This window comes from Paenibacillus sp. FSL R7-0179 (assembly GCF_038002265.1).
In the GTDB taxonomy this organism is placed as follows: Bacteria; Bacillota; Bacilli; order Paenibacillales; family Paenibacillaceae; genus Paenibacillus_AQ.
Genome location: NZ_JBBOCC010000001.1, coordinates 806478 through 1037163, shown reverse-complemented (window position 1 = coordinate 1037163; position 230686 = coordinate 806478). Strand labels below are relative to the sequence as shown.

The 230686-nt window shown below is 51.6% G+C and carries 211 protein-coding genes, 13 tRNA genes, 9 rRNA genes, 3 other RNA genes, 2 pseudogenes and 4 riboswitches (2 of these 242 only partly in view); of the genes and pseudogenes, 180 read left to right on the top strand and 58 right to left on the bottom strand.

The window, feature by feature from the left end:
* From MKX63_RS04510 to rpsF, 7 genes are all read right to left on the bottom strand, one after another.
* On the bottom strand, nucleotides 1–173 hold the start of the coding sequence (locus tag MKX63_RS04510; protein WP_036728036.1) for a CBS domain-containing protein. It extends 253 nt beyond the left edge of the window; only the first 173 of its 426 coding nucleotides appear in the window; its start codon is at nucleotides 171–173; the stop codon falls past the left edge of the window.
* Between the two features lie 194 nt (nucleotides 174–367).
* Nucleotides 368–1420: an LCP family protein gene (locus MKX63_RS04505; RefSeq protein ID WP_341015529.1), complete on the bottom strand. Its 1053-nt coding sequence runs from the start codon at nucleotides 1418–1420 to the stop codon at nucleotides 368–370.
* A 395-nt stretch (nucleotides 1421–1815) separates the two neighbouring features.
* A complete protein-coding gene (gene opp4A, locus MKX63_RS04500; RefSeq protein WP_341015527.1) occupies nucleotides 1816–3537 on the bottom strand; it encodes an oligopeptide ABC transporter substrate-binding protein in 1722 nt (573 codons plus the stop codon).
* A gap of 230 nt (nucleotides 3538–3767) precedes the next feature.
* On the bottom strand, nucleotides 3768–5729 hold the full coding sequence (locus MKX63_RS04495; protein WP_341015526.1) for an endonuclease MutS2: 1962 nt from the start codon (nucleotides 5727–5729) through the stop codon (nucleotides 3768–3770).
* Between the two features lie 580 nt (nucleotides 5730–6309).
* The gene (gene rpsR, locus MKX63_RS04490) at nucleotides 6310–6582 is read right to left on the bottom strand and encodes a 30S ribosomal protein S18 (protein ID WP_036699837.1); all 273 of its coding nucleotides are present in this window, start codon (nucleotides 6580–6582) and stop codon (nucleotides 6310–6312) included.
* 21 nt (nucleotides 6583–6603) lie between these two features.
* Nucleotides 6604–7119: a single-stranded DNA-binding protein gene (gene ssb, locus MKX63_RS04485; RefSeq protein WP_036699840.1), complete on the bottom strand. Its 516-nt coding sequence runs from the start codon at nucleotides 7117–7119 to the stop codon at nucleotides 6604–6606.
* 49 nt (nucleotides 7120–7168) lie between these two features.
* On the bottom strand, nucleotides 7169–7453 hold the full coding sequence (gene rpsF / locus MKX63_RS04480) for a 30S ribosomal protein S6 (protein ID WP_036699842.1): 285 nt from the start codon (nucleotides 7451–7453) through the stop codon (nucleotides 7169–7171).
* Between the two features lie 247 nt (nucleotides 7454–7700).
* Between rpsF and MKX63_RS04475 the strand changes: the two genes are divergently transcribed.
* The gene (locus MKX63_RS04475; RefSeq protein WP_036699845.1) at nucleotides 7701–7898 is read left to right on the top strand and encodes a YjzC family protein; all 198 of its coding nucleotides are present in this window, start codon (nucleotides 7701–7703) and stop codon (nucleotides 7896–7898) included.
* Between the two features lie 810 nt (nucleotides 7899–8708).
* Here MKX63_RS04475 and MKX63_RS04470 read toward each other — a convergent pair.
* The 14 genes and pseudogenes from MKX63_RS04470 to MKX63_RS04405 form a co-directional block, all read right to left on the bottom strand.
* A pseudogene (locus MKX63_RS04470) lies at nucleotides 8709–9155 on the bottom strand (phBC6A51 family helix-turn-helix protein).
* Nucleotides 9148–9495, bottom strand: coding sequence for a hypothetical protein (locus MKX63_RS04465; RefSeq protein ID WP_341015524.1), 348 nt, complete (start codon nucleotides 9493–9495; stop codon nucleotides 9148–9150). The pseudogene MKX63_RS04470 and the gene MKX63_RS04465 overlap by 8 nt, the downstream one beginning before the upstream one ends.
* A gap of 254 nt (nucleotides 9496–9749) precedes the next feature.
* Nucleotides 9750–9986: a hypothetical protein gene (locus MKX63_RS04460; protein ID WP_341015523.1), complete on the bottom strand. Its 237-nt coding sequence runs from the start codon at nucleotides 9984–9986 to the stop codon at nucleotides 9750–9752.
* A gap of 71 nt (nucleotides 9987–10057) precedes the next feature.
* Entirely contained in the window at nucleotides 10058–10411 is a 354-nt protein-coding gene (locus MKX63_RS04455; protein ID WP_341015522.1) for an MAG6450 family protein, read from the bottom strand.
* Nucleotides 10404–10862: a Panacea domain-containing protein gene (locus MKX63_RS04450; RefSeq protein ID WP_341015521.1), complete on the bottom strand. Its 459-nt coding sequence runs from the start codon at nucleotides 10860–10862 to the stop codon at nucleotides 10404–10406. Before MKX63_RS04450 ends, MKX63_RS04455 begins: the two co-directional genes overlap by 8 nt.
* 463 nt (nucleotides 10863–11325) lie before the next feature.
* Entirely contained in the window at nucleotides 11326–11610 is a 285-nt protein-coding gene (locus tag MKX63_RS04445) for a hypothetical protein (protein ID WP_341015519.1), read from the bottom strand.
* Between the two features lie 112 nt (nucleotides 11611–11722).
* Nucleotides 11723–11869: a hypothetical protein gene (locus MKX63_RS04440; protein WP_341015518.1), complete on the bottom strand. Its 147-nt coding sequence runs from the start codon at nucleotides 11867–11869 to the stop codon at nucleotides 11723–11725.
* Nucleotides 11870–12138: 269 nt separating this feature from the next.
* The gene (locus MKX63_RS04435) at nucleotides 12139–12246 is read right to left on the bottom strand and encodes a putative holin-like toxin (protein WP_341015517.1); all 108 of its coding nucleotides are present in this window, start codon (nucleotides 12244–12246) and stop codon (nucleotides 12139–12141) included.
* Between the two features lie 87 nt (nucleotides 12247–12333).
* Nucleotides 12334–12939 (bottom strand): tyrosine-type recombinase/integrase, encoded by a 606-nt coding sequence (locus MKX63_RS04430; protein ID WP_341015516.1) that lies wholly within the window; start codon nucleotides 12937–12939, stop codon nucleotides 12334–12336.
* Nucleotides 12940–13020: 81 nt separating this feature from the next.
* Complete coding sequence (locus tag MKX63_RS04425) at nucleotides 13021–13359, bottom strand: site-specific integrase (protein WP_341015515.1); 339 nt, start codon at nucleotides 13357–13359, stop codon at nucleotides 13021–13023.
* 143 nt (nucleotides 13360–13502) lie between these two features.
* Nucleotides 13503–13590, bottom strand: a tRNA-Ser gene (locus MKX63_RS04420).
* A 76-nt stretch (nucleotides 13591–13666) separates the two neighbouring features.
* Nucleotides 13667–13879 (bottom strand): DUF951 domain-containing protein, encoded by a 213-nt coding sequence (locus MKX63_RS04415; RefSeq protein WP_341015514.1) that lies wholly within the window; start codon nucleotides 13877–13879, stop codon nucleotides 13667–13669.
* Nucleotides 13879–14913 carry a mechanosensitive ion channel family protein gene (locus MKX63_RS04410; RefSeq protein WP_341015512.1) on the bottom strand — a complete coding sequence of 345 codons (1035 nt, stop codon included), beginning with the start codon at nucleotides 14911–14913 and terminating at the stop codon, nucleotides 13879–13881. Before MKX63_RS04410 ends, MKX63_RS04415 begins: the two co-directional genes overlap by 1 nt.
* Complete coding sequence (locus MKX63_RS04405) at nucleotides 14910–15182, bottom strand: DUF3343 domain-containing protein (RefSeq protein WP_341015510.1); 273 nt, start codon at nucleotides 15180–15182, stop codon at nucleotides 14910–14912. The genes MKX63_RS04410 and MKX63_RS04405 overlap by 4 nt, the downstream gene beginning before the upstream one ends.
* Before the next feature lie 196 nt (nucleotides 15183–15378).
* On the opposite strand from MKX63_RS04405, the gene yyaC reads away from it, so the two are divergent.
* Nucleotides 15379–15987: a spore protease YyaC gene (gene yyaC / locus MKX63_RS04400; protein ID WP_341015509.1), complete on the top strand. Its 609-nt coding sequence runs from the start codon at nucleotides 15379–15381 to the stop codon at nucleotides 15985–15987.
* Here yyaC and MKX63_RS04395 read toward each other — a convergent pair.
* From MKX63_RS04395 to rpmH, 12 genes are all read right to left on the bottom strand, one after another.
* Nucleotides 15959–16459, bottom strand: a complete 501-nt coding sequence (locus tag MKX63_RS04395) for a DUF4446 family protein (RefSeq protein WP_341015507.1) — start codon at nucleotides 16457–16459, stop codon at nucleotides 15959–15961. The genes yyaC and MKX63_RS04395 overlap by 29 nt on opposite strands.
* An 86-nt stretch (nucleotides 16460–16545) precedes the next feature.
* Complete coding sequence (locus MKX63_RS04390; RefSeq protein ID WP_341015506.1) at nucleotides 16546–17709, bottom strand: aminotransferase class V-fold PLP-dependent enzyme; 1164 nt, start codon at nucleotides 17707–17709, stop codon at nucleotides 16546–16548.
* Between the two features lie 93 nt (nucleotides 17710–17802).
* Nucleotides 17803–18645: a ParB/RepB/Spo0J family partition protein gene (locus MKX63_RS04385; protein ID WP_341015504.1), complete on the bottom strand. Its 843-nt coding sequence runs from the start codon at nucleotides 18643–18645 to the stop codon at nucleotides 17803–17805.
* Nucleotides 18638–19399, bottom strand: coding sequence for a ParA family protein (locus MKX63_RS04380; RefSeq protein ID WP_341015503.1), 762 nt, complete (start codon nucleotides 19397–19399; stop codon nucleotides 18638–18640). The genes MKX63_RS04385 and MKX63_RS04380 overlap by 8 nt, the downstream gene beginning before the upstream one ends.
* Before the next feature lie 212 nt (nucleotides 19400–19611).
* Nucleotides 19612–20427 (bottom strand): nucleoid occlusion protein, encoded by an 816-nt coding sequence (noc, locus tag MKX63_RS04375; protein WP_341015501.1) that lies wholly within the window; start codon nucleotides 20425–20427, stop codon nucleotides 19612–19614.
* Nucleotides 20428–20862: 435 nt separating this feature from the next.
* Nucleotides 20863–21585 (bottom strand): 16S rRNA (guanine(527)-N(7))-methyltransferase RsmG, encoded by a 723-nt coding sequence (rsmG, locus tag MKX63_RS04370; RefSeq protein ID WP_341015500.1) that lies wholly within the window; start codon nucleotides 21583–21585, stop codon nucleotides 20863–20865.
* Nucleotides 21586–21588: 3 nt separating this feature from the next.
* Nucleotides 21589–23475: a tRNA uridine-5-carboxymethylaminomethyl(34) synthesis enzyme MnmG gene (gene mnmG, locus MKX63_RS04365; RefSeq protein WP_341015498.1), complete on the bottom strand. Its 1887-nt coding sequence runs from the start codon at nucleotides 23473–23475 to the stop codon at nucleotides 21589–21591.
* 15 nt (nucleotides 23476–23490) lie between these two features.
* Nucleotides 23491–24867: a tRNA uridine-5-carboxymethylaminomethyl(34) synthesis GTPase MnmE gene (gene mnmE / locus MKX63_RS04360; protein ID WP_341015497.1), complete on the bottom strand. Its 1377-nt coding sequence runs from the start codon at nucleotides 24865–24867 to the stop codon at nucleotides 23491–23493.
* A gap of 81 nt (nucleotides 24868–24948) precedes the next feature.
* A complete protein-coding gene (gene jag / locus MKX63_RS04355) occupies nucleotides 24949–25683 on the bottom strand; it encodes an RNA-binding cell elongation regulator Jag/EloR (RefSeq protein WP_341015496.1) in 735 nt (244 codons plus the stop codon).
* Entirely contained in the window at nucleotides 25680–26618 is a 939-nt protein-coding gene (locus MKX63_RS04350) for a YidC/Oxa1 family membrane protein insertase (RefSeq protein WP_341015495.1), read from the bottom strand. The genes jag and MKX63_RS04350 overlap by 4 nt, the downstream gene beginning before the upstream one ends.
* 87 nt (nucleotides 26619–26705) lie before the next feature.
* Entirely contained in the window at nucleotides 26706–27056 is a 351-nt protein-coding gene (gene rnpA, locus MKX63_RS04345; protein WP_036699878.1) for a ribonuclease P protein component, read from the bottom strand.
* Between the two features lie 480 nt (nucleotides 27057–27536).
* A complete protein-coding gene (gene rpmH / locus MKX63_RS04340) occupies nucleotides 27537–27671 on the bottom strand; it encodes a 50S ribosomal protein L34 (RefSeq protein ID WP_039295761.1) in 135 nt (44 codons plus the stop codon).
* 760 nt (nucleotides 27672–28431) lie between these two features.
* Here rpmH and dnaA point away from each other — a divergent pair.
* The 6 genes from dnaA (at nucleotide 28432) to gyrB (ending at nucleotide 34755) form a co-directional block, all read left to right on the top strand.
* Nucleotides 28432–29778, top strand: a complete 1347-nt coding sequence (gene dnaA, locus MKX63_RS04335; RefSeq protein WP_036699882.1) for a chromosomal replication initiator protein DnaA — start codon at nucleotides 28432–28434, stop codon at nucleotides 29776–29778.
* Between the two features lie 196 nt (nucleotides 29779–29974).
* The gene (gene dnaN / locus MKX63_RS04330; RefSeq protein ID WP_036728067.1) at nucleotides 29975–31117 is read left to right on the top strand and encodes a DNA polymerase III subunit beta; all 1143 of its coding nucleotides are present in this window, start codon (nucleotides 29975–29977) and stop codon (nucleotides 31115–31117) included.
* A 47-nt stretch (nucleotides 31118–31164) separates the two neighbouring features.
* Nucleotides 31165–31395, top strand: coding sequence for a S4 domain-containing protein YaaA (gene yaaA, locus MKX63_RS04325; RefSeq protein ID WP_036699885.1), 231 nt, complete (start codon nucleotides 31165–31167; stop codon nucleotides 31393–31395).
* A 20-nt stretch (nucleotides 31396–31415) separates the two neighbouring features.
* Entirely contained in the window at nucleotides 31416–32534 is a 1119-nt protein-coding gene (gene recF / locus MKX63_RS04320) for a DNA replication/repair protein RecF (RefSeq protein ID WP_036728069.1), read from the top strand.
* Nucleotides 32535–32550: 16 nt separating this feature from the next.
* Nucleotides 32551–32799, top strand: coding sequence for an extracellular matrix regulator RemB (gene remB, locus MKX63_RS04315; RefSeq protein WP_036728071.1), 249 nt, complete (start codon nucleotides 32551–32553; stop codon nucleotides 32797–32799).
* A gap of 45 nt (nucleotides 32800–32844) precedes the next feature.
* Complete coding sequence (gene gyrB, locus MKX63_RS04310; RefSeq protein ID WP_341015494.1) at nucleotides 32845–34755, top strand: DNA topoisomerase (ATP-hydrolyzing) subunit B; 1911 nt, start codon at nucleotides 32845–32847, stop codon at nucleotides 34753–34755.
* Between the two features lie 98 nt (nucleotides 34756–34853).
* On the opposite strand, the gene MKX63_RS04305 is transcribed toward gyrB, so the two are convergent.
* Nucleotides 34854–35741, bottom strand: coding sequence for a YheC/YheD family protein (locus MKX63_RS04305; protein WP_341015492.1), 888 nt, complete (start codon nucleotides 35739–35741; stop codon nucleotides 34854–34856).
* Nucleotides 35742–36036: 295 nt separating this feature from the next.
* Between MKX63_RS04305 and gyrA the strand changes: the two genes are divergently transcribed.
* From gyrA to MKX63_RS04275, 6 genes are all read left to right on the top strand, one after another.
* Entirely contained in the window at nucleotides 36037–38583 is a 2547-nt protein-coding gene (gene gyrA / locus MKX63_RS04300) for a DNA gyrase subunit A (protein WP_341015491.1), read from the top strand.
* A gap of 160 nt (nucleotides 38584–38743) precedes the next feature.
* Entirely contained in the window at nucleotides 38744–39844 is a 1101-nt protein-coding gene (locus MKX63_RS04295) for an HD-GYP domain-containing protein (RefSeq protein ID WP_341015490.1), read from the top strand.
* Nucleotides 39845–40220: 376 nt separating this feature from the next.
* Nucleotides 40221–41781: ribosomal RNA gene (locus tag MKX63_RS04290) — 16S ribosomal RNA — on the top strand.
* A gap of 324 nt (nucleotides 41782–42105) precedes the next feature.
* Nucleotides 42106–45031 (top strand): 23S ribosomal RNA (locus tag MKX63_RS04285).
* 207 nt (nucleotides 45032–45238) lie between these two features.
* Nucleotides 45239–45355, top strand: a 5S ribosomal RNA gene (gene rrf / locus MKX63_RS04280).
* Together the 16S, 23S and 5S rRNA genes form the textbook arrangement of a ribosomal RNA operon.
* Before the next feature lie 264 nt (nucleotides 45356–45619).
* Nucleotides 45620–46039, top strand: coding sequence for a hypothetical protein (locus tag MKX63_RS04275; RefSeq protein WP_341015489.1), 420 nt, complete (start codon nucleotides 45620–45622; stop codon nucleotides 46037–46039).
* Nucleotides 46040–46122: 83 nt separating this feature from the next.
* On the opposite strand, the gene MKX63_RS04270 is transcribed toward MKX63_RS04275, so the two are convergent.
* Entirely contained in the window at nucleotides 46123–46647 is a 525-nt protein-coding gene (locus MKX63_RS04270; RefSeq protein WP_341015488.1) for a hypothetical protein, read from the bottom strand.
* Nucleotides 46648–46857: 210 nt separating this feature from the next.
* On the opposite strand from MKX63_RS04270, the gene MKX63_RS04265 reads away from it, so the two are divergent.
* The 10 genes from MKX63_RS04265 (at nucleotide 46858) to rsmI (ending at nucleotide 54769) form a co-directional block, all read left to right on the top strand.
* Nucleotides 46858–47043: a sigma factor G inhibitor Gin gene (locus MKX63_RS04265; protein ID WP_036696352.1), complete on the top strand. Its 186-nt coding sequence runs from the start codon at nucleotides 46858–46860 to the stop codon at nucleotides 47041–47043.
* A 217-nt stretch (nucleotides 47044–47260) separates the two neighbouring features.
* On the top strand, nucleotides 47261–49117 hold the full coding sequence (locus MKX63_RS04260; RefSeq protein ID WP_341015484.1) for an aminotransferase class I/II-fold pyridoxal phosphate-dependent enzyme: 1857 nt from the start codon (nucleotides 47261–47263) through the stop codon (nucleotides 49115–49117).
* On the top strand, nucleotides 49118–49759 hold the full coding sequence (tmk, locus tag MKX63_RS04255) for a dTMP kinase (protein ID WP_341015482.1): 642 nt from the start codon (nucleotides 49118–49120) through the stop codon (nucleotides 49757–49759). It begins immediately after the preceding gene.
* Between the two features lie 114 nt (nucleotides 49760–49873).
* Nucleotides 49874–50203, top strand: coding sequence for a cyclic-di-AMP receptor (locus MKX63_RS04250; protein WP_340020653.1), 330 nt, complete (start codon nucleotides 49874–49876; stop codon nucleotides 50201–50203).
* A 5-nt stretch (nucleotides 50204–50208) separates the two neighbouring features.
* On the top strand, nucleotides 50209–50652 hold the full coding sequence (locus tag MKX63_RS04245; protein ID WP_036723982.1) for a YaaR family protein: 444 nt from the start codon (nucleotides 50209–50211) through the stop codon (nucleotides 50650–50652).
* A gap of 16 nt (nucleotides 50653–50668) precedes the next feature.
* Nucleotides 50669–51643, top strand: a complete 975-nt coding sequence (gene holB / locus MKX63_RS04240) for a DNA polymerase III subunit delta' (RefSeq protein WP_341015480.1) — start codon at nucleotides 50669–50671, stop codon at nucleotides 51641–51643.
* A 150-nt stretch (nucleotides 51644–51793) separates the two neighbouring features.
* Nucleotides 51794–52594, top strand: coding sequence for a PSP1 domain-containing protein (locus MKX63_RS04235; RefSeq protein WP_341015478.1), 801 nt, complete (start codon nucleotides 51794–51796; stop codon nucleotides 52592–52594).
* 31 nt (nucleotides 52595–52625) lie between these two features.
* Nucleotides 52626–52988 carry a DNA replication initiation control protein YabA gene (gene yabA, locus MKX63_RS04230; protein WP_209994356.1) on the top strand — a complete coding sequence of 121 codons (363 nt, stop codon included), beginning with the start codon at nucleotides 52626–52628 and terminating at the stop codon, nucleotides 52986–52988.
* Between the two features lie 102 nt (nucleotides 52989–53090).
* Nucleotides 53091–53867, top strand: coding sequence for a tRNA1(Val) (adenine(37)-N6)-methyltransferase (locus MKX63_RS04225; RefSeq protein WP_341015476.1), 777 nt, complete (start codon nucleotides 53091–53093; stop codon nucleotides 53865–53867).
* Nucleotides 53864–54769 carry a 16S rRNA (cytidine(1402)-2'-O)-methyltransferase gene (gene rsmI / locus MKX63_RS04220; protein ID WP_341015474.1) on the top strand — a complete coding sequence of 302 codons (906 nt, stop codon included), beginning with the start codon at nucleotides 53864–53866 and terminating at the stop codon, nucleotides 54767–54769. Before MKX63_RS04225 ends, rsmI begins: the two co-directional genes overlap by 4 nt.
* A 518-nt stretch (nucleotides 54770–55287) precedes the next feature.
* On the opposite strand, the gene MKX63_RS04215 is transcribed toward rsmI, so the two are convergent.
* Nucleotides 55288–55542, bottom strand: a complete 255-nt coding sequence (locus MKX63_RS04215) for an AbrB/MazE/SpoVT family DNA-binding domain-containing protein (protein WP_019914502.1) — start codon at nucleotides 55540–55542, stop codon at nucleotides 55288–55290.
* Between the two features lie 274 nt (nucleotides 55543–55816).
* Here MKX63_RS04215 and MKX63_RS04210 point away from each other — a divergent pair, with 274 nt between their 5' ends.
* The 13 genes from MKX63_RS04210 to MKX63_RS04150 all read left to right on the top strand — a co-directional run bounded on the left by MKX63_RS04210 (nucleotide 55817) and on the right by MKX63_RS04150 (nucleotide 68404).
* Entirely contained in the window at nucleotides 55817–57100 is a 1284-nt protein-coding gene (locus tag MKX63_RS04210; protein ID WP_341015472.1) for an HD domain-containing protein, read from the top strand.
* 53 nt (nucleotides 57101–57153) lie between these two features.
* Entirely contained in the window at nucleotides 57154–57924 is a 771-nt protein-coding gene (locus MKX63_RS04205) for a TatD family hydrolase (protein ID WP_341015471.1), read from the top strand.
* A 199-nt stretch (nucleotides 57925–58123) separates the two neighbouring features.
* Nucleotides 58124–58353: riboswitch (cyclic di-AMP (ydaO/yuaA leader) on the top strand.
* Nucleotides 58354–58641: 288 nt separating this feature from the next.
* Nucleotides 58642–59802, top strand: a complete 1161-nt coding sequence (locus MKX63_RS04200) for a 3D domain-containing protein (protein ID WP_341015470.1) — start codon at nucleotides 58642–58644, stop codon at nucleotides 59800–59802.
* Nucleotides 59803–59963: 161 nt separating this feature from the next.
* Nucleotides 59964–60515, top strand: a complete 552-nt coding sequence (gene rnmV, locus MKX63_RS04195; protein WP_341015469.1) for a ribonuclease M5 — start codon at nucleotides 59964–59966, stop codon at nucleotides 60513–60515.
* Nucleotides 60512–61396, top strand: a complete 885-nt coding sequence (rsmA, locus tag MKX63_RS04190; RefSeq protein ID WP_341015468.1) for a 16S rRNA (adenine(1518)-N(6)/adenine(1519)-N(6))-dimethyltransferase RsmA — start codon at nucleotides 60512–60514, stop codon at nucleotides 61394–61396. The genes rnmV and rsmA overlap by 4 nt, the downstream gene beginning before the upstream one ends.
* 74 nt (nucleotides 61397–61470) lie before the next feature.
* The gene (gene yabG, locus MKX63_RS04185) at nucleotides 61471–62379 is read left to right on the top strand and encodes a sporulation peptidase YabG (protein WP_341015467.1); all 909 of its coding nucleotides are present in this window, start codon (nucleotides 61471–61473) and stop codon (nucleotides 62377–62379) included.
* Nucleotides 62380–62649: 270 nt separating this feature from the next.
* Complete coding sequence (gene veg, locus MKX63_RS04180) at nucleotides 62650–62925, top strand: biofilm formation stimulator Veg (protein ID WP_036696386.1); 276 nt, start codon at nucleotides 62650–62652, stop codon at nucleotides 62923–62925.
* A gap of 144 nt (nucleotides 62926–63069) precedes the next feature.
* On the top strand, nucleotides 63070–63249 hold the full coding sequence (locus tag MKX63_RS04175; RefSeq protein WP_036723967.1) for a small, acid-soluble spore protein, alpha/beta type: 180 nt from the start codon (nucleotides 63070–63072) through the stop codon (nucleotides 63247–63249).
* Between the two features lie 158 nt (nucleotides 63250–63407).
* Nucleotides 63408–64262, top strand: coding sequence for a 4-(cytidine 5'-diphospho)-2-C-methyl-D-erythritol kinase (ispE, locus tag MKX63_RS04170; protein ID WP_341015465.1), 855 nt, complete (start codon nucleotides 63408–63410; stop codon nucleotides 64260–64262).
* A 111-nt stretch (nucleotides 64263–64373) separates the two neighbouring features.
* Entirely contained in the window at nucleotides 64374–65201 is an 828-nt protein-coding gene (gene purR, locus MKX63_RS04165; protein ID WP_036723965.1) for a pur operon repressor, read from the top strand.
* A gap of 209 nt (nucleotides 65202–65410) precedes the next feature.
* The gene (gene spoVG, locus MKX63_RS04160; RefSeq protein WP_036696395.1) at nucleotides 65411–65698 is read left to right on the top strand and encodes a septation regulator SpoVG; all 288 of its coding nucleotides are present in this window, start codon (nucleotides 65411–65413) and stop codon (nucleotides 65696–65698) included.
* 243 nt (nucleotides 65699–65941) lie between these two features.
* Nucleotides 65942–67342: a bifunctional UDP-N-acetylglucosamine diphosphorylase/glucosamine-1-phosphate N-acetyltransferase GlmU gene (gene glmU / locus MKX63_RS04155; RefSeq protein WP_341015464.1), complete on the top strand. Its 1401-nt coding sequence runs from the start codon at nucleotides 65942–65944 to the stop codon at nucleotides 67340–67342.
* A gap of 108 nt (nucleotides 67343–67450) precedes the next feature.
* Nucleotides 67451–68404, top strand: coding sequence for a ribose-phosphate diphosphokinase (locus MKX63_RS04150; RefSeq protein ID WP_019914487.1), 954 nt, complete (start codon nucleotides 67451–67453; stop codon nucleotides 68402–68404).
* 103 nt (nucleotides 68405–68507) lie between these two features.
* On the opposite strand, the gene MKX63_RS04145 is transcribed toward MKX63_RS04150, so the two are convergent.
* On the bottom strand, nucleotides 68508–68714 hold the full coding sequence (locus MKX63_RS04145) for a hypothetical protein (RefSeq protein ID WP_445321814.1): 207 nt from the start codon (nucleotides 68712–68714) through the stop codon (nucleotides 68508–68510).
* An 85-nt stretch (nucleotides 68715–68799) separates the two neighbouring features.
* Here MKX63_RS04145 and pth point away from each other — a divergent pair, with 85 nt between their 5' ends.
* The 48 genes from pth to MKX63_RS03905 all read left to right on the top strand — a co-directional run bounded on the left by pth (nucleotide 68800) and on the right by MKX63_RS03905 (nucleotide 121749).
* Nucleotides 68800–69360, top strand: a complete 561-nt coding sequence (gene pth / locus MKX63_RS04140) for an aminoacyl-tRNA hydrolase (protein WP_341015462.1) — start codon at nucleotides 68800–68802, stop codon at nucleotides 69358–69360.
* Nucleotides 69361–69450: 90 nt separating this feature from the next.
* Nucleotides 69451–69681, top strand: coding sequence for an anti-sigma-F factor Fin family protein (locus tag MKX63_RS04135; protein WP_341015461.1), 231 nt, complete (start codon nucleotides 69451–69453; stop codon nucleotides 69679–69681).
* Between the two features lie 131 nt (nucleotides 69682–69812).
* Nucleotides 69813–73337, top strand: a complete 3525-nt coding sequence (gene mfd / locus MKX63_RS04130) for a transcription-repair coupling factor (protein WP_341015459.1) — start codon at nucleotides 69813–69815, stop codon at nucleotides 73335–73337.
* Nucleotides 73324–74367: a peptidylprolyl isomerase gene (locus MKX63_RS04125; protein WP_341015458.1), complete on the top strand. Its 1044-nt coding sequence runs from the start codon at nucleotides 73324–73326 to the stop codon at nucleotides 74365–74367. The genes mfd and MKX63_RS04125 overlap by 14 nt, the downstream gene beginning before the upstream one ends.
* Nucleotides 74368–74669: 302 nt before the next feature.
* Nucleotides 74670–75212, top strand: coding sequence for a stage V sporulation protein T (spoVT, locus tag MKX63_RS04120; protein ID WP_209879194.1), 543 nt, complete (start codon nucleotides 74670–74672; stop codon nucleotides 75210–75212).
* Between the two features lie 212 nt (nucleotides 75213–75424).
* The gene (locus MKX63_RS04115) at nucleotides 75425–77077 is read left to right on the top strand and encodes a putative polysaccharide biosynthesis protein (RefSeq protein WP_341015456.1); all 1653 of its coding nucleotides are present in this window, start codon (nucleotides 75425–75427) and stop codon (nucleotides 77075–77077) included.
* Between the two features lie 72 nt (nucleotides 77078–77149).
* Nucleotides 77150–78649, top strand: a complete 1500-nt coding sequence (mazG, locus tag MKX63_RS04110; protein WP_341015455.1) for a nucleoside triphosphate pyrophosphohydrolase — start codon at nucleotides 77150–77152, stop codon at nucleotides 78647–78649.
* A gap of 286 nt (nucleotides 78650–78935) precedes the next feature.
* On the top strand, nucleotides 78936–79208 hold the full coding sequence (locus MKX63_RS04105; RefSeq protein WP_076082787.1) for an HU family DNA-binding protein: 273 nt from the start codon (nucleotides 78936–78938) through the stop codon (nucleotides 79206–79208).
* Nucleotides 79208–79486, top strand: coding sequence for an RNA-binding S4 domain-containing protein (locus tag MKX63_RS04100; protein WP_036723951.1), 279 nt, complete (start codon nucleotides 79208–79210; stop codon nucleotides 79484–79486). The genes MKX63_RS04105 and MKX63_RS04100 overlap by 1 nt, the downstream gene beginning before the upstream one ends.
* 228 nt (nucleotides 79487–79714) lie before the next feature.
* Nucleotides 79715–79999 carry a sporulation protein YabP gene (gene yabP / locus MKX63_RS04095; RefSeq protein WP_341015453.1) on the top strand — a complete coding sequence of 95 codons (285 nt, stop codon included), beginning with the start codon at nucleotides 79715–79717 and terminating at the stop codon, nucleotides 79997–79999.
* Complete coding sequence (yabQ, locus tag MKX63_RS04090; protein ID WP_341015451.1) at nucleotides 79996–80559, top strand: spore cortex biosynthesis protein YabQ; 564 nt, start codon at nucleotides 79996–79998, stop codon at nucleotides 80557–80559. The genes yabP and yabQ overlap by 4 nt, the downstream gene beginning before the upstream one ends.
* A gap of 31 nt (nucleotides 80560–80590) precedes the next feature.
* A complete protein-coding gene (locus MKX63_RS04085; protein ID WP_341015450.1) occupies nucleotides 80591–80926 on the top strand; it encodes an FtsB family cell division protein in 336 nt (111 codons plus the stop codon).
* A gap of 125 nt (nucleotides 80927–81051) precedes the next feature.
* Complete coding sequence (locus MKX63_RS04080; RefSeq protein WP_341015447.1) at nucleotides 81052–81543, top strand: S1 domain-containing RNA-binding protein; 492 nt, start codon at nucleotides 81052–81054, stop codon at nucleotides 81541–81543.
* Nucleotides 81544–82167: 624 nt separating this feature from the next.
* Nucleotides 82168–84675 (top strand): stage II sporulation protein E, encoded by a 2508-nt coding sequence (gene spoIIE / locus MKX63_RS04075; protein ID WP_341015445.1) that lies wholly within the window; start codon nucleotides 82168–82170, stop codon nucleotides 84673–84675.
* 696 nt (nucleotides 84676–85371) lie between these two features.
* Complete coding sequence (locus MKX63_RS04070; protein WP_341015443.1) at nucleotides 85372–86118, top strand: hypothetical protein; 747 nt, start codon at nucleotides 85372–85374, stop codon at nucleotides 86116–86118.
* Nucleotides 86108–87046 (top strand): serine/threonine protein kinase, encoded by a 939-nt coding sequence (locus tag MKX63_RS04065; protein ID WP_445321868.1) that lies wholly within the window; start codon nucleotides 86108–86110, stop codon nucleotides 87044–87046. The genes MKX63_RS04070 and MKX63_RS04065 overlap by 11 nt, the downstream gene beginning before the upstream one ends.
* An 86-nt stretch (nucleotides 87047–87132) precedes the next feature.
* Nucleotides 87133–88575: a tRNA lysidine(34) synthetase TilS gene (gene tilS, locus MKX63_RS04060; RefSeq protein ID WP_341015439.1), complete on the top strand. Its 1443-nt coding sequence runs from the start codon at nucleotides 87133–87135 to the stop codon at nucleotides 88573–88575.
* Nucleotides 88576–88621: 46 nt separating this feature from the next.
* A complete protein-coding gene (gene hpt, locus MKX63_RS04055; protein ID WP_036696450.1) occupies nucleotides 88622–89161 on the top strand; it encodes a hypoxanthine phosphoribosyltransferase in 540 nt (179 codons plus the stop codon).
* Nucleotides 89162–89272: 111 nt separating this feature from the next.
* Entirely contained in the window at nucleotides 89273–91318 is a 2046-nt protein-coding gene (gene ftsH / locus MKX63_RS04050; protein ID WP_341015437.1) for an ATP-dependent zinc metalloprotease FtsH, read from the top strand.
* Between the two features lie 246 nt (nucleotides 91319–91564).
* The gene (gene nadA / locus MKX63_RS04045) at nucleotides 91565–92503 is read left to right on the top strand and encodes a quinolinate synthase NadA (RefSeq protein ID WP_036696456.1); all 939 of its coding nucleotides are present in this window, start codon (nucleotides 91565–91567) and stop codon (nucleotides 92501–92503) included.
* A gap of 39 nt (nucleotides 92504–92542) precedes the next feature.
* Complete coding sequence (gene nadB, locus MKX63_RS04040) at nucleotides 92543–94159, top strand: L-aspartate oxidase (protein WP_341015435.1); 1617 nt, start codon at nucleotides 92543–92545, stop codon at nucleotides 94157–94159.
* Nucleotides 94149–95021 (top strand): carboxylating nicotinate-nucleotide diphosphorylase, encoded by an 873-nt coding sequence (gene nadC / locus MKX63_RS04035; RefSeq protein WP_341015431.1) that lies wholly within the window; start codon nucleotides 94149–94151, stop codon nucleotides 95019–95021. The genes nadB and nadC overlap by 11 nt, the downstream gene beginning before the upstream one ends.
* Nucleotides 95021–95788 carry a type III pantothenate kinase gene (locus tag MKX63_RS04030; RefSeq protein ID WP_341015430.1) on the top strand — a complete coding sequence of 256 codons (768 nt, stop codon included), beginning with the start codon at nucleotides 95021–95023 and terminating at the stop codon, nucleotides 95786–95788. The genes nadC and MKX63_RS04030 overlap by 1 nt, the downstream gene beginning before the upstream one ends.
* Nucleotides 95789–95839: 51 nt before the next feature.
* Complete coding sequence (gene hslO / locus MKX63_RS04025; protein ID WP_341015427.1) at nucleotides 95840–96724, top strand: Hsp33 family molecular chaperone HslO; 885 nt, start codon at nucleotides 95840–95842, stop codon at nucleotides 96722–96724.
* 9 nt (nucleotides 96725–96733) lie between these two features.
* Nucleotides 96734–97678, top strand: a complete 945-nt coding sequence (locus MKX63_RS04020) for a peptidylprolyl isomerase (protein WP_341015425.1) — start codon at nucleotides 96734–96736, stop codon at nucleotides 97676–97678.
* 174 nt (nucleotides 97679–97852) lie between these two features.
* Nucleotides 97853–98791, top strand: a complete 939-nt coding sequence (gene cysK / locus MKX63_RS04015; protein WP_339252702.1) for a cysteine synthase A — start codon at nucleotides 97853–97855, stop codon at nucleotides 98789–98791.
* Nucleotides 98792–98953: 162 nt separating this feature from the next.
* Nucleotides 98954–100576 carry an anthranilate synthase component I family protein gene (locus MKX63_RS04010; RefSeq protein WP_341015423.1) on the top strand — a complete coding sequence of 541 codons (1623 nt, stop codon included), beginning with the start codon at nucleotides 98954–98956 and terminating at the stop codon, nucleotides 100574–100576.
* On the top strand, nucleotides 100573–101154 hold the full coding sequence (gene pabA, locus MKX63_RS04005; protein ID WP_076082822.1) for an aminodeoxychorismate/anthranilate synthase component II: 582 nt from the start codon (nucleotides 100573–100575) through the stop codon (nucleotides 101152–101154). The genes MKX63_RS04010 and pabA overlap by 4 nt, the downstream gene beginning before the upstream one ends.
* Nucleotides 101151–102029, top strand: a complete 879-nt coding sequence (locus MKX63_RS04000) for an aminotransferase class IV (RefSeq protein ID WP_341015419.1) — start codon at nucleotides 101151–101153, stop codon at nucleotides 102027–102029. Before pabA ends, MKX63_RS04000 begins: the two co-directional genes overlap by 4 nt.
* Nucleotides 102026–102883 carry a dihydropteroate synthase gene (gene folP / locus MKX63_RS03995; RefSeq protein WP_341018509.1) on the top strand — a complete coding sequence of 286 codons (858 nt, stop codon included), beginning with the start codon at nucleotides 102026–102028 and terminating at the stop codon, nucleotides 102881–102883. Before MKX63_RS04000 ends, folP begins: the two co-directional genes overlap by 4 nt.
* 33 nt (nucleotides 102884–102916) lie before the next feature.
* Nucleotides 102917–103279 carry a dihydroneopterin aldolase gene (folB, locus tag MKX63_RS03990; RefSeq protein ID WP_341015417.1) on the top strand — a complete coding sequence of 121 codons (363 nt, stop codon included), beginning with the start codon at nucleotides 102917–102919 and terminating at the stop codon, nucleotides 103277–103279.
* Between the two features lie 9 nt (nucleotides 103280–103288).
* Entirely contained in the window at nucleotides 103289–103840 is a 552-nt protein-coding gene (folK, locus tag MKX63_RS03985) for a 2-amino-4-hydroxy-6-hydroxymethyldihydropteridine diphosphokinase (protein ID WP_341015414.1), read from the top strand.
* Nucleotides 103792–104001, top strand: coding sequence for a helix-turn-helix domain-containing protein (locus MKX63_RS03980; protein WP_036696484.1), 210 nt, complete (start codon nucleotides 103792–103794; stop codon nucleotides 103999–104001). Before folK ends, MKX63_RS03980 begins: the two co-directional genes overlap by 49 nt.
* A gap of 45 nt (nucleotides 104002–104046) precedes the next feature.
* Entirely contained in the window at nucleotides 104047–105063 is a 1017-nt protein-coding gene (dusB, locus tag MKX63_RS03975; protein WP_341015413.1) for a tRNA dihydrouridine synthase DusB, read from the top strand.
* A 224-nt stretch (nucleotides 105064–105287) separates the two neighbouring features.
* A complete protein-coding gene (gene greA, locus MKX63_RS03970; RefSeq protein WP_341015412.1) occupies nucleotides 105288–105767 on the top strand; it encodes a transcription elongation factor GreA in 480 nt (159 codons plus the stop codon).
* Nucleotides 105768–105931: 164 nt separating this feature from the next.
* The gene (gene lysS / locus MKX63_RS03965; protein WP_341015411.1) at nucleotides 105932–107446 is read left to right on the top strand and encodes a lysine--tRNA ligase; all 1515 of its coding nucleotides are present in this window, start codon (nucleotides 105932–105934) and stop codon (nucleotides 107444–107446) included.
* A gap of 379 nt (nucleotides 107447–107825) precedes the next feature.
* Nucleotides 107826–109386, top strand: a 16S ribosomal RNA gene (locus MKX63_RS03960).
* Nucleotides 109387–109622: 236 nt separating this feature from the next.
* Nucleotides 109623–112669 (top strand): 23S ribosomal RNA (locus MKX63_RS03955).
* Nucleotides 112670–112876: 207 nt separating this feature from the next.
* Nucleotides 112877–112993 (top strand): 5S ribosomal RNA (gene rrf, locus MKX63_RS03950).
* A gap of 683 nt (nucleotides 112994–113676) precedes the next feature.
* Entirely contained in the window at nucleotides 113677–115134 is a 1458-nt protein-coding gene (gene guaB, locus MKX63_RS03945) for an IMP dehydrogenase (RefSeq protein ID WP_076084859.1), read from the top strand.
* A gap of 125 nt (nucleotides 115135–115259) precedes the next feature.
* Nucleotides 115260–116654 carry a D-alanyl-D-alanine carboxypeptidase family protein gene (locus MKX63_RS03940; protein WP_341015409.1) on the top strand — a complete coding sequence of 465 codons (1395 nt, stop codon included), beginning with the start codon at nucleotides 115260–115262 and terminating at the stop codon, nucleotides 116652–116654.
* 119 nt (nucleotides 116655–116773) lie between these two features.
* Nucleotides 116774–117655, top strand: coding sequence for a pyridoxal 5'-phosphate synthase lyase subunit PdxS (pdxS, locus tag MKX63_RS03935; protein ID WP_341015407.1), 882 nt, complete (start codon nucleotides 116774–116776; stop codon nucleotides 117653–117655).
* A gap of 18 nt (nucleotides 117656–117673) precedes the next feature.
* On the top strand, nucleotides 117674–118258 hold the full coding sequence (gene pdxT, locus MKX63_RS03930; RefSeq protein ID WP_341015406.1) for a pyridoxal 5'-phosphate synthase glutaminase subunit PdxT: 585 nt from the start codon (nucleotides 117674–117676) through the stop codon (nucleotides 118256–118258).
* A gap of 90 nt (nucleotides 118259–118348) precedes the next feature.
* Nucleotides 118349–119638 (top strand): serine--tRNA ligase, encoded by a 1290-nt coding sequence (gene serS / locus MKX63_RS03925; protein ID WP_341015405.1) that lies wholly within the window; start codon nucleotides 118349–118351, stop codon nucleotides 119636–119638.
* 65 nt (nucleotides 119639–119703) lie between these two features.
* Nucleotides 119704–119792 (top strand) — tRNA-Ser (locus MKX63_RS03920).
* Nucleotides 119793–120054: 262 nt separating this feature from the next.
* Complete coding sequence (locus tag MKX63_RS03915) at nucleotides 120055–120396, top strand: hypothetical protein (RefSeq protein ID WP_341015402.1); 342 nt, start codon at nucleotides 120055–120057, stop codon at nucleotides 120394–120396.
* Between the two features lie 19 nt (nucleotides 120397–120415).
* Nucleotides 120416–120550, top strand: a complete 135-nt coding sequence (locus tag MKX63_RS03910) for a small acid-soluble spore protein P (protein WP_341015401.1) — start codon at nucleotides 120416–120418, stop codon at nucleotides 120548–120550.
* A 104-nt stretch (nucleotides 120551–120654) separates the two neighbouring features.
* Nucleotides 120655–121749 (top strand): DUF6612 family protein, encoded by a 1095-nt coding sequence (locus tag MKX63_RS03905; protein ID WP_341015400.1) that lies wholly within the window; start codon nucleotides 120655–120657, stop codon nucleotides 121747–121749.
* A gap of 75 nt (nucleotides 121750–121824) precedes the next feature.
* Here the strand turns inward: MKX63_RS03905 and MKX63_RS03900 are convergent, their stop codons facing one another.
* Entirely contained in the window at nucleotides 121825–122400 is a 576-nt protein-coding gene (locus MKX63_RS03900; protein ID WP_341015399.1) for a GNAT family N-acetyltransferase, read from the bottom strand.
* A gap of 42 nt (nucleotides 122401–122442) precedes the next feature.
* The gene (gene tadA, locus MKX63_RS03895) at nucleotides 122443–122952 is read right to left on the bottom strand and encodes a tRNA adenosine(34) deaminase TadA (RefSeq protein ID WP_341015397.1); all 510 of its coding nucleotides are present in this window, start codon (nucleotides 122950–122952) and stop codon (nucleotides 122443–122445) included.
* A gap of 357 nt (nucleotides 122953–123309) precedes the next feature.
* Here tadA and MKX63_RS03890 point away from each other — a divergent pair, with 357 nt between their 5' ends.
* Nucleotides 123310–125583: an ATP-binding protein gene (locus MKX63_RS03890; protein WP_341015396.1), complete on the top strand. Its 2274-nt coding sequence runs from the start codon at nucleotides 123310–123312 to the stop codon at nucleotides 125581–125583.
* On the top strand, nucleotides 125570–126271 hold the full coding sequence (locus tag MKX63_RS03885; RefSeq protein ID WP_341015395.1) for a pseudouridine synthase: 702 nt from the start codon (nucleotides 125570–125572) through the stop codon (nucleotides 126269–126271). The genes MKX63_RS03890 and MKX63_RS03885 overlap by 14 nt, the downstream gene beginning before the upstream one ends.
* Nucleotides 126272–126360: 89 nt before the next feature.
* Here the strand turns inward: MKX63_RS03885 and motB are convergent, their stop codons facing one another.
* Both motB and motA read right to left on the bottom strand, forming a co-directional pair.
* The gene (gene motB / locus MKX63_RS03880) at nucleotides 126361–127182 is read right to left on the bottom strand and encodes a flagellar motor protein MotB (protein WP_341015394.1); all 822 of its coding nucleotides are present in this window, start codon (nucleotides 127180–127182) and stop codon (nucleotides 126361–126363) included.
* Nucleotides 127166–127966 carry a flagellar motor stator protein MotA gene (motA, locus tag MKX63_RS03875; protein WP_341015393.1) on the bottom strand — a complete coding sequence of 267 codons (801 nt, stop codon included), beginning with the start codon at nucleotides 127964–127966 and terminating at the stop codon, nucleotides 127166–127168. The genes motB and motA overlap by 17 nt, the downstream gene beginning before the upstream one ends.
* Nucleotides 127967–128169: 203 nt before the next feature.
* On the opposite strand from motA, the gene MKX63_RS03870 reads away from it, so the two are divergent.
* Both MKX63_RS03870 and MKX63_RS03865 read left to right on the top strand, forming a co-directional pair.
* Nucleotides 128170–128463, top strand: a complete 294-nt coding sequence (locus MKX63_RS03870) for a hypothetical protein (protein ID WP_341015392.1) — start codon at nucleotides 128170–128172, stop codon at nucleotides 128461–128463.
* 210 nt (nucleotides 128464–128673) lie between these two features.
* A complete protein-coding gene (locus MKX63_RS03865) occupies nucleotides 128674–128949 on the top strand; it encodes a 4a-hydroxytetrahydrobiopterin dehydratase (protein WP_341015390.1) in 276 nt (91 codons plus the stop codon).
* Nucleotides 128950–129043: 94 nt separating this feature from the next.
* Here MKX63_RS03865 and MKX63_RS03860 read toward each other — a convergent pair whose 3' ends face one another.
* The 6 genes from MKX63_RS03860 to MKX63_RS03835 all read right to left on the bottom strand — a co-directional run bounded on the left by MKX63_RS03860 (nucleotide 129044) and on the right by MKX63_RS03835 (nucleotide 135015).
* Nucleotides 129044–129400, bottom strand: coding sequence for a c-type cytochrome (locus MKX63_RS03860; protein ID WP_076084861.1), 357 nt, complete (start codon nucleotides 129398–129400; stop codon nucleotides 129044–129046).
* A 126-nt stretch (nucleotides 129401–129526) separates the two neighbouring features.
* Nucleotides 129527–130012 (bottom strand): GNAT family N-acetyltransferase, encoded by a 486-nt coding sequence (locus MKX63_RS03855; RefSeq protein ID WP_341015388.1) that lies wholly within the window; start codon nucleotides 130010–130012, stop codon nucleotides 129527–129529.
* A gap of 280 nt (nucleotides 130013–130292) precedes the next feature.
* Nucleotides 130293–130784: a C40 family peptidase gene (locus MKX63_RS03850; RefSeq protein ID WP_341015387.1), complete on the bottom strand. Its 492-nt coding sequence runs from the start codon at nucleotides 130782–130784 to the stop codon at nucleotides 130293–130295.
* Nucleotides 130785–130788: 4 nt separating this feature from the next.
* Nucleotides 130789–130931: riboswitch (cyclic di-AMP (ydaO/yuaA leader) on the bottom strand.
* 388 nt (nucleotides 130932–131319) lie between these two features.
* Nucleotides 131320–131748: a C40 family peptidase gene (locus MKX63_RS03845; RefSeq protein WP_341018508.1), complete on the bottom strand. Its 429-nt coding sequence runs from the start codon at nucleotides 131746–131748 to the stop codon at nucleotides 131320–131322.
* 57 nt (nucleotides 131749–131805) lie between these two features.
* Nucleotides 131806–131944, bottom strand: a riboswitch (cyclic di-AMP (ydaO/yuaA leader).
* A gap of 212 nt (nucleotides 131945–132156) precedes the next feature.
* On the bottom strand, nucleotides 132157–132990 hold the full coding sequence (locus tag MKX63_RS03840; RefSeq protein WP_341015381.1) for a hypothetical protein: 834 nt from the start codon (nucleotides 132988–132990) through the stop codon (nucleotides 132157–132159).
* Nucleotides 132991–132999: 9 nt separating this feature from the next.
* Nucleotides 133000–135015, bottom strand: a complete 2016-nt coding sequence (locus MKX63_RS03835) for a M1 family metallopeptidase (RefSeq protein ID WP_341015379.1) — start codon at nucleotides 135013–135015, stop codon at nucleotides 133000–133002.
* A gap of 104 nt (nucleotides 135016–135119) precedes the next feature.
* Between MKX63_RS03835 and MKX63_RS03830 the strand changes: the two genes are divergently transcribed.
* Nucleotides 135120–135626 (top strand): YwhD family protein, encoded by a 507-nt coding sequence (locus MKX63_RS03830; RefSeq protein ID WP_341015377.1) that lies wholly within the window; start codon nucleotides 135120–135122, stop codon nucleotides 135624–135626.
* Between the two features lie 92 nt (nucleotides 135627–135718).
* On the opposite strand, the gene MKX63_RS03825 is transcribed toward MKX63_RS03830, so the two are convergent.
* The 3 genes from MKX63_RS03825 to MKX63_RS03815 form a co-directional block, all read right to left on the bottom strand.
* Nucleotides 135719–136201 carry an AbrB/MazE/SpoVT family DNA-binding domain-containing protein gene (locus MKX63_RS03825; protein ID WP_340750394.1) on the bottom strand — a complete coding sequence of 161 codons (483 nt, stop codon included), beginning with the start codon at nucleotides 136199–136201 and terminating at the stop codon, nucleotides 135719–135721.
* 267 nt (nucleotides 136202–136468) lie between these two features.
* The gene (locus MKX63_RS03820) at nucleotides 136469–137146 is read right to left on the bottom strand and encodes a DNA-3-methyladenine glycosylase (RefSeq protein ID WP_341015376.1); all 678 of its coding nucleotides are present in this window, start codon (nucleotides 137144–137146) and stop codon (nucleotides 136469–136471) included.
* A 99-nt stretch (nucleotides 137147–137245) separates the two neighbouring features.
* Nucleotides 137246–139318: a transglycosylase domain-containing protein gene (locus tag MKX63_RS03815; RefSeq protein WP_341015374.1), complete on the bottom strand. Its 2073-nt coding sequence runs from the start codon at nucleotides 139316–139318 to the stop codon at nucleotides 137246–137248.
* Between the two features lie 255 nt (nucleotides 139319–139573).
* Between MKX63_RS03815 and MKX63_RS03810 the strand changes: the two genes are divergently transcribed.
* The 5 genes from MKX63_RS03810 to argS all read left to right on the top strand — a co-directional run bounded on the left by MKX63_RS03810 (nucleotide 139574) and on the right by argS (nucleotide 144063).
* Nucleotides 139574–140431: a carbon-nitrogen hydrolase family protein gene (locus tag MKX63_RS03810; RefSeq protein ID WP_341015371.1), complete on the top strand. Its 858-nt coding sequence runs from the start codon at nucleotides 139574–139576 to the stop codon at nucleotides 140429–140431.
* A 15-nt stretch (nucleotides 140432–140446) separates the two neighbouring features.
* On the top strand, nucleotides 140447–141115 hold the full coding sequence (locus MKX63_RS03805) for a GNAT family N-acetyltransferase (RefSeq protein ID WP_341015369.1): 669 nt from the start codon (nucleotides 140447–140449) through the stop codon (nucleotides 141113–141115).
* 38 nt (nucleotides 141116–141153) lie between these two features.
* Nucleotides 141154–141822 (top strand): GNAT family N-acetyltransferase, encoded by a 669-nt coding sequence (locus MKX63_RS03800; protein WP_341015368.1) that lies wholly within the window; start codon nucleotides 141154–141156, stop codon nucleotides 141820–141822.
* 115 nt (nucleotides 141823–141937) lie between these two features.
* On the top strand, nucleotides 141938–142381 hold the full coding sequence (locus MKX63_RS03795; protein ID WP_341015367.1) for a DUF1934 domain-containing protein: 444 nt from the start codon (nucleotides 141938–141940) through the stop codon (nucleotides 142379–142381).
* The gene (argS, locus tag MKX63_RS03790) at nucleotides 142378–144063 is read left to right on the top strand and encodes an arginine--tRNA ligase (protein WP_341015365.1); all 1686 of its coding nucleotides are present in this window, start codon (nucleotides 142378–142380) and stop codon (nucleotides 144061–144063) included. The genes MKX63_RS03795 and argS overlap by 4 nt, the downstream gene beginning before the upstream one ends.
* Nucleotides 144064–144434: 371 nt before the next feature.
* Here argS and MKX63_RS03785 read toward each other — a convergent pair whose 3' ends face one another.
* Nucleotides 144435–145694, bottom strand: a complete 1260-nt coding sequence (locus MKX63_RS03785) for a S8 family peptidase (RefSeq protein WP_341015364.1) — start codon at nucleotides 145692–145694, stop codon at nucleotides 144435–144437.
* A gap of 444 nt (nucleotides 145695–146138) precedes the next feature.
* On the opposite strand from MKX63_RS03785, the gene rpoE reads away from it, so the two are divergent.
* From rpoE to MKX63_RS03615, 34 genes are all read left to right on the top strand, one after another.
* Nucleotides 146139–146702 carry a DNA-directed RNA polymerase subunit delta gene (gene rpoE / locus MKX63_RS03780; protein ID WP_341015362.1) on the top strand — a complete coding sequence of 188 codons (564 nt, stop codon included), beginning with the start codon at nucleotides 146139–146141 and terminating at the stop codon, nucleotides 146700–146702.
* 343 nt (nucleotides 146703–147045) lie between these two features.
* Nucleotides 147046–148653, top strand: coding sequence for a CTP synthase (locus tag MKX63_RS03775; RefSeq protein WP_341015361.1), 1608 nt, complete (start codon nucleotides 147046–147048; stop codon nucleotides 148651–148653).
* 292 nt (nucleotides 148654–148945) lie between these two features.
* Nucleotides 148946–149332: a response regulator gene (locus MKX63_RS03770; protein WP_036698896.1), complete on the top strand. Its 387-nt coding sequence runs from the start codon at nucleotides 148946–148948 to the stop codon at nucleotides 149330–149332.
* Nucleotides 149333–149537: 205 nt separating this feature from the next.
* A complete protein-coding gene (gene fba, locus MKX63_RS03765) occupies nucleotides 149538–150392 on the top strand; it encodes a class II fructose-1,6-bisphosphate aldolase (protein WP_341015360.1) in 855 nt (284 codons plus the stop codon).
* 197 nt (nucleotides 150393–150589) lie between these two features.
* On the top strand, nucleotides 150590–151843 hold the full coding sequence (locus MKX63_RS03760) for a UDP-N-acetylglucosamine 1-carboxyvinyltransferase (protein ID WP_341015358.1): 1254 nt from the start codon (nucleotides 150590–150592) through the stop codon (nucleotides 151841–151843).
* A 147-nt stretch (nucleotides 151844–151990) separates the two neighbouring features.
* Nucleotides 151991–153349, top strand: coding sequence for a transcription termination factor Rho (gene rho / locus MKX63_RS03755; RefSeq protein ID WP_341015357.1), 1359 nt, complete (start codon nucleotides 151991–151993; stop codon nucleotides 153347–153349).
* A 25-nt stretch (nucleotides 153350–153374) separates the two neighbouring features.
* Complete coding sequence (locus MKX63_RS03750) at nucleotides 153375–154652, top strand: radical SAM protein (protein ID WP_341015354.1); 1278 nt, start codon at nucleotides 153375–153377, stop codon at nucleotides 154650–154652.
* 125 nt (nucleotides 154653–154777) lie between these two features.
* Nucleotides 154778–154975, top strand: coding sequence for a 50S ribosomal protein L31 (gene rpmE, locus MKX63_RS03745; protein ID WP_036724459.1), 198 nt, complete (start codon nucleotides 154778–154780; stop codon nucleotides 154973–154975).
* Between the two features lie 47 nt (nucleotides 154976–155022).
* An RNA gene (gene ffs / locus MKX63_RS03740) (signal recognition particle sRNA large type) lies at nucleotides 155023–155291 on the top strand.
* A gap of 214 nt (nucleotides 155292–155505) precedes the next feature.
* The gene (gene dnaX, locus MKX63_RS03735) at nucleotides 155506–157272 is read left to right on the top strand and encodes a DNA polymerase III subunit gamma/tau (protein WP_341015352.1); all 1767 of its coding nucleotides are present in this window, start codon (nucleotides 155506–155508) and stop codon (nucleotides 157270–157272) included.
* A gap of 49 nt (nucleotides 157273–157321) precedes the next feature.
* Entirely contained in the window at nucleotides 157322–157633 is a 312-nt protein-coding gene (locus MKX63_RS03730; RefSeq protein WP_036698884.1) for a YbaB/EbfC family nucleoid-associated protein, read from the top strand.
* A gap of 36 nt (nucleotides 157634–157669) precedes the next feature.
* Entirely contained in the window at nucleotides 157670–158269 is a 600-nt protein-coding gene (recR, locus tag MKX63_RS03725; protein WP_036698882.1) for a recombination mediator RecR, read from the top strand.
* 204 nt (nucleotides 158270–158473) lie between these two features.
* A complete protein-coding gene (locus tag MKX63_RS03720; protein WP_341015350.1) occupies nucleotides 158474–158740 on the top strand; it encodes a DUF2508 family protein in 267 nt (88 codons plus the stop codon).
* 28 nt (nucleotides 158741–158768) lie between these two features.
* Nucleotides 158769–159035, top strand: coding sequence for a pro-sigmaK processing inhibitor BofA family protein (locus MKX63_RS03715; RefSeq protein WP_341015349.1), 267 nt, complete (start codon nucleotides 158769–158771; stop codon nucleotides 159033–159035).
* 306 nt (nucleotides 159036–159341) lie between these two features.
* A 16S ribosomal RNA gene (locus tag MKX63_RS03710) occupies nucleotides 159342–160902 on the top strand.
* Between the two features lie 124 nt (nucleotides 160903–161026).
* Nucleotides 161027–161143: ribosomal RNA gene (gene rrf / locus MKX63_RS03705) — 5S ribosomal RNA — on the top strand.
* A 47-nt stretch (nucleotides 161144–161190) separates the two neighbouring features.
* A tRNA-Ile gene (locus MKX63_RS03700) sits at nucleotides 161191–161267 on the top strand.
* Between the two features lie 95 nt (nucleotides 161268–161362).
* Nucleotides 161363–161438 (top strand) — tRNA-Ala (locus tag MKX63_RS03695).
* Nucleotides 161439–161642: 204 nt separating this feature from the next.
* A 23S ribosomal RNA gene (locus MKX63_RS03690) occupies nucleotides 161643–164569 on the top strand.
* 81 nt (nucleotides 164570–164650) lie between these two features.
* Nucleotides 164651–164742: transfer RNA gene (locus tag MKX63_RS03685), tRNA-Ser, on the top strand.
* Nucleotides 164743–164766: 24 nt separating this feature from the next.
* Nucleotides 164767–164843, top strand: a tRNA-Met gene (locus MKX63_RS03680).
* Between the two features lie 9 nt (nucleotides 164844–164852).
* Nucleotides 164853–164928 (top strand) — tRNA-Val (locus tag MKX63_RS03675).
* Between the two features lie 35 nt (nucleotides 164929–164963).
* Nucleotides 164964–165039, top strand: a tRNA-Thr gene (locus MKX63_RS03670).
* Between the two features lie 17 nt (nucleotides 165040–165056).
* Nucleotides 165057–165134: transfer RNA gene (locus MKX63_RS03665), tRNA-Asp, on the top strand.
* A 26-nt stretch (nucleotides 165135–165160) separates the two neighbouring features.
* Nucleotides 165161–165236 (top strand) — tRNA-Phe (locus MKX63_RS03660).
* A 5-nt stretch (nucleotides 165237–165241) separates the two neighbouring features.
* Nucleotides 165242–165324, top strand: a tRNA-Tyr gene (locus MKX63_RS03655).
* Between the two features lie 11 nt (nucleotides 165325–165335).
* Nucleotides 165336–165408, top strand: a tRNA-Lys gene (locus tag MKX63_RS03650).
* A gap of 165 nt (nucleotides 165409–165573) precedes the next feature.
* A complete protein-coding gene (locus MKX63_RS03645) occupies nucleotides 165574–166656 on the top strand; it encodes a PucR family transcriptional regulator (RefSeq protein ID WP_341015347.1) in 1083 nt (360 codons plus the stop codon).
* A gap of 109 nt (nucleotides 166657–166765) precedes the next feature.
* Nucleotides 166766–167887 (top strand): ABC transporter ATP-binding protein, encoded by a 1122-nt coding sequence (locus tag MKX63_RS03640; RefSeq protein ID WP_341015346.1) that lies wholly within the window; start codon nucleotides 166766–166768, stop codon nucleotides 167885–167887.
* 229 nt (nucleotides 167888–168116) lie between these two features.
* Nucleotides 168117–169055 (top strand): HPr(Ser) kinase/phosphatase, encoded by a 939-nt coding sequence (hprK, locus tag MKX63_RS03635; RefSeq protein ID WP_036726232.1) that lies wholly within the window; start codon nucleotides 168117–168119, stop codon nucleotides 169053–169055.
* Between the two features lie 12 nt (nucleotides 169056–169067).
* A complete protein-coding gene (lgt, locus tag MKX63_RS03630; protein WP_341015344.1) occupies nucleotides 169068–170099 on the top strand; it encodes a prolipoprotein diacylglyceryl transferase in 1032 nt (343 codons plus the stop codon).
* Nucleotides 170100–170107: 8 nt separating this feature from the next.
* On the top strand, nucleotides 170108–170767 hold the full coding sequence (gene ppaX / locus MKX63_RS03625) for a pyrophosphatase PpaX (RefSeq protein WP_341015343.1): 660 nt from the start codon (nucleotides 170108–170110) through the stop codon (nucleotides 170765–170767).
* Entirely contained in the window at nucleotides 170764–171255 is a 492-nt protein-coding gene (locus MKX63_RS03620; protein ID WP_341015342.1) for an acyltransferase, read from the top strand. Before ppaX ends, MKX63_RS03620 begins: the two co-directional genes overlap by 4 nt.
* Nucleotides 171255–172412, top strand: a complete 1158-nt coding sequence (locus MKX63_RS03615) for an acyltransferase (RefSeq protein ID WP_341015340.1) — start codon at nucleotides 171255–171257, stop codon at nucleotides 172410–172412. Before MKX63_RS03620 ends, MKX63_RS03615 begins: the two co-directional genes overlap by 1 nt.
* 86 nt (nucleotides 172413–172498) lie before the next feature.
* Here the strand turns inward: MKX63_RS03615 and gntK are convergent, their stop codons facing one another.
* Entirely contained in the window at nucleotides 172499–174037 is a 1539-nt protein-coding gene (gene gntK / locus MKX63_RS03610; protein ID WP_445323516.1) for a gluconokinase, read from the bottom strand.
* A 269-nt stretch (nucleotides 174038–174306) separates the two neighbouring features.
* Here gntK and MKX63_RS03605 point away from each other — a divergent pair, with 269 nt between their 5' ends.
* The 23 genes from MKX63_RS03605 to MKX63_RS03495 all read left to right on the top strand — a co-directional run bounded on the left by MKX63_RS03605 (nucleotide 174307) and on the right by MKX63_RS03495 (nucleotide 196831).
* Entirely contained in the window at nucleotides 174307–175524 is a 1218-nt protein-coding gene (locus tag MKX63_RS03605) for an ATP phosphoribosyltransferase regulatory subunit (protein WP_341015336.1), read from the top strand.
* Nucleotides 175525–175610: 86 nt separating this feature from the next.
* Nucleotides 175611–176255 (top strand): ATP phosphoribosyltransferase, encoded by a 645-nt coding sequence (gene hisG / locus MKX63_RS03600; RefSeq protein WP_341015335.1) that lies wholly within the window; start codon nucleotides 175611–175613, stop codon nucleotides 176253–176255.
* Nucleotides 176256–176292: 37 nt separating this feature from the next.
* Nucleotides 176293–177600: a histidinol dehydrogenase gene (gene hisD, locus MKX63_RS03595; RefSeq protein WP_341015333.1), complete on the top strand. Its 1308-nt coding sequence runs from the start codon at nucleotides 176293–176295 to the stop codon at nucleotides 177598–177600.
* On the top strand, nucleotides 177590–178201 hold the full coding sequence (hisB, locus tag MKX63_RS03590; RefSeq protein WP_341015331.1) for an imidazoleglycerol-phosphate dehydratase HisB: 612 nt from the start codon (nucleotides 177590–177592) through the stop codon (nucleotides 178199–178201). The genes hisD and hisB overlap by 11 nt, the downstream gene beginning before the upstream one ends.
* Nucleotides 178202–178203: 2 nt before the next feature.
* Nucleotides 178204–178824, top strand: coding sequence for an imidazole glycerol phosphate synthase subunit HisH (hisH, locus tag MKX63_RS03585; protein ID WP_341015329.1), 621 nt, complete (start codon nucleotides 178204–178206; stop codon nucleotides 178822–178824).
* Nucleotides 178825–178866: 42 nt separating this feature from the next.
* Nucleotides 178867–179616 (top strand): 1-(5-phosphoribosyl)-5-[(5-phosphoribosylamino)methylideneamino]imidazole-4-carboxamide isomerase, encoded by a 750-nt coding sequence (gene hisA, locus MKX63_RS03580; RefSeq protein ID WP_341015328.1) that lies wholly within the window; start codon nucleotides 178867–178869, stop codon nucleotides 179614–179616.
* Nucleotides 179617–179641: 25 nt separating this feature from the next.
* Entirely contained in the window at nucleotides 179642–180400 is a 759-nt protein-coding gene (gene hisF / locus MKX63_RS03575; RefSeq protein ID WP_341015326.1) for an imidazole glycerol phosphate synthase subunit HisF, read from the top strand.
* Nucleotides 180397–181119 (top strand): bifunctional phosphoribosyl-AMP cyclohydrolase/phosphoribosyl-ATP diphosphatase HisIE, encoded by a 723-nt coding sequence (gene hisIE, locus MKX63_RS03570; RefSeq protein ID WP_341015324.1) that lies wholly within the window; start codon nucleotides 180397–180399, stop codon nucleotides 181117–181119. The genes hisF and hisIE overlap by 4 nt, the downstream gene beginning before the upstream one ends.
* A gap of 14 nt (nucleotides 181120–181133) precedes the next feature.
* On the top strand, nucleotides 181134–181961 hold the full coding sequence (gene hisJ, locus MKX63_RS03565) for a histidinol-phosphatase HisJ (protein WP_341015323.1): 828 nt from the start codon (nucleotides 181134–181136) through the stop codon (nucleotides 181959–181961).
* A 22-nt stretch (nucleotides 181962–181983) separates the two neighbouring features.
* A complete protein-coding gene (locus MKX63_RS03560) occupies nucleotides 181984–182931 on the top strand; it encodes a ribose-phosphate diphosphokinase (RefSeq protein ID WP_036690058.1) in 948 nt (315 codons plus the stop codon).
* 211 nt (nucleotides 182932–183142) lie between these two features.
* Nucleotides 183143–184591, top strand: coding sequence for a tetratricopeptide repeat protein (locus MKX63_RS03555; protein WP_341015320.1), 1449 nt, complete (start codon nucleotides 183143–183145; stop codon nucleotides 184589–184591).
* A 49-nt stretch (nucleotides 184592–184640) separates the two neighbouring features.
* Nucleotides 184641–185594, top strand: coding sequence for a thioredoxin-disulfide reductase (gene trxB, locus MKX63_RS03550; RefSeq protein ID WP_341015318.1), 954 nt, complete (start codon nucleotides 184641–184643; stop codon nucleotides 185592–185594).
* Between the two features lie 49 nt (nucleotides 185595–185643).
* A riboswitch (TPP riboswitch) is annotated at nucleotides 185644–185750 on the top strand.
* A 151-nt stretch (nucleotides 185751–185901) separates the two neighbouring features.
* Nucleotides 185902–187602, top strand: a complete 1701-nt coding sequence (gene thiC, locus MKX63_RS03545; RefSeq protein ID WP_341015317.1) for a phosphomethylpyrimidine synthase ThiC — start codon at nucleotides 185902–185904, stop codon at nucleotides 187600–187602.
* A gap of 162 nt (nucleotides 187603–187764) precedes the next feature.
* Nucleotides 187765–187992, top strand: a complete 228-nt coding sequence (locus MKX63_RS03540) for a DUF1858 domain-containing protein (protein WP_341015315.1) — start codon at nucleotides 187765–187767, stop codon at nucleotides 187990–187992.
* A 14-nt stretch (nucleotides 187993–188006) separates the two neighbouring features.
* A complete protein-coding gene (locus MKX63_RS03535; protein ID WP_341015314.1) occupies nucleotides 188007–189269 on the top strand; it encodes a DUF438 domain-containing protein in 1263 nt (420 codons plus the stop codon).
* Between the two features lie 172 nt (nucleotides 189270–189441).
* Nucleotides 189442–190392 carry an ROK family glucokinase gene (locus MKX63_RS03530; protein WP_341015313.1) on the top strand — a complete coding sequence of 317 codons (951 nt, stop codon included), beginning with the start codon at nucleotides 189442–189444 and terminating at the stop codon, nucleotides 190390–190392.
* 45 nt (nucleotides 190393–190437) lie between these two features.
* Nucleotides 190438–191337, top strand: coding sequence for an RNase adapter RapZ (gene rapZ / locus MKX63_RS03525; protein ID WP_341015311.1), 900 nt, complete (start codon nucleotides 190438–190440; stop codon nucleotides 191335–191337).
* A gap of 57 nt (nucleotides 191338–191394) precedes the next feature.
* Nucleotides 191395–192336, top strand: a complete 942-nt coding sequence (locus MKX63_RS03520) for a gluconeogenesis factor YvcK family protein (RefSeq protein ID WP_200869550.1) — start codon at nucleotides 191395–191397, stop codon at nucleotides 192334–192336.
* An 18-nt stretch (nucleotides 192337–192354) separates the two neighbouring features.
* On the top strand, nucleotides 192355–193284 hold the full coding sequence (whiA, locus tag MKX63_RS03515) for a DNA-binding protein WhiA (RefSeq protein WP_036690073.1): 930 nt from the start codon (nucleotides 192355–192357) through the stop codon (nucleotides 193282–193284).
* A 97-nt stretch (nucleotides 193285–193381) separates the two neighbouring features.
* On the top strand, nucleotides 193382–193651 hold the full coding sequence (locus MKX63_RS03510; RefSeq protein ID WP_036690075.1) for an HPr family phosphocarrier protein: 270 nt from the start codon (nucleotides 193382–193384) through the stop codon (nucleotides 193649–193651).
* Between the two features lie 147 nt (nucleotides 193652–193798).
* The gene (locus tag MKX63_RS03505; RefSeq protein WP_341015310.1) at nucleotides 193799–194554 is read left to right on the top strand and encodes an SIMPL domain-containing protein; all 756 of its coding nucleotides are present in this window, start codon (nucleotides 193799–193801) and stop codon (nucleotides 194552–194554) included.
* 361 nt (nucleotides 194555–194915) lie between these two features.
* Complete coding sequence (locus MKX63_RS03500; protein ID WP_341015309.1) at nucleotides 194916–196028, top strand: PdaC/SigV domain-containing protein; 1113 nt, start codon at nucleotides 194916–194918, stop codon at nucleotides 196026–196028.
* Nucleotides 196029–196192: 164 nt separating this feature from the next.
* The gene (locus MKX63_RS03495) at nucleotides 196193–196831 is read left to right on the top strand and encodes a GDSL-type esterase/lipase family protein (protein ID WP_341015307.1); all 639 of its coding nucleotides are present in this window, start codon (nucleotides 196193–196195) and stop codon (nucleotides 196829–196831) included.
* A gap of 75 nt (nucleotides 196832–196906) precedes the next feature.
* Here the strand turns inward: MKX63_RS03495 and clpP are convergent, their stop codons facing one another.
* Nucleotides 196907–197503: an ATP-dependent Clp endopeptidase proteolytic subunit ClpP gene (gene clpP, locus MKX63_RS03490; protein ID WP_036690083.1), complete on the bottom strand. Its 597-nt coding sequence runs from the start codon at nucleotides 197501–197503 to the stop codon at nucleotides 196907–196909.
* A 193-nt stretch (nucleotides 197504–197696) separates the two neighbouring features.
* Nucleotides 197697–197771, bottom strand: a tRNA-Arg gene (locus tag MKX63_RS03485).
* 292 nt (nucleotides 197772–198063) lie between these two features.
* Between MKX63_RS03485 and MKX63_RS03480 the strand changes: the two genes are divergently transcribed.
* The 19 genes and pseudogenes from MKX63_RS03480 (at nucleotide 198064) to MKX63_RS03395 (ending at nucleotide 216469) form a co-directional block, all read left to right on the top strand.
* On the top strand, nucleotides 198064–199116 hold the full coding sequence (locus tag MKX63_RS03480; protein ID WP_341015305.1) for a sugar-binding transcriptional regulator: 1053 nt from the start codon (nucleotides 198064–198066) through the stop codon (nucleotides 199114–199116).
* A 116-nt stretch (nucleotides 199117–199232) separates the two neighbouring features.
* Nucleotides 199233–200243 (top strand): type I glyceraldehyde-3-phosphate dehydrogenase, encoded by a 1011-nt coding sequence (gene gap / locus MKX63_RS03475; RefSeq protein WP_036690087.1) that lies wholly within the window; start codon nucleotides 199233–199235, stop codon nucleotides 200241–200243.
* A gap of 138 nt (nucleotides 200244–200381) precedes the next feature.
* Nucleotides 200382–201563: a phosphoglycerate kinase gene (locus tag MKX63_RS03470; RefSeq protein ID WP_341015303.1), complete on the top strand. Its 1182-nt coding sequence runs from the start codon at nucleotides 200382–200384 to the stop codon at nucleotides 201561–201563.
* A gap of 27 nt (nucleotides 201564–201590) precedes the next feature.
* Entirely contained in the window at nucleotides 201591–202346 is a 756-nt protein-coding gene (gene tpiA / locus MKX63_RS03465; protein WP_036690091.1) for a triose-phosphate isomerase, read from the top strand.
* Nucleotides 202347–202348: 2 nt separating this feature from the next.
* Nucleotides 202349–203893 carry a 2,3-bisphosphoglycerate-independent phosphoglycerate mutase gene (gene gpmI / locus MKX63_RS03460; RefSeq protein WP_341015301.1) on the top strand — a complete coding sequence of 515 codons (1545 nt, stop codon included), beginning with the start codon at nucleotides 202349–202351 and terminating at the stop codon, nucleotides 203891–203893.
* A 56-nt stretch (nucleotides 203894–203949) separates the two neighbouring features.
* On the top strand, nucleotides 203950–205236 hold the full coding sequence (gene eno, locus MKX63_RS03455) for a phosphopyruvate hydratase (protein WP_315412961.1): 1287 nt from the start codon (nucleotides 203950–203952) through the stop codon (nucleotides 205234–205236).
* Nucleotides 205237–205465: 229 nt separating this feature from the next.
* Nucleotides 205466–205699: a preprotein translocase subunit SecG gene (gene secG, locus MKX63_RS03450; RefSeq protein ID WP_042132758.1), complete on the top strand. Its 234-nt coding sequence runs from the start codon at nucleotides 205466–205468 to the stop codon at nucleotides 205697–205699.
* A gap of 230 nt (nucleotides 205700–205929) precedes the next feature.
* Entirely contained in the window at nucleotides 205930–208830 is a 2901-nt protein-coding gene (gene rnr / locus MKX63_RS03445; RefSeq protein ID WP_341018507.1) for a ribonuclease R, read from the top strand.
* 212 nt (nucleotides 208831–209042) lie between these two features.
* Complete coding sequence (locus tag MKX63_RS03440; RefSeq protein ID WP_340750312.1) at nucleotides 209043–209264, top strand: helix-turn-helix transcriptional regulator; 222 nt, start codon at nucleotides 209043–209045, stop codon at nucleotides 209262–209264.
* Nucleotides 209265–209607: 343 nt separating this feature from the next.
* Complete coding sequence (locus MKX63_RS03435) at nucleotides 209608–210333, top strand: S8 family serine peptidase (RefSeq protein WP_341015300.1); 726 nt, start codon at nucleotides 209608–209610, stop codon at nucleotides 210331–210333.
* 29 nt (nucleotides 210334–210362) lie between these two features.
* On the top strand, nucleotides 210363–210557 hold the full coding sequence (locus tag MKX63_RS03430; RefSeq protein ID WP_341015299.1) for a DUF4177 domain-containing protein: 195 nt from the start codon (nucleotides 210363–210365) through the stop codon (nucleotides 210555–210557).
* A 197-nt stretch (nucleotides 210558–210754) separates the two neighbouring features.
* Complete coding sequence (smpB, locus tag MKX63_RS03425) at nucleotides 210755–211234, top strand: SsrA-binding protein SmpB (protein WP_341015298.1); 480 nt, start codon at nucleotides 210755–210757, stop codon at nucleotides 211232–211234.
* Nucleotides 211235–211426: 192 nt separating this feature from the next.
* Nucleotides 211427–211791, top strand: a transfer-messenger RNA (tmRNA) gene (gene ssrA, locus MKX63_RS03420).
* Between the two features lie 423 nt (nucleotides 211792–212214).
* Nucleotides 212215–212988, top strand: a pseudogene (locus MKX63_RS03415) (Rpn family recombination-promoting nuclease/putative transposase); the annotation flags it as partial.
* Nucleotides 212985–213283: a transfer-messenger RNA gene (gene ssrA, locus MKX63_RS32530) on the top strand. The pseudogene MKX63_RS03415 and the gene ssrA (MKX63_RS32530), both read left to right, overlap by 4 nt.
* Before the next feature lie 197 nt (nucleotides 213284–213480).
* Entirely contained in the window at nucleotides 213481–214173 is a 693-nt protein-coding gene (locus tag MKX63_RS03410) for a YhfC family intramembrane metalloprotease (protein ID WP_341018506.1), read from the top strand.
* Nucleotides 214174–214349: 176 nt separating this feature from the next.
* Nucleotides 214350–215135, top strand: a complete 786-nt coding sequence (locus tag MKX63_RS03405) for a nucleotidyltransferase domain-containing protein (protein ID WP_341015296.1) — start codon at nucleotides 214350–214352, stop codon at nucleotides 215133–215135.
* Nucleotides 215136–215843: 708 nt separating this feature from the next.
* Nucleotides 215844–216101, top strand: coding sequence for a hypothetical protein (locus tag MKX63_RS03400; RefSeq protein ID WP_019914311.1), 258 nt, complete (start codon nucleotides 215844–215846; stop codon nucleotides 216099–216101).
* Entirely contained in the window at nucleotides 216098–216469 is a 372-nt protein-coding gene (locus tag MKX63_RS03395) for a retropepsin-like aspartic protease (RefSeq protein ID WP_341015294.1), read from the top strand. The genes MKX63_RS03400 and MKX63_RS03395 overlap by 4 nt, the downstream gene beginning before the upstream one ends.
* An 8-nt stretch (nucleotides 216470–216477) precedes the next feature.
* On the opposite strand, the gene MKX63_RS03390 is transcribed toward MKX63_RS03395, so the two are convergent.
* Both MKX63_RS03390 and MKX63_RS03385 read right to left on the bottom strand, forming a co-directional pair.
* Complete coding sequence (locus MKX63_RS03390) at nucleotides 216478–218319, bottom strand: alpha/beta fold hydrolase (protein WP_341015293.1); 1842 nt, start codon at nucleotides 218317–218319, stop codon at nucleotides 216478–216480.
* A gap of 59 nt (nucleotides 218320–218378) precedes the next feature.
* The gene (locus MKX63_RS03385) at nucleotides 218379–218945 is read right to left on the bottom strand and encodes a TetR/AcrR family transcriptional regulator (RefSeq protein WP_341018505.1); all 567 of its coding nucleotides are present in this window, start codon (nucleotides 218943–218945) and stop codon (nucleotides 218379–218381) included.
* A gap of 129 nt (nucleotides 218946–219074) precedes the next feature.
* On the opposite strand from MKX63_RS03385, the gene MKX63_RS03380 reads away from it, so the two are divergent.
* From MKX63_RS03380 to MKX63_RS03365, 4 genes are all read left to right on the top strand, one after another.
* Complete coding sequence (locus MKX63_RS03380; protein WP_341015292.1) at nucleotides 219075–220328, top strand: mechanosensitive ion channel family protein; 1254 nt, start codon at nucleotides 219075–219077, stop codon at nucleotides 220326–220328.
* Between the two features lie 239 nt (nucleotides 220329–220567).
* Entirely contained in the window at nucleotides 220568–221329 is a 762-nt protein-coding gene (locus tag MKX63_RS03375; protein ID WP_341015291.1) for a DNA-binding protein, read from the top strand.
* Nucleotides 221316–221825, top strand: a complete 510-nt coding sequence (locus MKX63_RS03370) for a hypothetical protein (RefSeq protein WP_341015290.1) — start codon at nucleotides 221316–221318, stop codon at nucleotides 221823–221825. Before MKX63_RS03375 ends, MKX63_RS03370 begins: the two co-directional genes overlap by 14 nt.
* An 84-nt stretch (nucleotides 221826–221909) precedes the next feature.
* The gene (locus MKX63_RS03365) at nucleotides 221910–222167 is read left to right on the top strand and encodes a hypothetical protein (protein ID WP_341015289.1); all 258 of its coding nucleotides are present in this window, start codon (nucleotides 221910–221912) and stop codon (nucleotides 222165–222167) included.
* A 128-nt stretch (nucleotides 222168–222295) separates the two neighbouring features.
* Here the strand turns inward: MKX63_RS03365 and MKX63_RS03360 are convergent, their stop codons facing one another.
* On the bottom strand, nucleotides 222296–222853 hold the full coding sequence (locus tag MKX63_RS03360) for a TOTE conflict system archaeo-eukaryotic primase domain-containing protein (protein WP_341015287.1): 558 nt from the start codon (nucleotides 222851–222853) through the stop codon (nucleotides 222296–222298).
* 137 nt (nucleotides 222854–222990) lie between these two features.
* Here MKX63_RS03360 and MKX63_RS03355 point away from each other — a divergent pair, with 137 nt between their 5' ends.
* Nucleotides 222991–223908 carry a VOC family protein gene (locus MKX63_RS03355; RefSeq protein ID WP_341015285.1) on the top strand — a complete coding sequence of 306 codons (918 nt, stop codon included), beginning with the start codon at nucleotides 222991–222993 and terminating at the stop codon, nucleotides 223906–223908.
* Between the two features lie 97 nt (nucleotides 223909–224005).
* Here MKX63_RS03355 and MKX63_RS03350 read toward each other — a convergent pair whose 3' ends face one another.
* Complete coding sequence (locus MKX63_RS03350) at nucleotides 224006–226336, bottom strand: helix-turn-helix domain-containing protein (RefSeq protein ID WP_341015284.1); 2331 nt, start codon at nucleotides 226334–226336, stop codon at nucleotides 224006–224008.
* Nucleotides 226337–226591: 255 nt separating this feature from the next.
* On the opposite strand from MKX63_RS03350, the gene MKX63_RS03345 reads away from it, so the two are divergent.
* The 4 genes in view from MKX63_RS03345 to MKX63_RS03330 are tightly spaced (at most 38 nt apart) and all read left to right on the top strand, a layout consistent with a single transcriptional unit that may run on beyond the window.
* Complete coding sequence (locus MKX63_RS03345) at nucleotides 226592–227530, top strand: ABC transporter permease (RefSeq protein ID WP_341015283.1); 939 nt, start codon at nucleotides 226592–226594, stop codon at nucleotides 227528–227530.
* Nucleotides 227531–227540: 10 nt separating this feature from the next.
* Entirely contained in the window at nucleotides 227541–228425 is an 885-nt protein-coding gene (locus tag MKX63_RS03340) for a carbohydrate ABC transporter permease (RefSeq protein WP_341015281.1), read from the top strand.
* A gap of 38 nt (nucleotides 228426–228463) precedes the next feature.
* Nucleotides 228464–230005, top strand: coding sequence for a DUF3502 domain-containing protein (locus MKX63_RS03335; protein WP_341015280.1), 1542 nt, complete (start codon nucleotides 228464–228466; stop codon nucleotides 230003–230005).
* Between the two features lie 32 nt (nucleotides 230006–230037).
* Nucleotides 230038–230686 carry the 5' portion of a glycoside hydrolase family 130 protein gene (locus MKX63_RS03330; RefSeq protein WP_341015278.1) on the top strand. It continues 398 nt past the right edge of the window, so only the first 649 of its 1047 coding nucleotides appear in the window; its start codon is at nucleotides 230038–230040; its stop codon lies beyond the right edge, outside the window.

Here is a 230686-nt window from a genome sequence, read left to right as displayed (position 1 = left end):
TACCAGAGTAAATCCCCTTCTGTAACCGTGCCGGCATATTCCCCGTTGCGGTTCAGGATCGGCACTGCTGTATAGCGGTGAAACTCCATCCGTTCGAGGGTCTGCCGCAGCGTCGAATCCATAGTAACACATGCGACTTCCTGCTTCGGAAGTAAAAAAAACGCAATATTCATCTCTTGATCCTCCTCAAAGAATTCCGAAGGAATGCTACTTTACCTTCCTTGCACTAAAGCCCACCGTAGTTATACGTCTGCCCTCAGCAATTAGTTCCATTCCATTATAGCATGAAGACAGTAAACAGCAGCCATTAACCTTGCGGGAATGGCTGCTGTTTTTTATAACGGGTCAAGAATATCCGATCTGATCCTTACTGTATTGCGGGTGTGGCCGAAGGCTCAAGCGCATTGCCGGCCTTGCCTGGTTCAATCAGCTGGTCAACCGGTGTACTGGGATTCATCCAGTTGTCGATCAGGGCCTTGGCTTTGGTGAGATCCTCTTCGTTCACTATGTCGTAATAGATCCCGTCCATCCGTTTACCTTCCCCCATCACCGTGAAGCTGGAGATATCCATATCCTTGCCGCCCATGAACTTCTTAGCCAGACTGATGATCATGGAAGGCTCAATATCGGTTTTGAAATTGTCGCCCATGATATCCAGCAGTTCAGGGATATTGCCGATCTGGCTGATCGATAACATTTTATTCGCGACCACGTCTAGAAAGACCTGTTGGCGTTTGGTCCGGTTGAAGTCGCTATCCTCACGGTAACGGGTATAGTTAAGCGCCTCTTCACCGTTGTAATTCGACTTATTGGCCTTAATTGTGAATTTCTCATGGTCTTTGCCCTTGTTAACAATATCCTTCTTGATCGGGAGCGGCACACCGCCAATGGCATCGACAGCATCCTTCAGCCCCTGAAAGTTGATGGTAGCATAATATTGAATATCATGGCCGAGGAGCGCTTCCAGCGTGTCCTTGGACATTTGCTGCCCGCCAAACGCATAAGCATGTGTAATTTTATCCTTCTTGTTGTCCTTGTATCCGATAATTTCCGTGTAGGTATCCCGGGGAACGGAGATCAGCAGAATCTTATAATCCTCCGGCCGGATCACCGCATACATCATGGTATCTGAGCGTGCGGTTTCATTCTTCCGCTGATCGGTACCCAGCAGCATCAGAGAGAACGGGTCGCTTTTGAGTGCTACAGGTTCAGCCTTAACGGAAGTCGGTGTCTTGGTGGTGTTATTCTCCAGAGGCACATAGGATTCCTTCGCCAGCTTGTTTTCTACCTGATCTGACAAAAAGAGGTCAAAGGCAAGCACAGCAAGCGGCTTCTGGAACAGAAACCCTCCGGCTACAATCACCAGTACCAAAATGAGCGCAATGTATCTTTTCTTTATTTTTTTAAGCTTATTCATCATTTTTGATTCCTTCTTTATGGTGGAATGTACATATTATGAACGTAATCTATTTACAATGGCCGCCTGGGCTTCCAGGGCAGTCATGAGTGGGCTGTTCTAGCTGCTGTGCGCCGCCCTGCTTCAAATGGTATTATTCCCCCTTTCCGGGATTCGGGTCGTTCTAATTGTAGAATAAACCTGGAAAACGGCTTTGACACATAAACAATATTTCTATTGTAATCACTTCACCACTAAAAAGAAACAACAAATAACGACAACATTGACATATATGCCGCTTATATTCCATAAAGTATATGACGCAGCAAACGGCGTTTTGATTCTTTTTCAGGGAAAAAAATAAAAAAAGACAGTCTGTTCAGCCACATAACGCAGCAGATCAGACCGTCCTCCTCAGCCTATTGAGTATCCTTAATCCACCAGCTCTGCGGATCGATAATATTGCTTAATGCGTTCATTGTTACTCCTTGCAGGCGCTTATTCACCGCAGTAATGTCCGAGCGTTCAGCGAAAAAGATCATCGGAACCTCATCATTGATCAGCTTCTGCCAATCATAATAGATTTCCTTCCGATAGTCCTTATCGTACGCCTTCAGGCTGACTCCCTCCCGGATCAGGTCTTCACTGCGCTTCGACGTCCACCGGGGATAATTCCACGAATCGGTAGCGCGCCATAAGCCCGAAGGATCAGGGTCGCTGGCCAGTCCCCACACGCCGTTGAACAGCTCCATTGCCGGATCATCCGACTCCACCGCTTCATAAAAGGCGTTCAGCTCCTTCAGGCTTCCTCCGCTGAGCCGTACATCCAGCCCGACATCACGCCAATTCTGGAGAATGGCGGCCGTCCGCGCTTCAGCCGTTTTGCTGCCGCTCATCGCATCATAGTGAATAATGAGCTTCTTACCGCCGGGATCTTCGCGGAGTCCATCCCCGTCCATATCCAGATAACCGGCCTCATCCAGCAGCTGCCCGGCCTTTTCCGGCGAATAAGGATAGGTGTCAATCTCCTCGTCTGCGATCTTGGCCCAGCTGGAACTTGGTATAGGCGTCTCAATAAGCGTCCCCAGGCCATAGGAATATTTATCCAGAATCCCTTGCCGGTCAAGTGCATAATACATTGCCTTACGCAGGCTTTTATCCTGGAATTTGGGATTATCCATCACCACCTGACCGTCTGTCTCATCCCAGTGTCCGAACTTGAACCCGATATATTCAAACGTCATTCCCGGTGTGACCCTAATCTCTACATTATCCAATTGTCCTGCAGCCTCATAGGCATCACGCGGCAATGCCGCCATATCGACATTTCCTGCTTTAAGCAGAGAGGTAATATCTTTGCTGTCGATCACCTTATAAGTAATCCCATCCAAAAGCGCGCCGCCCTTGTAATAATTATCGAACCGTTTCATTTCCACCGTCTGGCCCGGCACAATGCTGGTTACCATGAACGGACCCGTGCCAATGGGCTGCTTACGCACCTGATCGCTATCCGCCATGTCCTTAACTGCGACTCCCTCGAAATACCGCTTGTTCATCGGGTAGGCCCACAGATTATCAATCACGTTCACCCGTGCTGAATTCATTGTAATGCGCAGTGTATACGGGTCCATCACCTTGAGCCCTGTAATTTCCTTCGCCTGGCCTTGGTGGTACGCTTCTGCTCCCTTGATCATCTCAACGCTATAGTATCTGGAACCCGTATACTCCGGGCTGGCGATAGTCTCCAGGGCAAATTTCCAATCCTCTACCGTCAGTTCATCCCCGTTATGCCAGCGGACTCCGGGCTTAATGGTGAATGTAAACACCGTATGATCCTCCGACTCCTGCCAGCTGGCAATATTAGGAGCGGTGGACAAATCATCCTTCACGGTAAACATAGCCTCAGTGGTGAACTCCAGCACATTGGAATCATCTTCTCCTTCAAAGAATGCCGGTTCAAAAATACCTTGAAAAGCTGACGGGTAGCCGAAGGTTACGGTCCCGCCTGTAATGGGTTCATCGGCTGTTTGGCTAAGGCGCGCCACAACATTCTTGACGGCCGGGCTTGGCCCATTGCATGCCGACAATGCCACCAAGAGCGCAAGCGGTAGCATCAGTCTGCCGATGAGTCGGTTTGACATATATTTCTTCCCTCCCGGGTTGGATCACACAGTAATGTAAGCGATTTCTACACTGGATTTTACTGTAATGCCTATTATGCAGATTATGGACAATTATTTATTCCACATTATAGAGGATATACAATATTCGCTGTGAAGTGAAGTCTTTAATTTATTTCGGTGCAGCCAAGAACCCTTCCGATATTGAAAAAAGCCTGCCCTGACGGGCAGACTTCAGCTACAGTAACGCCTTAATTTTCCTCTCCCGGATGGATGATGCTAAGGCCCTCCACATGCTTTTTCCGCATCAGCTTACGCTTCTTCCGGGTCTCCTTGCTCTCAAATATAATGTCAAAATCATAATCCTCGGGATACAGCTCCTCCTTGGACAGATAAGGCTTCAGCCGCTTATGGTTAATGCTCAGCTTCTGCTTCTGAATCATCACCCCGACCCTGCCCCGGCTGTCCTTCTTCTCATAGACAATTCCAGTGCGCCCCAGAGAGCTGACATAGACAGCATCCCCTACCGCAAATTCAGGTGCCGGAGCATTCGCCTCCTGTGATGGATTGTCTCCCTGCTCTCCGTCAGCCGTTCTATCCGCTCTTTCAGTTATCTCAGCTTCAGCTGCTTTAGCCTTCTGTGCCGCTCTGATAGCGTCTTTCCACAGGCTGTGGCCGCCTCTGTGCCCCTGCTGCTCTGTCACAAGCTGTTTAGCCCGCTCAATGACGGAATGGAGAATCCCCAGCTTCTCGGCGATCTGCAGCGCGTAGCTCTCGCCAGCTTCACCAATAGTTAGCTTATAGAGCGGCTGCAGCGTGTTCTTATCGAACTCCATCCGTGCATTCTCAAAGCCTGCCGTTGCCGCCGCGAAGGCCTTCAGCTCATTGAAGTGGGTCGTTACCACAATATTAGCCCCCTTCCGGTTCAGCTCCTCGAGAATCGCGATCGACAGCGCGAACCCTTCACCGGGGTCTGTGCCGGCAGCCAGCTCATCAATCAGCAGCAGCACGCCTCTGCCGGCATCATAGAGCATTCCCTCAATGCTCTTCATCTGTGCCGAGAAGGTGCTCAGGGACTGTGTCAGGCTCTGTCCGTCTCCGATAACGCTTATTACATTGGTGAAGACAGCGAAGTCACTGCCGGGATCAGCCGGTACCAGCAGGCCGGACTGTGCCATTAATACGAGCAGACCCAGGGTTTTGAGCACAACCGTCTTACCGCCAGTATTCGGCCCGGTTACAATCAGCGATTTATATCCCTGGCCCAGCTCCAGACTGACCGGCACCATGTCTTTCAGCAGCGGGTGACGGCCTCCATTCATTCTCACATAACCCCGTTCGTTCAGCGCGACTGGCCCCGCATCCATTACCCTGGCAACCTTCCCTTTAGCGAAAATAAAGTCATACTTGCCCGTTACCTCAATATTCAGCCGGATAGCGGCCTGCTCCTGCTCTAACAGCCCTGTCAGCATACTCAGGATTATTCCTTCCTCACGGGCCTCGTCAGCAGTCAGCAGCTCGATTTCCCCCTGTAATGAGGCCACCTCATCCGGCTCCACGAATACCGTCTGCCCGCTGGTGGACTGGTCCAGCACCGAGCCCTTGATTTGCTTGTGATACTCCCGTTTCACCGGAATGACATACCTTCCGCCGCGCATACTGACCAGACTATCCTGCAAAATGGATTTGTGACGGTTCATGATGCTCTCCAGCTTCCGTTGCAGGCGCTCCTTGGCAACCGCCAGCCGTTTGCGGACCCGTTCCAGCCCTTTGCTGGCCTGGTCATCAATGACCCCCAGCCGGATACACCGTTCTATCTCGTCCCGGACCCCATTCAGCTCCTGAAGCGATGCACCGTATGCGGCGATGCGCGGCGCGATCTGCTCCTTGGCGGCCATGTATTTCCTGAGCTGCCCGCAGCTGTTCAGAAACAGCGAGACTGCGGTGAAATCCTGCTCATTGTACATATAGCCGGTCCCCAGCAGTGACAGCACCCATTCAATGCCCTCCAGCGAGGGAATCGGCACACTGGCTCCGCGCTCCAGCAGCTCTTTCGCTTCTTGCGCCTCCTCAAGCGCACGGTGTATCGCCGGCAGATAGATCATCGGCTGAAGCTCTCTGACGTACCTTCTACCCTCATACGAAACCGCATGACGCATCAATTCCTGCTTAATGGTCTCATACTCCAATGTGTGCAGACTTTGCAGATTCAACTTGAGTTCCTCCTTGTATACAAGTATATTTCTTATCCCAATCAACTGCGCATACCACAAAAAAGAGGGCAAAGAACCGCCACCACGGCAGTCTTCGCCCTCTTTTTGCTGCTATTTGCTCTCTTTGGCCCCAGAGTTCCACCCCTTTCGGGAGGAGCCCTGAAAACAGAAAAAACCGTGCTGCAAGAGCACGGTTAATCACAAAGAGAACAATAGCCGGATCAAGAGGCCATCATGACGCTTCGCGTGTGTTCTTAACTAAATCATTCATTCCAGCAGCCCGCGGTCTACTCAGTCAGAGATGCCGCCAAGACAGACTCTAACAAGACATGCCCCTGACAAAATCAGAGCATGCGGCGGTTAACAGCCGGAACGATATGAAATTGCTTAGTTAAGAACGCTCACCAACATCAAAATTTCCCCTTTAGGTATAGGATACCTGTAATTTACTACATCTGGAATCTGTTTGTCAATTATGCGTGAGGCAGTTCATCACCCGGATAACCCGTTTTACCGTCATATAAATTTAAATTAAAAGAAAAAAAAGCAGCCGGCTTAGCCGGCTGCTTCATAAAACGTCCTATTCTGTTGTGTAAGGCAGCAGCGCGATTTGACGCGAGCGCTTTACAGCAATAGTCAGAGCGCGTTGGTATTTTGCACTTGTACCAGTTACACGACGCGGCAAGATCTTTCCGCGTTCGCTGATGAACTTCTTAAGAAGCTCAGTGTCTTTATAATCAATGTGAGTAATCTTGTTCACAGTGAAATAGCACACTTTTTTACGCTTGTTGCGTCCACCACGACGTGCCGGTCTTTTGTCGTTGTCCGCACCTTCTCTTGGTTTGAAAGCCATGTTCAGTTCAGTCCTTCCTTATTAAAATGGCAAATCATCGTCCGATATATCGATCGGTTTTCCATCGCCCGAAAAAGGATCTTGGGTATTGTTGTTGCGCGAGAAATTATTGTTACTTCCATTTCCGCGAGCACTGTTCCCACCGTTACCGCCGCCACCAAAGGCTGGCTCTTCAGGCATACTTCCACCACTTGATGCATTTCCGCCTTCACGGCTCTGCGCGGATTCCAGGAAACGGACATTATCGGCAATAACTTCAGTAACGTATACACGTTTGCCTTCGTTATTCTCATAATTCCGTACTTGGATGCGTCCTTCCACGGCTGCCAGTCTTCCTTTGCGCAAGTAATTGGCACAGGTCTCAGCCAGCTGTCTCCAGGTTACTACCGGGATAAAGTCCGCTTCGCGTTCACCGTTCTGGCCCGTAAAGTTACGGTCTACGGCAAGCGTAAACTGTGTTACGGCAACACCAGCAGGAGTATAACGAAGTTCCGGGTCACGGGTCAACCGACCGATCAGAATGATACGGTTCAACAATTAGGTCCCCTCCTTAATAGCGCGATTCGTTACAAAGCTTGTCAATATCTTAGGCAACGTCGTTCGTAATGAGATAACGAATTACTTCGTCAGAAATCTTCATGATACGCTCAAGTTCAGTAACTACTGCAGGTTCTGCACTGAAGTTAACCAAAACAAAAACGCCATCACGATGTTTCTTGATCTCATACGCAAGACGGCGTTTACCTTGCACGTCGTGCTTTGTAATTTCTCCGCCGTTGGAGATGATGCCTTGGAATTTTTCGACTGCTGCTTGAACGGCTTCTTGTTCAATGTCAGGACGAATAATGTACATGACTTCATATTTGCGCATAATTTTCACCTCCTTATGGTCTGCGGCCCCTGATCAGGTCAGGAGCAAGGAACGAGCACAAACATAGACTCGCACCAAATCAATATACCAAATCCAGCGGACCATTGCAAGTTTTATTAATACGTACCAGATGCTGGTCACCAAGAAAAAACTGTAGCCGGATTCCGTAAGAACGCCCGAGTAATCCCCCGCCTTCAGGGCCACAATATAACAGCTTCATCATTCTATAACAGGAGGTTATCCACCAATGGGCGAACAGACTGAGTATGAAAAGGGCGACAAAGCCCCCAACCCGGGCGTATACACCGAGGTAGGCGAAGCGCGGAGCTTCCACACCGAGATTCAGAATCCGAAGCGGATTACCATGGAGAAGGGCGACACCTTCCCTGAGACCACCAACCAGAACCGCAAGTGGAAAAAGGTCGAGAAAGCCCGCGTCCATTAATTTCAGAAGCCACGTATAAAACCCTCAAGGCTGCACATACTAGACCCAGGCAGTACAAAAGAGAGGTGTGGTTCCGTTGAACGTCGCAGACGAACACGATCACAGGGATTCTGAATTCAGCAGCTATCGTACCCGGGGAGAGTAGAGCTGGCTCTGTAAAAAGGAGTTACAGCTTTGGCAATACCCAATCACAGTAGTAGCTATAGACAGAGATTTCCGAACGTCATTGATGTACTGCCTCTGGAAGAGAGACCTGCGAAGGTCTCTCTTTTTGCATTGAAGATCAACAAATGTAATCGGTTTTTCGATTACAACAATACAAAAAAGCCTCCGTATCAGAACGGAGGTCTCATCATTTAAGAATATAATTGCTGAAGTGGCGGAGAGGGTGGGATTCGAACCCACGCACGCTGTGACACGCCTAACTGATTTCGAGTCACGTATCTGCGCGCTAATGTATGGAAAAGCCCGCAGCATCAACGTATGGTTTACGATCACATACCGGATTGATTCCGATACTTCTACGTTTATTCGATTATCTACCTATATGATGGCATAACGGATACGCGTAGACAAACGCTGAATACGACCCCCAGATTCACAGGCTTATACCATTTCAGCCGTAGCCTCTACGCGTTATACATACGTCAATCAAGCGTTTATACATTTAAATATGCAGCGGCTGACCCCCGAGTTTTAGGGCGGTCAGCCGCCGCGAGCCCCGTGCAGGTGAAACGCGCTTTTAGTCCGAAATAGTCGGCGTACATCTCTACACTACTACGTCCTCGTCTCCGCCTATATTACCGTTAACTAGCCCATCAAGCTCGCTAAATCCGCGCGAATCTCATCGTCGGACTTACGTCTGTCCTCAACGGTCTGACGCGTATCCTCAACGAACGTCCGATCGGTGAGCAGTGCATATCTGCTGAAGTACAAGTCGAGCGCCTTAACCGAAGGAACTTCGTTCGCTCCGCCTCGGATCGCCTTCATAAGTGCAGTGTTAACCTCCGATCTCATAGCGCTGAGCTGCATATCAGTAAGGTAGTTAACGTATGCTCCGAATACCTCCTGCGCTTTCTACTCGAAGAAGGTACTCCGCGCGATACCGATCTCGTCCGCCATCTCCTGCGCGTTCTTCTTCTTACCGTCATCCGTGAACAACTCGGCCCATTCGTTCGTTACGATAAGCTGCGCGGCCTTACGTTGTTGTGGCGTCAACTGCGCCTCTAGCACCTTACATTGTCTCGCGTTATTCATAAATCATCGTCTCCTCTTCTGTAGGTATTAGCGTTAGTGCTTCGTCATACGCGGCCTGGAACGCCTCGTCATCCGCAATCAATCGTTTACGCTCGGCTTCCGCAGTCCGGCGCTCATCCGAATAGCCTCCGTACTTATCGAACATACCCCACTCGTTGCCTGAACGTTCGCTCATTAATGTGCTTATCTCGAAGTGAAGACGCCGCATAGCGCTGTTCACGTCGAAGTCAGCCATCAGCCCATCGTTAATAGCCTCGTTAATACGCTCAAGCTCGCAGAATACCGAATGAACTCCGGTTGCATATAGCGGCGCAAATATGCCGTATGAGTAGTTAAGCATCCGCCCATACTCGCGGTACTGTTCGAGCTTGCTAACGTCAACTCGTGTAAGTTGTCCCTTCGCCAGAATAGCCGCAAGCTTAACTGCGATCGCCCTAAACGGAGCGAGAAGGTGTATGATCGCGGCAGTTAACGGCGGCTCTGCGATGATGGGACGCGGTAACGGCTCTGCCGGTAATCCCTGGTCGATGCAGATCGCGCAGATTGTCTCCGTTAGGCGGACGAGATCAGTCCTTAATTCTGCGTTCGTTAATTTCATTTCGTATCCCCTTTCGATTGTCTTACACTCACCTTAATATCGTGTACATTCAGCGCAAGCGTTTCGTACTGGCCTGCAAGTGACTCGAACCGTTGTGCCAAGCTCTCCGCTAAACTCATTAAGCGGTCTTCACGCGCTAGAGCCGCTATATTTATGCGCTTAATCTCGCGCCACACACCCCCGGCGACAACCGCAATTGCCGCGATGACCACACCGTTAATAACCGTATTCATCCGTTAATCCGTCTCCTTTTAGTTAAGAATACGCAAAAAAGCCACTCCGTGAGGGAGTGACTTTATAGAAATTATTTTGTGACATTGTGATTTGGATCAACCCAAACTAGTTGGAAGGTATCACCATCTCTATATCCCCAAACTCTAAATTTTTTAGTTATATAAATGTGATATAAGTGATCCATCTTTAAGCTCTTTGGAATGGGATATTTCATACTATGATGCGGGATTTTCTCCCAACCAAGACCACTTTTTGAAATATCATTCCATTCTATACCACCAAGAACTTTAAACTTTTTTAGCATCTGAACCAGCAACTCACGATCTAGTTCTTCCAAAGAAGATACAGTATCGGTTAAATGATGGAAGCATATGGATGGACGATTTTTCTTCACTTCAGTAACTTTACTGGGAATTCTACTCATTTGCCAACACTTGAGTATAATACTCCTCCATCAATTCTACCGGGATAATCTTGTTTTTTGGTGTTTTTAACCATGGATCTTCTTGGTGCGTAAGTTGCTCTAAATGTTTTGCTCCTAAATGTCCATAGCTATCCCAAACTTCTTGCAGTGATTCAAGTTCAGATAATTCGAACACTTCCGTTGGATCAAATTGTTCCTTAATATCTTCGGGCGGTATAGAATCCCACCCTCTGCTAATTAGTGATCGATAGTAATAATACAGCTCTTCATTAAGTGGTCCGTGATCCCATGCCTTAAATTCTTCATCAAACAGTCGATTTCCTGTGAACGTCTTGTGCCAAGCAAGAGCATAATAACACAGCTTTTGGAGTTTTAAATTTGTCATATTATCTCCAGATTCATAATCAGTTTTCCATCTGAAGTAATTTGCAACATCGAAAATATCAGCCATTTAAATCGCACCCCCTATTGCCAACTAATTCCCATATAAAGAACAAATACAAGAACAAATGTTCTGACAATGTACACTATACATTATCCCACAAGTTTATACAATTGTATACATCTTAACTTGAAATAAATTTATATTTGTGCTAGGTCAGTTCACAAAATTATTAGAAAGAGCCGACAGATCAAATTCTGAAGGCTCTTTCTGGTCTTCTTTTTAATCGCTCACTGTTGCGTAGTAGGGTCCTATAGCAAGTCAACTACGCCGTCCATGCCCGCGAGTTTGACCGTATTGTCGTCCGTTTCCGGAAGGACCGGGAGCCACCGTTCGTGAAGGGATGCGCCATATTGCGATAACCAAACGCCATTTACAGCAACGTCATACGTACTCATAACGTCTTCCCCCCATCGCCTGCAACCGCTAAGCCGCACGCGTCTTCTCGTCGTAGTACATCGCGATATCCGCCTTATCCGTAAGTACGACCTCTTCTGCGCCCATGTCGATATAATTCGTAACATAGACGAGCCGCCGGAGCCTGCGCTGCTATACGCGGAGTCGCGATCATATCGAATAGTGCCGCCTGCTGCTGCGGATTAAGCACGATCTCGCCCACGTGTGCTACGATTAGAACCGCCGAGCCTGCTGCGCCCTGAACGATACCGCCGTCCTTAAACGCCTGCAATGCGCCGGTATCCTTGTCGACTCCGTAGAGTTTATGCAGCTCCTCATTAAGTACGCTCAGCCGCGCCAATCTAAAATGATTAAGCTTGATACTCTCGTAGCGATACTTGATGCGCTGAACGAAACGGCTAGACGCAGAGGAATCGATCGGAGATTTGTTATCGATGACGTTCTTCAATATGTCACAGTTGAAGACCGCGCACCATATTCTCAGTCAAGTTCTTTAGCTTGCGTGATTTTATGAAAATGGCTGCTGGTTCGTGCATGTCCGGAATCTCTTTTGCCTCGCGTGCCTCGAGTATTAATTTCCTTTTTTCCTTGTAGTCCATATGCGTAACCTCCTCGTTATGTCTCCGAAAGGCTACCACAAAATAGTAAACAGAAAAAGCGCAGAAACCACGTAGTTTCAAGCGCTTTGATTTAGACAACCTTAATTCAAGTTGATTACGTGCACGAAAAAGCGTACAATAAAAGGTGATTAAGAATCAGTAAAAAATACAAAGCCGTATTATCGCGAGACGGTCGGCTTCAAATTTTTACTGATTTAATGTAACGTTAATAACAACGAAAAAGTAGCCTAAACCTTGGTCGGGGAGAGCTACTTTTTTGTTTGTTTTAAAGCTTGTATTGAAACAATTAACATAACCGCTGTAATGGTATAGCCTCCAAAATCAATCATTAACTGCAGGGCTTCGTAAGTGGTCATTTATCATGGCTCCCTGCCGCCCCGCCTCGCTTAGTATATTATAGCATAATTTCCCGATACAACCACTGTAAGACCTTTCATTTATCCTTACCGTCTTAACCGCGATAATGGCGAGTGTTTTCGATGTTCTTCCGCTATACTACCCTCGCTGATTTGTACATATTTCCGCGTTGTCGCTATATCCGCATGGCCCATAATCTTTTGTAGATGGAATATCGACATTCCGTTTTCAGCCGCCATCGTTGCAAAATTATGCCGCAGTACGTGCGGCGAAACAGAGCGGCCGAACTTCGCCTTCTCTGCATACTTATCAAATGCCTTCTGAATCGTCTTCTCGCTGAGCGGCTCGCCATAATTCGTAGTGAATACGTATGTCGTGCTGAAATGCTGTTCAGACTCCGCTATCAATTGCTTAAGCAGCCGCAGCGTCTCCATAGATAACGGCATAATGCGGGATTTCCGGTTCTTATTCTTCGCGGCCGGAAGCGCGATATGCTTCTTAACGAAATTAACCTCCGGCTTCTCTAAAGCGCATATCTCATTTAAACGGCAGCCGGCAGCCAGGATCAGCGTCATGATAACGTAATCTCTCCACTGCGCCCACTGACGCTGATCTGGCGCTCTCATAAACTGTTTGAGCTCGTCGTCGGTCAGCGGCTGTACCGTATCCTCGTCCTGGCGCAATAGAGACACCTTTTTAGCGGGATTAACGCTGATGGCCTCCTCTTATATATAGCGTATTGAAGAACGTCCTTAGAACGCGAATACGGACGTTTACAGAAGCCGGTGATATGCCGCGCCGATTCCGGTCCACTTCCGCTTAAACGGATGACCTCCGTAGTATTCCTTTTCGTCCGAGCACCACAGTATGTAATCGCGTAGGTGATCCGTCGTAACTTCGTCTGCCGCGATATCCCCGACGTTCTCCGCCAGCCACTCCGTGAAGTAGCGCATGTTCTGAACGTATCCGTCGATCGTCTTCTCCTTTAGATTCTTCGCGCGCTTAACTTTTACTACGAAATCAATCGCGTCATTCATCGAGTAGCCCGGCAACGCTACGTCTGCAATCGGCGTCCGCCCCGTTAATGTCGGCTTGCCTATCCGTTTATCCATACAAAAAAGCCCCCTACGTCATATTAACGTAGAGAGCATCGTGTAATCAGTAAGGTATCCCGGAATCATCTAGCGTTGTTAGCGTGTAGTTTCCGCACACATATCGTACTGAAACCGTTGATACTAGCGTGTTTTTGGGAAAACGGAGAGGGTGGGATTCGAACCCACGCACGCTGTGACACGCCTAACTGATTTCGAGTCAGCCCCCTTGGGCCTCTTGGGTACCTCTCCGCAGCAAGAATTATCATATCATGCCAAACGCACAAATGCAAGCATTATTCATCTACTCTTCGCTTCCTGAATCAGCTTAATTATTCTCCGCTCCGCCATCCGCTGAATGCAGGACCTTCTTGAGATTCTTTTCGAATTTGGCTCGTGGAATGAGGACGCTGTGCTGACATCCGGTGCACTTAATCCGGATATCCATCCCCATGCGGATGATCTCCATCTCATTCGTTCCGCACGGATGCTGCTTCTTCATCTGCACAATATCACCCAGCCCGAATACCTTGCGTTCCATTAGTCCTCCCCCTCCTCTGCCTCTTGCGCAGCTGCCACCTGCCTTCTTGGGCTGGCCTCCTGCTCCTCATGGGCTCTGCGGGCTGCCTCTTCGCGTTCCCGCTCACGGGCTGCCTCAGCCTCTCTTTCCTCTCTCTCCGCCTGCTCACGGGCCTCCTGCTCGGCCTTAGCGGCCTCCAGGGCACTCTGCTTCTCCAGAGCCTGCTTGATATCATTCTGAATCTGCCGCTCGGCGGCGTCTCTGGCGTTAGGCAGGCAATTCGCCGCTATGCGGATGACATACTCAGAGGTGCTCATCGACTGGATTCCCAGAATATTAGGATAGGCAATGACACTGGAGCTGCGTTCCTCAATGCCTTGAAGCGCCTCCCCGATCAGTGCCAGAGTGGCTTCGAGCCCGCGCTCGATTTTGACCGGAACATCAACCACAGCCAGTGCATTCGCCAGCGAATAATTCGTCACATTCACAATCGTGCCGTTAGGAATGATGTGGACCTCGCCCGTTGTACTTAACAGTCTGGTCGTTCTCAGGCCAATCATCTCTACCGTTCCTTTATAGGTTCCGCTCTGGATGACATCCCCGACTGCGAATTGATCCTCGAATATAATGAAGAATCCGGTAATCACATCTTTGACCAAACTTTGTGCACCGAAACCTATCGCCAGCCCTACCACACCTGCTCCAGCAAGCAGCGGCTTCAAATCGAAATTGAACTCCGACAGAACCAGCAGAATCATAGTGAAGTTACAGAAGAAGGTAACCACATTCTTCATCAGTCCGCCGACGGTAGAGAAGCGCCGGTTATTGACTAACGCCCTCCCCCTCGTCTCCCGCTCAAGAGACCGGTCAATCACATTGGAGACCACCTTGATAATCACCCGGGTCAGAATGAAAATCAGCAGAATCCGTATCCCCGAAAACAGCACAGTGGCCCACATATCTGCATTGCTTAGCCAGTCCCATACCTTATCCTTGAAGCGCACAGCATCCTTGAGGGCATCTCCGCCTGTTGTCTCGAGCAGCCAGTTATTCATCTAGTCCCACCTTCTTCCCCTACCTCTATATACCCGTCACCCTGAGCAGCTTTGGCATAGATTCCGCGGATCTCTATACTTTGCTCTTCTACAATGACCCGCACCTCTTCCAGTGCACTCCGTGAGAATTGAATCGACATCGCACAGCCGGCGGTGATTTCCTTGGGCGTAGGGAAGATATCGATTTCAATTTCCGCATATTCAAGCAGCATTTCGGCGCGCAGCGCCTGCTGGGTCGAATCAAACGCTATCAGCAGTTCCTCCTCCACACTCACGCCTCCCCTGGGCTTTTGGTCCTATCTATTGCTGCCATAGTATAAAAAACCACTTCCATCCATATACTAGGATCATCAGCACACGCTCCCGCGGACGTAAGCCTTGCATAATCAGCAGTCTGGCAGCCTGACCGCTTATTCAGCTGATCTTCCCGTGATTTGCAGTCGCCGCCTCAGAAAGGACGATTATATGAATTTCTCTTCCAAAGCAACACCACTGCAAGAACCATCCTGTTTAAAAATATCACATGCTGACCCCAATATCTATTCTGCCATTACCCACCGTCTGCTGTTCCACTTTTCGCGCACACGTCCGGATACACCCATTGTCATTATCTGCGTGGGCACGGACCGTTCGACCGGCGATTCCCTTGGACCTTTGGTCGGCACGACACTGGCCCGCTTTCACAGCCCGCTGTTTCATCTCTACGGAACGCTGGAGGAGCCGGTACATGCCATTAACCTGGAAGAGACAGTGGGCCTTGTATACCAAAAGCATGCCAACCCGTTCATCATCGCCATCGATGCCTGCCTCGGCCAGTCCACCAGCGTCGGCTGCATCCAGGTGGTTGAAGGTCCGCTGCGTCCCGGTGCAGGGGTCAACAAGCAGCTTCCCCCAGTTGGCGATATCCATTTGACCGGTATCGTTAATGTGGGAGGATTCATGGAATACTTCGTATTGCAGAACACCAGATTAAGCCTGGTGATGCGATTGTCGGATATTATTTCATCCAGCCTCTACTCTGCCTTGAAGCAGTGGAACCTGCATGCTAGATCTGCTGCAACGCGAGAGCAATAACTTCCTTCTCCTCCGGTGACAGAGCATACGTTGATTCTCCCTGTTCAACCGGTTTAGCATAGATATATGAGTTCTCGCGGTTGTGCAGACTGCTCAGCACAATCCCGCTGTGGTTGTCATCCAGAATGGCAAGCGAGAAGCTCAGGTCGTTACCGCGTTCTCCAAAAGCATTATAGCGCTTCATGGCCACCTTCGACTTCATGCCGCGCATTTTGGTATGTGCTGCCTCAAGCAGCGCCTTTTGCTCCTGCTGGGCCTCCTCCAGCATATCCCCCTGATTCTTCAGGTTGACCAGCAGATTCTCCAAATCCTCGATGCCATTCCCGCTCATCATAGCTTCATACCGGCTGCGCATTCTGCGAAGCTTGGCCCCTTGGACGATCATCAGAATAGCCATCAATATGATTACCCCTGCAAAGCCCATGATGAACGCCGATAAATACTCATTTATTACTTCATTTAACTCCGACATGTTGAATCATCCTTTATACAAAAATAAGAATTCCTACGCTGCAACAACACCGACCTGTATTATCCACCTGAATCCTTATCCACTTATTAGCTTGAACGCGATGCGCCGTACATTTCCTCCATGGCTAACAGCAGCCGCTGAACATCTGCTTCCGTGGAGCTTACTCCCACACTCGCCCGTACCGCTCCGCTATCCAAAGTGTCTGCTGCCTGATGAGCCAGCGGTGTGCAGTGCATGCCCGCACGCACAGCGATCTGGTATTCGCGGTCCAGCCGGTGGGCAATATGCGCCGATTCCTGCCCCTCTACGACAAAAGCCACAATTCCGCTACGCGGAGCGCCTGGCGCCGGACCCAAAATCCGCATGCCCGGAATAACAGCCAAGCCCTCCATCAAGAGCTGTGTCAGCTTCCATTCCTGCATATGAATCTGTTCTATTCCCAGCGCCTTAACCGTCTTCAAGCCTGCCAGCAGACCGGCTATGCCGACAGCATTTTGTGTCCCTGCCTCATAACGGTCCGGACGAACATTGGGCTGTTCACTATTCTCCGACTGACTGCCAGTCCCTCCATGCAGTAGCGGCTCCAGGTCCAGCCCAGGGGAGATGTACAGCCCCCCTGTTCCTTGCGGACCGAGCAGCCCTTTATGTCCCGGAAATGCCAGCAGATCAATATTCATGGCCGCCACATCAATATTCAGTGCTCCTGCACTTTGAGCTGCATCAACCAGGAAGACAGCTCCATGTGATTTCACCATGTCACCGATATCCCCAATCGGCAGAATACTTCCCAGCAGATTCGAGCTATGATTGCAGATCACCATACGGGTGTTAGGACGCAAAGAGCGCTGAAGCTCCTGAAGATTGATTTGGCCCTCGCGGTCCGCCTGTATATAATCCACTTCAACGCCAATGCTCCGGCGCAAATACTCCAAGGGTCTGCGCACCGAATTATGCTCCGTCATCGTTGACACGACATGATCCCCTGGTTGAAGTGTACCCTTAATGGCCATATTTAGCCCCATAGTAGTGTTATGAGTAAACGCAATATCCTGGGCATTCGCTACACCAAACAACTCTGCCAGCAGCAGCCGTGCACGGACCAATACCCGCCCCGTCCCCATCGCGAGCGAGTAGTTCCCCCGCCCGGCATTGGCACCTGACTGTTCTAAGGCCTCCACCATAGCTACGGCCACCTCTGGCGGCTTGGGCCACGAAGTAGCAGCGTGATCGAGATAGACCAATCTCTCCATCTTTCACCCTCCCTCTTTTCGATTTAAAAAACATACCCCTCCATATCCGTATTAAGGATATCTCAGGATATGTTTTCGGCACAAATATCCAAATCAGTTCCCCAGTAACTCCAGCAATCTTTCCAGGTCTTGGGCACTGTAATAGTTTAATTCGATTTTCCCTTTTTCCTTACCTTGTTTGATTTTGACGGTTGTCTTGAACCGTTCGCGTAGTACTTCCTCGACATTATCAATATAAGGATCGCGTTTTACAACTTTAGCTTTAATCCCGTTAGCAGGCTTGCGGTCGAGATTCTTCACTACCTCTTCCAGTTCTCTAACGCTCCACTGAAGCTCCACACACTGTGCAGCCAATTGCTTAATTACCTCCGAATCTTTCAAGGCAACAATTGCCCGGGCATGCCCCATCGAAATTGTTCCACGTGAAACATAATCTTTCACTTCCTCCGGTAAACTAAGCAACCGCAAAAAGTTAGCGATATGAGATCTGGACTTTCCAACTTTAAGAGAAAGCTCTTCCTGGGTCAGGGAGAATTGATCCATCAGTCCTTGATAAGCAACTGCTATTTCCATCGCGTTAAGATTCTCACGCTGCAGGTTCTCGATCAGGGCAATCTCCATCACCTGCTGATCACTAAGGCTGCGGATCACCGCAGGAATCGTAGCTTTGCCGCAGTATTGCGAGGCCCTGAATCTGCGTTCCCCGGCAATAATCTCATACCCTTTCAACACACTGCGAACAATGATCGGCTGGATCACTCCATGCTGTCTTATGGATTCTGCAAGCTCCTGGATAGCCTCTTCATTGAAATCCTTGCGTGGCTGATAAGGATTGGCTCTGAGCTGCGTTAATGGAATCTCTACCACCTTATCGTCCTCATTGATCGACAGAGAAGGTATTAATGCATCCAAGCCTTTCCCTAAGCGCTTACTCATAAGAGATCACTTCCTTTGCCAACTCTAAATATACTTCCGCTCCCTTGGAACGGGAGTCATAGGTAATAATTGACTGTCCATGTGAAGGGGCTTCACTTAAGCGTACATTTCGCGGAATAATCGTTTTATATACCTTTTCCTGGAAGTATTTCTTCACTTCTTCAATCACCTGAATTCCCAGATTAGTCCTGGCATCCAGCATCGTGAGTAATACTCCCTCTATTTTGAGATGCGGATTAAGATTCTTTTGAACCAGTCTTACAGTATTGAGCAACTGGCTTAATCCTTCAAGCGCATAATATTCACATTGTATAGGGATGATCACTGAGTCAGCAGCTGTTAGAGAGTTAATGGTAAGAATCCCTAATGATGGCGGACAATCTATGATGATGTAATCATAATTTGCCTTCACTGCATTCAGTGCCTTCTTCAGCTTCAGTTCCCGCGATATCGTAGAGACCAGCTCGATCTCTGCTCCTGCCAGCTGAATCGTTGCCGGAATAATATGAAGGCCCTCAATCCGGGTTTCCTGGATCGTTTCCTGCGGATTTGCTTCATTAATAAGAATATCATAAATGCAATTCTCTACATCTGCTTTGTTGACGCCAACGCCGCTCGTAGTGTTGCCTTGCGGATCAATATCAACAAGCAGCACTCTCTTTCCCAGAGTAGCCATGCTGGCACCCAGGTTCACAGAGGTTGTTGTTTTACCTACCCCGCCTTTTTGATTTGCTATGGCAATAATCTTGGACACTTATTTCACCTCGAATTGTTTAGAAAGAATCATCTTGTAGTTCTTAGCTGTTAACGGCATAATAATCTGGTTCTACGGCATCACGTTTGCGGAGATGTAGACAAATACAAATAGACAATAACTTATCCTTAGAGTGTATATGTGATAACGTTCGGAGCTAGTCATACAAAAGGCGGCCAACACCTCAGGGCCGCCTTCAGCTTTTGTTGCCATTATCGTTTTGGAATTTGAATTACAATCTCATAATGATCTCCACGGTCGTTCTCGGAGGTCTTAATCTCCATTCCTGAGCCGGTCACCATGTCTATAGATTGGCGGATTGTATTAAGAGCGAGACGGACATCTTTGGTATAGGAGGTCCGTTTTGATTTTTTGGTCTGGGTAACGGCCTTGTAGAAGGCGATACGTGCTTCCGTTTGTTTTACATTCAATTCCTTAGCAATAACCTCAGCGAGTACCTTAAGCTGCATCTCCTCACTGTCCAGCGACAAGAGCGAGCGTGCATGGCGCTCAGTGATTTTTCTTTCCATTAATGCCGTCTTGACCTGTTCGGGCAAATTCAGCAAGCGAATTTTGTTGGCTATCGTGGATTGGCTTTTGCCTAGCCGCTGAGCCAGACTCTCCTGGGTCAATTGATGCAAGTCAATCAGCTTCTGATACGCGATCGCCTCTTCAATAGAGGTTAAGCCCTCACGCTGCAAGTTCTCGATCAGTGCAATCGATGCAGCCTGTGAATCATTGAATTCGCGGACAAGTGCCGGAATAGTGTCCATGCCCAGCTTTTTAACTGCCCGCCAGCGTCTTTCGCCTGCAATAATCTCATACTGGGAATCACGCATACGCACAACGATCGGCTGGATCACGCCATGAGTTTTGATAGTCTGACACAACTCGTCGATCTTCTCATCATCGAAAATTGTCCGTGGCTGATACGGACTGCTGATGACCTCATGAACCGGGATTTGTTTGATCTCTTCTCCGCTGCTCCGCTCGGTAAATCCAAAAAGCTTGGTGAATTGTTCTTTCATTCCGTTCATAACCACCTAATTTCGTTATAGTACGATCCTCTTAACCTTTCATGCGAAAAGCTTATCGTACAGCGTAAGAAAAGTATCCGTAAGCCATTCATAGCTACTTCTCTTAAAAGACGGCCTGGCATTCATTCTGATCACATCTATTAAAAGTCTTACTATATTATTCTATCACTTTTCTACTAATAATCCTATTCTCCATAATGACCTATTTTTCCTGCAAACCAGCCTCAACTGACCCAGCATTCCGCAAGTGGAAGCTGCTTTGCCGTCCTTTTGAAGGACAGCTCCGTTTCAGCGAGAAATATAAGGATAAGTTTTGGAATGAAACACATATAAATTCTTATTAATCAAAAAAAGATCAAGCTCACATTCGCATGAGCTTGATCCAGTAAAACAGAAGACTGTCAAATGTTGTTTCACGTGAAACAATTAGATGAGCGGCGACTTCGCAGGTACGCCAGGCTTGCGCGGATACTTCGACGGAGTGGCCCCAGTCTTGCGTACAAGAATGATATGCCGGGAAGATTCTTCCACTGGAAGACTGAAGGATTCTACCTTGTACAATTCAGCACGCAGTTCCTTGAAGCTGCGCTTGGCTTCTTGCAGTTCCTCCGTCGGATCACTCCCCTTCATGGCAGCGAAGATGCCGTCCTTGCGGGTGAAGGGCAGACAGAATTCATTCAGAAGCGATAAGCGGGCCACCGCGCGAGCAGTGACTACATCATAAGCATCCCGGTGAACAAACTGTCTGGCGACATCCTCTGCCCGGCCGTGAATGAGCTTTACACCCTTCACCCCCAGAGTGTCACAGACATGCTGCAGGAAAGTGATCCGTTTGCTAAGTGAATCCACAATCGTCAGCTTGAGCTCAGGGAAGCATATTTTTAGCGGAATGCCAGGGAACCCTGCCCCCGAACCGATATCAGCAAGACTCTTCGTCTCCTGCATATTTAAGTAGAAGGCTAAAGATAAAGAATCATAGAAGTGCTTGGTATATACCTGGCTCCGCTCTGTGATCCCCGTCAGATTCATCTTCTCATTCCAGGAGACCAGCTCCTGATAATAGAGTTCAAATTGTTCAAGCTGCTTCATTGAGAGTTCCAGCCCATGCTCCTTGAGCAGGGAGGTGAACTCGGCTACCGTAGTATCCATAGATTATCCTTTCGCCGCTGTTACACGGTTGTAGTGCTCCAGATAGACCAGCAGGATTGAGATATCTGCCGGGGTAACTCCTCCGATACGCGAAGCCTGCCCAATGGAGATGGGAGCGATTTTAGTCAGCTTTTGCCGCGCCTCCATCGCCAGTCCATGAATCTCATTATAGTTGATGTCGTCAGGAATCTTCTTCTTCTCCATCTTCTGCAGCTTCTCCACATGCAGGAGCTGTTTCTCAATATAGCCGGCATACTTAATCTGAATCTCCACCTGCTCCTTCATCTCTTCATCCAGTTCCTCTGGAGAAGGAGAGATGATATCCACGAAGCTGTAGCCGATCTCAGGGCGGCGCATTAAGGTCAGCAGGTTGCTTCCATCAACAATTGGTGCAGATCCATAACTAGCTAGGGCTTCATTCACTTGAGTAGGCTTAACCTTCGTCTCCTGCAGACGGATGATCTCACGGTCCACCCGGCCTTTCTTATCAAGGAAGGCTTCATAGCGCTGCTCTGTAATCAGCCCAATGTCATAGCCGATTGGTGTCAAGCGCAGATCTGCATTGTCATGACGGAGCAGCAGCCGGTATTCCGCGCGGGAAGTCAACAGGCGATAAGGCTCATTCGTTCCCTTAGTAACCAGATCATCGATCAGAACGCCAATATAGCCCTGCGAACGATCCAGCACCACCGGCTCTTTCTCCTGTACTTTACGCGCTGCATTAATCCCTGCAATAACCCCCTGCCCTGCCGCTTCTTCATAACCGGAGGTCCCGTTGATTTGTCCTGCAGTGAATAGTCCAGGCAGACGTTTGGTTTCCAGCGACGGCCAGAGCTGCGTGGGAACCATAGCATCATATTCAATGGCATAGCCGTTGCGCATCATCTCTACCTTTTCCATACCGGGAATAGACCGCAGGACTGCCAGCTGCACATCCTCAGGAAGGCTTGTCGACAGACCTTGTACATAGTATTCCGATGTGTTTTTACCTTCCGGCTCCAGGAAGATCTGATGCTGTGATTTATCACTGAACCGGACGACCTTATCTTCAATAGAAGGACAGTAACGCGGACCCGTTCCTTCAATAATACCGGTAAACATCGGTGCCCGGTGCAGATTGTCATTAATGATCTGGTGGGTAACCGGAGAGGTGTAGGTCAACCAGCAAGGCAGCTGCTCATTATCTGAGGATTTGGTTTCATAAGAGAAGAATTTCAGCTTCTCATCACCCGGCTGGATTTCTGTCTTGGAGAAATCAATTGAATCCTTGTGGACACGCGGCGGTGTTCCTGTCTTGAAACGGACCAGATCGAACCCCAGTTCGCGCAAATTCTCGGACAGCCGTACGGACGGCTGCTGATTATTTGGTCCGCTCTCATACGTCAGCTCACCCATAATCACTTTGCCGCGCAGATAGGTCCCGGTTGTCAGAATAACGGTCTTGCTGTGATATACCGTCCCGGTCTTCGTCACCACTCCGGCGCAGCGTCCATCCTCCACGATCAGCTCCTCCACCATCCCCTGGCGCAGAGTCAGGTTAGGAGTCTTCTCCATCGTTTCTTTCATCGCATGCTGATAGAGGAACTTGTCTGCTTGAGCACGCAAAGCATGAACCGCAGGCCCCTTGCCTGTATTAAGCATTCTCAGTTGGATGAACGTCTTATCTATATTGCGGCCCATTTCTCCGCCGAGTGCATCAATTTCACGCACCACATGGCCCTTGGCGGGTCCGCCAATCGATGGATTACATGGCATGAAAGCCACCATATCCAGGTTAATTGTGATCATCAGTGTGCGGCAGCCCATCCGTGCAGCAGCCAGGGCTGCTTCGCAGCCGGCATGACCGGCACCGATGACGATAACGTCATAGCTGCCTCCATCATAATTCATAACGCTTCCTCCTTCTTATTTGCCGAGGCAGAATTGCGAGAAGATCTGGTCCAGCAGCGAATCAGCTGCCGTATCTCCAATGATCTCCCCCAGCTGCTCCCAGGCCAGACGTACATCAATCTGTATCATATCTATAGGAATCAGCATCTCCGCTGCTTCATAGGCATCCTGTAGTGATTTATATGCCTTCTTAAGCAAGGCTATATGCCTAACATTGCTTACATAGGTCAGATCGCCCGATTCCAGCTTACCCCCGAAGAACAGTTCAGAGATCGCCTCTTCCAGTGTGTCTAGTCCTTCCTCTTCCAGCACAGACATCGGTACAATACTCGCTTCATCGAAAAAGGAGCGCAGCCTCCCCGTGTCCAGACGGGACGGTAAGTCCATTTTATTCATGATGACCAGCGCTTGTCTACCGTGGATTTGTTCCATCAGTGCCAGCTCATCCTCATGAAGCTCCTCATTGGCATTCAGCACGAGCAGAATCAAATCTGCATCGCCGAAAGCCGCCTTCGAGCGCTCCACACCGATTCTCTCCACCACATCCATTGTTTCACGGATACCGGCAGTATCCAGCAGCTTCAGCGGGATATTATTAATCGTTACATACTCTTCTATCACATCACGCGTTGTTCCCGGAATATCGGTCACAATCGCCTTGTTGTCACGGGCAAGCGCGTTCAGCAGTGAGGACTTCCCAACATTGGGCCGGCCCACAATAGCCGTGGTAATCCCTTCGCGCAGAATCTTTCCTTCATTGGCTGTCCGAAGCAGCTTATCTATGCCTTGCATAACCTCTTGACTCTTATCCTTGATGAAATCGGCAGTTAAGGATTCCACATCATGCTCAGGGTAATCAATATTCACTTCAATATGGGCCAGTGTCTCAATAAGGGTGTGCCGAAGCTCATGAATACGTGCGGACAACGAGCCGCTAACCTGCTTGAGCGCAACTGAGAAGGCCCGGTCCGACTTGGAACGAATCAGATCAATCACGGCCTCGGCCTGCGACAGATCAATCCGCCCGCCCAGGAAGGCACGTTTCGTGAACTCTCCCGGCTCAGCCAACCGGATATCCTGCTGCAGCAGCAGGTCCATCACTCTTCTTACAGAGATTACACCGCCATGGGCGCTAATCTCCACCACATCCTCCGTGGTAAAAGAGCGCGGTCCCTTCATGACGGTTACCAGTACCTCTTCCAGCTGTTCCCCGTCCTGCGGACTGACGATATGTCCATAATGCACGGTATGAGAATCGGCTTCCGTAAGGGGAATACGGCTTTTGAACAAGGGGGCCACTTGGGGGATTGCCTGCGGTCCGCTAACCCGGATGATGGCGATACCCCCCTCGCCCAGGGCTGTCGATACAGCGGCAATAGTGTCACTAAGCATGTTGTAATTCACCTCAGGATTTGGTATTTAAAAAAACAATGACTCCTCGCATAGGTCAAGGAGTCATTGCGGCATATGATTCTACTTCAATGTTATAACGACGCGGCGGTTCGGTTCTTCACCCTTGCTGAGAGTGTTCACCTGCTTGTGATCCTGTAATCTGGAATGAATGATCTTGCGTTCCTGCGGGGACATGGGCTCCAGAACCACCTCTTTGCGGGTCCTCACCACACGCCCGGCCAGACGGTCAGCCAGCTCCTCCAGTGTCTTCTTGCGGCGCTCCCGGAAATTCTCCGCATCCAGCACGAGCCGGATGAAGCTGTCAGAATACCGGTTGGCCACAATATTAGCCAAATACTGCAAAGCATCGAGAGTTTGTCCTCTTCTGCCAATCAGCAGCCCAAGCTCAGGACCGGAAATTTGCAGAACAGTTGATTCCTTGGCATGAACGATTTCAACTTCCACCTCAAGCCCCATGCTCTTGGCGACATCTACAATGAAATGAACGGCCTGACCGTATGCTTCTTCTGCCGGGTGTCCGGAATCCTGGCGCGGTACACCGCTGATCGCCTCTGTATTGCTCTCTCTTGTTGTCTGCTGAGACAGTAGCGGAGCACTCGCCGCTGATGCCGGTGCGGCTTCCGGGATTAAGGTCAATTCCACCTTGGCACCCTTCGCACCGATCAATCCAAGGAATCCTTTTGACGGCTGTTCAAGTACGTTGACCGTTACCCGGTCCTTGTGAACTCCAAGCTGATTAAGTCCCCGTTCTACAGCTTCTTCAATGGTTTTCCCTGTCGCGACGACTTTGCTCATTTTGACTTTTTGACCCCCTTCTTCCCATTGCTTCCGTTTCCTTTAGCATTAGGAGTTACATCTTTGCGGGCGTTAGAGTTGCTGTTCTTGCTCTTCGTCAGGTTGACATCCTTAGTCTTGCTGTTGCCTGCACCAGCCGTAGCGCTGGCAGCGGTAAGTGCAGCTTTGTGCTTATCATTGTTGCGGTACAGGAAGTAGTTCTGAACAATGGTGTAAATATTGCTGTATACCCAGTACAGAGGCAGAGCAGCCGGGAAGTTGTAGGACATGATGAAGATCAGAACCGGATAGACCATCATCATGAACTGCATTGGACCCTGCTGTTGGACCGGGTTCATCTTGGTCATCATGCGGGTCTGAATGAAGGTAGTTGCGGCAGCAAGAACCGGCAGGATGAACAGGTGATCGGGTTTGCCAAGCTGCAGCCACAGGAAGTCATGTAATCTAAGATCCGGATTGTAGTAGATCGAGTTGTATAGGGCGATAAAGATTGGCATTTGCACAATCAGCGGCAGACAGCCCGCCATTGGATTGACCTTATTCTCCTGGAACAGGCGCATCGTTTCCTGCTGTACCTTTTCAGGCTCATCTTTATATTTTTTCTTAATCTTCTCAAGTTCCGGTTGAATTGCCTGCATGGCACGTGAGCTCTTCACCTGCTTAATCGTAAGCGGAAGAATCAGTGTGCGAACAATGATAACCATTACAAGAACGGCTAGGCCATACTGGCCGTTGAACCACTTCGCGAAAGTATCCAGGGCAATGGCGAAATAATACACAACATTACTCTGCCAGAAGCCTCCATTTTTCAAATCCTCCGTAGTGTGCGTCACTGTTGTCGCAGACGGAGAGCATCCCGACAGAACAGCGATCATTAGAACCATTAACCCGAGGAGAAGAAACATTTTTCCTCGCTTAGTCTTCATTAGAGACACTTCAAAACCCCTCTCATAAACATTCCTTTGCACCGTAAATCATAACATAATTATGGATACAAATAAACAAGCCCTCTTCAGGCTCTTTTACTTGCGTAAAGCCTTGAGCAGCTTGGCTTTGCGCAGCACATGCAGCACGCTTTTCTCCAGCTCGGCGTAATCCTTGGAGAGCGCTCCTTTTCTGACAATGAAAACGATATCCAGATTGCCGGCAATTTCCGCCTCGTGATGACGGACAATCTCCTTGACCAGCCTTCTCATCCGGTTGCGGACTACGGCATTCCCGACCTTCTTGCTGACGGATATGCCCACGCGGAATCGTTCCACTTCTCTTCTGGGGAACCAATACACCACATACTGATGATTCGCAAATGACTTCCCATGGCGGTATACGCGGCTGAAGTCGGCACGGTTTCGTAATCGTAAGCTTTTGTGCACGGGAATCTCCTATTCAAATACCGGAATTGCTCCAGGCTCCGGAATTTCATCTTCTAATTAGTATTGTCATTCAAGGGAGACCATAAACACTTACCGGGGCGGCCCTGGAGATCCCCTGCCGACAATCATAGACAGCTTGTGAAAGCTACAATCAAGTGAATTTGAATTCTTATATCTTCAAGTGGAAACGGCTTTGCCGTCCTTTTAAAGGACGGTACCGTTTCAGCGAGAAATAGAAGGATAAGTTATCGTGGGCAACATATAAATTCTTATATTTTAAAAAAAGCCCCGCAGTAGCGTTAACATCCCCTGCAGAGCCTATCATTTATTGTTGCCGCAGCAGAAGTAATGCGTGGGTTATCCGCTCGCTGAGCGTCATCCCATTCTGCGCTATATATAGAAGAGAAATAAAAACAGCTGATGCATTCTGCAAATAAAGCGTAAAAAAGGACCACAGCAGTGGTCCCAAAGTGGCCTATCTTACGCACTCAAAACTTTTCTGCCTTTCAAGCGGCGGGCTGCCAGCACTTTGCGGCCGTTTTTCGTGCTCATTCTTTTGCGGAAACCATGCACCTTTTTGCGTTTGCTCACATTTGGTCTGAATGTCGGTCTCATGTATTGCACCTCCCTTACAGGAACATAATTACTGTCATATTAAGCAGAAACGGACTAAGCCGCCCTTAAAGTAGGGACAGTATCTACAAGTATTATCAATTTAATTTGGAGACATATCCTCACAGAAAACACCTTTATATATTTAAACATATTTTTGCTCCAAAAGTCAACCATTTCTCTTTCTCCCTCTTTTTCAGGTTGCTCCCCTTCTACCCCCGTTTTTTGAGACCAGCCTGGAAGCCGGAAACTTATGCCCAGCGTGCCCGACTCTTCACTGCTCCTAACTCTAACCGCTTATCCACAAAGGAACACATCCAAAATAATAATCCACAGGCTTGTCCAGTTATCCACCTGTTATTAATTCCGGGCGGATTTTGCTCACAGGTGAGCACAACCTGTGTATAAAAAAAATGGCGCAGTCGCGGAAACTGTCGAACGGTAAACAAATTATCAACAATATGTAGTGGTGTGCCTAAAAATTATACACAAGTGATTGAATTTGTGGATAAAATAGCGTCGCTCATTGAAAAATAAGGGGCGTTTTGCTATGATGGTATTACTTTTGAATGTGAATAGATTTGTTTGTTCAATAAATTATCAACAAGCTGTGGATAAAGTTGTGAACAATTCAAATTTATCCATATTTTTTTGTCTCTTGAAGTTGCATACTGGGGATAAGATTCAGCACCAACCCATTTTCTTCGACATTTCCACTTCATGGCTGATGCCACATTTGGAAGATTTAAAGGAGTGACAGTCTGTGGACAGCCATACTTCCGAATTATGGCAGCAAATATTATCGATTATTCAAACCAAACTAAGCAAGCCGAGCTTCGATACCTGGTTCAAGGCCACCAAGGCCATGACATTCAATTCCCAGGCTCTTATCATCTCGGCGCCTACAACTTTTGCCGTAGAATGGCTGGAAAGTCGCTATACCAAACTGGTAGGAGCAACGGTTTATGAAGTTACCGGACAACAGGTGGAAGTCAAATTTGTCATTGAGGAGAACAAGCCCTCTGAGCCTGTGGTTCAGCAAAGTGCGCCTACTCCCGTTGTGTCGCGCGAAGAGGCGCAGACACATTTGCTCAATCCCAAATACACCTTCGACACGTTCGTGATCGGTTCAGGCAACCGTTTTGCGCATGCAGCCTCCCTTGCTGTAGCCGAAGCGCCGGCCAAAGCCTATAACCCTCTGTTTCTGTATGGAGGCGTTGGTCTCGGAAAAACTCACCTGATGCATGCGATCGGCCATTATGTGCTGGAGCATAACCCCAACAACAAGGTGATTTACATCTCCTCCGAGAAGTTCACGAATGAATTCATCAACTCCATCCGTGATAACCGCGGCGAAAGCTTCCGCAACAAGTACCGCAATGTTGACATTTTGCTGATTGACGACATCCAATTCCTGGCCGGCAAGGAATCCACGCAGGAGGAATTTTTCCATACGTTCAATGCTCTTCACGAAGAACGCAAGCAAATTATCATCTCAAGCGACCGGCCTCCGAAGGAAATCCCTACACTGGAAGAACGGCTGCGCTCACGGTTTGAATGGGGACTGATTACAGATATTCAGCCTCCCGATCTGGAGACGCGGATTGCCATTCTGCGCAAGAAGGCGAAGGCGGAGAACCTGGATATCCCAAACGAAGCCATGATGTACATCGCCAACCAGATCGACACGAATATCCGGGAGCTTGAAGGCGCGCTGATTCGTGTAGTGGCTTATTCTTCCCTGACGAACCAGGATGTAACGACACATCTGGCTGCTGAAGCGCTGAAGGATATCATCCCTTCGAGCCGTCCGAAGATGATCACCATTAACGATATTCAGCAAAAAGTCGGTGAATACTACAATTTGCGTATGGAGGACTTCAAAGCGCGGAAACGCACGAAGGCTGTGGCTTTTCCAAGGCAGATTGCCATGTATCTCTCCCGCGAGCTGACGGATTATTCGCTTCCTAAGATCGGCGAGGCCTTCGGAGGACGCGACCATACGACAGTTATCCATGCCCATGAGAAGATTACGCAGCAATTAAAGGTAGACCAGGAGCTCTATAAAGTGGTAAATAATCTTTCGGAGAAAATTAAAAATCCTTCCTAAGAGGAACAAAGAGCCTATACACAATCTATACACATGTGGGTAGGCTTAATTTTATGCTGTTTAGCGACTTATCCACATAAACGGAGCCCCTACTACTAATACTATTAAATAACTATAATAATTCATCTTCTAAGAGCAGGTTTCAAAGAGCATTTCCGTACACCCATTTCCCAATTTTTCAGCTAGGAGTGAAATCATGAAAATCAGCATTCTCAAAAATGAACTTAACGAATCCATCGGCCATGTCTCCAAAGCAATCTCCAGCAGAACAACAATCCCTATTCTGACCGGCATTAAATTTGAGGTTAGCCATCAGGGTGTTACGCTGACTGCAAGTGATACGGATATTTCCATTCAGTCCTTCATCCCAGCCGAGAATGACAGCCAGACAATCGTCAAGGTAGAGCAACCAGGCAGCGTAGTGCTTCCCGCCAAATTTTTCGTTGAGATTATCAAGAAGCTTCCCTCCAAAGAAATTCACATGGAAGTCAAGGAAGGCTTCCAGACCTACATCTCCTCCGGCTCTACGGAGATTCAGATTGTAGGGCTCGATCCTGAAGAATTCCCTGTTCTGCCAAGCATTGAGGAGAATGAGACCATCTCCATGCCCGGTGATTTGCTGAAGAATATGATTAAACAGACCGCCTTCTCCATCTCCACCCAAGAGACAACACCGATCCTGACAGGCATTCTGTGGAATCTGGCCGACAATGAATTCAAATTCACGGCTACCGACCGCCACCGGCTCGCAACCAGAGCTGCACACCTGGAAGGCACAGAGAATATCCAGTTCGCGAATATTGTTATTGCCGGCAAAACGCTGAATGAGCTGAGCAAAATTATCCCTGATCAGAATATGCTGGTGGATATTGTCGTCGCCGATAACCAGGTGCTGTTCAAAATCGACAAAGTGCTGTTCTATTCGCGGATTCTGGATGGCATTTATCCGGATACTTCTAGAATTATTCCAACTACCTACAAAACAGAACTAACCTTGGACACAAAAAAATTAAGCGAATCGATAGACCGCGCTTATTTGCTGTCCCGTGAGGAGAAAACGAACATCGTCCGGATGCAGACCCTGGAGAACGGCGATGTGGAAATCTCCTCCAGCTCCTCCGAGCTAGGGAAGGTTCGTGAAGAGCTGGAAGTCATCGATTTCAAAGGTGAGCCGCTGCGCATCTCCTTCAACTCCAAATATATGCTTGATGTGCTGAAGGTTGTGGAGAGCGAGCAGCTCGTGATCGCCTTCACCGGGATGATGAGTCCGATTATTCTCAGACCGCTCGATGAGAGCCGCAGCCTGTATGTAATTTTGCCATACCGGACAACTAATTAACGCCCTGTTCATGAACATGTGGATAAGTGGCCGAAAGGATCAAAAACTTGAAAAAAATAGTTATCCACAGTGGATATATTAAGCTTGACCAGTTCCTGAAGCTCTCCGATTGTGTATCCACAGGGGGGATGGCTAAGGCGCTGCTGCAGGAAGGACATGTGCAGGTGAACGGTGAGGTGGAAGAACGGCGTGGCCGGAAGCTCTACCCGGGTGATACAATCGAGGTACAGGATAACGGCGTGTTTGAAGTTGAGGGCGGCGGAGTCAAGGAGGAGTAACCCTAAGGAGGAACAGGCTCTTGTTTGTCAAAAATATCGGACTGCAGGATTACCGCAACTATGGGCTGCTGCGTCTTGAGCATCTGGGCGATGTGAATCTCATTCTCGGACAGAACGCCCAGGGCAAAACCAATCTCATGGAGGCTTTGTTTGTCCTCGCGATGACCAAAAGCCACCGGACCTCCAAGGACAAGGAGCTGATCTCCTTCGATGCTCCGGCGGGCTCCGCCCAGATTGTTGCTGAAGTAGAGCGCAAATACGGGGATCTTAAGCTGGAGCTGACCCTGTCCCCGCAGGGGAAGAAGGCCAGAATTAACGGACTCGAGCAGCGCCGGCTCAGTGAATTCGTAGGCTCGCTGAACGTGGTGATGTTTGCCCCGGAGGATTTGGAGATTGTCAAAGGTACCCCGGGCATCCGGCGCCGGTTCCTTGATATGGAGATTGGCCAGGTTCAGCCGAGCTATCTGTTTCATCTGCAGCAGTATCAGAAAATCCTTCTCCAACGGGGCAATCTGCTGAAGCAGCTATGGGGCAAGGAGGCTGGCGGCCGGGAGCTTCTGGACATCTGGGATGCCCAACTTGTAGAGCATGGTGTTAAAATCGTCAAAAAAAGGAAACAATTCATAAAGAAGCTGCAGATATGGGCAGAAAGCATCCACCGTGGCATCACAAACGGCGGAGAAGAGCTCAAACTGCTCTATGTCCCCTCGTTTGGTGAGCGTGAAGAGGAAGATGAAGCTGTCTTATTGGACAAATTTATGTTAAAGTTATCACAAACAAGAGATCAGGAAATCAGGCGCGGCATGACGCTGACGGGTCCCCATCGGGATGACCTGTCCTTTTTTATCAACGGAAGAGAAGCTCAGGTCTACGGTTCCCAAGGGCAGCAACGTACGGCAGCTTTATCGCTCAAGCTGGCGGAAATTGAACTGATCCATGAGGAGATCGGAGAATATCCTGTGCTGCTTCTTGATGATGTTTTGTCCGAACTTGATCCCTATCGTCAGACCCAGCTTATCGAAACTTTTCAGAGCAAGGTGCAGACCTTCATCACTGCCACCGGTGTTGAGGGACTGAATGCTGATAAATTAAAGGGTGCAATCCTGTATCATGTTCATGGCGGCAAAGTGGGGCTATAAAGAGCGGAGGAAGACCATGTATATTCATTTGGGCGGAGAAAAAATTATTCGATCCTCAGAGCTGATTGCTATATTTGATATATCGATTGAAAAGTCCTCCAAGGTATCGAAGCAGTTTATGACTCATTCCCAGCAGGATAAGAAGCTGGAACGCATTGGTGAAGAGGAAGCGAAGTCTATAGTCGTGACCAGGAATACTGTCTACTACTCCCCGATCTCCTCCTCCACTCTCAAAAAAAGAGCCAAGATCTTGTTAGAAATATAGGTTTCGTAAGCTACAGGAGATAATCTGAAAGAAGTAGGTGAAGGCATGTCAATGAATCAACCGACATATGATGAGAGCCAGATTCAGGTACTGGAAGGGCTGGAAGCGGTTCGGAAACGTCCCGGCATGTATATTGGCTCCACCAGCTCCAAAGGTCTGCATCATTTGGTCTGGGAGGTTGTCGATAATAGTATCGATGAGGCGCTGGCAGGTTTTTGCGACCGGATTCAAGTCAAAATTCACGAGGATAACAGCATCACTGTTGTTGACAACGGACGGGGAATTCCAGTCGGTGAGAACGTCAAGCTGAAGAAGTCCACGCTTGAGGTAGTCATGACAGTCCTGCATGCCGGTGGTAAGTTTGGCGGCGGGGGCTATAAGGTATCCGGCGGTCTGCATGGTGTCGGGATCTCTGTTGTTAACGCACTGTCTGAGAAGGTAGTGGTTACCGTCAAACGTGACGGTCATGTCTATCAGCAGGAATACAACCGCGGCGTGCCGCAATACGACATCAGAGTTATCGGAGACTCCGAAGAGACAGGGACCACGACTACTTTTCATCCGGACCCTGACATTTTTACTGAAACAACTACGTTTGAATACAATACGCTTCTTACCCGTATCCGTGAGCTGGCCTTCCTCAACAAGGGCATTGAGCTGTCCCTGCTGGATGAGCGGACCGGCGTCGACAATACGTTCAGGTATGACGGCGGTATTGTGGAATATGTGAAATACCTCAACGAGAAAAAAGAAGCGCTTCATGAGGAACCGATCTACGTGGAAGGCTCACGGGATATGATTGCGGTTGAAGTCGCCCTCCAATATAACGATTCATACACAGAGAACATCTATTCGTTCGCTAATAATATCAATACCCATGAGGGCGGAACACATGAATCCGGCTTCAAGAGCGCCTTGACGCGGATCATCAATGACTACGCGCGTAAGGCCGGCGTAATCAAGGACAGCAGCCAGAATCTGACCGGGGATGATGTCCGTGAAGGTCTGACGGCGATTATCTCCGTCAAGATTCCTGAGCCGCAGTTCGAAGGCCAGACCAAGACCAAGCTCGGCAACAGTGAAGTCCGCGGGATTGTAGAATCGCTGTTCGGAGAGAAGCTGCAGGAGTTCCTGGAAGAGAATCCTGCGGTCTCACGCAAGGTGCTGGAGAAGTCCCTGCAGGCTTCCCGTGCCCGTGAAGCAGCCCGCAAGGCCCGAGAGCTGACCCGCCGCAAGAGCGCGCTTGAAGTCAGCGCCCTGCCGGGTAAGCTGGCAGACTGCTCCTCTAAAGATGCGTCCATCAGTGAGCTGTACATCGTCGAAGGTGACTCCGCAGGCGGATCTGCCAAGCAGGGCCGGGACCGCCACTTCCAGGCCATCCTGCCGCTGCGCGGCAAGATCCTGAACGTGGAAAAGGCCCGGCTGGACCGGATCTTGTCCAATGCGGAAATCCGGGCGATTATTACCGCACTCGGAACCGGGATCAGTGATGATTTCGACCTCACGAAGGCACGTTACCACAAGGTTGTCATCATGACCGATGCGGACGTCGACGGCGCCCATATCCGAACACTGCTGCTGACCTTCTTCTACCGCTACATGCGGAAGATTGTTGACGCAGGATATATCTATATCGCTCAGCCGCCGCTCTTCAAGATCGAGCGCAACAAGGTGGTGCGCTATGCACAGACCGAGAAGGAGCGCGATGAGATCATTGCTGCCTTCGGCGAGAATGTAAAGGTTAACGTTCAGCGCTACAAGGGTCTGGGTGAGATGAATGCTGCTCAGCTATGGGACACCACGATGGACCCTGAGAGCCGCACCATGCTGCAGGTGACCATTGAGGACGCCATGCTGGCGGACAGCATTTTTGATACGCTGATGGGTGACAATGTCGAACCGCGCCGCGAATTCATTCAGGAGCATGCCCAAACGGTTAAGAACCTGGATATTTAAAGAGCACATAGCGAACCTCCGGATTATCCCTTGCGGATGAAACCGGAGGTTTTTTGTTAATACAGAGGGTATATGGCTTGCCGCTTGAATACATAGAGCTAGATCTTCGATATTCGCTTGCGGCGGCTGGTTACCGGCTTTCGGTTAGGCTTCAACCGGCCATAGGCCACAGCATAACGGTGGATTTTGCGGTAAATTGCTTTGTTTGGGAACAATTTGAAGACAATGATGGAGGGTAAGGTGTTTACTTCGAGCAGCCATAGATCGTGATGCTGGTCCATGGCAACATCAAGCCCCAGCTCCTTAAGACCCGGATAAGCCGTTTCCAGCTGAGCTCCGACCCGGACGCCCAGAGATTTGAGCTGCTGGGTCGTCGCAGACAGTTCGTCACTGGTCATATGCTCCTTGAACAGGGTATCTACCGGAAAAACACTGCCCCCGCTGTGATAATTCGTGATCACCTTCTGCGGTGCGGCGACCCGGCCAAGCATGCCTGTAGTCTCCCAACTGCCCTGGGGATTCTTTTGGGTAAGCACCCGCAGATCGAAGGGGCGCTCCTGATGCTGCAGCAGATCAATGCCCTGCTGGACCAGATAGCCGCGGTCTTTAATCCGGGGCACAAGTGCGGTATGAAGTTCTTCGGGGCTATTAAATACCTCGGCGTCCTTCGCATACCTGAGAATATACATCAGCTTTGGCTCTGCCGGTACCTCTGCTTCACTGTCCGCAGCTGTTGTCTCTGGTTCACGGCTCTCTGCCTGTTGCCCGCTGGGACTTAAGTGTACGATCCTCTGCTCGGCTCTCATTACTCCGCTGCCATAGGTGCCGCGGTCGGGCTTTATATATACCGTGCCGTGTAGATGAAGCATTTCTATCAGATCCTCCAGGCCGTATTTGCGCGTTTCCGGAATGTAGACCGAGAGCTGACGGTTTTGCAGAATGACTTTCGTTTTTGCCCATTTGCTGGACACGCGTTGAATCTTCATGTTCTGCCTCCGTTTCTTTACGCATAGCGAATTTTCAGGACAAGAAAGCAAAATAATGTTATAATATAAGGATATGAGATTATGCTTTTTTGGACGAAAACAGGGGCATGAAGCCTATCCTCTTGTCTCTACAGTCTATGTACTGAAGACACCAGCGGAGAGGGCGTATACCCTTATCCGTACTAAAAGAAAATCAATATAGACGATAACAGGCTATCATGTTTAATTGTGCTGGTTTTGTGAAAGTAATATAATATAGGGTAGCGGTTTTTAACTGAAGGAGGTCCACCAACTCATGGCTGAACAAAATAACCCGCAAATCAAAGATCGGGACATTGGCGTTGAAATGCGCGAATCCTTTATGGATTACGCAATGAGCATCATTGTAAGCCGGGCTTTGCCGGATGTGCGGGATGGACTTAAGCCTGTTCACCGACGCATTTTGTTTGCGATGTCGGAACTTGGAATGTCCTCGGATAAGCCACACAAGAAATCAGCTAGAATCGTCGGTGAGGTTATCGGTAAGTATCACCCTCACGGTGACTCGGCGGTCTATGAAACAATGGTACGTATGGCACAGGATTTCTCCATGCGCTATATGCTTGTAGACGGTCATGGTAACTTCGGTTCGATTGACGGAGACATGGCGGCTGCAATGCGTTATACAGAAGCACGGTTGTCCAAAATTGCCGGGGAAATGCTCCGTGACCTGAACAAGGAGACCGTTGACTTTGCGCCCAACTATGACGGTGAAGAGAACGAGCCTGTAGTCCTGCCGGCACGTTACCCCAATTTGCTGGTCAATGGTGTAGGCGGGATTGCGGTGGGGATGGCAACCAATATTCCTCCGCATAATCTCGGTGAGGTCATTGACGGTGTGCAGGCGATGATCAAGAATCCTGATATTACGCCTATGGAGCTTATGGAATATATTCAAGGCCCGGATTTCCCGACGGCCGGATATATTCTGGGCCGTGAAGGCATCCGTCAGGCTTACCGTACTGGACGCGGATCGGTTACTATGCGTGCCAAAGCGGTTATTGAAGAGAATAACGGCAAGGCCCGGATTATTGTGCATGAGCTTCCTTATCAGGTCAACAAGGCCCGGCTCGTGGAGAAGATTGCGGAACTGGTGCGTGAGAAGCGCATCGAGGGCATTACGGATCTGCGTGATGAGTCTGACCGTAACGGAATGCGCGTAGTGGTTGAAATGAGACGGGATGTGAATCCGAGCGTTGTACTTAACAATCTCTACAAGCATACTTCCATGCAGTCCACCTTCGGGATCAACATGCTGGCTATTGTCAACAATGAACCGAAGATTCTGAATCTGCGCGATGTACTGTATCACTATCTGCAGCATCAGATCGAAGTCATCCGCCGCCGGACAATCTTCGACCTTAAGAAGGCGGAAGCACGGGCGCATATTCTGGAAGGGCTGCGTATTGCCCTGGATCATCTGGATGAAGTCATTGCCCTGATCCGTGCCTCACGCACAACCGACATTGCCCGGGAAGGTCTGATGGAGACCTTCAGTCTAAGCGTAGAGCAGGCCCAAGCGATTCTCGATATGCGGATGCAGCGCCTGACCGGTCTGGAACGCGAGAAGATCGAGAACGAATATAACGAGCTGTTGGCCAAAATTGCTGAATACCGTGAGATTCTGGCCAATGAGCATCTCGTGCTGGATATTATCAGCAATGAGCTGCAGGAGATCCGGGATAAGTACTCCGATGACCGCCGTACAGAAATTACCGTTGGGGAAGAAAGCATCCTCGACGAGGATCTGATTCCGCGTGAAGAGGTTGTTATCACGATTACCCACACCGGCTACATCAAACGTCTTCCGGTCAACACCTACCGCAGCCAGAAGCGCGGCGGACGCGGTGTCATCGGGATGGACACCAAGGACCAGGACTTTGTGGAGCATCTCTTCGTGAGTAACTCCCATAACTACCTGATGTTCTTCACTGATAAGGGTAAGGTGTACCGGATTAAGGCTTATGAGATTCCGGAGCTTGGGCGGACTGCCCGGGGAACGCCGATCATCAACCTGATTCAAATCGAGCAGGGCGAGAAGATCAGCGCGGTCATCCAGGTGGAGGAAGCGGACAGTGACAAGTATCTGTTCTTCGCTACCCGTGAGGGAATTGTGAAGAAGACGCCTCTGGAGGATTACAACAACATCCGTAAGGGTGGTCTGATTGCAATCAATCTCCGTGAGGAGGATTCACTGATTGAGGTGAAGCTGACGGATGGCGAGCAGAATCTGATTATCGGTACTGCACGTGGAATGTCGATTACCTTCTCGGAGAACGATGTGCGTTCCATGGGCCGAAGCGCTACCGGGGTTAAGGGGATCACGCTTGATTCCAATGACCATGTTATTGGTATGGATTGTGTAGACCAGGAGCTTGAGGTGCTGATCGTAACCACCAAGGGCTATGGTAAGCGGACACCTGCTGCTGACTACCGGTCCCAGACCCGCGGCGGTAAAGGTATCAAGACCATTAATCTTACGGATAAGAACGGACCGGTTGTCGGGCTGAAGGTTGTCAAGCAGGACGAGGACCTGATGATTATTACGACCAGTGGTACCCTGATCCGTACCAGTATGGACGGAATATCCACTATGGGCCGTTATGCGCAGGGTGTTAAGCTGATTAACATCCGTGAGGATGATGCTGTAGCTACACTGTGCAGAGCGGACAAAGAGGATGAAGAGCTGTCTGAGCATGAGGACGGCGAGGACATTCAAGGAGCTCCGGTAGAAGGCGAAGGCGATATTGAAGCCAGCCAGCCTGAAGCGGATGTCTTGAACGAAGAAGACAACCTCGAATAAGGATTGCAGGAGAGCATGGATTTCTGATTGTATAGAAATCCGTGCTCTTTTTTATACCCTATCAAGAGATGAACGGGGAATTCTCTATCTAGCCGCTTCCCGGGTTCCATACTATAATTAGAGAATTACAGGTGTCACCGACATAAAGGGGCTTAGGCTAATGCCAAACATATCCGTTGGAGAAATTAAAGCGGGTTCAAAGATTATAAAGGATGTAATTACTCCTTTAGGAGGAGTATTATTTGGGAAGGGTAAGATCATTCTCCCCCGGGATATTGAGATTTTACAGGCTTTTTTAATTGGACAGGTTGAGATTGAAGGGGCGCAAGGGGAAGACAAACCGGCAGAGAGCGCTAAACCGGCAGTGAAGCAGCAAGCGGCCAAGGCAGGTGCTCTGATTAATGAATCGGTGCTGGCCAAGAGTAATTCTCCGCTTCACGATGAGTATGAGAAAATGCTGGTGCTTATCAAGCAAAGCTACCGTGCAGCGGCCGCTGCGGCTCTTCCGATCTTTGAACTGCGGAGTCAGCTCGAGCTGCTGATTACCCATTTGAAGGATTACCATGTCTTAAAGTTTGCGCCGCGTGTGCTATTTGACCAGGAATATAACTATCATAATGCTGTTTTGTCTGCCCTAACCTCCTATCGTATTGCCCAGTGGTGCGGGTATCCGCAGAAGGACTGGATGCAGGCTGCTTTTGCCGGCTTGCTGCACGATATAGGTAACATTAAGGTAGATGAAGCGCTGCTGCTGAAGCCAACCCCTCTAAGCAGCGCAGAGATTGACGAGGTACGCAGGCACACTACATACGGTTATCAGTTGCTGCGCAATGTGACAGCCATTAACGAAGGGGTTAGACTCGCCGCCTTGCAGCACCATGAGAAGATAGACGGTTCAGGGTATCCGCTTAGGCTGGACGGCAGCCAGATTCATTTCTACGCCAAGATTGTGGCAGTCGCCGATATCTTCCATGCCATGACGCTGGGAAAAGCCTACAGAAAGGCACAGTCGCCTTATCTCGTATTGGAGCAGCTGCAAAAGGAGAGCTTTGGGAAGCTTGATCCGGTAATCGTACAGACCTTCATTCAAAAGACAACAGACCTGTATAACGGTACACGGATACGGCTCAGCGACGGACGTCACGGGGAAATCATCTTTACCGACCGTAACAACCCGACGAGGCCCATGGTTCAAGTTGAAGGAAACATCGTTAATCTGATCAATGAACGGGAGCTGCACATTCAGGAGATTATTGCTTAAGTACGCGGACAGCGGAGTAGAGCTATGCTAACTTGTTTGCCTGGCTATGGCTGGTTAGGGAAGGCGTAGCTTTAGTTAATGATTTTGAAATAATGCTTGCAATGAATTCTTATCCGTGATATATTCTATTTCTGGCCGCGAAACATCAACGCCGGGCTCGAAAAGAAGTTAAAAAAAGAGCTTGCATTGATCGGCTGAATGTGATATATTATAAGAGTTGCTGGTGACGCGGTAATCGTCGCTGACAACGAGCTTGATCTTTGAAAACTGAACAACGAGTGAGTATCTGGAGATCACTTCGGTGAGATCCAAAATTAGAGAATGTAACAATTCTCGTCAGATGTTTCAAAATGAGCAATCGCTCTTTCTAAATACCAATTTGGAGAGTTTGATCCTGGCTCAGGACGAACGCTGGCGGCGTGCCTAATACATGCAAGTCGAGCGGAGTCTGAGAGGAAGCTTGCTTCCTTTCAGACTTAGCGGCGGACGGGTGAGTAACACGTAGGCAACCTGCCCTCAAGGCTGGGATAACTACCGGAAACGGTAGCTAATACCGGATAATTTCTTTCTTCTCCTGAGGAGAGAATGAAAGGCGGAGCAATCTGCTGCTTGGGGATGGGCCTGCGGCGCATTAGCTAGTTGGTGGGGTAACGGCCCACCAAGGCGACGATGCGTAGCCGACCTGAGAGGGTGAACGGCCACACTGGGACTGAGACACGGCCCAGACTCCTACGGGAGGCAGCAGTAGGGAATCTTCCGCAATGGGCGCAAGCCTGACGGAGCAACGCCGCGTGAGTGATGAAGGTTTTCGGATCGTAAAGCTCTGTTGCCAGGGAAGAACGTCCGGTAGAGTAACTGCTGCCGGAGTGACGGTACCTGAGAAGAAAGCCCCGGCTAACTACGTGCCAGCAGCCGCGGTAATACGTAGGGGGCAAGCGTTGTCCGGAATTATTGGGCGTAAAGCGCGCGCAGGCGGTTATTTAAGTCTGGTGTTTAAACCTTGGGCTCAACCTGAGGTCGCACTGGAAACTGGGTGACTTGAGTACAGAAGAGGAAAGTGGAATTCCACGTGTAGCGGTGAAATGCGTAGATATGTGGAGGAACACCAGTGGCGAAGGCGACTTTCTGGGCTGTAACTGACGCTGAGGCGCGAAAGCGTGGGGAGCAAACAGGATTAGATACCCTGGTAGTCCACGCCGTAAACGATGAGTGCTAGGTGTTAGGGGTTTCGATACCCTTGGTGCCGAAGTTAACACAGTAAGCACTCCGCCTGGGGAGTACGGTCGCAAGACTGAAACTCAAAGGAATTGACGGGGACCCGCACAAGCAGTGGAGTATGTGGTTTAATTCGAAGCAACGCGAAGAACCTTACCAGGTCTTGACATCCAACTAACGAAGCAGAGATGCATCAGGTGCCCTTCGGGGAAAGTTGAGACAGGTGGTGCATGGTTGTCGTCAGCTCGTGTCGTGAGATGTTGGGTTAAGTCCCGCAACGAGCGCAACCCTTGACTTTAGTTGCCAGCAGGTTGAGCTGGGCACTCTAGAGTGACTGCCGGTGACAAACCGGAGGAAGGTGGGGATGACGTCAAATCATCATGCCCCTTATGACCTGGGCTACACACGTACTACAATGGCCGGTACAACGGGAAGCGAAGCCGCGAGGTGGAGCCAATCCCAGCAAAGCCGGTCTCAGTTCGGATTGCAGGCTGCAACTCGCCTGCATGAAGTCGGAATTGCTAGTAATCGCGGATCAGCATGCCGCGGTGAATACGTTCCCGGGTCTTGTACACACCGCCCGTCACACCACGAGAGTTTACAACACCCGAAGTCGGTGGGGTAACCCGCAAGGGAGCCAGCCGCCGAAGGTGGGGTAGATGATTGGGGTGAAGTCGTAACAAGGTAGCCGTATCGGAAGGTGCGGCTGGATCACCTCCTTTCTATGGAGAATCGTCTTCTGCAATGAAGACATTCAAATCTTAAATCTAGCCGGTCGGCTAGTTACTCACTCGTTGGTCAGTTTTGAGAGCTCAAACTCTCACGCAAGAAACTTGATCCTTGAAAACTGGATACCGAAACGAATTTGCGTTTTAGAACATTCCTTTAAGCTGAACTTGTGTAAACAAGTTTTGAAGTTTTTAGCGATACTGAGCGATGGTTTTGGATTATGAGGGACTTTTGGCTTTGAATATTCTAGCAGGCGGAGTGATCCGGTTGCGCTATTCAAAACAAGATGAGCGAATAAGCCAATACCGGAGCGATTTGGTTAAGCTACTAAGAGCACACGGAGGATGCCTAGGCGCCAGGAGCCGACGAAGGACGTGGCGAACAACGAAACTGCCTCGGGGAGCTGTAAGCAAGCTTTGATCCGGGGGTGTCCGAATGGGGAAACCCAGCTGTGGTAATTCGCAGTTACTCGTATCTGAATACATAGGATACGCAGAGGCAGACCAGGGGAACTGAAACATCTAAGTACCCTGAGGAAGAGAAAACAATAGTGATTCCGTCAGTAGCGGCGAGCGAACGCGGAACAGCCTAAACCAAGGGGCTTGCCCCTTGGGGTTGTGGGACGTCTCACATGGAGTTACAAAGGAATACGGTAGGCGAAGAGGTCTGGAAAGGCCCGCGATAGAGGTAAAAGCCCTGTAGCCGAAATGGTATTCTCTCCGAGACGGATCCCGAGTAGTGCGGGGCACGTGAAACCCCGTATGAATCCAGCAGGACCATCTGCTAAGGCTAAATACTACCTGGCGACCGATAGTGAAACAGTACCGTGAGGGAAAGGTGAAAAGCACCCCGGAAGGGGAGTGAAATAGAACCTGAAACCGTGTGCTTACAAAAAGTCAGAGTCCTCTTTATGGATGATGGCGTGCCTTTTGTAGAATGAACCGGCGAGTTACGTTTAACATGCAAGGTTAAGGTGAGAAGCCGGAGCCGCAGCGAAAGCGAGTCTGAATAGGGCGACTAAGTATGTGGACGTAGACCCGAAACCGTGTGATCTACCCCTGTCCAGGGTGAAGGTGCGGTAACACGCACTGGAGGCCCGAACCCACGCATGTTGAAAAATGCGGGGATGAGGTGGGGGTAGCGGAGAAATTCCAATCGAACTCGGAGATAGCTGGTTCTCCCCGAAATAGCTTTAGGGCTAGCCTCGGTGAATGGAGTGGTGGAGGTAGAGCACTGATTGGGTGCGGGGCCCGCAAGGGTTACCAAGCTCAGTCAAACTCCGAATGCCATTACCTTCTTGCCGGGAGTCAGACAGTGAGTGCTAAGATCCATTGTCAAAAGGGAAACAGCCCAGACCATCAGCTAAGGTCCCCAAGTGTGTGTTAAGTGGGAAAGGATGTGGAGTTGCACAGACAACCAGGATGTTGGCTTAGAAGCAGCCACCATTGAAAGAGTGCGTAATAGCTCACTGGTCGAGTGACTCTGCGCCGAAAATGTAACGGGGCTAAACACACCACCGAAGCTATGGCTAGATGCTTTGCATCTGGGGTAGGGGAGCGTTGTATGTGGGTTGAAGGTGTACCGTAAGGAGCGCTGGACAGCATACAAGTGAGAATGCCGGTATGAGTAACGAAAAGATCAGTGAGAATCTGATCCGCCGAAAGCCCAAGGTTTCCTGAGGAAGGCTCGTCCGCTCAGGGTAAGTCGGGACCTAAGGCGAGGCCGACAGGCGTAGTCGAAGGACAACAGTTTGAAATTACTGTACCACCGTAATCCGCTATGAGCGATGGGGTGACGCAGGAGGGTAGTGACGCGGACTGATGGATGTCCGTCTAAGCAGTGAGGCTGGTGTGTAGGCAAATCCGCACACCGTAAGGCTGGGCTGTGATGGGGAGCGAAAATTACAGTAGCGAAGGTCATGATCTCACACTGCCAAGAAAAGCCTCTAGCCAGGAGAAGGTGCCCGTACCGCAAACCGACACAGGTAGGCGAGAAGAGAATTCTAAGGCGCGCGGAAGAACTCTCGTTAAGGAACTCGGCAAAATGACCCCGTAACTTCGGGAGAAGGGGTGCCTCGGTAGGGTGAATAGCCCGAGGGGGCCGCAGTGAAAAGGCCCAAGCGACTGTTTAGCAAAAACACAGGTCTGTGCGAAGCCGTAAGGCGAAGTATACGGGCTGACGCCTGCCCGGTGCTGGAAGGTTAAGGGGAGCGGTTAGGAGCAATCCGAAGCTGTGAACCGAAGCCCCAGTAAACGGCGGCCGTAACTATAACGGTCCTAAGGTAGCGAAATTCCTTGTCAGGTAAATTCTGACCCGCACGAATGGCGTAACGACTTGGGCGCTGTCTCAACGAGAGATCCGGTGAAATTTTAATACCTGTGAAGATGCAGGTTACCCGCGACAAGACGGAAAGACCCCATGGAGCTTTACTGCAGCTTGATATTGAATTTGGGTACGATCTGTACAGGATAGGTGGGAGCCGTTGAAGCAGGAGCGCAAGCTTCTGTGGAGGCGCCGTTGGGATACCACCCTGATCGTATCTAGGTTCTAACCTGGTACCGTAACCCGGTACGGGGACCGTGTCAGGCGGGCAGTTTGACTGGGGCGGTCGCCTCCTAAAGAGTAACGGAGGCGTTCAAAGGTTCCCTCAGAATGGTTGGAAATCATTCGCAGAGTGCAAAGGCATAAGGGAGCTTGACTGCGAGACCTACAAGTCGAGCAGGGACGAAAGTCGGACTTAGTGATCCGGTGGTACCGCATGGAAGGGCCATCGCTCAACGGATAAAAGCTACCCTGGGGATAACAGGCTTATCTCCCCCAAGAGTCCACATCGACGGGGAGGTTTGGCACCTCGATGTCGGCTCATCGCATCCTGGGGCTGAAGTAGGTCCCAAGGGTTGGGCTGTTCGCCCATTAAAGCGGTACGCGAGCTGGGTTCAGAACGTCGTGAGACAGTTCGGTCCCTATCTGTCGTGGGCGCAGGAAATTTGAGAGGAGCTGTCCTTAGTACGAGAGGACCGGGATGGACGTACCGCTGGTGCATCAGTTGTTCCGCCAGGAGCATGGCTGAGTAGCTACGTACGGACGGGATAAGCGCTGAAAGCATCTAAGCGTGAAGCCCCCCTCAAGATGAGATTTCCCAACATGTAAGACCCCTTGAAGACGACGAGGTAGATAGGTTGGAGGTGGAAGTGCAGCAATGCATGGAGCTGACCAATACTAATCGGTCGAGGGCTTATCCAAAAAACTACCCCAAAAAGTGAAGATGACGCTGACGAAGCGGATTCCGAGTACTTTCCGGGGGCCCCGTAAGAAGGGCGAGCGCAGATTCGTTTCGGATTCAGTTTTCAGGAATCAAATTCCTGAACGATTTTAAGCTGCATGTCCTTTCTAAGGATTGATATTTTGCGGGAGTGATCTCACAGATGTCCACGCAGCGCAAAAATCATGTTTGGTGGCGATAGCGGAGGGGTTCCACACGTACCCATCCCGAACACGACCGTTAAGCCCTCCAGCGCCGATGGTACTTGGACCGAAGGGTCCTGGGAGAGTAGGACGTTGCCAAGCACTTAAGAGCCATTGTCGATAATTCGACAATGGTTTTTTTGTATGCCCGCATATTTAGAAAGGCGGGAAGAGATAAGAGATTTTAGTATAAAAACGCTTACAAACGAGTGACATTTTTGTTACCGACGAGGCGATGGTTCCAAGTATAATGGAAAAGTGCAATAAATAAGCAAAAACCTTAATACGAATGAACTACGTATAAATTCTATCTTGGAGTTTTCTTGCGTCTTTAGATGCATGGTAGAGGTAAGGAGGATTTAAGGTATGAAGAGAACTCAACCTTTGTGGATATTAGTTATTCTTTGTATAGTCGGAGCAATGCTGGCGGGTTGCAGCACGAAGGAGCCGGCATGGGAGACTTTTAACGGTGCACTTAATGAGGAGGAATTTCCCGTTCCCAAAGAGGCAAGCTCACCCGATAGAACAACTACAAACGTAGCCATGGACTATGTACGGTACTCCCTGCCGGGGTTGAAGGAGAAGAATGGCGTCCCGGAGCCTTATCTTGCAGCCATTAAGGCGTGGGGCTGGGAAGAGCAGGAACAGAAAGCAGACGATTCCGGGAGCTCCCGTGTTTTTCAGAAAGAAGGACTTATTGTACACCTGACCGTGTATGATGACTATTTCATCGTGATGATTCCGAAGGAAAAGAAGGTCACCACCAAAGGCTTGAAGAACAGATAAACAATCGCCGTCCGGTTATGGATGGCGATTGTTTTGCGTGCCTGCTGGCCGCTTAAATATAGCGCTATGTATATCTGGTTGGATTACTGGGCGTAATAGGAGGCGTCTGCCGCACCCAACTTGAGCATCCCGTCTTTGGCTACACTTCTTAACCGCAGCAGCGCATACAGACGGGGGAGCAGCAGCCACAGGTGGCATACCGCCAGCGAAGCCGTGAAGGCGGGCGGAGCCCAGACGATGAAGAGTGCGGCTATACAGAGACCGATCCAGAGATTATGCAGCTGTACGGTGCGGAAGATGCCGTAGTTGATATATTGATCAGGCATGTAACCGGGCCAGGGCAGGCGCAGGGACAACCTCCAGCGTTTGGCGATAGGGTGTCCGCTAATCAGCAGTACGGAGCGTGAGATGACATACTGAATCCACAGCATGACAGGTCCGGCTATAATCATGAACAGGATACTCAGCCAGGAGAGAAAGACACTTTCGAGCACAAGGCATATAAAGGGCAGGGTGATATAGACCCGCAGCAGAAAGGCTGTAATAGTAATTTTTTTGATAAGCTTGTATTGATAGAATGTAGCGGCACCTTTGGTGTTTGGTTCCATACCTGGAATTCGGACCTCCTCGCAAGTTCTCTTGTTATTATTATCGGCCTGCTACTGCGTTTTATTAAACAACGGGCTTAGATTCACCGAATGGGTAGCAGGCGAATATATATATTTCAGGCTATGAAGGATTAGGAAAAAACTATGAAAAGGTTTAAAATGATAGAAGGTGTACCATACTGTTCTTAAAAGAGTCAAGGTGGGATGAAAATGGAACAGCAAACCGGGCAGGCCTGCATTATCTGCGGGCAGGAAAAGGAAGAAGGCATTGTGATTGTCTCACATTTCATCTGTGAGGATTGTGAGAGTGAGATGGTGCGTACAGAGGCTGAGGATGTGAAATACAACTTTTTCATTAGCCGGATGAAGAAGATCAACCTGCGTATGCATGCTTAATGCGCGAATTGCAGTACCTGTAAAAAGCAACATATAAAGAGCGGGCGGTGAATCTGTGTCGCGTTGGCTGCAAATACAAAGTTCCTCTTAACGGCTTCTCCGCCCTGACCGGGTGAGGGGAGCCGTTTTATTGCTTGTGCGTCCCTTTGCGGAAGTGATAGGCGTTTGGGTGTATTTGCGTTAAAATAGAAGGTAACCCCCAGGGAAGGAAGAATCTATGGACAAGCTACAGCCTGGCAGGGCACCTGTATACGAAATGCTGGAACAATATAGACTTAAGGGTAATATATCTTATCATGTGCCGGGTCACAAGAACGGGGAGGCTTACCGGAATACTGTCAGTGCAAAAAGTGCGGGATATCTGGCGGAAGTGATGCGTTACGATGTGACGGAGATTACCGGAACGGATGACCTTCATCATCCGGAAGGGGTAATAAGAGAAGCACAGGAGCTGGCCGCAGACTGTTATGGAGCAGAGGAGAGCTATATGCTGGTGGGCGGCAGCACCGCGGGTAATCTGGCTCTGATCCTGACGGTCTGTGCTGAGCCCGGAAGCCTGCTTCTATTGCAGCGCAACGTCCACAAGTCCGTAATCCATGGACTGATGCTGGCAGGAGCGCGTGCAGTCTTCCTGGAGCCGCAGATTGATCCGGGCAGCGGACTCGCCGTAGCGCCGTCGGCTGAGACGGTGCAGGAGGCGCTGAACGCCTATCCGGAGGCAGCCGGCGTCCTGGTCACTATGCCGAACTACTACGGCATGGGCATTGACCTTGCGCCCCTCGCGCAGGCCTGTCACCAGAGCGGCGTGCCGCTGCTGGTGGATGAGGCGCACGGTGCTCATTACGGGCAGCACCCGGCGCTTCCGGCCGGGGCGCTTGCAGGGGGTGCGGACGGCGTGGTGCAGTCCACGCATAAGATGCTGACGGCGCTGACGATGGGCGCCATGCTGCATGTACAAGGGCCATGGCTTGACCGTGCGCTGCTGCGGCAGCGCCTGGCCATGGTGCAGAGCTCCAGCCCATCCTACCCCGTGATGGCTTCGCTCGATCTGGCCCGGCGTCTGCTGCACAGCCAGGGCGCCGGTGCCTTCACGGCGGGGCTCGCCGCCGTGGATGTCCTGCGGCGCGGCCTGGCGGAGCTGCCGCGCTTCGGGCTGCTGCAGCCGGCTTCGCTGCTGCAGCCTGTCTGCGGCGATGCGGGCGCCGCAGGAGTGAATACGCCGCCGTTGCGCGGGGCGGCGTACGTGACCCAGGACCCCTTTAAGGCGGTCATTTATGACGCCGTAGGGGTCCTGGGGGGCTTCGAGCTGCAGCGCAGGCTCGAAGAGAGGGGGATCGTGCCGGAGATGAGCGACGACCGGCACGTGGTGCTGGCCTTCAGCCTCGGCTCGAAGGCTGAAGAGGCAGCGCAGCTGCTGGCAGCGCTGCAGGACATTGCAGCGCAGACCTCCTTGGCAGCGCCGCAGAAAGGCGGGGCCGCGGCCTCCTCAGACCTTGATCTTACCGCTGGTGCAGAATCTGTCACTGGCCTTGAACCTACCGCTGGCGCAGAAGCAGTCACTGGCCCTGAGCCTACCGCTGGAACTAATCATATCTCTGATCTTCAAATTGTCACTGACCTTGATCTTACCGCTGGCTCCGGCCAGTCTACTTACACGGACACCGCAGCTCATGCTTCCCAAGGCGGAGAATCCACCTCCAGCACACGGACCGCAGCCCAGGCAGCGTCATATAATAGCAGAGAAGGAGATTCATCTTGCCCAGCGGATATTTCCACGTGGAACAATTTCGACATTCCGGCAGTATCAGCTCCGGTAGCGTTCTCTACCCGGCCAGTGGCTGAGGGGGAGACAGAGACTATAGCACTTGAGACAAGTGCGGGCAGGATTGCGGCGGAGATGGTTATTCCCTATCCGCCAGGCATTCCGCTTTTATATCCCGGAGAGAGCATTGCTGCGTCCGTCTGTGACAGGCTGATCCGCCTGCGAACAGGCGGGGCGAAATTCCAGGCCTGTGCTGATCCGGCCTTACAGCATATTAAGGTATACAACATTCAGAAGGGCGGAGAAGTATAAGTGAAGCGAGAAGGATTCTTCATTACACTGGAGGGAGGCGACGGCTCAGGCAAAACAACCGTACTGGGCAGGGTGGCAGCTTATCTGCAGAACCATTCCATGCCCTACTTAATCACCCGTGAACCGGGAGGCATTGAGATTGCCGAGAAGATCCGCTCTATTATCCTCGACCCGGCGCATACGGCGATGGATGCCCGGACAGAGGCACTCCTGTATGCGGCAGCAAGAAGCCAGCATCTGGCGGAGGTGGTAGAGCCTGCTCTGCGGGAGGGGATTACTGTGCTCTGCGACCGTTTTGTAGACAGCAGTCTGGTCTACCAGGGGTACGCCCGAGGGCTGGGCATCGAAGAGGTGCGGGAAATTAACCGGTTCGCGACTGGCGGGAGAATGCCCGATCTTACCTTTTACCTGGATGTAGATCCCGAGGTGGGCCTGTCCCGGATTGCCGCCAACCAGAACCGGGAAGTGAACCGGCTGGATCTGGAGAGCCTTGAGTTCCATCAGAAGGTAAAAGCGGGTTATGAGCTGGTAACCAGCTCCGATCCGCAGCGGATTGTGGTGCTTGATGCGAATCGTCCCATCCATATGGTGGAGCAGGATATTGTACGTGTACTGAAGGACAGGATATTAAAGGATTTCTAAGGTGTTTTGTCAAATAAACAATAGAGGTATAATGATTGAACAGGGCTTCTCTCCAGATTGAATCAATACTGTGCGGAAAGCCTGTGAACATAACTAATAGGAGGGGATACGAAGATGAATTTGATCATTGCAATTATCCAGGATAAAGACAGCAACCGGCTATCCAGTGAACTGGTGAAGGCGAACTTCCGTGCCACCAAGCTGGCCAGTACTGGCGGATTTCTCCGTGCGGGTAACACTACCTTTTTGATTGGGGTAGATGATATTCAGGTGGATGCCGTACTCACTGTAATCCGTAACAGCTGCAAAGTGCGCGAGCAACTGGTCACTCCGGTTACGCCGATGAGCGGCACGACAGATTCCTATTTGCCGCTTCCTGTTGAAGTGCAGGTGGGCGGAGCTACCGTATTCGTACTTCCCGTCGATCGTTTCGAGCATTATTGAGCATAATGAAGATCAACCCGGGCTACAGGCCCTTAAAAAGCGAAATGCTGACCACGGAGGCTGAGAGGCGTCCGGTCCAGCAAAAAAACTTCAACGATGTATTTCAACAGCAAAGCCAGCAGAAAACTATAGATGAGTTGAACCGTCAGATTAAAGATATCCAGCTGCAAGGCGACCGGCTCTCCAAATCCATGACTGTACGTGAGCTGTCGATCTACCGGAACCTGATCAAACGGTTTCTGGAGGAGACGGCCCGCCGCGGTGTGATCCTGAAGGACACCAAGGGCTGGGACCGGCGGGGCCGCGGCAAACGCTACAAGCTGCTTGAGGAGGTTGATGCGGCTCTGCTGAATATGGCAGATGATCTGCTGGACAGCGAGCAGGGCCGGATCGATCTCCTGGGACGGGTTGGCGAGATTCGCGGACTGCTGATTAACCTTTCTTTCTGACAACTTGGAGGAGCCTATGTCTTTTCATGAACTATTAGGCCAGGAGGATGCCAAGCGGCTGCTTCAGAATGCCTTACGTAAGGATGCTGTCAGCCATGCCTATCTGTTCACGGGTCCGGCAGGCAGCGGGCAGGTGAAGATGGCACTGACGTTCGCCCAGGCGATATTCTGTACCGCCAGCAAGGACGATGCCTGCGGAGAGTGCCTGGAATGCCGCAAGGTGGAGCATGGCAATCATCCTGATCTAACCCTGCTGCGTCCCGACGGGGCCAGTATTAAGATTGACCAGATTCGTGAGCTTCAGCGTGTTTTTTCCTACCGCTCGGAAGGGATTAACCCGAAGGTCTATATTATAGAAGGAGCGGACAAAATGACGGTGCAAGCCGCCAATAGTCTGCTGAAATTTCTGGAGGAGCCGCCAGCCCCGGCGGTTGGTATTCTGATTTCGGATAACAGCAGTTCCCTGCTTCCGACGATCCAGTCCAGAACCCAGCGTATTCCGTTTAGCCCGCTGCATCCGGATATTATGCTGCAGGCGTTGTCCGGTGAAGGGGTTCCGGTGCCGCTGGCGCGATGCGCGGTATCACTGACGGCCGGTCTTGACGGCTGCAGGGAACTTTTGGCACAGAATTGGTTTGCAGAAATGAGAAATCTAGTGTTACAATTAGCGAAGGAGTCTCTGGGCAAGGGCAGCACTGCAGTGGCAACTGCGGGTTCGAAGCTGTTCAAGACCGGACTTGGTGAACATTTGGATACTCTATTCAGCATGTTCCACTTATGGTTCAAAGATATGCTCTACTTCCTGCACCGAAAGCACGAAAGTATCGTTTTCATAGATCAGTTAGACTTTATTTCGAGGGCTGCCCGTCAGAGGAGTACGCAGCAGTGGGTGGCTTATATGGAATATGCGGCGGAGAGCAAGCGGAAGCTGCGTTCCAATGCCAATGCCCAGCTGTGTCTGGAGCAGTTTTTAATCCGGCTGGAAAGCTAGAGGTTCGGGTTATTTATAATAGATCCTCCGGGATATAATCCTCAGCCCTGGAAAGACCGGGTATAGCGGACGAGGAAGGACAAGCATGGATCATCAGGGAAGCAGTCTTGCTTAAGGGTTCCTTTTACCGTCAAACAAGGGGGTTAATTTTTGTACAGCGTAGTAGGTGTCCGCTTCAAAAAAGCGGGTAAAATATATTATTTCGATCCGCTTGATTTCCCGATTGAACGCGATCAATGCGTGATTGTAGAGACAGCAAGAGGAGTCGAATACGGTAAGGTTGTCGTAGGCAAAAAAGAGGTGCAGGAAGCTGACGTTGTACTGCCGCTCAAGAAAGTCATGCGTATTGCCGGCGAGACCGACGCGCGCGTGGTGGAAGAGAACAAGGGTGCAGCGAAGGATGCTTTTACCACCTGTTTAAATAAAATCCGCGATCATGGCCTCAAAATGAAGCTGGTGGATGTGGAGTTTACGTTTGACCGCAACAAGATTATTTTCTATTTCACGGCCGAGGGCCGCGTGGATTTCCGCGAGCTGGTGAAGGACCTGGCCAGTATTTTCCGTACCCGAATTGAGCTCCGGCAGATTGGTGTACGTGATGAAGCCAAGATGCTGGGCGGACTAGGCCCATGCGGACGGGTGCTCTGCTGCTCCTCCTGGCTTGGTGATTTCGAGCCGGTGTCCATCAAGATGGCGAAGGATCAGAATCTGTCGCTTAACCCGACCAAGATCTCGGGATTATGCGGACGGCTGATGTGTTGTCTGAAGTTTGAGCATGATAATTATGAGAGCACGAAGGAAGAAATGCCGGCTGTAGGCAAAATGGTCGTTACTTCAATGGGGGACGGCAAGGTAGTCGGTATCAATGCCGGCAGCCGTACAGTTCATGTGCAGCTGTTTGAAGTGGGTAAAGTTAAAGAACTTCCAATGGATGATGTTGTCGTCAAGTAAACCATTATAAGGTTACTTTCGGGGTGGAAACTTGGAGAAGAAAAATATATTTACACACATGCAGGAGATGGAAGCGCAGATGGATGAAATGCGCACCACTCTGGGCGATTGGAAGCAGACGGTCAAAGAGCTGATGGAAGCAAATCAGAAGCTGAGTCTGGAGAACGAGCAACTTCGTATCATATTGAAAAGGGAAGCGCCTGTAGATAAGGCCGCACTGTCTGCGGAGGCGGAGGCTATACTTGCTGCCGAAGGGAAAGAGGAGGTTGTCGGGGAAGGCTATGATAACCTGGCCCGGCTGTATCACGAAGGCTTCCACATCTGTAATGTCTACTTTGGGCATTTGCGGACGGAAGGCGATTGTCTGTTCTGCCTTTCTTTTCTTAATAAATGAGGATATCCAGCCGTAGGAGATTGTCGCCTACGGTTTTTTTGAATGTAAGGCTATGCTTCCGGAGCATATGCTCAACAAAAACTTTTAGGAGATTACATTACAATGACCCATTTAATAAACAATATACCAGTACCCTTGCATGAAGCAGAACGGATCGATGACCTGCTCACCCATGATCTGAGAATTATCCAGAGTGATGAAGTATTCAGCTTCTCGATGGACGCCGTGCTGCTTGCACGGTTCGCGGGTGTACCGCCGCGCGGACGGGTGCTTGACCTGTGTACGGGTAACGGAGTAATTCCTATGCTGCTGACTACACGGACGAAGGCCTCGATTGAAGGAATCGAGCTTCAGCCCCGTCTGGCAGACATGGCCCGGCGCAGTGTATCGCTTAACGGTCTGGAGGAGCGGGTGAAGATTCATGAGGGCGATTTGCGGGAGCTTCATCATACAGCGGGCTATGGCGTATACGATGCGATCACGGTGAATCCCCCTTATATGCCGCTGAATGGGAGCGATCTGAAGCTGAATTCTCATCAGGCGATGGCCCGCCATGAAATCGGTTGTACCCTGGAGGAGGTCATTCAAGCCTGTGTCCGGCTGGTCCGTACCGGAGGCAAAGTTAGCATGGTGCATAAGCCGCAGCGCCTCGCGGACATTATCAGTCTGATGCGGAAGCACCGGCTGGAGCCGAAGCTGATCCGCTTCGTACATCCCCGCGCCCATCTGGAAGCAAATATGGTTCTGATTGAGGCTGCGCGTGACGGGAGGCCGGAGGTGCGTTTACAACCGCCTTTAATCGTATATAATGAGGACAATCAATATTGCCCTGAGATTATGGATATTTATTACGGGAACAAAGAGGATACGAGCCAATGACCATACAATGCCAAAGCAGCTTTCAAAATAATAATGACGGAGTGAAGCCCGAAGGATGCGGAAGTCTGTATCTGGTGGCTACGCCGATTGGCAATCTGGAAGATATGACATATCGTGCAGTACGCATGCTGAAGGAATGCGATATTATCGCCGCTGAGGATACTAGGCAGACGCGTAAGCTGCTGAGCCATTTTGAAATTACACCGTCCATGCTGTTCAGTTACCATGAGCATAACAAGGCTGCCAGTGGACCGGAGCTGATACGCTATATAATAGAAGGTAAAAATTTGGCACTCGTCAGCGATGCCGGTCTGCCGGCGATTTCCGACCCTGGTGCTGATCTGGTAGCTCTGGCTGTCAGCCAGCAGATTCCGGTGATTCCGGTGCCTGGGGCGAATGCAGCATTGTCGGCTTTGATTGCCTCAGGACTGCCTACGGCCAGCTTTACATTCATCGGCTTCTTACCTAGGGAGCGCAAGGATATCCGTGCCGTTCTGACACCTCTGCGTTCTGCCCAAGGGACACTCCTCTTCTATGAGTCCCCGCACCGCGTTGCCAAGACCCTTGTTCATTTGCAGGAGGCCTTCGGCAACCGCCGGATCACACTAGCGCGTGAGCTGACTAAGCGGTATGAGGAGTTCCTGCGCGGAAGCATTGAGGAATGTCTGGCCTGGCTGGAGGAGCATCCCCCGCTTGGCGAATACGTGATCGTGCTGGAGGGAGAGAGTAAAGAGGAGGCCGAGCTGGCCGAGTCTTCCTGGTGGCGCCAGCTTAGTACCGGGGAACATGTGGCTCACTATGAAACCTCAGGCTTAACGCGTAAGGATGCTATGAAAAAGGCAGCGTCCGACCGTGGTTTGTCCAAGCGTGATATTTATAATGAACTGCTGGAGCGGAGTTAGAACACTGCGGTCTGTAGTTATTCCAATTCCAGAAAAAACCTAAAAATGGGTTTAATCATCTGAACATCCAATGAAATAAATGTATTACGTACACTTATATGGATTGTTTTGTCCCTTTTATTGGTTTTTTAATGTAGTTTATTACAACTGTTCCAATCGGGGGGGTGTTCTTTATGAGCGTTTGGCTTAGCGTAACGGACTGAGGTGCTTTTATCCGGGAAGAAAGTCGTCACTTGGGCGATTAACGGACCCCAAGGACCTTATCCCCTGCCATTCAGCTCCAAAACGACTCGTAGAAGGACGATAAGGTCGTCTGAGTCCGTTACGCTGCAAAAGGTGGCGTTCTCGTGGGAATAAGGTCTTTTCGGTCCGTTAGATTTTTTTTAAAAAAAGGGGTATCCGGGGAAAGTCCCCAAAAAGCACATAAAAAAAATACCTCCCGCGCGAACGGGAGGCCAAGGAGATATAAAAAGGTTAGAATTAACAATTGGATTAGTTCCTATTATACCCTATTTATTTTAGTTTGTCACAGGGGTAGGGATAGCCGAAATGCATTCATGGCAAACAATTTTACCCTTGAAGTAAGTTACATTCTCAGCATTGCCGCAGAAAATGCAAGCAGGCTCGTATTTCTTAAGCATGATCCGCTCACCGTCCACGTAAATCTCGAGCGCATCTTTTTCTCCAATGCCCAGGGTGCGACGCAATTCAATTGGAATAACGACCCGTCCAAGCTCATCTACCTTACGTACAATTCCTGTTGATTTCATCATTACAATCGTTGCTCCTCTCAATGTTCAAAAGCGTCATTATTCGACATTCTTCACTGTTTTATGATATTTATAATACCAACCATTCCCAAAACAGTCAACCTTTTTTCAGGCTAATTTTAAGGAATCTTTTGAGACTACATTTATTCCGCGTTTGACCGGGGAAATCACTCTAAAATAGCTTATGAAGATGTTGTCGATTTGGCAGTGTATAAATCGCTATTATTCGACAAATAGCGACAATGTAGTATATATAACAAGAAAAGGAGATGATTTCATGAAGCAACCGCTGTCAGAAGAGAAGGTATTTAAGGACCCGGTTCACAATTATATCCACGTACAGGACACTATTATCTGGAGACTGATCAATACTATGGAGTTCCAGCGTCTGCGGCGCATCCGGCAGCTGGGCACCTCCTATTTGACCTTTCATGGGGCGGAACACAGCCGGTTCTCCCATTCTTTGGGGGTATATGAGATTACGCGGAGGATTATCTCCCAGTTTGAACGGAGCGGCTACAAGGACTGGATGCCGGAGGAGAGACTGCTTACCCTATGTGCGGCACTGCTGCATGATTTGGGGCATGGCCCCTTTTCACATTCTATAGAAGAAGCTTTCGAAATGGATCATGAAGACTGGACCTGCCGTATCATTCTGGAGGATACAGAGATCACTGCTATTCTGCGTGATGTGGCTGAAGATTTCCCCGGTAAAGTGGCCTCGGTCATCTCTAAAACCTATGAGCATGAAATTGTTGTCAATTTGGTGTCGGGACCGCTTGATGCTGACCGGATGGATTATCTGCTGCGGGATGCCTATTATACAGGGGTGAATTATGGAACCATCGACATCGACCGGATTCTGCGGATGCTGCGTCCTTATGACGGCCGGGTGGTTGTGAAGGAATCGGGGATGCATGCGATTGAGGATTACCTGATGTCGCGGTATCAGATGTACTGGCAGGTCTATTTCCATCCGGTAACCCGCAGCTCAGAGATTATTCTCAGACAGATTCTCCGCCGGGCCAAGGAACTGGTGCAGCAGCAGCATGCCTTCCGTTTCATGATCGAGCCTTTAAGTGATCTGTTCAGCGGAGAGGTAACGGTCGGGCAGTATTTGCTGCTGGATGAAGCCTTGATGCAGACTGCCTTCATGCAGTGGACGCTGGAGGAGGATGAGATCCTGAGCGACTTGTGCAGCCGGTTTATCCATCGTAAACTGTATAAATATGTAGAGATGGAGCATCTCGATGCAGACAGAATTGGCGAAATCCGCCGCAGCTTTGCCGGTGCGGGACTCCGGCCCGATTATGACCTGGAAATTGATTATCCCACCGATCTTCCTTATGACGTATTCCGTCCGGGAGACGGCTTTGACAGCAAGCAGATCCTGCTTCTGGACAAGCATGAGCGGCTGAGGGAAATCTCCGAGGTCTCGGATATTGTCCGCTCCATCAGCGGTATTCACCGCGGCAGACACCATCTGTATTTTCCGCAGGATAGGCTGCAGAAAGCCCTTCCACAGCTGCCGGCGTCCATCGCAGAGATTTTTGCCAAATAACCGATCAAGCTTGGAATTATAGATACAATAACAGGCCGAAAGGATGTAATGTAATGCAGTTATTCGACACCCATACCCATCTGGACGCTCCACAATTCGACGAAGACCGCGAAGAGGTCATTGCCAGGGCACTGGAAGCTGGCGTCAGTAAGATGATCAACATCGGCTTTAACCGGGACACGATACCGACGACCATGCAGCTTGCCGAGAAATATGATTATATTTATGCAGCTGTTGGCTGGCATCCTCAGGATGCCATCACGATGAAGGACGGAGATCTGGAATGGATCGCCTCCCTGTGCACTCATCCCAAGGTGGTTGCCATCGGTGAGATTGGACTGGATTACTATTGGGACACCTCCCCTAAGGATGTGCAGCATGAAGTATTCCGCAAGCAGATCGGGCTGGCCCGTGAGCTGAAGATGCCAATCTGTATTCATAACCGCGATGCTCATGAAGATGTGATCCGCATCCTACGAGAGGAGAAGGCAGGCGAGGTTGGCGGCGTAATGCACTCCTTCTCCGGCAGCTGGGAAAGTGCCAAAATGTGTCTTGATTTGGGCTTCCATCTTTCTTTTGGAGGACCGATTACGTTCAAGAATGCACGTGTGCCCAAAGAGGTGCTTGCCCAGACTCCGCTGGACCGGCTGTTGATCGAAACCGACTCCCCATATCTGACTCCGCACCCCTTCCGGGGCAAGCGAAATGAGACTGCTCATGTGAGACTGGTAGCGGAGGCGGCCGCGGCAATAAAAGGGATTGAATTACAGGAATTGGCGGAAATTACGTATGCGAACGCACTGGAACGATTTGGAATACTCTGAAAACGGGAGTAAAAGCGGTGAAAAATGAAGTATAGCGGATATATTAAACTTTTATAACGGAAAAACGGCCGATTATTACAATATTTTAATCATTTTTTTACGTAAACGTGGTTGAATCGTCCTTTACAACATGTATCAAAACAGGATATCATCTTTTCAGTGCAGTGAGCTGTTGTAACTGTGACAGTCACTAATTTCATGGATCGTCTCGCTGAGTCTCCGGAAGTGGAGAATGGGGGAACCAATAATGCTCTGCCGCATGAACGTACAAGAGTACTAACGCAGAATTGCCGCAGGCATTATTTGATTTCTTTACGTGGTCTTGGGGTGAATTTGAGGGCAACCGCCGTGAGCGGGTGACCTGAGATAGGGCGTCTCTCTTATGTCCGAACCCGACAGCTAACCCCGTAAGCGCAAGTAAGAGAGGAAACCTCGTGCATAAGCATTCCGACGTATTCGACACCGGGAAGCCACGAAAGAGTCCTCTATGAACTCTTTTTTAGGCTTCTTTTGTTTTGAATAATGAGGATGCTCCCGGCATACTGTTATATAACAGATCTCCGGAGTACCTATGCCGAGCAGGCGATCCATGAGCAGGAAACGCTGAAGCAAGTGCGGGCGTATCCTGTTGCAAACTCAAACCTAGTTTCGTCAGAAATGATACAGTCTACCTTGATATAACTTGGACGACGGGGCTATGTAAGGAGGATGGAAAGAGTGGGCGTATTCCAACCAGAGGTATCCCATGATTCGCAATCATCCAGCAGGTCTTTCGCATTACGGTTGAAGCAAGTAAATCCCCGCGTAGTTTTACTTGCCGGTGTGGCATCGATTGTTATCGCACTGTTAATACTGCTGTACGTACACGGTCTGAGCAAAAAAGAAATTACCCTAGTAATAGACGGACAGGTACAGACACTGGAGACGCGGGAAACGCTGTTCAGTGATGTGCTGGCTAAGGAACAGATTACGCTGCAGGCGCATGATGAATTATCTATTGGCCTTAGTGATGAAATAAAAGACGGCGACCGTATCGTGATTAACACTGCGCAAAAGTTCGCTCTTACCGTAGACGGAAAGACCGAGACGTTATTTACGACCGAGGATACCATTGGTCAGGCCATCAGCAAGCTGGGCTACAGCCTGGAAGGCTTAGACAAGATTTACCCTTCGCTAGACACCGCAGTATCTGCAGACATGGAAATCAAAATTGTCCGGATTAACAAGCATGTGGTCCAACGGACAACTAATTTGCCTTTCCGGGTCATTAAGACAGCAGACCCCTCATTGACCAAGGGAACCGTAAGAGTGGCACAGGCAGGTAGGCCTGGCGTAATGATTCAGCACATCGAGAAGATCTATCAAGATGGCGAGCTGGCATCCATGCGCATGATCGGCAAGGAAGTACAGACGGTTACCAAGGACAAAGTCATTGCCATTGGAACCAAGCCGCTTCCTAAGCCCGTCGTAGTTACTGCCAAAGTCTCCAAACCTGTAACAACCTCCAAGTCATCTAAAGCCAGCGCAAAGGCCAGCAATGTTACCAGTAAGGCTGGTGTGGATTTCGAGTATAAAAGAATGATCAAAAACGTATCCATGACCGCGTATTCGTCGCAGGAACCGGGTATTGGAACACGTACTGCCTCCGGCACACGCGTAACGGAAGGCCGCACTATAGCTGTAGATCCCAGTGTTATACCAATTGGCTGGTGGGTGTACATTGAAGGATTAGGGTTTCGCCGAGCAGAGGATACCGGCGGTGCCATCAAAGGCAACAAGGTGGATGTCTATTACGATTCGCTGAGCCATGCCCGTAATTTCGGCCGCAAGTCGCGCACACTTTATGTGATCGGACCTGTGAAGCCGGAGCTGAACTAAAAGTAATGTCTTTTGCAAATTAACGGTTAATACGATATAGTGAGGGAAGCACTTACGGAATTTTAGAGAGCTGCCGCTCATCACTTATACATTCTTTAGCCAAAAAGAAGGGGAGCGAATCCTCTTCTTTTTGCGTTCTGGAGTAAGGAGTAAAATTATTTATGATTAAAGAGCTAATTGTGGTTGAAGGGAAAAGTGATACCGTTGCCGTTAAGCGGGCGGTTGAGGCCGATACAATTGAAACCGGGGGTTCGGCAGTGGATAGCAGGGTCATTGCCAAGATCAGGCTGGCCATGGAGCGCCGGGGTGTTATCATTCTTACCGACCCGGATCATGCCGGAGAGCGAATCCGCAAAATCGTCGCGGCCAAGGTGCCGGGCTGCAAGCATGCCTTCATCCCGGAGAAGGATGCTACCCGCAAGGGGGATGTCGGAATAGAGAATGCTTCGCCTGAGGCTATCCGCCATGCGCTGGAGCATGTACATACCTCCTTCGAGGGGGCACCGGCTATCATCGGGCTGGATGAACTCATGGCCGCAGGGCTGATGGTGCATCCCCGGGCGGCTGAGCGCAGAATGCAGCTTGGCAATCTGCTCGGTATCGGTTATTGCAATGGCAAGCAGCTGTACAAACGTCTGGCGATGTTCGGCATTACCCGCGAAGAATTCGCGCAGGCCCTCGCCCAAATTGATCAGGGAGGCATTACTTCATGAGCGGTATCGAGAATATCTCGTCCCCAACAAGAACCAAAGCGATAATTCAGCGTTACGGATTCTCCTTCAAAAAAAGCCTGGGCCAGAACTTTCTGATTGATCAGAATATTCTGGATAAAATCGTGGATGCCGCCGGACTGGACAGCACAGCCGGTGCGCTTGAGATTGGGCCGGGGATCGGAGCACTGACGGAACGGCTGGCGATGACAGCCGGGGCTGTCACTGCGGTAGAGATTGACCGCAGGCTGATTCCGATTCTTAGAGATGTCCTGTCGCCATATTCCCATGTGAAGATCCGTAACGACGATGTGCTGAAGGTGAATCTGCAGGAGCTGTTCGCTGAGGATTTCGCGGGCAGGGACCGGGTTAGCGTCGTAGCTAACCTGCCGTATTATGTGACTACTCCCATCCTGATGAAGCTGCTGGAGGAGAAGCTGCCGCTGGATAATATCGTAGTCATGATCCAGAAGGAGGTTGCTGAGCGTATGGCGGCGTCTCCAGGCGGCAAGGAGTACGGCAGCCTGAGTATTGCCGTCCAGTATTACAGCGAGCCTGAGCTGGTCTGCATGGTGCCGCGTACAGTCTTCATCCCGCAGCCGAATGTGGAATCGGCTGTGATCCGGCTGAAGGTCAGAGAACGTCCACCGGTAGAGGTAGCGGACGAGAAGCATTTCTTTGATGTGGTTCAGGCCTCCTTCACCCAGCGGCGCAAGACGATTGCAAATAATCTTAAGGCCCGCTACTTTCCGGAAGAAGGGCGGGAGCGCCTGGAGGCGCTGCTCTCCGAAGCCGGAATTGAACCGTCGCGGCGCGGCGAGACGCTTAGCATTGAAGAGTATGCGCGGCTCAGTGCGGTTCTTCTGGCCGCAGGTATCGCATAGAATACAGAAAACCCTCCCGGTGGATGAACCAACCGGGGCCTTTGCCCATAACATGGGGTAGAGGTGGTGTTGTAATGAATCTAGGAGACTTGGTCATTCGTAAATCCTATGGCGGCGATGTGACCTTCCGGGTAGACAATATATTGCAGAATAGAGCAGTCATTAAAGGCACGGAGTTTCGTCTTCTGGCGGATTCCCCGCTGGAGGATCTGGTTCAGGTGCCTCCTACACGGGTTACCGAGCGGGGAGCGCGTGCGCAGATCAAGGCAACAGAATCACTAAGCTGGCTTCGTAAAGACCGGCAGATCCAGAGCCAGCGGAGCGGTGAGAGCGTATCGGGGTCTACGGGGACCTGGGGCCCATCTCCGAAGGAGGCGGCTTACTTTGAAGTGCCGGGCAAGGTCCTGCATTTGGACGGGGATGCGCTCTATCTGAAGAAGAGCCTGAGCCTCTACGAGCAGCTGCGTATACCGGCGGAGGGACATCACGTCAACGAATCCAAAATGGCGGAGACGCTGTACCGTCTGCTGCCCCGAGTGCGTCCTGATATCGTAGTGATTACCGGCCATGATGGAGTACTTAAGCAACAGCAGAATTATGATCTGTACAGTCTGAGCAGTTATAAGAATTCACAGAATTTTGTGGCAGCGATCCGGGTGGCCCGTGAATATGAGCGAAATTTCGATGCCTTGACGATCGTAGCCGGAGCCTGCCAGTCGCACTTTGAGGCTCTTCTGGGCAATGGTGCCAATTTCGCCAGCTCCCCGGGCAGAATACTCATTCATGCTCTGGACCCGGTGTATATCGCGGCCAAGGCCTCTTTTACCTCCATCCGGGATACGGTGAACTTAAGCGATGTACTGAGCCATACGATCAGCGGCAATCAGGGGATGGGCGGAATAGAGACGCGGGGCAGCTTCCGGATCGGAATGCCCCAGCTCCAGAACCTGGCTACGCTGAAGGTTGCACCTTCCGTGCTGTAACCGGGCAAGCGATAACTGAACAGGTCGAAGGAATAGGGTAAGCATTCGTGCTTATCCTATTTTTGCTGTTAAGGAAGCAGCTTCTGACACAAGATGACCAAGGGAGCAACCAGTCATCATTACAGATAACAAGGTGTTTAGATCAGGACTTTCTTCGCCTAAAAAAATTCCGTTGACAACTTTTTTGTCATCATCTATAATTATTTATTTAATTTGACAAGTGGTTATAGAAGTTGTATAATGGACAAGGAAAGAGGTGGTCGTCAGGCAATGGCTAATAACGCGCTGTTGGAAATTAAACGCAGTCTTGAAGCTCACGTCGGTCATAAGATCACGTTGCGGGCTAACGGTGGCCGTCGGAAGACCGTTGAACGCACCGGTGTCCTGGAAGAAACGTACCCTTCTGTATTTATTGTCAAACTCGATCAGGAGCAGCAGACATTCAAGCGTGTCTCCTATAGCTATGCCGATATACTTACTGAATCTGTGGAAATCACAGTTACCGAAGACGATGGGCAGATGCGGATTATGTATATCAAAGCTTAGCGTCATGACAGTCTCCCTTGCAGGGGGGCTGTTTTTTGCATGTTGGGGTCTTCCTGAATTCTGCTGAATGACACTGGCCTTCTGGCTGCATACTATACAGGCAGTACGTTCATCATAGAGCAGCATACAAGGGAGGAATTCGTAATGAGCCGCAGAAGACGGAGCATGATGTCGGAGGAATTGAAGACGGAGCTGGCGAAGGAGCTTGGGTTCTACGAAACGGTTGAGCAGGAGGGCTGGGGCGGGATCAGGGCAGTGGACGCCGGGAATATGGTGAAGCGGGCGATTCAGCTGGCAGAGCAGGCTGCTGCGCGGAAATTGTAAGTTGTTATAGCGGTGTCATGCCGCACCGGGTATCGCCTGCGGGCGGTACCTTTTCTGCTTCTTAGAACCGGATGTATATTTAATGGACTTCATTGTCAGTTTCTCATATAATATGTTAAGTTGTTTTGTACGGGAAAAGCTGAGGGTGGGTGAACGCCTTGAAAATGTATGAGAAGGCACCGGCAAAAATTAATCTGATGCTGGATGTGCTGCATAAGCGGGCTGACGGATTTCATGAAGTGGAAATGATAATGACAATGGTCGATCTGGCGGACCGTCTGGAGCTGTCGGAGCTGAAGCGGGATTCGATTATTATCTCAAGCCAGGCCGGATATATTCCGCTGGATGAGAAGAATCTGGCCTTCCAGGCGGCAAGGCTGATCAAGGACCGGTATAACGTCAGAAGCGGAGTACATATCCATCTGGACAAAAGAATTCCGGTCGCTGCCGGCCTCGCCGGCGGCAGCAGCGATGCCGCGGCTACGCTGCGCGGCCTGAACCGTCTCTGGCGCCTGGGCATCCCGGTGCACGAGCTGCAGGAACTGGGCGCTGAGCTGGGCTCAGACGTCCCGTTCTGCGTCACGGGAGGTACTGCCCTGGCTACGGGCAGGGGCGAACGGCTGACTCCAATCGCGAATCCGCCGCAAATGTGGGTCATCCTGGCGAAGCCGCCGATCAATGTATCGACGGCAGAGGTATACGGACGCGTGCGCGCCGGCAACATAGCGGTGCATCCGTCCGCACTGCGCATGCAGCAGGCTCTGGAGGCCGGTGACTTCTCAGCCGTCTGTGAGGGTCTTGGCAACGTGCTGGAGGAAGTGACGCTGAAGCTCCACCCTGAGGTGCAGCAGCTCAAGGAAGCGATGCTGAAGCTGGGTGCAGATGGCGTGCTGATGTCGGGGAGCGGTCCGACCGTATTTGGTCTTGTCTCCAAGCACTCCAAGGTGGCCAGAATTTATAACGGGCTGCGCGGATTCTGTAAGGAAGTCTATGCAGTGCGTTCACTTAGCTAAGCGGAACGGGACCCTGCTCTGATAACGGCGGCAAAGCGGTTTTCGCTTGTGTAAATCCGTACAATAATGATATTATTCATAGTAATATTCGGTTTTGGCGAGGAGCATTCCGTGAAAAAACTTAAACGAAGCCAACGGCTAGTTGATATGACCCAATTTTTACTGGAGAAGCCGCATGATCTGCTGCCGCTGTCTACTTTTGCAGAGCGGTACGGCGCGGCGAAGTCATCGGTCAGCGAGGACCTGGCTATTATAAAAGAGGTATTTGAAGGCGAAGGAATGGGCGAGCTGCAGACACTGGCCGGGGCAGCAGGCGGAGTGCGGTATATTCCGCGCATGCCCATGGACATGGCGCTTGCCTTCGTGAACCGTCTGTGCGGGCAGCTTGAGCAGAGTGACCGGATTCTGCCCGGCGGTTATCTGTATATGTCGGATTTGCTCGGCCTCCCGTCCCTGATGGAGCAGGCCGGCAAGATCATTGCTACAGCCTTCTACGGTGTGGAGATTGACGTCGTCATGACGGTGGAGACCAAAGGGATTCCGCTGGCGTATGCAACGGCTGCTCAGCTGGGACTACCGGTTGTGCTGGTCCGCCGTGACCATCAGGTGACGGAGGGCTCAGCTGTAAGCATCAACTATGTGTCGGGCTCCCATAAGAGCATCCATACAATGTCTCTGTCCAGACGGGCGCTGCGCGAGAAATCCCGGGTGCTGATTGTCGATGATTTCATGAAGGCGGGCGGCACTGTACGCGGCATGGTTGATCTGCTGGGTGAGTTCAATGCAGAGGTCGCAGGCGTAGGTGTGCTGGTAGAGTCCGGCGATGTGGAGAATGAAGAGCGTCTGCTGCATGACTACGTGTCACTGGTGAAGCTGACAGAGGTGGACTCCAAGGTGCGGCGTATTTCGGCGTTTCCGGGCAATTATTTCTCCTCCTGAACGAGTGATGAGGCCGGTTCTGAAAAGTAGGGCATAATGTCGAAACTGTGAGGATTCATAAGATAACTGCACGAAATCTGTCGAAATTGACGGTTCTGCAAAAATAATCTTCTTAATCAGGCATTATTTGGAATGAAAAAGAAGGAATTCGCTTTGCTGTGTGGAATTATACACCAAGTCTCTGATGGAAAAAGGTGGTGAACACACACATGCAAATTACGGATGTCAGACTCCGCCGCGTTAACTCTGAGGGGAGAATGAAAGCAATCGCATCCATTACAATCGATAACGAGTTTGTTGTTCATGACATTCGCGTCATCGACGGGAATAACGGGATGTTTGTTGCAATGCCCAGCAAGCGTACACCTGACGGAGAATTCCGCGATATCGCACACCCGATTTCTTCGGGAACGCGCGAAAAGATTCAATCTGCGGTTCTGGCCGAGTACGAACGTGCCGCTACGGAAGAAGAGGAAGTTATTGAAGAGGGAGCTTAAGCGGTGAACCGCTGACTCTCCGGGAGTTGCTGCCTCCCCAAGGGCGGCACAGCCCACACCGCATTATATGTTTCGGGGTTCCCGCAAAGTACCCGGGTCAGCCTTGGAGCCAAAGCCTCACTTTGTGGGGTGATTTTATTGGGGTTCGAAGAAAAGGGAACCATGCCTGCATGGTTCTCTTTTCTTTTTGCCCGGAATGAGATATATTCAGTAGTGAGTTCAAGAAGTAGGAGGTTGGCATTCTTGAAGAGAATGGCTGTTGTACTTGCTGCAGGTCAAGGCAAGCGCATGAAATCTAAATTATACAAGGTACTGCACCCTGTCTGCGGCAAACCCATGGTAGGGCATGTGCTTGATACAGTGAAGGCGACCGGATGCCAGCGTAATGTAGTTGTCGTAGGGCACGGCGCCGAGAAGGTTAAGGCATATTTAGGCGGGGATGCCGAATATGTGCTGCAGGATGTCCAGCTGGGAACCGGCCATGCCGTCAAGCAGGCCAAGGATCTTCTGGGCAGTGAAGAAGGAACCACCATTGTTATCTGCGGCGATACGCCGCTTGTCATGAGCGAGACACTTGAAGGCATGATGGCTTTGCATGAAGCACAGAATGCCGCTGCAACAGTCCTTACTGCTGTTATGGAGCAGCCTGCCGGATATGGCCGGATTATCCGCGGCGAAGACGGCGGAGTGCTGAAGATTGTGGAACAGAAGGACTGCACAGAGAGTGAAGCTGCGGTTCACGAGATCAATACAGGGACGTATTGTTTTGATAATGCTAAGCTCTTTGCCGCTCTGGAGAAGGTTACGAACACCAACAACCAGCAGGAGTATTATTTGACGGATGTTATCGGCATACTCCGGGCGCAGGGCGATATCGTTCTGGGTTATCAGGCCCATGATGCAGCGGAGTCCATTGGTGTAAATGACCGCCTGGCTTTGTCTGAGGCCGAAGGCTATATGCGTCAGCGCATCAACCGGGGGCATATGCTCGGCGGAGTCACTATCATCGATCCGGCTTCCACCTACATCGGGGCAGAGGTTGAGATTGGAGCAGATACGGTGCTGTATCCAGGCACGGTACTCAAGGGCAAGACAGTGATCGGCGAAGATTGTGTGATCGGTCCGGCAAGCGAAATTGAAGATTGCGTGATTATGGACGGAGCGGCTGTGAAGCATTCCGTGCTGAATCAGGCTCAGGTCGGCACACGGGCTTCCGTTGGGCCTTTTGCGTATTTACGTCCCGGCACCGTTCTGGGTGAGGGTGTTAAGGTCGGCGACTTCGTGGAGATCAAGAATGCTACAATCGGCGACGGCTCCAAGGTATCTCATTTAAGCTACGTCGGTGATGCTGAGGTCGGCAAGAATGTCAATATAGGCTGCGGCGCGATCACCGTTAATTATGACGGCTATAATAAGTTCAGAACTGAGATTGGCGATGATGCCTTCATCGGCAGCAATGTGAATCTTGTTGCTCCGGTTACAGTGGGCAAGGGCGCATTCATTGTCGCCGGTTCCACTATCACGCGTCCGGTTTCGGAGAACGATCTGGCGATTGCCAGAGCAAGGCAGGAGAATAAGCCGGGTTATGCAGAGAAGATCCGCTCCCGGGCCAAGGCGAAGAAAGACCAGCATAGTCCATTGTAAAGCGTGTAAGCAGAAAGCAGCTGTAGGCTTAGAGCGCCGGACGGACTTCTTGCACTTCCGCGCCGGTGCTTTGGCCAGTTAAATTCCGTCACGGAGGGTTTATATTTTATGACTTATTGTGATTCCAAACTCAAGATTTTCACCTGCAACTCCAATCCTAAGCTGGCCAGCCAGATTGCTGATTATATCGGCATTCCGATGGGCGAGTCCCATACAACCAGCTTCAGTGACGGAGAGATTCAGGTTAAGCTGTCGGAGAGTGTCCGGGGCTGTCATGTCTATATTGTACAGTCCACCTGCGGACCGGTGAACGACAATCTGATGGAGCTTCTCGTGATGGTAGATGCGCTTAAGCGTGCTTCCGCGAAGAGCATCAATGTCGTGATTCCTTACTACGGGTATGCCCGTCAAGACCGTAAGGCCCGTTCCCGTGATCCGATTACGGCCAAGCTGGTAGCGAACCTGATTGAGAAGGCGGGTGCACACCGCGTCATTACTATGGACCTTCATGCGATGCAGATTCAAGGCTTCTTCGATATTCCTGTGGATCATCTGCTGGGTGTTCCGATTCTGGCCCAATACTTCCGTTCGAAGCAAATTCAGAATCCGGTGGTCGTCTCTCCTGACCATGGCGGTGTGGTGCGGGCCAGAAAGCTGGCAGACTTCCTTAACGCTCCGCTGGCGATTATCGACAAGCGCCGTCCTGAACCGAACGTCAGTGAGGTCATGAACATTATTGGTAATATTGAAGGCAAAACGGCGATCCTGATCGATGATATCATCGACACGGCAGGAACAATTGTTCTGGGAGCCAATGCTCTGATGGAAGGCGGCGTGAAAGAAGTCTACGCCTGCTGTACGCATCCTGTATTATCCGGTCCGGCGCATGAACGTCTGGAAAACTCTCCGATCAAAGAAATCATCGTGACGGATACCATTCCAATTCGCAGCAGCAACCCGACCTCGAAGCTCAAGGTGCTGTCCGTAGCCCCGCTTATGGGCGAAGCTATCATTCGCGTGCATGAAGAGCTGTCGATCAGTAAGCTGTTCGAAATCGAATAGACCGCAGGCAGATCAGCAGAAAAAGGGTTACACCTTTCGTCAAGCGGAAGATGTAACCCTTATCGGCGTGATGCAGCGGCTGGGACCGAGGCTCTTATAAGCCTCAATATCCCGGACGGGAGATGAAGGTGAAGAGACTGCGGTTGTACAGCGTACCCTGCAGCTCTACGAAGCCTTCGTCTACCGCTGTAATTACACCGATGTCTACGTGCACGTTCCCCCTATAGACTTCAACAGGCACAGCATATTGAATATGGTACTGGAAATGGCGCTGCAGTGTTAAGATATCGCCCTGATGTGGCATGTTCATCACCTGTCTCCGGAGTATAAACTTATTGTACCAAAAACGGAACTCTTCTGCTGAGAGTACCGGGTGGAAAGGAAAAACCTTAAATATGAAATGGATTGTTGGACTCGGGAATCCCGGAACGCAATACGCGAAGACCAAACATAATGTCGGCTTCATGGCCCTCGATGAGCTTGCTTCCAGACATGGATTTGCCTTTAACCAGAATAAGTGCAAATCGGTAATCGGTGAAGGGATGATCGGCGGTGTGAAGACGGTGCTGATCAAGCCGATGACCTTCATGAATCTGTCCGGGGAAGCGGTACGGGCTTATATGGATTATTATAAGGTCCAGCTGGAAGATATGATTGTGGTCTATGATGACCTGGATACAGAGCTGGGAAAGATCAGGCTGCGTTATCAGGGCAGCGCCGGCGGGCACAATGGCATCAAATCCATCATTCAGCATACGGGCACCCAGAGCTTCAACCGGGTGCGGATGGGCATATCCCGTCCGGAGCCGGGTTTTGCTATAGTGGACTACGTACTCTCTACCTTCGCCAAGAAGGATGGAGCAAAGCTTGAGAGCATGATAAGTGATACTTGCGATGCTGTGGAATTTAGCCTGCAGCATACCTTTGAACAGACCATGGCCAAATTCAACGGATGAAATACAAGGCATAGAGTTCAGGACCCTGCGGCTAAAGCCTTCCCGGGCGGGGCATACTGGAGGTATATACTACCTTCAGGAGGCATATAGATGGCAATACACTATGTATGCAGGCACTGCCTGACGTTCTTGGGAAGCATTGGCAGGAGCGATATGACAGAGATGCAGCTGGGGCTGCAATCCTTGACCCCTGCGGAGCGCAGAGATATAATAGCGTATGATTCAGAAGGCGAGATTACGGTGAAGGTGACCTGCGATTACTGCAAGCAGGCGCTGGATAACAACCCTGAGCTCAGCCTGCTGGCCAGTCCGCTTCAGTAAGGTGGAAGCGCCTGTCTCTATCGTCATCCGCAAGCCTTGGCCTTATCCGCTGAGGCTTGTTTTCGATTCCAATTATAATAGGTGACAGCGGCTTGCCGCTGTTAGCCTGTTTAGTAAGAGAGGTGCACCTGTTGTTACAAGGTCTTATAGAAGATTTTTCCAAGGATACTGATTTCCAGTCTGTCACCCGTGGCATCGCAGCAGGGATGAAGGAACAGCTGATCTCCGGTCTATCCGGCTCGGCCAGACAAATCATGCTGGCTGCCCTGCATGAGGAGACGCAGCGTCCGCTGCTGGTTGTGACCCATAATATGTTCTCAGCCCAGAAGATGGCTGATGATTTACAGGAAGCGCTTTCCCCGGAGCGTGTGCTGCTCTACCCGGCGAATGAGCTGGTTGCGGCTGAGGCCGCTGTCTCAAGCCCGGAGACGCTGGCCCAGCGGATTGATGTGCTGACGCGCTGCGCCCAGGGCTTCCGGGGAATTGTAGTTGTTCCATACTCCGGCGTTCGTAGACTGTTACCCGCTCCGCATGTCATGGCTGAAGCGCAGCTTACGGTTTCGCAGGACGGAACCTTGCCACTGGATGACTTCCTCATGTCTATGATTGAGATGGGTTATGAGCGGGTGGAGCGTGTAGAGAACCGCGGTGAGCTTAGTGTACGCGGCGGTATTATCGACTTCTATCCCATGACCTCTCCACTGGCTTACCGGGTGGAGCTGTTTGATGATGAAGTAGATTCCATCCGTACCTTCGATCCTATGGATCAGCGCTCCATCGATAAGGTCCGCAGTGTGAAGATTACACCGGCGAAGGAGATTATATTCGATCAGCTCCGCCAGGATGCGGCTTCTACCGCTGCGTCTGCGATGCTGGAGCGGCAGCTTGAGAAGATGAGTGACCGTCAGGCCAAGCTGCGCCTGCGTGAGGAGATGGGCCGGGAGCTGGAGATGCTGCGGCAGGGCACCTATTTCCCGGAAGTCTATAAATATATCAGTCTGCTCTACCCTGAACGCATTCATCTGTACGATTACATGGCTCAGGATACTTTGCTTGTCCTGGATGAGCCGGCCAGACTTCTGGAGACGGCCAAGCAGCTGGAGCGGGATGAGTCGGAATGGAATATGCACTTGCTGCAGAACGGCAAGACGCTGCCTGAGCTGCAGCTCTCTGTCGACAGCGATGTTATTATGTACCAGCGTCCGTTCCAGAGCCTGTTCATGTCGATATTTCTGCGTCAGGTTCCGCATATTCAGCCACAGAATATCTTAGGCTTCATCAGCCGCGGAATGCAGGACTTCCATGGCCAGATGAATGTGCTGAAATCCGAGATGGAGCGCTGGCACAAGTCCGGCGTGAAGGTGATCATGCTGGCGAACGGCGAGGAGCGGATGGAGCGTATCCGCCGGGTACTGGATGACTATGGAATTGAGGAGCCGACGATCCTGCAGGGCAACCTGGGCTCCGGCTTCGAGCTTCCTTCGATTCATCTCGCGGTGATCACTGAAGGTGAGATGTTCTCGCAGAAGCAGCGCAAGGCGCGGAAGGTCTCCAAGGGCATGGATAATGCCGAACGGATTAAGAGCTATACCGAGCTGAAGATCGGCGATTATGTGGTTCACCAGAATCACGGGATCGGTAAATATATGGGCATCGGGACGCTTGAGGTCAGCGGCATCCACCGCGACTATATGCATATCCTCTATGCCGGAGGCGACAAGCTCTCTGTTCCGATTGAACAGATTGACCTGATTCAGAAATATGTGGGCTCGGAAGACAAGGAGCCGAAGGTATACAAGCTGGGCGGCAATGAATGGACCCGGGTTACCAGCAAGGTGCGGAGCTCGGTTCAGGATATTGCCGATGATCTGATCAAGCTGTACGCAGAGCGCCAGAGCGCACTTGGCTATGGCTTCGAGAAGGATACGCAGGAGCAGCGCGAATTCGAGGAGATGTTCCCGTATGAGGAGACCCGTGACCAGCTGCGGGCGATCGAAGAGATCAAGAAGGATATGGAGCAGAACCGTCCGATGGACCGGCTGCTCTGCGGCGATGTTGGCTATGGCAAGACAGAGGTGGCGATCCGGGCTGCTTTTAAATCTGCGATAGAGGGCAAGCAGGTGGCGGTGCTCGTGCCGACGACGATTCTGGCGCAGCAGCATTACGAGACCTTCCGCGAGCGCTTTGCCAATTATCCGCTGAATATTCAGGTGCTGAGCCGGTTCCGCAGCCGCAAGGAGCAGAATGACACGATCAAGGGAGTACGCCAGGGGACAGTGGATGTCATTATCGGTACACACCGCCTGCTGTCACAGGATCTGGTCTTCAAGGACCTCGGCCTTCTGATTGTCGATGAGGAGCAGCGTTTCGGCGTGACCCACAAGGAGAAGCTGAAGCGGCTGAAGACCAATGTCGATGTATTGACACTGACAGCAACGCCGATTCCCCGCACGCTGCATATGTCGATGCTCGGGGTGCGTGACTTGTCAGTTATTGAGACACCACCGGAGAACCGCTTTCCCGTACAGACGTATGTGGTGGAGCATAGCCAGACGCTGACCCGGGAAGCTGTGGAGCGTGAGCTGGCCCGTGGCGGTCAGGTCTACTATCTGTACAACCGTGTACAGGGTATTCAGGAAATGGCGGCGCAGATCTCCATGCTGGTGCCGGAGGCAAGAGTGGGTATCGGGCATGGACAGATGTCGGAATCGGAGCTGGAGAAGACGATTCTCGACTTCCTGGACGGAGAGTATGATGTGCTGGTCAGCACCAGTATTATAGAGACCGGTGTCGATATTCCTAATGTAAATACACTGATTGTTCATGATGCTGACAAAATGGGCCTGTCCCAGCTCTATCAGCTGCGCGGACGTGTCGGCCGTTCCAACCGGATTGCTTATGCCTACTTCACCTACCAGCGCGACAAAGTGCTGACAGAGGTGGCTGAGAAGCGCCTGCAGTCCATCAAGGAATTCACAGAGCTAGGGTCCGGCTTCAAAATTGCTATGCGCGATCTCTCCATCCGGGGAGCAGGCAATCTGCTGGGGGCGGAGCAGCATGGCTTCATCGCCTCGGTCGGCTTCGACCTGTATTCGCAGATGCTGGCGGAGGAAATCCGCAAACGCAAGGTGAGCGTGCTGGGCGAGGAGGATACTTCGCTGAAGCAGGGGAATACGGTCATTGATTTGTCGATTGACGCTTATCTTCCTTCCGAGTATATTTACGACAGTATCCAAAAAATAGAAATCTATAAAAAAGTGGCTGCAGTAGCCTCCTTCGAGGATGCCTCGGAGCTTGAGGATGAGCTGCTGGACCGGTTCGGCGAATTGCCGGAGTCCGTTATTAATCTGCTCTCTGTGGCCCGGCTGAAGGTGTACGGCAAGCTGTACGGCATGGAATCCATGGTCCGGCGCGGGGATGAGGTCCTGCTTAATTTCCACGAGGGCAGCCTCGGGGCCTTTGATACGGCAAAGCTCGCCAAAGTTGGTAATAGCTTTGAAAGGCGTGTACAATTTGATAAGGATGCCAAGGCAACGATCCGTATCAAAGCGAAGGATTTAGGTGACAAGGAGCTGCTGGATGTGCTGGAGCAATTCCTGGCGGCAGCCAAACAGTCTTTAAAATCGAAGGGAGAATTACACAATGTCGTTAAATAAAAAATCCTGGAAGGTACTGGTGGTCTCACTGACCGCAGCCCTGTCCTTCTCCATGCTTGCTGCCTGCAGCAATAAAAGTGATGATACTGCGGTGGCAACGTATAAGGGCGGCACCATTACCCAGAAGGAATTCAATCTGGATACCCGCGTAATGAAATTCTTATCCCCCGAGCAGGCGCAGTATCTGGAGATTGATATGTTCAAGGAGTCCATCCTGAAGCAGGAGGTCGCATTCGAATACTTGGCGGACAAGGCCTCGGATGAAGCGAAGAAGGCTGCGGAGAAAGAAGTCGATACACAGATCGGCTCGATCAAGACTGCGCTGGGCGACAAATACAAAAGCACGCTGAAGGAACAGGATCTGAGCGAGTCGGACCTGCGTTCCTATATGCAGCGCGTACTTACCGTATATCAGGACATGCTGCTGAAATTAACGGACGAGCAGGTCAAGACCCATTATGAAGCCACCAAGGCTGATTATAGTGTGGCTACTCTGCGTCATGTCCTGGTTGGCCTGACGGATAGCGCCGGCAAGGAGCGGACGGATGCCGACGCGCTGAAGCGCGCCCAGGAAGTGAAGGCGAAGCTGGATAGCGGTGCGGACTTTGCAGCCGTTGCCAAGGAATACTCGGATGATACCAGCACGAAGGAAACCGGCGGTGAATATAAGGACAAGGCTCTGGTAGATTATGTAGCAGAGTTCAAAGCCGCGGCCCACAGTCTTCCGTTGAATACGATCAGTGAGCCGGTCAAGACTACTTACGGATATCACATTATCAAGGTGGAAGCCCGCAAGGACACTACCTTCGATACGCTGACTGCCGACCAGCTCAAAGCCGTGAAGAACGCTGCGGCTTCTGCCAGCCTGGAGACCTTCCTGGAGGATGACCTGGATAGTCTGGAGATTAAAATCAACCTGCCGAAGAGCTCTGCTCCTGCAGGTGAACCGGCAGCGACAGCTACACCGGCTGCGGGTAGTGACACGCCAGCCGCTACAGATGCACCGGCTGCTACGGAAGCCGCTAAATAAAGTTAGGCTGGACAAGCCGCCTGATGCGCCATGCATCCGGGCGGTTTTTTTTCGGCACAAAAGGAAATGCGGAGAATGGTGCGGTGGTATAGAAACCCCAATTAGTGATCATAACTGGAAAGATGCCAGGTCAGGGCGTTCTCATTCTCCATGAACAATTATATGCGGGCTGACCGATGTATAAGGAACTGGGAAGAGATGAATACTATGGTCAGATATTACGATAAATCACCGGGATTAACCATTCCCATAATGGACAGTAGTTGGACCATACTTCTTAAGAAAGCGGGGCAACATGTGAAATGAAAGCTACTGGTATTGTAAGACGTATTGATGACCTCGGACGAGTTGTTATTCCTAAAGAGATCAGACGCACCTTGCGGATTCGTGAGGGCGATCCTCTGGAAATTTTTGTTGACCGCGATGGTGAGGTTATCCTGAAGAAATATTCGCCGATTGGTGAGTTGGGTGATTTCGCCAAAGAATATGCAGAGTCGCTGTATGAAGGAACAGGGCATATTACCATGATTACGGACCGGGACACGTTCATCGCGCTCGCCGGCGGCTCCAAGAAGGATTATCTGGAGAAGCAAGTGGGCGTGCTGCTGGAAAAGGTAATGGAAAGCCGTAAAACGATGCTTGAGACCAATGCAGGCAGCTATGACATCAGCAAGGACCACTCGGAGCTGTTATCCACGTATGTGGCAGCGCCTATTATCTCCGGAGGAGATCCCATCGGCTGCGTAGTGCTGCTGAATAAGGATGATTCAGTCAAAATGGCCCAGATGGAAGTGAAAATGGCAGAGACAGCCGCAGCCTTCCTGGGCAAGCAAATGGAGCAGTAATCAGCTGGTGCTGAAGAGCCCCGCTTTTCCTTTGGTTATATAACCGTAGGGAATGGCGGGTTTTTGCTGTGAAGGAGACCGGATTGGGAACCTAAGCAGGGTCACTTACACTTCTAGGCTTGGATAAGTTATAATATAGAAATTCATTTGCTTAGGTATAAAGCAAGGAAGCTCTATATTATGGCAGTTATGGCTGTAGAAGCAGGTAAACGATGACATCCAATTCGCAAGGCTCGAAGCTGCTGCAGGGCGCTTTTATTCTTAGCGCGGCAGCTATTTTCTCGAAATTGATCGGTACGCTACAGAAGATACCGCTGCAGAATCTGGGCGGTGACGCCGCGTTCGGCATTTACAATACGGTCTATCCGCTGTATACAATTCTTGTGACGGTGGCCATGCTCGGGCTGCCTTCCGCTATCTCACGGTTCGTGGCCGAGGCTTCGGCGGCACAGGACGTGCAGCAGGGGCGGAGGGTGCTGCTGCTCTCAGCCGGAATTACGGCGGCCAGCGGCCTGCTGCTCGGGATACTCGTCTACGCCGGGGCTCCGCTGATTGCGGTATGGGTCGGCAGCTCCCATATTGTCCCGGCTCTGCGCAGCAGCGCCTGGGGGCTGGCGGTGGTGCCGCTGATGGCGGCGCTGCGCGGCTACTTCCAGGGACTGCACAATATGATGCCGACCGCCGTGTCACAGGTGGTCGAGCAGTCGGTACGCGTCGCGGTCATGATCGCGCTGCTGCTGTATCTGACGGGTGCTGGCGCAGATGCGGCAGGCATTGCTGCCGGTGCGATGCTGGGGCCCGCTGGAGGCGGGATTGCGGGTCTTGGCGTAATGCTGCTGTATTGGCGCAGCCACCGCCGGGGCTTGCCGGACAGGCAGCTCCAAGCTCCGCTCAAGGACAGAACGGCATCGGCTGTACGAAGTGCCAAGCAGGGCGTTCCTGCCCGCGAGCTGCTGGCCTACGGCCTCCCGGTGATGCTTGGCGCGCTGGCGGTTCCGTTAATCGGACTGGTTGATGTCTTCACGGTTCCCCGCTTGCTTACGGGGAGCGGGAGCAGCGAGACGGCGGCGATGGCCCAGTTCGGCATCTATAATCGCGGGCTGCCGCTCGTGCAGATTGTAACGATGCTGGCGACCTCACTCTCGGTGGTCTTCATCCCGGCGCTGGCCGAAGCGAAGTACCAGCGGGATGAGGCTTTGATCCGCACGCGCATCACGCTGTCGCTGCGCTGGTTCTGGCTGCTGGGCTTAGCCGCCTCCGTAGGCCTGGCCGTGCTTGCAGAGCCGGTGAACACGGCTCTGTACGGAGATGCTGCCGGCAGCGGCGCGATGACCTGGCTGGCCTTCACCGCCGCCGGCGGCACGGTCAGCATCATCTCCGCCGCGCTGCTGCAAGGCCTGGGCGCCGTGCGCGCGCCGGCGCTGCACCTCCTGGCCGCAGCAGCGCTTAAGGCGGCCCTCAACCTGCTGCTGGTCCCGCAGCAGGGCATTACCGGTGCGGCCATCGCCGGCGGGGCCGCACATCTCTTCGCAGCAGCGCTGAACGTGCTGCTGCTCTACCGGCAGGGACATCTGCGGCTGCGCGCCGCAGATGTCCTGCTGAAGCCCGCGGCGCTGCTCGCGGGCCTGGGGCTGGCCGCCGCAGCCGTGAGCCGCGGCGCAGCCTGGGCGGCAGACGCCGCCGGCTTCGGCGGCGGGCGGACCGCGGCCCTGGCGCAGAGCCTGCTCGGCGTGCTCGCAGGCTGCGCCGTCTTCGCACTCGGCGCAGTGGCGCTGCGGCTGCTCAGCGAGAGCGAGCTGCGCCAGCTTCCGGGCGTCGGCCCCCGCTTAGCGGACAAGCTAAAAAAGCTGCGCCTGTTCCCTTAAGGCGCTGAACATACATAGCGCAGCCGCCTTCGCGAATAGCAGCAGGCGGCTGCCTGGAAGGAGTAGACTGGCATGAGCGCAACATTAACGATCGTCGGCCTGGGCTCCGGGAACCCGGACCGGCTGACACTCGGCATTATCAAGAAGCTGAAGGCGGCCTCGGCCGTATACGTGCGGACCGCAGAGCATCCTGTCATGGCTGCACTGGCGGAGATGGAGATCGCCTGGGAGTCCTTCGACGGGCTGTATGAGTCGCTGTCGTCCTTCCCGGAGGTCTATGAAGCCATTACGGCAACGCTGATCGAGAAGGCTGCGGCCGCTCCGCAGGGCACGGAGATCGTCTATGCCGTGCCGGGGCATCCCATGGTGGCCGAATCCGCCGTCTCCCTGCTGCGCGGGCGCTGCCCGGAGGCGGGCATTGAGCTGAATATCCTCGGCGGCGAGAGCTTCCTGGATGAAGCATTCGTCCGTCTGGGCTTTGATCCGATTGAAGGCTTCCAGCTGCTGGATGCCTCCGGTATCCGCAGCTCCCAGCTCCACCCGGAGCTGCATACTCTGATCGGGCAGGTCTATGACAGCTTCACCGCGTCTGAGACTAAGCTCTGCCTGATGGAGCTCTACCCGCCCGAGTATGAGGTGATTGCCGCACATGCGCTTGGGGTGGAGGGCGAGGAGCAGATACTCCGCGTGCCGCTGTACGAGCTGGACCGGCTGGACGGCTATGGTAATCTGTCGCTGGTATATGTTCCGGCGAGCCGTGCGGATGAAGCGCGTAACCGCACTTTTGCCCGGCTGCATGAAATTGTCGATATTCTGCGGAGCCCCGAGGGCTGCCCCTGGGATCGTGAGCAGACGCATGAATCCTTGCGCAAAAATCTGATCGAAGAGACCTATGAGGTGCTGGAGACGATTGACGAGGATGATCCGGATCATATGAAGGAAGAGCTGGGTGATCTGCTGCTCCAGATTATGCTGCACTCCCAGATGGAAGAGGAGCTGGGAACCTTCAGTGTCTACGATGTCATAGAGGGGCTGAATGAGAAGCTGTTGTTCCGCCACCCGCATGTCTTCGGGGATCAGGCGGCCGGCAATGCCGAGGAGGCGCTGCAGAACTGGGAAGGGATGAAGGCTGAGGAGAAGCGGCGTAAAGGCGTGGAGCCCGAAGCCCTGTCCGCACTTAGCGGGGTCCCAAGGGATCTGCCGGCACTAATGAAGGCGTACAAGCTGCAGAAGAAGGCCTCCAAAGTCGGATTCGACTGGGACAACACCGGCGATGTGCTGGCTAAGATCCGCGAGGAGATTGACGAGCTCCAGGAGGCGATTGAGACGGGACAGTCCGCCGAGGAGCAGATGCTGGAGCTGGGCGACCTGCTGTTCGCAGCCACCAATGCGGCCCGCTTCATCGGAGCCGATCCGGAAGAAGCCCTGACCCGTACCAACCGCAAGTTCGTAGCCCGGTTCGAGTATATTGAGCGGCGTCTGCGCGATCAGGGAGTCCGGCTGGAGGACAGCCTGCTTGAAGAGATGGAAGCCCTCTGGCAGGAAGCCAAGGCGGAAGAGCGGAAGCAATAGATTCTAGAATTATAGTCTTCTGCGGTATATCCCGTGCGTTTCAAGGCAATGCTGTGACTATTGGCGCGAATCTCTGATTTAAAGTGCATTGAGAGGTTTATAATGTTATAGTGCTAAAAGCCCCATATCCTACGCAAGATGTTACTTTTTCAAAAAAAACGGCGGATCGTGGCAGGAATTGAGGGCGGAGTCCAGAATATCATAAAGACGAAATGACGATTTGCCGTGATTTTCCGGTAAACCTGATTTTCATTTATTTTTTGTATCCTAGGAGGAACTTCAAATTATGAACAAGACAGATCTGGTAAACAACATTTCCGAGAAAAGCGGACTATCCAAAAAAGACGTAGAAACCGTACTTAACGGAATGCTGGGCGAAATTACAGAAGCTCTCGCAAGCGGAGATAAAGTACAGCTGATCGGCTTCGGTACTTTTGAAACGCGCAAACGTTCCGGCCGTACCGGCCGTAACCCGCAATCGGGCACACCTATCGAAATTCCTGAATCCACAGTGCCGGCCTTCAAGGCAGGCAACAAGCTCAAAGAAGCCGTTAACTAATGCGTCTGGACAAGTTCCTGAAGGTCTCCCGTCTGATCAAGCGCCGCACCGTGGCCAAGGATGTGTCCGAACAGGGCCGGGTGTTGATCAATGGACGGGAGTCCAAACCGAGTAGCACGGTAAAGATCGGTGACGAGATTACCGTGCAGTTCGGCCAAAAGCTTGTGACGGTCAAAGTGGAAAAGCTGGTGGAAACCACCCGCAAGGACGAGGCCGCCGGAATGTATACCCTGCTCCGTGAAGAACCTGTTGCCAAAAGCACGGGACTCGACTGGTAGCAGATCATCGCAGCATAAGGTTAAGAGGTATCCCTGAAGCCGGAAGACGGCGGAGCGGGATGCCTCTTTTTTAAAAGATAAGAATTTATATGTTTTGGGGTCCCCGCAAAGTACCTGAGTCATCATCTAAGCTAAAGCCCCACTTTGTGGGGTTATTTTCTTGTTTCCACCTGTTCTATACCCTGTCCTTCCTTCATAGATTAGAACCAAGAAGGAGGGGTACATGCTATGATCGAGCCAGCCAAAGTCAACAAACAGCATGATCTGCACATGCGCAGCCGCAAGCAGATTGAGCTTACCGGTGTGCAGAATGTGGAGAGCTTTGACAGCGAAGAGTTTCTGCTGAGTACAGAACTTGGTCAGCTGACTATTCGGGGGACTCATTTACATATCAAGAATCTAAGTCTGGAGAATGGAATGCTGTCCCTTGAAGGCAATGTTCATTCCCTGATTTATCTGGACCCCGGGGCGCAAGGCAAAAATAAAGGGATTCTCCGCAAGCTGTTTAAATGAATCCCTCCGTTCAATGGATCACCCTGCTCTATATGATTCTGTCCGGCATTGCCATGGGACTGGCCTATGACAGCTACCGGGTGCTGTCGCAGAAGCTGAGATTTCCCAATTGGCTGAATGCGCTGCTGGATTTGCTGTATTGGATAGGGGCGGCCCTGCTGGTCTTTCGCATGCTTTATGCCGGAAACCAGGGACAATTGAGGTTTTATGTCGTTCTTGGCCTCTTTCTAGGTGTATGGATCTATTTTTTGATCTTCAGTATTACGGTGCAGCGTTTTGTGGTAAGGTTAATTCAGTCGGTTCAGTATGTATGCAGGATGCTATGGCGGTTCGTTACCATAGTCATCGGAGGTCCGATTCTCTGGCTGTGGCGCCTGGTTAAGGGAACAGTGCTGCTGATCGGCCGGGTCCTTCTTTATATTTTTAAGCTGCTGCTGCGTCTAACCAAGCCAATCTGGGTACTTCCTGTAAGGTGGGCCTCTCCGTATGCATCCCGGTTCGTTCATAGCGCCCGGATCGTGAGGATCACCGAGTGGATATCAGGGTGGCGGAAGCGCTGACCTTGAAACCCTGGAACTGGAGGTAAGCTGAATGAACAGATTCTCTGCGGAAAAGAAGAATACGAACCAGAATGCTTCGGCCGCAGGCGCGAAGAGAAGAAAGTTTATATGGATTCTTGTGATGGCTGTTTTCTTCGGCTGGGCCGGATTCACTTTCTTTGCCCAGAGCGCAGCAATCGCCGACAAGAGCGAACAGCTCGCCCGTAAGAAAGAGAACAGTGAGAGTGTAACAGCCACGCTGAATCAATTGAAATATGAGGTCTCGCGGCTGAATGACGATGAGTATATCGGACAATTAGCACGTAAATGGTACAATATGTATCCTGCAGGGGAATTACCTATCCGTACCGAGCAATCCGGGCAATAAAAGCAGGAGAAAAGAGGCTTACGCTGTGTTGCCTTGCTTTGCTCTTTACTGTATAATCAAATCACCGCAGACAGGATGGACATTATATTCGTCTGTATATTTTTAAGGGAGGATCATTTTATTCTATGGCAATTGAAGTGGGCACCAAGTTAGAGGGCAAGGTGACAGGCATCACGCATTTCGGAGCATTTGTGGATCTGTCAGGAGGTGTCACAGGTCTCGTTCACATCTCGGAGATCGCCGATAACTACGTCAAGGATGTTAACGATCATTTGAAGATTGCGGATGTAGTAACCGTTAAGGTGATCAATGTTGACAAGGACGGCAAGATCGGACTTTCCATTAAGCAAGCCGTTGATAAGCCGGCATCGGAAGTACGTCCCCCCAGAGCTCCAAGACCTGAACGTCCAAGCGGTGGAGACCGTTTCGGCGGCAGTGGCGGAGGCGGCGGTGGATTCAATCGTGAACGGGGTGGGCGTCCATTCAAGCCTGCAGCCGGTAAACCTTCATTCGAGGATAAAATGTCACGCTTCCTGAAAGACAGCGAAGAACGGATATCTTCGATCAAGAAGAACACAGAAGGAAAGCGCGGCGGCCGTGGAGCCAAGCGCGTATAATCTGAGTCTTGCACATCATAAATAAACCGCTGGGGCGTCCTTTGCCCTTCGCGGTTTTTTTGTGTTTGTGCCCGCGGGCCGAATGTAATCGGAAAACCGACTACATTCGGTAGCGTGGAGGTGCGTGAATCAAATGTAATCGGAAAACCGATTACAATCAGCAAAGTGGGGGCGCATTGACCAAATGTAATCAGAAAATCGATTACAATCGGCAAAGTGGAGGCGCATTGACCAAATGTAACCGGAAAACCGATTACAATTTGCTCGCAACGCAGAGTATGAGCAGCCCAGCCCGCCCCAGCTCTATACCGCGCGCCCGAGCTTCCGGCTATTTTTGTCGGGCTTTGAACAAATTGCCGACAGCATCCATGCCATTCTCACATAACTCTAGGGCAATCGCTGACGAATGTCCGCGCGGGCATTACCTGCAACCGGCAGTGCGACTGCGGCAGTCCGCAGCCAATCTTTTACCCCGTACGGGATTGAAAGGCTTTTCCACAGAATGTCGGGACAGGCTTTTTTGTCGGAAATTTTTTACAGATTGCTCTCTGTTTCTGACAAACTTTCTTAAGACCTCCGCTATATAATGAGAACCATAAAATTCATAAACGGGTGGTGCATGGAATGAGTAAAAGCAATGTGGTGAATTTGCCGGAGTGGACAAGAGCAGGAAGCAAAGACAAAAATCAGAAAGAAGCCTTTGGTACGCGCCTTACGGCGTGGGGCACCAGGCTGCCGATGGTCCAGTTCATCGCGGTTAAGAAGTGGGCGCTGCTCCTTAGCCTAATGGGCTTTTTGCTGGGACGGGCTATGATCCTGGATGAGCTTACCCCGTTTGCTGCTGCTTATTTTGCCGTCATTGTATTTATGCGCAGGGATTCCATGCTGCCTGTGGCTGCAGCCATCGTGCTCGGCAGTCTCTTCACACCGTTTCCGGGTGCCCTCGTGGTTGCGGCAGAGCTGATTATTTTTTATCTGATCTACAAAGGGCTGGAGAACTTCCAGCGGGTGGATCTGTCTTATGCCCCATTGATGGTGTTCGTAGCTTCTTTTATGGTGGGACTGTTCCAGGTCGTTATGGGTCCTTCACTCACGTGGTATCCGCTGATGATGGCGGCCATTGATGCCATACTCGGGTTCGTGCTGACGCTTGTATTCCTGCAGGCGCTTCCTTTATTCACCTATAAGCAGAAAAGCAGGGCACTCCGCAATGAGGAGGTACTCTGTTTGATCATCCTGCTGGCTTCCGTTATGACTGGCCTTGTCGGCTGGACTATTAACGGGCTCTCACTGGAGCATGTGTTATCGCGGTTTCTGATTCTGATCTTTGCCCTGGCCGGGGGAGCGCCGCTTGGTGCTGCGGTTGGCGTAGTGACCGGGCTGATCCTCAGTCTGGCCGATATCGGAGCCATCTATCAAATGAGCCTGCTGGCCTTTTCCGGGATGCTGGCAGGGATGATGCAGTCCGGACGCAAAGGGGCGGTCTCCATCGGGATGCTGCTGGGATCAACGATTCTATCGGTCTATTTCATGGGACCGGGCGATGTCATGAATTCCACCTGGGAGACCTGTGCAGCCGTAGTATTGTTTCTTCTAACACCTAAGGGGCTGATTACTGCCATAGCCAAATATGTACCAGGCACGGCCGATCACAGCCGTTCCCAGCATGAATATGCCCGGAGGGTCCGGGATATTACAGCAGACCGGGTGACCCAGTTCTCACAGGTATTCCAGCAGCTCTCCAGCAGCTTCGGGCAGATTCCCCGGGCCGCAGAGGCGGGCAAAAGCGACCGTGAGATGGAGGACTTTATGAATACGGTAACAGAAGGAGCCTGCGCCGGGTGCATCCGGCGGACCCACTGCTGGGACGCCAAGTTCTATCAGACCTACAGATATATGACGGACATGATGACCACGGTTGAGGAGTGCCCGGACATTACCGCTGCCCAGCTGCCGCCGGAGTGGAGCCGGATCTGCGGCAGGACGGGGGAGGTGCTTGAGGTGATGAAGGGGCAATATGAGCTATACCAGCATGATATGCGCTGGAAGCGGCAAATATACGACAGCCGCCAATTTGTGGCCGAGCAATTATCCGGTGTCTCGCAGGTCATGGAGGATCTGGCGAAGGAGATTAAGCGGGAAGGGCAGGCGATGTACCGTCAGGAGAGCCAGATCCGGGAGGCGCTGGAGAAGCTGGGCCTCTCCATTCACAGCATTGAGATTCTGAGTCTCGATCCCGGCCGGGTGGAGATTGAGGTCGTGCATGCCTACACCCGGGGCTTCGATGAATGCCGCAAAATGATCGCCCCGCTGCTCTCGGATATTCTGGAGGAGAATATCGCAGTGGTCAGTGAGACCGCCGTCCATCCCCGCGAGGGCTTGTCGATGGTGACCTTTGGCTCGGCCAAGGCTTACGAGATATGCTCCGGCGTAGCTGCCGCTGCGATGGGAGGCGATATGCTGTCGGGAGACAGCTTCAGTACGGTGGAGCTGGGCAACGGCACCTTTGCCGTCTCTATCAGTGACGGAATGGGGAACGGGGAGCGAGCCCGGATGGAGAGCAGCGCTGCGTTATCCATGCTGGAAAAGCTGCTGCAATCGGGGATGGATGAGAAGCTGGCGGTGAAATCCGTCAATTCCATTCTGCTGCTGCGCTCCCCGGATGAATTCTATGCGACAGTAGATATGGCGCTGATCGACCAGTATTCGGCGCAGACCATCTTCATGAAGATTGCTTCCGCTCCGAGCTTCATCCGGCGGGGCAGCGAGGTAATTCCTGTAACGGCCAGCAATCTGCCAATCGGCATCATCAAAGACATTGAGGTGGATCTGGTCACCATGCAGCTGCGTCCCGGTGATATCCTCATCATGATGACCGATGGTATTTATGATGCGCCCGGATATGCCGTTAATAAGGAGATATGGATGAAACGTCTGATTCAGGAGCTGGAGGGCGATGACCCGCAGGATATGGCGGATGAGCTGCTGGATAAGGTAATCCGCTATCAGGGGAATGAGGTCCATGATGATATGACGATTGTGGTCAGCCGTGTCGATCATTATCACCCGGAATGGTCCAGTCTGCATATGCCCGGCGTCGGCCGGATGGAGCGCCCTCGTACGGTTAGCTAACCAGTTAGCCGTTGACCTGAAAACTAATTAGTCTATTGGGTGAGTAAGCGGGAAATGTTGCACATATTGCAGCTTGGCGCTGAAGATACCCCGGTGTTTTAGTGGATTGTTGCATAAATTGCAATATTCTTTCGGCTAATTGACTTACGGGGGTAGGAATCCTGCCTTTTGTGCAACATTTTCCATACCAGGAGGGATTAATTAGAGGAATGTTGCATTTTAGGCAGGATTATGGGATTTGGAGCAAGAGCATGAATATAAGCCCGGGTATGGGTAAAAGTATGAGTAAAAGTAACATTTAAGGGCCGAAAGCACGGTCAGTGCTGAAAGGCCGGGTCTTGTCTTCAAATCATTCGGCGAGTGCATTCCAGTCACTCGCCAGCCCCTGCTCCGCTCCGTTTCAACCGCTGCTGGTTAGCGGCCGGAAGTTGGGGTTGAAGGTTTATCGTAAAATAAATGGAATGGAGAGAATTTTGGAGCCGCAGAAGCGAAGCATTCGCCTTTGTCTTCCGATTTCAACCGCTAAATGGTTTATCAAATCAGAAACTCGGAAGACAACAGCGATCGGAGGCCCAAAAGTCTCGCAGAGACTCATTTTTACGTAGTATTTTCAATTCAACTTCCAGCGTTAAGCGGCGTTTGAAATCTCTCAACCTTGGCAATGCTAGTAACTAGACAAGGAAGGGAGGAACGGTCATGAAGCAAATTCTGCTGATCACGGACGGTTGTTCAAATGTGGGGGAGAGTCCGGTGCTGGCGGCTGCGCACGCCCGTCAGGAAGGAATCACGGTCAATGTTGTAGGGGTCATAGATTATGGAACCATCGGTGAGCTGGGCAGCCGGGAGATTGCCGATATTGCCAAGGCAGGGGGCGGGATCAGCCGGATCGTGGGAACCCCGCAGCTGGCCCAGACCATTCAGATGATGACACGCAAGACGGTGGTTCAGACCATTCAGCAGGCGGTTAATAAAGAGGTGCAAAAAATTCTCGGCGACGGCTCGCTGGCGGAGCTGCCTCCGCAGCAGCGGTCACAGGTGGTTACCGTGGTGGATGAGCTGACCGAGACCTCGCCGCTGCGCATAGCGCTTTTAATTGACGCAAGCGCCAGCATGAAGCCGAAGCTTGGCGCGGTGGAGGACGCCATCCGTGATCTGGCGCTTAGTCTGGAGGCCCGGGAAGGGCGCAGCGAGATTGCCGTATTCCATTTTCCCGGGCGCTCCAGCAGTGAGGATGCGATGCTGGATATCGACTGGACCCGGAATGTGTCTGAGGTCCGTTCCCTCTTTTCCAGACTGAAGATGCGGGGGGCTACGCCGACCGGACCGGCTATTTTCAAGGTGCTGGAACATTATCGGTATGATAAACTGGAGGAACATCGTAATTATCTTCCGGGGGAAGATGACGGGGCAAGAGAAGGGATGATTGATGGGTATGTCGTCTAATCCATCCTATCCGGCAGGCACAGTGATTACCGGCAGATGGCGGGGGAACCGTTATGTCGTGGAGCGTGTGCTGGGGAAGGGGGCAAACGGAACCGTATATCTTGTGCAGCGGGAAGGCAGACGGGAGCGGTATGCGCTTAAGATCGGATACGATACGCTGGAGCTGCAGTCTGAGATTAACGTGCTGACCTCCCTGCAGTCCTGCCGTAAGCGCAGCGAGCACCGGGCCCGCAAGGAGTCGCCGCTATCCTCCTATTTGCTGGAATCGGATGATTTCAAGGACCGGGACCATACGCCCTTTTATGTGATGCGTTATGTGGAGGGAAGGCCGCTGCATCATTTCCTGTCCAGGAACGGCGCCTCCTGGCTGGGGCTTGTCGGAATGACGATTCTGGAGAAGCTGCAGACGCTGCATGAGTGCGGCTTTGTATTCGGAGACCTGAAGCCGGAGAATGTCATGGTATCCAGCTACGGGGAAGCCGAACTGATTGATTACGGGGGAGCAAGCCCTATCGGACGCAGTGTGAAGCAGTTCACCGAATGGCATGACCGTGGATTCTGGAATGCCGGAAGCCGGACAGGCGACCAGAGCTATGACCTGTTTGCTTTTGCCGTCCTGTGCCTGCGTCTGCTTAATGAAGAAGGGCTGAAGTCTGCAGCCCAGCAGCTGCCGCAGACAAGGAGCGTAGAGGAGCTGATGAAGCTGGCCCGCGAGCTGCCGGACAAGAAGCTGTCCTCCTGGCTATGCCTCGCGCTCAAAGGCGGTTTCCCCGGTTCCGCGCAGGCTGCGGAAATCTGGCGAAGCCACATCTACAGAGGACGTAAGACCGGACATGAGACGATGGCGACCCCGCGCTGGCTCAAAAATGCGTTCGCGCTGTCTTTATTTCTGCTGGCATTCACGCTATACTGGGTTTTCCGTTTCTGATATTTGTAATAAGCAATCGTACATAATCACCAAGATGCTGACCGCCGGAGCAGGCCGTGTAAGGGATGGCAGGAAAGGAAGCCCCTATGGAGCACAGGAAGGAACTTGTGGAATCCGTAATGGAGGCCGCAGCTGAATATGAGCTGTGGGCGCCTCGTGACACCATTGTAGTCGCAGTTTCCGGAGGGCCGGACTCTGTGGCTCTTTTGCGTATTCTGCATGAGATCTCCCTGACCCGGATGCCGCTGACGCTGATATGCGCCCATGTCAATCACGGCTTCAGAGCCGAATCGGCAGAGGAAGCAGAGCTGGTGCGGGCCCTCGCGGGAGAGCTGGGCATTCCCTTCGAGCTGGGCGAATTCGATATTCCGTCCATTATTAAGGAGAGCGGTCTCGGCCCTGAAGGTGCTGCGCGGGAGAAGCGTTACCAGTTCCTGATCGCTACCGCACACCATTATCAGGCGCGCTCGGTGGCGCTGGCCCATCATGCAGATGACCAGGCCGAGACGGTGCTTATGCGGCTGCTGCGGGGGAGCGGGCCATCGGGCCTTGCCGGCATGCGCTGGAAACGGACCGAGAAAAAGGTGGAACTCATCCGCCCCTTCCTGCGTATTAACAAAACGGCTCTTGTCGGCTTTTGCCAGGAGGAGGGCCTGGCTTATGCGGAGGATGCGACTAACCTCCTGACGCAGTACAAGCGGAATGCAGTCAGGCTGGAGGTGCTGCCTATGCTGGAGCACCATAATCCGCGAGTGAGACAATCGCTTCTGCAGCTGGCTGAAATTGCCTCGGCGGAAGATGAATATATGGAGGCGAATGCGGCAAAATGCTTTGATGAGCTGGTTTTCACCGAGCATGGAAAATACACCTTGAAAAGAGCTGCCTTTGCGGCCATACCCTCCGCTTTACAACGGCGTTTGATTAAACTAATATTAAATTATCTGTCGGCGGATTCATCATTCATGGATTTTTCCAAGATTGAAGCAGTACGCCGGGGAACGCTGCAGGAATACCCTACCGTCTGGACGCTGGATATGGGTGGCGGTTATGTCTGCGTGCGGCAATATGATACCATTGTGTTCTCGTTAAGGCCCTTGAACCGGCAGGTAAGCTATACATACCGGCTGTCTTTGACTCATCCCCGGATTAAGCTGATGGAGATAGGAAAGGTTATGACGATGAGGGGGCTTGCGGGGGAAGTTTTTTGTGCACAGGAGGAGGATTACGGGAAGAACTCGGCTTGGTTTGACGGGGATGATCTTGTCCTGCCGCTCACCATTCGTTCCCGGTTGCCTGGAGATACCATAAGGGTTATGGGATTAAACGGAAGCAAAAAGGTAAAAGATATTTACATTGATGATAAAATACCTTCTTCCGAACGGCCTGCAATTCCCCTTGTATGTGATGCACTCGGCAATATCGTCTGGATTCCGGGCGTTAGGCGCTCGGTGCATGCCGCAGTTGGGCGGCACACGGCCTCGGTTCTGCTCCTGACCCTGGAAGACATGGAACAGGGCGAACAATCGTAATGGCCGAAGTAAGTCTTTCATAAGTATATCTTAGGAGGTTCGCAAGTTGCAGAATGATATTCAGGAAATCTTGATCAGCGAAGAAGAAATTCAACAAAGAATCAGGGAGCTTGGCGCCCAGCTGAGCAAGGAATATGCAGACCGCACACCTTTAGTGATTTGTGTACTCAAAGGTGCGTTTATTTTTATGGCGGATCTGGTTAAGGTGATTACAGTACCCGTTGAAATGGACTTCATGGCGGTATCCAGCTACGGCGGTACAACCAAATCATCCGGCGTAGTCAAAATCATTAAGGATTTGGATACATCGGTTGAAGGCCGTGATGTTCTGATTGTCGAGGATATTATCGACAGTGGCCTTACACTCAGCTATCTGATTGACATGCTGCAGGGGCGCAATGCCGCTTCTGTCAATGTAGTCACTCTGTTCGACAAGCCGTCAGGCCGCGCAGTGAATCTTGAAGCCCAATATACCGGCTTTGTGATTCCTGATGCATTCCTCGTAGGCTATGGACTGGACTATGCCGAGCTGTACCGGAACCTCCCTTACGTCGGTGTACTGAAGCCTGAGATTTATACCAAATGAACTACCCGACAGCCTTAGATCTACGGATCACTTTTCTGGATTTCCTGACAATTTGAGGAGTCCGGTCAGGCTATGGTACAATAACTTGAGCGTTGCGAGAGGAGGTAGGGGATGAATCGGTTCATCCGGAATTCTGGTTTTTATTTGATTTTATTTTTAGTCGTGGTGGGCATAGTCCAGTTTGTAAGCAATGGAAATGAATCCGCCGATCTCCCTAGATATGACGAGTTGCGGCAGGAGATCTCGAAGAATAATGTGAAGAGCATGACGGTTCAGTTTGAGGGGAATGCCTTTCTGGTAACTGGCGAATATAAAGAGCTGCCACCCGAGGCTAAATCGAAGAATTTCTCCACTTATGTTCCTCCTACAGACCGGGCCCTTGATGAACTTGTGGCAGCAAGCGATCAGAACGGCATAGAACTGAGCCAGAAGAAAATGGAAGGTGACAGCATCTGGCTGACATTCCTTTCTTCCATGATTCCACTGGTCATCATGTTCATCCTGTTCTTCTTCCTGTTCAATAATGCACAGGGCGGCGGCGGCAAGGTGATGAACTTCGGCAAGAGCAAAGCCCGGTTATATAATGAAGAGAAGAAGAAGATCAGCTTCGAGGATGTTGCAGGGGCTGACGAAGAGAAGCAAGAGCTGGTTGAGGTTGTTGAATTCCTTAAGGATCCCCGCAAATTCGCAGCGGTGGGTGCCCGGATTCCGAAAGGGGTACTCCTTGTAGGTCCTCCGGGAACAGGTAAAACCTTGCTAGCCCGTGCAGTTGCAGGGGAAGCAGGCGTTCCGTTCTTCAGCATCTCCGGTTCCGACTTCGTGGAAATGTTCGTCGGTGTCGGCGCATCCCGCGTACGTGACTTGTTCGAGAACGCGAAGAAGAACGCACCTTGTATTATCTTTATCGATGAGATCGATGCAGTGGGACGTCAGCGCGGCGCAGGACTTGGCGGCGGACATGACGAACGGGAACAGACCCTTAACCAGTTGCTCGTTGAAATGGACGGCTTTGGCGGCAACGAAGGCATTATCATTGTCGCGGCTACCAACCGCGCAGATATACTTGACCCGGCGCTGCTCCGTCCGGGCCGTTTCGACCGTCAAATTACGGTTGACCGTCCAGATGTGAAGGGCCGTGAAGCTGTACTGAAGGTTCACTCCCGCAATAAACCGCTGACCAAGGATGTAAGACTTGACGTCATCGCCAAGCGTACTACCGGCTTCACCGGTGCGGATCTGGAGAACCTGCTGAACGAAGCGGCATTGCTTGCTGCACGCCGTAACCGTAAGGACATTACGATGCGTGAAGTGGATGAAGCGATTGACCGTGTCATCGTGGGTACCGAGAAGCGCAGCCGCGTCATCAGTGACCGCGAGAAACGGATTGTCGCTTATCACGAAGCAGGCCATACCATTGCCGGCTACTTCCTTGAGCATGCTGATGTGGTTCACAAGGTCACTATTATCCCGCGCGGCCGTGCCGGCGGATATGTCATTATGCTTCCTAAGGAAGACCGGATGATCGTTACCAAGCAAGAGCTGCTTGATAAGGTAACCGGACTCCTGGGCGGACGTGTTGCCGAAGAATTATTCATTGGTGAAATCGGCACAGGCGCTTATAGCGACTTCCAGCAGGCTACGCGCATTGTGCGTGCGATGATTATGGAATACGGGATGAGTGATAAGCTTGGGCCCTTGCAGTTCGGTGCAACCCAAGGCCAAGTCTTCCTGGGCCGTGATATCGGACATGAACAGAATTACAGCGACTCCATTGCTTATGAAATTGATCAGGAAATGCAGAACCTTATCCGCAGCAGCTATGAGCGCGCAAGAGAACTGCTGACCAAGCACTCCAAAGAAATGCATCTGATTGCCAACACCCTGATTGAGAAGGAGACGCTGGAACTTGATCAGATCACAGAATTGATTGAGCAAGGCTACCTGAGTGAGGATGGCAAGCCGGAAGAAGGAGACGCCGTTACCAATGAAGCGGGCGAGCCGATTATTGATTCCATCGGTGATGTACGTGTCCGGATTCAAGGTAAGAATGACGAAGAATCCCCGTTAGACCTATCCAAGGATATTCCGAACAAGCCGGACCCTGAAGAGGGCAACGGACCGGATGACGGGAATAAGGGCGGCGGAAGTCTAGTCTAAGCTGTATTGAAGCAAATTGTGTAGTCTAGCCCGGAGAACCACTGGTTCTCCGGGCTTTTCTTTTAAATTATAAGAATGTATAGGTTTCACACGGTAACTTGTCCTCCGGTTTCTCTCAGAAACAGAGCGTCCGCTTAGATTGACAGGGGGTGGAACGTTGTGTACATTAGTGAATAAACATCAAATTTATCATTTATAAGAAATGTACTGGCGGCAAGCCATGAAGACATAAGGGGGAGACTGACCGTGGAAGCTCTGGCGCTTGAGCGCAAGCAGGAACAGAATCGAGAACTTCGTGTGCGCCTTGAACAGCTTAAGAAGGAACGGAATGCTATTATTCTGGCTCATTATTATCAGCGTGATGAAATTCAGGAGGTTGCCGATTTCCGGGGAGACTCTTTTTTGCTGGCCCAGAAGGCGGCGGAGACAGAGGCAGATGTAATCGTATTCTGCGGTGTTCATTTCATGGGGGAAAGTGCCAAGATTCTGGCGCCGAACAAGACGGTCCTGATTCCTGACGAACGTGCAGGCTGCCCGATGGCTGACATGGTCAATGTGGATGGGTTGCGGAAATTGAAGGCGCAGCATCCGGGTGCCAAGGTAGTAACCTATATCAATTCCTCGGCAGAGATTAAGGCGGAGACAGATATTTGCTGCACCTCAGCGAATGCGGTGAAGGTTATCGAATCGCTTGATGCCGAAGAAATTATCTGGGTGCCCGACAAGAATCTGGGTCAATATGTGCAGGATCAGACCGGCAAGAAGCTGATTATCTGGGAGGGCTATTGCAATACTCATGACATGCTTACTGTCAAAGATGTGATGGAGATGAGAGCCAAATACCCTGAAGCTGAATTTGTTGTACATCCCGAATGCCGCCCGGAAGTCGTAGCAATGGGGGATTATGTTGGCAGCACTACCTCAATTCTGGAATATTGCCGGAAATCGGACCGCCGGCAGTTTATTGTAGGCACTGAGGATGGAACTGGGTATCAGCTGCGGCTGGACAGCCCGGATAAGGAGTTTCATTTTGCCACCAAATTCCTGGTGTGTCCTAATATGAAGGTTAACAATCTGAAGAAGCTGGTCAAATGCCTGGAGACAATGAAGCCGCAGATCTATGTACCGCCTGCAGTCGCCGACAAAGCCAGAACATCCCTAGAGCGCATGCTACAAGTCCGGTAGCATGCGCTACTCTTTCGTTGAAACAGGTGAAAAGCGGTCATGATTCCACAATATTTGGTTGATTTTGATCTTCAGGGACTTCCTGTAGTTAAGACGGACTGCCTGGTTATTGGGTCCGGTATTGCCGGGTTATTCACAGCGATTAAGGCCAGCGAAGACCGGAAGGTTATTATGATTACGAAGAAGACCGTAATGGAGAGCAACACACGGTATGCCCAGGGCGGAATTGCGGCCGTCATTTCGGAGGATGATTCGCCCGCGTATCACCGTCAGGATACCCTGATGGCCGGCGCGGGGCTGAACTCCTCTGCGGCTGTGGATGTGCTGGTCAATGAAGGCCCCGAAGGCGTCCGCGAGCTGATCCGGCTTGGCACTATTTTCGATAAGGAGAATGGTGTCTTGGCCTTAACCCAGGAGGGGGCACATAGCCACCGCCGTATTTTACATGCAAATGGGGATGCTACAGGATATGAGATTGTCCGCGCACTCGCTGAACAGGCTGCCCGGCATGAGAATATTGAGACCTGGGATGACCATTATGTCATTGACCTGATTACGGAGGGCGGAGAGTGTCTGGGAGCGCTTGTACAGCAGCCTGACGGCGGAAGGTTGTTCCTTCAGGCAGATGCAACCATCCTATGCTCCGGCGGAGCAGGACAGCTATACCGTTACACGACCAATCCTGAGGTGGCCACCGGAGATGGAGTAGCTATTGCTTACCGTGCCGGTGCCCATATCCGTGATATGGAGTTCATCCAGTTTCATCCGACAGCACTCAGCTATCCTGGCGCTCCGCGCTTCCTGATCTCAGAAGCTGTGCGGGGAGAAGGGGCGGTCCTGCGGAACATTAACGGTGAGCGGTTCATGGAACGTTATCATGAGCTGCAGGAGCTGGCCCCGCGGGATATTGTTGCCCGTGCCATTGTAAGCGAGATGGAATTGACCAAATCAACCTTTGTCTATCTGGATATTACGCATGAACCGTCGGATATGGTTAAACACCGCTTTCCGACCATTTATGCGACCTGCATGAGCTACGGGCTGGATATTACAAGTGACTGGATTCCGGTGGCTCCTGCTGCGCATTATATGATGGGGGGCGTGAAGACCGACCTGAGCGGAGAGAGCACGGTTGCCCGCCTGTTTGCCTGTGGTGAGGTATCCTCTACTGGTGTGCAGGGAGCCAACCGGTTGGCCAGCAACTCTTTGTCGGAAGCCGTAGTGTTCGGCCGCCGGATCATTGAACGCATCCGTCAGCTGCCGCCGCTTGACCGGGATAACCTACCCTCAGCCTATCATCAGGCAAGGGTGGAAGCTCCTGCACAGGCGATTGTAGAACGGCGGCTCAAGCTGCAAAAGGCTATGGTGCGTTATGCCGGACTGCGGCGGAACCGGGAAATGCTGAATAAAGGCTTGGATGAAATCAAGCGCCAGCTGCCGATTTTTAGGACCAAACTGACAACACGGGAAGAATACGAGTTCGCCAATATGCTTACATGCTGTCTGCTGATCACCGAATCGGCACTGGCACGGGAGGAGAGCCGCGGTGCACATTATCGTGAGGATTATCCGCTGCGCAGTGACGCACAGTGGCAGAAGCATCTGCTCCAGATTCGCGAACTTGGAATAGTGGAGGAATTAAGTGATGATGTTTAACGGATATAATGAAGACCTGCTTAAGGCTATTAAGGGATGGCTGCAGGAAGATGTCGGCTCAGGGGATATTACCACCCGTACAACCATACCCGCAGGGCATGAGTCCAAGGGAATTATCCATGCTAAGGAGGACGGGATTATTTGTGGAATCCCCGTGGCCGAGCTGGTGTTCGAGGTCGTTGATCCTGGGCTCGTATTCACAGCAATGGTCCAGGAAGGACAAGCTGTCTCCAAGGGTACTGTGATTGCCGAGGTAGAAGGCAGCACCCATGCCATCCTGACCGGTGAACGGCTTGCCCTCAACTTGATGCAGCGGCTATCGGGTGTGGCTTCGCGCACGGCTTCTTTTGTAGAAAAGCTTCAAGGACTGCCGACCCGCCTGGTGGATACCCGCAAGACCACGCCGGGCCACCGGATGCTGGAGAAATATGCAGTCCGCATAGGCGGCGGAGCCAACCACCGTTACGGTCTGTATGATGCGGTAATGATTAAGGATAATCATATCAAGGGGGCCGGCGGCATCCGTCAGGCAGTAGGGCGTGCCCGTGCCAATATCCCGCATACCATGACCATTGAAGTAGAGACGGAGAGTCTGGAGCAGGTGGAGGAAGCGCTCGCGGCCGGAGCGGATATTATTATGCTCGATAACATGTCTCCTGAGCAGATGGCTGAAGCCGTGAGAAGAATCCGGACCAAGGCGAAGCATGTCACCATTGAGGCATCGGGCAACGTATCTCTGGAGACGGTCCGGGGCATTGCTGAATCGGGTGTGGATGTCATTTCGGTAGGCCGACTGACGTATTCCTTCGCCAGTCTCGATATCAGTCTGGACCTGAACGCGAAGAAGGAGGGAACCCTCTGATGATACTTGTCGTTGATATCGGCAATACGAACATCGTGCTGGGTGTCTACCGGGGCAGTGAGCTGCTGCACCATTTCCGGCTGAGCACTGCCCGCGGGTCCACTGTCGATGAATATGGTGTGATGATTCATAATTTGTTCAGCATGTCGAATCTGTCGTTCAGGGATGTCGAGGGGGTCATCATTTCTTCGGTGGTTCCGCCGCTCGTGCAGGTCATTGTGGAGATGTGTGTCAAATTCATCGGCAAGGACCCGCTGCTGGTGGGACCCGGTATCAAAACCGGGCTTAATCTGCGTTATGAGAACCCGCGCGAAGTGGGGGCGGACCGGATTGTGAACGCGGTTGCGGCGATTGAGCAGTATCAATGTCCGCTTGTTGTCGTTGATTTTGGTACGGCAACCACCTTCGACTGCATTGATGCCGGGGCCAACTACCTGGGCGGTGCTATCGTGCCGGGTCTGGTCATTTCTACGGAGGCCCTCTATCTGCGGGCATCCAAGCTGCCCCGGATCGAGCTGGAGAAGCCCAAGAAGGTAATCGGACGCAATACCGTACATGCGATGCAGGCCGGGATCATTTTTGGCTATGCCGGTCAGGTAGAGGGTATCGTCAGACGCATCAAGCAGGAGATGAACGCTCCCGTTCTCAAGGTTATTGCTACAGGGGGGCTGGCCTCACTGATTGCCAGTGAGACAGAGTGTATCGACGAGGTTAATCCGATGCTGACACTTGAAGGATTGCGCATTATTTACAACCGTAACAAATAATCTTAAAGATGAACCTATACAGAACAGACAGATAGGAGGAGTATGCACCCGATGGATAATAAGAAGGACCGCCTGGTCCGGGGGACGGCGATGAACGGAAGAGTCAGAGCGTTCGCTGTCCGTACCACAGAGCTAGTCGATGAATTGCGGCGCAGACATGATACGTATCCGACGGCTACGGCAGCGCTTGGACGTACGGTTACGGCCGCAGCTATAATGGGGGCCATGCTCAAGGGGCAAGAGAAACTGGCAATTATGGTCAAAGGAAACGGCCCACTCGGACAGATTACGGCTGAATCCAATGCCCTGGGAGAAGTTCGCGGTTATGTGAATAATCCGCATGTTCATCTGCCAAGCAACAGCATGGGTAAGCTGGATGTCGCAGGGGCGGTAGGAACGGAAGGCTTCATTGATGTCAGCAAAGATTTGGGCATGAAGGAGCCGTACCGGGGCAGTGTGCCTATCGTTTCAGGAGAGCTGGGTGACGATTTCACCTATTATTTTGCCCTCTCGGAGCAAACGCCTGCTGCTGTAGGACTTGGAGTGCTGGTGGAGACCGATAATTCAGTTAGAGTTGCCGGAGGCTTTATCATTCAACTGCTGCCCGGCCTGACCGATGAGCAAATTACCGAGGTTGAGCAAGCGGTTGGAGCCATGCCTTCGGTTACGTCCGTGCTGGATCAGGGGCTTGAGCCTGAGGAAATGCTGCGGATGCTGCTGCCGGATGCTGTGATCCTGGATGAGCTGGAGATCAGCTTTGTATGCCAGTGCTCACGGGAACGGATTGAGCAGACTCTGGTCAGTCTGGGTGAGCATGAGCTGGAACGGCTGATTGAAGAAGATGATACGGCAGAAGTCGTCTGCCATTATTGCAATGAGAGCTATGTATTTAACAAGGATGAACTGCAGGTAATCCTCGATCAAGCGAAGTCTTAGGGCTATGAGATGGTGACAAGACAGGAGCGCGCGCTGCGCAATGCCGTTATATTACTTGCCGTGGCAACGCTGGTACTGGGAGGGCTATTATTCTGGAGCCTGCGTGCTATGGCGCTGCTGAAGGCAGAGACGGCTGAAGGGGAAGCCTCGGATGTCGCTGCTGCCGGAGGCCAGCCGGTCACGGAACAGGAATGGATAGAGGAGCTTCAGAAGAAGCACGGGGAAGAAGTGCTGCTGAGCATGCTGAATCATATCGTGGTAGGCAAGGAAGCCGCAGCGCTGGGAATTACGGTCACGGATGAAGAGATTGAGCAGGAGCTGCTGCGCGGCATCTCCGGTTATAGCTCAGAAGAGCAGTACTATCAGCAGATGGAGTCTGAGCTTGGACTATCCCGTCAGGAGCTGCGTGAGGAGACGGCATACCGGTTGACGCTCCAGGCAATAGCTACGGCCGGCATTACGGTCAGTGAAGCGGAAATTGATGAATATCTGAAGCAAAATAGCGAGAGATTCATGCCCCGCAAGCAAATGCAGCTCTCTATCATCCAGACCTCCACCTACAACGAGGCTAGTACAGTGATGGACCGCCTGGAGCAGGGGGAGGATTTTGCAGAGCTGGCCCGGGAGGTCTCGATCGATGAGGAAAGCCGCCAGCACGGCGGCAGTATCGGAACGGTCGAGGAGAAGGACCCGTTCTGGCCTCAGGAGCTGCTGGAGACAGCAGCCGGGCTTGAGAATGGGAATATCGCAGGGCCGCTGCAGGTTGACGGGGGGTACGCTGTAATCCGTCTGGAGAAGCTGATTGATCCTGTCAAGCCGGATCAGGAGGAGCTGCGCCGGATGATCGGCCAGCAGCTGAGACTGGAGCAGGCAGCGCCCTTGCAGCAGGTAGAGCGTGAATTACGGGCCAAATACGATACAGCAATATATATTGACAACAGCCTGCAAGATTGATAATATGAGATTAAATATAAAACCTACTGATTTAGTCGGGAATATTAAGCGGTACAATTTCAACTGTTAGTTACCCAGGCATTGTGAGCCGGGAGCTACGGTAATATATGCTGATAGCATCTGTCATAAGTTCCGCACCCTAATTCATTTATCATTCCAAGGAGGTTTTTACTCATGGCTAAAGTCGTCAACAGTGTAACAGATTTGATCGGTGGCACACCGCTCGTACGCTTGAACCGGATTGTTCCGGAAGGTTCGGCAGAGATCTTCCTGAAGCTGGAATACCAGAATCCAGGCTCCAGTGTGAAAGACCGTATTGCCATCAGCATTGTAGAAGAGGCAGAGAAAGAGGGCCTGCTGAAGCCGGGTGGCACGATTGTAGAAGCGACCAGCGGTAATACCGGGATCGGGCTGGCGCTTGTGGCAGCGGCCAAAGGCTACAAGGCCATTATTGTTATGCCGGAAACGATGAGCCTTGAGCGCCGCAATTTGCTGCGCGCTTACGGCGCTGAGCTGGTATTGACTCCGGGATCGGAAGGAATGAACGGTGCGGTTAAGAAGGCTGAGCAGATTCTGAGCGAGAATCCGGATTATTTCCTTGCGGAGCAGTTCAAGAACAAGGCTAACGTGAAGATTCACCGCGAGACCACTGGACCTGAAATCGTTGAAGCGATCGAATCCGTAGGCGGCCCGCTGGATGCATTCATTGCCGGTGTCGGCACAGGCGGAACGATCAGCGGTGCCGGTGAAGTGCTGAAGAATCAATATCCGGGCGTGAAGATCTATGCGGTAGAACCTGCCGCTTCACCGATTCTGGCTGGAGGCAAACCGGGCCCGCACAAGATTCAGGGTATCGGCGCTAACTTCGTGCCAGAAATTCTGAATCAGGATATCTATGATGAGATTATTCATGTTGAGAATGATGAAGCGTTCGAAACTGCCCGCCGCGTAGCCAAGGAAGAAGGCGTGCTGTCCGGTATTTCCTCCGGTGCGGCTGTATTTGCTGCCCTGAAGGTGGCGAAGGAACTGGGCGCAGGCAAGAAGATTGTTGTCATCATCCCAAGCAACGGCGAACGTTACCTGAGCACTCCGCTTTATAACTTTGAAGTATAATTGCTGAGCATTCAGCTCGTTAGAAGAGCCTGCCCTATCCGCTTTCACAGGGATACTGCAGGCTCTTTTTTGAATAATAACTAATATAAGTCGTTTGGGCTTTTCAAAGTAACCCTATGTACAGTATACTGACAGGCAATAAACTATCGATGAGACGGGAGAATGGTTGTGGAGATCTTAACGGCTTGGCAGGACTGGGAGCAATGGGCAGAAGCAGATGAAGCCTGGAGCATCTTGCCCCTGATCCTGAGGAAACGGCAGGACAATCAGGGCTTGCCCCGCAGCTGGAAGCAGGCCTGGGAACAGGCTTCCCCCTATTCGGTTGTTCTGGAGAGCGGCAAGGGCGGGCGCTACACCTATCTGGGACTAAGCCCTGTCTCGATCATTGAAGGCCGGAGAGCCGTTGCACAGAGCTATACTCCCGGAGCTAAGGCTACGGGGCATATAGAATCTGCCGTAACAGAAGGCCAGCCGCTGCAAGTGCTTCAGGCATGGATGAAGGAATATACGTCTCCCCGCCTGACACTCGATGGTCTGCCGCCATTCACCGGAGGCTGTATCGGATTTCTTGGCTATGATGTGGCCCGTTCCCTGGAGAAGCTGCCGTCGCTTGCCAGGAACAACCCAGAATTTCCGGATTATCTGTTCATGAGACTGGAAGAAGTGTGGATCTACGATGAGCAGGAGCAGCAGCTCTACTGTGCAGTTCATGTTCCTGTGCCGGATACGGTATCCGGTGACCTGGACGGGCTAAGGAGACTATATGAGGCTGCTGTGCACCGTGCGGAGCGCATGGAGGAGCAGTGGGGCCTTCTCTACGCACCGGCAGAGCCGGAAGAAGCCGCTGCTGCAAGGTATGCCGGGCTTACCCGCAGGGTGGAGAGCGAGACCGAGAATACCGGTGAGTGGCCCGGTATGAACTCGGATTTCTCTGCCGCGCACTTTCAGCAGGCTGTGCTGAAGGTCCAGGAATACATCCGTGCGGGGGATGTCTTCCAGGTGAACCTCTCGCTGCGCCAGCAGGCGCAGCTCAAATCCACACCCGAGGACGTCTACGAATGGCTCCGTAGACTCAACCCGTCCCCGTACATGGGGCTGCTCCGCACGCCCGGCTTCGCGCTCTCCAGCGCATCGCCGGAGCTGCTCGTCAAGCTGCACGGGGACAAGGTCAGCGCCCGCCCCATTGCCGGCACCCGGCGGCGGGGCCACACTCCCGCGGAGGACGCCGCCATGGAGGCGGAGCTGCGCGGGAGCGAGAAGGAGATCGCCGAGCATATCATGCTTGTCGATCTGGAGCGCAGCGACATCGGCCGTGTCGCTGCCTACGGAACGGTCAGCGTGCCGGAGCTGCTGACCGTAGAGCGATACTCGCATGTGATGCATCTCGTCTCGCAGGTCGAGGGAATCGTCGCTCCCGGCAGGGATGCGTACGATGTCATTGCCGCCTTGTTCCCCGGCGGCACCATCACGGGCGCGCCCAAGGTGCGCACCATGGAGATCATTGAAGAGCTGGAGCCGGTCCGCCGGGGGCCATATACTGGATCTATGGGCTGGATTGACTATAACGGCAATATGGAATTAAATATAATCATACGCACGCTCGCCGTGAAGGACGGAATGGGCTACATTCAGACAGGTGCTGGAATTGTAATCGATTCAGACCCTTACCGTGAGTACCGGGAATGCCACAACAAAGCCAAAGCGGTAGTAAAAGCCATTCTCTGCAGTGAACGCGAGCAGGAAGAGCGGGCTGCCCTCGGCGCCGAAGGAGGAAGCGCATTATGATCTTGGTCATCGATAATTATGATTCCTTTACCTATAACCTGGTGCAGTATCTGGGTGAGCTGGGGGAAGAAGTTAAGGTAGCGCGCAACGATGAGATCAGCATAGAGGAGATAGAAGCATTAGCCCCCGATCACATTCTGATCTCTCCTGGACCCTGCACACCGAATGAGGCAGGCATCAGCCTTGCGCTGCTGCAGCATTTCAAGGGCATCATCCCCATATTCGGCGTATGTCTCGGACACCAGGCGATCGGACAAGCTTTTGGAGGTAATGTCATCCGTGCAGAACGCCTGATGCATGGCAAAACCTCGCCCATCCACCATAATGGCACCTCCGTATTTGAAGGGCTGGAATCTCCTTTCACAGCGACACGTTATCACTCACTGATCGTGGAACGTGAGAGTCTGCCGGATTGTCTGGAGATTACCGCCGAGACTGCCGAGGGCGAGATCATGGCCTTGCGGCATAAGGAATACCCGATTGAAGGGGTGCAGTTCCATCCCGAGTCAATCATTACGAATCACGGGCATACCATGCTGCGCAATTTCCTGAAACGGAGAGCCGGAGAACCGGCATGAAATATATAGGAATTAATAACAAAGCAGTCGACGCCAAAGACGCCGTGGTCTCCGCTCTGGATCACGGCTTTTTGTACGGCATGGGCCTGTTCGAGACCTTCCGTACGTATGGGGGACAGCCTTTCCTGCTGGAGCGCCATCTGAGCAGAATGGCAGCGGGCTGCCGCCAGCTGGGCATTCCTTTTGAGCCGGATATACAGGGGCTGCGGGAATGGATTCAGCTTGTAATGGACAAGAATGAGCTTAGTGAGGCGTATATCCGCTACACCGTTACGGCCGGTGAGGATATTCTGGGTCTGCCATCTGCAGCCTATAAGCAGCCTAATCAGCTGCTCTATATCAAAGCTTTGCCGGTCACACCAACCGGCTTATACACGGAAGGCAAAGAACTTCAGCTTTTGAACCACCGGCGTAATACCCCGGAGGGACCGGTAAGACTCAAATCGCTGCACTATATGAACAACATTCTGGCAAAACGTGAATTGGCCGGATATCCGTCCGCAGAGCATGGGGCCGAGGGACTTATGCTGACCGCACAGGGAGAGCTCGCCGAGGGCATTGTGAGCAATATTTTTTTCATCTCCAATAAAAGGCTCTATACCCCCGATATAGCCACCGGAATTCTACCGGGAATTACCCGGGAAATGGTGCTTGAGCTGGCAGCGGCCAGCCTTCAGCCGGAACAGGGCTTGTACCGCTGGGAGCAGCTTGCGGATGCGGATGAAATCTTCCTCACCAATTCGGTGCAGGAGATTGTACCGGTAAGTACATTATGGAATGGAGACCGGCGGGTAACCATAGGCAGCGGGCGCTGTGGAGAGCAGACGGCTGCACTTATGAGGCTGTACAGAGAAAGGACGGATATGCTGATATGAAGCCGATCATCTATGAACGGACTTACCGCTGCGGAAGCAGCGAGCTGAAATTGGGCAAGCGCACGCTGATTATGGGGATACTCAATGTGACGCCGGACTCCTTTTCGGATGGGGGTCTGTGGGCGGAGCGGGATAGAGCGGTAGAGCATGCGCTGCAAATGGCGGCAGAGGGTGCCGATATTATCGATATAGGCGGAGAATCCACGCGTCCGGGTCACCAGCCGGTGAGTGCTGAAGAGGAATTGGCCCGTGTCCTTCCTGTCATTGAGCGTATCCATCATGCCGCTCCGCATCTCCCCCTCTCTATAGATACCTACAAGGCGGAAGTCGCCCGTCAGGCGATTCAGGCCGGTGCGCATATTATCAACGATGTATGGGGTGCCAAGGCCGATCCGCAGATGGCGGCGGTTGCTGCGCAGGCAGACTGTCCGATCATTCTGATGCATAACCGTCATGACCGTGATTATAAGGACTTGATCAACGACATGACGAATGACTTGAGTGTGAGTATTGACCTGGCGCTGGCAGCGGGAGTGAAGCCGGAGAATATTATTTTGGACCCGGGAATCGGTTTTGCCAAGGACTATACAGAGAATCTTCAGGTCATGACGGGGCTAAGCGCACTGACGAAGCTGGGGTACCCGGTGCTGCTGGCCACTTCGCGCAAAAAATTCATCCGCACCGCCCTCGGTCTGCCCGCAGATGATGTCTTGGAGGGGACCGCGGCTACTGTTGCCTTCGGGATTGCTCAGGGCTGTCAGCTTGTGCGGGTTCATGATATTGCGGCAATGAAACGTACCGTAGAGATGTGTGACGCCATGTTCTATGCAGGGTCCCCTGTGCTCAGCATATAGATTATATTTTTCAAGAGAAGGCAGGTACCCTTAATGGATAAAATGAAGCTGCACCGCATGGAATATTACGGTTACCACGGAGTGTTTGAAGAGGAACGGAAGCTCGGCCAACGTTATTATATCGACCTTGAGCTGGAGCTTGATCTGCAGGGCGCGGGGCTCAGCGATGATCTGGAGCAGACCGTCAATTATGCTGAAGTTCATGTTCTGGTCAAAAAAATTGTCGAAACCCAGTCCTTTAAGCTGATAGAAGCTTTGGCGGAACGTATTGCATCCGGGTTACTGGACACTTATACTGTTATCAATGCAGTAACGGTCCAGGTGACCAAGCCGCATCCTCCTTTTGATATTCATTTTCAGGGAGTCACTGTAGAATTGCGCCGGACGAGAAAGTGAGACAGACTGATGAACATACCTTCCACCTCTGAGGCATCAGAGGCTTATATTGCTTTAGGGGCTAACCTGGGTGACCGTCAAGGCACCTTGAGAGAAGCCCTGAACCGGCTGGAGCATCACGACAAGATTGAAGTTGTGCGCACCTCCCGGGTCTACGAGACGGAGCCTGTCGGTTATCTGGATCAGCCTCAGTTTCTTAACATGGCGGCTGTTCTGCGCACCACACTGGCACCGGAGGATCTGCTTCATGTGATGCTGGACACGGAGAACCAGCTCGGCCGGGTCCGGGATGTGCGGTATGGACCGAGAACGGTAGATTTGGATTTGCTGTGGGTAGAGGGGCTGACCCTGGACACACCGGATCTGACACTGCCCCATCCGAGGATGCTGGAGCGGGCGTTTGTCCTTCTGCCGCTAAGCGATATTCTATCGCAGAACGAAGAGACTTCCGGATTCCGCAGACTCATTACAACAGCGCTGCAAGACATAGACGGAAAGGCAGGAATTCGCCTGTGGACAACAAACGTATGGGAATGCGGGTCAGAGCGTTCCGGAAGCTAAAGGGCTACACGCAGCAGGAACTGGCGGATTCTGTCGGAATATCACTTGCTGTGCTTGGCGCAGTGGAGCGGGGCAACCGACGTTTGGAAGATCAAATTTTAAATAAAATTGCGGATTTTCTGGAAGTGACCGTAGAGGAATTGGCCCATCCGGCACCATAAGACCGGGCTGAACGTTACAAATTGAGGTAGGGAAGTGATTGGGCCATGCTGAAGATTGGTGATATTGAATTGAAGAATCAGGTCGTGCTGGCGCCGATGGCTGGCGTATGTAACCCGGCATTTCGTCTGATTGCCAAGGAATTCGGGACTGGCCTGGTCTGTGCGGAGATGGTCAGCGGCAAGGCGATCGTACATGGCAACCAGCGTACGCGTGAGATGCTGTTTGTCGATGAGCGCGAGAAACCGCTGAGTCTGCAGATTTTTGGCGGGGACCGGGAATCGCTGGTGGATGCGGCGAGAATTGTCGACAAAGAAACCAATGCCGATATCATCGACATTAATATGGGCTGTCCGGTGCCGAAGGTGACCAAATGCGATGCCGGAGCACGCTGGCTGTTGAATCCGGACAAAATCTATGAGATGGTCTCCGCAGTAGTCGAGGCCGTGGACAAACCGGTCACCGTGAAGATGCGGATCGGCTGGGACAGCGAGCATATCTTCGTTGAAGAGAATGCGCGTGCGGTGGAACGGGCCGGCGGAGCGGCAGTCAGCGTACACGGACGGACCCGCGAGCAGCTCTATACCGGACGCGCTGACTGGAATTATATCCGTATGGCTAAAGAGGCAGTATCGATTCCGGTGATCGGCAATGGCGATGTGAATACGCCAGAGGATGCGCGGGCGATGCTGGACCAGACCGGCTGCGACGGTGTAATGATCGGGCGTGGCGCACTGGGCAATCCGTGGATGCTGTACCGGACGATTCAATATTTGGATACGGGTGTACTGATGTCTGAGCCTGGCGCTGAAGAGAAGATCAAGGTAGCCATTCTTCATATGGACCGTCTGATTGCCCTTAAGGGTGAAGCGGTGGCTGTCCGCGAGATGCGCAAGCATCTGGCCTGGTATTTGAAGGGCTTTAAGGCAGCGGCCCGCGTGAAGGACGTTATTATGGAAGAAACGAAACGTGACGAGATGGTGCGGATTTTGAATGATTTTGTCGGTCAGCTTAAGCAGGATGAGGAGCAGAGTAGCGCGGATAGTGCGCTTTTTGCCGTATGAGCCTCAGATAATCCTGGGACTAAGCCCCGTTCCTGTGCGCTTTATTGAGTATCGCTAAACATTATATGGGGCGTCATTGACATTTTGTAGCGGTTCCAATATAATTTCACAGTATAAAATCGCCGTTACAGCAGGAGCAATGGTGAAGGAGGGTTCTGATCCCTCCGGATTCGCATATAGTATGGTGTTTTCAATAAATGTATACGACAGGAGAATCGGTTGAGATGAGCGATAAAGAAGTCATCCTTACACCGGACGGACTTAAGCGTCTGGAAGAAGAACTGGAGACCCTCAAATCCGTGAAACGCCGCGAGGTAGCGGAACGTATCAAAGTGGCCATCGGCTACGGAGATATCAGTGAGAACTCGGAGTATGAAGACGCAAAGAATGAACAGGCTTTTATTGAAGGACGGGTTCTTACTTTGGAGAAGATGCTCCGCAATGCCCGTATTATTAATAGCGATGAGATCGTGACAGATGTGGTAAGCATCGGGGTCACAGTGAACGTTGAGGATATGGAGTATGGCGACATTATGGAGTACACCATCGTGGGTACTGCCGAATCCGATCCGCTGAACAACAAAATTTCCAATGAGAGCCCTGTAGGCAGAGCGATCATCGGCAAGAAGATTGGTACGATTGTAGATGTTAGTGTCCCTGCAGGCGTCATTCAATATAAAATTCTTGATATCAAAATGAAGTAAGACGGTTCCGAAGCTTCCTTAGGGAAGCTTTTTTCAAAATAAATACCAGCCGTAAAATATGGGTGAACACATACAGCTTATATTTTGTACCGGAACGGACTGTCCTCAAGATCGGGGCGGAGCCGTTTCTTCTTTTGTATAGTGAGTAAGAGAGGATGAAGAACATGACGGAAGAAATCAACAACGTCGAAACTACAGAGAATGAATTAAGTGAATTGCTGAAGATCCGCAGGGGCAAGCTGGACGAGCTCCGCGCACTCGGGATCGATCCCTTCGGCAAGAAATATGAGCGTACCGCTGCTGCTGGCGATCTTCTGGCCAAATACGACGGGCAAACCAAGGAAGAGCTGGACGAACTGGCGCTGGAGGTCAGTGTGGCCGGGCGCATCATGGCGAAACGGGTCATGGGCAAGGCAAGCTTTTCTCACATTCAGGATCTCAGCGGCAAAATCCAGATCTATGTGCGCCAGGACAGTATCCCTGAGTCGCAATACGCAGCCTTCACTATTCTTGATCTGGGCGATATCGTCGGTATCCGGGGAACCCTGTTCAAGACAAAAACCGGCGAAACCTCTATTAAAGTAGATAATCTTGAGGTGCTGTCCAAATCCCTGCTTCCGCTTCCTGAGAAGTATCATGGTCTGAAGGATGTAGAACTCCGCTACCGTCAGCGTTATGTGGATCTGATCATTAACCCTGAGGTACAGCAGACCTTCATCATGCGTTCACGGATTATCCAGTCGATGCGCCGTTATCTGGACTCACTGGGCTATTTAGAGGTGGAGACGCCAACCCTGCATGCCATCGCAGGCGGAGCAGCGGCCCGACCGTTCATTACCCACCACAATACGCTGGACATGCAGCTGTATATGCGGATTGCCATTGAATTGCACCTGAAGCGTCTAATCGTCGGCGGTCTGGAGAAAGTCTATGAGATTGGCCGTGTATACCGTAATGAAGGTATTTCAACACGCCATAATCCGGAATTCACAATGATCGAGCTGTATGAAGCGTATGCGGATTACAAGGACATTATGCATCTGACAGAGAGTCTGATCGCTCATATTGCCAGTGAGGTGCTGGGCTCCCAGGTCATTAATTATCAAGGACAGGAAGTGGATCTGTCTCCAGGCTGGCGCCGTGTGACTATGGTGGATGCTGTTAAGGAAGTAACCGGAGTGGACTTCGGTGTTCAGATGACGGATGAAGAAGCACAGGCCCTGGCTAAGGAACACCGGGTTCCGGTGGAGAAGCATATGACCTTTGGACATATCCTCAATGCGTTCTTCGAGCAGTTTGTGGAAGAGACGCTGATTCAGCCGACCTTCGTAATGGGACATCCTGTAGAGATCTCACCGCTTGCCAAAAAGAATGAAGAGGACCCGCGCTTCACCGACCGGTTCGAGCTGTTCATTGTAGCCCGTGAGCATGCCAATGCGTTCAGCGAGCTGAATGATCCGATTGACCAGCGCCAGCGCTTCGAAGCACAGATTCACGAGAAAGAGCAGGGCAATGATGAAGCCCATGAGATGGATGATGATTTCATCCGTGCTCTGGAGTATGGCATGCCGCCAACAGGGGGCCTTGGAATCGGTGTAGACCGTCTGATCATGCTGCTGACCAATTCGGCATCTATCCGTGACGTACTGCTGTTCCCGCATATGCGTAATAAAGACTGAGGATTTCTCATAGTCGGGACCCGGATAACCAAGGGAGCTGCTCGGGCAGTTCTCTTGGGATCAGGGATTGAATGCACTGGTCAAATGATTTTGAAATAATGCTTGCAATGAATTCTTATCCGTGATATATTCTATTTCTGGCCGCGAAACATCAACGCCGGGCTCGAAAAGAAGTTAAAAAAAGAGCTTGCACTGATCGGCTGAATGTGATATATTATAAGAGTTGCTGGTGACGCGGTAATCGGCGCTGACAACGAGCTTGATCTTTGAAAACTGAACAACGAGTGAGTATCTGGAGATCACTTCGGTGAGATCCAAAAATGAGAATGTAAATTCTCGTCAGATGTTTCAAAATGAGCAATCGCTCTTTCTAAATACCAATTTGGAGAGTTTGATCCTGGCTCAGGACGAACGCTGGCGGCGTGCCTAATACATGCAAGTCGAGCGGAGTCTGAGAGGAAGCTTGCTTCCTTTCAGACTTAGCGGCGGACGGGTGAGTAACACGTAGGCAACCTGCCCTCAAGGCTGGGATAACTACCGGAAACGGTAGCTAATACCGGATAATTTCTTTCTTCTCCTGAGGAGAGAATGAAAGGCGGAGCAATCTGCTGCTTGGGGATGGGCCTGCGGCGCATTAGCTAGTTGGTGGGGTAACGGCCCACCAAGGCGACGATGCGTAGCCGACCTGAGAGGGTGAACGGCCACACTGGGACTGAGACACGGCCCAGACTCCTACGGGAGGCAGCAGTAGGGAATCTTCCGCAATGGGCGCAAGCCTGACGGAGCAACGCCGCGTGAGTGATGAAGGTTTTCGGATCGTAAAGCTCTGTTGCCAGGGAAGAACGTCCGGTAGAGTAACTGCTGCCGGAGTGACGGTACCTGAGAAGAAAGCCCCGGCTAACTACGTGCCAGCAGCCGCGGTAATACGTAGGGGGCAAGCGTTGTCCGGAATTATTGGGCGTAAAGCGCGCGCAGGCGGTTATTTAAGTCTGGTGTTTAAACCTTGGGCTCAACCTGAGGTCGCACTGGAAACTGGGTGACTTGAGTACAGAAGAGGAAAGTGGAATTCCACGTGTAGCGGTGAAATGCGTAGATATGTGGAGGAACACCAGTGGCGAAGGCGACTTTCTGGGCTGTAACTGACGCTGAGGCGCGAAAGCGTGGGGAGCAAACAGGATTAGATACCCTGGTAGTCCACGCCGTAAACGATGAGTGCTAGGTGTTAGGGGTTTCGATACCCTTGGTGCCGAAGTTAACACAGTAAGCACTCCGCCTGGGGAGTACGGTCGCAAGACTGAAACTCAAAGGAATTGACGGGGACCCGCACAAGCAGTGGAGTATGTGGTTTAATTCGAAGCAACGCGAAGAACCTTACCAGGTCTTGACATCCAACTAACGAAGCAGAGATGCATCAGGTGCCCTTCGGGGAAAGTTGAGACAGGTGGTGCATGGTTGTCGTCAGCTCGTGTCGTGAGATGTTGGGTTAAGTCCCGCAACGAGCGCAACCCTTGACTTTAGTTGCCAGCAGGTTGAGCTGGGCACTCTAGAGTGACTGCCGGTGACAAACCGGAGGAAGGTGGGGATGACGTCAAATCATCATGCCCCTTATGACCTGGGCTACACACGTACTACAATGGCCGGTACAACGGGAAGCGAAGCCGCGAGGTGGAGCCAATCCCAGCAAAGCCGGTCTCAGTTCGGATTGCAGGCTGCAACTCGCCTGCATGAAGTCGGAATTGCTAGTAATCGCGGATCAGCATGCCGCGGTGAATACGTTCCCGGGTCTTGTACACACCGCCCGTCACACCACGAGAGTTTACAACACCCGAAGTCGGTGGGGTAACCCGCAAGGGAGCCAGCCGCCGAAGGTGGGGTAGATGATTGGGGTGAAGTCGTAACAAGGTAGCCGTATCGGAAGGTGCGGCTGGATCACCTCCTTTCTATGGAGAATCGTTTCCTGCAACGGAAACATTCAAATCTTAAATCTAGCCGGTCGGCTAGTTACTCACTCGTTGGTCAGTTTTGAGAGCTCAAACTCTCACGCAAGAAACTTGATCCTTGAAAACTGGATACCGAAACGAATTTGCGTTTTAGAACATTCCTTTAAGCTGAACTTGTGTAAACAAGTTTCAATATTTTAGTGATGCTAAGTGATTTTCCTAACGGAAAACACATTGGTTAAGCTACTAAGAGCACACGGAGGATGCCTAGGCGCCAGGAGCCGACGAAGGACGTGGCGAACAACGAAACTGCCTCGGGGAGCTGTAAGCAAGCTTTGATCCGGGGGTGTCCGAATGGGGAAACCCAGCTGTGGTAATTCGCAGTTACTCGTATCTGAATACATAGGATACGCAGAGGCAGACCAGGGGAACTGAAACATCTAAGTACCCTGAGGAAGAGAAAACAATAGTGATTCCGTCAGTAGCGGCGAGCGAACGCGGAACAGCCTAAACCAAGGGGCTTGCCCCTTGGGGTTGTGGGACGTCTCACATGGAGTTACAAAGGAATACGGTAGGCGAAGAGGTCTGGAAAGGCCCGCGATAGAGGTAAAAGCCCTGTAGCCGAAATGGTATTCTCTCCGAGACGGATCCCGAGTAGTGCGGGGCACGTGAAACCCCGTATGAATCCAGCAGGACCATCTGCTAAGGCTAAATACTACCTGGCGACCGATAGTGAAACAGTACCGTGAGGGAAAGGTGAAAAGCACCCCGGAAGGGGAGTGAAATAGAACCTGAAACCGTGTGCTTACAAAAAGTCAGAGTCCTCTTTATGGATGATGGCGTGCCTTTTGTAGAATGAACCGGCGAGTTACGTTTAACATGCAAGGTTAAGGTGAGAAGCCGGAGCCGCAGCGAAAGCGAGTCTGAATAGGGCGACTGAGTATGTGGACGTAGACCCGAAACCGTGTGATCTACCCCTGTCCAGGGTGAAGGTGCGGTAACACGCACTGGAGGCCCGAACCCACGCATGTTGAAAAATGCGGGGATGAGGTGGGGGTAGCGGAGAAATTCCAATCGAACTCGGAGATAGCTGGTTCTCCCCGAAATAGCTTTAGGGCTAGCCTCGGTGAATGGAGTGGTGGAGGTAGAGCACTGATTGGGTGCGGGGCCCGCAAGGGTTACCAAGCTCAGTCAAACTCCGAATGCCATTTACTTCTTGCCGGGAGTCAGACAGTGAGTGCTAAGATCCATTGTCAAAAGGGAAACAGCCCAGACCATCAGCTAAGGTCCCCAAGTGTGTGTTAAGTGGGAAAGGATGTGGAGTTGCACAGACAACCAGGATGTTGGCTTAGAAGCAGCCACCATTGAAAGAGTGCGTAATAGCTCACTGGTCGAGTGACTCTGCGCCGAAAATGTAACGGGGCTAAACACACCACCGAAGCTATGGCTAGGATCGACTTCACTGCGCCTTTGAGGCGTGTTTATCCAGATTGACATGAATGCCGTGAACCCTCCGAAGGGATGAATGGCTAAATGCTTTCAGGGGATAAACACAGACTTCGAAGCTGGAGTGAAGTCGATCCTGGGGTAGGGGAGCGTTGTGTAGGGGTTGAAGGTGTACCGTAAGGAGCGCTGGACACTACACAAGTGAGAATGCCGGTATGAGTAACGAAAAGATCAGTGAGAATCTGATCCGCCGAAAGCCCAAGGTTTCCTGAGGAAGGCTCGTCCGCTCAGGGTAAGTCGGGACCTAAGGCGAGGCCGACAGGCGTAGTCGAAGGACAACAGTTTGAAATTACTGTACCACCGTAATCCGCTATGAGCGATGGGGTGACGCAGGAGGGTAGTGACGCGGACTGATGGATGTCCGTCTAAGCAGTGAGGCTGGTGTGCAGGCAAATCCGCACACCGTGAAGGCTGGGCTGTGATGGGGAGCGAAAATTACAGTAGCGAAGGTCATGATCTCACACTGCCAAGAAAAGCCTCTAGTCAGGAGAAGGTGCCCGTACCGCAAACCGACACAGGTAGGCGAGAAGAGAATTCTAAGGCGCGCGGAAGAACTCTCGTTAAGGAACTCGGCAAAATGACCCCGTAACTTCGGGAGAAGGGGTGCCTCGGTAGGGTGAATAGCCCGAGGGGGCCGCAGTGAAAAGGCCCAAGCGACTGTTTAGCAAAAACACAGGTCTGTGCGAAGCCGTAAGGCGAAGTATACGGGCTGACGCCTGCCCGGTGCTGGAAGGTTAAGGGGAGCGGTTAGGAGCAATCCGAAGCTGTGAACCGAAGCCCCAGTAAACGGCGGCCGTAACTATAACGGTCCTAAGGTAGCGAAATTCCTTGTCAGGTAAATTCTGACCCGCACGAATGGCGTAACGACTTGGGCGCTGTCTCAACGAGAGATCCGGTGAAATTTTAATACCTGTGAAGATGCAGGTTACCCGCGACAAGACGGAAAGACCCCATGGAGCTTTACTGCAGCTTGATATTGAATTTGGGTACGATCTGTACAGGATAGGTGGGAGCCGTTGAAGCAGGAGCGCAAGCTTCTGTGGAGGCGCCGTTGGGATACCACCCTGATCGTATCTAGGTTCTAACCTAGTACCCTTAGCGGGTACGGGGACCGTGTCAGGCGGGCAGTTTGACTGGGGCGGTCGCCTCCTAAAGAGTAACGGAGGCGTTCAAAGGTTCCCTCAGAATGGTTGGAAATCATTCGCAGAGTGCAAAGGCATAAGGGAGCTTGACTGCGAGACCTACAAGTCGAGCAGGGACGAAAGTCGGACTTAGTGATCCGGTGGTACCGCATGGAAGGGCCATCGCTCAACGGATAAAAGCTACCCTGGGGATAACAGGCTTATCTCCCCCAAGAGTCCACATCGACGGGGAGGTTTGGCACCTCGATGTCGGCTCATCGCATCCTGGGGCTGAAGTAGGTCCCAAGGGTTGGGCTGTTCGCCCATTAAAGCGGTACGCGAGCTGGGTTCAGAACGTCGTGAGACAGTTCGGTCCCTATCTGTCGTGGGCGCAGGAAATTTGAGAGGAGCTGTCCTTAGTACGAGAGGACCGGGATGGACGTACCGCTGGTGCATCAGTTGTTCCGCCAGGAGCATGGCTGAGTAGCTACGTACGGACGGGATAAGCGCTGAAAGCATCTAAGCGTGAAGCCCCCCTCAAGATGAGATTTCCCAACATGTAAGACCCCTTGAAGACGACGAGGTAGATAGGTTGGAGGTGGAAGTGCAGCAATGCATGGAGCTGACCAATACTAATCGGTCGAGGGCTTATCCAAAAAACTACCCCAAAAAGTGAAGATGACGCTGACGAAGCGGATTCCGAGTACTTTCCGGGGGCCCCGTAAGAAGGGCGAGCGCAGATTCGTTTCGGATTCAGTTTTCAGGAATCAAATTCCTGAACGATTTTAAGCTGCATGTCCTTTCTAAGGATTGATATTTTGCGGGAGTGATCTCACAGATGTCCACGCAGCGCAAAAATCATGTTTGGTGGCGATAGCGGAGGGGTTCCACACGTACCCATCCCGAACACGACCGTTAAGCCCTCCAGCGCCGATGGTACTTGGACCGAAGGGTCCTGGGAGAGTAGGACGTTGCCAAGCACTTAAGACCACTGTTGATAATTCGACAGTGGTCTTTTTGTATGAACGGACCGACATCGACATATCATGCCGTGGGCGATGACTGAAGGCGTGCCGGATGCGCAGCGATCTAAGGTTTACGGGAAGCAGTTGGATTTTATCCACTTCTTGATGAGCAAATGGTCGATGCACAGCCAAGAGTTGGATAAACAACACTTAATAGATTCAATTTTAGCCAAAATAGCGTTCGCAGGCAGGAATAGTTGCTGTTTATCCACTTGCTTCAGCTGATGCCATTGATATTAACTAATTAAGATACGTTTCTCCAATTGTTTGTTCCAGAAGGATTATAGTGAACCGATTAATTTAGATTTTAGCTACAGGTATAAAGGCGTCAAACGCGGCTGAAGCTGCTACGTTGTCCACTGTAGACGGACTTTAGTCCAAGAATTCGCTTACCGGAGGGCGTATTGCCTAATCCCTTCACAGAGCGGTGTAATATTCTTGACAGGCCAAATGCCCTTTGCTAAGATGGACAATAATATATTTTTGGACAAGCCTCTCAAACCTTAACAGAAGACACAATTATGTATAACTCCCAGGCCTCTACCGCTGTCTATCGGGTATGGACTTGACGCAGGAGTTTCTTTATTCATAAGTTGGCGGGCGGGTAGAGAAAAGAATTTAGAGGAGGAATGACCCAGGTGTGGGAAGATAAGTTTGGTAAAGAGGGATTCACTTTCGATGATGTGCTGCTGGTTCCGCGTAAATCCGAGGTATTACCTAAGGAAGTGGACCTAACCACTGTACTCAGCAAGAATGTGAAGCTGAATATCCCTTTGATGAGTGCAGGTATGGACACAGTCACAGAAGCCGCTATGGCGATTGCTATCGCCCGTGAGGGCGGGATCGGCATTATTCATAAGAATATGTCCGTAGAGCAGCAGGCAGAAGAGGTGGACCGTGTGAAGCGCTCAGAGAGCGGGGTTATTACCAATCCATTCTCACTTACGCCGGACCACTGGGTATCCGATGCTGAAGTCCTGATGGGCAAATACCGTATCTCGGGTGTGCCTATCGTAGATGAAGAGGGTAAGCTTGTCGGTATTCTGACGAACCGCGACCTGCGTTTCATCCATGATTTCAATATTCAGATCAAAGAAGTGATGACTCATGAGAATCTCGTTACAGCTGCTGTAGGAACTACACTTCAGGAAGCGAAAGGTATTCTGCAGCGCCACAAGATTGAGAAGCTGCCGCTGGTAGACGAGCATAATATTCTCAAAGGTCTCATTACTATTAAAGATATAGAGAAAGCTATCCAGTTCCCCAATGGTGCCAAGGATGCCCACGGACGTCTGCTGGTTGGAGCGGCAATCGGAATCTCCAAGGATACGCTGGAACGGACAGAAGCATTGGTAAAAGCCGGTGTGGACCTGATTACCGTGGATTCTGCACATGGCCATCACATTAACATTATCGATGCAGTGCGCAAGCTGCGTGAGACTTATCCTGATCTAACAATTGTAGCTGGTAATGTAGCTACAGGCGAAGCTACCCGCGAATTGATTGAAGCAGGAGCCTCCGTAATCAAGGTGGGTATTGGCCCGGGATCTATCTGTACTACCCGCGTAATTGCCGGAATCGGTGTTCCGCAGGTTACTGCGATCTACGATTGTGCGACAGTAGCCCGTGAATATGGCATTCCGGTGATTGCAGACGGAGGAATCAAGTACTCCGGTGAGATTACCAAGGCCATCGCCGCCGGTGCCGCTGCAGTCATGATGGGCAGCCTGTTCGCTGGTACAGAAGAAAGTCCCGGAGAGTCGGAAATCTATCAGGGACGTAAATATAAGGTATACCGCGGCATGGGCAGCATGAGCGCCATGAAGCAAGGCAGTAAAGACCGTTACTTCCAGGATGATGATAAGAAGCTGGTACCGGAAGGCATAGAGGGCCGTGTAGCCTTTAAAGGGCCATTGTCCGACACGGTTCACCAATTGATTGGCGGACTGCGCTCCGGTATGGGTTATTGCGGAACGAAGACGTTAGAAGAGCTGCGCAATGATACCTCGTTCATCCGGATCACTGGAGCGGGCCTGCGTGAGAGTCATCCTCATGATGTACAGATCACCAAGGAAGCTCCGAACTATTCCCTGTAAGCCGGGAAGAATCACCTATTTTGTTGACAGGCAGGACTAATTTAGTCCTGTCTGTCTTTTTTTGCAGATACCCCTGTGTTAGAATAGAACAAGCACTGATTTGAGGATTAAAGGAGAGTTAATCATTGAAGGCCAAGCGAAAACTAAGCAGTAAGCAAATTGTGATTAAAACAGCGACAGTAGGTCTGCTTTTAAATATGTTAGCATTTCCTGCGGCTTCTGCGATGGCAGAGGCAGTAACTAAATCGGCTACAACAGAGGCTGGAACGAAGGCGGCGGCTACCCCTGCCAAGACAGCAGTAGCCAAGATCCCAACCGTAGAATCGCTCGGACTGAATGTGAAATCTGCAGTGCTGATTGAGCCTACTACAGGGGAGATTCTGCTCTCGTATAATGCCGATCAGCCTATGCCTCCAGCAAGTATGACGAAGATGATGACTGAATATCTGGTGACGGAAGCTGTGAATAGCGGCAAGATCTCCTGGGACCAAAAAGTCACCATACAGGAGAATGCGTCCAAGCAGATCGGGTCACGGATTTTCCTGGCAGCGGGTGATGAACATACAGTTAAAGAACTCTACATAGCGATGGCAGTAGGCTCAGCCAATGATGCTACGGTTGCCCTGGCCGAACTGGTCGCGGGTTCAGAGCAGCAATTCGTCACTATGATGAATGAAACAGCGAAGAAGATGGGGATGAAGACGGCCCATTTCATTAATCCCACTGGGCTTGACCGTAAGGACATGCCCAAGAAATTCCGCCCGGAGGGTGAAGGCGAAACGGTAATGTCTGCGATGGATGCAGCGATTCTTGCCAAGTATATTGTAACGGATCATCCGGATTTCACCGATTTCACCACAATCCAATCCTATAAGTTCCGTGAGCGCGATTCGAAGCCGATGGTTAACTACAACTGGATGCTGGAGGCCAACAAGGATATTCCGAACTTCAAGGCTTATGCGTATCCTGGCCTGGACGGGCTGAAGACTGGACATACATCCAAGGCGGGGAACTGCTTCACCGGTACTGCGGTGCGTGACGGCATGCGTCTCATCAGCGTTGTTATGGGAGCGGACTCTGAAGCCCACCGTTTCACCGAAACCAAGAAGGTACTGGATTTCGGCTTTAATAATTTTGAGATTAAGCAGGTTGTTGCGCCTAAAGCTGTGATTGCCGGCACTGAAACTGTGCCTGTGCTGAAGGGTAAGAATAAAGAGGTATCCGTAGTGACGGATGCTGGTGTAACGTTCATGGTTCCGAAGGGCACTGTATCTCCGCAGATCAAAACTACAGTGGTCACGAATGATCCGGCTACGCTGGTCGCACCGATTGCTGGAGCCAGCAAGGTAGGTAAGGTCACTTACTCCTATAAGATAGAGGGAATGTCTCAGACGCAGGAGAAGACGGTGAACCTGATTACTACCGAGGAAGCGGAGAAGGCGGGCTGGTTCAAGCTACTGCTGAGAGCCATTGGTGATTTTTTCGGTGATCTGTTCAAAGGAATTAAAAACCTGTTCTAGCCTAACAGGGGCACTGGCCTCGGCTTCACGACAAAATCCCAGTAAATAGGTTGTATATATTACTGCCTTACGGTAGAATTACATGTTAGATTAGGTTAGATCTAACGGGAGGCGTAGATATGGAAACAGGAACTTCGCGAGTCAAAAGAGGCATGGCGGAAATGCAAAAAGGCGGCGTCATTATGGACGTCATGAATGCAGAGCAGGCGAAAATTGCTGAGGCCGCGGGCGCAGTTGCCGTTATGGCCCTGGAGCGTGTACCTTCCGATATCCGCGCAGCGGGTGGTGTCGCACGTATGGCTGATCCTACTATTGTAGAAGAGGTCATCAAGGCAGTAAGTATTCCTGTGATGGCCAAAGCGCGGATCGGCCACTATGTGGAAGCCAAGGTTCTCGAATCTCTGGGTGTAGACTATCTCGATGAGAGTGAAGTGCTTACGCCTGCCGATGAAGTGTTCCATATCAACAAACGCGAATTCACGGTTCCTTTTGTATGCGGAGCCAAGGATCTTGGGGAAGCGCTGCGACGCATTAGCGAAGGTGCCTCCATGATCCGCACCAAGGGTGAGCCGGGAACCGGCAACATCGTGGAAGCGGTCCGCCATATGCGCCACATTAACAGCCAGATCCGCAAGGTGGCTGGTCTCTCGCCTGATGAGCTATATCATGAGGCTAAGACGCTGGGTGTTCCGTATGAGCTGCTACTGGAGGTTCACGAGTTGGGTAAGCTGCCTGTCGTTAACTTTGCTGCCGGTGGTGTAGCAACGCCTGCCGATGCCGCGCTCATGATGCATCTGGGTGCTGACGGGGTGTTTGTCGGCTCGGGAATTTTCAAATCGGACAATCCTGAGAAGTTCGCCCGTGCCATCGTCGAAGCGACAACCCACTTTACGGACTACAAGCTGATTGCTGAGGTGTCTAAAAATCTGGGCACTCCGATGAAGGGAATTGATATCGCCACGTTATCCCCGGCTGAACGCATGTCGGAACGCGGCCGTTAATAGAGAGAAGGCTTCCGGATGAGAATTGGAGTGTTGGCGCTTCAAGGCGCTGTTACAGAGCATATTGTCAGTATTGAGAAGACCGGTGCGCAGGGCCTGCCTATTAAGCGTATAGAGGAACTAGACGGGATAGATGGTCTGATCATTCCCGGCGGTGAGAGTACGACGATTGGCAAATTGATGCGCAAATATGGCTTTATTGAAGCGATCCGCGACTTCGCGGGTCAAGGCAAGCCTATTTTTGGTACATGCGCCGGGATGATCGTGCTGGCGAAGCGGATTGCCGGAGATGAGACCGGTCATCTGGAGCTGATGGATATTACTGTGGCCAGGAATGCCTTTGGCCGCCAGCGGGAAAGCTTTGAATGTGATCTCCAGGTTAAGGGGATTGCTGAGCCGGTGCGGGCGGTATTTATCCGCGCTCCGCTTATCGAAGAGGTGGGTCCTGATGTTGAGGTGCTTACGCTCTATAAGGATGAGATTGTAACCGCGCGCCAGGGCAATCTGCTGGCCTGCTCGTTTCACCCGGAATTGACCGATGATTACAGGCTGCACCAATATTTTGCCGGCATGGTAGAGGACAGGATTGCAGCCAATCTATAGAACCGCATATAAGGACACTTTGACTCTTTCAAAGCTGCAAACAAAACAGCATTTTGAAAGAGTTTGGGCTGTTTTCAGGAGGGAAACTTTGTGTTAGATGTTAAAGTATTGCGCAGCGATTATGCAAGAGTAGAAGAGGCACTGAATAAAAGAGGAAAGTCGCTGGATTTGATTGCCGGCTTCCCGGCGCTGGATCAGCGCCGCCGTGAGCTGCTTCAGGAGACAGAAGGGCTCAAGAACCGCCGGAACACTGTATCCGGAGACGTAGCCAAGAAGAAGAAGAATGGTGAACCGGCCGATGATCTGATCGCAGAGATGCGTACGGTATCTGACCGGATTAAGGAATTGGATGATGAGGTGCGTGAGCTTGAGGTCAAGATTGATGAGCTGACAATGAGCATCCCGAATATTCCGCATGAATCGGTGCCTGTGGGCACCTCCGAGGCAGACAATGTTGAAGTGCGCCGCTGGTCAGAGCCTACAGAGCTTGGATTCACTCCGAAATCCCACTGGGAGCTGGCGCAGCAGTTGGATATCATTGATTTTGAGGCAGCGGCGAAGGTTACGGGTTCCCGGTTTGTCTTCTATAAGGGACTCGGTGCCAGACTGGAGCGTGCCCTGATTAATTTCATGATGGACCTGCACAGCGGAGAACATAACTATGAAGAGATGCTGCCGCCTTATATTGTTAATAAGGACAGCCTCTATGGAACGGGACAGCTGCCCAAATTCGAAGAGGACCTGTTCAAGCTGCGGGATACAGAGTATTATCTGATTCCTACAGCAGAAGTGCCTGTGACGAACTATTACCGTGAAGAGATTATGACGGCTGGCGATCTGCCAAAGTATCATGTGGCCTACAGCTCTTGCTTCCGTTCGGAGGCGGGTTCTGCGGGACGCGATACCCGCGGTCTGATCCGCCAGCATCAGTTCAACAAGGTGGAGCTGGTGAAGCTGGCCAGCCCGGAGAGCTCCTATGAGGAGCTGGAGAAGATGACAGCCGACGCTGAGCGTGTGCTGCAGCTTCTGGGGCTGCCTTACCGCGTTCTGCTGCTCTGTACGGCGGATATGGGCTTCACCTCTGCCAAAACGTATGACCTTGAGGTGTGGCTGCCTGAGAGCGGCATGTACCGCGAGATCTCCTCATGCTCCAACACCGAGGACTTCCAGGCACGCCGGGCCAATATCCGTTACCGCAAGGACCCGAAGGCGAAGCCTGAATTCGTGCATACGCTGAATGGCTCTGCGCTGGCTGTAGGACGTACCGTAGCAGCTATTCTGGAGAACTACCAGCAGGAGGACGGAAGTGTGCTGATTCCGGAATGTCTGCAGCCGTATATGCGTAATGTGAAATCCATTTCTGCAAAAACAGCTCAATAATAATAGTTGCATATTATTTGCTGGGCGTGGTATAATTCCTAATGCATGTGAAATTTCAATGCATTGGAGAGGTACCGAAGCGGTCATAACGGGGCGGTCTTGAAAACCGTTAGGGTGCAAGCCCACATGGGTTCGAATCCCATCCTCTCCGCCATTCCTTTACAGCTAAATAAGTGCAGATAGAAGCCGTTCTCTTAGGAGGGCGGTTTTTTTGTTTTTTAAGAAATTATGATTTTCTTCTGATGTGATTCTAGAGAAATCCTGCAAATTGCGCAGCAATGCCTGACACTAGCACCCTTCACCCGTTAAGGTGAGTTTGTTCTTAGCTAAGGCCTCTTTTTCACAGAAGCTGTTCCGGCGGGAATAAAAAACCGGCTTTCTCCGCAATGTATTAGAGAAGGAGGCTGATGATAAAGATGGACCGACAATTGCAAGTAGATCAGCAGAGTCTGGTGTCTGCCTGGCAGGAGCGGCTGCCGGAGCTGATGGACAATGGAGACAGCTTCAGTGTGCAGGGGGATGCGGCCAACGAGAACAGTCTGCTCATCCATTTCAATGCAGCAGGACGGCAGGGGTATTCTCTGGATTTCCGCTGCACCTATGTGGATAGCCGCGAGGTTGCCGTAGACTTGCTTGACGCCGAGCAGGCCGGGGTACACGCAGATGAGCAGCTAGATGCTGTTCAGCTGTTGGCGCAGCAGTATACGAGACAGATTCATGAGTGCGCACAGGCCCTTCAAGGCTTAACTAATCCATAGGAGGTAAAAACCCAAGAGCATGCCTGTACCCGGCGTACAGCAGGACAATCAGGGGTCCCGCAAGGAGCACCATTCTTCAGGTCCGGCACCGTTATCCGGGTCTAAAAAGGTGAAGCAGGCCAACCATGTGGACCATAACAATCCCCAGGGTTAAAGGAAATATGGAACGAAATTAGTAAATGATGTTTCTCATATTTGCCAAATGGTTTATCATTAGGGAGGGGAAAGAATTTTTTTACATGGGAGAGGAGAAAAATAATGAACAAAAAATGGGGGTTATCCGCTGCCGCTTTACTGTTAACTGCTGCAGTAATTCTGCCGGGATGTGCAAAGAAAGAGGAGCCTAAGGCAGCTCTGACTTCAGCTGCAGCCAAAGCTACAGCTATGACATCTTACGAAATGAAGACCAAATTAGTTATTAATGATCTGTCGATAGACACAGGCACCAATGAAGCAGATGCTTCAACGGGCCAGATGCTCAGCATGCTTAAGAACGCCGAGCTTACCATCGATGGAGTCTACCAGGCAGAGCCGATGCAGACAGAAATGACAACCGTTCTGAATCTGAAGGGGGACATGGCCATGTCCTTCACGGTTCCAATGGTAATGACCGGACAGAAGCTGTATGTCAAAGTACCTTCGATTCCGTTCCTGCCGATTCCTGAGACGATCGTGAACAAATTCGTAGAGCTGGATCTGAAGCAGCTGGCTGAAGAACAGGGCGCTGAATTCAATCCTGCACAGATGGATGCACAGAAGGTGCAGAAGCTGTCGAATGAAGTGATGAATACCTTGCTTGGCGAATACGATCAAGCCAAGTATTTCAATGATATCAAACCGAAGGATGCAGGCCTGCCTGAAGGCGTAGAAGCCAAGCAGGTCGTTCAATTCCAGGTTACCAACGATAACGTCAAAGAGGCGCTTACCATTCTGGTGAACAACGCTATGCCGAAGATTATTGATATTCTGGGCAAAGAAGAATACAAGGATCTGCTGCAGGTTGAGCCAGCCAAGCTGGCCGAAGCCAAGGAGCAGCTTCAATCCAGTGAAGCCCGTGCAGAGTTCGACAAGAGCCTGGCTGATCTAAACAAGTATCTCACTATTAACCAATTCCACCTGAATACCGCTGTCAACAAAGATGATTATCCGGTATACCAGGATATGCTCATGGACATCAAGGTTAATGATCCTGACAAGGGTGAGAATGTTACCTTATCTATGAATGCAAGCAACCAATACAGCAAGATCAATGAGAAGCAGACCTTCAAGATTGGCATTCCGCAAGGCGATGATGTCATCACTCTGGAGGAGCTGCAGCAGCAGTTCGGAAACACAGGTACGAGTACTTATTAATACCATAGTTGCGCACGCTAAAAACCCGTATGAGCGAATTCCACTCATACGGGTTTTTGTGTGGACATATGAAGGTTAAGGGGACTGCTGTTCCTCTGGCAGGAACTCCTCAGCCAGAATGGCATAGGTACGATGATCCTGCCATTCGCCGTTGATCCGGATGAAGCGGCGTGCGAGTCCTTCAGCCTGGAAGCCGTTCTTCTCCAGCACTCGGCGTGAACCGGTATTATGAGGCAGAATGGCAGCCTGTACCCTGTGAAGCCCCAGAGAGCGGAAGGTGTACCCGAGGATCAGGTGTACAGCGGCACTGGTATGTCCTTGCCCTTGCTTCTCATGATCGATGAGATATCCGATATCGCAGAATTGTCCGACTCCCCTCACTACGTTAGAGATCGTAATCTGGCCGATCAGCTCCCCGCTGAGCAGATAAATGCCGAACATATACGCCCGGTCCAGCCGGGCTTCCAGGATACGCTGGTTAATGAGCTGATGCTGGCTCTCCAGGGTGAAGTAATCTTCATCGCGCAGGGGTTCGAATTGCTGGTGCGCGGTACGGTTGCGCAGACGAAGGCTTAGCAGCTCCTCAGCATCTTTAAGCTCCAGCAGCGAGAGATAGATCCCCTGTGCGTTGTTATACAGCTTGTAGGACATCTGGTATTCTCCTTATATATGCATAATATGTTAATGGGCGTTCTAGAGCTTCGCAGGCCGCTTCCGCAGCTTGCGGAAGAAGGAGGTCAGCAGCTCCGCACATTCCTCCTGCAGAACGCCCTGGATGACCTCTGTGCGATGGTTAAAGCGTGACTCCTCCAGCAGGTTCATGAGGGTCCCTGCACAGCCCGCCTTGGGGTCTGGAGTGCCATACACGGTAAGTGGCAGCCTGGACTGCACCATCGCCCCTGCACACATGGGACAAGGCTCCAGGGTAACATAGAGCCGGCAATCAAGCAAACGCCAGGAGCCCAGGACTCTACTGGCTTCCCGAATCGCCACCATCTCTGCATGGGCAGTGGAGTCGAGCGTTGTCTCACGCAGATTATATCCGCGGCCTATAATTTGGCCTCCGTGGACGACCACGGCACCAATTGGTACTTCGCCCAAGGCTTCAGCCTTGCGGGCCTCTCCTATCGCTTCTGTCATCCAATGTTCATGAATGGCCCGCTCCTCCGCCGGCAGTTCTTCAAGCCTGGTAATCAAATGCATCTTCCCTTCTTCTATGCCCATTGTCCAACGAACAAATATTCGTTCTTAACAAATTGTGTACAACTCTGTGGATAACGACCGACTTATACACAAAATTGTGCACATCGCGATTTGGCAAAATGTTTATATGTGCATAACCTGTGGATGGTTTCTTACCTATTGTAGAGAAACTGTCCCGATAATTCAATATCTGCCAGCGCCCGGCTGTAGGGAAAGGCCTTTTCAAATGGAAGGGCAAAAGGTATGATTATGTTGAATGCCCGCTAGGATTTACCAGCGGATAAGAGGTGAACAATACGCTTGTCCATAAAAACGAAACTATCAGCGATTATTTTTGGCTCGGTGCTCTTAATCTTGATGCTTAATCTTACACTCAATCTTTATGCTGCCCGGAATAATCTGCGTAATGAGAGTGTGAGCAACATGAAGATCACTGCGAAGCAGGTGGCCGTATCGGTGGAGCAGAGCGGCTATAGCTCGAATTACGTGCAGGATAAAATTGCCCAGAACCTGCGGTTGACTGCCATTCTGGCGTCCTATGAGCTGGACCCGGATATCAGGAATATTACCAATCAACAATTGAAGGCGCTGTCCACCAAGCTGGGGGTGTCGAATATCTCGCTGCTGGTGAAGACTGCGGATGATATTATCGTAGCCAAATCTTCAGATCCTGCAGAGATTGGACTTTCGACCAAGGGCATGGGTTTTTGGTATGTGGCTTTTCTGGAGCTGTTTGCAGGCCAGCGCGTATCTGTTGATCAGGGGCAGTCCCTGGAGAATTTCTGGTCCGGGCCATTTGAATATTCAACCTCCAATCCGGAGTATATTGATAAATGGGGCTATTATTATGACGGGGCCCGTAATTATATCATAGATCCGTTCGTCCGGAGTACAGCGGTAAGCGATTATGTCAAAATTATGAGTCCTGATGAGATCATCCAGGAATCCAAAGCTGTAAATCCCGGGATTCTGGAAATTACGGGAATTAATCCGAAGACCTTCGGGGCCTCAAGCATGCTGCCTGACGGCACAGATCCCAAGAATACGAAGCTGCGGAACCGCCCTATTCAGTACGGCACCTATTCATACGGCAATATAGCAGAGGACAAGGCGGCAATCCGTGAAGCATTGAATAAGAGCGAGCCGGTAACACTGGATACGAAGGCATTGGGTAAAAGAGTGCTCAAAAGCTTCATTCCGATTGAGCGCCCGGGAGCCGCGGATTATGTGATCAGTGTAGTCATGGACTACCAGGCGATCTCCTCCGTCATCCGGGAGCAGCTGTTCAATAATATCACTACCTCGGTGCTGCTGCTGATTATCTTCCTTCTAGTGAGTTATGTCCTGGCCGGTGTTGTTACCCGCCCGATTCAGGATATACTGGCTAAGGTCAATGATGTGGCCAAGGGCAAGTTCGAGCCCCCGCTTAATGTATCCAGCCGTGATGAGCTTGGACAGCTGGCCCAGCGCATCAATGCGATGACCTCACATCTGCTGCAGCATACGAACCGATTGGGGCAGACGCTGGAGGAGAACCGTGCGGTGAAGGAGCATCTGGAGTCGGTGATTAACGGAACTTCAGATGCCATCCACACCGTGGATATGGAGGGGCGGATCATCAGTACGAACAGAGCCTTCGAGGACCTCTATGGATGGGGTGCTGCAGACGCGCTGATCAAGCCGCCTTATCTGGTTCCTGCCACCGTGCAGCAACAGGAGAGTATACGATTGCAGCAGCTTAAGGACGGAGCCTCTTTACCGCCTGTTGAGACTGTCAGGCTGAAGCGTGACGGCTCCCTGGTAGAGGTCAGCGTCAGCAGCTCGGTTATCCGGGATGAAGAGGGCAACCCGCAGTCGGTTGTACATGTATCCCGTGACATGACAGAGCGCAACCGGATTGAGGAGCTGCTCAGACGCTCAGAGAAGCTGACTACAGTCGGCCAGCTTGCGGCAGGCGTTGCCCATGAGATCCGCAATCCTCTGACCACTCTGCGGGGCTTCCTGCAGCTTCAGCAGGAGAAGAAGGTTCTCGTTCCGCTGCATATTGATCTGATGCTCTCGGAGCTGGACCGGATCAATATGATTGTCAGTGAGTTCCTGATTCTGGCGAAGCCGCAGGCGGTTCATTTCCAGCAGAGGGATCTGCGGCATATTGTCGGCGATGTCATCTCGCTGCTGGACAGTCAGGCCCACCTGTTCGGTATTGAATTCACCACGGATTTCTCGGGAGTACCCGCCATGGTACATTGTGAAGAGAATCAGCTGAAGCAGGTATTTATCAATGTGATCAAAAATGCAATAGAAGCGATGCCAGACGGGGGAACGATTACCGTGGAGCAGCAGGAGCAGGCGGATTCTGTCGTTATTGTGATTACGGATGAGGGCGGAGGCGTCCCTGAGGATATGCTGCCCAAGCTGGGGGAGCCGTTCTTCACGAATAAAGAGTCAGGAACCGGGCTTGGCCTCATGGTCAGCCAACGGATCATTCAGGCCCATAAGGGCAGCCTGGAGATTAGAAGCGAGTATGGCCGGGGGGCACAGGTAATCATCAAGCTGCCTGAAGCAAAGGAGCAAGCACCTCCGGCCGGTATGAATATAGAACGGAGTGAAGACGAGCATGAGAATCAATAAATTCATCAGTGAGACAGGCTATTGTTCACGCCGAGAAGCAGATAAGCTGGTTGAGGGAGGACGGGTCACCATCAACGGTGAGCCCGCAATGCTGGGCAGCCAGGCAGAAGCCGGGGATATTGTGCTGATCGACGGCAAGCCGCTTCAGACGGGCAGCAGGATCGTGTATATCGCGCTTCATAAGCCGGTGGGCATTACCTCTACCACAGAAGCGCATATTCAAGGCAATATTGTCGATTTCATAGGGCATGAGGAGCGGATATTCCCGATCGGGCGGCTCGACAAGGATTCAGAGGGATTGATTCTGCTCACCAATGACGGTGACATCGTTAATAAAATATTGCGCGCTGAAGGCAAACATGAGAAGGAATATGTGGTCACTGTAGATCGACCTGTTACGCCTTCTTTCCTGACCGGTATGTCCACCGGCGTAAGAATTCTGGGCAGCAAGACGCTGCCTTGTGAGATTACGCGGATTAGTGAGCGGGTATTTCGTATCGTGCTGACCGAAGGCAAGAACCGGCAAATCCGCCGCATGTGCAGCGCCTTCGGTTATGAAGTGCGGCGGCTGCAGCGCATCCGGGTAATGAATATCCGCCTTGGCGCGCTGAAGACCGGAGAATGGCGGGAGCTGTCTCAAGAGGAGAAGCAAGAGCTGGGAGCTATGCTGAACTATCAGCTGCAATAAGATTATATTGACCCTACCTATAATAAGAGCTGCTCCGATGGACCCTGGCAGGGGTCGTTCGAAGCAGCTCTTATTGGTTTCATTTCGATTCAGGGAGCTGTTACATTAGAGACATCCGTTGTCTCTGTAGCAGCGTCCTTATATTTACGAAGGATGGATACTTCTACCCGGCGGTTCTTGGCCCGCCCGGCAGCCGTAGCATTACTGGCGATGGGATGATATTCGCCAGAACCGGTGGGGCTGAACTTCGTCGGGTCCAGGTTGGGATTCAGCAGCAGAATCTTCATGAACTCAAGGGCACGGTCTACGCTAAGATCCCAGTTCGAGGAGTACGTGCTGTTGGAGATCGGAACATTATCGGTATGCCCCTGTACCAATACTTCATAATCAGGGAATTGCTGCAGCATAGTTGAGATCGACTTGGCCAACTGGCGGGATTCATCCTTCACTACAGCCTGTCCCGAAGCAAACAGGGCATTGTCGCTAATCGTGATCATCAGCTGAGACTGATTCAGCTTCGTGCTAAGCAAGTCGGTCATTCCATTGTTCTTGATGTACTGGTCAAACTGCTTCTTCAGCTTCTCCAGATCCTCCTGCTCCTTGGCACGGAGCTTAGAGAGATCGGAGGTTCCAGTGTTCTTGGCAATCACATTGTTCATTTTATCCTGCTTTCCCTGGTCCAGCTGGGTGCTGGTCGGGGAATCCGACCGGTACTCCAGAACGCCGCCGCCGCCGCTGAGCGCTGAATTGAAGGCTTCAGCCATTTGCTGAAATTTAACGGCGTCTGTTGCGCTCATGGCGTACATAACAAGGAACAGAGCAACCAGCAGGGTCATCAGATCGGAATAGGGAAGCAGCCAGGATTCATCTGCATGCTCTTCATGTTCCTCATGCCTAGTCTTTTTGCTCACTGGAAGCCCCCTCCTTCTCGCTCAGCTTGGCACGCTCGGACGGAGTCAGGAAGACGGACAGCTTCTGGTTAATGGCAATGGTAGACACCCCGGACTGAATGGAGAGCAGGCCCTCCACCATCATCAGGCGGACTTCAATCTCGCGTTTGGATATCCGCTTCAGCTTGTTGGACATAGGGTGCCACATGACATAACCGGTGAATATCCCGAGCAGGGTTGCAATGAAGGCACCGGCAATCGCGTGGGCCAGAACGTCCATATTACTCATATCGCCCAAGGCGGCAATCAGCCCGATAACAGCACCGAGGACCCCCAGCGTAGGAGCGTACATCCCGGCCTGGGAGAAGATCAGGGCCCCGGCTTTATGTCTGTCCTCAGTGGCATGAATATCTTCCATTAATACATCCCGGACGAACTCCTGATCGTTGCCGTCAATAATCATCCGCATGCCGTTTCGGAGGAAGGCATCTTCAATCTCATCGACATTGGACTCCAGGGCAAGCAGCCCTTCGCGGCGGGTAATGGACGCCCATTCCATGAACATGGTAATCAGTTCGGGCTTGCCGACCATTTTTTTCTTCGTAAACAGGATCTTTAGCAGCTTAGGGAAATTCTTGACTTCCGACATCGGAAAGGCCATGAAGATAGAGGCAGCCGTGCCAAGAAAAATAATGACATAGGCAGCGGGGTTGTTCAAGCTTGCAAGCGGAGCATGCTTGAGTATCATCCCCCAGACTACTGCGATCAGACCAAAAACCAGGCCTAGAATTGTTGAGATTTCCATTTATGCACCTCGTCCATGAGAATTAAGAAGTGATCGACTAACCGCGTAATTCGTCCTTGAACCGCGGGAGAACACTCTGTTCGTAACCAAATCACGTATATTCTTCTTTATCGACATCATTCCCTTTTTTGTGAAGTGATTTTTTCGGCTATAATAGATAAGGTAGGTTATTATTCATCAGCGAAGAAAACGGAGTGATTGATGTGGGAGTTAAGCATGGCAGAGATTACGGTGAAATTCTGGTTGAACTGACAGGAGCCGTTGGACGGATTTCAGACGGGTACATTTTTTTTGAAATGGAGCCTGAAGAGTGGACGAATCTGCCGGAGGAATCGAGGCAGGAGGTCTGGGAGGCGCTTGCGGAAGACCTGTTCTACGCGCTGGGCAATGAGCCGGTCATTCAGGTGGGCAGCGGAGTTGTAATGTACGATAAAGAAACACACCGCATTAACATTCTGCTGGGCGATGAAGATTTGGCTTCGGTCGTTCTTGTATAAAGCAGGGGCAAAATGCGGCAGCTGGTTTGTCCCGGGCATCCGGCCATGTTAAGATTGGAAGTGGAGTACTAATTGCCGGGATGTCAGAATACATTTAATCAAAAATCTTTGGCCTGGCACATCCCTTGGACTTTCTGAAGCTGAGGGATGTTTTATTTGGAGGAAAGAGCAGGCTTAAGAAACCGTTAACTTAGCAAGGGAGGAAACGAATTGCAATTAACTGAGGAACAACTGCAGGAGCAGATCGGCAAGCTTGAGGGTTGGAAGCTGGAGAGGGATAGGCTGGTGCGCAAATATATGTTCAGTGAATATATGAAGGGAATTGCTTTTGTAGATGAGGTAGCGGCAATTTCGGAGGCCTTTGAGCATCACCCGCATATCACCATTGATTACAAGACGGTCGTTCTGCGGCTGGCTGCAGATGTGGAGAAGCTCGATCTCCGCCAGGCGCATGAATTTAATGAGGCATTCGAGAAGACCCGCTAGAGGACAAGGCCCCTAAGAAGACAACAGGAATATCTGGTCAATAGAAATGCCCGTGCAAGGATCATTCGTTATCCTCGTCACGGGCATTATACATTTATTTCTTCTCAGCCAGCCATAAGGCTACATTCGCAATCTCTTCAGGGGCCAGCCTGTCTTTGAAGGGAGGCATCTGTCCGCGGCCCTTGGTGACTATGCTGTAAATCTGAGCTGCGTCATGCGAAGCGCCTTCCTGCTGCAGGCTGGGTCCCGCCCCGCCCTGAAGCTGGTCACCGTGGCAGGAGATACAATTGGCCTTCACTGTGGCTTCTGCGCCCGCAGCGTCCAGCACAACCTCCGGCATGGTCGGCTTGTTCTGTTCGGCTACCTCAGATTTACCGGGTAAGGTAAACATTAAGATTACTGCAAAGGCACAGGCGGCAAAAAACAAACCGCTCATGATCCATTTCTGCATCTGCATCCGTCCCTCCATGTAAGCTGCTGACTCCATTATAGCGGAAGGTGAAGCGTTATCATAGTATGTGTGTCAAAAAAATGAACACAAATGATCCATTTTTTGAAAATCAATCTATTTCTGGTGCTATTCCTCATAGACCATGCAATAAAAAGGCTTATTACCGGTCGGAGTGCGGCGTTCATAGGTATCCGTTATAGTGAACCCGCATTTCTGATAAGCGCGGATGGCGCGCTGGTTCCAGGTCAGCACCTCCAGGTCGATCTCACGCTCCGGGTAACGCGCCTGTGCTGCCTGCACAATAGCCTTCATGAACAGATGCCCCATCCCATGGCCGCACAGCTCGGGCCGCATTCCGACACCAAGCCGGACTACCCCCTCCATCGGAAAGAGCTGGGCAAAGCCGCACAGATCCCCCTGCCCGTTCACGACAGATACATATTGCTCACTTCGCAGCTGCGGATCTCCGAACTCCACCCCCAGCGCCTGCATCTGCTCCCAGGACATCCAGCCGTAAATATTATACGGAGGCTTGTAGCTCCACTCACAGATCTCAGCGGCATGCTGCGGCTCCATAGGCACCACGTAAAAGGTTAACGGGGAGCTTATCATTAGGGGAGACCTCCTTCCAGCCGAAACGGTATCATCCTTTAAAGGGACGGCAAGGCCGTTTCCACTTGTTCTTAATATTAATTATATACAAAAACGGCCAGTTTCGACGCAAATTCCTTGCGGAAATGCAGAAACTTGACAAACGCCAATAATTATTTTCCGAAAGTATAGAATCGGTGTTTTACAAATATAGAGGCGGGTAAGTAATTTTATAGACAAAAAAAGCCCTTCTCCAAGATTTCGGGAAAAATCTCGGAAAAGAGCGTTTGGTTGCAAAAAATTATTGTACATCATCATTGTCTTGGGAATCCGAAGCTACATTCTTGTAAGCATCTGTACTCATGATTCGTTTGGCGCCAACGTAGCGGTTGACGTAATAGCTGTCACTCAGCGAACTGATGGTTACACCACGTGAGGAAGAGGCATGGGCGAATTCGCCGTCACCGACATAAACACCGACATGAGACACGCCTTTACCATTGGTATTAAAGAATACCAGATCGCCCGGTCTTATCTCGTCACGGGACACGGCAGTGCCCATCTGATACTGGGAGCCGGATTGATGGGGCAGGTTAATGCCGATCTTATCAAAAACATACATTGTAAATCCGGAGCAATCAAACCCGTTAGTTGATGTACCGCCGGACACGTATTTGGTTCCGATGGCTTTGTCGATCACTTTATCCATTTTGGAATCCGCGAAAGCGCTTCCTGCTCCGATGGTGAAGATAATGGACAAGCTTAGTACTGCGGCTGCTAGCTTCTTCTTCAAAAGTAAATACCCCTTCCAATGCCTACGAGGTTAGCTTAAGGGTTCGGTTGAAGGTCCCCTATGACCCCTCTTAGAATAGGAGGTCAATTCACCCAAAGTGGTTCCCCCGTTTCCCTAATTCATTAGGGAACTCGGCACGACTGTTGATTAGGATTAGCGGTTCATTCAATACATGACAAAACCTTTGTTAAAAGCGATTCAATAATTACAAAAATGTTACTAAAAGCTCACTGCGATAATTGTAACAAAGACTAAAGCGCTTGGCAATCACTTATAACATATTAATGCATCTTTTTTGCTGTTTTTTAGAGTTATAGCCCTTTCGGAAGACTCATAACTATGCGCAGGCATTATTTTATATGATTTTTTCTTTGTTTTTGCAAGAAAATGCTGTTTCAAGGCTGTAGATTCGGGTAAAAGGTAGAATAAGGAAAAGGAAAAACCCGGAAATGATTACGGCAATAATCATCCCGGGCTCGTATAAGTTACATTTAGTTGTTAGAGGCTGAAATATTCGGGGTATGCTTCAAAAGGTTCAATCGTAAGCGACAGCTTGGTAGGCTGTTGTGCTCATTACTCGTTTGGCGCCAACGTAGCGGTTGGCCCAGTAGGACTGGCTCATCGAACTGATGGTTACACCACGTGAACTTGAGGACTGTGCGAACTTCCCGTTTCCAACATAAATACCGACATGGGACACTCCGTTACCCAGGGTATTGAAGAACACGAGATCACCGGAACGCAGATTGCTCTTAGATACACTTGTTCCAACTTTGTACTGTGCTTTCGAGGTGCGGGGCAAGGAAAGTCCTACATTCTTGAACACATACTTGGTAAATCCGGAACAGTCGAAGCCGCTGGTGGTTGTGCCCCCGGTTTTATACGACGTCCCAATGGTTTTTGAAATCACAGTATCCATTTTGGAATCTGCGAAGGCACTGCCTGCTCCGAGTGTGAATACCATCACAAGACCCAGCGCTGCTGCGGTGCATTTTTTCTTGAAATTCTGACTAATCAAAAGATGTACTCCTTCCAGGGCCTGCGAGGTTAGCTTAAGGATTCGGTAGAAGGTTCCCCTATGACCCCTCTAAAGCGAGATCAATTCACCCAAAATATGGTTCCCCCACTTCCCGGTGCAGGGAATTCGGCGTTTTATGCACCAGAACAGTGACTTATCGGCATTGATTAAATTGCAATAGTTACGGAAGATTTTGCTTTAAATATTACAAGTTTGTTACTACTAGTACAGCCATCATTGTATCAGAGGATTTACTCTTTTGCAAATGCTTTTGTCCTCCGGTTCATGCAAAAAAGAGTCCTGCTCCCTGATAAGGGGCTGTGACTCTCTTTAGTATGCCGCTTCAGCAGCTTATTATTGTGGAAATGATTTACTGGACCAGAGATGGTACTGGGCAGCGATTCCCCACATGTTGAACAGCGTGGAGGGCAGCGGAGCGGCCTGGCGGAGCATAATAGCCGGCAATCCGGGATAGAACAGAGCAGAGGCGCTGCAGAGCAGAATTACGGCCAGGCTTCCCGCTCCCAGAATGACGGATATACCGATCGAAGGCATCAGCATCTTCAGACAGATCAGCAGCGAGGAGAACATGCCGTTACCTGCGGTATAGCCGAACTGCATATAGAGCAGAAGCTTGCGGACAAGGAAGAGATAGAGCAGCCAGCCTAGCACATAAGGCACCAGCTTGAGCAGGAGCTGTACATCGAGAACGCCGCTAAGCAGATGACGGTACATACGCGGAAGCAGCCAATAGAGCGGCAGGAGGGTTAGCGCCCATTCGGCTATGCCGAACACCAGCATCGGTAGCCCATATTTTCTCATTCCGGGAAAAAAGAACAGTCCCCGCGCTCCGGCGCGCTCCTGGTGAAGCTCATGCAGCAGCCCTGCACGGATAAAGGGAGTCACCAGCAGCCTTAGCACTGTCAGCGCCAGCAGCATCCACAGCCAGTGCTGCACGGCAGGGTCGGTGCGCAGCGCGGTCTGACCTTCGATATAGTACAGCAGCCTGCCTATTCCGCTGCCGCCGGCATTCGCATCCGGGTAGCGGAGCAGGACGGGGACAACCGCGCTTTTAATGAATTTGTACAGGAAATATCCCCAGAACAGCCGGTAGATAAATAGCAGAATCAATATATAGAACTGCTCTTTCATACTGATCCAACCGCGGGCAATTGAACTTTTCACCATTCCTTCACCTCACCAGACAAGAGTTCCGAGCAGGGTTTCAAGCAGAGTAGATGCGCTAAGCGTCCAGCGGGAGAGTGTACGCGGCTCAAGCTCCGCCATTCTGAAATTATTTAGATGCCTGCTCTCCAGCAGAATGGAATGCCCCGGATCGATCTCTGCGGAGACCAGCGGCGCTTTATACGCTAACTCGAAGGAAGTAGACTTACCCTCGCCATTCCAGTATTGCTGCACAGTGTACCCGTCTGCGAAGGTGAATTTCACGGGAACATCGGGGTACAGGCTGCCTTTATTGCTTACATCGACCACAGCGCTATAGCGGCTGTCCCCGCCATCGTTGTTGTCCCGTCTGACCGTGAGCCTGATATCGTCAATGGCGAAGTCGGGTGCACCGCCGCTATAGACATACCGTTCAAAATAAGTCTGCCAGGATTGCTTGGTCACTTTCTCCACAACCTTCTGGAAGTCGGCGGTGGACGGGTGCTGGAAGCGGTATTTGTGCACATAGGCGGCGAGGATGGCATCCATATTCTTGGTCCCCGTGATCCGTTCAATATCCTTCAGCACCAGCTTGCCCCGGATGTATACATTGCGCGTGTAGGCGTCATCACCAGTATATTTCCAGGTCTCCAGCTTAAGCGGCTGGGAGGAGGACACCAGGCTTGACTGCAGCGGGAGGCTAGAGACCACACCGTATTCCTGTTCCATCAGCCGGTCTTCGGCATAAGAGGTGAAGCTCTCATCAAGCCAGGCTTCTTCGAATTCGTTACTGGCCACCAGGCCGTAGAAATACTGGTGCCCGATCTCGTGGATGATTGTCCGCTCCAGGGAAGTGCCCGGTGAAGTGTCCATGGCGCCGAAGGCGGTAATCAGGGTCGGATACTCCATTCCTCCGGCCCCGTTGCCGGACTCCGGCGGGACGACAATCGATAAGGTGGAGTAGGGATAAGGGCCGTACCACTTGCTGAATGCCGTCAGTGCAGCCTCGGCCGCCTGGAAGTAACGCTCCTGGAGATGCTTATGCAGCGGGTCCAGATAGAGCTTAATCTTCACCCCGGGTACCTGCGGTGCGGAGAAGGCCTTCTCCGCAACCACGAAATCAGGCGATGCCGCCCAGGCGAAGTCATGGACGTCATCTGCATAGAACTGATAGATCTTGCGCCCCTTTACAACCTTGGCGTCCCTCACCGGAAACCCGGTTGCGGCGACCTTATACTCGGGCGGGACAGAAATCGATACATTGTAGATCCCAAAATCACTGTAGAACTCGGAGTTGCCGTGATACTGGTGCAGGTTCCAGCCTTCTTCCTTGAGTCCTCTTCTGCCGGCCGGTTCATAGACACTAAGCTTCGGAAACCACTGGCCGGCCATCACGAAGTCGCCAGCGGTTCCCATCCGGGCGAAAATTTTGGGCAGCTTGACCTCGAATTTAAGCCTTACCGTCACGCTCTCACCGCCGTTCACCGGCTGCGGCAGATGGACCTTGAGCAGTGTTCTGTCATTGACATTGCCGTCGTCCGGCTGCACATATTGTGTGCGCTGCATTAGCGAGACGCCCTCGGAGGTCCGTAAATCTGTCAGGGTAATGCTCCCGTAACCCCCTGCAGGCATGGTGTCACCGCGAAGCGTACCCCCGGACTCCTTCATGAAGGTGGTGCTGGCGGATGCGAATGCATTGGGATACAGATGAAAGTAGAGCTCCTGGACCGGCTTTGCGCCCGGATGGGTCCAGGTCAGCGTCTCGGAGGCGGCCAGGGTCTCCTTATCGGGCAGGAGCTCCACATCCATGTGGTATTCAACCACGCGCTGGCTTAAAGCCTCTGTCTCCGATGTGTAGATCGTATCGGAAAGATCGGACTGCACGGGCTGCTGCCGGGGGATAATGGCGGGGGACTTGGCCTCTTTTGGAACAGAGGCAGTCCATACGGCAGGGCTATGCCCTGACAGAAACCATATTCCGCCTCCAAGCAAGGTGAGGACAGCCAGGACTGCGAAGATGAGGGTATACCTTAATGAATGTGGCTTCATACTATGATTCCTCCCGTGACAAGCATCTACGGGATGTATATGTTTGCAATCGCCGCATTATTAGCTAAAATTAAATAATTAGTGAATGGAAAGGATGTGCACATGTGGATAACGTACAACCGGAGGGCAAAAAACAAATTGCCTTGAATATTGTGAACGCCAGAGCCAAGCATAAAGGCTTCGGTGCAGGCTCGATTGATCTGAACAATGTATCGCCTGTCATTATTGATCAGGGCATCGCCGTTATCGATATCGGTGCCATGCATGCCAAGAGCAAAGTGGAGAAGGGGATTAAATTCTCTATGAACCGTGAGGATGTTCCGGCGGGAAGACAGGTATGGGTCGTATGGGTCGCCGTTGACCGTACCCCGGAGGGGCAGTTCTACGGCGGAATTACCGCCTGTGAGATGTGGATTGACACCGAAGCGCGCCGCGGCTGGAAGATTCTTGCGGATCATGTCAATAAGCTGGATGCGGCCTTGAAGCGAAAGCTTATTCTGGATGGACTTGGAAGTACCGAGCGGGCAGCGCTGAAATCCCTGCTGATGGCCCATAATGAAGAGTGGTGGGCCGCTTCCCCTGAGGAGCTGAAGGCCGCGCTGTCGGACTAGAAGATCATGTATAGGCTTGTCCCAAAAATTAAGGCTTGGCCCCGCCGGGGCCAAGCCTTATCTGATGTCTAAGCAGGGATGAATGAATAACGTTACTGCGGATCTGTTCTGCCGGAAGTGTTCAGCTTGCGCTTGAGCTGGCTGACTCTGGCTTGACTGATGCCAAGAACCTCGGCAAGCTCCTTCTGGTTGGCATAAGGATGATCTTCGATCGCTTTCATAAGACGCAGACTCATTTCTTCGGTCTTGCTTCTCCGTCCTCCGCGTGCCGGCTCGGGATGCTCTTCTGCTGAACTTGGGGAGGCATGGATGGGTTCTGATCCGCGATCGGGGTCACTTAGCTCCTTCAGACAGGTATTGCAAATGAACTGATCCTTATAGTAGGTCACATGATCAAGACTTCTGCAAAAGGTGCATTCTGTGGAGGTGTACTTTCGGAGGACAATGATATCCTCATCCAGTATAAAAAATTCGATAGGATCCCCAATGTCAATATTACGTGTCATGCGGATTTCTACGGGAACCACAATTCTTCCGAGACTGTCTAAGCTTCGGATCATGCCTGTATCTTTCATCCCATGTCCCTCATTTACATCTTTATATTTTTTGTAGATATATATGATTATAGCAGTAATTGTAAGTTAAGAGAACGGGGGAAGCGTATACAAATAGGGGGATTTATTGTCATTTTATAGGAGTGTTTATCATTTCTTGGCGTCTGAGGGTGCGGAAATCAAAAATCGAAGAAAAACCTCTCCGCCTGGGAAGTCCCAAGAGAGAGGCTGATTAGGGTTCTCTTATTAATACCCAATATACCACAGCCGAAACAGGGGTATAGGTCTTTAGAACAGCTTATGGGGCTGTGCCTGCGGATCGCTGACCGAGACATAAGGATTGCCCCGCAGATAGAAGCGCCAGGGGCGCCCGGCATACTCTTCTGCATAAGGAATATTGATGCGCGGGGCCTGGACAATATCCAGGGACTCCGGGTCTTCCCCCTGCTCGATGCTCAGCGGGCCTTCCGGCAGATCGAATCTGGAATGGTTAAGACTCTTGTCAATCCGCAGCGCCCGGCACAGCTTGCCCGGCCCGCCGGAGAGGTCCGAGGGCTTCCTGACGGCAACACCCCTGTATGCCGTCATAAGCACGGCATCCCTTTCCGTAAGCGGCTCTACTGCCCGGATCAGAACGGCATGCGGCTCATCACGGGCAGCAGTTACGACATTCAGGCAATGGTACATGCCGTAGATCAGGTATACATACACTGCACCTCCGGCGCTGAACATGACCTCCGTCCGGGCGGTCCGGCGGCTGCCATACGCATGGCTGCCTTTATCCTCGGCACCTCCGTAGCTTTCTGTCTCCACAATGCGGCAGCGGATGTCCCCGTCTTCCGTGCGGCGGACCAGATGCTGGCCAAGAAGGCGCGGCGCGGCTTCAACTGCCGCGAGCTTGTAGAGCTCAGGCTGCAGCAGCTGTGGCGCGTCCGGCTCAAGGCCCGCGGAATAATTCGGCTTCATGGATGAATGACACACCTTCCTGCGGCGGAGTTAGGCGCGCGTACGCCTCTGCCGGTCTCCCCATCGTAACGCAGGGCAGCGGGAAGCGGCAATCCCCGGTTAGTTCATCCACCAGCGCTTGATATTATTCCATAGCGAATGTTCTTCCTTAACCGGATCAGCAGGACCGGAAGGCGTAGGGCTGTCGGAAGCACCGGGTTCACCGGAGCTGTGCTGGTCACAATATCCGGTAGGCTCTGTGCCGGTGATGAAGGTCTCCAGCTTTTTCTCAGGACAGTCAGCTGTAGCCAGCATGCCGGACAGCGGATCGATATATACGCTGACTACGCCATCGGGAATGGGGAAAATCTTCGGCGGCACATTCTCCAGCGCTTTCTCTGTAAATCCGGCGAAGATTGGCGCTGCCCGTCTGCCGTCGGCGGTTGCTATATCGCGGCCCTTATCGTATCCGACCCACACGGCGGTTGAGAGCTCGGGCGTGAAGCCTACCATCCATCCGTCTGTATCTGTAGTGCCGGTCTTGCCGGCAACCGGACGCTTGATCATCGAGGCCACCCGGTTCCCGGTGCCTCCGCTCTCGAAGACCCCCTCCATCAGCCGGGTTAACACATAAGCTGCTGCCGGCTCAACCACGGGCTGACCCTCAGGCTGCGGAGCTTCATATAGAAGATGTCCGCCCGCATCCGTAATCTTCAGGACTGCAGTGACCGGCTGCTTCACTCCGCCATTCGCAATCACTGCGAAGGCTGCGGCCATCTCCAGCGGGCTGACAGGCGAGGTTCCGAGCGCCAGAGAGGGAACGCTCTGCAGCGGGCTGTTAATCCCCATGGCGGCCGCCATAGCGGCGACCTTATCTGCCCCGATCTTCATAATGGTATTCACTGCATAGATATTGTCGGATGCGGCAATGGCTTGCCGCATATTAATCTCTCCCAGATATTTATCCCCGAAGTTCCGGGGCTGGTATGTCTTGCGGTTGTTATCATAATGGAACAGCGTCGGCTGGCTGTTGAAGACGGACAAGCCGGTCATTTCTTTGGTCGACAGCGCCGCCAAATACATAATCGGTTTAAAGGAAGAGCCGGGCTGGCGCGTCTTCGCCAGCGCATGGTTGAAGGAGCTCGTCCGGTAATTCGTACCCCCGACCATAGCCTTCACATAGCCGGTGCGGGGATCAACAGAGACGAGGGCTGTCTCCAGCTCGCTGCTGTGGTCCATGCCCTGATCCACGGCCGCTTCAGCAGCCTGCTGCATATCCGGGTCAAGTGTCGTATAGACATTTAGCCCGCCCCGGTCCAGCTCGTCACTGCTGATATGCAGGCTGTCGATCACAAGACTGCGCACATAATCACGGAAATAGGGTGCAGCCACCGCGGTGTCCTTTTGACCCTGCGGGCTCAGCTTAAGCTGCTCCTTAGCTGCCTCCTGTGCCTGCGATTCCGTAATATCCCCCGTATCAACCATAGCGGCCAGGATGATGCCTTGACGCTTCAAGGCGCTGTCCAGATGATTATATGGAGAATAATAGGTGGGTCCCTTGGGCACTCCGGCCAGCAGGGCGCTCTCCGCCAGATCCAGATCTGCAGCAGCTTTGCCGAAATACATCCGGGCCGCAGCTTCAATTCCATAAGCGCCGTGCCCGTAGTAGATCTCATTTAAGTACATATTCAGAATTTCATCCTTAGAGTATTTCATTTCCAGCTGCAGGGTATATAGCGCTTCTTTGGCCTTGCGGGTCCAGGTCTTCTCGTGGGTCAGGTACAGATTACGCGCGAGCTGCTGGGTTAAGGTGCTGGCCCCTTGCGTGCGTCTGCCCGCCTCCAGATTGGCGAGTACCGCTCTTCCCATGCCTTTCAGATCAAAGCCGATATGATTATAGAATTTCCGGTCCTCCACAGCCAGCGTGGCCTTGATGAGCAGCGGGGAGATCCGGTTAAGCTCAACAGGCTCGCGGCTGCGGCCGTCTGTAGTGAAGGTGGTCATTACATTGCCCCTGGCGTCAAGCAGTCTGGAGCGGACATCATCCCCGAGTGGGGGAAGCGGCTTCTGATATAGGTATCCAAGCAGAGCGCCGGCGGCCAGCAGGAACAGCAGGGCGGAGACAACCAGCAGCCGAAAGAGCAGGCGGAAGCGGCGTTTGCGGACTTTGGGTGTGGCGGAATCGCGCGTCATGGCATCAGGCTCCTTCGAATTCAAGCAGTTACACAGGCTGGTACCATGAGGGCTACCGCTGCTTGTATTCCTCATTATGGGAAAGGATGAGAAGAGATATTCACCATTGGCAGAGAAAGCGGTTCTTGCAGAACCAGGCGGAGAACCGGCGAGCGTGCGCCCTCTGCGCCATGTGTGATTTTGTGAACGGTTATGGTAAAATTTTAGATACTTATGAGAATGCATGTAACTATCATGCCCGGGAGGACTGCCGCCATGGCTTTTCGCGTATCTGCTGTACAATATCATTTGCACACCATCTCTTCCTTCGAAGAGTTCGCTGCCGAGTGTGAGCACTATATCAAGACGGCCGGAGAGTACGGCGCTGAATTTATCCTCTTCCCTGAATTTCTTACGACACAGCTGATGTCGATCGGAGGCGGGAACGGGGAAGCGATGGGGATAGAGGATCTGCCGCAGTTCACCGACCGTTACCTGGAGATGTTCTCCGGGTACGCCAAGAAGTATGCCGTACATATTATTGGGGGGACTCATGTGCTGCGGCGCAGTGGCAAGCTGTATAATGTAGCCCATCTTTTTTACCCGGACGGAAGAATTGCCGAGCAGGCCAAGCTGCATATTACCCCTGCCGAGGTAGAGGGCTGGAATATGGGTGCGGGTGAGGAGCTTCAGGTATTCCAGACAGATCATGGAACCATTGCCATGCTGACCTGTTACGATATTGAATTTCCTGAGATTGTGCGCATGGCCCGGGCTAAGGGCGCAGATGTGATCTTCTGCCCCTCCTGCACGGATGACCGCCACGGCTTCCACCGGGTACGGTATACGAGCCATGCCCGGGCTATCGAGAATCAAGTCTACGTGGTGCTGACCGGGACTGTAGGCTCGCTGCCTACCGTTGACCTGATGAGGTCAAACTTCGGCCAGGCAGCGATAATTACACCCAATGACATTCCGTTCCCTCCGCAGGGTCTGCTGGCCGAAGGAGAGATTAACAATGATATGATCATCACCGCCGATCTGGATCTGGAGCTGCTATACCGCGTCCGGGAACACGGGTCTGTAACCACCTGGCGTGACCGCCGCACTGACCTGTACACCGACTGGAAGTAAGGGGGGAACTAGCGGATGTATTATAAGAAGTTCTACGCTCTGGACGGCCAGACACCGGTGCCTGCGGTGATCCGTTCCTATTCGGAAGCTGACTTTACCGAGCTGATTACGATCCAGTCCGAGGCGTTCCCGCCGCCTTATCCTGCGGAGCTGTGGTGGAACCGGGAGCAGCTGCTGAATCATGTGACACTTTTTCCGGAAGGGGCTTTATGTGTGGAAGTGGCCGGGGAGCTGGCCGGATCGGTTACCGGATTCCTGATGAATTTCGACCCGGAGGCGCCGATGCATCATCATACGTGGTCAGAGGTTACGGCAGACGGTTACCTTACTTCGCATCAGCCGGACGGGAATACGCTGTACATAGCGGATTTGTGTGTCCGTCCCAAATACCGCAAGCTGGGTCTGGGCAAGGAGTTGGTCCAGTCGTTATACCATGTCGTCGTGGAACTGAAGCTGGAGCGGCTGCTCGGAGCGGGCCGGATGCCGGGCTATCACAGGGTGGCCGGTCAGATGACAGCGGAAGAGTATCTGGCCGGGGTGGTCGCCGGAAGCTGGTCTGATCCGGTGATTACTTTTCTGCTGCGGTGCGGCCGGTCTCCGGTTAGTGTAGTCGCAGGTTATCTGGAGGACGAGGAATCAGGGAATTACGCAGCGCTGATGGAATGGCGGAATCCTTTTAAATAAATGAATACAGCCTATCACTTGGAGGAGATCCCTTGACTATGGAATATAGAAGAATTACAGATATTGCCGACCCGTTGTTCAGAGAGGTGCACCAGCTGCTGTCGGATGTATTTCCGCCTGAGGAAGTGCTGGAATACAGCCTGTGGAAGGAGCCGCTTGCCGATCCGGGAATACGCGTGTTCGCTGCGGTGCATGAAGGGAAGGTTGTAGGTACTACGGAATACCGGTATTATGCCGACTGGAATGTGGCGATGACCGATTTCACCATCATTGGCCGGGAAGGGCTGGGCATTGGCCGTTTTCTGGCGCGTCAACGCTTGAAGGACCTTGAGAAGCTGGCGGCTGAGAATCACACGGAACTGCTGGGGATGTTCGCTGAGATCTATGATCCGTACCGTGTGGGGTATGATTTTGGCGGAATTAAGCCGATGGACCCGTACGTCCGCCGTGAAGTTCTGTCACATTTAGGCTATAAAAGAATAGACATTCCCTATGTCCACCCTTCCTGGCAGGGGGATGGTGAGGCGGTGTCCGGTCTGGACCTTTGCTTCATGCCCGGAGATGAGGAGCTGGAGAGCATCGCGGCGCCGCTGGTGGCCGATTTCCTGACCCGTTATTACGCTGTGCTTGCGGACAAGCCGGAGACCTGGACATCGATGGTCAGCCAGCTTCGCGGCAGGGAGAGTGTGGCGTTATTGCCGCTGTGAGGGCCGGGGCAGATGAAAAAGCGATTGAATTGCCCTCCTGATCTGAATATAGTGTACAATGGGAAAGCGAATATGACCTCTATGATTACAAGTACGAATAAGCGGGGAACGTGTGATGACTGAAGGACCGCAAGGCAAATACGGCGTTTCGGTAACGCTGGAGAGTGTGCAGGGCACAGAGCGCAGTGTGGTGCATGCAGCAGGAGAGGCTATTGCCAAGGGGCAGTCGCTGTACATCATTTATGAAGAGCAGCAGACCGGACCCGAAGGCGCAGCGGCTGTGGTACGCAACACGCTGAAGATTTCAGAGGGCAGAATCAAGCTGATCCGCCATGGCGCTGTCCAGTCGGAGCAGTCCTTTGAGCCGGGGCAACCGCTGCCGGGATTCTATCGTTCGCTTTATACACAGTTCAATCTCACCACAGACACGAAGACACTGGACATCAAGCGCGAAGGAAGATCGCTTGCCGTTTCATGGGAATATGATCTCTACGTATACGGAGAAGTAACAGGACAGTTCGCTATAAGTTTGAATATACAGGAGGAACCACAATCATGACACAATCTTTAAATCCGCTCCAGCTTGCCCATGAACGGGTGAAGGAGGCCATCGCCGATGCGGTTGTAGCCGCAGGTCTGGTGTCCCGCGAAGAGCTGCCGGCCATTGTGCTGGAAGTGCCGAAGGACAAGGCCCATGGAGATATGGCTACGAATGCTGCTATGCAGCTGACCAAGATCGCTAAGCGTAACCCCCGGCAGATCGCCGAGGCTATTATCGGGCACCTGGATACAGGCCGCGCTTCTATTGAGAAGGCGGAGATTGCCGGACCGGGCTTCATCAACTTTACTTTGTCCAAAAGCTATCTCTACCCTGTGATTGCACTTGTGGCCGAGCAGGGTGACGGTTATGGCCGTGTGAACATAGGCCAGGGCAAGCGTGTAGAGATGGAGTTCGTCAGCGCGAACCCTACCGGCAGCCTTCATCTGGGACATGCCCGCGGCGCGGCCGTCGGCGATGCCCTGTGCAACGTGCTGGATTACGCCGGCTACAACGTGACCCGCGAGTACTACATTAACGATGCCGGGAACCAGGTCGCCAATCTGTGCAAATCCATCGAGACCCGTTACCTGCAGGAGCTGGGCCAGCCGGCCGAGATGCCGGAGGACGGTTATCATGGAGAGGATATCAAGGGCTTCGCCAAGGAGCTGGTGGCGGAGAAGGGAGATTCCCTGCTGGCTATGACACCGGGCGACCGGGCGGCATTCTTCCGTACCTACGGGCTTGCCAAGGAGCTCGACAAAATCAAACGCGACCTCAGCCGGTTCCGGGTCAACTTCGATATCTGGTTCAGTGAAACCTCCCTCTATGAGAACGGAGAAGTACTGCGTTCGCTGGATGAGCTCCGCGAGCGCGGAGAAGTCTATGAGAAGGAAGGCGCAACCTGGCTTGCGACTACCAAATACGGTGATGATAAAGACCGCGTGCTGATCAAGAACGATGGTACGTATACGTACCTCACACCGGATATCGCCTATCACAGCGATAAATACGGCCGCGGCTACGATACGATGATCAACATCTGGGGAGCCGACCACCACGGCTACATTCCACGGATGAAGGCGGCTATGGCGGCGCTCGGCAACGATCCCGAGAAGCTGGTAGTGCTGATCGCCCAGATGGTCAGCCTGTTCCAGGACGGCGAGAAGGTCAAGATGTCCAAGCGTACGGGCAAAGCCGTGACGATGGAAGACCTGATGGAGGAAGTCGGAATCGACGCGATCCGTTACTTCTTCACTATGCGCAGCATGGATTCACATCTGGACTTTGACATGGATCTGGCGATTTCGACATCCAATGAGAATCCTGTATTCTATGTACAGTACGCACATGCGCGGATTTGCAGCATATTCCGCCAAGCGGAGGAGCAAGGGATTGTAATGCCGGATGCTGACAAGATTGATTACAGCAAGCTGACTGCCGCACATGAATATGATCTTCTCCGCAAAATCGGTGAGCTGCCTGCGGAGATTACCGTTGCGGCCGAGGGCTATGCGCCGCACCGCCTGGTACGCTATGTATACGATCTGGCTTCGCTGTTCCACAGCTACTACAAGGCAGAGCGTGTAATCACTGAGGATGCCGCTCAGACGGTTGCCCGCCTTGCCCTGCTGGGCGCTGCACGGACGGCCATTGCCAACGTCCTGCGGCTGGTCGGTGTTACTGCACCGGACCGGATGTAACTATACTTGGAAAGCGCCGCCCCTGTTTTATGGGGGCGGCGTTTTTCTATTTCCCGCTGAAACGGTACCGTCCTTTACAGGGACAGCAAAGCCGTTTGCACAGGCGGCATAACAGGTTGACCGGAGATAGGTGGATTTTGTCCACCTGCTGATGAATGGATAAACCCTGCGGCAACAGCAGTTGGATAAATTACACCTATTACAGTACGTTTTACCCACCTTAGTGAATTCGAACAAAATTAGATGTCGATTATCCACTTGCTTGCCTCTATTACTCGAAAAGTAGCGAATTAAGATACATTATTCCATTTGTTTGTTTGAAGGAGCCGGTACCGTGCCTTACGCTCATGCCGCCGAGATTACGCTGGCCCTTAAGCCTTCACCATAGCCGCGGCCTTCGCCTCGCTGCTGCTTCCGCCGCTAGCGCCGCCGCTGCCACCGGCTCCGCTGCCGCCTGCGGCGCTGCTGGCGCTGCCGTTGCCGCGCCGGGCCCGGATGCCTACGCGCAGCAGCCGCAGCGCATCGACCGCGCCGCCGCCCAGCGACGAGCGGCGCTGGCCCTTGCGCAGCCGCACCGGCGAAGCTGTGCGGCGCAAGAGCAGCTTCAGCTCGCGGGGCGACAGCCCCGGCCGCAGCGCGAGCAGCAGGGCCGCGGCACCGGTGACATGGGAGGTCGCCATGGAGGTGCCGCTCATTTCCTTGTATCCCTCCCGCAGCCAGCAGGAGGGGATACCCTCGCCCGGGCCGTACACATCGATGTACGGTCCGCGGTTGCTGAAGGCTGCGACGCGCTGCCTTCTGTCAAGGGCGCCTACGGCAATAGTCTCCGGATAGCGCGCGGGGTAATCCCCGCCGCGCTTGCCGTCGTTGCCGGAGGAGGCGATGATGGCGATCCCGGCCCGGTAGGCCTTGATCACCACATCATGCAGGGCCTTGCTCCGGTTCCTCATCCCGAAGCTCATATTAATGATATCGATTTTGTTCTGTACGCACCAATCGATGCCAAGGACAATATCCGACACATAGGCGGAGCCGTTGTGGTCGAAGGCTTTGACCGGATAGAGCAGCGCCCGGGGGGCTACGCCCATCATGTTGCGTGCGCCCCCGGCTGCCGCCAGGGTGCCGGCAATATGCGTGCCGTGGCCGTTGTCATCCAGCGGCATCATGCCGCGGTTCAGCAGATTGACCCCGGAGGCCAGGGAATGCCTGAGATCAGGGTGGCGGAAATCAACGCCCGTATCGATGACGCCGATCTTCACATGCACGCCAGTAGATCTGGACCAGGCCTGCGGAGCGCGGATGGCTTTGATTCCCCAAGGCATCAGAGAGGAACCGCTTTTGTCCGCCAGGGGCGAGTGGACTTTAATCCGGTGGTCTTCTTCTATACAGAGGGAGTCCGCATAACGGTTCATCAGCCGCTCTGCTCCTGCGGCGGGCACGAAGAAAGCCCGGATCAGCGTAGAGACCTGAACCTGCCGCAGGCCGGGCTTCTTACTCTTCAGAGCTTTCCACTGTGATAATGCGCCGGCATACATGCGGGGATCGTTGAAGGTCACAATGTGCCGTGGTGCACTTTTGGAGGCAGCCTTCATTTCTTCAAGCAGCATCTGCCAAAATCCGTAATAATCCATAGGTTACGCCGTCCCCTCCTCGGTGCCGTGCTGCCATATTGTATGAAAGGGGGATGGCGTCCGAATGGGAACTTGCCCTTTTTTAACGAAATGGGCTGCCCATCGTGTCAAAAGGCTGGAGTTTACATAAAATAAACAGAGGGAACCGCAAGGCGCCCTGCAACATCCCGTAAGGAGCCGATCCTTGGCGTGGATACAGTCATGCGCGGAGGGGCAACCCCTCCGCCTTTTTGCAATGAAAAGTCCGTCTATGCTATCCCATGTATTGCCCAGTCCAGGCGGACAAGCCTTCTTCCTGCGGAAGGGCCGCGGATTCTGTTTCCCCGATCTTGCTGCAATAGACTTGCAATTTACCCGCAAATAGGTTTTACTTAGTTTTGTTAATGGATATCATGAACGAAGCATGATTTAATGTGAACAATGCGTGAGAGGAAGTGTCCTTTAGTGAGTACGCCACTCAATTTAAAGCTGGACCCTGAGAAAGTAAAAGAAATGCCGATGGTAGACCTGGCCTTCCTGGTGCTTAAGGCAGCCAATACGCCTTATTACTACCGTGATCTGATGGTGGAGGTTGCCAAGCTGCGCGGGTTGACCGATCAAGAGAGCCAAGATACGATCGCCCAGTTATATACCGAGATTAATATTGACGGACGTTTTGCCTGTGTCGGAACCAACCTGTGGGGCCTGAAGCGCTGGTACCCGCTTGAACGCTCCGATGACCCTGTCGGCAACACCAAGCGTGTGCGGATCATCAACGATGAAGACGACGATCTGGAAGATGACGACTTTACCGATGAAGAAGAGAATTATGCTGCTGAGGAAGAGGATTTCGATGCGATTGATGAAGATCGCGACGACCTCTATTCTGACGACGACAGCGAAGAGGAAGTTGACGAAGATGTGGTCATCGATGAAGACGACATTGACGAAGACGAATCCGATGATGAAGATTCCGAAGACGGCGAAGAAGACGATGCCGACGATGAGGACGACGAAGATAAATATTAGAACAGTCTTTGCAATGGCGCAATTCCTCCCTTGACAGGGGCGGGACGCTCAGAGTAAACTATTGCATGGGCTTATAATGAAAGTTAATATTGTTTTCTAAAATAAAAAGTGCCCCGGGTCTACGGGTGTCACTTTTTTGTTTTTTTACAAGATAAGAAGGAATAAGCTTCGCTTCATTTGTATGCCAAGAAGCTGCGGTTTTCCGCGATTTCCAGGCTGCCGGCCTTGAATTTTGGCGAGTGGAAGCAACTTTCGGGTTCCCCGGTTGGATGATGGAAAAAAGGGATACGATAAGAGGCATGCGTCCCCTGAATTTCTGGACTTTATTTAGGAGGGTTTTACAGTGACAAAGTATATTTTCGTAACGGGTGGCGTTGTGTCTTCCCTTGGCAAAGGCATTACCGCTGCTTCGCTGGGCAGACTGCTCAAGAACAGAGGTCTCAAGGTAACGATCCAGAAATTCGATCCTTACATTAACGTGGACCCGGGGACAATGAGTCCTTATCAGCACGGGGAAGTATTCGTAACCGATGACGGCGCGGAGACCGACCTCGACCTTGGGCATTACGAGCGCTTTATTGACATTAACCTGTCCAAGAACAGCAACGTAACCACAGGCAAAATCTATTCCTCGGTCATCAGCAAAGAACGCCGCGGGGAATATTTGGGAGGAACCGTGCAGGTTATCCCGCATATTACGAACGAAATCAAGGAACGTGTATTCCGTGCAGGCCGTGAGACCGGCTCCGATGTAGTCATTACCGAAATCGGCGGCACCGTGGGCGACATTGAGAGTCTGCCGTTCATGGAAGCTATCCGTCAGATCAAGAGCGACATTGGCCGGGAGAATGTTATGTACATTCACGTGACCCTGATCCCTTATATCAAAGCGGCCGGAGAAGTGAAAACAAAGCCGACCCAGCACAGTGTCAAGGAGCTGCGCAGCATCGGGATTCAGCCTAATGTGATCGTATGCCGTACCGAATATCCGCTTACCGACGATATGAAAGCCAAGCTGGCTCTGTTCTGTGATATCGATGCGAACGCTGTTGTGGAATGCCGCGATGCCTCGACGTTGTATGAGGTGCCGCTGAATCTGCGCAACGAAGGTCTGGATGAGATTGTCGTCAACCACTTGAAGCTGACTACCCCTGCGCCGGATATGCGTGAATGGGAGAGCATGCTGGAGCGGATTCAGAAGCTGGAGCGTACTGTTGAGATTGCTATCGTCGGCAAGTACGTGGCGCTGCATGATGCTTATCTGAGTGTGGTTGAATCGCTGTCCCATGCCGGATTTGCCTCCAATGCCGAAGTGAAGCTCCGGTGGGTCGATGCAGAGCTGGTGACCGATGAGAATGTGGACGAGCTGCTGGGCGGTATCGGCGGCATTCTGGTTCCAGGCGGCTTCGGCGACCGGGGAATCGAGGGTAAGATCTCGGCCATCCGCTATGCGCGGGAGCAGTCCATTCCGTTCTTCGGCATTTGCCTGGGCATGCAGGTGTCTGTCATCGAGTACGGCCGTTCTATGCTGGGACTGGCAGGAGCGAACAGCTCCGAGATTGATCCTGCGACTCCGCATCCGCTGATTGACCTTCTGCCAGAGCAGAAGGATGTCGAAGATATGGGCGGCACGATGCGCCTCGGCCTGTATCCTTGCAAGCTTTTGCCGGATTCCCTGGCTATGTCCTGCTATGACGATGAGCTGGTCTATGAGCGTCACCGTCACCGGTATGAGTTCAACAATGCTTACCGTGATGAGATGGAGAAGGCAGGTCTGGTTATTTCCGGAACCTCCCCTGACGGACGTCTGGTGGAGATTGTCGAGCTGCCGGGTCACCCGTGGTTCCTGTCCGTGCAATTCCACCCGGAATTCACCTCCCGTCCGAACCGTCCGCAGCCGCTGTTCCGTGAATTTGTCAAAGCCTCGCTTACACATTCCGAGCAAATGTAACTATAGAATGATTAGGCCAGACAGGCCTGTGGGAGCTCCCGGTAAGGGAGCTTCTTTTTTGAAAATACCTCCTTTGCACAATAGCTCCCGGAATGCAAGGGGACTGTATTCCCGCTTTTTCACCGAAATTCCTCCTTTATATGGCATAGATTTACGCATTTTAGCCAATTAGCAGGATTTTGGCTGCAAAGCACGAATAATAGGTTTCGTATAGACTAAGTTGAAGCGGGGCCGTTAGCTGTTGAGAGGGCGCGGTATGGACAATCTGCCTTAAACTCTGGGAGGGTATCGTATGGAAAAGAAGAAAGTGTTAATCGTCGACGATCAGAATGGAATCCGGATTCTTCTCATGGAAGTATTCAATAGTGAAGGTTATGCCACCTTTCAGGCAGCTAACGGGAAATTGGCGCTGGACATTGTCAGGAACGAATCGCCGGATATGGTTTTGCTGGATATGAAAATTCCGGGGATGGACGGACTCGAGATTCTCAAGCATCTGAAGGAGCTTAATCCGGCGATCAAGGTCATTATGATGACGGCCTACGGAGAACTGGACATGATTAAGGAAGCGACCAAGCTGGGAGCCCTGATGCATTTTACCAAGCCGTTCGATATTGATGAGATGCGCGTTGCCGTCAATATGCACCTGCACAACAAATCAGTAGACCAATGCAGCTAGCTTAGAAAAATAGAGTTTGGGGACATCCTGTTATGGATACGCTAAAAGAGAAAATGATCCGCCGATAAAGGGTTGGCTGAATATCGTCCCACCGGGACATTTTTTTGTGTATCCTATTTAGTATTTAACACAGGATGTGCTATAATAGGCCTGTATGTGATGTCGGCTTATATAAGCAACCCAATATTTTAGGAGGATTGAAACCATGCCATTAGTATCTATGACAGACATGTTGACCAAAGCACTTGAAGGAAAATATGCAGTTGGCCAGTTCAACATCAATAACCTGGAGTGGACACAAGCGATTCTTGGTGCAGCAGAAGAAGAGAAGTCACCGGTAATCCTTGGCGTATCCGAAGGCGCAGCCCGTCACATGGGCGGCTTTACCACAGTAGTTAAGATGGTTGAAGGTCTTATTCATGACATGAAAATCACCGTTCCTGTAGCCATCCACTTGGACCACGGTTCAAGCTTTGACAAATGTAAAGATGCTATCGATGCCGGCTTCACTTCCGTAATGATCGACGGCTCCCACCACCCAATCGACGAGAACATTGAAATGACTAAAAAAGTCGTTGACTATGCTCACGCTAAAGGTGTTTCTGTAGAAGCAGAAGTTGGTACTGTAGGCGGACAGGAAGATGACGTTATCGGCGGCATCCAATACGCTGACCTTAACGAATGCGTACGCATCGTAAAAGAAACAGGCATCGACACTCTGGCTCCTGCACTGGGTTCCGTACACGGTCCTTACCTGGGCGAGCCAAATCTTGGATTCAAGGAAATGGAAGAAATCCGCGATGCAGTTAACCTTCCGCTGGTACTTCACGGCGGTACTGGTATCCCGGTACATGACATTCAGAAGTCCATCTCCCTGGGTACTTCCAAGATCAACGTTAACACCGAGAACCAAATCGCGTTCGCTAAGGTTGTCCGCGAAGTTCTTGCTGCTAAGCCGGATGCTTACGATCCGCGTACATTCATCGCACCAGGCCGCGATGCTATCAAGCAGACTGTTATCGGCAAAATCCGCGAATTCGGATCCAACAACAAAGCCTAAGTATTACCCTGCCGCATAACGTTTTTCCGCACAAGCTATTTCGTTTTCCTCAGAAACGGGTGCCGTCCTTCAGGTAAGGACGGCGCAGCCGTTTCTTCTTCTAATCACCATTCACAAGCAGTCCTTATGTCACCTTAAGCCACAACTGGTATTGCCACAACATGCTGCAATACACGTAGGGGGAACCAGATAAATTTATGGAAAAATTAATGATTGGCGGCGGACGTCCGCTAGAGGGCGTTGTTACCATCAGCGGAGCAAAGAATAGCGCCATTGCGCTTATTCCTGCAGCAATTTTGGCGGAGTCTGAAGTTGTGCTGGATAATTTGCCTGCGCTTAGTGATGTTGCCGTTTACTCCGAAATTCTGGAGGAGCTTGGCGCGAGCGTGTCTTGGACAGGCAGCCAAATGAGAATTAATCCCTCCCGTATCGTATCCATTCCCATGCCTAACGGACCGGTGAAGAAGCTCCGGGCCTCTTATTATATGATGGGCGCACTCTTGGGCCGGTTTAAGGAAGCGACCATTGGATTACCCGGCGGCTGTAATTTTGAGCCCCGTCCGATTGACCAGCATATCAAAGGCTTTGAGGCGCTTGGTGCGACTGTTACCAATGACCATGGCTCGATTCACCTGTATGCCAAAGAACTGCGCGGTGCCAAGATCTATCTGGATGTATCCAGTGTAGGTGCCACCATTAACATTATGCTCGCGGCCTCCCGTGCCAAAGGCTCTACAATTATTGAAAATGCGGCTAAAGAGCCTGAGATTATAGATGTAGCTACCCTGCTCAACTCCATGGGCGCTGTTATTAAGGGCGCCGGTACCGAAACGATCCGGATTGAAGGCGTAAGTGAAATGCACGGCTGCCGCCATTCAATCATTCCTGACCGTATTCAGGCGGGAACGTACATGATTGCCGCTGCGGCTACGCGGGGCAATGTCTTAATTGATAACGTGATTCCCAAGCATCTGGAGGCGCTCACTGCCAAGCTGCTGGAAATGGGAGTAGACATAGAAGAACTGGATGAGAGCATCCGGGTGATCGGCAAGGCCAAGTACCAGCATGCGGATGTTAAGGCACTGATCTATCCCGGTTTCGCAACGGATCTGCAATCTCCAATGACGAGTATGCTGACTCAGGCTGAAGGCGTTAGCGTCCTGAGCGATTTTGTCTACAGCAACCGGTTCAAGCATGTTCCTGAATTGGTCCGCATGGGCGCTAAGATTCGTGTAGAAGGACGTTCCGCAATCATTGAAGGCGGTCCGCTGAATGCGGCCAAGGTGAAGGCTGCTGATCTCCGCGCAGGCGCAGCCTTGGTGATTGCCGGTCTTACTGTTGAAGAAGGTGTCACTGAAGTGACAGGTGTAGAGTATATTGACCGCGGTTATGACAACCTCGTAAGTAATCTTCGCAGTTTGGGAGCCGATGTCTGGCGCGAGAACGAATAAGGAAGAATACCCGGATTGGCAAGAGCAGAAATTGGCTGACTGAGTGCATATCTCCTTCCAATTCGGGTAATCCTATCCTAATAAGCTTTTTCATAGACTCATAGTTTAGAACTCATCATACACAAATTGAATAGGTGGTTATAGCACATGGATCTTCAAATTTCCGATCTGGAAGAAATGAAGCTTACCGATCTGTATAAGCTGGCCAAGAAATACCAGATCCCTTATTACGGAACGCTTAAGAAGCGGGAGTTAATCTTCGCTATTCTTAGAGCACAGGCAGAGCAGAGCGGCTTAATGTTTATGGAAGGCGTGCTTGAGATCCTGCCGGAAGGCTATGGCTTTCTTCGGCCGATTAACTACTTGCCGAGTGCAGAGGATATTTATATCTCCGCATCGCAGATCCGCAAGTTTGACCTTAGAAGCGGGGACCTGGTCTCCGGGAAATGCCGGACGCCCAAAGAGAACGAACGCTATTTCGGGCTCTTGCAGGTGAATGCCGTCAACGGCGAGAACCCGGCAACTGCAGCTGAACGGTTACATTTTCCGGCGCTTACGCCGCTTTATCCGCAAGATAAGCTGCCGCTCGAAACATCCCCAACCCATTTATCGACCCGTATCATGGATTTGCTTGCTCCTGTAGGTCTGGGGCAGCGCGGTTTGATTGTAGCACCTCCCAAAGCAGGGAAGACGCTCCTCCTCAAAGAAATTGCCAACAGTATCTCTACTAACAATCCCGAGATTGCACTGTTTGTTCTGCTGATCGATGAACGTCCCGAGGAAGTAACAGATATGCAGCGTTCGGTTAAAGGTGAGGTAGTGGCTTCGACATTTGACGAGCTGCCGGAGAATCATATCAAAGTTGCAGAGCTTGTACTCCAGCGTGCGCTGCGCCTCGTAGAGCACAAGAAGGATGTTGTCATTCTGCTGGACAGCATTACCCGTCTTGCCCGTGCCTATAATCTCGTGGTTCCGCCTTCCGGCCGCACACTTAGCGGAGGGATTGATCCTGCCGCGTTCCATCGTCCTAAGCGTTTCTTCGGCTCCGCACGTAACGTTGAGGAGGGCGGCAGCTTAACTATTCTTGCTACCGCACTGATTGATACCGGATCACGGATGGATGATATTATTTATGAGGAATTCAAGGGTACAGGGAACATGGAGCTCCATCTGGACCGTAAGCTGGCTGAACGCCGGATCTTCCCGGCAATTGATATCCGCCGTTCGGGTACGCGCCGTGAAGAAGTATTGCTTAGCAAGGAAGAGCTGGATACAATCTGGTCGATCCGTAAAAATATGAATGAATCCTATGACTTCGTAGAAGGATTCCTGAAGAAGCTGCGTGACAGCAAGACGAATGCTGAATTCCTGGCCTCCTTCGATGCTGCTGGAGGCAAGGATTCCCCGTCAGCAAGCGGTACGGCCAGCAAAGGCGGTACCTCGAACAGCGGCTCGTCCGCCCGCCGCACCACGCGTCCCAAAGCGCCTACTGTGCCGACTACCTGAGAATAGATAACAAGAGGAGAATAACATGTATTTGGTATATGCTGACGAACAAGGAAACGTATATGATCATCCCGAGCTGTATGGCCTGGCCCGCAGTGGCGATATGATCGTTGAGATACTGGAGGAAGAGCTGGTTCCGCTGCCTGAGGGGGCTACGCTGGTCGGGCTCCCGAGCACGCGGGCGATTGGGATGAATCCGGAGACCGGTGAGATGCTGCCCCTGCCGGCAGGTTCGCAGGCTGTCGGAGCCTTGCTGCCGCAGGGATACACCCGTCTGTGCCTTCCCGGCTACGTCAAGACAGACAAGACCTACAAGCTTCCGCTCTTCGGATATTCCGCTGTAGTATGGAAGGACGGCGGTTTCTATGTGGCGGCTGATCTTACTGATGATCCGGAGCAATGGAATCCGCTTAACTGCGACCGGGACGATGTGAAGACCGGTGTGGTTGAACTGACTGCCAAGTACCCGGAGAACCGTCTGTATAATCACTTGTCCAACTGCGCGCTGGAATATGAATGCTTAACCTCGTCCAACACCTTCCTCGGCCGCTGGGAAGGCGCTGTTCCGGTCTCATACTCCTGCAACGCCGGTTGCTTCGGTTGTATCTCTGAACAGCCCGATGACAGCGGGTTTGTGTCCCCGCAGACCCGGATGAACTTCCGTCCGGCCGTGAACGAAGTATCGCAAGTGATGCTGGAGCACCTGAAGACGCCGGAATCCATTGTCAGCTTTGGACAGGGCTGTGAAGGTGAGCCGTCTACGCAGGCGAAGCTGATTATTGAATCTATCCGTGAAGTCCGGTCCATTACCGATATGGGCTATATTAATATCAACACCAATGCCGGCTTAAGCGATCATATCCGCGGCATTGTCGATGCCGGTCTTGATCTGATGCGGGTTAGTACCATCAGCGCGCTGGATGACCATTATAACGCCTACTACAAGCCTCGCGGGTATACGCTGGCTAACGTAGAGAAGTCGCTGAAGTACGCTGCTTCACAAGGCGTATATACCTCCATTAACTATTTAATTTTCCCGGGGGTTACTGACCGCGAGGAAGAGATTGAAGCGATGGTGGAGTTTGTCAGACGTACAGATCTTAAGCTCATTCAGATGCGTAATCTCAATATTGACCCGGAGAGCTATCTGGAGCTTATTCCTCCTGCACGGGGCGAGATTCTTGGCATGAAGACCATGCTGGAGATCTTCCGTGAGGAGCTTCCGGAGGTTGTCATTGGTTCCTTCACCCATGTTCCCCCTGCTGAGTTAGCCCGTGCCAAACAACGCAGAGTACAGCTTTAGGCCTTAAATTTTTAAGAGAGGCTGGCCTATTGCAGAGCCTGGGCTTCACATGCTAGAATGTAGCTTGCGTAATCATATAACTCTAGGCCCGCATGAGGCTTAGGGCGTGAGAGGTGAGATTTTATATGCAAACAACCATTCAACCCAAGTACAATGTAACGAAGGTAACCTGCGCTTGCGGCAACACTTTTGAAGCCGGTTCGACAGTACAGGAGCTTCGTGTCGAAATTTGCTCAAGCTGTCACCCGTTCTTCACCGGTAAGCAGAAGTTCCTGGATGCCGGCGGACGTGTGGACAGATTCAAGAAGAAATACGGAGTCTAATATTGCATAGTTGATTTTTGCCTGTCCGTAAGCTATACTTATCTTCGCCGTGCTAGACGGGGAGGTAGCGGTGCCCTGTAACTCGCAATCCGCTGTAGCGAGGTTGAATTCCTGTTAGAGGTGCTGTCGATGTGAGGCCTTGGTTCCTATGGGCTGTGTTGACGGTTGGGTCCTCCGCAATGAGTGCTTGTGAACCTGGTCAGGTCCGGAAGGAAGCAGCCATAAGCGAGTTTGCTCTTGTGCCGGAGGGTGGCCTAGCCCGAGCAGTTTTGTAGGGTTACCGCTTGGATCGCAGCCATCAATAACAGGTGCACGGTTTAAATAAGGATGATGATAGCGTCTTTGCTACAAGCAAAGACGCTTTTTGTTTTTCTAGGTATGTTAGGTAATAAGATATTATTCCCGCTCTGGCTGTTATCCTTCCTTATCGGATGGTGAGTCGCTTCTGCTTGGTCAAAGACTTGGGAATATAGTATAATAAATTAGCGACAAATGCCGGAAAGCGGCAGCCTGAGAGAGGGTAATGCATAGTGGAACATATCGCGCTGTACCGTGCCTGGCGGCCGCAGTCGTTTCAAGATATGGTAGGACAGCAGCATATTATCCAGACGCTGCAGAATGCGATCCGTGAACAACGGGTTTCGCATGCCTATCTGTTCAGCGGACCGCGGGGGACCGGTAAGACGAGTGCGGCCAAGGTATTGGCCAAGGCAGTCAATTGCGAGCGGGGGCCGGGTCCTGAGCCCTGCAATGAGTGCCCGTCCTGTCTGCGAATTACAGCAGGCAACATCATGGATGTCCAGGAGATAGATGCGGCATCCAACCGGGGCGTTGAAGAGATTCGCGATCTGCGGGATAAGGTGAAATATGCACCTACCGAAGTACGCCGTAAAGTGTATATTATTGATGAAGTGCATATGCTGACAACAGAGGCATTTAATGCCCTGCTGAAGACGCTCGAAGAGCCTCCGCAGCATGTGATGTTTATACTGGCGACCACCGAGCCGCACAAGCTGCCGGCTACGATCATCTCGCGTTGCCAGCGGTTTGACTTCCGCCGGGTCTCGCTGGAGGAACAGACGGGCCGCCTGACTGAGATTTGCCGGAAGGAAGGCATTACAGCAGATGCAGATGCTCTCCAGTATATCGCCCGCCTGTCTGACGGCGGGATGCGGGATGCGCTTAGCATTCTGGATCAGATCTCTTCCTTCACTGACGGGAATGTGACCTATCAGCAGGTGCTGGGTATGACAGGCGGCATCCCCTCCGAGCAGTTCGCACGTCTGGCGAACGCTATTCTTGAGAGTGACATGGGGCAGCTGCTGGAGCTTGTGGAGCAGATGATGCATGAGGGTAAGAGCGCAGATAAATGCCTGGAGAATCTTCTGTATTATTTCCGTGACTTATTGATGATCAAGATGGTGCCTGGAGCAGATCAGCTAACTGACCGCGTGCTGAATCCGGCCGATTTCCGCGATATGGCTAAGGCCTTTACCCGCGACCGGTTATTCCTGATTGTGGAGACGCTCAGCCGTTATCTGGGAGAGATGAAGTATGCTACACATCCGCAGACTATATTCGAGGTAGCGCTGATGAAGCTGTGCAGCGGTCTGCAGGATGCTGGTCCGTCTGCAGGCGATCCGGCAGCGAGTTCGGCCGCACCTGCAGCCGTGAGTGGTTCTCCGCAGGTACAGTCCGGCGAGCTGGATCAGCTCAGACAGCAGATTGCCGCGCTGGAGAAGAAGCTGGAACAGGCTATTCAAGCCGGCGGGGTTGCCGGGGGCGGGCGTGAGCAGGCACCGCAGCGTACTGCCGCGCCAAGCGCTCCGCGCGTATCCTCAGCCTCTAAGCTTCCTCCGCAGCTGGATAAGTTTATTGCGGGTAAGGACAGTCCTGATTTTAGTATGGTCTTCAAGCAGTGGAGTCTTGTTCTTCAGGGTGTGAAGGAAGAGAAGGTCACGGTACATGCGTGGTTTGTGGACGGTGAGCCGGTGGCGGTGATGGAAGATGCCGTACTGGTTGCCTTCAAGAATACCATTCACCGTGATACCACAGAGAAGCCTGCGAACCGTCAGGTCATCGAGAATGTAATGAATGCCAAGCTGGGTAAGCCGTACCGGCTGGTTACTATGATGATGCGCGACTGGAATGAAGCGGCGACCAAATCTGCGGCTTCGGCCGGAACAGAGGAGCTGCGTCTGGAGCATGAGCACGAGAGCGGCGAAGGCAAGTCCGAACCATGGATTGATGAGGCGATCCAGCTCTTTGGAGAAGACCTTGTTGTCATAAAAGAATAAGGATTCAGTTATCAGCGCAGAAGTGCGCATCCCAAAGGAGAGATGAAGTATGAATAATATGAACCAAATGATGAAGCAGGTTAAGAAGATGCAGGAGCAGATGCTCAAAGCCCAGGAAGAGCTGGGCAGCAAGACAATTGAAGGTTCTTCCGGCGGCGGTGTGGTTACCGTTCAGGTGAACGGACACAAGAAATTGCTGTCCATTCAGATCAAACCGGAGGTAGTTGATCCGGAGGATATCGAAATGCTGCAGGATCTGGTGATCACTGCTGTTAATGATGCTCTTACCCAGGCAGAAGAGTTGGCGAACAACGATATGGGTAAATTCACAGGCGGAATGAAGATTCCTGGCTTGTTCTAGGCTTACTCCACTCCCTGCCAAAGGAGAACCGATACTTTGTATTATCCAGAACCGCTAGCCAAGCTGATAGAAGCTTTTACACGTTTGCCCGGGATTGGCCCGAAGACAGCTGCCCGGCTGGCCTTTCATGTGCTTAACATGAAGGAGGATGAGGTGATTGATTTCGCCAAAGCCCTTGTCAGCGTCAAGCGTAATCTTCATTACTGCTCGGTTTGCTGTAACATAACGGATACCGACCCGTGCCGGATCTGTCAGGACAAAACCCGCGATGCCTCGGTAATCTGTGTGGTTCAGGACTCGAAGGATCTGGTGGCTATCGAACGAACCAAGGAATTTGACGGCTATTATCATGTGCTCCAGGGTGCAATCTCGCCGATGGAAGGCATAGGGCCGGACGATATAAGGCTGAAGGAGCTGCTGACCAGACTCAGCGATGAGCGGGTGAAGGAGCTGATTATGGCGACCAACCCCAACATTGAAGGGGAAGCCACCGCCATGTATATCTCGCGTCTTGTCCGTCCCTTTGAGATCAAGATCACCAGGATAGCCCATGGCTTGCCTGTAGGCGGCGATCTTGAGTATGCGGACGAGGTAACCCTGTCGAAGGCGCTGGAAGGCCGTCGTGAGCTGTTCTGAGTGTTGTGCTGTTGTATTATAAGTGTAGGGAGCCCTCGGGCTCCTTTTTTAATTTCGGAAGAACCACTGATACGCTGCTAAAAGTTCTGCTAAGACCCCTCTCCCGGTTCTAAGTTTGTCCCTATTCCGATATGTATGAGATTAACGGGTGTGAATCACCGCGGTTGTACCTGCAATTATTCATATAACATAGGAGGGATTGCAATGGGATGGTGGAGTACCAAGTGGCTGAGCGGGAATGCGGATAAGGCAAAGGCGGTGGAGACGGAAGAGGAATGGGGCACGGTGTACCAGGAGGTGCGCAAAGCGCAGTCTGAGTGGGAGCGTGCTTACCTGATGTTTGATGAGGCTCTGGGCCAGGATCAGATTGACTATGCGATCTATATCCTGGAGGCGGCTGAGCGTAAATATCAGATACATCTTAAGGATGCCAAGCGGCTGGGGCTTAACCGGAGCCAACTGCAAGTATGAACAGACTGAGTAAGCGAGGAGGAGAACAATGCTAAGAACTGTTGCAATGGGTGTGCTGATTATTTCTGCAGCGCTGCTGGTCCTGATTGTATTTAGGAAAAGATTGGGGTGGGCCTGGCTGAGTGTATTTGGAACCCATCTTATATTGGCGGCGCTTGGAATTTATATCATTAATTTCTCAGGAGTTGTAAGTGATTTGCACATTCCGCTTAATCCTACAACCATAGGTGCTGTAACCATTCTTGGGCTGCCGGGAGTGGCGCTGTTATTAGGTTTAAAATTAACTTTGTTTTAGAGGTTGACGAAGGCTCCTGATTCATGATACATTAAGTCTCGGCCCTTTGGACAGGAGATCTTCGGATCACTTGCTGGAAGCTAAAGCGAAAAAAGAAATTAAAAAAACGCTTGACTGAAACAAGGGTGCTGTGATATATTATAAAGGTCGCTGCTGAGACAAACATCAACGACAAAAGATGAGACATTGATCTTTGAAAACTGAACAACGAGTGAGTGGGAGATCACTTCGGTGATATCCAAAATTAGAGAATGTAACAATTCTCGTCAGATGTTTCAAAATGAGCAATCGCTCTTTCTAAATACCAATTTGGAGAGTTTGATCCTGGCTCAGGACGAACGCTGGCGGCGTGCCTAATACATGCAAGTCGAGCGGAGTCTGAGAGGAAGCTTGCTTCCTTTCAGACTTAGCGGCGGACGGGTGAGTAACACGTAGGCAACCTGCCCTCAAGGCTGGGATAACTACCGGAAACGGTAGCTAATACCGGATAATTTCTTTCTTCTCCTGAGGAGAGAATGAAAGGCGGAGCAATCTGCTGCTTGGGGATGGGCCTGCGGCGCATTAGCTAGTTGGTGGGGTAACGGCCCACCAAGGCGACGATGCGTAGCCGACCTGAGAGGGTGAACGGCCACACTGGGACTGAGACACGGCCCAGACTCCTACGGGAGGCAGCAGTAGGGAATCTTCCGCAATGGGCGCAAGCCTGACGGAGCAACGCCGCGTGAGTGATGAAGGTTTTCGGATCGTAAAGCTCTGTTGCCAGGGAAGAACGTCCGGTAGAGTAACTGCTGCCGGAGTGACGGTACCTGAGAAGAAAGCCCCGGCTAACTACGTGCCAGCAGCCGCGGTAATACGTAGGGGGCAAGCGTTGTCCGGAATTATTGGGCGTAAAGCGCGCGCAGGCGGTTATTTAAGTCTGGTGTTTAAACCTTGGGCTCAACCTGAGGTCGCACTGGAAACTGGGTGACTTGAGTACAGAAGAGGAAAGTGGAATTCCACGTGTAGCGGTGAAATGCGTAGATATGTGGAGGAACACCAGTGGCGAAGGCGACTTTCTGGGCTGTAACTGACGCTGAGGCGCGAAAGCGTGGGGAGCAAACAGGATTAGATACCCTGGTAGTCCACGCCGTAAACGATGAGTGCTAGGTGTTAGGGGTTTCGATACCCTTGGTGCCGAAGTTAACACAGTAAGCACTCCGCCTGGGGAGTACGGTCGCAAGACTGAAACTCAAAGGAATTGACGGGGACCCGCACAAGCAGTGGAGTATGTGGTTTAATTCGAAGCAACGCGAAGAACCTTACCAGGTCTTGACATCCAACTAACGAAGCAGAGATGCATCAGGTGCCCTTCGGGGAAAGTTGAGACAGGTGGTGCATGGTTGTCGTCAGCTCGTGTCGTGAGATGTTGGGTTAAGTCCCGCAACGAGCGCAACCCTTGACTTTAGTTGCCAGCAGGTTGAGCTGGGCACTCTAGAGTGACTGCCGGTGACAAACCGGAGGAAGGTGGGGATGACGTCAAATCATCATGCCCCTTATGACCTGGGCTACACACGTACTACAATGGCCGGTACAACGGGAAGCGAAGCCGCGAGGTGGAGCCAATCCCAGCAAAGCCGGTCTCAGTTCGGATTGCAGGCTGCAACTCGCCTGCATGAAGTCGGAATTGCTAGTAATCGCGGATCAGCATGCCGCGGTGAATACGTTCCCGGGTCTTGTACACACCGCCCGTCACACCACGAGAGTTTACAACACCCGAAGTCGGTGGGGTAACCCGCAAGGGAGCCAGCCGCCGAAGGTGGGGTAGATGATTGGGGTGAAGTCGTAACAAGGTAGCCGTATCGGAAGGTGCGGCTGGATCACCTCCTTTCTATGGAGAATCGTTTCCTGCAACGGAAACATTCAAATCGGAAGCTCAGCTTCCACAATAGAACCTTCGGGTTCGGACACTCACTCGTGTTCAGTTTTGAAAGAGCAAGTCTCTTTCGTATGCGTTTGGTGGCGATAGCGGAGGGGTTCCACACGTACCCATCCCGAACACGACCGTTAAGCCCTCCAGCGCCGATGGTACTTGGACCGAAGGGTCCTGGGAGAGTAGGACGCCGCCAAGCGAACAATCAATTCATTGATTGCTTCACTACTGTAAGTTTTGTTATATGGGCTTTTAGCTCAGTTGGTTAGAGCGCACCTCTGATAAGGGTGAGGTCGGTGGTTCGAGTCCACCAAGGCCCACCATATAACAATTTGGAATTGAATAGCAAGTACCGGGGTCCCCGAAAAGTAATCGGAATTAACCTCGAAGCTGCACCTCACTTTTTGGGGTATTATATGGGGCCATAGCTCAGCTGGGAGAGCGCCTGCCTTGCAAGCAGGAGGTCAGCGGTTCGATCCCGCTTGGCTCCACCAAAACTTCTTTACAAAAGTATATGCACATTGTCTGTTATTCCGAACATCACAGTCGTGAATGTTTCATAATAACAGCATCTTGATCCTTGAAAACTGGATACCGAAACGAATTTGCGTTTTAGAACATTCCTTTAAGCTGAACTTGTGTAAACAAGTTTCAATATTTTAGTGATGCTAAGTGATTTTCCTAACGGAAAACACATTGGTTAAGCTACTAAGAGCACACGGAGGATGCCTAGGCGCCAGGAGCCGACGAAGGACGTGGCGAACAACGAAACTGCCTCGGGGAGCTGTAAGCAAGCTTTGATCCGGGGGTGTCCGAATGGGGAAACCCAGCTGTGGTAATTCGCAGTTACTCGTATCTGAATACATAGGATACGCAGAGGCAGACCAGGGGAACTGAAACATCTAAGTACCCTGAGGAAGAGAAAACAATAGTGATTCCGTCAGTAGCGGCGAGCGAACGCGGAACAGCCTAAACCAAGGGGCTTGCCTCTTGGGGTTGTGGGACGTCTCACATGGAGTTACAAAGGAATAGGGTAGGCGAAGAGGTCTGGAAAGGCCCGCGATAGAGGTAAAAGCCCTGTAGCCGAAATGGTATTCTCTCCGAGACGGATCCCGAGTAGTGCGGGGCACGTGAAACCCCGTATGAATCCAGCAGGACCATCTGCTAAGGCTAAATACTACCTGGCGACCGATAGTGAAACAGTACCGTGAGGGAAAGGTGAAAAGCACCCCGGAAGGGGAGTGAAATAGAACCTGAAACCGTGTGCTTACAAAAAGTCAGAGTCCTCTTTATGGATGATGGCGTGCCTTTTGTAGAATGAACCGGCGAGTTACGTTTAACATGCAAGGTTAAGGTGAGAAGCCGGAGCCGCAGCGAAAGCGAGTCTGAATAGGGCGACTAAGTATGTGGACGTAGACCCGAAACCGTGTGATCTACCCCTGTCCAGGGTGAAGGTGCGGTAACACGCACTGGAGGCCCGAACCCACGCATGTTGAAAAATGCGGGGATGAGGTGGGGGTAGCGGAGAAATTCCAATCGAACTCGGAGATAGCTGGTTCTCCCCGAAATAGCTTTAGGGCTAGCCTCGGTGAATGGAGTGGTGGAGGTAGAGCACTGATTGGGTGCGGGGCCCGCAAGGGTTACCAAGCTCAGTCAAACTCCGAATGCCATTTACTTCTTGCCGGGAGTCAGACAGTGAGTGCTAAGATCCATTGTCAAAAGGGAAACAGCCCAGACCATCAGCTAAGGTCCCCAAGTGTGTGTTAAGTGGGAAAGGATGTGGAGTTGCACAGACAACCAGGATGTTGGCTTAGAAGCAGCCACCATTGAAAGAGTGCGTAATAGCTCACTGGTCGAGTGACTCTGCGCCGAAAATGTAACGGGGCTAAACACACCACCGAAGCTATGGCTAGATACTTTGTATCTGGGGTAGGGGAGCGTTGTGTAGGGGTTGAAGGTGTACCGTAAGGAGCGCTGGACACTACACAAGTGAGAATGCCGGTATGAGTAACGAAAAGATCAGTGAGAATCTGATCCGCCGAAAGCCCAAGGTTTCCTGAGGAAGGCTCGTCCGCTCAGGGTAAGTCGGGACCTAAGGCGAGGCCGACAGGCGTAGTCGAAGGACAACAGTTTGAAATTACTGTACCACCGTAATCCGCTATGAGCGATGGGGTGACGCAGGAGGGTAGTGACGCGGACTGATGGATGTCCGTCTAAGCAGTGAGGCTGGTGTGCAGGCAAATCCGCACACCGTGAAGGCTGGGCTGTGATGGGGAGCGAAAATTACAGTAGCGAAGGTCATGATCTCACACTGCCAAGAAAAGCCTCTAGTCAGGAGAAGGTGCCCGTACCGCAAACCGACACAGGTAGGCGAGAAGAGAATTCTAAGGCGCGCGGAAGAACTCTCGTTAAGGAACTCGGCAAAATGACCCCGTAACTTCGGGAGAAGGGGTGCCTCGGTAGGGTGAATAGCCCGAGGGGGCCGCAGTGAAAAGGCCCAAGCGACTGTTTAGCAAAAACACAGGTCTGTGCGAAGCCGTAAGGCGAAGTATACGGGCTGACGCCTGCCCGGTGCTGGAAGGTTAAGGGGAGCGGTTAGGAGCAATCCGAAGCTGTGAACCGAAGCCCCAGTAAACGGCGGCCGTAACTATAACGGTCCTAAGGTAGCGAAATTCCTTGTCAGGTAAATTCTGACCCGCACGAATGGCGTAACGACTTGGGCGCTGTCTCAACGAGAGATCCGGTGAAATTTTAATACCTGTGAAGATGCAGGTTACCCGCGACAAGACGGAAAGACCCCATGGAGCTTTACTGCAGCTTGATATTGAATTTGGGTACGATCTGTACAGGATAGGTGGGAGCCGTTGAAGCAGGAGCGCAAGCTTCTGTGGAGGCGCCGTTGGGATACCACCCTGATCGTATCTAGGTTCTAACCTAGTACCGTAACCCGGTACGGGGACCGTGTCAGGCGGGCAGTTTGACTGGGGCGGTCGCCTCCTAAAGAGTAACGGAGGCGTTCAAAGGTTCCCTCAGAATGGTTGGAAATCATTCGCAGAGTGCAAAGGCATAAGGGAGCTTGACTGCGAGACCTACAAGTCGAGCAGGGACGAAAGTCGGACTTAGTGATCCGGTGGTACCGCATGGAAGGGCCATCGCTCAACGGATAAAAGCTACCCTGGGGATAACAGGCTTATCTCCCCCAAGAGTCCACATCGACGGGGAGGTTTGGCACCTCGATGTCGGCTCATCGCATCCTGGGGCTGAAGTAGGTCCCAAGGGTTGGGCTGTTCGCCCATTAAAGCGGTACGCGAGCTGGGTTCAGAACGTCGTGAGACAGTTCGGTCCCTATCTGTCGTGGGCGCAGGAAATTTGAGAGGAGCTGTCCTTAGTACGAGAGGACCGGGATGGACGTACCGCTGGTGCATCAGTTGTTCCGCCAGGAGCATGGCTGAGTAGCTACGTACGGACGGGATAAGCGCTGAAAGCATCTAAGCGTGAAGCCCCCCTCAAGATGAGATTTCCCAACATGTAAGACCCCTTGAAGACGACGAGGTAGATAGGTTGGAGGTGGAAGTGCAGCAATGCATGGAGCTGACCAATACTAATCGGTCGAGGGCTTATCCAAATTTCGATCACGCAGATTCGTTTCGGATTCAGTTTTCAGGAATCAATTTCCTGTGCGGATTTACATGGCTACCATTAATTTGGAGAGATACCCAAGTGGCTATAAGGGGACCCTCTGCTAAGGGGTTAGACTGCGTAAGCGGTGCGAGGGTTCGAATCCCTCTCTCTCCGCCATTATAAATCCAATACTTGTAGTGTGGCGGCGTAGCTCAGCTGGCTAGAGCGTACGGTTCATACCCGTGAGGTCGGGGGTTCGATCCCCTCTGCCGCTACCATACATACCCGGAGGCTTAGCTCAGCTGGGAGAGCATCTGCCTTACAAGCAGAGGGTCGGGGGTTCGAACCCCTCAGCCTCCACCATTTTTATTTTTGGAAGTTCAAATACCTTACACCGTGCCGGTGTAGCTCAACTGGTAGAGCAACTGACTTGTAATCAGTAGGTTGGGGGTTCAAGTCCTCTCGCCGGCACCATTTTTACAACTAATTGTGGAACCGTGGTGTAGTTGGCCTAACATGCCTGCCTGTCACGCAGGAGATCGCGGGTTCGAATCCCGTCGGTTCCGCCATTTTTTTGTTTTTAGGCTTTTTTCATGGCTCGGTAGCTCAGTCGGTAGAGCAAAGGACTGAAAATCCTTGTGTCGGGGGTTCGATTCCCTCCCGCGCCACCATACATGGAGGCTTAGCGAAGTGGCCAAACGCATCAGACTGTAAATCTGCTCACGTACGTGTTCGGTGGTTCGAATCCATCAGCCTCCATCCCTTTTTAGGAGCCATTAGCTCAGTTGGTAGAGCACCTGACTTTTAATCAGGGTGTCGAAGGTTCGAGTCCTTCATGGCTCATCTTAAGCCAAACGGTCATCACTTTAGAGTGGTGGCCTTTTTTGTATTTTGATACATGATTCAAGCATGCTCATAAGCGCAAATTCCGCATTTTACAGCAAAATATGATAAAATAAGCGAAAAAAGCAAAAGTGGTGGAGAATGGTGATGATGGATAGTGAGGGTTTGCGTCAAAAATTGGAGCAACTCACCGGAAAGAGGACCGGAATCAAGCAGCTGGGGAGGCAGCATTCCGCTTCACTTTTTGGCATAGGTACGGATAAGGATCAGGAACTTCCGGTCATTCATGAGGGTTATCTATGGCTTCCCTTGTATGAGAATGATGGCCGTGTTACAGCAGTGTGGGTGGAGACAGAGGGGCTGTCGCCGCTGGAGCTGGAGCTGGTGAATTATGCCGGGCGCAATTTTGCGGTAGCACTGAAGGCAACCGGATTCAAGGAAGAAGGAGAGATGGAGGCGCGGCAGCTTAGCAGCTGGCTGAATGCCCAACTGGAGCAGGAGAAGGACGATGCGGAGATCCCGGATGAAATTTCACTGAAGGGCCGGCTGTTCGGGGATATGATTCCCTTCATGCTGGTAAGTGAGAGTGTTCATAATCCGCAAATGACGTATCGCTCCTTAATGAAGCTGCTGCGCAGTTATTTCGAGCATGATGTATTGCTGGTTCCTCTTCAGGATAAGGAATGGTTAATTTTAGCCCGTAAGGAACTCCTCACAGGCGGAGATGATAAAGAGGATGAGGAAGAGAGTGCTGAGGATTTGCTGTCACAGACTTCTATGGGATTGCATGAACTGATAGCCAGCGAGTGGGTTGGCGTCTTTCATCTCGCGGTCTCTCCGGCCATTATCCCGGTTAAAGGTCTGACTGGAGCAGTAGCCTTGCTGCGGGAGACCATCATTCTTGGACGAATTTTCCAGGTAGGGGATTATATTCATCTGCCGTGGGAGCTGCATATGGAGCGGCTCGTTAACAGTATTCCGGATGAACGGCGGAGACAGCTGCTGGGCCAGATCGGTGATTACACAACTGTACTGGCGGATAAGGAAATGCTGCTGACGCTGGAGACTTTTTTTGAAATGGACTGCAATGTTAGTGAAACCGCCAAAAAGCTCTACATTCACCGTAACACGCTGCTCTACAGGCTGGACAAGATCAAACAGGAGACGGGGGCTGATGTCCGCAGCTTCGGAGATGCCGCTATTGTGAAGCTTGCCATGTTATTGTATAAAGTGACGAAAAGAAAATAGGTTTTTTGTGAACCTTGCAAATAGCCATGAGGCCGGCTCTGGGGTAAGATAAGTGTACAAGAAAGCGTTTGATTTTCTATTCCAATAATAGACTCGAGGGGGAAATACAATGGCAGGCGTACGTTTAGAGCATATTTTCAAAAAATACCCGGGTTCCGATAAAGCAACAGTAATCGATATCAATCTCGATATTAAAGATAAGGAATTCCTCGTACTGGTTGGTCCTTCCGGTTGCGGTAAATCCACAACCCTGCGTATGATCGCTGGTCTGGAAGAAATCTCTGAAGGTAAAATGTACATTGGTGACCGTGTAGTGAATGACGTTGCTCCTAAAGACCGTGATATCGCGATGGTATTCCAATCCTACGCCTTGTACCCGCACATGAGTGTATATCAGAACATGGCATTCGGTCTGAAACTGCGTAAAGTGAAGAAAGAAGAAATCGACAAGAAAGTACGCGAAGCAGCGAAAATCCTGGATATCGAGCACTTGCTGGATCGTAAACCTAAGGCACTGTCCGGTGGTCAACGTCAACGTGTCGCTCTAGGCCGCGCTATCGTCCGTGATCCACAAGTCTTCTTGATGGATGAGCCTCTTTCTAACTTGGATGCTAAACTTCGTGGTCAAATGCGTGCTGAAATCACTAAGCTGGTTAAGCGTCTTGAAACCACTTGTATCTATGTAACGCATGACCAGACAGAAGCCATGACGATGGGTGACCGTATCGTAGTTATGTACGATGGTATCATCCAGCAGGCTGCTTCCCCTGAAGAATTGTATAATGAGCCTACCAACCTGTTCGTAGCCGGATTTATCGGTTCCCCTACAATGAACTTTATCAACGGGACTCTTTCCGAAGTGAACGGCGCTGTCCGTTTCCGTGCAGAGAACCTTGATGTTGAAGTTCCAGGCGGCAAAGCTACAATCCTGCGTAACAAAGGCTTCATCGGTAAAGATGTGATTATGGGCGTTCGTCCAGAAGACATTCATGAAGAGCCAGTGTTCCTGGAAGCTTCCCCTAACACAATCTTCACTTCGATGGTTGATGTTACGGAAAACCTTGGTCATGAAATGCTCCTCTACTTGAGCGGTCTTGGCAATAACACTGTAATTGCGCGTGTAGATGGACGTTCCACTACCCGTGAAGGCAGCAAGCCTAGATTGGCCATCGACATGAACAAAGTCCACATCTTCGACAAAGAATCCGAACTTAACGTTCTGCTGGGATAAGATCTCTGCAGGGTGAACATAGTTTATAATGAAGAAAGCCGCCTGGTTAGGCGGCTTTTTCTTGTAATGAACATGGTGGAATGAAACGATAACCGCTGGGGTTAAGATTGCATTCACTGGCATAATCCATTAAGATAGCAGGAGAATTACCTGTAGCTGGAATGGATAAAGATGTAACCGGTATGCGGGGAAGCGGCATAAGCCGCGGGTGACGAAAGGACGGACATATATGGCTAAGAAGGTAAAAGTATCGGAATTGGTGCAGCATTTTCAATTAGAGGTAGTCTCCGGACATGAAGGTCTGAAGAGACCGATCACTGTGGATGATTTGAACCGTCCCGGGCTGGAAATGGCCGGTTATTTCGAATATTATCCGGAAGAACGTGTGCAGCTACTAGGCAAAACAGAGCTGGCGTTCTTCTCTATGCTCTCAGAGGAAGAACGGAAAAGCCGGGTACGCGGAATCTGTAACGACAATACTCCGTGTATTGTCATTACACGTGCGCTGGATGTTCCCCAGGAGCTTGTAGACATCAGCAACGAGAAGGGACTTCCTGTGCTGCGCAGCTCGATGGCGACGACTATTTTCTCCAGCAGACTGACCAGCTTCCTTGAGGGCAGACTGGCACCTACAGCAACAATTCACGGTGTTCTCTGTGATGTGTATGGGGTAGGGATGCTGATTACAGGCACCAGTGGTATCGGTAAAAGTGAAACCGCGCTGGAACTGGTTAAGCGCGGTCATCGCTTGATTGCCGATGATGCGGTGGAGATCCGCCAGACCTCGGATAATCAGCTTCATGGTACTGCACCGGAATTGATCCGTCACCTGTTAGAAATCCGCGGTGTCGGGATTATTAATGTTATGACGCTGTTTGGGGCAGGCGCTATCCGTAATCACAAACGGATTACTCTAGTGGTCAGACTGGAAGCTTGGCAGCAGGACAAGCAGTATGACCGTCTGGGACTGGATGAGGAGACGACACGGATTATCGATACCGATGTGCCGCTCGTTACCATCCCTGTCCGTCCGGGACGTAACCTCGCTGTCATTATCGAGGTGGCTGCGATGAATTACCGGCTCAAGCAAATGGGCTTCAATGCCGCGCTGCAATTTACGAATAAACTTACCGCCACCATCTCAGAAGATATGGATGATCTGGATTAGGAGTGTGAGAGCATGTTTTATTCACTAGCGATTGACCCGATTGTCTTCTCGATTGGTTCTCTGCCAGTTCACTGGTATGGCCTGATTCTGGGTCTTGGAGCGCTTACCGGACTGTTCTTGTGTATTCAAGAAGGCAAACGCTTCAACATTCCACAGGAGTTCTTCATGGATATGCTGCTGCTGGGCTTGCCATCGGCTATTATTGGGGCGCGTCTATATTTCGTAGCTTTCAAGTGGGAAGACTATAAGGATAACCTGCTCGATATCTTCAAGGTCTGGAATGGCGGTATTGCGATTTATGGCGCCTTAATCGGTGCGATTATCTGTGCGATTATTTACTTCCGCTATAAGGGCTATCCGTTCTGGCGTATCGTCGATATCTGTGCTCCCGGACTGCTTGCCGGCCAGATGATCGGCCGCTGGGGGAATTTCATCAACCAGGAAGCCTATGGCGGAGTGGTTGAGGAATCGTTTTTACGGGATAAGCTGCATTTGCCGGACTTTATCGTTAATCAAATGTACATAGGGGATGCTTTTCACCATCCAACCTTCCTGTACGAATCACTCTGGAGTCTGCTTGGCATTCTGCTCCTCTTGGTGCTGCGCCGCCAGAAGTTCGTACGTGCCGGAGAAATCTTCATGTCATACTTCATCTGGTACTCCGTCGGCCGCTTCTTCATTGAAGCTCTGCGTACGGATAGTCTTGCCTTTGAAGGCAGCAGCGGTGTGGCATCCTTCATTAACGGGCTATGGAGTCCGATGAAGTGGATGGGCTTCGAACAAGGCTATCTTGATCCGGCTTACGGGAATATCCGTATTTCTCAACTGCTCGCGCTGTTCATTATTGTTGCTGCCATTGCGCTGATTATTGTACGGCGGGTAAGCGGTCAGCCGAAGGATCATTACCTGGACCCGATCATCAGCACCAAACCGGCGGCAGCGGATGCTGTAGTTCCAGAGAGTGCAGCTAATACGCCTCAGAAGCCTTCTCAGCCTGTTCAGCCGGTGGAAGATCCCTCTGAAGATAAGGAAACAAAGGAGTAATACTATCAATGATAGAATGCGTGTTATTTGATCTGGACGGAACGATTGTGAATACGAATGAGCTGATTCTTAATTCATTCATGCATGCGCTGAAGGAGAATCATCTGCCGGTTCTGACCCGTGAACAGATCATTCCCATGATGGGGACTACACTTCAGCAGCAGCTAGGCGCGTTCTCCGGCCTGGAGTCGAAGGATATAGAAGTGCTGGAACGGTCCTACCGTTCGTACAACAATGCGCATCATGATGAGCTGGTCCGCGCTTTTCCTCAAGTGAATGAGACGATGGAGGAGCTGCAGCGCCGGGGAATCAAGCTTGGGGTGGTGACGACCAAGATCCGGCCTAACACATTGAAGTCGCTGGAGATGTTCGATCTGCTGAAATATATGGAGACGATTGTTACGGTGAATGATGTGACTCATCCGAAGCCGCATCCGGAGCCGGTGCTCACGGCAGTTGCCAATCTGGGTGTTGATCCGGCCAAGACACTGATGGTAGGCGACAGTGCTGTTGATATTCAGTCTGCGAAGGCAGCAGGGGTTCGTGTAGCCGCTGTGGCGTGGTCGCTTAAGGGTGAGGCTGTGCTGAGCACCTATGAGCCGGATTACATCATCCAGGAGATGAAGGACTTGTACTCTATTGTAGAGCAGGAGACTATGCAGCCGTGAGAAAGATAACCCGTTATCCCGTGGAGGGGCATAATGCGCTCTGGCATATTTACCGTACGGTCAGCCCATGGAAGGGTGTGCGCAATTTTATTTTTATCCAGATTGCCCGTTATTGCCCGATTCTGCCGCTCAAGAACTGGATTTACCGCCGGGTGCTCGGGATGAAGATAGGTAAGCATACTGCGTTTGGGCTTATGGCGATGGTGGATGTTTTTTTTCCGGAGAAGATCTCTATCGGGGAGAACACGGTTATCGGCTATAACACTACGATCCTGGCCCATGAATATCTCATTAAGGAGTACCGGCTGGGTGAAGTTATTATCGGAGAGAATGTAATGATCGGGGCTAACACGACTATTCTCCCTGGGGTTACGATTGGGGATGGGGCTACGGTTGCGGCGGGATCGGTGGTTCATAAGGATGTTGCTGCCGGTTCGTTCGTCGGCGGGAATCCGCTCCGCGAGCTGCGTAAACAGGAGGAATCATAATGGCTCAAAAGGAAAGAATACCACAGCTTGATATTTTTCGGGCAATCGCTATTTTTGCGGTGATCGCCATTCATGCCACCTCACGCACGTTGGCTGAGACACTGGGCACTTCCATGTTCGCTCCGTTTCTGTTCATAAATAAGTTCAGCCAGTTTGCGGTACCGTCCTTTATATTCTTAAGCGGGTTCGTCCTGTTCTACAATTATATTGACCGTCCGCTGGGCGGGAAGGTGCTGGCCAAATTCTACAGCCGCAGGCTGATCTATATTATTGTGCCTTATCTTGTGTTTACGGTGCTGTATTTTGGACTCAAAATGACGGCCGGCCATACCTGGGGGATGCCTCTTCAGGAGATGGGCGGGAAGTTCTTCAAGTACCTATGGACGGGTACGGCGTATACGCATCTGTACTATATCATCATCATTATCCAGTTCTACCTGCTGTTCCCCCTGATCCTCTGGTGTCTGCAGAAAGTCCGGCATCTCGCGGCCTGGGCACCGGTGATTGGGCTTGCATTACAGTGGGGCTTCGTGCTACTGAACAAATATATGGTGAACCACGGGTATTGGCAGCTGTCGAAGGGTAGTCTGGCCATTACGTATTTCTCGTATTTCCTGCTGGGTGCGGCGATTGCGATCTACTACAGTGCTCTGAAAAAGTGGCTGGTTCCCTCCCGCGAAGGCTGGCGCTCAGGTAAAGGTATGGGCTGGATGGTACTATGGATCTTATGGGCGGCTGCCGGGGCTTACCATGTGGTATTGTGGTATAACAACTATACGAAGAAAGCAGTAATCAACAGTCTGTGGTATGAAGGGTTCTCGAACCTGCATGCCTTGCTCTCTTGTCTGGTCCTGTTCCAGCTGTCCTTCCTGCTGTATGGGGCAGGACGCAGCGTGCTGACGAGACTGCTGCTCTCGGCCGGGGCGTGCTCCTTCGGTATCTATCTGCTCCATCCGCTGCTGCTGTTCATGTACCGGAAGCTGCCGTTCCACGGCGGATCGCTGGCCTATACGGCGGCAATAGCGGGCGGCTGGCTGGTGGCCCTTCTGGGTTCTTGGCTAGTGGTTGCACTTGCCTTCCGTTATGTGAAGCCGGCGTGGATGGTGTTCGGCTCTTCACCGCAGAAGCCGGCAGCAGCGCCAAAGGCGACAGTGTAGATTTAGGCTTAGTATTAAAAGCGCCGGCTGGCCGCAGATGCGGCTGTCCGGCGCTTTGCTGTAAGCAGGCGGTTCTGGAGAGCAGGTTAGCCGGGCTGTTCCCCGGCCTGTTCGCGCTGGAAGTCGGCAATCGCCTGATACTGATCCGCCAGACTGCGGGATACCGAGATGAAGATGGGCAGCAGCTGTTTGTAGGCTTTGGCGTGGGCAGTAACCGGCTCATGCCGGTGAGTGGAGCCAATCATGCTGAAGACAGCATCCAGAGAGTCGATCCGGCCAATGGCGTATAATCCCAGGACGACTGCGCCGAGGCAAGAGCTCTCGAAGCTCTCCGGGACAACCACCTCCTGATCGAAAATATCCGCCATCATCTGCCGCCATAGCGCCGAGCGGGCGAAGCCGCCGGTAGCCAGGATTCGAACGGGCTCGCCGATGCATTCTTCCATGGCCAGCAACACGGTGTACATATTGAAGATGACACCTTCCAGCACTGCGCGGATCATATGCTCCTTACGGTGATTCATGCTCAGCCCGAAGAAGGAGCCGCGGGCATCGGGATTCCACAGCGGTGCGCGTTCTCCGGTAAGGTACGGATGGAAGAGAAGTCCGTTGCTGCCGGGCGGCACTTGCTCAGCGATTCTTGTTAATACTTCGTAGGGATCAATCCCCAGGCGTTTTGCAGTCTCCACTTCAGAGGCGGCGAACTCATCACGGACCCAGCGGAACAGCATCCCCCCGTTATTCACGGGGCCGCCGATCACCCAGTGCTTGTCTGTCAGGGCGTAGCAGAAGATCCGTCCTTTGGGATCGGTCAGCGGATGGTCAACGACAGTACGGATGGCACCGCTTGTACCTATTGTCGCAGCGATTACCCCCGGCGCCATGGCGCCTACGCCCAGGTTGGACAGAACGCCGTCACTGGCGCCTACGACAAATGGAGTTTCCGTGAGCAGACCAAGCTTCCCGGTAAGCTCTGGAAGCAGCCCCTGCAGGATATGGGTGGTCGGGACCGGACGGGACAGGCGCTCTGGAGTAACACCGGCAATCCGGAGTGCCTCTTCGTCCCAGTCGAGCTTCTCCAGATTGAACATGCCGGTGGCGGAGGCGATGGAATGGTCAATTACATATTCGCCGAACAGCCGGAAGAAGATATATTCTTTGATCGAGATGAACTTGTAGGTCTGCATGAACAACTCGGGCTGCTCCTCGTCCAGCCACATCAGCTTGGTAATTGGAGACATAGGGTGTATAGGCGTGCCTGTCCGCAGGTACAGCTCATGTCCGTTCAGTTCATCCTTCAACCGCCGGGCACAGCGGCTGCTCCGGTTATCGGCCCAGGTAATGCAGGCGGTCAGCGGCTTACCCGCAGGATCTACAGCGATCACACTATGCATAGCGGAACTGAAGGAGACGAGCAGAATGGCTTCGGGTGCGGCAAGGCTCTCCTGCATGACCGATGCTATAGTATGTATTACGGCTTCCAGAATCTGCTCCGGGTCCTGTTCTGCGACAGAGGGGGAGGGCTGATGCAGCGGATAGCCCTGATTGCTCTGAGCGACAATTGTTCCATTCTCCTCAAAGAGGACAGCCTTCGTGCTGGTGGTTCCAATATCAACGCCAATCATATAGGATGTACTCAAGCCGTCAGTCCTTCTTTCTGCTTCTGAATTAGATACCGGGAATACTTCATGGAGAAAATAAAGTACAATCGTATTAACCTATTATATTCGCCGCTTATCCCGGTGGCAAAAGGAACTCTGGAATTCAAGCGAATTGTTGACGCAAAAGGATAGTCCGTGATACGATATTGCCACTACTTTACTTTGCTACCACTTTACCATGATAAAGCATTTAATGATACCCTTCAACATATCCGATGAGGTGAACAATGAAGATGGCCAAACCAAAGGGATTTGAAAAGCCTGCCGGCGTAAGGGATTATCTCCCGCGTGCGGTAACAAAGCTGCGCAAGATCGAGAAGGATGTACTTCACTGTATGAGCCGCTGGGGCTACCGGCAGATGATTACGCCTACTCTTGAATATTACGATACGGTCGGTGTAGCCAGCTCTACCTCCGATCAGAAGCTGTATAAATTGCTTAACAACCGTGGGCAGGCGCTGGTGTTGCGTTCAGAGATGACGGCACCTGTAGCGCGCGTAGTCTCCTCTCTATTGAAGGATGAGCCGCTGCCGCTGCGTCTGTCCTACCATGCCAACGTCTTTCGGGCGATTGAAGAAGAGGCCGGACGGGAGGCGGAATTCTTTCAGACCGGTGTGGAGCTTGTCGGTGATGATTCACCCGAAGCTGACGCAGAGGTAGTCGCGCTGGCGATTGCTTCCCTCCAGGCGGCAGGCGTAAAGTCTTTCAAAATCGCTATTGGACATGTCGGCTTCCTGGACGGCCTCTTCCAGGAGGCGGTATCCGGTCTGCCGCAGGCTCAGGAGGAGCTGAAGAGCCATCTGCTCAGCCGCGATTATGTAGCCTTCCGCGAGACGCTGCGGCGTCTTGAGCTATCCGCTGCCCAGAAGCAGGAGCTGGACGGACTGCTGCGGCTGCGCGGCGGAAAGGAGATCTGCGGCCAGGCGCTGGAGCTGAGCAGTCATCCGGTGGCGCGCGCATCGATCGAGCATCTGTGCAAGGTATGGGAGGTGCTGGTGGCTTACGGTGTCTCGCAGCATGTGCTGATTGATCTGACGATGATCGGTGATTTCTCTTACTATACAGGCATGACCTTCGAGGGGTATGCTTCCGAGCTGGGCTTCCCGGTATGCAGCGGCGGCCGGTATGACAACCTGCTGCAGCAATTCGGGCGTCCGATTCCCTCCACCGGCTTCTCTCTGAAGACCAACCGTATTTTAGATGGAGTCTCGGGGCTGCCGGAAGAGGAAGAGCTGCCGATTCTGGTCCAGTACGATGCACTGCGGCGCCAGGAGGGTCTTGCCGAAGCAGCGAGGCTGCGGTTGGAAGGGCATGCTGTGGTCACGCGGCTGGCAACCGGTCCGGAGGAGCTAAAGACTGTGAAGCGGCTGGATGCGGATACTATTCAGGCAGAGGGCGAGCTGTACGGCGAGATCTACACATTCGTGTCGTTTGTCAGCGAGCATGGGTGAGCGGAGCAAGATTAAGGAATGGAACCATGATGTCATATAGAAGCAGATGTTAAAGAAGCGGAAATACGAAACGGGGGCGGGTATTGATGGCACAGATTCTTAAGGTAGCCATGCCGAAAGGCCGGATTTACAATAAAGCGGCAGAGCTGTTCCGCCAGGCGGGACTGCCGATTCCTCCGGATGGAGAAGAGTCGCGCAAGCTGGTGATTTCATTGCCGGAGGCCGGAATGGAGTTCATTCTGGCCAAGCCGGTAGATGTGCCGACTTATGTAGAGTATGGAGTGGCGGATATCGGTATTGTCGGCAAAGATGTACTGCTGGAGGAGAGCCGCGATGTGTACGAGCTGCTGGATCTCGGGATTGCCCGCTGCCGGATGTCGATCATCGGGCTTCCGAACTGGCAGCCGGGCATTCAGCAGCGCGTAGCCACCAAATACCCGAACGTGGCTTCGCGGTATTTCCGTGAGCAAGGCCAGCAGGTGGAGGTTGTGAAGCTGAACGGCTCCATTGAGCTGGCACCGCTGATCGGGCTGGCTGACCGGATCGTGGATATGGTTGAGACCGGCCAGACACTGAAGGATAACGGTCTGGTGGAGATGAAGAGCATCTTCGAGATCACCAGCCGCCTGGTGGCGAACCGGGTAAGCTACCGGATGAAGAATGCGGAGATTCAGCAGCTGTGCGACCGGCTGCAGGCTGTTATTGCAGAACCGGGATTGCAGATAAAATAATATAAGCAAAACTATAGAGCTCAAGGGGGAAGCGGCGGTGAAGATCCAGTCCAGTAAGGAATTTAAGCTGCAGCGTGAGGTGGAATACGGCACGCCGGAGCAGAACAAGGCCGTACGTGAAATCGTGGCCGATATCAAGCGGGAAGGCGACGCGGCGCTGCTCCGGTATACGGAGCGCTTCGACGGCGCTGCACTGACGCCAGCACAGCTGCGCGTAACGCCGGAGGAGCTTGAGGCCGCCTATGGCCGGGTAGAGGAGTCCTTCGTGACGGCTATCCGTGCAGCAGCCGTGAATATCCGTGCGTTCCATGCGCGGCAGAAACGCAATTCCTGGATGGATCTGCAGCCGGACGGCACGATCCTCGGCCAGATCATCCGCCCGCTGAAGCGCGTAGGCGTCTATGTTCCCGGCGGCAAGGCGGCGTACCCGTCCTCGGTGCTGATGAACGTGATACCGGCACAGATCGCCGGGGTGCCGGAGATCGTGATGGTGACGCCGCCCTCGACGGGCGGTTCGGAAGGCATTGATCCTTATATTCTCGTGGCCGCCGCTGAGGCGGGCGTACACGAGATCTACCGCGTAGGCGGCGCGCAGGCGATTGCCGCCCTCGCCTTCGGCACGGAATCCATCGTGCCGGTCGACAAGATCTGCGGGCCAGGGAACATCTTCGTGGCCCTGGCCAAGCGCGAGGTCTACGGCGCTGTCGACATCGACAGCATCGCCGGACCGAGCGAGATCGTCGTGCTCGCCGACGATACCGCCGAGGCCGCCTACATCGCGGCCGACCTGCTCTCGCAGGCCGAGCACGACGAGATGGCGTCGGCGATCCTTGTGACGCCGTCGCAGCGTCTCGCGGAGGCGGTGGCTGCCGAGGTCGAGCGGCAGCTGCAGGCATTGCCGCGCGAGGCCATCGCGCGGGCCTCGGTAGAGAACTACGGCGCGATTATCGTCGTAGACTCGCTGGCGGAGGGCATCTCCGTGGTGAACCGGCTCGCGCCGGAGCATCTGGAGATTGTGGTGAACGACCCGATGGGGCTGACCGGCGCAATTGAGAACGCCGGGGCGATCTTCCTCGGGCCGTACAGCTCGGAGCCGGTCGGCGACTACTTCGCCGGACCGAACCATATTATACCGACGAACGGCACAGCGCGGTTCTCCTCGCCTGTAGATGTGGACGACTTCATCAAGAAGTCCAGCCTGATCTATTACAGCAAGGAGGCGCTGCTGCGGGACGGGGCGGCGATTATGGAGCTTGCCCGGCGCGAGGGCCTGGAAGGCCACGCACGCGCCATCGAAATCCGGCTTACGAACGAAGCGAAAGGTGGAGACACAAATGGAGAATAATAACAACGAACTGGCGCTGCGTAAGGCCGGACTTAGCCGTACAACCAATGAAACGGACATCAAGCTAACCTTTGCCGTGGACGGCAGCGGGGTCTCCGAACTGGAGACCGATGTGCCGTTCCTGAATCATATGCTGGATCTGTTCACGAAGCATGGACAGTTTGACCTCTCTGTACAGGCGCGGGGAGATATCGAAATTGATGATCACCATACAGTAGAGGATATCGGGATCTGTCTCGGACAGGCTCTACGGGAAGCGCTAGGCGATAAAAAAGGCATCAAGCGGTACGCCAGTGTCTTCGTCCCTATGGATGAGGCGCTTGCCCAGGTAGTGATCGATATCAGCAACCGGCCGCATTTCGAATACCGGGCAGCGTATCCTTCCCAGCAGGTCGGCAGCTTCTCAACAGAGCTGGTCCATGAATTCCTGTGGAAATTCGCGCTGGAGGCGAGAATTACGCTGCATGTCATTGTTCATTACGGCTCCAATACCCATCACATGATTGAAGCGGTCTTCAAGGCGCTGGGACGGGCACTGGACGAAGCGACGATCGTAGACCCCCGGGTGAAGGGCGTGCCTTCAACGAAGGGAGTGCTGTAGTTATGGCCGTTGCAATCGTCGATTACGGCATGGGCAACCTGCACAGTGTCAGTAAGGCCGTAGAGCGGCTGGGGTATACGAGCCTTGTAACCTCGGATGCCGCCGAGATTCTGGCGGCAGACAGTGTCATTCTGCCGGGAGTCGGTGCCTTTGGCGATGCGATGGAGCACTTACGGGAGAGCGGAATGGACGATGTCGTCCGGGCTGCGGCGTCAGCGGGCCAGCCGGTGCTGGGCATCTGCCTCGGCATGCAGCTGCTGTTCAGCAGCAGCGAGGAGCACGGCGAGCATAAGGGACTGGGGCTGCTGCCCGGCGCAGTAGTGCGCTTCGCCCCCCGGGACGGCTACAAGGTGCCGCATATGGGCTGGAACAAGCTGAGCTTCAGCCAGCCAGAGAGTCCGCTGCTGGCAGGTCTGACGGAGGGGCATGTGTACTTCGTGCACTCCTATCACGCACTCGCGGCGGACAGCGATCTGCTGGCCGTCACAGACTATGGACATCCGGTAACGGCTATTGTGGGCCGCAGCAATGTCTACGGTATGCAGTTCCACCCGGAAAAGAGCGGGGAGCTAGGCATGAAGCTGCTGGGTAATTTCTTAAGACTCCAGGCACAGCAGGCGTAGCCTGCCTGAATCACTAATTTGCAATGAAAGCGGGGAGTATTCATGTCTTCTTTTATCCTATATCCGGCGATTGATATCCGGGACGGCAAGTGTGTCCGGCTGCAGCAGGGTGATTATGCCCAAGAGACGATCTATAACGACAGTCCGGTAGAGGTGGCTAAGTCGTGGGAAGAGCAAGGCGGGCAATATATCCATCTGGTGGATCTGGACGGAGCCAAAGCAGGCTGTCCTGTGAATGATGTTATCATTGGAGCCATTGCTAAGCATGCGAATGTTCCTGTACAGGTCGGCGGCGGTCTCCGTACTCTTGCTGATGTTGAGAAGCTGCTGGGCCTTGGCGTCAGCCGGGTGATTATCGGAACGGCAGCCATTAATGACCGGGCTTTTACAGAAGCGGTTCTTGCCAAATACGGCGACAAAGTAGCCATCGGGATCGATGCGCGTAACGGCTACGTGGCAACCCACGGCTGGCTTAATACCTCGGAGGTCCGCGCGGAAGACCTGGCCAGAGAGCTGGCTGCCAAGGGTGCCGAGACCTTCATTTATACCGATATCTCCCGCGACGGGATGATGCAGGGGCCGAACGTGGAAGGCATTCTGTCTATGGCCAAGGCAAGCGGCCGCAGCGTAATCGCCTCCGGCGGTGTGACCAGCCTTAATGATCTGCAGCGCCTGAACGTACATAGCGGCAGCGGGATCGGCGGGGCGATTGTGGGCAAGGCGCTGTATACCGGCAATATTAATCTGGCTGAAGCGCTGCAGACCCTGGGCCAATCCTCCGGATTGCGGTAAGTCTATACTAAGGAGGGGTCTTGGCATGTTGGCGAAACGGATTATTCCCTGTCTGGATGTGAAGGACGGGCGTGTGGTAAAAGGCGTGAATTTTGTGAATCTGCGCGATGCCGGAGATCCGGTGGAGCTTGCGGCGCTGTACGATCGCGAGGGAGCAGATGAGCTGGTATTCCTCGATATTTCCGCTTCTGTGGAAGGCAGGGCGACGATGATTGAGGTGGTGCGGCAGACGGCGGGTGAGATTGCCATTCCCTTCACGGTGGGCGGGGGCATCTCGACCCCGGAGGATATGAAGCGGATTCTGCGTGCAGGAGCGGATAAGATCGGTATTAACACAGCTGCTGTAAATAACCCTCAGCTGATTCTGGAAGGGGCCCGTCACTTTGGCTCCCAGTGCATTGTAGTGGCGATGGATGCCAAATATAATGAGGCTTGGGGCGAATGGGAAGTGTATACGCACGGCGGACGTAAGCCTACGGGTATCAGGGCTTTGAACTGGGCCAGGGAAGCTGAGCGGCTGGGAGCCGGCGAGATTCTGCTTACGAGTATGGACGCAGACGGGACCAAGGACGGCTTCGACCTGAAGCTGACGGCGGCGGTAAGCGACCTGCTCAGTATTCCTGTCATTGCTTCTGGCGGAGCCGGGAGAATTGAGCATTTCTATGATGTATTTACGGAAGGCCGGGCAGATGCCGGACTTGCGGCCACCATTTTTCACTATAAAGAGATTGCTATTCATGATCTGAAGGCTGATCTGAAGCAAAGAGGAGTAGAGATCCGATGAGCGAGGACAAGAAGGATATCGCACTAAGCCAGCAGGAGGCAGTGTCGGGCATACGCTGGAATGAATCGGGCCTGCTGCCTGCTGTTATTCAGGATGCGCGCACCCTGGAGGTATTAATGTTCGCCTATATGAATCCTGAGTCGCTGCAGCGCTCCCTTGAGAGCGGCCAGACCTGGTTCTGGAGCCGTTCACGCAGCGAGCTGTGGCATAAGGGGGGGACGTCCGGCAATACGCAGGCGATCACCTCGATCCATTACGATTGTGACAGCGATACGCTGCTGGTGAAGGTAGTGCCGGAGGGTCCGGCCTGCCATACCGGGGAGAATAGCTGCTTTTACCGCGAGATTCCGCTCGATTCACCGGCAACCGTAACTGAGACTGCCGGGGCAGCAGTAAATGCTGCTGATGAAGCAGAGAGCGGCCGGTTTGCGGTACTCGGTGAGCTGGAGCGTGTCATTGCTGAGCGTGAGGTGAACCGTCCTGAGGGAGCGTATACCACCTATCTCTTCGACAAGGGCGTGGACAAGATCCTGAAGAAGGTTGGTGAGGAAGCCTCCGAGACGATCATTGCCGCCAAAAACAAAGATAATGCCGAGCTGCGCCTGGAAGTTAGCGATCTGATCTATCACCTGCTCGTGCTGCTGCAGGAGCGAAAGCTTCCGCTGGATGAGATTCTGGAAGAGCTGAGTGCCCGCCATGAACGGCCCCGGCGCGATTAGGAGGAACTTTCAGCATGCACATCGATTATCATACCCATCATGAACGCTGCGGCCATGCGGTCGGGAAGCTGGAGGAGTATGTGCAGCGGGGCATCGCGCTGGGGCTTGAGCAGCTCGGGCTGTCGGATCATCTGCCGCTAATCCATGTCGATCCGGACCACTACTATCCTGAGATGGCTATGCCTCTTGCGGAGCTTCCGCGATATGTGGAGGAATGCCTGACGCTGAAGGAGCGCTACCGGGGCACGATTGAGCTGCGGGTCGGGCTGGAGGCGGATTATATTGAGGGATATGAGGAGCAGATCCGCGAGCTTTTGGCACCGTATCCGTGGGATTATCTGATTGGTTCGGTGCATTTCCTGGGAGAATGGGATATTACCGACCACCGGCAGACCCATGGCTGGGAAGGCCAGGATGTAATGGCGGTCTACCGCCGTTATTATGATGCTGTACAGAAGTCGGCGTTATCGGGATTATATGATATTATAGGACATATGGACGTCATCAAAAGGTTCGGTTACGGCCCCCGGACGCCGGAAGACCTGGCGGAGGCTAAGAAGCTTGAGCTGGATACGCTGAAGGTCATCGCCCGCAGCGGAACCGCCATGGAGCTGAATGCTTCCGGGCTGACCAAGCCGTGCGCCGAGATGTTCCCGGCAGAGCATGTACTCGTCCAGGCGCTTGCGCTGGGCATTCCGCTCACGGTTGGCTCTGATGCGCATGATCCCCTGAAGCTGGGAGACGGTTTACCGGAGGCCCGGGACATGCTCTGGCGCACCGGCTTCCGCGAACTGGCTGTCTTTGAAGAACGCCGCCGTACCAATGTGCCGTTAGCATTATAAATTATAATCCCAGGAGGGTACTATGCATCATCAATTACGGATTTTTTCCGGTTCGTCGAATCCGAAGCTTGCCGCTGATATTGCGGAGCGCCTTGGTGCGCCGCTTGGCCAGATCAAGCTGACCCGTTTCAAAAGCGGCGAGATTTATGTGCATTATGAAGAGAGCATCCGGAACTGCGACGTATTTTTGGTGCAATCCCTGGCTCATCCGATTAACGAGCTGTTTGTAGAGCTGCTGGTCATGATTGATGCCGCCAAGCGTGCATCGGCCAGAACGGTGAATATTATCGTTCCTTATTACGGGTACGCTCGGCAGGAGCGTAAATCGGCACCGCGTGAACCGATCTCGGCCAAAATGGTCGCCGATGTGCTGACCACCGCCGGTGCAACGCGCGTAATTACCATTGACCTGCATGCCGCAGCCATACAGGGATTCTTCAATATTCCGGTCGATCATCTGACCGCGCTTGATCTGATCAGCGGGTATCTGAAGGTGAAGGGGCTTACCGATCTGGTCGTGGTCTCCCCGGATGCGGGACGCGCATCCATGGCGGAGAAGCTGGCCAGCCGGCTGGATTCGCCGTTCGCCATCATGATCAAGAAGCGTCCGGCTCATAATGAATCGGTGATCACCCATGTCATTGGCGATGTGGAGGGCAGGACGCCGATCATTATCGAGGATCTTATTGATACCGGAACGACTATCGTCAATGTGGTGGAGGGCCTGAAGGAGCGGGGTGCGCGGAACAGCATCGTCTGTGCTACACACGGACTGTTCTCCGGAGATGCGCTTGCGCGGATGGACCATCCCAATATTGACGAGATTGTCATTACCGATTCCATTGCCCTGCCGGACGAGCATTCCAGCAGATTCGCAGTGCTCTCGGTAGCCCCCATGCTGGCTGAGGCCACGCGCATTATCATCGAGGGCGGTTCCATAGATAAGCTGTTCAGAGACGCGGGGATTTAACTCCCGCGTCTTTTTTTGTGAATGAGATGTGAGCAGGCCCTAAGGCTGCATTATTCCAAGCTTTTTCCTCCCGTCAGCACTCTCTTGAGATTGAGAATCTCGTTGCCACATGTGGTATACTGTGTGAAGAAGACAGCCGAGACCATAAATGGAAACGATCAGGTAAGGTGTAAGGCTAGGGAAGCTGACAAAAGGGAGGTGCCTTGCTTCCATGATTGAGAGAACTTCAGAGAATGTCGCGGAGAACAGTAATGTCATTCCGGTCACTCTGGATGCCAATTTTTTCTTTGAAAGAGCCGTTCGGTCGCTGGACCGCTTTCAATATGATAAGGCATTAAGAAATTTTCGCAAAGCTGTTGAATATGAGCCGGACAATCCGGTGAATCATTGCAATATGGCGGGTATATTATCTGAGATGGGCAATTATACCGCATCTAACGAGATTCTTATCCATGTTCTGGAGAAGATCGACCCCGCTATGACGGAATGCCATTTCTACATGGCTAATAACTTCGCTAATATGGAAAGCTTTGAAGAGGCGGAGCGTTCGCTGGTCACTTACTTGGAAGAGGATGCTAACGGCGAGTTCATGACCGAATCCGAAGAACTGATGGAGCTGCTGCAATATGAGCTGAACCGGCCTGCTCCGCTGGTGCGTATCCGCAGCCGTGAGGGAGTCGTAGAGCATGACCGGGCGCGCAGTCTGCTGGAGGAGGGCAAGTTTCCTCAGGCTGTAGAGCTGCTGGAGGAGATCACTGCGGGCACCCCGGATTTTTTGGCTGCGCACAATAATTTGGCACTCGCCCATTTCTATATGGGCCGGTTCGCCAAGGCGAAGGAATGTCTCAACGAGGTATTGAAGCAGGACCCCGGCAATCTGCATGCTCTGTGCAATATGGCCATCTTCCTGCAGTATGCAGGGGACAAGGAGCAGCTTGAGACGCTGCTGGGGACGCTTGAAGCAACGGTGCCGTTCCATCAGGAGCATGTATTCAAAATGGCTACAACTATGGGTATCCTGGGCCGGCATACCGCTGCTTACAGCCATTTCCGCCGTCTGCTGAAGGACGAGGAGGTCGCCGCAGACGCCGGCCTGTATCATTACTGCGCGGCAGCGGCATGCAATAGCGGAAGACATGATGAGGCGCTGCGCTGCTGGAGACAGGCAGCCAAGCTGGACCCTGCTTCCGCTGTCCCGGCGTTCTTCCTGTCCCAGCTCCAGCAGGCCCGGGCAGAAGGACACCCTATGCCTTCTGTCAGCTATAATTATCAGCTGCCCTTCCAGGAGCAGCTTAAGCAGTGGAAGGGGAATACGGGCAGGTTCACTGAAGAAGTGCGGAATAATCCGCTGCTGCGGGCCTCGTTCTTCTGGGCACTGCGCTACGGCGATTCCGCTACGAAGCTTCAGGTGACCGAGGCGCTCCGCTGGATTGAGGACGAAGAGATGTCCGAGGTGCTGCGCGGGGTTCTGGAGCAGGAGCCGCTGCAGGAGGACCGACTGCAGGAGGCGGCGTTATTCAGCCTTCAGCGGCTGATCGGGGAGAACCTGAATGAAGCCGGCGGTTCGCCCGGCGAAGAGCAGGAGCCTGCGGCTGCTCCCGGACCCAAGGGGATACTGCCCGGAACCGGCGGCTTCTCGCCGTCCACTACCCGTATTTGAAGCTACTTTTGTTCTAAGACACACACCTACTTGTAAGGAGGCCAATGTAATGTACAAAACGATTGTAATCGGAACAGGCCCGGCCGGGCTGACTGCCGCGATTTATCTGGCGCGTGCGAATCTGAGCCCGCTGGTAATTGAAGGCTTGCAGCCGGGAGGACAGCTGACAACGACGACAGAAGTGGAGAACTTTCCAGGCTTCCCTGAAGGGATTCTGGGTCCGGACCTGATGGACAATATGCGCAAGCAGGCGGAACGCTTCGGCGCTGAATTCAAGAACGGCTGGGTGGAGTCGGTGGACTTCTCACAGCGTCCGTTCAAGGTAACCGTGGACGGGATGGGTGTACTGGAGGCAGAATCGGTTATTATCTCAACCGGAGCCTCTGCAAGATATCTGGGCATCCCGGGCGAGCAGGAGAATGTGGGACGCGGGGTCAGCACCTGTGCGACCTGTGACGGCTTCTTTTTCCGTAATAAAAAGATTGTCGTCGTCGGCGGCGGAGACTCCGCCATGGAGGAAGCCAGCTTCCTGACCCGCTTTGCGTCCAGCGTAACGCTGGTTCACCGCCGTCCTGAGCTGCGTGCCTCGAAGATCATGCAGGACAGGGCCCGTGACAACAGCAAGGTAGCCTGGGCCTTGAACCGCACACCTGTTGAGGTAACAGTAGGAGAGACCGGAGTGAAGGGCCTTACAGTGCTTAATAATGAGACAGGTCAGACAGAGCTGGTAGAGGCAGACGGTGTGTTCGTAGCCATTGGACACACCCCTAACACAGCTTTCTTGGGCGGGCAGATTAACACGGATGCTAATGGCTATATCGTGGTGAACCCGGGTACCACCGAGACTAACATTCCGGGTGTATTCGCCTGCGGCGATGTGCAGGATACCCGTTACCGTCAAGCGATATCGGCAGCGGGAACCGGCTGTATGGCCGCCATGGATGCCGAGAAGTTCCTGGAAGGCACGATGGTGCACGACTGGAGCGAATCGCTGGACAAATAACGGGTTTACAAGAATTACCCGCACAGGTAAAATGTATTTAATTAGATAAGATACCCACTAGGGGAGCCTGAATAGGCTGAGACGGGAAAATTGAATTTCCGGACCCTTGAACCTGATCTGGATTATACCAGCGTAGGAAAGTGGAGTCGGACCTTTTTTGAATACAGTCTTATTTGGCTGTTCCTTTAATAAAGCCGCTCCAGGTGGAGCGGCTTTTTGATTTGTAAGAATCTATAGATTCTTCAGCTCAATCTGCTGCGTAACCTCTTATCTGATGATTGTACAGAACGAAGAGGAGGAGATTGAAATGACAGGAACGGGTAAGAACGAAGAGGTGGATCTGTCCGGATTCCCCGCAAGCCGTAAAGTGTATGTGGAGGGCTCACGCCCGGATATCCGGGTTGCGATGCGGGAGATCAGCCTTAGCAGAACCGAAGGCGTTGCCGGAGAAGAGGAGAATGCTCCGCTGCGTGTCTATGACACAAGCGGTATTTATACGGATGCCGCAGAGGAGACAGATATTAGGAGGGGGCTGCCGCCGCACCGTTCAAGCTGGATCACGGAGCGCGGTGATTCGGAGGAATATACCGGAAGGGCGGTCCGGCCGGAGGATAATGGAATCCGCAGAGAAGGGACTGCCGCCGAAGCTTGTCCAGGACTGAGCAGGAATCCCCGGCGGGCCTATACAGGCTGTAATGTGACCCAGCTGCATTATGCAAGGCAAGGGATCATCACGCCGGAAATGGAGTATATTGCGATCCGGGAGAATATCCGGCCGGAGTTCGTAAGGGATGAAGTGGCTGCGGGCCGCGCCATTATCCCGGCCAATATCAATCACCCGGAGAGTGAGCCGATGATTATCGGACGTAACTTCCTGGTGAAGATCAATGCGAATATCGGAAATTCGGCGGTCACTTCTTCTATAGAAGAGGAAGTGGAGAAGATGCGCTGGGCGACCCGCTGGGGGGCTGACACCATTATGGATCTCTCCACCGGCTCCAAGATCCATACTACCCGGGAGTGGATTATCCGCAATTCTCCTGTGCCGGTTGGTACAGTGCCCCTATACCAGGCGCTGGAGAAGGTGAACGGCATAGCCGAGGACTTAACCTGGGAGCTCTACCGTGACACGCTGATTGAACAGGCGGAGCAGGGGGTGGATTACTTCACCATTCATGCCGGGGTGCTGCGGCGCTATATTCCGCTCACTGCCCGGAGAATGACCGGCATCGTGTCCCGGGGCGGATCAATTATGGCCGCCTGGTGCCTGGCTCATCAGCAGGAGAACTTTCTGTACACACACTTCGAAGATATATGTGAGATTATGAAGACGTATGATGTGGCCTTCTCCCTTGGGGATGGCCTGCGTCCCGGCTCTATTGCCGATGCCAATGACGAAGCTCAGTTTGCCGAGCTGGAGACGCTTGGAGAGCTGACGCTGCTAGCCTGGAAGCACGATGTTCAGGTCATGGTCGAAGGTCCGGGGCATGTGCCGCTGCACAAGATTAAGGAGAATATGGACAAGCAGCTTGAGATTTGCCGGGAAGCTCCTTTCTATACGCTTGGGCCGCTGACTACGGATATTGCACCCGGCTATGATCACATCACTTCGGCCATCGGAGCAGCGATGATCGGGGGGCTCGGAACGGCGATGCTATGCTACGTTACCCCTAAGGAGCATTTAGGCCTGCCTGACAAGAATGATGTGCGCGAAGGGGTCATTACCTACAAAATTGCTGCACATGCCGCAGACCTCGCCAAGGGACATCCGGGAGCGCAGGACCGGGACGATGCCCTGTCCAAGGCGCGGTTCGAGTTCCGCTGGCGCGACCAGTTCCATCTCTCCCTCGACCCGGAAAGGGCGCTTGCGTATCATGACGAGACCCTTCCGGCGGAGGGGGCCAAGCAGGCGCATTTCTGCTCGATGTGCGGTCCTAAATTCTGCAGCATGCGGATTTCGCATGATATCCGTAATTCCCATAGGGTGGAGCAAATCACTGTAACTTAGCTGCTAATACAGCGGAATCATAACATTCTCAGGCTATCCCCCAACCTAAATAGCATGCGGGGATAGTCTTTTTGTAGTTAGTGATTACAATCACAATCCACCCCTGTACCCTATGCTAAGCTGAAGTTGAGAAGAATTCTCATTAGTGAGGTGTGCAAAAGGATGAGCAAAGCGTTGAAGCTGGATGAATCGGTCTTTGAACTGGTAACCAGGCACCCGGAAATTGTTGAGATTATGGTGGAGCTGGGTTTTCGTGATATTGCGAAGCCTGGAATGCTGCAGACTGCAGGACGATTCATGACCCTGTCCAAAGGAATGAAATTAAAGAAAATAGAGCTGGAAACCGTTCGGCTGGCCTTTCAGCGGCATGGTTTCGAGATTATAGAATAGAAGGGGAGATTACGATGAGCGAACTGATTAATAACCGCGAGGTCGATATTCCGGAACAGACGCGCCGCCAGGCTATGCTGAAAGAGATCATCAAGGAGCTGCATGCAGGCAAAAGCGTGGAGGAGGTTAAGGCGCGTTTTGAAGAGGCGGTAGGCGATGTTACGGTGGAGGAAATCTCCGCCATGGAGCACTCCCTGATGACCGAGGAAGGCATTCCGGTAGAGGAAGTACAGCGCCTCTGCTCCGTGCATACGGCTATTTTCAAAGGCTCGATTGAACAGATTCACCGTTCTTCTAAGCCCGAGGAGCAGCCAGGTCATCCCGTGCATACGTTCAAGCTGGAGAACCGCGAAATCGAGCGTCTGGTCAACTTCCGGCTGGAGCTGCATGCGGATAAATTCAAGAAAAACGCGAGCGATGAGATTATTTTCAAGCTGCTGGAGGACCTGAGTCTGCTGCTCGATCTCGACAAGCATTACAGCCGCAAGGAGAATCTCCTGTTCCCTTACCTGGAGAAGTACGGCATTTACGGTCCTACGAAGGTAATGTGGGGAGTCGATGACGGAATCCGCAATATGATCAAGGAAGCCAAGAAGGCGCTTAGCGCCTATAACGGGGACAGCGGGCAAATTATAGCCGCACTTGAAGAGATTATTAAGGAAGTCAATGAGATGATCTTCAAGGAAGAGAATATTCTGCTCCCGATGGCGCTGGATAAGCTGACTGAGGATGAGTGGGTCAAAATTGCCCGTGAAAGCGATGAAATCGGCTTCTGCCTGACTGCGCCTGAACGGGAATGGATACCGGAACGTGCAGCGGAGCCAGAGGGCGCCGATGTTCCGGCGGGAGAAGGGGAAGGCCTGTCTCCGCAGGGCTTCATCCGGTTCGAGACCGGACTGCTGTCGCTCCACCAGCTGGAGACGCTGATGAATCATCTGCCGGTGGATCTCACCTTTATCGATGAGAACGATGTCGTCCGCTATTTCTCGCATGGCAAGGAACGGATCTTCGCCCGGACGAAGGCTGTCATCGGCCGCACCGTGCAGAACTGCCATCCGCCGCAAAGCGTGCATGTTGTTGAGAAGCTGCTGGCGGACTTCAAGGCTGGAGTGAAGGATGCCGAGGATTTCTGGATTAACATTAAGGATAAATTCATCTATATCCGTTATTTCGCCGTGCGGGATGCAGACGGCCGTTATATGGGGACGCTGGAATTCACCCAGAATATCGCACCGATCCGTGCCCTTGAGGGCCAGAAGCGAATTTTGTCGGAATAGCATATTTATTATAGAAGAAACATTTGGACTTTCACGCGAGCAGCGGCGCCTGAGAGTCTTTTTGCTACGCCGTGACCCGGGTGTATCGCCTTTCCTTGACCGCAGGGGAGGCTTCTATTATAGTGGGTACGTAGGATTAACTATTTTAGCATAGAAAAAGGTGGCTTGTTACATGTCTGAACATATCTACGTTGGCGTGGATTTAGGTGGTACCACGATTAAGGTTGGAATCTGTAATGCCGAGGGAAGCCTGCTGCACACTTACGAAGGTCCGACAGGGACTGCGGATGGCGTCGATGCTGTCATCGATAATATCGAGAAGTATGTACGCCAGATTGTGGAGGACTCTCCGTATTCCTGGGACCAACTGGCTGGTGTAGGTGCGGGACTGGCCGGATTTACGAATATTCGTGAAGGAATCATCATCCTTGCGCCTAACATAGGATTTAGAGATGTGCCGATCCGCTCCATTCTGGAGGGTCGTCTGAACAAGCCAGTCAAAATAGACAATGATGCCAACGTGGCAGCACTGGGTGAAGCCTGGAGCGGGGCAGGCCGCGGTATTGAGAACTGTGTCTGCTATACGCTCGGTACGGGTGTCGGCGGCGGTATTATTATTAATGGTAAAGTGTATCAGGGCTTTGCCGGCCTGGCCGGTGAGCTGGGACATATCTCCGTAGTGCCTGATCTGGAAGCGATCCAGTGCGGCTGCGGGAACATGGGCTGTTTGGAAACCGTTTCCTCAGCGACAGGCATTATCCGTATGGCGAACGATGCTGTAGCACGCGGAGATCGGACCTCCTTGTCCACCGTTGAAAAAATCGCTGCGAAGGAAGTATTCGATGCCGCCAAGACTGGCGATGAGGTTGCGCTGCGGATTGTGAACCGGGCAGCCTTCTATCTGGGCAAATCGATGGCTTCCGTTGCTGCGGTGCTGAACCCTGAAGTATTCATCGTCGGGGGCGGGGTCTCCAAGGCAGGCGACATCCTGTTCGATGAAGTCCGCCGGGTGTTCGCTAAGCTGGCACCTGCCCCACTGCAAACCGGTGTTACGATTGTACCTGCAGCACTTGGCAATGACGCCGGTATTATTGGTGCGGCAGGTCTGCTCCTGCGTTCTTAAAAGACCGGAATTATTCATATACTAAACATAGGGAGGGATGCTGTAATGACCGACCTCGAGCAAACCCTGCCCGCCCATGCCACCCTGATTATCATTACAGGCATGTCGGGTGCGGGCAAGACGATTGCCGTGCAGAGCCTGGAGGATCTGGGATTCTTCTGCGTCGATAATCTTCCGCCTGTGCTAATCCCGAAATTCGCAGAGCTGATTGAACAGTCCAAGGGTAAAATCGCCAAGGTGGCGCTGGTCATCGACCTCAGGGGGCGTGAATTCTTCACCGCCCTGTCGGAGTCCTTGGCCTATATCAAGGACGAGTCAACGATCGGGTGTGAGATCCTTTTCCTGGATGCCACAGATTCGGTGCTTGTACAGCGTTACAAGGAGAGCCGGAGGCATCATCCGCTTGCTCCCAAGGGCATGCCGCTGGACGGCATCCGCATGGAGCGCCAGATGCTGGAGGAGCTGAAGAATTCGGCTACCCTGTGTCTGGATACCAGCAGCATGAAGCCAGTGCAGCTCAAAGAAAAAATAGTGTCTCGCTTCTCCCACCTCGGGAAAAGCACCCTCTCGGTTAACATTACTTCTTTTGGATTCAAGTATGGGATTCCGATCGATGCTGACTTGGTGTTCGACGTCCGCTTCTTGCCTAATCCGCATTATGTGGACCAGCTGCGGCCCAAGACAGGCCAAGACAACGAGGTGTACGACTACGTAATGAAATGGCCTGAAACGCAAGAATTCCTGACCAAGCTGCTGGATATGCTTCAATTCCTTATTCCGCAATACCGCAAGGAAGGCAAATCCCAGATTATTATCGGCATCGGTTGTACCGGCGGCAAGCACCGTTCGGTAGCCATCGCCGAATACCTGGGCAAAATGCTGGGGGTTAGCGAGACGGAAACGGTAGCAGTCAGCCATCGGGATTCCGAACGCGACCGGCATTGATGAGAGAAGGGATGAATAGTGGCTGAAGAACAAGGACAGCGTCCGAAGATCGTCGTGATGGGCGGCGGGACCGGACTCTCCGTGATGCTCCGGGGGCTGAAAGAGAAGCCGCTGGATATCACGGCGATCGTAACTGTCGCAGATGACGGGGGAAGCTCCGGGATTCTGCGCAGTGAGCTGCAGATGCCGCCGCCAGGAGATATCCGCAACGTACTTACAGCTATGGCTGACGTTGAGCCTCTGATGGCGCAGATTATGAAGTACCGCTTCAGCAGCGGAGAAGGTTTAGCCGGACACAGCCTAGGCAATCTGATTCTGGCTGCACTGACCGATATCTCGGGGGACTTCGTTACAGCAGTCCGGGAGCTGAGCCGTCTGTTCGCCGTTCGCGGCCGGGTGCTGCCTGCAGCCGGAGAAGCAGTAATCCTGCATGCCGAGATGGCGGATGGGACGCTGATTACCGGCGAATCCAAAATCCCGGAGGCAGGCGGCGTCATTAAGCGCGTGTTCCTGGAGCCTGTGGATGTGGAGCCGCTGCCGGAGGCGCTGGAGGCTATCCGCAACGCAGATGCTATTCTGCTCGGACCGGGCAGTCTGTATACCAGCATTTTGCCGAATCTGCTGGTACCTAAACTGGCGGAAGCCGTGGTGGCATCAGAGGCCATTAAGATTTTTGTATGCAATGTAATGACTCAGCCGGGTGAGACAGATAATTACACGGTGAATGACCATCTACAGGCCGTATATGACCATATCGGGCTGCATCTGTTCGATTATGTGATCGTGAATGACGGGGAGATCCCGGAGCAGGTGCAGATCAAATACGCCGAGAAGGGCGCCCGTCCGGTACAGCTTGACCGTGAGGCTGTAGACGGTAACGGGTATAAGGTGATTGCCGACAAGCTGGTATTATTTAAAACCTATTTGCGGCATGATACAGATAAGCTCAGTCACCATATTTTCCAGCTGGTGAAGGATTGGATTGACAGAAAGAGTTAAATGAAAGAGGTGAGCCCCTTGTCTTTTGCGGCCCTTACCAAAAAAGAGCTGACGATGGTCGAGAGTCCGCCCTGCTGCGAGAAAGCGGAAATGTCAGCGCTGATCCGAATGAACGGTTCGGTGCAGCTTTCGAGCAAAAAGGTGGTTCTCGACATTTCGACGGAGAACGCCGCGATTGCAAGGCGGGTATATTCTTTGCTTAAGAAATATTACCAGGTCCATATCGAGCTGCTCGTGCGTAAAAAAATGCGTTTGAAGAAGAATAACGTCTATATTGTAAGAATCCCGAACCAGGTCCAGGAGATCCTGAAGGATCTGCGGATTGTCTCTGAGGGCTTTATTTTCACGGATGGGATTGATGAGGAGATTGTCGGCAAGAATTGCTGCAAGCGCGCCTATCTGCGCGGGGCCTTCATGGCCGGCGGTTCGGTTAATAACCCGGAGGGCTCTTCGTACCACTTGGAAATCGCTTCCATGTATGAGGAGCACTGCAAGGCGCTCGTTGAGCTGGCTGGTGAATTTCACCTGAATGCCCGCTGCATAGAACGCAAAAAAGGCTTCATCCTATACATCAAGGAAGGCGAGAAGATTATCGAGTTCCTCAGTCTGATCGGCGCTCATCAGGCGCTGTTCAAGTTCGAGGATGTGCGGATCATGCGTGATATGCGTAACTCGGTCAACCGGATTGTGAACTGCGAAACGGCCAATCTGAACAAGACGATCAGTGCGGCGGTACGCCAGATTGAGAACATCAAGCTGCTTCAGCGCGAGGTGGGTCTGGAAAGTTTGCCGGATAAGCTGCGGGAGGTTGCCGAGATCAGACTGGCTCACCCGGATATTAACCTCAAGGAAGTCGGGGATATGCTGGGTGGGACGGTCAGTAAATCGGGTGTGAACCACCGTTTGCGCAAAATTGATGAGCTGGCGGACAAGGTCCGCGGCGGCTGATTATTTTTTTTCTAGTGCGGTATGCGTTATAATGATATAATATTATAAAATTAATGTGAAATTTTTGGGCAGATCTCAAATAGGGGGTAAGCGTTTCATGACAAAGCACCCGGTAGTTGTTCGGTTGAAGACGGGGCTCCATGCTCGGCCGGCAGCATTGTTTGTGCAAGAAGCTAATAAGTTTTCGTCGGAGATTTTCGTGGAAAAAGACGATAAAAAAGTGAACGCCAAGAGTATCATGGGCATTATGAGCCTTGCGATCAGTTCCGGTACGGAGATTCATATCAGCGCAGACGGTGCAGACGCGGAACAGGCTGTAACCGCTTTGACCAGTCTGGTAAGCAAGGAAGAGCTCGAAAATCAATAAATGCAATATGGTCTTACCAAAAGCCCTTAGGGGCTTTTTTTCATACCGGAATAAAAAAAAATATTGTACATTGCTGATGCAACTTTTACCATGCTGTCCCGTCTAGAGGGTACTAACACTTAAACGAATCGAAAGGGGATGGCAAGCATGAGAAGATGGGGTAAATCGATTGGAGCAGTATTGCTGGCAGGGAGCTTGATGATTGGAGGAATGGGGTTGAGCGGAGTGCTGAAGGGACCTGAAAAGGCTTACGCTGACGAGGTGCAGAAGAACATTGTGAGCGTGGTGGGCAAAGGTGAGCTGTCGATTAAGCCGGATATCGCTTATCTCTCTATCGGTGTGAGCACTACAGCGGATACTGCACAGGAGGCACAGAAGGGTACAGCGGCGAAAATCTCCAAGCTGACGGCATTGTTCAAAACCACTTGGGGTATAGCCGACAAAGACATCCAGAGCAGCCAGTTCAACGTACAGCCTAATTACACCTACACGGAGAAGGACGGCCAGAAGGTCAAAGGCTATAATGCCCAGCACACTCTGGAGGTATCGTACCGTGATCTGACGAAGGTTGGGCAACTTTTGGACGCAGCCTCTGCGGCCGGAGCGAACAACATCGGCAATGTGCGGTTTGCCATTGAAGATCCCTCTGCCTTCGAAGCACAGGTGATTGAGAAGGCTATGCAGAATGCAGACGTCAAAGCAGCAGCCATAGCCAAAGCGGCGAAACGGGGAGTGGGCCAGGTGGTTACGGTGATTCAGAGCGATGACGGTAATCATCCGGTAGTCTACGCTGAAGCAGCAATGATGCAGAAAGCGTCAATGGATACTGCTGCCGGCAGCTCTGTTGAACCGGGGCAGGTCAAAGTCACTACCCAATTAAATGTAACGTATGAACTGAAATAAACGTTTCGCATGAGGCGCTTGCTCTGCTGATTTGGCAGGGCGGGCGTTTTTTAAAATATAAGAATTTATATGCTTTACGCTATAAATTATCCTTCTATTTCTCGCTGAAACGGTACCTCCCTTTCAAAGGACGGCTAAGCCGTTTCCACTTGTATCGTTTCAACTTGGCGGTGAATTATTATTGAAATCTCTCAATTTGTTTATATAGTGGTAACAATATCTTTAGATAGAACCTTCAAAATTAAAGAAACTGTAAAGCGGATTGTAACAACCCCGGCGTCCATTCTCCCTATAATAGGAAGAGTGGAAATGAGGAACACAACTAGACCAGACACAGAACCGGATGAGAGGAGAAGCAATAATGACTAAGAACTCGACTTCAAAAAACAACGCCCGCCGATGGGGTGCAGGAATACTTGCCGCAGGGTTGCTCCTTGGGGGAACAGGAATCTTCCCGTCAGGGACGACGGAGGCTGCAGCTGCTGCTGCCCAGACGAAGGCTGACACTTCTCAGGTGGTGCTGAAGGTAAACGGTAAGATTACTTCACAAACGGGGCTGTTCAAAGAGGGAAAGGTATGGGTTCCGGTAACCTTCATGCGTGATTCGCTTGGCATGCCGCTGTCCTATGACAAGGCAGAGAAGGCGTATACCATTGGAACAGGCACTGCCCAGACGAAGCTAACTACTACAGACTATGGCATTACGATCAGCGTCAATAACTATTACATCGGAGACTATGAAGCGAAGCAGTGGAATAACAAGCTGTTCGTTCCGATGGATCTGCTGAATGATTACCTGGGCTATAAAAGCGACTGGAGCGCGGCCTCAGGACGGCTGAACTTGATGAAGAGAACGCAGAATGCAGTTACGATTAAGACCGCCAGCTATGTGAAGGATCATAAGGATGCCCCGATCCGCCTGGACTATCCGCAGGTTAGCGGCCTGGCCAGCCCGGAAGCTGAGAAGGCTATCAATGACGCGATCAAACAGACGGTGTTGAAGTTCGCAGCCGATGCCGAGGATCAAATTACTAAGCGGGCAAAAGATGACCGGCCCTATGAATTCGATGGCGGATATGTAGTCACTTACAATCAGAATGGCGTGCTCAGTCTGATTACGAATCAATATGAGTATACCGGAGGCGCACATGGTATGACCTACCGCAATGCGTTCACCTTCTCGCTCAAGGACGGGAAGCGCCTGCTGCTGGGCGATCTGTTCGGAGCGAATCCGAATTACAAGAAGCAGATGAATGCCGAAATTACCAAGGAATTCAAGAACTTCAGCGGAGGTTATCTCGGCGGATTCACCGGCTTGAACACCGAGAAATACTTTTATCTGAGAGACGGCAAGGTAGTGCTCTTCTTCCAGCTGTATGATTACACGGTATATGCCGCAGGCTTCCCGGAATTCAACTTCAGCTTCAAGGAACTCCTGCCGGACGGAAGCAGTCCGTTCACAGCGCTGAAATAATAGACCTTCATAAGAATACCCTAGAATGCCCTTGTACCTTCTCCGGGAGATGCAGGGGCATTCTTCATGTGCAGGGCCTAATCAGCTTGCCCTGCCGTTACCACTTCACCCGGATAGTCATAAGCTATAGAAGGCAAGCAGCTTATAACGGGGAGGGGAAGGTTATGGTCTATGCGTATACAGCGATCGGGGATTCACTAACAACCGGCTTCGGTGCGCTGCCCGGGAACGGCTTCGTCCCCGTCTACCGGCGGATGGCGGAAGGGAGGCTGGGCACGCCGGTGGTGCCGGCGAATCTTGGTGTCAACGGTCTGACCACCGGGGGGCTTAGGCAACGGCTGAGGAGCTCCAATACCTACCGGGCGGCGGTGAAGGATGCACAGATCATTACGTTGTCCATTGGCGGCAATGACTTGATTAAAGCAGCCCGGGCAGCCGGGCCCCGGCCCGGTGAATTCCAGGGCTTGCTGCAGCAAGCGCTTAGGGACTGCAAGCGTAACTACAGCGACATCATGGGTAGCCTGACACAGCTCAAGGCAGGTTCCCGCAGCCCCTACATCCTCCGGATGGTCGGCCTCTATAACCCATATCCGCAGATAGATGAGGCAACAGAGTGGGTGCGGGATTTCAACCGCTATGCCGCAGGTTACAGCAGTAATAACGTAGGGTTTGCTTCGATATATCATGAATTTGCCGGCAATGAGCGGGGGCTGCTGTTCCTGGACCATATTCACCCGAACGGCAGAGGCTACCGTGTAATTGCAGGCAAGCTCGATGCCCTGGGGTACGGAGGCTTGAGGTAGGCATGAAGAAAGAGGCTGTAACATGACCGGACCGGTCTGTTACAGCCTCTTCGTGTATTCATTTGGATAGATTACTTATACGCCTGTCGGCAGAGTCTTCTCAATTACCTTGTCCACGATACCGTATTCAGCAGCGTCTGCAGCGCTCATGAAGTAGTCGCGGTCAGTATCCTTCTCGATCTTCTCCAGCGGCTGGCCTGTACGCTCGGACAGGATGCGGTTCAGCTTCTCACGCAGCTTGATGATGCGGCGGGCACGGATCTCGATATCCGAAGCCTGGCCCTGGGCACCGCCTAGCGGCTGGTGAATCATGATCTCGCTGTTCGGCAGGGCAAAGCGCTTGCCCTTGGCACCGGCGTTCAGCAGGAACGCTCCCATGGAAGCGGCCATACCTACACAGATGGTGGATACATCCGGCTTAATGTATTGCATTGTATCGAAGATTGCCATACCCGCTGTGATGGAACCGCCTGGGCTGTTCACATACAGGTGAATATCCTTATCCGGGTCCTCGGCAGCCAGGAAGAGCATTTGTGCGATGATGGAATTGGCTACCACGTCATTAACCTCCGTTCCAAGGAAAATGATGCGGTCCTTCAGCAGGCGGGAATAGATGTCATAAGCGCGCTCACCGCGGTTGCTCTGTTCTACTACCATAGGAATATAACTCACGTGGAAAACCTCCTTGAAATTGGTGCTTCGAATGTGTTCATTTTTTACTGTTACCGTATTAACCACATGATAAACAAATTCAAACAAAAAGTCAAAGAAAGTCAAACTTACTTTCAAAAAAAAGAGCCCTCAAGCGGCTCATTGGTTAAATATAATATATCCGGCACTAAATTATGTACAAGCTTGAAAATAATGGCGCGCCCGCCAAGAATCGAACTTGGATCTCAGGCTTCGGAGGCCTACGTCATATCCATTGGACCACGGGCGCAACAGAAATTATTATAATACACATCTCAGATAAAAGCAATGTGTATTAAGCATGCTGCTCAAAAATAGTTTTGTCCCCCTCTATTAAGAGAGCCGGAGATGTGCCTCCTGCCTGCTGCGTGCCGGACAAGCCCATGCATAAGATGAAAGCGGGCTGAGAATTATAGTCTCGGAACACTTGCACTCGACGTCAGTTTTGGGTAGAATATGGGTGGGACTTAAAAAGTTAACCCGGGACATTTTGAGACCACGAACAGGGGATAAGAGAAAGACGAAGTTGCAGGAGTGAAAGCATGCGTAATCTATTGGAAATCCAAAAGCAGCTTCTGCCTGATCTCATGGAAACCCTTAAGAGACGGTATACGATTCTACATCAGATCATGCTGTCCGATATTATTGGGCGCAGGACGCTAGCCGCTTCGCTTGATATGACCGAGCGGGTACTGCGCGCCGAGACGGATCTTCTGAAATCGCAGGGGCTCATTGAGATCGAGAGCGTCGGTATGCGCATTAGCGATGCCGGTCGCAGACTGCTTGACCTGCTGGAGCCGGTCGCCAAGAGCCTATTCGGCCTGGATGATCTGGAAGAGAAAATTCGTACTACGTACGGTCTCACCAAAGTAATTGTGGTACCTGGCGATTGTGAGACATCGCCGTTCACCAAGCGTGAACTGGGGCGCGCAGGCTCCAAGGCACTGCTCAGCGTACTGCGCAGTGACGACACGGTTGCCGTCACAGGCGGATCAACCCTGGCCGAGATGGCCGATCAGCTGACCCCGCCGCTATCCCTTTCCTATAAGAACGCCTGGGTTGTTCCGGCGCGCGGAGGACTGGGAGAGAGCATGGAGATACAGGCCAACACCATTGCTTCAACCATGGCCAAACGGATTGGCGCCAATTACCGTCTGCTGCATGTGCCCGATCTGCTTAGCGGAGACGCTTATCAGTCGCTTGCGCAGGACTCCAATATTGGAGAGATTGTACAAATTATCCGCAGATCGCGTATTATTGTACATGGAATAGGTGATGCCATTGAAATGACCCACCGCCGCAAGCTGGACTCCGGGACAATCTCAGAGATTCAGGGTGAGGGTGCTGTAGCCGAATCCTTCGGATACTACTTTAATGAGGACGGCGAAGTGGTTCACACTATGCTGACCATGGGGCTGCGCCTGGAAGACATTATCCGCACAGAAGTCGTTATCGGTATTGCCGGCGGCAAACGTAAGGCGAAGGCCATTCATGCGATGCTGCGGTTCGGGCAAGAGGATATTCTCGTCATCGACGAGGCGGCGGCTGTCGAAATCGGCAAGGAAATCGACACACAGCTACAAAAGGTCCTATAGATTCCATTAAATGGGGCGCGCACAAAGGGTTTATGCATTATACTTAACATTGTTGTCTTGACGAGCCTCACGGCCTGTCTTGAATAAATAAAACGAACTCTAGGAGGAACTATTCAATGAGTGTAAAAGTTGGTATTAACGGTTTTGGACGTATTGGACGCCTTGCATTCCGCCGTATTCAAAATGTAGAAGGTATCGAAGTGGTAGCAATCAATGACTTGACTGACGCTAAGATGCTTGCTCATTTGCTTAAATATGATACAACTCAAGGTAAATTCCAAGGCGATGTTGAAGTGCATGACGGCTTCTTCAAAGTTAACGGTAAAGATGTTAAGGTTCTGGCGAACCGCAACCCTGAAGAGCTTCCTTGGGGAGAGCTTGGCGTTGATATCGTTCTGGAATGTACTGGTTTCTTCACAACTAAAGAAGCCGCTGAGAAGCACCTGAAAGGCGGAGCTAAAAAAGTAGTTATTTCCGCTCCAGCTACAGGCGACATGAAAACTGTTGTGTACAACGTTAACGATGACATCCTTGACGGTTCCGAAACAGTAATCTCCGGTGCATCTTGCACAACGAACTGCTTGGCTCCTATGGCCAAAGTTCTGAACGACAAGTTCGGTATCATCGAAGGTCTGATGACTACTATCCACGCTTACACAGGTGACCAGAATACTCTTGATGCTCCACACGCAAAAGGCGACTTCAGACGTGCCCGCGCTGCTGCTGAGAACATCATCCCTAACACTACCGGTGCTGCTAAAGCCATCGGCCTGGTTATTCCAGAACTGAAGGGCAAACTTGACGGTGCAGCACAACGTGTGCCTGTAGCTACAGGTTCCCTGACTGAGCTGGTTACTGTTCTGGATAAGAGCGTAACCGTTGAAGAAATCAATGCAGCCATGAAAGAAGCTTCTGACCCAGAAACTTACGGCTACACTGAAGATGAAATCGTATCTTCCGACATCAAGGGTATGACTTTCGGTTCCCTGTTCGATGCAACTCAGACTAAAGTACTGACTGTTGGCGACAAACAGCTGGTTAAAACTGTTGCTTGGTACGACAATGAAATGTCCTACACTGCACAGCTGGTTCGTACTTTGGAGAAATTCGCTAAGCTTGCAAAATAAGACAGTTTTCATATAAGCACTACAATAGAGCGGAAACAAGGAAAGTCTGTTTCCGCTCTTTCTAAATGAACTGAAATGGATTCGTTTGAAAATGGCTTCGTGAAGGAACCAATTTTGGGTGTGGAGGAAATGTTAATCATGAACAAAAAAAGTGTCCGTGATGTAGAAGTAAAAGGCAAACGCGTATTCGTGCGCGTGGATTTCAATGTGCCAGTGGAAGACGGCAAGATCACTGATGATACCCGTATCCGCGAAACCCTTCCAACAATTAAATACCTGATTGAGAACGGTGCAAAGGTCATTCTGGCCAGCCATATGGGCCGTCCTAAAGGTGAATTCGTTGATTCCATGCGGTTGACTTCCGCTGCAGTCCGTTTGTCTGAATTGCTCGGCAAACCGGTAGCCAAGGCGGATGAGGCCATTGGCGAAGCGGTAAAAGCGAAAATCGCTGAACTGAACGATGGCGATGTGCTTGTGCTTGAGAATGTCCGTTTCTACAAAGGCGAAGAGAAGAATGATCCTGAACTGGCTAAGCAGTTCGCTGAACTGGCTGACCTGTTCGTCAATGACGCATTTGGCGCAGCTCACCGTGCCCATGCTTCGACAGAAGGAATCGCTCACTTCCTGCCTGCAGTATCCGGTCTGCTAATGGAGAAAGAATTGTCCGTTCTCGGTAAGGCACTTTCTAACCCGGAACGTCCTTTCACGGCCATCATCGGCGGCTCCAAGGTTAAAGACAAGATTGACGTTATCGATAACCTGCTGAATCTGGCTGACAATGTACTGATTGGCGGCGGCCTCTCTTACACGTTCACCAAGGCTCAAGGCTTCGAAATCGGTAAATCCCTGGTAGACAACGACAAGATTGATGCAGCGCTTGGATTCATCGAGAAGGCCAAGAAGCTGGGCAAGAACTTCGTGCTTCCTGTTGACGTTGTAGTCGCTGACAAGTTCGGTGCAGATGCCAACACCAAGATTGTAGATGCAACCGAGATTCCTGCTGACTGGGAAGGTCTGGACATCGGTCCTAAGACTCGTGAAATCTATGCCGATATTATCAAAAACTCCAAGCTGGTTGTATGGAATGGACCGATGGGTGTATTTGAAATTGACATCTTCGCTGAAGGTACAAAGGCTGTAGCTCAGGCTTGCGCTACTACCGAAGGCTACACTGTTATTGGCGGCGGCGATTCCGCTGCAGCTGCTGAGAAATTCCACCTCGCAGACCAGATGGATCACATCTCCACTGGCGGCGGCGCATCGCTCGAGTTCATGGAAGGCAAGGCTCTTCCAGGTGTAGAGGCACTGAACGACAAGTAATACCGAAGAGGGAGGCAATACATCACTATGAGTAGAACACCTATTATTGCAGGCAACTGGAAAATGTTCAAAACCGTTCCGGAAGCCGAAGGCTTCATCGCTGAAATCAAAGGCCAGGCGGAAGTAGCAGGCGTAGAGACTGTTATCTGCGCGCCATTCACTAACCTGCCTGCACTGGTTGCAGCAGTACAAGGCACCACCATCAAGATTGGTGCACAGAACCTGCACTTCGAAGATAACGGCGCTTATACAGGTGAGATCAGCGGCGTAATGCTGAAGGATCTTGGTGTAGAGTATGTTATTATCGGTCACTCCGAACGCCGTGCTTATTTCGGTGAGACGGACGAAATCGTCAACAAAAAAATGCATGCGGCATTCCGTCACGGCATTACTCCAATTGTCTGCGTAGGCGAAAAGCTTGAAGAGCGTGAAGCTGACCAGACTAAGGACGTATGTAAGGTTCAGACTGAAGCTGCATTTGCCGGTCTTAGCGCAGAGCAGGCAGCAAGCGTAGTTATCGCTTACGAGCCAATTTGGGCGATCGGCACAGGTAAATCCTCCACTTCCCAGGATGCCAACGAAGTTATTGCTTATATCCGTACCCTTGTTAAAGGCCTGTACGATGAAGCAACAGCTGAAGCGGTACGTATCCAATACGGCGGCAGCGTGAAGCCTGAGAATGTAACGGAGTACATGAGTCAAAGCGACATCGACGGCGCTCTAGTCGGCGGTGCCAGCCTGCAGCCTGCTTCCTTCGTTTCACTCGTTGAGGGGGCGAAGTAAGAATGTCAGCTCCAAGACCTGTAGCACTGATTATCATGGACGGCTTCGGACTGCGGAACACGGATGAAGGCAATGCGGTTGCCCAAGCCAACAAGCCGAACTACGACCGTTACCTGAAGCAATATCCGAATACCACGCTTACCGCTTGCGGCGAAGCTGTAGGTCTGCCGGAAGGCCAAATGGGTAACTCTGAAGTAGGTCACCTTAACATCGGTGCCGGCCGTATTGTATACCAGGACCTCACCCGTATCGATAAGTCGATCCGCGACGGTGAATTCTTTGAGAACGAAACGCTGGTGGCTGCCGTAAGAAGCGCCAAATCAAATGGCAAAAAGCTTCACCTCTATGCCCTGGTATCCGATGGCGGCGTACACAGCCACATCAATCACCTGTTCGCCATGCTCGATCTGGCCAAAAAAGAAGATCTGCATGAAGTTTATATTCATGCCTTCATGGATGGCCGTGACGTACCACCCGACAGTGGACAGAAGTTCATTCAGGATCTGGTCGCCAAGATTGAAGAGGTTGGCGTAGGAACGATTGCTACGGTATCCGGACGTTACTTCGCGATGGACCGTGACAAACGCTGGGATCGTGTAGAGAAGGCTTACCGTGCAATGGTATATGGCGAAGGCCCTAAATATACCGATGCCCTTCAAGCCATCACTGCATCCTACCAGAATTCTGTGTTCGATGAATTCGTGGAACCAAGTGTAATTGTGGACAGCCAGAACAACCCGGTAGCGACAGTGGAGAGCGGCGATTCCGTCATTTTCCTTAACTTCCGTCCTGACCGCGCGATTCAGCTGTCGCAAGTGTTCACGAACTCGGATTTCCGCGGCTTTGACCGTGGACCTAAGTTCCCGCAAGGCCTGCACTTCGTATGCCTGACTACCTTCAGTGAGACGGTTCAAGGCTTCGTGGCTTACTCCCCGAAGAACCTCGACAACACGCTCGGTGAAGTGCTGGTTCAGCAGAACAAGAAGCAGCTGCGTATTGCGGAGACGGAGAAGTATCCGCATGTGACCTTCTTCTTCAGCGGCGGACGCGATGAGGAGCTTCCGGGCGAGACCCGTATCCTGATCAACTCGCCGAAAGTGGCAACCTATGATATGAAGCCTGAGATGAGCGCTTACGAAGTGGCGGCGGCCTGCGTAGCGGAGATTGAAGCGGATAGACAGGATGCCATTATCCTGAACTTTGCCAACCCTGATATGGTAGGACACTCCGGCATGCTGGAGCCTACAATCAAGGCGGTTGAAGTAACGGACGAATGCGTAGGTATGGTTGTGGATGCTGTAGTTGCCAAGGGCGGCGTTGCTATTATCATTGCCGACCACGGAAATGCTGATATGGTATTCGATGAGAACGGACGCCCGTTCACAGCCCATACCACTAACCCGGTTCCGTTCATCGTTACCACTGAAGATGTAGTACTGCGTGAAGCTGGTATTCTCGCAGATGTGGCACCGACGATCCTCGATCTGATGGGACTTCCGCAGCCTGCGGAAATGACCGGACAATCCATGATTGCCAGCCGCAAATAAGCAAGACATCTGTTTGTGTAAACCCAAAACCATTGTATAAAAGGAGATTAACTTACATGACTATTATTTCTGATGTGTATGCACGCGAAGTCCTTGACTCCCGTGGTAACCCTACTGTAGAGGTTGACGTATATCTGGAGTCCGGCGCAAAAGGCCGCGCTATCGTTCCTTCCGGCGCTTCCACTGGCGCTCATGAAGCTGTAGAGCTTCGTGACGGCGACAAATCCCGTTACATGGGTAAAGGCGTTCTGAAAGCTGTTGAGAACGTAAACGAAATTATCGCTCCGGAAGTAATCGGTATGGACGCTCTTGACCAAGTGGGCATTGACAAGCTGATGATCACTTTGGACGGAACTCACAACAAAGGCAAGCTGGGCGCTAACGCTATCCTGGCAGTATCCATGGCTGTAGCACGCGCTGCTGCAACTGCTCTGGACATTCCTTTGTATGTATACCTGGGCGGATTCAACTCCAAGACTCTTCCAGTACCGATGATGAACATCATCAACGGTGGTGAGCATGCCGATAACAACATCGACGTTCAAGAGTTCATGGTTCTTCCAGTAGGCGCTCCAAGCTTCAAGGAAGCACTGCGTACTGGTGCAGAAATCTTCCACAACCTGAAATCCGTACTGCAATCCAAAGGCCTGAACACAGCTGTTGGCGACGAAGGCGGCTTCGCACCGAACCTAGGCTCCAATGAAGAAGCGATCACTACAATCATCGAAGCGATCGAAAAAGCCGGCTACAAACCAGGCGTTGACGTATTCCTTGGTATGGACGTTGCTTCCACTGAGTTCTACAAAGATGGTAAATACACACTTGCAGGCGAAGGTAAATCTTACACTTCCGCTGAGTATGTTGACCTGCTGGCTTCATGGGTTGAGAAGTACCCAATCATCACGATCGAAGACGGTATGTCTGAAGATGACTGGGATGGCTGGAAATTGCTGACTGAAAAATTGGGCGACAAAGTCCAATTGGTGGGTGATGACCTGTTCGTTACAAACACTGAGCGTCTGGCAACAGGTATCGAAAAAGGCATCGGTAACTCCATCCTGGTTAAGGTTAACCAGATTGGTACACTGACTGAAACCTTCGATGCGATTGAAATGGCGAAACGTGCCGGCTACACAGCTGTAATCTCCCACCGTTCCGGTGAGTCCGAAGACAGCACTATCGCTGACATCGCTGTAGCAACCAACGCTGGTCAGATCAAGACTGGTGCTCCTTCCCGTACTGACCGTGTGGCTAAATACAACCAACTGCTTCGCATCGAAGACGAGCTGGGCGAATTGGCTCAATACAATGGTCTGAAATCCTTCTACAACCTCAAAAGATAATTTCTTTTGAATCTATAGGTACAATGAGCCTGCCGGTTTCCGGCAGGTTTTTTGCTGCAGCCTGCTCGGTATAGAGGGAAAGGTAAGATTTTCATAGAGAGATAGGCGGGAATGCAGTCTGGAAGGTTGTATTCATTCCGGGGCTATGATAAAATAAAAATGCTGTTTATGAAACGGAAATTCTAATTTAGCATAGATAGTGATGCTTGGACGTAGGAGGTGGAAGTGAATGGATATCTTTTTGAAAGTGGTGCTTCTGATTTTTGCCGTAGGTCTGATTGCGGTCGTTCTTCTGCAAAAAGGGAAAAGTGCAGGTCTTTCCGGTGCCATCTCCGGCGGTGCTGAGCATCTCTTCGGTAAAACAAAGGCACGCGGTATGGAGCTTGTGCTGCAGCGTGTAACAGTTGGTCTGGCGGCTGGATTCTTCATCATGTCAATTGTTGTAGCCATTGTTATTGACTAGTTGGTTAACAGTAAGCCTTCGCTCTGTTCTGAATGGAATAGACGGGGGCTTTTTTGTATGCAGATTTAATATTGTGAACATCATAACAGGGATGCCCGGGATTGATTTCGTGTATACTAGGGTATGAAGTATATAAAGGTAAATTTTACTTGAAATGATTACTGTGCAGTAGGACAAGGCATACAGTATGCCAATGCATAGGAATGCAGCAGGAGGCTGAGGTGACGAACATGATAACACAGGAAATCTTACTTGATTTCATGCGGGAGACCGCTTATAAACCACTAACTTATGAAGAACTGGTGAGCCATTTCGCCGTGGAGGATAGTGCCGATTTCAAAGCCTTTGAGGCTCTGTTGATTGAACTGGAAAAGGACGGACGGATCATACTGACCCGGGGCAGCCGCTATGGTGTGCCTGAGCGGATGGATTTGCTGCGCGGACGGCTGCAGGTTCATGCGAAGGGCTTTGCTTTTCTGATTCCCGATAACCGGGAGCACCCGGATGTGTATATCCACGCGAACGATCTGAAGGGTGCAATGAACGGCGATACCGTCTTGATCCGTATTACCTCGAAGAGCCCGTCCGGCGGGCGTATGGAAGGCGAAGTGGAACGGATTCTGATCAGAGGCGTGTCGCAGACGGTAGGTGTCTTCCAGAGCCTGGAGACGTATGGCTTCGTGCTGCCTGACGATAAGCGGATTAACCGGGATATTTTCATCCCCAGGGAGTCTTTCAAGGGTGCGGTTGACGGGGAAAAGGTGGTTGTCCGCATCGTGAACTATCCGGAGGGCCGTGCTGCGGCTGAGGGTGAGATCATTGAGATCCTTGGCCATAAGGATGATCCGGGCGTGGATATTCTGTCGGTCATCCGTAAGCATCAGCTTCCGGAGGCTTTTCCGGCTGAGGTAATGACTGAAGCGGAGCAGGCGCCGGATTCGATCACAGATGAAGAGATTATCGAGCAGGGGCGGCGTGATCTGCGCGGGCTCAATATCGTAACGATTGACGGCGCTGATGCCAAGGATCTGGATGATGCGGTCAACGTACAGCGTCTGGAGAATGGTCATTATAAGCTGGGCGTTCATATTGCTGACGTAGGCTATTATGTGCGTGAAGGCTCTGAGCTGGACAAGGAAGCCTATGACCGCGGGTGCAGTGTGTACCTGGTGGACCGTGTCATTCCGATGCTTCCGCACCGGTTGTCGAACGGTATCTGCAGCTTGAATCCGCAGGTTGACCGTCTGACGATGTCCTGTGAAATGGAATTCGATGAGCAGATGAAGGTCGTGAAGCACGACGTCTTCACCAGTGTCATCCGCACGAAGGAGAGAATGACTTACTCTGACGTACGGAAGATTGTCGAGGATGAAGATCCTGAGCTGCTGGAGCGTTATGCTCCGCTGATCGGGGATTTCCGGCTGATGAAAGAGCTGGCGATGAAGCTGCGCGCTGCCCGGATGCGGCGCGGGGCGGTGGATTTCGATTTTGAAGAGAGCAAGATTATTGTAGATGAGGCCGGTAAGGCTATTGATATTGTAAAACGTGAGCGTTCTGTGGCGGAGCAGATTATTGAAGAGTTCATGCTGGTCGCTAATGAGACGGTGGCCGAACATTTCCACTGGCTGAAGGTTCCGTTCCTGTACCGGATTCATGAGGACCCGGACCCGGAGAAGCTGCAGAACTTTATGGCTTTTGCGGCTAACTTCGGTTACCACGTGAAGGGCCGGGGGAATTCGGTTCACCCGCGTGCGCTCCAGGATCTGTTGGAGCAGATTCAGGGAACGAAGGAGCAGACGGTTATCAGCACGATGATGCTGCGCTCCATGAAGCAGGCGAAGTACGATGCCGAGAGCACCGGGCACTTCGGGCTGGCAGCGGAGTTCTATTCCCACTTCACCTCACCGATCCGCCGTTATCCCGATCTGGTCATTCACCGCGTTATGCGTGAGGTTCTTGAGAATGGCGGAGCGCTAAGCGAGAAGCGTCACGAATACCTGGCCTCCCGGATGCCGGATATTGCGCAGCAGTCTTCGGAGCGCGAGCGTGTGGCTGTGGAAGCCGAGCGCGATACCGAGCAGCTGAAGAAAGCGGAGTTCATGCAGGACAAGGTTGGCGAGGAATTCGAAGCCATGATCAGCAGCGTGACCAGCTTCGGAATGTTCATTGAGCTCGACAATACGGTCGAAGGTCTCATTCGCCTCAGTGCGCTTACGGATGATTACTACCACTTCGATGAAGCTCATATGGCGCTGATCGGCGAACGTACCTCCAAGGTGTTCCGCATCGGCGATGAAGTGAAGATCCGTGTCGCTAAGGTCAACATGGATGACCACACCATTGACTTCGAGCTGGTTGATATGAAGCCGCGTGCGGCAGGAGATCACCGGAGCTACGGTGGCCGTGGGGGCAAGGGCGGCCGTCCGGGCGCCGGAGGCTTCAGCAAGCCGTTCGCCGGTAAGGCCGGAGGCGGCAAAGGCCGTGGCGGTAAAGGCAAGCCCGGCAGTGTGGCCGCCGGAGGCAAGAACGGTGCCGGTAAGAAGAAGGGCGGCGCGGGTTCGGGCGGCAGCTTCGGCGCGGCCGGAAGCCTTGGCGCCGCTCCTGCAGGCGCCGGAAACGGGCCGCGCGCAGACGGAGCGGCGGCGTGGGACACCGCCGGCGCAGCAGGCAGCGGCCGCAAGCGCGGCCGTGGGCCGGAAGCGGCAGCGCGGCGCGGTCTGGCCGCCGCCGCAGGCGCAGCGGGCGGCGCGAAGGCGGACCGCCGGGGCGAAGCCGGCGGGTCTGGCGCTCCGCGCGAGGGCGGCAGAGGCCGCGGCGCGGAGGGTGGTGGCGGTGCCGGGGGCCGCGGCATCGCATTCGGCTTTGGCTCGGGCAAGGGCGGCTACGGCGCGCCGAGCGGTGGCGGGTCTGAGCAGGCGGGCGGTGAGCTGCGCGGCGTAGACGCGGGCACACGGTTCCGCAGCCGCGAGGACCTGGGGCCTGACGGGCGCGGCGCAGCGCCCGAGGGCAAGAGCCGCCGCAAGAAGAAGAAAGGCGGCGTGTTCATTGGGCCTTCCGTGACACCAGGCACTGATAAGGCCGCGGATACGCAGAAAGTTAAGCGCAAGAAAAGAAAAAAGAACGTGGACTAGAAGAGCTAGAGGTATTCTTCCTCGCTTCGCGGAGCGTCCTCACTAAGCACAAACGTCCATCCAACTCCAAAAAAGGGGTGTCCCAGCCATTTTATGGCTTATGGGACACCCCTTTTTTTAAAATAGTCAATAATTAATTGTAAAGGGAGCTTTACATTTGAAAAAAATGGTACTATGATAAAAATGTAAACTAATTCAAGAGGATGGTAAATATGGGGGTAGATGATCAGAATTTAAAACATCATATTATTGAGTTGCGTGCAGAAAGGGGTTGGACACAGCAGCAGTTGGCAGATGCCCTTCGGGTTAGCCGTCAGACGGTCATCTCGATTGAAAGGAACAAATATATGCCATCCCTCAAGCTGGCTTTCCGCATTGCTGATGTCTTTCAGAAAAGCATCTACGAAGTGTTTGATTATGTGGGGGGAGATTAATGTGGACGTTTTTTCTCGTGTGAATTCTATTTTTGCAGTACTGGGTTTTTTGTCCTTTATAGGGATACTGCTTCTCTGTTTGTCTAATATCCGGGACGAACGGGGAATCTATATTATCAACAAGTTTTTCAGGAGTATGTTTGTAGTCTTGAGCACCAGCTTTTCACTAATTATCCTGATTAGCTCATGGATCGATCCGGGCTACGAGCTGTATCGAAATATGGTGACAATCTTATTTTCATTATCTTTTATAATAATAGGTCTTTTTATCTGGGTAGGCTTGTGGAGACGGAACTGAGCAGTGTTGGCCAGCAGGTACTAGGGGGGGACAAAATTGGACTAAATGAGCCTAACGGGGCTGGATGGAGGGCTTTGGGTATGCGGAAATACAGACGGAGGAAACATCTTTGATCTGCTGAGTGCTATTGTAAGAGCTACTAATGACGATAATCAAGTTATTAATATCAGTGCCGGCAGTTACATTCAAATGGATGATGCGGGACAAATTCTATTAGATGCTTATCAGCGTGCGGCAGATTATGCAAACAAAAATCAAGTTATGATTGTGGCTTCTGCTGGAAATCGTGGTCTCGACGGTTCTGATAGTGCATACAATGAAATTCATGTTCCCAGTATGCTTGAACATGTTATTAGTGTGGGTGCGGTAACGAAGAGTAATCGCTTGGCTCCCTATTCCAATTTCGGTTCTTACATTGATTTTGTGGCATACGGCGGTTATTTAGGCGACGACTTTGATACAACGGGAGAGGTGGAGGTAACAGATTTAATGCTTACCAGTTTTCCTAGGCTGCTTCCGAATTCGCCGCTCGATAGTATATTAAATATACCACAAGGCTTTTCACTGTCCTACGGAACAAGTCTGGCTGCTCCTCAGGTATCGGCAGCAGCTGGGCTGCTCATTTCGAATTATTATGATAAGCATCATCAATATCCCCCAAAAAATAAAATCATTAAATTTATGGAACAAAAAGCTGTTGACCTCGGTGACCCGGGCCGGGACAATCAATTCGGTTATGGAGAAGTGCTTGTGCAGCAAATGATCCAATAGAGAAGCTGAACTTACAGGGAGGTTAAATAATGTCCAAATATGAATACAATTATGTATCAATTGCGGTGGGAACGATAAGCGGAAAATTAAAGGAGGATTACAAGCAGGTAATCGATCGATACGCTGCCGATGGTTGGAAGCTGCACAGCCTTGTGCCCATGCCATTTCTGGCCGGTGGACAGGCTTCTGTGCTGGATCTTATTTTTGAACGTATAAAAGAATAATCTCTTCAATCCTCAAGCAACCTGTTAGTAAGCTGCGGAGTCATCATAAAGCACCAGCTATGGCCCGCAGCTTGCTTGCGTGAACAATACCGGCTTTGTTACAATATAAGTTGAGTCCTGATGTACTGCTGTTTTCTGATTGAACTAACAGGAGTTAGATCCAAAGATCTTTTGATACGATGTAAGGAGTGACGCTCATGGGTAAAAAAGCAGACGGAAAAGTGCTTGCCCAGAACAAAAAAGCTTCCCATGACTATTTTATTGAGGACACCTACGAAGCGGGGATGGTACTGACCGGTACCGAGATTAAGTCGCTGCGCAATGGACGGGCGAACATCGGCGATGCTTTTGCCACCATCCGTAACGGTGAGATTCAAGTACACAACATGCATATCAGCCCGTTTGAACAGGGGAACCGCAGTAATCCATTGGACCCGACCCGCACACGCAAGCTGCTGATGCATAAGGCGCAGATTCACAAGCTGCTCGGGCAGTCCAAGCAGGAAGGCTATTCAATTGTGCCGCTGAAGGTCTATGTACGCAATGGTTATGCGAAGCTGCTGATCGGCCTCGGTAAGGGGAAGAAGCAATACGACAAACGCGACTCCGCTGCCAAAAAAGACGCTCAACGTGACATCCAGCGTGCCCTGCGCGAGAAGCAGAAGGTCGCGAGATAACCGGCCCGGCCAGCCGTTCCAGATTCAACCTTCATTTCCGTTAACCCACGTATTAAAGTGATGATAAATGTGCTATACTGGGTAAGTAGATTTTGAAGCTTCTGAACAGCCATCTTATGTCAGATCGCTGTGTACCGGATCAGCATTTGTGCTTGTCATTGATCCGTTAATCCGAAGCGCCCTTTCTAATGAGGGGCCGTTCTTGGATTCGACGGGGATAGTTCGAGCATGAGTAGCGAGTAGTGGGGACGCGTCCGCTTCATCAACGCTAAAGCCTATTAAACGGCAAACAACAAAACAACTACGCTTTCGCAGCTTAATAACCTGTGTGCGTGCTTCTACCCTGCATCGCCCATGTGACAGGGATAGGGGCTAACAAGTAGTGGGATACGCTGTCTGGTCTCCGCCTGGGGTCAGCAGAAGAAGATAATCAGGCTGACCCGAAGGGGACCCGGTTACGGGGGGCTTCTAGGGTGACATCAAAACTGTAACTACACTCGTAGAAGCTTATGTGCCGTTATCTTCGGACAGGGGTTCGACTCCCCTCGGCTCCATATGGAGTATCAGTGAAGACACCTTTAGGGGTGTCTTTTTTCATTTCAGTAGTTGTTTTGGTCTATACGTGGTGGTTGGAAAGCTTGTCACTACGCGGCTTCTGAAGCTTGCTGTTAATGGATACAGTGAGTTTCACTGAGGCTATACGAAGACAGGAGATTTTGGCCGCCACGCAACCAGTGTTAAATGCAATCCCCTTCGGCGTGTACTTTTGCCCTTCATGCCTCATTATCCGCACTTCGATTCTTTAATATTACTTTTCAAAGCTACCTCTCTAAAGCCTCAAAAGCGTCTATGTTATGCAATTACTCCTATTGCACATATTTATGCCTACAATGCTTCAAACGATAACTTGATTCATTCTGAACGGTCTTACGCCTCTTTGTAAGGTTCAGAACCTATGAAAAATGCTATACTAATAATGAATGGAGCTGATACCGATGGATTTGCTTGACCCACGTGTGGATTTCGTATTCAAACGAATATTTGGCAGTGAGAACAATAAAGATGTGCTGTTGGCGTTTCTTAACCGTATCTTCACCGAAGCTGGCGAGCCGCCGCTGACAGAGATTATCCTGATGAACCCCTATACGGATAAAGACGATCCGCTCGACAAACAGTCCATTTTTGATGTTTATGCCAAGACTTCTGAAGGTAAGCTGATTGATATAGAGATGCAGTTGTTTAATAAATACGATATTGAGAAGAGAACACTCTTTTATTGGAGTAAACGGTATGCCAGCCAACTCAGTGAAGGTGATAAATACCCAGAGTTGAAGAAATGCGTAACAATCAACATTCTAAACTATTCGTTCTTGAAGAACGAGCAATATCATAACGTATTTCATCTGCGGGAAGATCGGACAGGGATATCCCTGATTGACGATATTGAGGTTCATTTCTTGGAGTTGCCGAAGCTGGATGAACATAGTGTTCCGTCCGAAGGCGGATTGATCAATTGGCTGTTGTTCCTGAAAGGTGCCGATACATCACAATGGGAGGTGCTGAAGATGAATGAGCCGGGTTTGGAAAAGGCCATGAATACTCTGCAATATCTGAGTCAGGATTCGGACGCTAGACGATTGTATGAGGCCAGACAGAAGTATTTGCATGATGAGGCTTCTATGCTGGGTAGTGCGGAAATGGCAGGTATAAAAAAAGGGAAAATAGAAGTTGCCCAAAATTTGTTGGCTATGGGAATGGACCATGCGGCTGTCGCTAAAGCAACTGGTCTAAGTGAAGATGAAATTCGGTCTATAAGATTTTAACATCCCTATTCTTTCAGCCGCCCATGTGACAGGGATAGGGGCTAACAAGCAGTGGGATACGCTGTCTGGTCTCCGCCTGGGGGCAGCAGAAGAAGATAATCAGGCTGACCCGAAGGAGACCCGGTTACGGGGGGCTTCTAGGCTGACATCAAAACTGTAACTACACTCGTAGAAGCTTATGTGCCGTTATCTTCGGACAGGGGTTCGACTCCCCTCGGCTCCATATGAAGTAAAGCAGAAGACACCTTGAAGGGTGTCTTTTTTCATTTTTGCGGTTATTTTAGACTATAAGACAGCCCCCTGGCCCTATAATAAAAACAGCGGCAGCCATAGACATAAAAATAATGTTATGGACTAGGGTGTTTTGTTATTTCGTTTGTTGTAGCACTATTTTTCATTATGCGAAAACGTTAGCGTTTTTCAATTCGGGCGGTATGGGTTGGTGCTCTTGTTTTCTTTGTGTTTTCACAGGTGCTGGAAAAAACCTTACATATCATAGTCTTACAAGGCAAAACGGAGCCGCATGGTTTACTCGCCTATCCGTTACTTTTTGCAGTATATGGGGCACTGGCAGCTGGGATTTTTGAAGAGGCCGGCCGATATTTCGGGTTCCGCTTACTGCTTAAACATAATCGGAAACGAAGAGATGGCATTGCATACGGACTGGCCCATGGGGGATTTGAAGCCATATTTATTGCCGGAATTTCCTCGATTCAGACGCTCGTATATGCCGTAATGATTAATACGGACAAGCTCGAGCAGTCACTGGGCGGGAAAACGTCACCCGATGTATTGGCAGATATTAAGAGCAAGCTGCTGAACGCTTCATTTTATGATTTTCTTCTGGGAGGATTAGAACGGATACCCGCACTTTTTATTCAAATTGCTTTATCGCTTATTGTCCTGTACGCAGTGCGTACAAAGAAGAAGATGGTTCTGGTGTATGCCATTTTATTTCATGCTCTTATTGATTTCACTCCGGCTCTCTATCAGGCATACCCAGGGAAAATCAGCTTGTGGTTCGTGGAGATTCACCTGTTACTAATCGGAATTAGTGCCTTCTGGCTGATTAGACGCTCACGCAAATGGCAAATTTGGTCGGTTGATAATCACTAGATTTTTGGAGCTTGGTTGATTTTTAGATGGAACTAAACTAACGGGCAGTTATCTATAATACGATGGATTCATTCGGGGGATTGCGGGAATTTCAAAAGTAGAATATTATTAACTTATAATTAACGTATTTACTTATTAATTAATAATTATATTAATTCCATTGGAGTGGATGTATTGTGTATCCCCATCATCAAGCTGCCATTGATGCCATCACCAACAAGCTTAAAGCCAGACCCGACGTACAAGGAATCATCATCGGAGGTTCCGTGGCGCATGGCTTTGCGGGCGAAAACTCGGATATCGACATTATGATCGTCCTTTCTGAAGAGGATTACAAGAAAGCTTGTTCCATCCATAAACTTGGGTATTTCGAAACGGAATCCTGTTCTTATGAAGGCGGTTATGTGGACGGGAAAGTTGTATCCGCTTCCTACATCAAGCAATTGGCCGAATCCGGCAGCGAGCCTGCTAAGTTCGCATTCCAGGATGCGTTCGTCACCTATTCCAATATCGAGGGGCTCAAACAGTTGGTCCAAGATGCTCCCCGATATCCGGTGGAGAAAAAGACTGAGAACATGCAGAAGTTCTATGCACAATTCGAAACCTGGAAGTGGTATTATTACGAAGGACTGAAACGCAACAATCGTTTATTAATCGACTACTGTTTGACCCACTATGCCTTTTTCGCAGGAAGGCTGATTTTGCTGCACAACGAAACGCTGTTCCCTTCTTATAAGTGGTTCTTAAAGGTTCTGGAGGGGGCCCAAAAGAAGCCGGAGAATTTGTTGGCGGACATCCATCGGGTACTGGAAGAACGAACGCCGGAAGCCGTAGAAAATCTGTACGAGAGTATTGTGGAATTTAATAACTGGTATCAGGCAGAGCATCATTGGACGGTTCAGTTCATGATGGATAGCCAGCTGAACTGGATGGACGGACCAGTTCCGGTTCTCGATTTATAAACTGTTCCGCTAACGGGAACGATAGTTGAATAGATAGCTTGATGGGTAGCAGGATGAGGCATTGTTTCGAGGAGGAAACGGCCAGGCTTGTTGAAGAGCATCACGCTCCGCCGAATTGGTAAAAAACAGAGTATTAGCTTGGAGGTATTGACCCCTGACCCCATAATTTAAAAACAGCAGCAGCCATAGACGAAAAATAAAGTCAAGGACTACCGCTCTTTTTGTTTTACCTATAAGGGTTTATTTCTTTAGCGGTAAAAAAGTGATTTAAATGCCAAGAAATATCCTCTTATTGATAAATAGGGGCTCAAAAATATGGTTTATGTGTTCAACGACATAACTCATCGTATGCGGAATTGGCACTGCTGTCATTTCAAAGGACTTAAATCACCGATGTGATTTTCATTGAAACAAATCGGCCTATTAGTTATGCCCTTGGGAGCGGTATCTCGGCCCTCGTTGTAAGGTTTAGAGCCATAAATTGAATTATATCAATGGTAAGGATCGACGTGAATTGTACGGATTCATGGAAGAAGCTATGAACGCAGGACAGGGTCTCGAAGAAGAGGAAGCTTTTGTAGTCGGATTTTTGGAGGGATACCGCTTTATAAAAGAGCTCCAAAGATCGGGTGGAGGTCTGACTCTGGTTTAGAAGATACCACCTGATATGCTATAATAATAGTAATTATTTAACCGGAGGTGTTCAAGATGCGATGGGATGAAGTTCAGGAGCGGTTTCCTAATGAATGGGTCGTTCTTGAAGCGACCAAGGCGTATTCTAAGGAAGGCCAGCGTTTTATTGAAGAGATGTCCGTGATTAATTCTTATGAGGATTCTACCAAAGCATTGAAGCGTTACAGTGAGCTGCATCAGGAAGACCCTCACAGAGAGTATTGTTTTTTTCACACCTCCCGTCCTGAGGTTGTAGCGCGAGAACGATATATCGGAATCAGAGGGCCAAGATGAATATAACCGAAATTTACGGGCTTCCCTTTGTAAGCATGACAGTTGTGTTTAGGGGGAGAGAGTTAAGGCTTGAGAAGGTGCTGCTTGATACAGGTTCTGCCAGCACGCTTCTGAACGCGAATGTCGTACAGGAGATTGGCATGGTACCTGAAGGAAATGATATCGTTGATATGATACGGGGCGTAGGTGGCGTGGAGTATGTGTACACCAAATACCTGGACTCGATTATAGTCGATGAAGCAATACTTAAGGATTTTCAAGTTGAAATTGGGAACATGGATTATGGCATGGAGATTGACGGAATCCTCGGCTCCATATGGAGTATCAGTGAAAGACACCTTATCAGGTGTCTTTTTTCATCTCTGTAGATGTCTTATTATTTCCCCAAAACATAACAAGCTGTCTCCCTCGGATGGCTGAGAGGAAAATGATGGCCATAGGGAACAACATCAACCTTACCAAGCTGTGCTGGAACGGAATAGCGCCGATCTTGGTCTCCCCAAATAATATGAAGATTAGGCTTTGGTACATTGGTGAAATCCCCTTGATAGTTTTTCGACAGGAAATGGTTGAGCTGAAGTGTGGTATTTACAATTCTAGGCGAAGTGAAGCTGCTGCGTACTTTAGCAATATAATGCTTCGGAATGCTCTCCCTAGTTTCAAACAGACCGTTACCAATTAAATAACGTTCTAATGAATTAGCCGTTGCTGACTTTAATGCCCATTTGCTCATAAATGGAGGGATATTGAACGCTTTAGAATTTTTTTTGGCAACAGGTGGCTGAAGTAAAGTAATCGTATTCTTCGTATCCAGGTACTCTCGCCCTAATGCTTCCAGCAGAATAACCGCTCCGAAGGAATGGCCAATCCAATGTGCGCCATTAGAAGCTTTTTCTGATAACTGCTTCACTACATTCAAATAGAGATCCAGAAGATTCTTTTCCCGCTTAAAAGGGGAACGTCCTAAACCCGGGAGATCCGGAATCCATACCGGCTGACCCGTTTTGTCATGAAGCTCTAGTCCTAGAGGAAATAAATCTTCTCCATCACTGAGCAAACCGTGGAATAAAATAAATGGCTTGCCCTCACCTGGTATTTGATAAATCACAGTGTTCCCGGTTAAGGTTCGTTCAAATGCAGGATGCTGCTGGTCATTCGGGTACATCAAGCGATAATCCAAATCTGCGACTACGGCCGGGAAAAAATTCATAACACTCGTCTTAGTAAACCAATTGGCTCCCATGACTTTTTTCGGTAAATCATTTGCAAACTTTCTATTAGTAATAAAGTTCAGTCCATCCGACGGAATTTGTGTGATTTTACTAATCCCGCCATTCATAAGTGCCTTCATGAAGCGAAGGGGCACAGAGATTGTAGGTGCGGTCATATTCATACTTTCTGACATCACGCCTAATAATTCAGATATATCCGGGTCCTGCGGTTGGTCTGGAACAAGTGTATAGGTTTGAATAGACGATGGCTCCCGCGTAACAACCTGAACAATAAACTTCGCCAGCGCATCGTTTGCAATAAGTGGTAATTTATACCCCTTGCCTCCAGGGATAACCGGCATCAGCCCTCTGCGCATACTCTCCACAAGCAAGCCTAGGCCAGCTACCTGCTCCGTACTCCCTGTTGTACTGCTGCCGACTACGGTAGGCGGATTAATCACAGACAGCGGATAGCCTATTGCGGAGGCCTGTTGGCGAATGTACAGATCTGCTAGAAACTTTGTTCGTTCATAAGGATTTTTTATTTTCAAATAGTCGTGCCCGTCTTGGAACACATCAATCGCAACCTTGCTATTATCATCATCAAAGGGGCTCATATATCCAACGACATGAATAAATTGCTGCAAACCCTTCAATTGATGGATGCTTTTAGCGAATTCACTGATATGCTTGGCGCCGTTTAGAAATACATTGGTTGCTTCCTGCGTTGTCGCTTGAATATCCATTTGTCCGCCGGCGTGAATAATAACATCCGTGCGTAGTACCCTCTCCTTATCTTCATCGCTTAGACCTAAATCCGGTTTCGTCAAATCACCTTCAATAAAGTACAGGGCTGCCTCGTTGAAATACCCTTTATCCTGAAAGACACGTGTTGCTTTACTCTTCGACCTCACTAAAAGAAAAATCATAACCTCCTCTTTAAGCAGCTCCTCCACGAGTTGCCTCCCGATAAAGCCTGTTCCACCTGTTAAAAATATAGTTCTCATATCATCCGCGCTCCTTTTTAGTACTGATTGGTACTAACTATGTGTAAAAAAAATGCCTCTTATCGAAGCAAGTTGAAAAAGTGGCTGGCTGTTTGCGTGATCACTGTTGCGTCCTTCAATGTCTCTGCAAGAAACAGCGCTCCTTCCAGATTCGTTATAAAAAGTGCCGCTACCTCGTTGATATCAATCGTATCTCTAAACTCGCCTTTTTCTGCTCCTTGCTTAAGTAATAGAGAGATTTTCATTTGTAAGCCTGTAAAAAAGAGCCCTATTTTTTCTTTAATGTGCGTAGCTTGTGCCGGAGTTTGAATATAAAGCGTAATAAACGGACAGCTCCCCTTATACTCTCTGGACTGAACGCCCTGCGATAAATGCTTTAGAAACATCTGGACACGCTCTTCCACAGATAATTGGTTCTGGGAAAGGATTTCATCCATTGCACGCTCATACGTCTCAATCCAATAATCCACGACCCCTGCTAACAACTCTTCCTTATCTGCGAAGTGATAATACACATTCGATTTGGACACTTTGCTTACACGTACTAATTCATCCATGCTGGTATAAGCAAATCCCTTTTCTAAAAATAAGGCTGCCGCGACTTCAATCACACGTTTTTGATTCATTACTTTTACCTTTGTCATGATTAGAACTATACAGTACTAATTCGAGTGTTGCAAGTATTCTCATTTTTGCATAACCCCCATTTATCCTCTATAATTGTAGGCTACTATGCACCCAGTCAGGAGGAAATGATGAATTTTATTAAAGAGAACCTAGCAGGATATGGCGTTAGCGAACAGATGAGTGTGTATCTCTCGAACATCATTATGGTCTTATGTATTGCTGTACTCTCTGTAGTGGCTAATCTTGTAGCCAAAAAAATCGTCCTGAAGATCATCATTCGGATGATCAATAACAACCGGTATACATGGGATAATATCTTTTTGGAGAAAAAGGTGTTTCACAAGCTGTCGCATCTCGCACCGGCCTTCATTATCTATTACGCCGCACCTGTATTCCCGCTGTATCAGTCTCTCATTACTAAGCTCGCCTTAGCGTATATGATTATCGTAATGATCACGGTGCTCAATGCTCTGCTTGATGCCATCGATGCTATTTACCGTACGTATGAGGTGTCCAAGATTAGACCGATCAAGGGCTACATCCAGGTTGCAAAAATCATTATGTATATCATTGGTGCGATTGTGGTGATTTCGAACCTCATGGGCCAGAATCCGCTGATTCTGCTTAGTGGACTGGGCGCTCTGTCGGCTGTTCTTATGCTGGTCTTCAAGGATTCGATATTGGGCCTCGTGGCAGGGGTGCAATTATCCTCTAACGATATGGTCCGTGTCGGCGACTGGATTGAAATGCCTAAATATAATGCCGACGGCAATGTAATTGACATTACGCTGAATACGGTAAAGGTGATGAATTTCGATAAAACCATTACCATGATTCCTAGCTATGCTTTGATCTCAGATTCTTTTAAAAATTGGCGGGGCATGGAGGCTTCCGGCGGCAGAAGGATGAAACGGAGTGTCTGTATTGATACGAGCAGCATATGTTTCTGTACTAAAGAAATGATTGAGGAGTTCCGGAAGGTCCACTACCTTAGCGATTACATCGCTACAAGAATAGATGAAATTAACGCCTATAATATCGAGCATCAGATCAATATGGAGAGCAAAGTGAATGGGAGACAGCTCACGAATATCGGGGTATTTAGAGAATACGTCCAAGCATACCTGCGCAATCATCCCAAAATTCATAAGGATATGACGCTCATCGTCAGACAGTTGGAAGCAGGAGACAGCGGACTGCCCTTAGAAATTTATGCGTTCAGTAATGAGACGACCTGGGGTGTGTATGAGTCGGTGCAGTCAGATATTTTTGATCATATTTTTGCGATTATCCCTCTGTTTGGACTCCGCGTTTTCCAGAACCCGACGGGCCAGGATATTGTTAATTTAAAAGAGAGAAGGGAGTATTCGGCGGGGTATTGAGGATATTATTATATGAAATATCACAAAGAGACCCTTCGGGGTCTTTTTTCACGTTGATGTATTCAGAAATTTAATGGGTTGTATCTGTTTATATAGTATTACCTATACTCATAATGTTAATGACATAGTTTTGGATGAACTTATCATAAAAAGTTAGTGATAATCATAAATTAATAATTAGTGATATTGAAAAATTACAAAGTTAACGTTAGAATGGGGGAATAAAGGAGATGAATCTTATGAGTAAAGCTCTTTTCGATCTTACCCAACAACAAATTAACATAGGCTATAAAGAAAAGAATGAAGGGATTCTTGAAAAGGAGACTGAATTTCTCTTCAATAAGATATATAAAACGTTCATGGTTGCTTTTTCAGACAAGATTGCTGCGATTAAAATGGATATGCAGAGTTTAAATCTAACACCTAGCTATCTCTTTTCTGAGGAACATAAAAACAATTTGAATAAGTGGCTTAGCCGATTCTCACAAATGGAATTTCCTACATCGGATCTGGAGTTTGGGAAACTGAAAATAGATTTTGAGCATTGGTATATGCAGCTTGGCGGAGAAAAGATGGAATTTGTTTTTGTTGAACACTATCTTATGACACCATCTGAAGCGGCTGCTGCTTTAAATATTTCTACGGTCACTTTGCAAAAATATATTAAACAAGGCCTAGACTGTGTCGATACTGAAAAACATCGTAAAATTCCAAAGTATGCTATAGAACTTCTTAAAGATCCTATCTACGGCATACGTATGCAGATCCTTGCGCAGGAAAAGAAAAAGGGGAAGCAGACGAAAGAGGAGCGGGCTAAAGAAATTGCTTTGGAGCTGATGGATCTTCAACTAAAATATAAAGGTAAAACGTTTAAGGATGCATTTGCAGACTACAACGGTGATGAAATGGATGATCCAACGGATTACCATCGGTGGTTAGACCTCGAAGAGGAATTGGCTGAAATTATGAAGCTCAGCGGAGGTGCAAATGACGCAAAGTAAGATTGAGCAATTAGCTCTCAAAAAACTCTTACCCGCGAATCTTTTTAGTATTACAGCTCAATTCGGTCATTTGCTTGAGACTTATCCTAATGTTCCAGGGAATTCAGGTATATATGGTAATTACACGAGAAATACAAATAAGTTAGATGTGCTTTTTCCTTTAAAAGAACATCCTGTACACGGCATTACTGGTTTACATGTGCTGGAATCATACGATGATGCTGGTTATGTTCGAAGATACACATATAGCTGGAAAATTATCATTCCAAAGATGGGCGTGAGTCTGCATCATATATCGGCTTGGGGTAACGATCCTCATGATTCCCCAAATACACCTGATGAGTTCAAGGTAATTACAGAACCACATCACCATCACCACATTCCTGGTAATAGAAGGCACAGAAAAGAGAACTGGGATGTGCATACTTTGGAAGAGGCGTTTAATTTTATAGAGCCTTATATAGTTAATGGTACCGAATATAAAGGAAATATTTAGAGAGACCGTCTTATGGCGGTCTTTTGATCAATTGGGTAGTTGTTCTTAAATGTTGCTTATACATCATACTGGGAGGTGCTGAAGATGAATGAACCTGGATTAGCTAAGGCGATGGACACTTTGCGGTATTTGAGTCAGGATTCTGAGGCCAGACGGTTGTATGAGGCTAGACAGAAGTATTTGCATGATGAGGTATCTATGGTTGAGGGGGCAAAGGCTGCAGGGATTATGGAAGGTAAGCTGCTAGTCGCTCGTAACTTACTGGCAACAGGAATGGATTGTGCTAATGTTGCTAAGTTGACAGGCCTTAGTGAAAGGGAAATGAAGTCTACAGAGCTTTAAAATTGTTAGGTTTAAACTTTGGAGATTCGCAATGAAATTCAAGGACACTGGAGAAATTGTTCAGGTCCTTTTTTTATTGTAGTTTTATCGCATATTGTTAAAAAAGTTTTGTTACTAATTTTTTGGATTTACAAAATAATTATTTCAACATGGTTACTGCACTGCTCCATCACGGCAGTAACATCCTGCTTCCAGTCACGCTTGTCGAAATCCATAGCTAACAGCCAGCAGGTCTCATCCGGCAGCATAGGGTAGATCCCAATGGTCCGGTCTTGCCGTGCATCCAGATGGGCGGACAGAACTTCGGTGCTGAGCGGCAAAAAGCTCTGATGCTTACATACGGAGCATTTCACGCGGGGCTTCTCACAGACAGCAGTCCACTCATTGGCGCATGCTGGTGAATACCCGGATTTACCCTGCTTGTTGCTCCAGCGAATCGGGTAGACATCTTCTCTGCCGCGGAAATAACTTTTATATAGAGCGAGTTTGTCATCTACAGTGGAGTACTGATGAACATTAGATTGGGCAACAGATGCAGCTACCTCGGGGCTGGATTTTTCAGGAAAAGGGGTCGTTTCGCCCTCCTCCTTTGTATGTCCCAGAAGAGCTCTTAACCGGCTGATTTCCAGCTCAAGTTCCTTGATATATGCCAGCGCCGCCTTATATTTGTCCTCGATATTGTCCATTGATAGGTCCTCGTGTTTTCTTTATAGTATACCTTGAAAGCTTTTAAAGAATGAAGAAGCCCCTCATTAGTGTATAATAAAGCAAACTATAGCCCTATCCCTGATCGGAACGGATAGGAAGCTGAGGAGGAATCGTTGTGGCCAGCATCAGACAGAGAATTGTTCCGCATCTATGGTATGACAAAGAGGCGGCAGAAGCCGCCCGCTTTTATGCTTCTGTGTTCCCGGAATCCAGAGTTACAAGTGTGAACACCATTCATGATACGCCGTCCGGCGATGCGGGTCAGGTCTCTTTTGAGGTCTGGGGGCAGCCGTTCATGGCGATTAGCGGAGGTCCTTATTTCAAGCTGAATCCGGCTATATCTTTCTTTGTGAATTTTGATCCATCTCGGGAAAAGGATGCAGCAGAGAGATTAGATGAGGTGTGGGATAAGTTAGCTGAAGGCGGCACAGCCCTGATGCCGCTTGGTGAATATCCCTTCAGTAAGCGTTACGGCTGGATTCAGGATAAGTTCGGAGTGTCCTGGCAGCTGATTCTCACGAACCCGGCAGGGGAAGAGCGGCCTGCGATTATTCCTTCCTTGCTGTTCGTCGGGGATCAGTGCGGGAAGGCCGAGGAGGCGATATCCTTCTACTTATCCGTATTCAAGGATTCGCGGCAAGGGAATATTGCCCGATACCCGGCAGGCTCAGGGCCGGATCAGGAAGGAACGATTATGTTCGCGGACTTCATGCTGGAGAATCTGTGGTTCACGGTAATGGACAGTGCGCATAATCACCAGTTCAGCTTCAATGAAGCCGTCTCCTTCATGGTATCCTGCGATTCTCAGGAAGAGATTGACTACTACTGGGACAAGCTGTCCGCAGTTCCTGAAGCCGAGCAATGCGGCTGGCTGAAGGATGCCTTCGGTATCTCCTGGCAGATTGTTCCTGCGGAGATGAACGAGATGATGAAGAAGGGCACGCCGGAGCAGCTGGCGCGTGTGACGAAGGCTTTTCTGCAGATGAAGAAGTTCGAGCTTGCGGAGCTGCGTAAGGCCTATAAGGGAGAATAAAAGCGGCAACTTGCTGGAATATCAACATTAGCGATAAGGAACACCTCCTTATCGCTTCTTTGCGCGCAGATATAAGAATGTATAGGTTTCACTTGTCCTACACCTTCTGCCCGCCATCCCCCGCACGGTACTTCTTCCGGTACTGGGCGGGAGTCATGCCGTATACCTTCTTGAAGCTGGAATAGAAGGTGTTCAGGGACGAGAAGCCGAAATGCTGCACGATGGGCTCGATCGGCGAGCCGGAGGCAATGAGCTCCTGGCAGATGAAGGCTAGCCGCTTCTCGGATATTTTATCGGTAATGGACTGGGTGGTCTCTGCTTTGTATAGACTGCGGAAATAATTGACCGACAAGCCCAGATGATCGGCCAGCATGGTGGCAGACAGATTCGGGTCGGTGAGATGACTCTCGATGAACTGGTCCACCTGTCCGATCAGGGCGATATTCTTGGATTGGCTGCGGGCCGCCGCAATATCCTCGAGCGTCTTGGTAATCAAAGCCTCCATCCAGGGCATGACGTTATCCATCGTTTCCTGCCGGATGATCTGCTTCTCGATGGACGTCAGCCCCCACGGGCTGGGCAGCGGCTGGGCGGAATGCTCCTGGATGAGCCGGCGGATGTCCATGAACAAGGTGATCAGAGACATTTTACATTCAAAATAAGGCAGCTCCCGCAGCTTCACTACCGCTGAGCGTAAGACCTCCAGAATGACGGCGGCGTCCCCCTTGAGTATGGCCTGGGCGATCTGCCGCTCCTGGCTCACAGGCAAATGATATAATTCCCCGGGTGCAGCGGGCAGCCATTCCTTCACAATGAGCGACCGGTGTCCGAACCGGAACCTCTCCTGCGTCAGATCATAGGTCTCCAGATACACCTCATGCATGTCGGTTAAGCCAGGCAATGTCCGGCCCCAGGCCACAGTGGTTCCCACGGACAAATACTGCTGGATCAGCTGCCCTGCCACTTGCAGCTCCTTCGCGAATTCCTCTGACAACGGAGCCGATAAGACTACAGCCACGTGGTCGTCTCCCATATCTACCGTCTGCAGCTTGTGCCTGGACGATTGCAGCGACTCCTGAATGATATTGGACATCGCGAACCGGAGCAGCCGCCGGTCCTTCTCCGGGTACACTCCCGAGAATTCCGCGAAGTGGTCGATCCGGAAGATGGCTACGGACAACTGATCGCCCGGCAGATCAATCCCCCATTCCACGAATTGAGCGCTGATCTCCGCTGCCGAATGGTACGTCTCCCCCAGGAAATCCCTTAAGAACCGCTCTCTGCCCAGAAATTTATTATGCCGCCATTGCTCGGTCAACTCGTGAATCTGATTATGCTGCGAGGTGAAAACGCTGGATAAGTATTCGAGTTCATTGGCGTTCGCGCCAAGGCCCGGCTTCTCCGCCTGATGCTGCCGCATGACCCGGCTGATCAGCTCCTGAATGGGTGAGTACACCCGTTTGGAGATTAGAATAATCACCGCGAGGGAGGCTGCGAACAAGACGAGGAACAGGATCAGGCTGGTATCGCGCAGGACCGTGATTTTATTCAGGATGGCGGACTTCGGGATCATCTCAATGAAGGTCCAATCCTGGATGCCCTTAACGGAGGAGTCGGCATAGACCACCAGCTTCTCCCCCTGATCCTGGGGCTGGAACAGCTTCCAGCCGCTGGCCCCCTTCATCCCGTGGCTTCTAAGCTCGGCAATCTGCTGCGGATTCATTGGCGTGCTGCTAAAAATCGTCTCGTCCCGGTCATTCAGCACGGTGATCGACCGGCTCGCGAAGTTAGAATTATTCTGCAGCAGGGTCATGAGATTATGGGTATCCACATTCATGACGAACGCGGAGATAGAGCTTCCTTTTTCATAAAATCTTACAATGGTCATTACTTCTTTGGGTGTGTTCCCGGTAAGGGGGAGGGACAAGGTTCTCGGAATAAGCACGCTGTGGTTCGCTGTCTCCGGGTCGCGTAAGCGCTTAATAATATCCTGATCGTAAAAAGCTGCGGTATCATTTAACCCAAGTCTGGAGTCAATGACCGTATTCGTATAGCCGTTAATGAGATAGACGGAATCAATGGAGGGGTTGCCGTTCTTAATATCCATCAGCTGGCTCCATACCTCATAAGTCTCGAAATCGCTGTAATGATCGGAGAGCGCATATACCTTAAGCGCGCTGTCATTGCTGGAGGAGAAGCTGAAATCAAGCGCCCATTCCATCAGCCGCGACGTATTCCGGGCCCCGTTCACCAGGAGGGATTCTGAATGATCGCCGATTTCCTCCAGCAGTGTCTTGGAAGATTGCCCATAGAGCAGTACGAAGGAGATCCCTAAGACCAGAATGTTCGCACTGACAAAGTAAAAAATAAGCTTCATGTAGGTAGGGTGCCGCTTCAGCGAGGCGAAGAACGGTTGTCTGAATTTCATGGCTCTGGAACCTCCGTAATCATAACTGTCCGGCTCATTATAAGTAGATTTATTATAGCACACAGGTTATTTTCGTCTGCCGAATCGTTTGTTTTGGGAAGAGTGTTGTTTTTGGGAAGGCGGTAAATCTGCACTTGCGGGAAGGATCGGCGTTTCTCGGAATTGCTCAGGGCGCAAGGGCTTGATAAGGTGACGGCATAGATAACGGGATGCTCTTCAGGCGATTACCGGTCTTGAGGAAGGGGGGATATACAAATGAACTACCCGCTTAGCGCAGGTAAACGTTCAAAATGGAGGCATATCACGCAGAATCCTTTTCTGTATGTGATGGCTGTACCGGGGCTGTTGTTTTTCCTCGTGTTCAGTTATTTTCCTATATACGGGATTATGATTGCCTTCAAAGATTATGATTTTGCCAAGGGGATCACGGGGAGTGACTGGGTAGGGTTTAGGAATTTCGATTACTTTTTCACATCAGATGACTTCTGGGTTATTCTGCGGAACACACTGCTGCTCAACGTGCTGTTTATTGTGTTCACTACAGTGGCGGCCGTTCTGATTGCCCTCATGTTCAATGAGATCCGCAACAAATATTTCAAACGGATCTCGCAGTCGCTTATTTTCCTGCCTTATTTCATGTCCTGGATTGTGATCGGGATGATTGTCCAATCCTTGTTCGGCGGGGAAGAGCCCATGATTAATGTCTGGCTGCAAAATATCGGTATGGAGCCGGTCAACTGGATGTTTGAGTCGAGCCTTTGGCCTTATATTCTGACAGTGATCCGGGTGTGGCAAGGAGCCGGTTATCTCTCAATTATTTTCCTGGCCGCCATTACGGGGATATCGGAGGATCTATATGAGGCGGCCCGCATTGACGGGGCTTCTAAACTGCAGATTGTGACGCGCATTACGCTGCCGCTGCTGGTTCCGACGATCATGATCATGACGCTGCTGGCCGTGGGCAAAATTTTCAACGGTGACTTTGCGATGATCTATGCCATCATTGGCGACAACTCGATGCTGTATCCGACTACCGACGTCATAGATACCTTTGTCTTCCGCTCAATGCGGCAGCTGCACGATTTCGGCATGTCTTCGGCCGTAGGCCTGTTCCAGTCGGTTATGGGTCTGATCTTCGTCATTGCTGCCAACTGGGTCACCCGCAGGGTATCCAAAGAATCTGCTTTATTCTAGGAGAGGTACTATGATACAGAAACAAAGCGCTGCGGACCGCACCTTTACGGGATTCGCCCATACGTTCATTTTGCTGTTTACTTTATTTTGTCTGTTTCCTTTTCTGCTGATGATTGCCGGCTCCTTTACGGATGAGGAGGAGCTGATAGCACACGGCTATACCCTATTCCCGCAGAAATTATCGCTGGCCGCCTATAAGGCCGTTCTGCAATCCGATGTGCTTTTTAACGGCTATGGCGTCACTCTGTTCATCACCGTTATCGGGGCCTTAAGCGCCTTGTGCATTTCCGCCATGCTCGGCTATTCACTGGCGAACAAACGGAATGTTCTGCAAACGCCCTTTCTGTTTTTTTGCTACTTGCCTATGCTCTTCTCGGGAGGGATCATTCCGTTCTATATTGTGGTCAGCCAGTGGCTGCATTTGCAGAATACGATTTGGGTGCTCATACTGACGATGTTATGCCAGCCATTCCTTGTCTTCCTGCTGGTCAGCTTCTTCCGCACCATACCTGAGGAGCTGGAGGAAGCCGCCAGAATCGACGGCGCGAATGAGATGAGAGTGTTCTTCCAGATTATGATTCCGATCTCCAAGCCGATTCTGGCTTCCGTCGGCCTCTTCTATGCGCTGAGCTTCTGGAATGACTGGTTCATGGGACTGATGTTCATCGACAACGAGAAGTTATTCCCGCTGCAGCTAATCCTGCGCCGGATGGTCTCCAACATGGAAGCGGCCAGGAATCTGATTCCTTCCGGTGCAGCGATTGCAGTGACTCCACCGACATACGGGGTGCGGATGGCGACTACAGTACTGACCATCGGCCCGATTGTGCTGCTGTATCCGATGCTTCAGAAATATTTTGTCAAGGGTCTAACGGTAGGCGCTGTCAAAGGGTAAGTTATTCAGATTGTCCATAGATACGGGAGGGTTACGAGATGAGGTTAAACAAATGGTTCGGCACGGCAACAACAGCGGTATTGGTGTCGTCACTGGTGCTGGCAGGCTGCGGGGGAAATGCGAAGAATGAAGGCAGTACGGCGAATTCTACGAATTCCCCTTCCAGTTCAGAGGGTGCAGCGCCTGCTTCCAAGGAAGTAGTGACGCTGAAGGCTTATTTCCCGGGAGATAAACCTGCGGGGTTCGATGCTGTACTGCAGGCGGTTAACGACAAGCTGAAAAAGGATAATATTGGAGCGGCCCTGAATATCAACTTCATGCCTTGGACCGATTACGGGAATGCAGTATCCGTGAAGATGTCTGCCGGGGAAGAGTTCGATATGTATCTGGATGCCCCTTGGCTGTCCATGAACCAGATGATCGAAAGTAAATCGTTGACGGAGCTGGATGCGGCAGTGGCTGCACGGCCGGAGCTGAAGGCGTCCATTCCGGAGGAAATGTGGGAGTACAACAAATTCGGCGGCAAAATTATGGGGATTCCGCTCGGCACCACTCAGGGCCAGCTGTATGGCGTACTGATCCGTAAGGATTTACGCGAGAAATACGGTCTTCCCGTGCTGAAAACGCTGGATGACCTGGAGAAATTCCTGTATGCAGTCAAAGAAAATGAGAAAGACATCAAGCCTTTTGTCATTAACGGAATTAAGGCCGATAAGCTGCCATTCATCCTGAGTAACTCTGCGAATCTGGCGCAGGATGAAGTGCTGGAGATCGGGGTCAACATGTTCTCGTATTCGATCAAGGATAAGAAGGTCATTGGCCAATGGGAGAGTCCGACGATTGCCGATGCTTATGAACGCGTTACCAAATACTACAAGGATGGAATTATCTCCAAAAATATTGCCCAGGAGCAAAATGCCGAGACGCTGTTCAAGCAAGGTAAATATGCGGCGACCTACTATGCAGCGGATGGGGTCGAGGGACTGAAATACTCGGAGATGCTGAAGGACGGCAGCGACAAGCTGGAGATTTTCATTCCGAACGGGGAGCAGGCTAAGCCCTATACGGCTTATCAGCAATGGAACTTCCTCTGTATCCCGACAACCTCCAAGCATTCTGATGTCACTATGGATGTAGTGAACTGGCTGTCGATTAAGGAGAACCATGATCTGATGGAATACGGCATTCAAGGGAAGGACTGGGAGCCTGTCGGCGATTCAAGCTATAAGGCACTGTCCGGCTATACCTTCCCTGGGTATGTGCTGACCTGGCGGCCGACGCTCAACCGAACACCTGATACCATGATGCAGGATGACAAGAAGTGGTTCGACTTCTCGACCAACACGTCCAATTTCACGCTTAGCCCAATCGCAGGCTTCAACTTCAACGCTGAGAAGGTAAAGACAGAATATGCCAAAATCACGCCGCTGCACGATTCGATCTTCCTGCCGCTAAGCCAAGGCCTGATCCCTGCGGCAGAAGGAAAGAAAACGATGGAGGATAAAATGGCCAGTCTCGGCGGGCAAAAAGTAATTGATGAAATCCAGGCACAGATTGACGCCGTTACCGCCGGGAAATAACAGCACTTAAACCACAGAAAGAGGTCACTCCAATGAAAATAACACGCAGCGCGCATAATCCGCTGATTGAAGCACGGGATGTCGCCCCCTCCCGTCCCGATTTCCGGGTGCTGGGCGCGTTCAATGCAGGCGTGGCGCAGCTACAGGAGGAGACGATCCTTTTGCTGCGCGTTGCCGAAGCGCCAATACCGGACCGGGCAGACGAAGTGCTGGTACCCCGGCTGAATGAAGCAGGAACGGAGGTGCAGGTCGAGCGGTACGACAGGAATGATCCGGGCTATGATTTCTCCGATTCCCGCTTCGTAGCCAAGGACGGACAGACGGTGATGCTCACCTCCTTATCCCATCTTCGGGTAGCGCGGAGCCGGGATGGCATTCATTTCGAGGTCGAGCCGCAGCCGGCCCTGTTCCCGGAGCATCCGCTGGAAGCATGGGGAATCGAAGATCCGCGGGTGACCCAGATCGGGGCCACCTATTACATCACTTACAGCGCGGCCTCCGCGCGCGGTGTTGGTGTCGGGCTGGCGGAGACCCGCGATTTCCGGACCTTCACACGTCGCGGGCTGATGCTGCCTCCCGAGAATAAGGATGTTATGATTTTCCCGGAGAAAATTAACGGCAAATACTACGCGCTGCACCGTCCTGTGCCGAAGTCCTTTGGCGCGCCCGAGATGTGGATCG

Coding starts and splice junctions, on each gene's coding strand:
- nadC (WP_341015431.1), top strand. CDS start 94,149: ATGATGTTTAACGGATATAATGAAGACCTGCTTAAGGCTATTAAGGGA.
- MKX63_RS04135 (WP_341015461.1), top strand. CDS start 69,451: ATGGCAATACACTATGTATGCAGGCACTGCCTGACGTTCTTGGGAAGC.
- MKX63_RS04460 (WP_341015523.1), bottom strand. CDS start 9,986: ATGAATACGGTTATTAACGGTGTGGTCATCGCGGCAATTGCGGTTGTC.
- MKX63_RS04115 (WP_341015456.1), top strand. CDS start 75,425: ATGACATCCAATTCGCAAGGCTCGAAGCTGCTGCAGGGCGCTTTTATT.
- MKX63_RS03795 (WP_341015367.1), top strand. CDS start 141,938: ATGACTGAAGGACCGCAAGGCAAATACGGCGTTTCGGTAACGCTGGAG.
- MKX63_RS04150 (WP_019914487.1), top strand. CDS start 67,451: ATGACTTATTGTGATTCCAAACTCAAGATTTTCACCTGCAACTCCAAT.
- MKX63_RS04100 (WP_036723951.1), top strand. CDS start 79,208: ATGCGTCTGGACAAGTTCCTGAAGGTCTCCCGTCTGATCAAGCGCCGC.
- MKX63_RS04435 (WP_341015517.1), bottom strand. CDS start 12,246: ATGACCACTTACGAAGCCCTGCAGTTAATGATTGATTTTGGAGGCTAT.
- hprK (WP_036726232.1), top strand. CDS start 168,117: ATGGCTAAGAAGGTAAAAGTATCGGAATTGGTGCAGCATTTTCAATTA.
- MKX63_RS03470 (WP_341015303.1), top strand. CDS start 200,382: ATGAACAAAAAAAGTGTCCGTGATGTAGAAGTAAAAGGCAAACGCGTA.
- MKX63_RS04145 (WP_445321814.1), bottom strand. CDS start 68,714: ATGAACATGCCACATCAGGGCGATATCTTAACACTGCAGCGCCATTTC.
- pdxT (WP_341015406.1), top strand. CDS start 117,674: ATGAGAATTGGAGTGTTGGCGCTTCAAGGCGCTGTTACAGAGCATATT.
- MKX63_RS03395 (WP_341015294.1), top strand. CDS start 216,098: ATGAATATAACCGAAATTTACGGGCTTCCCTTTGTAAGCATGACAGTT.
- rnr (WP_341018507.1), top strand. CDS start 205,930: ATGATAACACAGGAAATCTTACTTGATTTCATGCGGGAGACCGCTTAT.
- MKX63_RS03900 (WP_341015399.1), bottom strand. CDS start 122,400: ATGTCCTACAAGCTGTATAACAACGCACAGGGGATCTATCTCTCGCTG.
- MKX63_RS03810 (WP_341015371.1), top strand. CDS start 139,574: ATGGCTTTTCGCGTATCTGCTGTACAATATCATTTGCACACCATCTCT.
- MKX63_RS04395 (WP_341015507.1), bottom strand. CDS start 16,459: ATGTCGGAGTTAAATGAAGTAATAAATGAGTATTTATCGGCGTTCATC.
- dusB (WP_341015413.1), top strand. CDS start 104,047: ATGCTGAAGATTGGTGATATTGAATTGAAGAATCAGGTCGTGCTGGCG.
- MKX63_RS04425 (WP_341015515.1), bottom strand. CDS start 13,359: ATGGATAAACGGATAGGCAAGCCGACATTAACGGGGCGGACGCCGATT.
- MKX63_RS03540 (WP_341015315.1), top strand. CDS start 187,765: ATGAGCAAAGCGTTGAAGCTGGATGAATCGGTCTTTGAACTGGTAACC.
- MKX63_RS03800 (WP_341015368.1), top strand. CDS start 141,154: ATGGAATATAGAAGAATTACAGATATTGCCGACCCGTTGTTCAGAGAG.
- rsmA (WP_341015468.1), top strand. CDS start 60,512: ATGAGCGGTATCGAGAATATCTCGTCCCCAACAAGAACCAAAGCGATA.
- MKX63_RS03835 (WP_341015379.1), bottom strand. CDS start 135,015: ATGAAGCCACATTCATTAAGGTATACCCTCATCTTCGCAGTCCTGGCT.
- lysS (WP_341015411.1), top strand. CDS start 105,932: ATGACGGAAGAAATCAACAACGTCGAAACTACAGAGAATGAATTAAGT.
- rapZ (WP_341015311.1), top strand. CDS start 190,438: ATGACCGACCTCGAGCAAACCCTGCCCGCCCATGCCACCCTGATTATC.
- rho (WP_341015357.1), top strand. CDS start 151,991: ATGGATCTTCAAATTTCCGATCTGGAAGAAATGAAGCTTACCGATCTG.
- mnmG (WP_341015498.1), bottom strand. CDS start 23,475: ATGAATTATGATGGAGGCAGCTATGACGTTATCGTCATCGGTGCCGGT.
- MKX63_RS03805 (WP_341015369.1), top strand. CDS start 140,447: ATGTATTATAAGAAGTTCTACGCTCTGGACGGCCAGACACCGGTGCCT.
- pabA (WP_076082822.1), top strand. CDS start 100,573: ATGATCTTGGTCATCGATAATTATGATTCCTTTACCTATAACCTGGTG.
- MKX63_RS03890 (WP_341015396.1), top strand. CDS start 123,310: ATGCTTAATCTTACACTCAATCTTTATGCTGCCCGGAATAATCTGCGT.
- MKX63_RS04505 (WP_341015529.1), bottom strand. CDS start 1,420: ATGATGAATAAGCTTAAAAAAATAAAGAAAAGATACATTGCGCTCATT.
- folB (WP_341015417.1), top strand. CDS start 102,917: ATGGATAAAATGAAGCTGCACCGCATGGAATATTACGGTTACCACGGA.
- MKX63_RS03400 (WP_019914311.1), top strand. CDS start 215,844: ATGCGATGGGATGAAGTTCAGGAGCGGTTTCCTAATGAATGGGTCGTT.
- gntK (WP_445323516.1), bottom strand. CDS start 174,037: ATGATTGGCGTTGATATTGGAACCACCAGCACGAAGGCTGTCCTCTTT.
- MKX63_RS03505 (WP_341015310.1), top strand. CDS start 193,799: ATGAGAAGATGGGGTAAATCGATTGGAGCAGTATTGCTGGCAGGGAGC.
- spoVT (WP_209879194.1), top strand. CDS start 74,670: ATGAAAGCTACTGGTATTGTAAGACGTATTGATGACCTCGGACGAGTT.
- rpmE (WP_036724459.1), top strand. CDS start 154,778: ATGCAAACAACCATTCAACCCAAGTACAATGTAACGAAGGTAACCTGC.
- MKX63_RS03520 (WP_200869550.1), top strand. CDS start 191,395: ATGGGCGGCGGGACCGGACTCTCCGTGATGCTCCGGGGGCTGAAAGAG.
- MKX63_RS04450 (WP_341015521.1), bottom strand. CDS start 10,862: ATGGCTGATATTTTCGATGTTGCAAATTACTTCAGATGGAAAACTGAT.
- MKX63_RS03350 (WP_341015284.1), bottom strand. CDS start 226,336: ATGAAATTCAGACAACCGTTCTTCGCCTCGCTGAAGCGGCACCCTACC.
- MKX63_RS03530 (WP_341015313.1), top strand. CDS start 189,442: ATGTCTGAACATATCTACGTTGGCGTGGATTTAGGTGGTACCACGATT.
- holB (WP_341015480.1), top strand. CDS start 50,669: ATGTCTTTTCATGAACTATTAGGCCAGGAGGATGCCAAGCGGCTGCTT.
- yabP (WP_341015453.1), top strand. CDS start 79,715: ATGATCGAGCCAGCCAAAGTCAACAAACAGCATGATCTGCACATGCGC.
- greA (WP_341015412.1), top strand. CDS start 105,288: ATGAGCGATAAAGAAGTCATCCTTACACCGGACGGACTTAAGCGTCTG.
- MKX63_RS03495 (WP_341015307.1), top strand. CDS start 196,193: ATGGTCTATGCGTATACAGCGATCGGGGATTCACTAACAACCGGCTTC.
- hisA (WP_341015328.1), top strand. CDS start 178,867: ATGTCTTCTTTTATCCTATATCCGGCGATTGATATCCGGGACGGCAAG.
- cysK (WP_339252702.1), top strand. CDS start 97,853: ATGGCTAAAGTCGTCAACAGTGTAACAGATTTGATCGGTGGCACACCG.
- spoIIE (WP_341015445.1), top strand. CDS start 82,168: ATGAGTAAAAGCAATGTGGTGAATTTGCCGGAGTGGACAAGAGCAGGA.
- MKX63_RS03640 (WP_341015346.1), top strand. CDS start 166,766: ATGGCAGGCGTACGTTTAGAGCATATTTTCAAAAAATACCCGGGTTCC.
- MKX63_RS04175 (WP_036723967.1), top strand. CDS start 63,070: ATGAGCCGCAGAAGACGGAGCATGATGTCGGAGGAATTGAAGACGGAG.
- hisJ (WP_341015323.1), top strand. CDS start 181,134: ATGCACATCGATTATCATACCCATCATGAACGCTGCGGCCATGCGGTC.
- hisB (WP_341015331.1), top strand. CDS start 177,590: ATGGAGAATAATAACAACGAACTGGCGCTGCGTAAGGCCGGACTTAGC.
- hisH (WP_341015329.1), top strand. CDS start 178,204: ATGGCCGTTGCAATCGTCGATTACGGCATGGGCAACCTGCACAGTGTC.
- MKX63_RS04225 (WP_341015476.1), top strand. CDS start 53,091: ATGACCCATTTAATAAACAATATACCAGTACCCTTGCATGAAGCAGAA.
- nadB (WP_341015435.1), top strand. CDS start 92,543: ATGATTCCACAATATTTGGTTGATTTTGATCTTCAGGGACTTCCTGTA.
- MKX63_RS03760 (WP_341015358.1), top strand. CDS start 150,590: ATGGAAAAATTAATGATTGGCGGCGGACGTCCGCTAGAGGGCGTTGTT.
- MKX63_RS03910 (WP_341015401.1), top strand. CDS start 120,416: ATGCCTGTACCCGGCGTACAGCAGGACAATCAGGGGTCCCGCAAGGAG.
- motA (WP_341015393.1), bottom strand. CDS start 127,966: ATGGAAATCTCAACAATTCTAGGCCTGGTTTTTGGTCTGATCGCAGTA.
- rsmI (WP_341015474.1), top strand. CDS start 53,864: ATGACCATACAATGCCAAAGCAGCTTTCAAAATAATAATGACGGAGTG.
- MKX63_RS04385 (WP_341015504.1), bottom strand. CDS start 18,645: ATGAGTAAGCGCTTAGGGAAAGGCTTGGATGCATTAATACCTTCTCTG.
- MKX63_RS03500 (WP_341015309.1), top strand. CDS start 194,916: ATGACTAAGAACTCGACTTCAAAAAACAACGCCCGCCGATGGGGTGCA.
- gap (WP_036690087.1), top strand. CDS start 199,233: ATGAGTGTAAAAGTTGGTATTAACGGTTTTGGACGTATTGGACGCCTT.
- trxB (WP_341015318.1), top strand. CDS start 184,641: ATGTACAAAACGATTGTAATCGGAACAGGCCCGGCCGGGCTGACTGCC.
- noc (WP_341015501.1), bottom strand. CDS start 20,427: ATGAAAGAACAATTCACCAAGCTTTTTGGATTTACCGAGCGGAGCAGC.
- thiC (WP_341015317.1), top strand. CDS start 185,902: ATGACAGGAACGGGTAAGAACGAAGAGGTGGATCTGTCCGGATTCCCC.
- ppaX (WP_341015343.1), top strand. CDS start 170,108: ATGATAGAATGCGTGTTATTTGATCTGGACGGAACGATTGTGAATACG.
- fba (WP_341015360.1), top strand. CDS start 149,538: ATGCCATTAGTATCTATGACAGACATGTTGACCAAAGCACTTGAAGGA.
- hslO (WP_341015427.1), top strand. CDS start 95,840: ATGGATAATAAGAAGGACCGCCTGGTCCGGGGGACGGCGATGAACGGA.
- MKX63_RS03385 (WP_341018505.1), bottom strand. CDS start 218,945: ATGAATCAAAAACGTGTGATTGAAGTCGCGGCAGCCTTATTTTTAGAA.
- MKX63_RS04030 (WP_341015430.1), top strand. CDS start 95,021: ATGATACTTGTCGTTGATATCGGCAATACGAACATCGTGCTGGGTGTC.
- MKX63_RS03720 (WP_341015350.1), top strand. CDS start 158,474: ATGGGATGGTGGAGTACCAAGTGGCTGAGCGGGAATGCGGATAAGGCA.
- MKX63_RS04070 (WP_341015443.1), top strand. CDS start 85,372: ATGAAGCAAATTCTGCTGATCACGGACGGTTGTTCAAATGTGGGGGAG.
- rsmG (WP_341015500.1), bottom strand. CDS start 21,585: ATGGATACTACGGTAGCCGAGTTCACCTCCCTGCTCAAGGAGCATGGG.
- pth (WP_341015462.1), top strand. CDS start 68,800: ATGAAATGGATTGTTGGACTCGGGAATCCCGGAACGCAATACGCGAAG.
- MKX63_RS03820 (WP_341015376.1), bottom strand. CDS start 137,146: ATGAAGCCGAATTATTCCGCGGGCCTTGAGCCGGACGCGCCACAGCTG.
- remB (WP_036728071.1), top strand. CDS start 32,551: ATGTATATTCATTTGGGCGGAGAAAAAATTATTCGATCCTCAGAGCTG.
- MKX63_RS03480 (WP_341015305.1), top strand. CDS start 198,064: ATGCGTAATCTATTGGAAATCCAAAAGCAGCTTCTGCCTGATCTCATG.
- veg (WP_036696386.1), top strand. CDS start 62,650: ATGGCTAATAACGCGCTGTTGGAAATTAAACGCAGTCTTGAAGCTCAC.
- folP (WP_341018509.1), top strand. CDS start 102,026: ATGAAGCCGATCATCTATGAACGGACTTACCGCTGCGGAAGCAGCGAG.
- MKX63_RS04250 (WP_340020653.1), top strand. CDS start 49,874: ATGAATTTGATCATTGCAATTATCCAGGATAAAGACAGCAACCGGCTA.
- folK (WP_341015414.1), top strand. CDS start 103,289: ATGAACATACCTTCCACCTCTGAGGCATCAGAGGCTTATATTGCTTTA.
- MKX63_RS03860 (WP_076084861.1), bottom strand. CDS start 129,400: ATGCAGAAATGGATCATGAGCGGTTTGTTTTTTGCCGCCTGTGCCTTT.
- yabQ (WP_341015451.1), top strand. CDS start 79,996: ATGAATCCCTCCGTTCAATGGATCACCCTGCTCTATATGATTCTGTCC.
- MKX63_RS04105 (WP_076082787.1), top strand. CDS start 78,936: ATGAACAAGACAGATCTGGTAAACAACATTTCCGAGAAAAGCGGACTA.
- opp4A (WP_341015527.1), bottom strand. CDS start 3,537: ATGTCAAACCGACTCATCGGCAGACTGATGCTACCGCTTGCGCTCTTG.
- MKX63_RS04475 (WP_036699845.1), top strand. CDS start 7,701: ATGGGCGAACAGACTGAGTATGAAAAGGGCGACAAAGCCCCCAACCCG.
- MKX63_RS03845 (WP_341018508.1), bottom strand. CDS start 131,748: ATGGTATTCACACTCGGAGCAGGCAGTGCCTTCGCAGATTCCAAAATG.
- MKX63_RS04455 (WP_341015522.1), bottom strand. CDS start 10,411: ATGAGTAGAATTCCCAGTAAAGTTACTGAAGTGAAGAAAAATCGTCCA.
- MKX63_RS03555 (WP_341015320.1), top strand. CDS start 183,143: ATGATTGAGAGAACTTCAGAGAATGTCGCGGAGAACAGTAATGTCATT.
- MKX63_RS03435 (WP_341015300.1), top strand. CDS start 209,608: ATGAGCCTAACGGGGCTGGATGGAGGGCTTTGGGTATGCGGAAATACA.
- tadA (WP_341015397.1), bottom strand. CDS start 122,952: ATGCATTTGATTACCAGGCTTGAAGAACTGCCGGCGGAGGAGCGGGCC.
- ftsH (WP_341015437.1), top strand. CDS start 89,273: ATGAATCGGTTCATCCGGAATTCTGGTTTTTATTTGATTTTATTTTTA.
- jag (WP_341015496.1), bottom strand. CDS start 25,683: ATGAGCAAAGTCGTCGCGACAGGGAAAACCATTGAAGAAGCTGTAGAA.
- MKX63_RS03440 (WP_340750312.1), top strand. CDS start 209,043: ATGGGGGTAGATGATCAGAATTTAAAACATCATATTATTGAGTTGCGT.
- rpsR (WP_036699837.1), bottom strand. CDS start 6,582: ATGGCTTTCAAACCAAGAGAAGGTGCGGACAACGACAAAAGACCGGCA.
- MKX63_RS03815 (WP_341015374.1), bottom strand. CDS start 139,318: ATGACGCGCGATTCCGCCACACCCAAAGTCCGCAAACGCCGCTTCCGC.
- MKX63_RS03885 (WP_341015395.1), top strand. CDS start 125,570: ATGAGAATCAATAAATTCATCAGTGAGACAGGCTATTGTTCACGCCGA.
- MKX63_RS03360 (WP_341015287.1), bottom strand. CDS start 222,853: ATGGACAATATCGAGGACAAATATAAGGCGGCGCTGGCATATATCAAG.
- MKX63_RS04265 (WP_036696352.1), top strand. CDS start 46,858: ATGGAACAGCAAACCGGGCAGGCCTGCATTATCTGCGGGCAGGAAAAG.
- MKX63_RS04085 (WP_341015450.1), top strand. CDS start 80,591: ATGAACAGATTCTCTGCGGAAAAGAAGAATACGAACCAGAATGCTTCG.
- MKX63_RS03375 (WP_341015291.1), top strand. CDS start 220,568: ATGAGTAAAGCTCTTTTCGATCTTACCCAACAACAAATTAACATAGGC.
- mazG (WP_341015455.1), top strand. CDS start 77,150: ATGAGCGCAACATTAACGATCGTCGGCCTGGGCTCCGGGAACCCGGAC.
- dnaN (WP_036728067.1), top strand. CDS start 29,975: ATGAAAATCAGCATTCTCAAAAATGAACTTAACGAATCCATCGGCCAT.
- gyrB (WP_341015494.1), top strand. CDS start 32,845: ATGTCAATGAATCAACCGACATATGATGAGAGCCAGATTCAGGTACTG.
- MKX63_RS03390 (WP_341015293.1), bottom strand. CDS start 218,319: ATGAGAACTATATTTTTAACAGGTGGAACAGGCTTTATCGGGAGGCAA.
- MKX63_RS04415 (WP_341015514.1), bottom strand. CDS start 13,879: ATGGAACGCAAGGTATTCGGGCTGGGTGATATTGTGCAGATGAAGAAG.
- MKX63_RS04000 (WP_341015419.1), top strand. CDS start 101,151: ATGAAATATATAGGAATTAATAACAAAGCAGTCGACGCCAAAGACGCC.
- hisIE (WP_341015324.1), top strand. CDS start 180,397: ATGAGCGAGGACAAGAAGGATATCGCACTAAGCCAGCAGGAGGCAGTG.
- secG (WP_042132758.1), top strand. CDS start 205,466: ATGGATATCTTTTTGAAAGTGGTGCTTCTGATTTTTGCCGTAGGTCTG.
- tilS (WP_341015439.1), top strand. CDS start 87,133: ATGGAGCACAGGAAGGAACTTGTGGAATCCGTAATGGAGGCCGCAGCT.
- MKX63_RS03905 (WP_341015400.1), top strand. CDS start 120,655: ATGAACAAAAAATGGGGGTTATCCGCTGCCGCTTTACTGTTAACTGCT.
- hisF (WP_341015326.1), top strand. CDS start 179,642: ATGTTGGCGAAACGGATTATTCCCTGTCTGGATGTGAAGGACGGGCGT.
- MKX63_RS03380 (WP_341015292.1), top strand. CDS start 219,075: ATGAATTTTATTAAAGAGAACCTAGCAGGATATGGCGTTAGCGAACAG.
- MKX63_RS04410 (WP_341015512.1), bottom strand. CDS start 14,913: ATGAATAACTGGCTGCTCGAGACAACAGGCGGAGATGCCCTCAAGGAT.
- gyrA (WP_341015491.1), top strand. CDS start 36,037: ATGGCTGAACAAAATAACCCGCAAATCAAAGATCGGGACATTGGCGTT.
- MKX63_RS03715 (WP_341015349.1), top strand. CDS start 158,769: ATGCTAAGAACTGTTGCAATGGGTGTGCTGATTATTTCTGCAGCGCTG.
- spoVG (WP_036696395.1), top strand. CDS start 65,411: ATGCAAATTACGGATGTCAGACTCCGCCGCGTTAACTCTGAGGGGAGA.
- MKX63_RS03730 (WP_036698884.1), top strand. CDS start 157,322: ATGAATAATATGAACCAAATGATGAAGCAGGTTAAGAAGATGCAGGAG.
- MKX63_RS04215 (WP_019914502.1), bottom strand. CDS start 55,542: ATGATGAAATCAACAGGAATTGTACGTAAGGTAGATGAGCTTGGACGG.
- MKX63_RS03345 (WP_341015283.1), top strand. CDS start 226,592: ATGAACTACCCGCTTAGCGCAGGTAAACGTTCAAAATGGAGGCATATC.
- MKX63_RS03430 (WP_341015299.1), top strand. CDS start 210,363: ATGTCCAAATATGAATACAATTATGTATCAATTGCGGTGGGAACGATA.
- argS (WP_341015365.1), top strand. CDS start 142,378: ATGACACAATCTTTAAATCCGCTCCAGCTTGCCCATGAACGGGTGAAG.
- MKX63_RS03825 (WP_340750394.1), bottom strand. CDS start 136,201: ATGAAAGATACAGGCATGATCCGAAGCTTAGACAGTCTCGGAAGAATT.
- MKX63_RS04260 (WP_341015484.1), top strand. CDS start 47,261: ATGGACAAGCTACAGCCTGGCAGGGCACCTGTATACGAAATGCTGGAA.
- MKX63_RS04440 (WP_341015518.1), bottom strand. CDS start 11,869: ATGGACTACAAGGAAAAAAGGAAATTAATACTCGAGGCACGCGAGGCA.
- MKX63_RS04465 (WP_341015524.1), bottom strand. CDS start 9,495: ATGCTTAACTACTCATACGGCATATTTGCGCCGCTATATGCAACCGGA.
- MKX63_RS03750 (WP_341015354.1), top strand. CDS start 153,375: ATGTATTTGGTATATGCTGACGAACAAGGAAACGTATATGATCATCCC.
- rpsF (WP_036699842.1), bottom strand. CDS start 7,453: ATGCGCAAATATGAAGTCATGTACATTATTCGTCCTGACATTGAACAA.
- MKX63_RS04080 (WP_341015447.1), top strand. CDS start 81,052: ATGGCAATTGAAGTGGGCACCAAGTTAGAGGGCAAGGTGACAGGCATC.
- MKX63_RS03605 (WP_341015336.1), top strand. CDS start 174,307: ATGGCCAAACCAAAGGGATTTGAAAAGCCTGCCGGCGTAAGGGATTAT.
- MKX63_RS04125 (WP_341015458.1), top strand. CDS start 73,324: ATGTCGTTAAATAAAAAATCCTGGAAGGTACTGGTGGTCTCACTGACC.
- gpmI (WP_341015301.1), top strand. CDS start 202,349: ATGTCAGCTCCAAGACCTGTAGCACTGATTATCATGGACGGCTTCGGA.
- MKX63_RS03335 (WP_341015280.1), top strand. CDS start 228,464: ATGAGGTTAAACAAATGGTTCGGCACGGCAACAACAGCGGTATTGGTG.
- yabG (WP_341015467.1), top strand. CDS start 61,471: ATGAATCTAGGAGACTTGGTCATTCGTAAATCCTATGGCGGCGATGTG.
- MKX63_RS03560 (WP_036690058.1), top strand. CDS start 181,984: ATGCATCATCAATTACGGATTTTTTCCGGTTCGTCGAATCCGAAGCTT.
- lgt (WP_341015344.1), top strand. CDS start 169,068: ATGTTTTATTCACTAGCGATTGACCCGATTGTCTTCTCGATTGGTTCT.
- MKX63_RS04010 (WP_341015423.1), top strand. CDS start 98,954: ATGGTTGTGGAGATCTTAACGGCTTGGCAGGACTGGGAGCAATGGGCA.
- rpmH (WP_039295761.1), bottom strand. CDS start 27,671: ATGAGACCGACATTCAGACCAAATGTGAGCAAACGCAAAAAGGTGCAT.
- rnmV (WP_341015469.1), top strand. CDS start 59,964: ATGATTAAAGAGCTAATTGTGGTTGAAGGGAAAAGTGATACCGTTGCC.
- hisG (WP_341015335.1), top strand. CDS start 175,611: ATGGCACAGATTCTTAAGGTAGCCATGCCGAAAGGCCGGATTTACAAT.
- yyaC (WP_341015509.1), top strand. CDS start 15,379: ATGAATTTCTCTTCCAAAGCAACACCACTGCAAGAACCATCCTGTTTA.
- MKX63_RS04270 (WP_341015488.1), bottom strand. CDS start 46,647: ATGGAACCAAACACCAAAGGTGCCGCTACATTCTATCAATACAAGCTT.
- MKX63_RS04065 (WP_445321868.1), top strand. CDS start 86,108: ATGTCGTCTAATCCATCCTATCCGGCAGGCACAGTGATTACCGGCAGA.
- MKX63_RS04245 (WP_036723982.1), top strand. CDS start 50,209: ATGAAGATCAACCCGGGCTACAGGCCCTTAAAAAGCGAAATGCTGACC.
- MKX63_RS04305 (WP_341015492.1), bottom strand. CDS start 35,741: ATGAAGATTCAACGCGTGTCCAGCAAATGGGCAAAAACGAAAGTCATT.
- eno (WP_315412961.1), top strand. CDS start 203,950: ATGACTATTATTTCTGATGTGTATGCACGCGAAGTCCTTGACTCCCGT.
- MKX63_RS04275 (WP_341015489.1), top strand. CDS start 45,620: ATGAAGAGAACTCAACCTTTGTGGATATTAGTTATTCTTTGTATAGTC.
- MKX63_RS04390 (WP_341015506.1), bottom strand. CDS start 17,709: ATGGAGAGATTGGTCTATCTCGATCACGCTGCTACTTCGTGGCCCAAG.
- MKX63_RS03365 (WP_341015289.1), top strand. CDS start 221,910: ATGAATGAACCTGGATTAGCTAAGGCGATGGACACTTTGCGGTATTTG.
- MKX63_RS04295 (WP_341015490.1), top strand. CDS start 38,744: ATGCCAAACATATCCGTTGGAGAAATTAAAGCGGGTTCAAAGATTATA.
- MKX63_RS03615 (WP_341015340.1), top strand. CDS start 171,255: ATGGCTCAAAAGGAAAGAATACCACAGCTTGATATTTTTCGGGCAATC.
- MKX63_RS03855 (WP_341015388.1), bottom strand. CDS start 130,012: ATGATAAGCTCCCCGTTAACCTTTTACGTGGTGCCTATGGAGCCGCAG.
- MKX63_RS03840 (WP_341015381.1), bottom strand. CDS start 132,990: ATGGTGAAAAGTTCAATTGCCCGCGGTTGGATCAGTATGAAAGAGCAG.
- MKX63_RS04210 (WP_341015472.1), top strand. CDS start 55,817: ATGAAGCAACCGCTGTCAGAAGAGAAGGTATTTAAGGACCCGGTTCAC.
- tpiA (WP_036690091.1), top strand. CDS start 201,591: ATGAGTAGAACACCTATTATTGCAGGCAACTGGAAAATGTTCAAAACC.
- MKX63_RS03785 (WP_341015364.1), bottom strand. CDS start 145,694: ATGGATTATTACGGATTTTGGCAGATGCTGCTTGAAGAAATGAAGGCT.
- smpB (WP_341015298.1), top strand. CDS start 210,755: ATGGGTAAAAAAGCAGACGGAAAAGTGCTTGCCCAGAACAAAAAAGCT.
- MKX63_RS03915 (WP_341015402.1), top strand. CDS start 120,055: ATGGACCGACAATTGCAAGTAGATCAGCAGAGTCTGGTGTCTGCCTGG.
- MKX63_RS04205 (WP_341015471.1), top strand. CDS start 57,154: ATGCAGTTATTCGACACCCATACCCATCTGGACGCTCCACAATTCGAC.
- MKX63_RS03770 (WP_036698896.1), top strand. CDS start 148,946: ATGGAAAAGAAGAAAGTGTTAATCGTCGACGATCAGAATGGAATCCGG.
- mnmE (WP_341015497.1), bottom strand. CDS start 24,867: ATGCTTAGTGACACTATTGCCGCTGTATCGACAGCCCTGGGCGAGGGG.
- MKX63_RS03370 (WP_341015290.1), top strand. CDS start 221,316: ATGACGCAAAGTAAGATTGAGCAATTAGCTCTCAAAAAACTCTTACCC.
- MKX63_RS04020 (WP_341015425.1), top strand. CDS start 96,734: ATGGTGACAAGACAGGAGCGCGCGCTGCGCAATGCCGTTATATTACTT.
- MKX63_RS03535 (WP_341015314.1), top strand. CDS start 188,007: ATGAGCGAACTGATTAATAACCGCGAGGTCGATATTCCGGAACAGACG.
- pdxS (WP_341015407.1), top strand. CDS start 116,774: ATGGAAACAGGAACTTCGCGAGTCAAAAGAGGCATGGCGGAAATGCAA.
- MKX63_RS03510 (WP_036690075.1), top strand. CDS start 193,382: ATGACAAAGCACCCGGTAGTTGTTCGGTTGAAGACGGGGCTCCATGCT.
- MKX63_RS03340 (WP_341015281.1), top strand. CDS start 227,541: ATGATACAGAAACAAAGCGCTGCGGACCGCACCTTTACGGGATTCGCC.